The organism is Paenarthrobacter sp. TE4293 (assembly GCF_050435325.1).
GTDB classification, from domain to species: domain Bacteria; phylum Actinomycetota; class Actinomycetes; order Actinomycetales; family Micrococcaceae; genus Arthrobacter; species Arthrobacter nitroguajacolicus_C.
In genome coordinates this window covers 173,015-335,633 of sequence record NZ_JBNJRY010000006.1, presented here as the reverse complement: position 1 = coordinate 335,633, position 162,619 = coordinate 173,015, and the positions used below count along the sequence as shown (strand labels likewise).

Annotated in this window: 149 protein-coding genes, 1 tRNA gene and 1 other RNA gene (1 of these 151 only partly in view); 68 read left to right on the top strand and 83 right to left on the bottom strand. The window is 63.7% G+C overall.

What is annotated here, in order from left to right:
- Positions 1–251: 251 nt before the first annotated feature.
- Complete coding sequence (locus QF015_RS14590; protein ID WP_310203006.1) at positions 252–707, top strand: iron chaperone; 456 nt, start codon at positions 252–254, stop codon at positions 705–707.
- A gap of 81 nt (positions 708–788) precedes the next feature.
- On the opposite strand, the gene QF015_RS14585 is transcribed toward QF015_RS14590, so the two are convergent.
- Positions 789–1,925, bottom strand: coding sequence for an AI-2E family transporter (locus tag QF015_RS14585; RefSeq protein ID WP_429389840.1), 1,137 nt, complete (start codon positions 1,923–1,925; stop codon positions 789–791).
- 400 nt (positions 1,926–2,325) lie between these two features.
- Between QF015_RS14585 and QF015_RS14580 the strand changes: the two genes are divergently transcribed.
- The 7 genes from QF015_RS14580 to QF015_RS14550 all read left to right on the top strand — a co-directional run bounded on the left by QF015_RS14580 (position 2,326) and on the right by QF015_RS14550 (position 9,169).
- The gene (locus QF015_RS14580) at positions 2,326–2,658 is read left to right on the top strand and encodes a hypothetical protein (protein WP_429389838.1); all 333 of its coding nucleotides are present in this window, start codon (positions 2,326–2,328) and stop codon (positions 2,656–2,658) included.
- A 104-nt stretch (positions 2,659–2,762) separates the two neighbouring features.
- Positions 2,763–3,809, top strand: coding sequence for a saccharopine dehydrogenase (locus QF015_RS14575; protein ID WP_310203000.1), 1,047 nt, complete (start codon positions 2,763–2,765; stop codon positions 3,807–3,809).
- A complete protein-coding gene (locus QF015_RS14570) occupies positions 3,806–4,420 on the top strand; it encodes a TetR family transcriptional regulator (protein ID WP_429389836.1) in 615 nt (204 codons plus the stop codon). Before QF015_RS14575 ends, QF015_RS14570 begins: the two co-directional genes overlap by 4 nt.
- Entirely contained in the window at positions 4,417–5,748 is a 1,332-nt protein-coding gene (locus tag QF015_RS14565; RefSeq protein ID WP_429389834.1) for an alpha-L-fucosidase, read from the top strand. Before QF015_RS14570 ends, QF015_RS14565 begins: the two co-directional genes overlap by 4 nt.
- A 240-nt stretch (positions 5,749–5,988) precedes the next feature.
- Positions 5,989–7,452, top strand: coding sequence for an HNH endonuclease (locus QF015_RS14560; protein WP_429389832.1), 1,464 nt, complete (start codon positions 5,989–5,991; stop codon positions 7,450–7,452).
- Between the two features lie 326 nt (positions 7,453–7,778).
- Positions 7,779–8,333, top strand: coding sequence for an RNA polymerase sigma factor (locus QF015_RS14555; protein ID WP_429389858.1), 555 nt, complete (start codon positions 7,779–7,781; stop codon positions 8,331–8,333).
- Entirely contained in the window at positions 8,330–9,169 is an 840-nt protein-coding gene (locus QF015_RS14550; RefSeq protein WP_429389830.1) for a hypothetical protein, read from the top strand. The genes QF015_RS14555 and QF015_RS14550 overlap by 4 nt, the downstream gene beginning before the upstream one ends.
- Before the next feature lie 19 nt (positions 9,170–9,188).
- Here the strand turns inward: QF015_RS14550 and QF015_RS14545 are convergent, their stop codons facing one another.
- From QF015_RS14545 to acs, 4 genes are read right to left on the bottom strand one after another with little or no spacing between them, the layout of a single operon-like run.
- Entirely contained in the window at positions 9,189–9,683 is a 495-nt protein-coding gene (locus QF015_RS14545; protein ID WP_310202991.1) for a CoA-binding protein, read from the bottom strand.
- Complete coding sequence (locus QF015_RS14540; protein WP_310202989.1) at positions 9,680–11,038, bottom strand: O-acetylhomoserine aminocarboxypropyltransferase/cysteine synthase family protein; 1,359 nt, start codon at positions 11,036–11,038, stop codon at positions 9,680–9,682. Before QF015_RS14540 ends, QF015_RS14545 begins: the two co-directional genes overlap by 4 nt.
- Positions 11,038–12,228, bottom strand: a complete 1,191-nt coding sequence (sfnG, locus tag QF015_RS14535) for a dimethylsulfone monooxygenase SfnG (RefSeq protein WP_429389825.1) — start codon at positions 12,226–12,228, stop codon at positions 11,038–11,040. Before sfnG ends, QF015_RS14540 begins: the two co-directional genes overlap by 1 nt.
- The gene (acs, locus tag QF015_RS14530) at positions 12,225–14,333 is read right to left on the bottom strand and encodes an acetate--CoA ligase (RefSeq protein ID WP_429389823.1); all 2,109 of its coding nucleotides are present in this window, start codon (positions 14,331–14,333) and stop codon (positions 12,225–12,227) included. The genes sfnG and acs overlap by 4 nt, the downstream gene beginning before the upstream one ends.
- A 229-nt stretch (positions 14,334–14,562) precedes the next feature.
- Between acs and QF015_RS14525 the strand changes: the two genes are divergently transcribed.
- The 8 genes from QF015_RS14525 (at position 14,563) to QF015_RS14490 (ending at position 21,069) form a co-directional block, all read left to right on the top strand.
- Positions 14,563–14,988 carry a CoA-binding protein gene (locus tag QF015_RS14525; protein ID WP_429389821.1) on the top strand — a complete coding sequence of 142 codons (426 nt, stop codon included), beginning with the start codon at positions 14,563–14,565 and terminating at the stop codon, positions 14,986–14,988.
- Positions 14,989–15,391: 403 nt separating this feature from the next.
- Positions 15,392–15,931, top strand: a complete 540-nt coding sequence (locus QF015_RS14520; protein ID WP_429389819.1) for a polysaccharide deacetylase family protein — start codon at positions 15,392–15,394, stop codon at positions 15,929–15,931.
- 49 nt (positions 15,932–15,980) lie between these two features.
- Positions 15,981–16,391, top strand: a complete 411-nt coding sequence (locus QF015_RS14515) for an MmcQ/YjbR family DNA-binding protein (protein ID WP_310202983.1) — start codon at positions 15,981–15,983, stop codon at positions 16,389–16,391.
- 97 nt (positions 16,392–16,488) lie between these two features.
- Positions 16,489–17,115 (top strand): hypothetical protein, encoded by a 627-nt coding sequence (locus tag QF015_RS14510; RefSeq protein ID WP_429389816.1) that lies wholly within the window; start codon positions 16,489–16,491, stop codon positions 17,113–17,115.
- Positions 17,116–17,291: 176 nt separating this feature from the next.
- Positions 17,292–18,701 (top strand): N-acetylglucosamine/diacetylchitobiose ABC transporter substrate-binding protein, encoded by a 1,410-nt coding sequence (ngcE, locus tag QF015_RS14505; protein WP_310202979.1) that lies wholly within the window; start codon positions 17,292–17,294, stop codon positions 18,699–18,701.
- 5 nt (positions 18,702–18,706) lie between these two features.
- Positions 18,707–19,726, top strand: coding sequence for a carbohydrate ABC transporter permease (locus tag QF015_RS14500; protein WP_310202977.1), 1,020 nt, complete (start codon positions 18,707–18,709; stop codon positions 19,724–19,726).
- On the top strand, positions 19,726–20,619 hold the full coding sequence (locus QF015_RS14495) for a carbohydrate ABC transporter permease (RefSeq protein WP_310202975.1): 894 nt from the start codon (positions 19,726–19,728) through the stop codon (positions 20,617–20,619). The genes QF015_RS14500 and QF015_RS14495 overlap by 1 nt, the downstream gene beginning before the upstream one ends.
- 129 nt (positions 20,620–20,748) lie before the next feature.
- Positions 20,749–21,069 carry a putative quinol monooxygenase gene (locus QF015_RS14490; RefSeq protein ID WP_310202973.1) on the top strand — a complete coding sequence of 107 codons (321 nt, stop codon included), beginning with the start codon at positions 20,749–20,751 and terminating at the stop codon, positions 21,067–21,069.
- Between the two features lie 58 nt (positions 21,070–21,127).
- Here QF015_RS14490 and QF015_RS14485 read toward each other — a convergent pair whose 3' ends face one another.
- Genes QF015_RS14485 through QF015_RS14460 form a run of 6 tightly spaced genes read right to left on the bottom strand, consistent with a single transcriptional unit; the run spans position 21,128 to position 26,345 of the window.
- Entirely contained in the window at positions 21,128–21,652 is a 525-nt protein-coding gene (locus QF015_RS14485; protein WP_090824583.1) for a flavin reductase family protein, read from the bottom strand.
- Position 21,653: 1 nt separating this feature from the next.
- Positions 21,654–22,025 (bottom strand): cupin domain-containing protein, encoded by a 372-nt coding sequence (locus tag QF015_RS14480; RefSeq protein ID WP_310202970.1) that lies wholly within the window; start codon positions 22,023–22,025, stop codon positions 21,654–21,656.
- Positions 22,026–22,027: 2 nt separating this feature from the next.
- Complete coding sequence (locus QF015_RS14475) at positions 22,028–23,500, bottom strand: 4-hydroxyphenylacetate 3-hydroxylase family protein (RefSeq protein WP_310202968.1); 1,473 nt, start codon at positions 23,498–23,500, stop codon at positions 22,028–22,030.
- On the bottom strand, positions 23,500–24,183 hold the full coding sequence (locus tag QF015_RS14470) for a DUF2848 family protein (protein ID WP_429389812.1): 684 nt from the start codon (positions 24,181–24,183) through the stop codon (positions 23,500–23,502). Before QF015_RS14470 ends, QF015_RS14475 begins: the two co-directional genes overlap by 1 nt.
- 9 nt (positions 24,184–24,192) lie before the next feature.
- On the bottom strand, positions 24,193–24,987 hold the full coding sequence (locus QF015_RS14465; RefSeq protein WP_429389810.1) for a carbon-nitrogen family hydrolase: 795 nt from the start codon (positions 24,985–24,987) through the stop codon (positions 24,193–24,195).
- Positions 24,984–26,345 (bottom strand): MFS transporter, encoded by a 1,362-nt coding sequence (locus tag QF015_RS14460; RefSeq protein ID WP_310202962.1) that lies wholly within the window; start codon positions 26,343–26,345, stop codon positions 24,984–24,986. The genes QF015_RS14465 and QF015_RS14460 overlap by 4 nt, the downstream gene beginning before the upstream one ends.
- Before the next feature lie 219 nt (positions 26,346–26,564).
- On the opposite strand from QF015_RS14460, the gene QF015_RS14455 reads away from it, so the two are divergent.
- Positions 26,565–27,206 (top strand): GntR family transcriptional regulator, encoded by a 642-nt coding sequence (locus QF015_RS14455; RefSeq protein ID WP_310202960.1) that lies wholly within the window; start codon positions 26,565–26,567, stop codon positions 27,204–27,206.
- On the opposite strand, the gene QF015_RS14450 is transcribed toward QF015_RS14455, so the two are convergent.
- Positions 27,203–27,496, bottom strand: a complete 294-nt coding sequence (locus QF015_RS14450; protein ID WP_310202958.1) for a DUF503 domain-containing protein — start codon at positions 27,494–27,496, stop codon at positions 27,203–27,205. The genes QF015_RS14455 and QF015_RS14450 overlap by 4 nt on opposite strands.
- A 279-nt stretch (positions 27,497–27,775) precedes the next feature.
- Between QF015_RS14450 and QF015_RS14445 the strand changes: the two genes are divergently transcribed.
- From QF015_RS14445 to QF015_RS14420, 6 genes are all read left to right on the top strand, one after another.
- Positions 27,776–29,674: a cellulose biosynthesis cyclic di-GMP-binding regulatory protein BcsB gene (locus QF015_RS14445; protein ID WP_429389807.1), complete on the top strand. Its 1,899-nt coding sequence runs from the start codon at positions 27,776–27,778 to the stop codon at positions 29,672–29,674.
- Positions 29,675–29,678: 4 nt separating this feature from the next.
- Entirely contained in the window at positions 29,679–31,373 is a 1,695-nt protein-coding gene (locus tag QF015_RS14440) for an ArnT family glycosyltransferase (RefSeq protein ID WP_429389805.1), read from the top strand.
- On the top strand, positions 31,370–33,328 hold the full coding sequence (locus tag QF015_RS14435) for a glycosyltransferase family 2 protein (RefSeq protein ID WP_429389803.1): 1,959 nt from the start codon (positions 31,370–31,372) through the stop codon (positions 33,326–33,328). The genes QF015_RS14440 and QF015_RS14435 overlap by 4 nt, the downstream gene beginning before the upstream one ends.
- Positions 33,329–33,478: 150 nt before the next feature.
- Positions 33,479–34,663, top strand: a complete 1,185-nt coding sequence (locus QF015_RS14430; protein ID WP_310204034.1) for a GGDEF domain-containing protein — start codon at positions 33,479–33,481, stop codon at positions 34,661–34,663.
- Positions 34,660–35,163, top strand: a complete 504-nt coding sequence (locus tag QF015_RS14425) for a hypothetical protein (RefSeq protein WP_310202950.1) — start codon at positions 34,660–34,662, stop codon at positions 35,161–35,163. The genes QF015_RS14430 and QF015_RS14425 overlap by 4 nt, the downstream gene beginning before the upstream one ends.
- Positions 35,160–36,578 carry a putative bifunctional diguanylate cyclase/phosphodiesterase gene (locus QF015_RS14420; RefSeq protein ID WP_429389800.1) on the top strand — a complete coding sequence of 473 codons (1,419 nt, stop codon included), beginning with the start codon at positions 35,160–35,162 and terminating at the stop codon, positions 36,576–36,578. The genes QF015_RS14425 and QF015_RS14420 overlap by 4 nt, the downstream gene beginning before the upstream one ends.
- Before the next feature lie 78 nt (positions 36,579–36,656).
- Here the strand turns inward: QF015_RS14420 and purL are convergent, their stop codons facing one another.
- Genes purL through purS form a run of 3 tightly spaced genes read right to left on the bottom strand, consistent with a single transcriptional unit; the run spans position 36,657 to position 39,986 of the window.
- Positions 36,657–38,966 (bottom strand): phosphoribosylformylglycinamidine synthase subunit PurL, encoded by a 2,310-nt coding sequence (gene purL / locus QF015_RS14415; RefSeq protein ID WP_144650107.1) that lies wholly within the window; start codon positions 38,964–38,966, stop codon positions 36,657–36,659.
- Positions 38,963–39,733 (bottom strand): phosphoribosylformylglycinamidine synthase subunit PurQ, encoded by a 771-nt coding sequence (gene purQ, locus QF015_RS14410; RefSeq protein WP_310202943.1) that lies wholly within the window; start codon positions 39,731–39,733, stop codon positions 38,963–38,965. The genes purL and purQ overlap by 4 nt, the downstream gene beginning before the upstream one ends.
- A gap of 1 nt (position 39,734) precedes the next feature.
- Complete coding sequence (purS, locus tag QF015_RS14405) at positions 39,735–39,986, bottom strand: phosphoribosylformylglycinamidine synthase subunit PurS (RefSeq protein WP_011773385.1); 252 nt, start codon at positions 39,984–39,986, stop codon at positions 39,735–39,737.
- 328 nt (positions 39,987–40,314) lie between these two features.
- On the opposite strand from purS, the gene QF015_RS14400 reads away from it, so the two are divergent.
- Entirely contained in the window at positions 40,315–40,500 is a 186-nt protein-coding gene (locus tag QF015_RS14400) for a hypothetical protein (protein ID WP_310202941.1), read from the top strand.
- Positions 40,501–40,660: 160 nt separating this feature from the next.
- Positions 40,661–40,951, top strand: a complete 291-nt coding sequence (locus QF015_RS14395) for a DUF1540 domain-containing protein (protein WP_211713976.1) — start codon at positions 40,661–40,663, stop codon at positions 40,949–40,951.
- 58 nt (positions 40,952–41,009) lie between these two features.
- On the opposite strand, the gene QF015_RS14390 is transcribed toward QF015_RS14395, so the two are convergent.
- Positions 41,010–41,981 (bottom strand): manganese catalase family protein, encoded by a 972-nt coding sequence (locus QF015_RS14390; protein ID WP_310202939.1) that lies wholly within the window; start codon positions 41,979–41,981, stop codon positions 41,010–41,012.
- A gap of 142 nt (positions 41,982–42,123) precedes the next feature.
- A complete protein-coding gene (locus QF015_RS14385; RefSeq protein WP_429389796.1) occupies positions 42,124–43,071 on the bottom strand; it encodes an NAD(P)-dependent oxidoreductase in 948 nt (315 codons plus the stop codon).
- Between the two features lie 264 nt (positions 43,072–43,335).
- Here QF015_RS14385 and QF015_RS14380 point away from each other — a divergent pair, with 264 nt between their 5' ends.
- Positions 43,336–46,224: an exo-alpha-sialidase gene (locus tag QF015_RS14380; protein WP_429389855.1), complete on the top strand. Its 2,889-nt coding sequence runs from the start codon at positions 43,336–43,338 to the stop codon at positions 46,222–46,224.
- 270 nt (positions 46,225–46,494) lie between these two features.
- Complete coding sequence (locus QF015_RS14375) at positions 46,495–49,671, top strand: S8 family serine peptidase (protein WP_429389794.1); 3,177 nt, start codon at positions 46,495–46,497, stop codon at positions 49,669–49,671.
- 106 nt (positions 49,672–49,777) lie between these two features.
- On the opposite strand, the gene QF015_RS14370 is transcribed toward QF015_RS14375, so the two are convergent.
- The 4 genes from QF015_RS14370 to QF015_RS14355 all read right to left on the bottom strand — a co-directional run bounded on the left by QF015_RS14370 (position 49,778) and on the right by QF015_RS14355 (position 52,220).
- Positions 49,778–50,182: a serine protease inhibitor gene (locus QF015_RS14370; protein ID WP_310202936.1), complete on the bottom strand. Its 405-nt coding sequence runs from the start codon at positions 50,180–50,182 to the stop codon at positions 49,778–49,780.
- A gap of 28 nt (positions 50,183–50,210) precedes the next feature.
- The gene (locus QF015_RS14365) at positions 50,211–51,149 is read right to left on the bottom strand and encodes a 3-methyladenine DNA glycosylase (RefSeq protein ID WP_429389792.1); all 939 of its coding nucleotides are present in this window, start codon (positions 51,147–51,149) and stop codon (positions 50,211–50,213) included.
- Entirely contained in the window at positions 51,136–51,648 is a 513-nt protein-coding gene (locus QF015_RS14360) for an SSI family serine proteinase inhibitor (protein ID WP_429389790.1), read from the bottom strand. Before QF015_RS14360 ends, QF015_RS14365 begins: the two co-directional genes overlap by 14 nt.
- 104 nt (positions 51,649–51,752) lie before the next feature.
- Entirely contained in the window at positions 51,753–52,220 is a 468-nt protein-coding gene (locus tag QF015_RS14355; protein ID WP_429389788.1) for a MarR family winged helix-turn-helix transcriptional regulator, read from the bottom strand.
- A 118-nt stretch (positions 52,221–52,338) separates the two neighbouring features.
- Here QF015_RS14355 and QF015_RS14350 point away from each other — a divergent pair, with 118 nt between their 5' ends.
- From QF015_RS14350 to QF015_RS14340, 3 genes are all read left to right on the top strand, one after another.
- A complete protein-coding gene (locus QF015_RS14350) occupies positions 52,339–52,563 on the top strand; it encodes a hypothetical protein (RefSeq protein WP_310202928.1) in 225 nt (74 codons plus the stop codon).
- 131 nt (positions 52,564–52,694) lie between these two features.
- Positions 52,695–52,925, top strand: coding sequence for a hypothetical protein (locus QF015_RS14345; protein ID WP_310202926.1), 231 nt, complete (start codon positions 52,695–52,697; stop codon positions 52,923–52,925).
- Between the two features lie 107 nt (positions 52,926–53,032).
- Positions 53,033–53,392 (top strand): LapA family protein, encoded by a 360-nt coding sequence (locus tag QF015_RS14340; RefSeq protein ID WP_429389785.1) that lies wholly within the window; start codon positions 53,033–53,035, stop codon positions 53,390–53,392.
- Between the two features lie 109 nt (positions 53,393–53,501).
- On the opposite strand, the gene QF015_RS14335 is transcribed toward QF015_RS14340, so the two are convergent.
- From QF015_RS14335 to QF015_RS14325, 3 genes are all read right to left on the bottom strand, one after another.
- Positions 53,502–53,801 (bottom strand): DUF4193 domain-containing protein, encoded by a 300-nt coding sequence (locus QF015_RS14335; protein WP_018778105.1) that lies wholly within the window; start codon positions 53,799–53,801, stop codon positions 53,502–53,504.
- A 153-nt stretch (positions 53,802–53,954) separates the two neighbouring features.
- On the bottom strand, positions 53,955–56,450 hold the full coding sequence (locus QF015_RS14330; RefSeq protein WP_310202920.1) for a beta-glucosidase family protein: 2,496 nt from the start codon (positions 56,448–56,450) through the stop codon (positions 53,955–53,957).
- A complete protein-coding gene (locus QF015_RS14325; RefSeq protein ID WP_429389782.1) occupies positions 56,451–57,722 on the bottom strand; it encodes an MFS transporter in 1,272 nt (423 codons plus the stop codon).
- Positions 57,723–57,855: 133 nt separating this feature from the next.
- Between QF015_RS14325 and QF015_RS14320 the strand changes: the two genes are divergently transcribed.
- Positions 57,856–58,458, top strand: coding sequence for a TetR/AcrR family transcriptional regulator (locus QF015_RS14320; RefSeq protein ID WP_310202916.1), 603 nt, complete (start codon positions 57,856–57,858; stop codon positions 58,456–58,458).
- 72 nt (positions 58,459–58,530) lie between these two features.
- On the opposite strand, the gene QF015_RS14315 is transcribed toward QF015_RS14320, so the two are convergent.
- The 5 genes from QF015_RS14315 to QF015_RS14295 form a co-directional block, all read right to left on the bottom strand.
- Positions 58,531–59,877: an aspartate kinase gene (locus QF015_RS14315; RefSeq protein WP_309995904.1), complete on the bottom strand. Its 1,347-nt coding sequence runs from the start codon at positions 59,875–59,877 to the stop codon at positions 58,531–58,533.
- A 265-nt stretch (positions 59,878–60,142) separates the two neighbouring features.
- Complete coding sequence (locus QF015_RS14310; protein WP_429389780.1) at positions 60,143–60,640, bottom strand: hypothetical protein; 498 nt, start codon at positions 60,638–60,640, stop codon at positions 60,143–60,145.
- A gap of 40 nt (positions 60,641–60,680) precedes the next feature.
- Positions 60,681–61,286: a hypothetical protein gene (locus QF015_RS14305; RefSeq protein ID WP_429389778.1), complete on the bottom strand. Its 606-nt coding sequence runs from the start codon at positions 61,284–61,286 to the stop codon at positions 60,681–60,683.
- 23 nt (positions 61,287–61,309) lie between these two features.
- Entirely contained in the window at positions 61,310–63,343 is a 2,034-nt protein-coding gene (locus QF015_RS14300) for an alpha/beta hydrolase (RefSeq protein ID WP_429389776.1), read from the bottom strand.
- Positions 63,344–63,408: 65 nt separating this feature from the next.
- Entirely contained in the window at positions 63,409–63,927 is a 519-nt protein-coding gene (locus QF015_RS14295; protein WP_429389774.1) for a DUF427 domain-containing protein, read from the bottom strand.
- 88 nt (positions 63,928–64,015) lie between these two features.
- Here QF015_RS14295 and QF015_RS14290 point away from each other — a divergent pair, with 88 nt between their 5' ends.
- Positions 64,016–65,089: a hypothetical protein gene (locus QF015_RS14290; protein ID WP_429389773.1), complete on the top strand. Its 1,074-nt coding sequence runs from the start codon at positions 64,016–64,018 to the stop codon at positions 65,087–65,089.
- Between the two features lie 27 nt (positions 65,090–65,116).
- On the opposite strand, the gene recR is transcribed toward QF015_RS14290, so the two are convergent.
- From recR to QF015_RS14270, 4 genes are all read right to left on the bottom strand, one after another.
- Complete coding sequence (recR, locus tag QF015_RS14285; protein WP_026541824.1) at positions 65,117–65,716, bottom strand: recombination mediator RecR; 600 nt, start codon at positions 65,714–65,716, stop codon at positions 65,117–65,119.
- 33 nt (positions 65,717–65,749) lie between these two features.
- The gene (locus QF015_RS14280) at positions 65,750–68,947 is read right to left on the bottom strand and encodes a DNA polymerase III subunit gamma and tau (RefSeq protein WP_429389771.1); all 3,198 of its coding nucleotides are present in this window, start codon (positions 68,945–68,947) and stop codon (positions 65,750–65,752) included.
- Between the two features lie 34 nt (positions 68,948–68,981).
- Positions 68,982–69,078: signal recognition particle sRNA small type (ffs, locus tag QF015_RS14275), an RNA gene on the bottom strand.
- A gap of 88 nt (positions 69,079–69,166) precedes the next feature.
- Complete coding sequence (locus QF015_RS14270; protein ID WP_310202902.1) at positions 69,167–69,490, bottom strand: hypothetical protein; 324 nt, start codon at positions 69,488–69,490, stop codon at positions 69,167–69,169.
- 304 nt (positions 69,491–69,794) lie between these two features.
- Here QF015_RS14270 and QF015_RS14265 point away from each other — a divergent pair.
- Positions 69,795–69,879 (top strand) — tRNA-Ser (locus tag QF015_RS14265).
- A gap of 63 nt (positions 69,880–69,942) precedes the next feature.
- Here the strand turns inward: QF015_RS14265 and QF015_RS14260 are convergent.
- Positions 69,943–70,872 carry a LysR substrate-binding domain-containing protein gene (locus QF015_RS14260; protein WP_310204026.1) on the bottom strand — a complete coding sequence of 310 codons (930 nt, stop codon included), beginning with the start codon at positions 70,870–70,872 and terminating at the stop codon, positions 69,943–69,945.
- A gap of 123 nt (positions 70,873–70,995) precedes the next feature.
- Here QF015_RS14260 and QF015_RS14255 point away from each other — a divergent pair, with 123 nt between their 5' ends.
- Entirely contained in the window at positions 70,996–74,469 is a 3,474-nt protein-coding gene (locus QF015_RS14255; RefSeq protein ID WP_429389769.1) for a bifunctional proline dehydrogenase/L-glutamate gamma-semialdehyde dehydrogenase, read from the top strand.
- Positions 74,470–74,626: 157 nt separating this feature from the next.
- Here QF015_RS14255 and QF015_RS14250 read toward each other — a convergent pair whose 3' ends face one another.
- Both QF015_RS14250 and QF015_RS14245 read right to left on the bottom strand, forming a co-directional pair.
- Positions 74,627–75,541 carry an oxygenase MpaB family protein gene (locus tag QF015_RS14250; RefSeq protein ID WP_310202898.1) on the bottom strand — a complete coding sequence of 305 codons (915 nt, stop codon included), beginning with the start codon at positions 75,539–75,541 and terminating at the stop codon, positions 74,627–74,629.
- Positions 75,542–75,592: 51 nt separating this feature from the next.
- The gene (locus QF015_RS14245; RefSeq protein ID WP_429389767.1) at positions 75,593–77,035 is read right to left on the bottom strand and encodes an MFS transporter; all 1,443 of its coding nucleotides are present in this window, start codon (positions 77,033–77,035) and stop codon (positions 75,593–75,595) included.
- 114 nt (positions 77,036–77,149) lie between these two features.
- Here QF015_RS14245 and QF015_RS14240 point away from each other — a divergent pair, with 114 nt between their 5' ends.
- Complete coding sequence (locus tag QF015_RS14240; protein WP_310202894.1) at positions 77,150–77,527, top strand: MarR family winged helix-turn-helix transcriptional regulator; 378 nt, start codon at positions 77,150–77,152, stop codon at positions 77,525–77,527.
- Between the two features lie 24 nt (positions 77,528–77,551).
- Here QF015_RS14240 and QF015_RS14235 read toward each other — a convergent pair whose 3' ends face one another.
- Both QF015_RS14235 and QF015_RS14230 read right to left on the bottom strand, forming a co-directional pair.
- On the bottom strand, positions 77,552–77,854 hold the full coding sequence (locus tag QF015_RS14235) for a YciI-like protein (RefSeq protein ID WP_310202892.1): 303 nt from the start codon (positions 77,852–77,854) through the stop codon (positions 77,552–77,554).
- Between the two features lie 44 nt (positions 77,855–77,898).
- Positions 77,899–78,396, bottom strand: coding sequence for a GNAT family N-acetyltransferase (locus QF015_RS14230; protein ID WP_429389764.1), 498 nt, complete (start codon positions 78,394–78,396; stop codon positions 77,899–77,901).
- A gap of 63 nt (positions 78,397–78,459) precedes the next feature.
- Between QF015_RS14230 and QF015_RS14225 the strand changes: the two genes are divergently transcribed.
- Positions 78,460–79,041 carry a TetR/AcrR family transcriptional regulator gene (locus tag QF015_RS14225; protein WP_429389762.1) on the top strand — a complete coding sequence of 194 codons (582 nt, stop codon included), beginning with the start codon at positions 78,460–78,462 and terminating at the stop codon, positions 79,039–79,041.
- A 270-nt stretch (positions 79,042–79,311) separates the two neighbouring features.
- Complete coding sequence (locus tag QF015_RS14220) at positions 79,312–80,964, top strand: ABC-F family ATP-binding cassette domain-containing protein (protein WP_429389760.1); 1,653 nt, start codon at positions 79,312–79,314, stop codon at positions 80,962–80,964.
- Here QF015_RS14220 and QF015_RS14215 read toward each other — a convergent pair.
- A complete protein-coding gene (locus QF015_RS14215) occupies positions 80,947–82,377 on the bottom strand; it encodes an MFS transporter (RefSeq protein WP_429389758.1) in 1,431 nt (476 codons plus the stop codon). The two genes, QF015_RS14220 and QF015_RS14215, sit on opposite strands and share 18 nt — an antisense overlap.
- Before the next feature lie 95 nt (positions 82,378–82,472).
- Between QF015_RS14215 and QF015_RS14210 the strand changes: the two genes are divergently transcribed.
- Positions 82,473–83,036, top strand: a complete 564-nt coding sequence (locus QF015_RS14210; protein ID WP_310202881.1) for a TetR family transcriptional regulator — start codon at positions 82,473–82,475, stop codon at positions 83,034–83,036.
- Between the two features lie 129 nt (positions 83,037–83,165).
- Here QF015_RS14210 and QF015_RS14205 read toward each other — a convergent pair whose 3' ends face one another.
- Complete coding sequence (locus QF015_RS14205) at positions 83,166–84,137, bottom strand: helix-turn-helix domain-containing protein (RefSeq protein ID WP_310202879.1); 972 nt, start codon at positions 84,135–84,137, stop codon at positions 83,166–83,168.
- A 186-nt stretch (positions 84,138–84,323) separates the two neighbouring features.
- Between QF015_RS14205 and QF015_RS14200 the strand changes: the two genes are divergently transcribed.
- The 3 genes from QF015_RS14200 (at position 84,324) to QF015_RS14190 (ending at position 86,877) form a co-directional block, all read left to right on the top strand.
- Positions 84,324–85,358, top strand: coding sequence for a carbon-nitrogen hydrolase family protein (locus QF015_RS14200; RefSeq protein ID WP_310202877.1), 1,035 nt, complete (start codon positions 84,324–84,326; stop codon positions 85,356–85,358).
- Between the two features lie 33 nt (positions 85,359–85,391).
- Positions 85,392–86,456, top strand: coding sequence for a phenylacetaldoxime dehydratase family protein (locus QF015_RS14195; RefSeq protein ID WP_310202875.1), 1,065 nt, complete (start codon positions 85,392–85,394; stop codon positions 86,454–86,456).
- 178 nt (positions 86,457–86,634) lie between these two features.
- Positions 86,635–86,877 carry a hypothetical protein gene (locus QF015_RS14190; protein ID WP_429389754.1) on the top strand — a complete coding sequence of 81 codons (243 nt, stop codon included), beginning with the start codon at positions 86,635–86,637 and terminating at the stop codon, positions 86,875–86,877.
- 275 nt (positions 86,878–87,152) lie between these two features.
- Here the strand turns inward: QF015_RS14190 and QF015_RS14185 are convergent, their stop codons facing one another.
- Positions 87,153–87,359, bottom strand: coding sequence for a hypothetical protein (locus QF015_RS14185; RefSeq protein WP_310202871.1), 207 nt, complete (start codon positions 87,357–87,359; stop codon positions 87,153–87,155).
- 300 nt (positions 87,360–87,659) lie between these two features.
- Here QF015_RS14185 and QF015_RS14180 point away from each other — a divergent pair, with 300 nt between their 5' ends.
- From QF015_RS14180 to QF015_RS14170, 3 genes are all read left to right on the top strand, one after another.
- On the top strand, positions 87,660–89,195 hold the full coding sequence (locus tag QF015_RS14180) for a M23 family metallopeptidase (RefSeq protein ID WP_429389752.1): 1,536 nt from the start codon (positions 87,660–87,662) through the stop codon (positions 89,193–89,195).
- A 117-nt stretch (positions 89,196–89,312) separates the two neighbouring features.
- Positions 89,313–89,795 carry a glutathione peroxidase gene (locus QF015_RS14175; RefSeq protein WP_310202866.1) on the top strand — a complete coding sequence of 161 codons (483 nt, stop codon included), beginning with the start codon at positions 89,313–89,315 and terminating at the stop codon, positions 89,793–89,795.
- 141 nt (positions 89,796–89,936) lie between these two features.
- On the top strand, positions 89,937–90,902 hold the full coding sequence (locus tag QF015_RS14170) for a phosphodiesterase (protein WP_310202864.1): 966 nt from the start codon (positions 89,937–89,939) through the stop codon (positions 90,900–90,902).
- Here the strand turns inward: QF015_RS14170 and QF015_RS14165 are convergent, their stop codons facing one another.
- Both QF015_RS14165 and QF015_RS14160 read right to left on the bottom strand, forming a co-directional pair.
- On the bottom strand, positions 90,903–92,318 hold the full coding sequence (locus tag QF015_RS14165) for a stealth family protein (RefSeq protein WP_310202862.1): 1,416 nt from the start codon (positions 92,316–92,318) through the stop codon (positions 90,903–90,905).
- A 206-nt stretch (positions 92,319–92,524) separates the two neighbouring features.
- Positions 92,525–93,445, bottom strand: coding sequence for a hypothetical protein (locus tag QF015_RS14160; protein ID WP_429389749.1), 921 nt, complete (start codon positions 93,443–93,445; stop codon positions 92,525–92,527).
- A 214-nt stretch (positions 93,446–93,659) separates the two neighbouring features.
- Here QF015_RS14160 and QF015_RS14155 point away from each other — a divergent pair, with 214 nt between their 5' ends.
- A complete protein-coding gene (locus tag QF015_RS14155) occupies positions 93,660–93,959 on the top strand; it encodes a type II toxin-antitoxin system VapB family antitoxin (RefSeq protein WP_144650183.1) in 300 nt (99 codons plus the stop codon).
- A gap of 58 nt (positions 93,960–94,017) precedes the next feature.
- Entirely contained in the window at positions 94,018–94,665 is a 648-nt protein-coding gene (locus QF015_RS14150; RefSeq protein ID WP_310202858.1) for a LytR C-terminal domain-containing protein, read from the top strand.
- Positions 94,666–94,728: 63 nt separating this feature from the next.
- On the opposite strand, the gene QF015_RS14145 is transcribed toward QF015_RS14150, so the two are convergent.
- Entirely contained in the window at positions 94,729–95,430 is a 702-nt protein-coding gene (locus tag QF015_RS14145; protein ID WP_310202856.1) for a TetR/AcrR family transcriptional regulator, read from the bottom strand.
- A 141-nt stretch (positions 95,431–95,571) separates the two neighbouring features.
- On the opposite strand from QF015_RS14145, the gene QF015_RS14140 reads away from it, so the two are divergent.
- The 5 genes from QF015_RS14140 to QF015_RS14120 all read left to right on the top strand — a co-directional run bounded on the left by QF015_RS14140 (position 95,572) and on the right by QF015_RS14120 (position 101,579).
- Positions 95,572–96,573 (top strand): LacI family DNA-binding transcriptional regulator, encoded by a 1,002-nt coding sequence (locus QF015_RS14140; RefSeq protein ID WP_310202855.1) that lies wholly within the window; start codon positions 95,572–95,574, stop codon positions 96,571–96,573.
- Between the two features lie 207 nt (positions 96,574–96,780).
- Entirely contained in the window at positions 96,781–98,115 is a 1,335-nt protein-coding gene (locus QF015_RS14135; protein ID WP_429389746.1) for an extracellular solute-binding protein, read from the top strand.
- 34 nt (positions 98,116–98,149) lie between these two features.
- Entirely contained in the window at positions 98,150–99,070 is a 921-nt protein-coding gene (locus tag QF015_RS14130) for a carbohydrate ABC transporter permease (protein WP_310202851.1), read from the top strand.
- A 2-nt stretch (positions 99,071–99,072) separates the two neighbouring features.
- Complete coding sequence (locus tag QF015_RS14125; RefSeq protein ID WP_429389744.1) at positions 99,073–99,975, top strand: carbohydrate ABC transporter permease; 903 nt, start codon at positions 99,073–99,075, stop codon at positions 99,973–99,975.
- 65 nt (positions 99,976–100,040) lie between these two features.
- Positions 100,041–101,579 (top strand): alpha-N-arabinofuranosidase, encoded by a 1,539-nt coding sequence (locus QF015_RS14120; protein WP_429389742.1) that lies wholly within the window; start codon positions 100,041–100,043, stop codon positions 101,577–101,579.
- A 102-nt stretch (positions 101,580–101,681) separates the two neighbouring features.
- On the opposite strand, the gene QF015_RS14115 is transcribed toward QF015_RS14120, so the two are convergent.
- A complete protein-coding gene (locus QF015_RS14115) occupies positions 101,682–102,380 on the bottom strand; it encodes a DsbA family oxidoreductase (protein ID WP_429389852.1) in 699 nt (232 codons plus the stop codon).
- Between the two features lie 147 nt (positions 102,381–102,527).
- On the opposite strand from QF015_RS14115, the gene QF015_RS14110 reads away from it, so the two are divergent.
- Both QF015_RS14110 and QF015_RS14105 read left to right on the top strand, forming a co-directional pair.
- Complete coding sequence (locus QF015_RS14110) at positions 102,528–103,601, top strand: glycosyltransferase family 4 protein (RefSeq protein ID WP_429389849.1); 1,074 nt, start codon at positions 102,528–102,530, stop codon at positions 103,599–103,601.
- A gap of 44 nt (positions 103,602–103,645) precedes the next feature.
- Positions 103,646–105,781, top strand: coding sequence for an amylo-alpha-1,6-glucosidase (locus QF015_RS14105; RefSeq protein WP_310202845.1), 2,136 nt, complete (start codon positions 103,646–103,648; stop codon positions 105,779–105,781).
- Between the two features lie 4 nt (positions 105,782–105,785).
- On the opposite strand, the gene QF015_RS14100 is transcribed toward QF015_RS14105, so the two are convergent.
- The 5 genes from QF015_RS14100 to QF015_RS14080 all read right to left on the bottom strand — a co-directional run bounded on the left by QF015_RS14100 (position 105,786) and on the right by QF015_RS14080 (position 109,888).
- Positions 105,786–106,316 carry a GNAT family N-acetyltransferase gene (locus QF015_RS14100; RefSeq protein WP_310202844.1) on the bottom strand — a complete coding sequence of 177 codons (531 nt, stop codon included), beginning with the start codon at positions 106,314–106,316 and terminating at the stop codon, positions 105,786–105,788.
- 91 nt (positions 106,317–106,407) lie between these two features.
- Positions 106,408–106,800 carry a universal stress protein gene (locus QF015_RS14095; RefSeq protein ID WP_310202842.1) on the bottom strand — a complete coding sequence of 131 codons (393 nt, stop codon included), beginning with the start codon at positions 106,798–106,800 and terminating at the stop codon, positions 106,408–106,410.
- Positions 106,801–106,839: 39 nt separating this feature from the next.
- On the bottom strand, positions 106,840–108,378 hold the full coding sequence (locus QF015_RS14090) for a tripartite tricarboxylate transporter permease (RefSeq protein ID WP_310202840.1): 1,539 nt from the start codon (positions 108,376–108,378) through the stop codon (positions 106,840–106,842).
- Positions 108,378–108,881 (bottom strand): tripartite tricarboxylate transporter TctB family protein, encoded by a 504-nt coding sequence (locus QF015_RS14085; RefSeq protein WP_310202838.1) that lies wholly within the window; start codon positions 108,879–108,881, stop codon positions 108,378–108,380. The genes QF015_RS14090 and QF015_RS14085 overlap by 1 nt, the downstream gene beginning before the upstream one ends.
- On the bottom strand, positions 108,878–109,888 hold the full coding sequence (locus QF015_RS14080; protein WP_429389738.1) for a Bug family tripartite tricarboxylate transporter substrate binding protein: 1,011 nt from the start codon (positions 109,886–109,888) through the stop codon (positions 108,878–108,880). Before QF015_RS14080 ends, QF015_RS14085 begins: the two co-directional genes overlap by 4 nt.
- A gap of 298 nt (positions 109,889–110,186) precedes the next feature.
- On the opposite strand from QF015_RS14080, the gene QF015_RS14075 reads away from it, so the two are divergent.
- Positions 110,187–111,785 (top strand): sensor histidine kinase, encoded by a 1,599-nt coding sequence (locus QF015_RS14075; RefSeq protein WP_429389847.1) that lies wholly within the window; start codon positions 110,187–110,189, stop codon positions 111,783–111,785.
- Positions 111,782–112,450 carry a response regulator gene (locus QF015_RS14070; RefSeq protein ID WP_310202834.1) on the top strand — a complete coding sequence of 223 codons (669 nt, stop codon included), beginning with the start codon at positions 111,782–111,784 and terminating at the stop codon, positions 112,448–112,450. The genes QF015_RS14075 and QF015_RS14070 overlap by 4 nt, the downstream gene beginning before the upstream one ends.
- 18 nt (positions 112,451–112,468) lie before the next feature.
- Here the strand turns inward: QF015_RS14070 and QF015_RS14065 are convergent, their stop codons facing one another.
- The 12 genes from QF015_RS14065 to QF015_RS14010 form a co-directional block, all read right to left on the bottom strand.
- Positions 112,469–112,939, bottom strand: coding sequence for a heme-degrading domain-containing protein (locus QF015_RS14065; RefSeq protein WP_429389735.1), 471 nt, complete (start codon positions 112,937–112,939; stop codon positions 112,469–112,471).
- Complete coding sequence (locus QF015_RS14060) at positions 112,932–113,963, bottom strand: Gfo/Idh/MocA family protein (RefSeq protein WP_310202831.1); 1,032 nt, start codon at positions 113,961–113,963, stop codon at positions 112,932–112,934. The genes QF015_RS14065 and QF015_RS14060 overlap by 8 nt, the downstream gene beginning before the upstream one ends.
- 4 nt (positions 113,964–113,967) lie before the next feature.
- Positions 113,968–114,888, bottom strand: a complete 921-nt coding sequence (locus QF015_RS14055) for a TolB family protein (protein ID WP_429389733.1) — start codon at positions 114,886–114,888, stop codon at positions 113,968–113,970.
- A gap of 12 nt (positions 114,889–114,900) precedes the next feature.
- A complete protein-coding gene (locus tag QF015_RS14050) occupies positions 114,901–115,902 on the bottom strand; it encodes a sugar phosphate isomerase/epimerase family protein (protein WP_310202826.1) in 1,002 nt (333 codons plus the stop codon).
- A gap of 1 nt (position 115,903) precedes the next feature.
- Positions 115,904–117,097 carry a Gfo/Idh/MocA family protein gene (locus QF015_RS14045; protein ID WP_429389730.1) on the bottom strand — a complete coding sequence of 398 codons (1,194 nt, stop codon included), beginning with the start codon at positions 117,095–117,097 and terminating at the stop codon, positions 115,904–115,906.
- Positions 117,098–117,130: 33 nt separating this feature from the next.
- Positions 117,131–118,252 carry a Gfo/Idh/MocA family protein gene (locus QF015_RS14040; RefSeq protein ID WP_310202822.1) on the bottom strand — a complete coding sequence of 374 codons (1,122 nt, stop codon included), beginning with the start codon at positions 118,250–118,252 and terminating at the stop codon, positions 117,131–117,133.
- Complete coding sequence (locus tag QF015_RS14035) at positions 118,249–119,010, bottom strand: sugar phosphate isomerase/epimerase family protein (protein ID WP_429389728.1); 762 nt, start codon at positions 119,008–119,010, stop codon at positions 118,249–118,251. The genes QF015_RS14040 and QF015_RS14035 overlap by 4 nt, the downstream gene beginning before the upstream one ends.
- Positions 119,011–119,067: 57 nt before the next feature.
- Positions 119,068–119,961, bottom strand: a complete 894-nt coding sequence (locus tag QF015_RS14030; RefSeq protein WP_429389727.1) for a carbohydrate ABC transporter permease — start codon at positions 119,959–119,961, stop codon at positions 119,068–119,070.
- Positions 119,961–120,920 (bottom strand): carbohydrate ABC transporter permease, encoded by a 960-nt coding sequence (locus tag QF015_RS14025; RefSeq protein WP_310202817.1) that lies wholly within the window; start codon positions 120,918–120,920, stop codon positions 119,961–119,963. The genes QF015_RS14030 and QF015_RS14025 overlap by 1 nt, the downstream gene beginning before the upstream one ends.
- Before the next feature lie 13 nt (positions 120,921–120,933).
- Positions 120,934–122,262, bottom strand: a complete 1,329-nt coding sequence (locus QF015_RS14020) for an ABC transporter substrate-binding protein (RefSeq protein WP_310202815.1) — start codon at positions 122,260–122,262, stop codon at positions 120,934–120,936.
- A 118-nt stretch (positions 122,263–122,380) separates the two neighbouring features.
- Positions 122,381–123,196 carry a hypothetical protein gene (locus QF015_RS14015; protein ID WP_429389724.1) on the bottom strand — a complete coding sequence of 272 codons (816 nt, stop codon included), beginning with the start codon at positions 123,194–123,196 and terminating at the stop codon, positions 122,381–122,383.
- The gene (locus tag QF015_RS14010; protein WP_429389722.1) at positions 123,193–124,284 is read right to left on the bottom strand and encodes a Gfo/Idh/MocA family protein; all 1,092 of its coding nucleotides are present in this window, start codon (positions 124,282–124,284) and stop codon (positions 123,193–123,195) included. Before QF015_RS14010 ends, QF015_RS14015 begins: the two co-directional genes overlap by 4 nt.
- A 144-nt stretch (positions 124,285–124,428) precedes the next feature.
- Here QF015_RS14010 and QF015_RS14005 point away from each other — a divergent pair, with 144 nt between their 5' ends.
- Positions 124,429–125,646, top strand: coding sequence for an ROK family transcriptional regulator (locus QF015_RS14005; protein ID WP_310202809.1), 1,218 nt, complete (start codon positions 124,429–124,431; stop codon positions 125,644–125,646).
- An 83-nt stretch (positions 125,647–125,729) separates the two neighbouring features.
- Positions 125,730–126,923 (top strand): CynX/NimT family MFS transporter, encoded by a 1,194-nt coding sequence (locus tag QF015_RS14000; RefSeq protein WP_429389719.1) that lies wholly within the window; start codon positions 125,730–125,732, stop codon positions 126,921–126,923.
- 127 nt (positions 126,924–127,050) lie between these two features.
- Here the strand turns inward: QF015_RS14000 and aceB are convergent, their stop codons facing one another.
- Positions 127,051–128,703 (bottom strand): malate synthase A, encoded by a 1,653-nt coding sequence (gene aceB, locus QF015_RS13995; RefSeq protein WP_429389717.1) that lies wholly within the window; start codon positions 128,701–128,703, stop codon positions 127,051–127,053.
- 214 nt (positions 128,704–128,917) lie between these two features.
- A complete protein-coding gene (gene aceA, locus QF015_RS13990; RefSeq protein ID WP_224166395.1) occupies positions 128,918–130,255 on the bottom strand; it encodes an isocitrate lyase in 1,338 nt (445 codons plus the stop codon).
- Between the two features lie 155 nt (positions 130,256–130,410).
- Between aceA and QF015_RS13985 the strand changes: the two genes are divergently transcribed.
- Together QF015_RS13985 and QF015_RS13980 are read left to right on the top strand one after the other, a co-directional pair.
- Entirely contained in the window at positions 130,411–131,925 is a 1,515-nt protein-coding gene (locus tag QF015_RS13985) for a helix-turn-helix domain-containing protein (RefSeq protein WP_310202803.1), read from the top strand.
- A gap of 140 nt (positions 131,926–132,065) precedes the next feature.
- On the top strand, positions 132,066–133,367 hold the full coding sequence (locus QF015_RS13980) for a serpin family protein (RefSeq protein WP_429389715.1): 1,302 nt from the start codon (positions 132,066–132,068) through the stop codon (positions 133,365–133,367).
- Between the two features lie 99 nt (positions 133,368–133,466).
- On the opposite strand, the gene QF015_RS13975 is transcribed toward QF015_RS13980, so the two are convergent.
- Positions 133,467–134,081, bottom strand: a complete 615-nt coding sequence (locus tag QF015_RS13975; RefSeq protein ID WP_429389713.1) for a TetR/AcrR family transcriptional regulator — start codon at positions 134,079–134,081, stop codon at positions 133,467–133,469.
- 301 nt (positions 134,082–134,382) lie between these two features.
- Between QF015_RS13975 and QF015_RS13970 the strand changes: the two genes are divergently transcribed.
- Complete coding sequence (locus tag QF015_RS13970) at positions 134,383–135,312, top strand: cytochrome b/b6 domain-containing protein (RefSeq protein WP_310202796.1); 930 nt, start codon at positions 134,383–134,385, stop codon at positions 135,310–135,312.
- Positions 135,313–135,374: 62 nt separating this feature from the next.
- Here the strand turns inward: QF015_RS13970 and QF015_RS13965 are convergent, their stop codons facing one another.
- From QF015_RS13965 to QF015_RS13930, 8 genes are all read right to left on the bottom strand, one after another.
- Complete coding sequence (locus tag QF015_RS13965) at positions 135,375–136,211, bottom strand: hydroxymethylpyrimidine/phosphomethylpyrimidine kinase (protein ID WP_429389711.1); 837 nt, start codon at positions 136,209–136,211, stop codon at positions 135,375–135,377.
- Between the two features lie 52 nt (positions 136,212–136,263).
- On the bottom strand, positions 136,264–137,232 hold the full coding sequence (locus QF015_RS13960) for a TAXI family TRAP transporter solute-binding subunit (RefSeq protein WP_310202792.1): 969 nt from the start codon (positions 137,230–137,232) through the stop codon (positions 136,264–136,266).
- The gene (locus QF015_RS13955; RefSeq protein ID WP_429389708.1) at positions 137,225–138,637 is read right to left on the bottom strand and encodes a HAMP domain-containing sensor histidine kinase; all 1,413 of its coding nucleotides are present in this window, start codon (positions 138,635–138,637) and stop codon (positions 137,225–137,227) included. Before QF015_RS13955 ends, QF015_RS13960 begins: the two co-directional genes overlap by 8 nt.
- Complete coding sequence (locus QF015_RS13950) at positions 138,634–139,296, bottom strand: response regulator transcription factor (RefSeq protein WP_310202789.1); 663 nt, start codon at positions 139,294–139,296, stop codon at positions 138,634–138,636. Before QF015_RS13950 ends, QF015_RS13955 begins: the two co-directional genes overlap by 4 nt.
- A 130-nt stretch (positions 139,297–139,426) precedes the next feature.
- Positions 139,427–140,836: an MFS transporter gene (locus QF015_RS13945; RefSeq protein WP_429389706.1), complete on the bottom strand. Its 1,410-nt coding sequence runs from the start codon at positions 140,834–140,836 to the stop codon at positions 139,427–139,429.
- A 252-nt stretch (positions 140,837–141,088) separates the two neighbouring features.
- The gene (locus QF015_RS13940) at positions 141,089–141,553 is read right to left on the bottom strand and encodes a hypothetical protein (protein ID WP_429389704.1); all 465 of its coding nucleotides are present in this window, start codon (positions 141,551–141,553) and stop codon (positions 141,089–141,091) included.
- A 110-nt stretch (positions 141,554–141,663) separates the two neighbouring features.
- Positions 141,664–142,578, bottom strand: a complete 915-nt coding sequence (locus QF015_RS13935; protein WP_429389702.1) for a TIGR01777 family oxidoreductase — start codon at positions 142,576–142,578, stop codon at positions 141,664–141,666.
- Positions 142,575–143,237: a TetR/AcrR family transcriptional regulator gene (locus QF015_RS13930; protein WP_429389700.1), complete on the bottom strand. Its 663-nt coding sequence runs from the start codon at positions 143,235–143,237 to the stop codon at positions 142,575–142,577. The genes QF015_RS13935 and QF015_RS13930 overlap by 4 nt, the downstream gene beginning before the upstream one ends.
- A 310-nt stretch (positions 143,238–143,547) precedes the next feature.
- On the opposite strand from QF015_RS13930, the gene QF015_RS13925 reads away from it, so the two are divergent.
- Positions 143,548–144,258: a queuosine precursor transporter gene (locus QF015_RS13925; protein WP_429389698.1), complete on the top strand. Its 711-nt coding sequence runs from the start codon at positions 143,548–143,550 to the stop codon at positions 144,256–144,258.
- A gap of 93 nt (positions 144,259–144,351) precedes the next feature.
- On the opposite strand, the gene tgt is transcribed toward QF015_RS13925, so the two are convergent.
- From tgt to QF015_RS13885, 8 genes are all read right to left on the bottom strand, one after another.
- Positions 144,352–145,662, bottom strand: coding sequence for a tRNA guanosine(34) transglycosylase Tgt (gene tgt, locus QF015_RS13920; protein WP_429389696.1), 1,311 nt, complete (start codon positions 145,660–145,662; stop codon positions 144,352–144,354).
- 47 nt (positions 145,663–145,709) lie between these two features.
- Positions 145,710–146,420, bottom strand: a complete 711-nt coding sequence (locus QF015_RS13915; RefSeq protein WP_310202775.1) for an SRPBCC family protein — start codon at positions 146,418–146,420, stop codon at positions 145,710–145,712.
- Positions 146,421–146,491: 71 nt separating this feature from the next.
- Positions 146,492–147,523: a DUF6707 family protein gene (locus tag QF015_RS13910; protein WP_429389694.1), complete on the bottom strand. Its 1,032-nt coding sequence runs from the start codon at positions 147,521–147,523 to the stop codon at positions 146,492–146,494.
- Positions 147,524–147,596: 73 nt separating this feature from the next.
- Positions 147,597–148,136 carry an NUDIX hydrolase family protein gene (locus QF015_RS13905; protein ID WP_024819523.1) on the bottom strand — a complete coding sequence of 180 codons (540 nt, stop codon included), beginning with the start codon at positions 148,134–148,136 and terminating at the stop codon, positions 147,597–147,599.
- A 77-nt stretch (positions 148,137–148,213) separates the two neighbouring features.
- The gene (locus QF015_RS13900; protein WP_310202772.1) at positions 148,214–148,822 is read right to left on the bottom strand and encodes an RraA family protein; all 609 of its coding nucleotides are present in this window, start codon (positions 148,820–148,822) and stop codon (positions 148,214–148,216) included.
- A complete protein-coding gene (locus QF015_RS13895) occupies positions 148,819–149,238 on the bottom strand; it encodes a RidA family protein (RefSeq protein ID WP_429389691.1) in 420 nt (139 codons plus the stop codon). Before QF015_RS13895 ends, QF015_RS13900 begins: the two co-directional genes overlap by 4 nt.
- A complete protein-coding gene (locus tag QF015_RS13890; protein ID WP_429389689.1) occupies positions 149,235–150,599 on the bottom strand; it encodes an MFS transporter in 1,365 nt (454 codons plus the stop codon). Before QF015_RS13890 ends, QF015_RS13895 begins: the two co-directional genes overlap by 4 nt.
- 156 nt (positions 150,600–150,755) lie before the next feature.
- A complete protein-coding gene (locus QF015_RS13885; RefSeq protein ID WP_429389688.1) occupies positions 150,756–151,967 on the bottom strand; it encodes a PucR family transcriptional regulator in 1,212 nt (403 codons plus the stop codon).
- A gap of 135 nt (positions 151,968–152,102) precedes the next feature.
- Between QF015_RS13885 and QF015_RS13880 the strand changes: the two genes are divergently transcribed.
- From QF015_RS13880 to QF015_RS13860, 5 genes are read left to right on the top strand one after another with little or no spacing between them, the layout of a single operon-like run.
- Entirely contained in the window at positions 152,103–153,434 is a 1,332-nt protein-coding gene (locus tag QF015_RS13880) for an MFS transporter (protein ID WP_310202765.1), read from the top strand.
- On the top strand, positions 153,431–155,053 hold the full coding sequence (locus QF015_RS13875) for a thiamine pyrophosphate-dependent enzyme (protein ID WP_429389686.1): 1,623 nt from the start codon (positions 153,431–153,433) through the stop codon (positions 155,051–155,053). Before QF015_RS13880 ends, QF015_RS13875 begins: the two co-directional genes overlap by 4 nt.
- Positions 155,054–155,066: 13 nt before the next feature.
- Positions 155,067–156,473, top strand: a complete 1,407-nt coding sequence (locus tag QF015_RS13870; protein ID WP_310202760.1) for a gamma-aminobutyraldehyde dehydrogenase — start codon at positions 155,067–155,069, stop codon at positions 156,471–156,473.
- An 8-nt stretch (positions 156,474–156,481) separates the two neighbouring features.
- On the top strand, positions 156,482–158,203 hold the full coding sequence (locus QF015_RS13865) for an amidohydrolase (RefSeq protein ID WP_429389684.1): 1,722 nt from the start codon (positions 156,482–156,484) through the stop codon (positions 158,201–158,203).
- 8 nt (positions 158,204–158,211) lie between these two features.
- On the top strand, positions 158,212–159,468 hold the full coding sequence (locus QF015_RS13860; RefSeq protein WP_310202756.1) for a M20 family metallo-hydrolase: 1,257 nt from the start codon (positions 158,212–158,214) through the stop codon (positions 159,466–159,468).
- Here the strand turns inward: QF015_RS13860 and QF015_RS13855 are convergent.
- Complete coding sequence (locus tag QF015_RS13855; protein ID WP_429389682.1) at positions 159,465–160,196, bottom strand: hypothetical protein; 732 nt, start codon at positions 160,194–160,196, stop codon at positions 159,465–159,467. The two genes, QF015_RS13860 and QF015_RS13855, sit on opposite strands and share 4 nt — an antisense overlap.
- An 83-nt stretch (positions 160,197–160,279) precedes the next feature.
- On the opposite strand from QF015_RS13855, the gene QF015_RS13850 reads away from it, so the two are divergent.
- Positions 160,280–160,885: a YdeI/OmpD-associated family protein gene (locus QF015_RS13850; RefSeq protein ID WP_310202752.1), complete on the top strand. Its 606-nt coding sequence runs from the start codon at positions 160,280–160,282 to the stop codon at positions 160,883–160,885.
- Here QF015_RS13850 and QF015_RS13845 read toward each other — a convergent pair.
- Positions 160,882–162,045 carry a glycoside hydrolase family 76 protein gene (locus tag QF015_RS13845; protein WP_429389680.1) on the bottom strand — a complete coding sequence of 388 codons (1,164 nt, stop codon included), beginning with the start codon at positions 162,043–162,045 and terminating at the stop codon, positions 160,882–160,884. The genes QF015_RS13850 and QF015_RS13845 overlap by 4 nt on opposite strands.
- Positions 162,046–162,128: 83 nt before the next feature.
- Here QF015_RS13845 and QF015_RS13840 point away from each other — a divergent pair, with 83 nt between their 5' ends.
- A protein-coding gene (locus QF015_RS13840) for an SDR family NAD(P)-dependent oxidoreductase (RefSeq protein ID WP_310202748.1) crosses the window boundary here: on the top strand, positions 162,129–162,619 show its 5' portion. Its footprint extends 307 nt past the window's final position; 491 of the gene's 798 nt are visible here — the first part of the coding sequence; the start codon lies at positions 162,129–162,131; its stop codon lies beyond the right edge, outside the window.

Below are 162,619 nucleotides of genomic sequence, written 5' to 3'. Positions count from 1 at the left end.
CCATGGGAATCGGTGTCCTTTCGGGTGGCCACCGTGAGACCGGCCGGCCTGTTCTTATCGGCCTGTTTGGCTGACAAGAACTACTGTGCCGGGGCTGGATCAAGAACAAATCCTGCAAACCCGCAACACTTCCTCAGGAAAAACTCAAGACTCACCACGGCCTCAAGTGAGCAGTTTCGGAGAAGCTTCCCGGACGCCGGAGTCGTAGCTTTGGAGTATCCGCAAGAATCCAAGCAAAAGAGGGGCCTGTCATGGCTGAGACCGGAACTACCAACAAGACCAAGTCCTACGACGGCTTCACGGAGGAAGAGCGTGCTGCGATGAAGGAGCGCGCACAGGAGCTGAAGAAGGCTCCGCGCAAGAAGGCAAGCAAGGCTGACGGCGAAGCTGACGTGCTGGCCAAGATCGCCGAGATGCCGGAGGCGGACAAGGCCATGGCCGAGGCACTTCATGCAATCGTCAAGGAGCACGCGCCGGAGCTCACGCCCAAGACCTGGTACGGGATGCCGGCCTACGCCAAAGATGGGAAGAATATCGTCTTCTTCCAGAGCTCACACAAGTTCAAGGCCCGGTACGCCACGCTGGGGTTCGAAGAAAACGCCCAACTCGACGACGGGGACATGTGGCCGACGTCGTTTGCCCTCAAGGAAATCACGCCCGAGGTCGAGTCGAAGATCGTCGAATTGATCAAGCGGGCCATCGCCTGACGGCCAGGAACCCCCGACGGCGGCTGGTCACCACATGAGGTAACCGGCGCCGTCGGACTTCGCAGCCGGCGCGTCGGGCTGCTACGCCGGTTGGCTGTTGGAAGGCGGAAGATCCGGATTCATGGGTTCCAGGTCCGGGTCCTCTGCCGTCCAGACCTGAATGATGGCCCAGGTAACCGCGGCTATCGGCACCGCCAGGACGGCGCCTATGATGCCGGCAAGGATGGTGCCTGCCGTCAAAGCCATGAGGATGACCAGCGCGTGGAGCTCCAAGGACTTGCCCATGACTACTGGCTGGAGGAAGTCACCTTCGAGCTGGTTGACCGCGATAACTGCGATGACCACTATCAAGGCCACGATGGGACCGTTAGCCACGAGAGCCACCAAGGCGGCCAGGATTCCGGCCACTGTCGCACCCACTAACGGGACGAACGCACCGATGAACACAATGATGGCCAAAGGGAGGGCCAGCGGAACCTGCAGGATGAGCAGGACGGCGCCGATGGCCACCGTGTCCACCAGCGCGACGATCGCCGTTCCCCGGACGTAACCACCAAGGACCTCCATGGTCCGCTTGCCGACGCGGCGAAGCTTGGCTTCCCGCACGCCTTTAAAGGGTCTCAGGAAGAATTCCCAGATTTTGGCGCCGTCCTTGAGGAAGAAAAACAGTATGACCACCATCAAGCTGGCACCGGCAAGGAACTCCGTGACGACGGACAAGCCGGTCACCGCACCGGAGCGCACTTGGCTGCTCTGGGCAAAGTCCACTACGGCTTGGCGCCCCTGATTCAGCTGCTCCTGGTCAAGGGGGAAAGGTCCGGTGAGCAGGAAGTTTTCCAGTTCGTCCAGGCCTTCCGCGGCCTGGCTGATGAGTTCGTCCCACTGGCTTCGTACCGAGATGACGATGACGGTGACGACTCCGCCGAGCACGATCAATAAGCCCAGAAAGGCCACGCCTGTGGCGAGCCCTCCGCGCCATCCGCGGCGCCTCAACATGTTGACGAAGGGTGCGATCGCCGCTGCCAGAATCAAAGCGATGAGCGCCGGGATGACGAGCAGCCGGACTTGGAGCAACCCGAAAATCGCCACCACTGCCAGGGCCAGAATCAGCAGTATCTGCGTTGCCCGGACGGCCGTCCGGCCCATTGAGTCTTTCCAAAAATCAGGCTTGGAAGGATTGCGTAGGGAAACGGGGGCTGTTTCCTCGGGTGCCGTCATAGTGAACTCCTGTTCGTTCGCATCGGTTAACCGACGTGATCAAACATAAGCCTACTGACTATTTAGTTGGGTGGCTTCTGCTGCCTGTTCTTCCGGGCAGATCTGCCTAGTGGGTCGGGTCGGGGTGTGGCGGGACGGGACCCGGGTCGGGAAATGACGGCCCCGGTGTTGGATTGGGATCCGGTATTGGACTCGGCGGGAATGGCGTGGTGGGGTCCGGTGGTGGCGCCACGGGACCGGGATCCGGGGGAAAAGGCTCGGGTTCGTGATGTGGAGGAAGTGTCACGGTCTCTCCTTGTGGATCTCAGGGTAGGTACTGTGCAGCCTACTCCCGCTCGGCTTCTATCTACAGGGCTCCAAGATGCGGACAGAAGCGGACCGCAATGGTGGATAGCGTGGGGTGATCCGGGCCGTCTCCGGCGTCGACGCCTTGTACTGGGTGGCCCCAACCCCGAGTGGCGACGGGCCCCTCACCGATTACGCTCGTGCTGCCGCGAGCGTGGCGCGTGCGGTTGCCGAGGGTGGCGTGCGCAGGGTGGTTTCCAGGAGCAGTGTCGGTGCTGAGAAGCGTCATGGTGTAGGCGAAATCGATGGGCTTGCTTCGACGGAAGTCGCGCTGAACCAGACCGGCGCCGACGTCACCCACCTCCGCTGCGGCTACTTTTTTACCAACCTTGAGTACCAACTGGATGCGCTTCAAGAAGGCAAGATCCGAGGGCGCAATGCGGGATGAAGCGCTCGCTGCAGAGCACAACGCCCACCACGTTGGCGGCGTGGGCGTATGACGAGCTGAGGCCACTTCTGACTTTTTAGGTCAAATGACCTAAAGTGGGTTTCATGAACGATTCCCTGAGCCTCGATGCCACCGGTCCCGTGCTGATTGTGGGCGGCTACGGCACCGTCGGCACGGCACTGACGCAACTGTCCGCGAAAGAATGGCCCCTGCTCCTAACGGGAAGGAACCCTGAGCGCGGCCACCATCTGGCCAGTGACACTGTGGCCCTTCGTCAATGGGATTTGCGGCAGCAGGATCCCTTCGCCGCCAAGGTCCGGGCAGTCATCAGCACCGTGAACGATCCCGACGACAGGGTGCTGCGCGCAGCCGTCGAGGCCGGGATTCCTTATGTCGACGTCACCCGTTGGACCAGCCGCGTCACCAGGGCCATCACCCAAGCCACCCTCTTGCGTCCAGCAGCACCGGTATTGCTGAGCTCCGGCTGGATGGGCGGTGTGACCAACATCGTGGCTGCGGCCTTGGCTCAGGAGACAGGCGGGGCTGACCAGGTTGACGTCGCCATCCGCTACGACACCAACGACCAAGCCGGGGCCGATTCCGTCGACTTCATCGACCGGCTGGGACTGGACTTCGAAGTACGCAAAGGCGGCCAGGCCGCCGTCGTGCGTCCCTTAAGCGACAGGCGATGGGTGGACATTGCCGGCCACCGCACTAAAGTGGCGCGGCTGGACACACCCGAGCAGTTCACCCTGCCGCTCACCATTGGTGCCGGATCGGTGGCCACGCGGATTGGCTTCAGCTCTCCTGCATCTACGACGGCGCTGCTCGCCGCCAGTGCGGTGGGGCTGTTCCGGTGGGGAAGCGGGTCGCGGTGGGCACCGCTGCGGCGCTCCCTTCTGTACTCACCGGGATCAGGCGGAACCGCGCACCTTCGTGTGGACGTGGAAGGGCCGGGCGGGAGGAGAACCGCCGTCATCTCGGATCCGCAGGGGCAGGCACATCTGACCGCGTTGGGTGGATGGCTGGGGCTGCACTCGGTGCTTGGCGCTGAGGCACAGCCCGGCGTTTTGTTCCCTGAATCGGCAGCAGAACCGGCCTTGCAGCTCGCGAAACTCGCATCACATGGTGTGACAATATTGAGGTCATGACCGAAAGCAAGGGCGCCCTGAGGAAGGCGGCGCTCCTTGACGCTGCTGAGGAAGTGTTGGTCACCAAGGGCAACGCAAACGCGGCGATGCGGGACTTTGCCGCGGCGGCCGGGGTGCGCATCGGGCATCTGCAACACTACTTTCCAACCCGTGCCGACCTCATCCGCGCTGTCCTTGAGCGAGCACTCGAACGCTCGTTGCAGCGGCTTGAGGAGACGGCCGGGTTCGACCTCCGCTCCGGGGCGGCCGGCTCCTTCACCCGGGAGGATTCCCACCGTTTGCTCACCGCACTGCTCCAGGAACATTCGGAGTTGGCGGATGTCAGGATGCACCTTGAGATCTGGGCGCTGGCGGCCTCGGACGAGCCGGCGGCCAGCGCACTCCGGGCGTTCTATGCGCAATACGCCGGATATGTGGATGGCATGGTCCGGCGTGGCCGGCCGGAGTTGCCGGAAGGGGAGGCCTCCGCTGTGGCGGCTGCAGTCGTCAGCCTTTTCGAAGGAGCGGCCGTCACGCGATCCGACATCGCCGGACTACGGACCGAAAACGGAGATCACGCCATCGTCCGCGCGGCACAATGGTTGATCCACGGACAGGAAGCCGTCCGATGACCCACCTGGCGCCGACGTCCGCCCAACTTCGCTGGCAGCTCCTCGAATTCGGTGCCTTCATCCACTTCGGCATCAATACCTTCGCCGGCAAGGAATGGAGCGACGGCACCATCCCGGCCTCCACCTTCAACCCGTCAGAGCTCGACGCCGGCAGCTGGGTCCGTGCGGCGAAGGAGGCGGGTGCGAGGTACGTGATCCTCACCGCCAAACACCATGACGGCTTCTGTCTCTGGCCCACGGCGACAACTGACTACTCCGTCGCGTCCTCGCCGTGGCGCGGCGGCACGGGCGACGTGGTACGTGACGTCGCCGAGGCCTGCGCGGACCAGGGGATAGGGCTCGGACTCTACCTTTCACCCTGGGATCGGAACGCGGACTGCTACAGCGATCCCGCAGCCTACGACGACTTCTACGTCCAGCAGCTCACGGAACTTTGCACCAGCTACGGACCGCTCATGGAATGGTGGTTCGACGGCGCGGGTTCAGTGGGCCGCGAGTACGACTGGGGCCGGATCATCGGGGTGGTGAAGGAACACCAGCCGGACGCCATGATTTTCAATATGGGCCAGCCCACCATCCGCTGGGTAGGCAACGAAAACGGCCTCGCCTCGGATCCCGTCAATTACGTTGTGGACCGAACCTCCGATACCCAGTACACGGACTCCAGCTCGGGGCTCGGAACTGCACACTATTTACCGCCTGAATGCGATGTATCCCTTCGTCGGGGCTGGTTCTGGCATCCGGACGACGAACCCAAATCCACCGAGCACCTCGTTGCCATCTACTACCAATCGGTGGGAATGGGGGCAAACCTCCTGCTCAACCTGCCCCCGGACACCCGTGGGCTGATCCCGGAACAGGACGTCCGGCGGCTCCGGGAATGGAAGGCGGAGCTGGACCGTCGGCTCTCCGGCCCGGTTGAGGCCACCGCGGAACATCACGACGGCGGAGCCACCTTGAGCTTCCCGGCTCCGGTGACCTTCAATCACCTGGAGCTCGTGGAGGACTTGAGTTCGGGGCAGCAGATCACCCACCACGTTGTGACCGGTGATGACGGGGAACTCGGTGACGTCGTGGGGACTGTTGCAGGCGCCGGCCCTGCTGAGGGGAAGACGGTCATTGTGGAGGGAAAGACGGTGGGAAGCCGACGCATCCATCAAGTCCCCGTTGTCACCGCAAAGAGGCTTCACGTGAAACTCACGGGTGTGGGTGGTGGCGTTGATGGCGGAGGCAGGCTGAGGTCTGCGCGTGTTTACACAGGGGCCCTGGATGCCGCAGTGCCCCTGATTCCCGAGGGATACGAAGCGCCCACGGACGCCCCGGAGTAGATGCCTGGACCCAGACGATCGTCAGTCTTTCCTTTGCTCTGCCGCCTACGGTGGACGGTGCCCTTTTTTTGGGGGAGGAGGGGGAGGACAGTGCCAGTCCGGGGTGACGTGCGCGGGCGGTGTCGACGGATGCTGTCGTTTTGGTGGCATATACGGGGCCCTAGGACCCATCTGAGCGGTCCGGTCCTACCTCCAAGCGAAGAGCCTAATAATGTCAGTGCCCCCTGAGAAAGTAAGAACATGGAGCAGATCCGGAGCGGGCGAGCAGGCGAGGCGGTGAAGGCTGCGCGGGTTGCCGCCTCTACCCGGGGAATGACGTCCAAAGACACGACGCCGCCCAACCCCGGCAGGCTTGCTCGACTGAAAACTCCCGCTGTCGGGAACTTTGCGCAGACCCGCAAACTCGGGCGCAGCGGATTTCAGCGCACCGGTTCGGTTCGGCCGGGCAGTTTGGTTCGGCCCGGTGCAGTTCAGTCCGGAACTGTCAGCGGCGATCTGATTGATCAGTTGCGGGTGTTGGAGGAGATGAAGTCAGCCATCTCCGGTTTGCAGGCGCGGATTGCTGTGGCATTTGACCTGGCGCAGCGTGCCGAGCAGGCCGAGGCCGGTGTTCCCGCGGCGGAGCGTGGAAAGGGTGTGGGTGCGCAGGTGGCGTTGGCGCGTCGGGAATCACCGAACCGCGGCTCCAGGCTGCTGGGTTTGGCCAAAGCACTGGTGACGGAGATGCCACACACCTTGGCGGCGTTGAACTCCGGCCAGCTGAACGAGTGGCGGGCCACGCTGCTCGTGAAGGAAACAGCCTGCCTCAGTGTTGAAGACCGGGCCGGTGTCGATGCCGAACTCGCCCCCGACACCGGCGCTTTCGACGGGAAAGGCGACAAAGCGATTATCGCCGCCGCCAAGGCCGCCGCGTACCGGCGCGATCCTCGGTCGGTGGCTCAACGGGCCAGCCATGCCGCAAGTGAGCGGATGGTGAGCCTGCGCCCGGCGCCGGACACCATGACGTACTTGACGGCGTTGTTGCCGGTCGCCCAAGGCGTGGCGGTCTATGCCGCGTTGACCCGTGGTGCTGAGTCGGCCCGTTCCAGCGGGGATGCACGGACTCGGGGGCAGATCATGGCCGACACCCTGGTCGAACGCCTCACCGGCACCCGGGCCGGGTTTACGGGCATCAACCTGGACCTCGTCATGACCGACCGCACCCTCTTCCAGGGAGACAGCGAACCGGCCAGACTCCAGGGCTACGGCATCGTCCCCGCCCAATGGGCCAGAACACTCCTGAACGATGATCGCGAGTTCCGGGTCTGGCTCCGCAGGCTCTACACCGCCCCCGCCACCGCAGAACTAGTGGCCATGGACTCCACAGCCCGGCTCTTCCCCCCACGACACCGACGCTTCATCGAAACACGCGACCACACCTGCCGCACCCCCTACTGCGACGCGCCCATCCGACACATCGACCACATCGTGCCCTGGCGCACCGGCGGCACCACCACCCTGAACAATGGCGCCGGACTCTGCGAAGCCTGCAACCACACCAAAGAAAACCCCGGCTGGACCGCAACACCCACCACAAACACCGCCGACACCCCAGCTACCGCCGACACCACAGACACCCACACCCTTCAACTCCGCACCCCCACAGGACACACCTACCAATCCAAAGCCCCACCACTACCAGGGCACAGACCCTCCAGAACGTGACCAACCCACACCGGGCAGGACGTACTTTTGCCTCCGGGTAAGCCGTTGCCGGGCGGTGCCCCAAAAAGTTTCAAAAAACTTTGTACCCCGCGTAACCCTTTGGCGTACCCCGACGATTACGTCTGTGAAAGGGCCGAGCTGGAATTTGTCCCCCATCATGTTCCAGCTCGGCTCTTCCTTGTCCCAGGGAGTTTTCCTCAGGGCAAGCGGGTCATCCCCGGGGATGACCCGGCAGAGCAGATACCCTTGGTGTGGTCGTCCGTCGTGCAAGGCGGGTGACTTGGCTGAAAGCCACGGACCTGCCGCCGATCGAAAGTCCCACAACTGTGACCGACGCCTTGACCGACGAAGCGCTTCATGCGCTCAAGGGCAATAACGCGGAACTGTTCAGCGCCGTCTACCAGTCCTACGCGGGCCAGGTTCTCGGTTACCTGACGGCCAAAGGCGTGCCCGATCCTGAAGCAAGTACACAGGACGTGTTCCTGGCAGTCCTGCCGCGGCTGGATGACCTCAGCGGCGGTGTCAACGGTCTGCGGACCTTCATCTTCTCGGTGGCCCATGCGCGCATGGTGGATGAGCACCGAAAGCAAAGCCGGACGCCGATACAGCACGAGTTCGAGCCCGAGCGGGACACGCGCGAGTCGAGCTCTGCCGAGGCCGAAGCTTTGAGCAGGCTGGCGCCGTATGAAGTCGCGACGCTTCTGGACTACCTGGGAGACGACCAACGGGAGGTCCTGAACCTCCGCATTGTGGCTGGCCTGACGGTTGAACAGGTAGCCGACATCATGGGGAAATCAGCCGGCGCAGTAAAGCAATTACAGCGCCGGGCTCTTATTACGCTCCGTGAGCATTCGGCAGTAAAGGAATACGTGTCGCCATGACATCCAGGGATACAGAACGCGAAGCGATCGTGGATGAGCTCCTCATCGACGCAGACCTTCCTGACGCCTCGGACATCCGGCTTGCCCTGGTTTCGCTGGGCGACCTTGCCAACCTTCCGGCTCCCGCTCCCAGCGCGGAGCTCGCTGCCATGATTGCCGGCCCGCATGATGAACTGTCCAAGCGTCGTTGGCGCCACAAGCACCGGACAGCGGTGGTCAGTATTGCGGTGGTGGCTGCCATGGGACTGGGCGTGAGTGGTGTCGCTGCGGCCAGTTCGGGCTTCACCCGGAACCCCTCATTCATTGACGAACTGATCGGCAATTTCCAGCCCCGGCCAGCAGTTGCCGCACCATTACCGCCGTCGCCCGATGCGCCCAAAGTCACCACGGAGCCTGCACCCATCGCAGACCCCGCGGCTGTTCCGCCTCCCACGGAAGCTGCGTCAGTACCCGTACCCGCCGCTGCGCCCGCCGAAAATCAGGCACAGGCACAGGCACAGGCACAGGCGCCTGCACCGGGCGCAGTGGAGGCACCCGCAGCGGGCAACCCGGGCGCAGCAGTTCCACACCCGGCCGCCCCGAACGCCGCCACACCAAGCGCGCCCGACCACGGCACGGCTCACCAGCCCCCAGCAACGCCGAACCGGGACAAGCCGCAGGGCCAGGGTGCCGGCAAAGCTGAAGCGGCAGGGAACGGCGCGGCGAAACCAGCCAAGCCCGAAGCCCACGGCAAACAGGGACCCGTGCTTCCATCGCTTTCCGACAAGCGCTCAGAAGAACAGTTCCAAGATGCTTTGGACAAGTGGAAGAAGTGGCTGAAACACAGCCACCGCTAGAGGCACGCGGCCAGGGGCGTTACGCCAGAACCTGGCGCTTCGACGAAATCACTCCGGTATCGAAGCCTGCCAGGTGGAGTCCGCCGTGGAAGCGGGCATGCTCGATCTTCACACAGCGGTCCATCACCACGTTGAGGCCTGCGGTCTCGGCATCGCGTGCAACATCCTCGTGCCAGGAACCCAGCTGAAGCCAGAGTGTCTTGGCGCCGGCGGCGACAGCTTCGTCCAGGACTCCCGGAAGATCATCGTGCTTGCGGAAGACGTCCACGATGTCCGGGGACTCAGGAAGATCGGCCAGTGAGGCGTAGGTCGGCTGCCCCAGGATCTCCTTGACCACGGGGTTCACGAAGTACACCTTGTATCGCGTGGATGACTGCAGGTACGTGGCCACGAAATAGCTGGCACGGGACGGCTTGTCCGACGCCCCCACAATCGCGATGGACTTGGCTTGGCGCAGGAGTGCCAGTCGCTCCGGAGCAGACGGGCCGTCCCACGTACGTTCGCTGTTGCTCATGCTTTTGCTCCTACGACTGGGGTGCCCACGGTGCAGGCCTCCACGGGTTCTTGAGCCGCCGGGGCAGCAACCGACTGGGCCTCCGTCAGCGCCTGGTCCAGATCCCAGAGAATGTCCTCCAGGTCTTCCAAGCCAACGGATATGCGGACCAGGTCCTCCGGGACGCCGGCCGACTCAAGTTGATCGGCGCTCAGTTGCTGGTGGGTGGTGGAACCCGGGTGGATCACCAGCGTGCGCGAATCACCGACGTTGGCCAGATGGGAAGCCAGCTGCAGGGACTCGATGAACTTTTGCCCGGCGGCGCGACCTCCGGCAACACCGAACGAGAACACCGAACCAGGCCCCTTGGGCAGGTACTTCCGTGCGCGCTCGAAATGGGGGTGTGACGGCAGGCCGGAATAGTTCACGTACGCTACGCGGGGATCGGCCTCGAGCCATTCGGCGACGGCCTGAGCATTCTTCAGGTGCTCGTCCAGGCGCTGGGGGAGTGTTTCGACGCCCTGCAGCAGCTGGAACGCGGACAGAGGCGAGAGCGCAGGACCAATGTCGCGCAGGTGCTCGCAACGCAGTTTGGTCAGGAAGCCGTATTCGCCGAAGTTGCCCCACCAGGAGACGTTTCCATAGGAGGGCACTGGTTCGGTCATCATGGGGAACTTGCCGTTGCCCCAGTTGAACCGGCCGCTCTCCACGATCACGCCGCCCAGGGTGGTGCCGTGGCCGCCAATGAACTTGGTGGCCGAGTGGATCACGATGTCCGCACCGTGCTCGAACGGCCGCACGAGGTAAGGCGTGCTCAAGGTGGCGTCGACCACCAGGGGGATACCGGCGTCGTGCGCTACCTTGGCCAGCCCCGCGAGGTCCTGGACTTCCGACGACGGGTTTGCCACCACCTCGACGAACACCGCCTTGGTGTTCTCCTGGATGGCCGCGGCATAGTCTGCCGGGTCCGTTCCGGGCACGAAGGTGGTGTCGACGCCGAAACGGCGCAGTGAGACGTCCAACTGCGTGACGGTGCCGCCGTACAACTGGGAGGCCGCGACGATGTGGTCGCCGGACTGCGTCAACGCAGCGAACGTGATGAACTCAGCCGCCATGCCCGACGACGTTGCTACCGCCCCGATGCCGCCCTCCAGGGATGCAATGCGTTCCTCGAAGGCCGCGACGGTGGGGTTGCCGATGCGGGAGTAGATGTTGCCGTACTTCTGCAGGGCGAAGAGGTTGGCGGCGTCGTTGGTGTCCTTGAACACGAAGGACGTGGTCTGGTAGATCGGTACGGCGCGGGCACCGTGCTCGGCGTCGGGCGTGCCACCGGCGTGCAGGGCGCGGGTACGGAATCCGAAGGTGCGGTCGGCCATCAGACTGCCACCGACTCGGCGACGGGAGTAGCGGAAAGATCCAACTCGGTGCCGTTCTTGCTGGCGAGGTCTGCCTCGAGTTCGCGGACGATCGGAAGGATGTCCTGGCCGAACGCGGCGATCTCTTCCTGGAAGTGCAGGTATCCGGTGAGGAACAGGTTGACGCCGATCTTCTTGTATTCCACGATCCGCTCGGCGATCTGCTCGGGCGTGCCGATCAGTTGGGTCTTAAAACCGTCGTTGTACTGGACCAGGTCCTCGAACGTGGAGTCGGCCCACATGCCCTTGCCGTCCTTGGTGGAGGCGCCGGCTTCCTGCACGGCGTCGCGGAAGCCCTGGACTGCGGGCTTGTGTGCCTTCTCCACGATCTCGCGGAGGGTGTCGCGGGCCTCCTTTTCGGAGTCGCGGGCAATGACGAAACCGTTGAGGCCGAAGCGCGGGGCTGCCAGCGCACCCTCGGAGCCGCGGTTCGTTTCACCGGCCGCAGCGACAACACCGGCAATGTTCTCCTTGAAACCCTCAAGGTCCTTGCCGTTGGAGAAGTACCAGTCGGCGACGCGGCCCGCGGTGGCCTGTGCCGCCGTCGAGTTTCCACCGAAGAAGATTTCCGGGTGCGCGCGGCCGGGAACGTCCACTGGTGCCGGGTTCAGCGTGAAGTCGGTGATGTTGTAGTACTTGCCGCCCTGGCTGTAGCCCTGCTCGGTCCACAGGCCGCGGAGTACCTTGATGAACTCTTCGGTGCGGACGTAGCGTTCGTCGTGTTCGAGCCATTCCAGGCCGAAATTGATGAACTCGCTCTTGAGCCAACCGGAGACGATGTTCACGGCCGCGCGGCCATTGGAGATGTGGTCCGCGGTAATGATGTATTTCGCCAGGACGCCAGGGTGCCACATGCCGGGGTGGACAGCGGCGATGACCTTGAGGCGTTCGGTCGCGGCGAGGAGTGCGAGGCTGAACGACGTCGCTTCGTGCTGCTTGTCGGCGCCGTAGGACGCGGCGTAGCGGGTCTGGGTCAGTGCGTACTCGAAGCCGGAGTTCTCAGCGATCCGCGCCAGCTTCTTGTTGTAGTCGAAGTCCCAGCCGGTGCGCTGCTCGATGGTGGACACCACCAGCCCACCGGAAACATTCGGAACCCAATAGGCGAACTTGAGCGGTTCGGAGAGCCGTGCAACGTTGCTGATCCCGGTCATGAATTTTCCTTTACTAAAGCCCGCTCGCGCAGGACGTCCTGGATGCCGGCAATCGCCGGTTCGTTCTGGAGTGAGGTGGTATCGCCCAGGGCGGTTCCCTCGAAAAGTTGGGTCAACAGCCGGCGCATGATCTTGCCGCTGCGCGTCTTGGGTACGTCGGCAACCACGACGACGTCGCGCGGCTTGGCGATGGGGCCGATCTCCTTGCCGACGTGGTTGCGCAGGTCGTTGGTGACGTCCGCTGACAACCCGCCTGAGGCGTCGTTGCGGAGAACGACAAACGCGACGACGGCGTGCCCGGTGGTGGGATCGGCCACGGGACAGACCCCGGCTTCCACCACGTCCGGGTGGGTGACCAAGGCGGACTCGATTTCGATGGTGGACAGCAAATGCCCGGAAACATTGAGGGTGTCGTCCACGCGCCCAAGGATCCAGATGTCACCGTCGGAATCGTATTTGGCGCCATCGCCGGCAAGGAACCAACCCCTTTCCGCGTACTGGCTCCAATAGGAATCGAAGTAGCGCCGCGGGTTGCCCCAGACGGTGCGCGCGATGGCGGGGCCGGGACGGTCCACAACGATGAAGCCCGGGACGCCGGGCTGTGACAGTGCGCCTGTTTCGTCCACCACCCGGGTACTCACGCCAGGCAAAGGACGGGCCGCGCAGCCTGGCTTGAACTCCGTATCGGTAGGAGCCGGCGACATGATGGTGGCACCCGTTTCGGACTGCCACCACGTATCAACCACGGGAGCAGTTCCGCCGCCGATGTTGTCGCGGAGCCATCGCCACGCCTCGGGATTGACGGCCTCGCCCACCGTCCCCAGAACGCGGATGGACGAGAAATCGTAGCTGTCCGGGACGCCGTCGGGGAACCAGCCCATCAACGACCGGACCAGGGTAGGTGCCGTGTAGTACTGGGTGACCTTGTAACGCTCGATGATCTCGAAGTGCCGGCCGGGGTGCGGAGTGTTGGGCGTGCCCTCGAAGATCACCTGCGTGACCCCGTTGGAGAGCGGGCCGTAGATCTCGTAGGTGTGGGCCGTGACCCAGGCGAGGTCTGCGGTGCACCAATGGACATCGTGTTCCCGCAGGGCGGGGTCCGGGTTGCTGAAGAGGTATTCGAAACTCCACGAGGCCTGCGTCAAGTAGCCGCCCGAGGTGTGGACCAAGCCTTTTGGCTTTCCCGTGGTCCCCGAGGTGTACATGATGAACAGGGGAGTCTCGGCGTCGAAGGCTTCGGGCTCATGAACATCCGAAGCAGCGTCGACGACGTCGTGCCACCAAACATCACGGCCCTCCGTCATGCTGACGCTGCCCAGGTCCCCGGCGGCGGTGGTGCGGTTGATGACCAGCACGTGCTCGATGGCGTTCCCACCGGAGACGGCGGCGTCGGCGTTGTCCTTGACGGGCACCGCAACCCCACGGCGGAACTGGCCATCCGTCGTCACCAGGAGCTTGGCTTGGGTATCTTCCACGCGGAAACGGAGCGCCTCGGCGGAGAAGCCGCCGAACACCAGCGAGTGGATCGCCCCAATGCGGGCCACAGCCAGGGTGATGATGACGGTCTCGGGAATTACCGGAAGGTAGATCACCACGCGGTCGCCCTTGGTGACACCCAGCGCAAGCAGTGCGTTGGCCGCTTTGGACACTTCGCGCTGCAGTTCGGCGTAGGTGACAGCGCGGCGGTCACCGGGCTCGCCCTCGAAATACAGGGCCACCTTGTCACCCCGCCCGGCCAGCACATGCCGGTCCACGCAGTTGTACGCTACGTTCAGTTTGCCGCCGTCGAACCAGGTGATCTCCGGGCCTCGGCCCGCCTCGACGTCGGTCGGTTTCCACGTGTGCGCGGTATGCCAGGGCGCAGCCCAGTGCAGTCGGCGGGCTTGTTCCTCCCAAAAGCCGACAGCTGAGCCGTTGTCATCGAAACTGCTGTGACGCGCCCGGCACGCGGAACCGGCGCCGTGCACTGCGCCGTCCTTGGGCTCAGTCGAGGACCATCCCGAAGAGCCGTGAAGTGGGCCGGGCACGTCAAGCAGCCCTTCTTCAGAGGCCGTCGCGTCCGAAGTGGTGTGTGAAATTTTTGGTGCGGGTACGGCAGAAGCCATGCGTAGTCTCCCTGCCTGGAATGGCGCAGTGCGATACAGCGCAGTGCGCTACAAGGGATGGTCGCCCGTGTGTCGCCGGGATGGTCATTTCCACTAAAGCCGATCGTTCATTTGACTCAAAATTGGCCGGACTCCATGCGTAATATTCGCCACTGACCCGCCTTTTGCTGGATACGGTGCAGAAAATTCGGCAAAGACGCTTCCGGAGGGTCGGGAGTAGGCTTTGTCTATGATGCATGTCAACGATCCGGCCGTCGTCGAGCGGTTGATGCGAACAAAAGGCACCTGGGCCATTGTGGGTCTCAGCACCAACCAATGGCGTTCCGCCTACGACGTAGCGCTTTACGTGCGGGACACCATGGGCATGGAGATCATCCCCGTCAATCTCGAGGGCGAAGATGTGCACGGCGAGAAGGGGTACAAAACCCTGGCGGATATTCCCGAAGCCCGGCATCCCATCGACGTGGTGGACTGCTTCGTCAACTCCCAGCGCGTGGGCGCGGTGATCGACCAAGCCATTGCGATCGGCGCCAAGGCCGTCTGGCTGCAATTGGGTGTGTTCGACGACGAAGCCACCCAGCGCGCCAAGGACGCGGGACTAGATGTGGTAGTCAACTCCTGTCCGGCGCGCGAAGGCTGGCACTACGGCTTGTGATTCCGGGGCGGGTTCCTCTGCTAGATTGCAGCTGAATCATTTCTTGAGTCTTGGGGGACAGCCATGTTCGGCGGCCATTCTGCGGTGCCATTTTCCACTCCCAGCAGACGGGCCGCCATCGGTATCCTTGGCGCCTCCGTGGTGGCTGGCTTGAGTGCCTGCACTGCGGTTGAAGGTTCGACGCCGGCGCTGACGCCCAGCGGCACTGCAGGGTCGCCCGAGGCACCGGGGCCGAATGGTGCGCTGGCCCCGGAGGTGAGATCCCGACGTCGTCCGCTTCGCCGGCTCCTACGCCCACCCCCACCAAGCGCATCCGGCGCGGGTTCATCCCGGATTACCAGCTCCCGCCGATCGTCGGCGGCCTGGCTCCCGTGATCACCAAGATCCGACCAAGCATCCGGTGGTGTTCCTGACCATCGACGACGGCAACATCAAGACCCAGGAATCCGTGAAGCTCATGGCGGAGTACGACTACCCGGCGTCACTGTTCCTCACCAAGGACACGATCGCGGACAACCCTGCGTTCTTCAATGCGTTCAAAGCCCAGGGCAGCCTGATCGAGAACCACACAGTCAGCCACAACATCAACATGGTGCGGCAGTGGGGTTACCAGCAGCAGCTCAACGACATGGTGGGTATGCAGGAATACGCGTTCCAGCACTACGCCCGCCGGCCCACACTCTTCCGTCCGCCGGGAGGCGCCTACTCCAACGTCATGCGCCAAGCCGTCGCAGCGGCGGGCATGAAAGCGATCGTCACTTGGGAAGCCAAGGCAAACGCCGGAAAAATGGACTACCAGGTGGGCAATTCCCTGCGTCCGGGCGACATTGTCCTGATGCATTTCCGCGCCGAGTTCGCCGCCGACCTCGCTGCTTTCCGTGCGGCGCAACTGGCTGCCGGCCTGGAAGTGGTGCTGCTGGAGGACTTCCTGGGCGTTGTTTAAGAGGAGCGTAAGCGTGGCCCCTCACCCGAAGCGCCAGTAGGCTCGCTCCATGGACGTTTCCCGACTCCGCGATATTTGCCTTGGCTTTCCCGGCGCGTTCGAAGACTTCCCCTTTGGGCCCGAGACATCCGTGTTCAAGGTGCGTGCCGCCGTCGCCGGTGGAGCCCGCCACGAGGCGAAGATGTTCGCCCTTTCCACGATGGATCCCGATAACTGGTCTGTGAGCCTCAAATGCGAGCCTGCTCTGGCCGAGCAGCTGAGGGCGGCGAACCCCGAAATCACCGGTGCCTGGCACATGAACAAGACCCATTGGAACGGGGTCCGCCTGGACGGTGCCCTGTCCGACGACATGGTCCGGGACATGGTGGAGGACTCCTACGACCTTGTCGTGGCCACCCTGAGCCGCAAGCAACAGGAGCAACTCGGCTGGGCAAGGCTGGCGCAACCCAAGGACACCTGACACGCCTTCCGACACCCTCCCCACGGCGCTGACATGGGACTAGATTGATACTGCATACCTAAAGACCTCAGCCACGGTGCTGGTCAGGAGCGGTTTGATGCTGGATCAGAAGACACTGGACCTCCTATGGAATTTTCGCGATCCGGCAGCCTCGGAGGCCGCGTTCCGTGCAGCGATGATCGAGGAAACCTACGACGCCGACGAGCGCGCTGAGTTGGCTACCCAGCTTGGGCGGGCCATCAGTTTGCAGGGCCGCTTCGAGGAAGCCGATGCCCTTCTGGACGAAATCGACGACGACGAGCCCACGGTGGGTGTGCGGATCCTCCTGGAGCGCGGACGGGTTTTGAATGCCGGCGGGCACCCCGCCATGGCCGTGCCGCTTTTGGAGCAGGCGGCGGAGTTGGCGGACCACCTTGGTGAGGAATTCCTGGCAGTGGACGCACTGCACATGCTCTCCCTCGCCGATGCTGCCCATGCCGAGGTTTGGATGCGAAGTGCGCTCGAATATGCCTCCACGGCCCATGATGAGCGAACCAAGCGCTGGATGATTGCTTTGCACGTTGGCCTCGGCTCGTTTCTTAGCGGTAAAAAGCGGCTCACGGAGGCCATGGTGGAGTTCCAATTAGCCGAACAATGGGCGGAACGACTGGGAACTGAGCGGCAGAGGGCCTTGATCCAGGAGGCCATCACGGAGTGCGGAAAGGCCCTGGCTGAGGGTCCCTAGAAAGATCACGCTTTGACAAATGTTGATCGAAACTGCCGCGAAATATTGATTTTCGATCATTCGTGGTGAATTATGTCACAGAAGGTTGGTGCTGCCAGAGCGCCAACCCAGACTGTCTGACTGAACGGCTTTTCCGCCGCAACAGTCGACACTACGAGTCACTGGAGGGTTTAGAAATGAACGTTCAGCACCAGTCCGTCGGTCGCCGTGGATTCCTGCGCGGAGCACTCGCAGCAGCCGTGCTCGTGCCCATGGGGGGAACCATTGCTTCATGTGCCGCCGGTGGCGGTACCACGACCACCGGTCCCACGGGCACCGTCTCCGACACCAACCCGTTCGGCATGGCTGACAAGGCCGCCCTTGACGCCGTGATCTTCAAGGGTGGCTACGGCATCGACTACGTCGAGTTCGCAGGCAAGATTTTCGAGAAGACCCACGAGGGCTCCACCGCCAAGATCTCTCCGTCCACGGACATTGCCCAGGAGCTGCAGCCGCGCTTCGTCGGTGGCAACCCGCCGGACCTGATCGACAACTCCGGTGCAAAGGCCATTGGCTTCAGCACCATCCTTGCCCAGCTCGAAGACCTCACCAGTGTCGTGGAGGCCAAGAACCTTGAGGGCAAGGTCATCAAGGACACCCTGTACACAGGCGTACTGGCTCCGGGGACGTTCGACGGCAAGCTTGCGGCCCTGAACTACGTACTGACGGTCTACGCCGTTTGGTACTCGGACTCGCTGCTCAAGGAAAACGGCTGGACAGTGCCGAAGACCTGGGACGAGATGTACGCACTCGGCGAGCAGGCCAAAGCGAAGGGCAAGTACTTGTTCGTCTGGGGCAAGGAAGCTGCCACGTACTACCAGGAACTGGCCATTGCCTCCGCCATTAAGGAAGGCGGAGACGAAGTCCGCCTCGCCCTGGAGAACCTCAAGGCCGATTGCTGGTCGCACCCGGCCATCCAGTCTGTCTTCACCGCGCTGGACAAGATCGTCAAGGCCGGCTTCTTCAAGCCCGGCGGCTCGGGGACACAGTTCACCGCAGCACAGGCGCAGTGGAGCAACGCCCAGGAAGCCGTGTTCTACCCTTCGGGTTCCTGGATCGAAAACGAAATGAAGGACCAGACCAAGGCAGGCTTCAACATGATGGGTGCCCCGGCCCCGTCCGTGACGTCCAGCCCCAAGATGCCCCAGACTGCACTTCACAGTGCAGCAGGCGAGCCATACATTGTCCCCTCGCAGGGCAAGAACGCCGCCGGTGGCAAGGAACTGCTCCGCATCATGCTCTCCAAGGAAGCTGCCACCAACTTCGCCAAGACCAAGTTGGCTCCCACCATCGTCAAGGACACTGTCCCGGCTGACGGATTTGGCTCCACTGCCTTGGTTTCGCAGACGAAGATGCTCGGCGATGCCGGTGAAGACATCTACACCTGGAACTTCATCGACCTCTACGGCACCAACAAGGACCAGTTGGTTGTCTGGAACACCTTCCTGGACGGCAAGTCCGATGTTGCCACCCTGACCTCCGCGCTGCAGAACATCACCGACAAGGTCCGTAACGACAGCTCGGTCAAGAAGATCGAAGTGAAGTGACTTCAGTGAAAACTCAGCAGAGCCGGAACGACGACGGCCTGGCCGCCGCCGTCGTTCCGGCGCCGGCTCCACCGCAGGTGATTAAGCGGCGGCGGAAGCCGTTGACGTGGGACAAGGTCAGTTTCTTCGCGGTGTTCCTTGGACTGCCGTTGGCGATCTATCTCTTGTTCGTGATTTGGCCCTTCATCCAGGCCTTCGGGTATTCGCTGACGGACTGGTCGGGCTTCTCGCCGAACCAGAACTTCATCGGCCTCGAGAATTACGTGAAGATCTTTACCGATGACATCTTCATGAAGGCCATGTCGAACAACATCGTCCTGGTCATCTTCCTCCCGATCATCACCATCATCCTGAGCCTCGTGCTCGCTTCCCTGGTGACGGTGGGCGGAAGCAGCAAGGGCCAGATCAAGGGTTTGCGCAATTCCAGCTTCTACCGGGTGGTCTCGTTCTTCCCGTACACCATCCCCGCGGTGGCCATCGGCATCATGTGGGGCCAGATCTACGATCCTTCAGGTGGCCTGCTCAACGGCATCCTCACCGGACTCGGGTTCGACCAGTTCAAGGACTTCGCCTGGCTTGGCGATAAGAACACGGCCATGATCGCCACCATGTTCGTGATCGTGTGGGGCTTCGTTGGCTTCTACATGGTCCTGTTCGTGGCAGGCATCAAGGGCATCCCTGCCGAACTTTTCGAGGCCGCCAGGATCGATGGCGCCGGTCGCTTCCGCACCGCCGTGTCCATCACCATTCCTTTGATCCGCGACAACATCCAGACGGCCTACATCTATATGGGCATCCTCGCGCTGGACGCATTCGTCTACATGGCGGCGCTGAACTCAGGCGGCGGCCCGGACAACTCCACGCTGGTGATGGCGCAACAACTGTTCTTCACCGCATTCAGCAAGGGACAGTTCGGCCTGGCCAGCGCCATGGGTGTTGTGCTTGCCATTGCCACATTGATCTTCTCCGGCCTGGTGTTCCTGGTTAACCGGCTCACCGGCGGCGATAAGGATGTGAGCCTGTAATGACAACCAAAGTCTCAACTCCGGAGATGAAGTCCTTGCACTTCCAGCCGAGGAAACCGGCAACCACCCCGGGCGACAAAGTGGTGGGAGCTGTTTCGCACACTGCGTTGACCGTCTGGACGCTCATCGTCATCCTTCCGCTCCTGTGGACTTTCATGTCGTCCTTCAAGACGTCCAGCGAGATCTTTGCCTCGCCGTTCGCGTTGCCAGGTGAATGGAAGCTGGATAACTACGTCAAGGCGTGGAGCGAAGCCGGCATCGGCAGCGCCTTCCTGAACTCAGTGATCGTGGTCGCTGTGGCCTTGGTCATCGTGATGGTCCTTGGTGCCATGTGTGCGTATGTCTTGGCCCGCTACACCTTCCCGGGCAGCAGGGCCATCTACTACCTGATGCTGGCAGGCTTGACCTTCCCGATCTTCCTCGCCATGGTGCCGTTGTTCTTCGTCCTGAAGAACATGGGACTGTTGAACACTTTGCCGGGGCTCATCCTGGTGTACGTGGGCTTCGCGCTTCCGTTCACGGTGTTCTTCCTCTTCTCCTTCTTCAAGTCGCTGCCTCACGAAATCACCGAGGCAGCTGCCCTTGACGGCGCAGGGGAGTGGCGGACGTTCTTCCAGGTCATGCTGCCGATGGCCAAGCCCGGCCTTGCATCGGTTGCCATCTTCAACTTCCTGGGCCTGTGGAACCAGTTCCTGATTCCGGTGTCCATCAACGCCGCCGGCCCGCGCGTCCTCTCCCAGGAACTCGCGGCTTTCGCCGGCCAGATGGGCTACGCAGTGGACTACGGCGCGCTGTTCGCAGCTGTCAGCGTCACGGTCATCCCGGTGCTCATCGTCTACGTGATCTTCCAGCGCCAGCTGCAGGGTTCCGTTTCGCAGGGCACGTCCAAGTAGTTCGACAAGCAGGACAAGAAAGCCAAAGACAGCGTTCGACGGCGGTCGTCACCTCAGGTGGCGGCCGCCGTCGGGGTTAACTTCTGAAAAGATGGAACGGATCTGTAGTGCAACGAAAGGCAGCAGCCCGTGATCTTTATTGTGGTCAAATTCAACGTCAAGCCTGACTGGTCCGAGCGCTGGCTGGACCTCGTGGCTGACTTCACCGAAGCAACCCGTGCTGAGCCGGGCAACCTGTGGTTCGACTGGTCCCGCAGCGTGGACAACCCGAATGAGTTCGTCCTGGTGGAAGCCTTCCAGGACGATGCCGCTGAGGCCCACGTCAGCAGCGAGCACTTCAAGAAGGCCATGGCGGACATGCCGCAGGCCCTGGTGGAGACGCCCCACATCATCAGCCGCCAGTTCGAAGGCAGTGGCTGGGACCGCATGGGCGAGCTGACCATCGCCTAGCCGAAGAGTAAAAGGTGGTGCCCGGCTCAAACGAGCCGGGCACCACCTGCTTAAGATCTCAGAACATCCAGGGGATCTCTGCGTGTCCGAAGTCGGAGAATGAACCGAAGCGTCCGGCCTTGAACGCGAGCACCTCTCCGTCCCGGTCCCGGCATGTAGTGACCTGGCCGAAGAAGACCTGGTGGTCGCCGACGTCGTACTGCTGCACAACGGTGCAGTCCGCCTGGGCGAGGGCGCCCTTAATCACCGGCAGCCCACTGTCGGTGATGTCGAAGTCGCCGTCGCCGAAGCGGTCCCCACCGCGGACAGCGAACCGCCGGGCCACTGATTCCTGCTTCGCGCCCAGAATGGATACCGCGAACTTGCCGCTCTCCATCAGTGCCTCTCCGGTCCGGGTGCCGAAGTTCAGCGAGATCATGAGGATGGGAGGCTCCAGGCTGATGGAGGTCAGCGAGCTGATGGTCATCCCGTACTGCTCATCCTCATGCTGGGTGGTAACCACCGCGACGCCGGTGAGGAAGCGGCCCATGGCGCGGCGCATCCCCATGGCATCGGGGATGGTGAAGGCTGGTGCCAGGCTCATGTCAGTTGCTCCGCTCCGCTGGGACCCGGTCCGTGTAGTACCGGACCTCGAACATCTTGGCACCGTTTTCCGAGACCCAAGGGCCGTGTTCCATACCCGGGGGACGGGTGGCCCAGTCCCCGGCCTTGAAGGTCTTGCCGAGCCGCTGGTCCACGAACGAGCCCTCGAAAATGAAGACCTCTTCCCAGAAATCATGCGTCAGGACGCCATTGGGTGAGGTGTCCGTGCCTGGCTCGAACTTGAGGATGCGGGTCACGCTGTCGTTGTCCGAATCGCGGGCGAGGATCGCCTCGGACAGGCCCTCGATGGGCGGGTTGCAGGGCGCGAAGTCCACCGAGGAAACAGGGGTGAACTCGAATTCCGGCTTTGCCATGGTCAGATTCCCTCCGATGCGGTGGTGCCGTCAATGCTGTAGGAACCAAGGAAGGTGTCCAGCTCCGCCACCAGTGCGTCGTAGCCGTAGTTGCGGTACGTGTAGGCTCCACGGACCACGAACGGTGCCCCGGCATAGAACATCTCGTACTGCTGGTGACGGCCGGCGAACTCGGAACCGATGATGTCCCAGGCGAGCTTGAAGAGCTTGACGCGCTCCTCGCTGCTGACGCCGGGGGACTGGACGTAGCGTTCCATGTCCGGTCGGGTGACGCTGCTGGTCATGTCGGCGATGCTGGAGGGCAGTTGGAGCACGCCGCCGCCCACCAGGTCGCGGAGGATCGAGATCACTCGCGGGTACGTTTCGGACTGCAGTCCCATGGCCCCGTAAAGGGCGCTCTTCCCTGGAACCCTCATGCCGGCGTCGTCCGTTGTTGCCGTGTATTCGGCAGCGAGGACTGCAGACTCAACAGACTGGACAATAGCGGCGAGTTCGCCGAGCTTCTCCTGGACGCCGGGGATCTTGTCCGTGCCGTTCACCTGGGTGACCTTGCGGGCAACGGAGGCGATGAACTTCAGCTTGGTGGAGAACCGGATCTGGGCCTGCCAGTTGCCCAGGGCGTGGGCGCCGGTGTCGAAGAACTGGCGGCGCAGGGTATCGATGTTCCGGTTGATGAACACGCGGTCCCAGGGAATGAGGACGTCGTCGAACACCACCAGTGCGTCGGGCTCGTCGTAGTGGCTGGTCAGGGGGTAGTCGAAGTCGCTGGTGGCGGCGGGCGCGAACGGGCGGCGGCAGTAGAGCTTCAGCCCGTCGGTGGCTACCGGTATGGCGAAGCTGACCGCGAAGTCAACGTCGTCCGGTCCCAGCGGCTTGATGCAGGTGACGAAGACTTCATCAGCGATGGCTGCACCGGTGGCAAGCATCTGCGAACCGCGGACAATGATGCCTTGCTCGGTTTCACGCACGACGCCGACCTGCAGGTACTCGCCTTCCCAACCGGACGCTGTGGTTGCGCGGGAAACCTGCGGGGGAATGATCGCGTAGGAAAGGTACAGGTTCTCGGACAGGATCTTCTTGTAGTACCGCTCCACGTTGCCGGCGAAGTCGCGTTCCTCGTTCTTGAAGACGTCCGCGTGCGATCCGAAGGCGGCAAAGAAGGTGCCAACGTGGTCAGGGCTCCGGCCCACCCAGCCATGGGTGTGCTTGGCCCACTTCTCGATGGCCTCGCGTCGCAGCACCAGTTCTTCCTGGGTTCGGGGAGCGGCGAACGTGCGGTTTGCGGGGCCGTCGATTTCCTCGGAATGGAACTGCATGCCGTTGGCGGGATCGGCTGCGATGTCGAACAGCTCGGACATGGTGTGGGCAACCTTCGCGAAGGCCGGGTGTTCCAGAACGTTGCCGACGACCTCGCCATCGAGGATCACTGTCCGGCCGTCGTTCAGGGACTTCAGGTACTCTTTTCCGGTCCTCATCAGAGTGAGCCTTTCTTGATTTTGTAGTTATGTTCAATGGTGGTCCCATTCGGGAAGGAGAGCTCCAACTTCCAGGAAGTTCCGTCAACGAACTTTCCGTTCAGCAGCGGCAAAGTGCCGCCAAGGCACATGAAGTCGGCGTCACCGATGTCCGTGCGGGCCAAAAGGCGTTCGACGACGTCGGCCGGCTTCCGCAGTCCGCTCAGCGAACCTTCCTGGTACAGCTCCCCATCCACCCATGAGCGGGCGGTGCACTGGTCCAGGTCGAGGCTTTCCAGGGACTCGACGGCGATGACCTCACCCGCGACAGGCTTGGGGCAGGCTCGCTTTGAATCTCCGATGTCCCGGGCTTCGATGTCGCGGTCCGTGTGATCGGATCCGATGCCGAGGTAGTACTGGCCGTTGTGCCGGATGTAGAGGGGTTCAATCTCACCTGAGGTGAGGTTCTTCGACCCGTCATGCTCGCCGGAGGTCTCGAAAAGATCCGAGTCCATCCGGTAGAACATGGGCACTTCCGGCGGCGGGGCTACACCGATGGCAGCCAGCTCATCGATGTGGTGCTGCACCGCTTGCGGATCCCGGCCGGTATAGCCAGCCACTACTCCGTGGAAATCCGAAACCACGATGGTCTTGCCTGTGCCCACCACCCTGAAGGTCAGTGGGACTTGCCGTGTTGTTTCCATTCCGTCTCCTTAGACAGCCAATGTGTTGTAGTCCGCGAGGCGGTCTTTGATGACAGGGAACTCGCTGCGGACGGCGGCGACCTGGTCCGGATCGATGTCCACCATCAGCACGGTTTCGCTGGAATCCGCTTCAGCGAGGACGGTGCCCGCAGGACCGACCACCCGGCTGTGTCCGCCGAGCTCCACACCTTCCTGGCTGCCTGCGGCGTTGCAGGCGATGACGTAGATCTGGTGCTCCACGGCCCGCGCAGTGGTGAGCAGGCGCCAGTGTTCACTCCGGGCGGCAGGCCAGGCTGCGGGAACGATCACGATCTCTGCGCCGCGCGTGCTCAGCTCCATCCATAATCCGGGGAAGCGGAGGTCGTAGCAGGTAATGCCGGCGACGGACCCGAACGGCAACGGGACCACGGGAAGCGACGATCCCGCGGTGAGCAGGTTTGCCTCCTTGGACTTGTAGCCGAACACATGGATCTTCCGATACGTGTGGACTACGGTGCCGTCCGGGCCGAGCAGGATGGAGGTGTTGCTCAGCCTGCCGTCCTCGGTGGCCTCGATGATGCTGCCGAGGTGAAGGTGGACGCCCAAGTCCGCGGCAACCCGGGAGCACATGGAGACGGTGGGACCCGTCAGTTTCTCGGCCAATGCCCCGTACTCGTCGAAGTGGAAATAGCCGGCGCTCCACAATTCAGGGAGGACGATCAGCTCGGCGCCCTTGATGCCCCGAAGGATTGCTTCAACGCGGTCTATCCGGTCTTCGCGTGTTTCAGAGTCCGGGCTGGCTACCTGGACGAGTGCGATTTTCATGCTTGGTCCTTACTCTCAGGGGTGGTCTCGTCCAGGTCGCTGAGGCGCAGACCCTTGGTTTCCCTGGCGAACATCACCGAGACCATGGAGATCAAGCCCATGACGGCCAGGTAGATGCCGATGGCATAGCCGGTGCCAAAAGCGCTGTAGAGAGCCAGGGCAATGATCGGGGACAGCGAGCCGGCGATCAGCGATGCCAGGTTGTAGGCCACGGAGGTACCGCTGTACCGGACGTCGGTGGGGAAGAGTTCGGAGAAGAAGGCACCGATCACTGAGCTGTAGGCAGCGAAGATCAGGAGCCCACCGACAGCTGCGGCGATAATGCCCCACATCTGGCCGGTATTCAGCAGGAAGAAGAACGCGAAGGCCCACACCATGGTGGCAATCGACGCGCCGATCAGGATCGGCTTGCGGCCCACCTTGTCGGCGTAGAGCGCCAGGATGGGAATGGCGACGACCGCGACACCCTGGCCGATCATGACGGCGGTGAGGCCTGTCTGCCTCTGCAGTCCCATGATCTGGGTGACGTAGGTAATGATGAACAGGGAGTAGATGTAGAAGCCTGCGTTCTCGCCCATCCGGCTGCCGGTAGCGATGAGGATTTCGCGCCAGTTGCGTCGGAAAAGGATGGCCAGCGGCATCTTCCGTTCGATGCTGCCTTCGGCTTCGCGCTTGCGCTGTGCTTCCTTGAACAGCGGGGTTTCCTGGACGTAGAGCCGCAGGATCAGGCCGATGACCACCAGGAGCGCGGACAAGCCGAAAGCGATGCGCCAACCCCATGCCAGGAACTCGCTCTCCGGCATGGTGGCGGCGAGGATGGCCAGGACGCCGGCGGCCATCAGGTTTCCCAGGGGCGGGCCCATGTTGGGCCAGGAAGCCCAGAATGCGCGGCGGGCGCTGTCGTTGCTGTGCTCGGAGACGAGGAGGACGGCGCCACCCCATTCGCCGCCGAGCGCGAATCCTTGAATCAGGCGCAGCAACAGGAGCAGCAACGGTGCTGCTATGCCGATGGCCGCGTAAGACGGGATGAAGGCAATGAGGGTGGTTGCAACGCCCATGAGCATGAGGCTGGCAACCAAGGTGGCCCGGCGTCCGTGTTTGTCGCCAAGGTGCCCCAGGACGACGGCGCCAATCGGGCGGGCGAGGAAGCCGGCAGCGAAGGTTCCGAGGGCCAGCATGGTGCCCACCAGGGGGTCGTCGGTGGGGAAGTAGAGCTTGTTGAATACCAAGGCTGCGGCGGTGCCGTAGAGAAAGAAGTCGTACCATTCGACGGCTGTGCCGGCCAGGCTCGAAGCAGCCACTACGGGCAGGCTGGAGTGCTTCTGCTGCCTCAGTTCTGCTTTCTTCAAATCGGTCATTGTGGGGATCCTTTGCGATGGGGAGCCGCGGAGTTTCGGTGAATCAGGCGGCCGGGTCTCCCAGGAAATTGGGGTGTTCCGCTGCGTGAGCGGAGTCACTGAACTTCACTGTAGACGGGTTGTATACAACCTGTCTATAGTTGGAGCAGAAGTTTTCCGGAAAGCTCCCGGGAGTCCTGAATGCAACTCGTATACTGGGCTACGCGAGAAAGGCTCTGCATGATCCAGATGACCCCCGCTGCACAGTCGCAGCCAGAAGTGGCGTACCAGTGGATGAAAAGCTACATCGCAGCCTTGCCCCGGGAGGAAGAGACCTTCCTCAACGAGGGAGTCCTGGCCAAGACAACGGGCACGTCACGAACACCCGTGCGCGAGGCCTTGCTGCGCCTCGAAGCCGAGGGATTCGTCAAGCGCATCCCGCACAAGGGTGCCTACGTGCCACCGATCTCCGATCCCGACGTCCGCGCCATCCTGCAGTCCAGGTCCGTCGTTGAGAAGTGGGCAGTCTCGGCCGTGGAAAGCATGCTGGACGCCCAGATCGATGCCTTCCAGCACGTCATCGACCAGCAGCGGAAAGCCAAGGAAGATCCAGCCCGTTTCATCGAGTTGGACACCGAATTCCACACCATCATGGTCCGGGCCGGGGGTAACCCCGTCCTGGCCGACTTCTACGCTTCACTCCGGCAAAAGCAGCTCAGGATCGGCGTCAAGGCCGTCTCCAGGGGCACGGATCGCGCAGAAGACGTCCTCCGGGAGCATCAGTTGATCGTTGACGCCCTTCGCAGCAGAAGCCTCGAAGCAGCACACCAGGCCATCGACGCCCACCTTGACTCCACCCGTCTGGCGGTCATCGGGTACTAGTCCTCGCTGTGCAGTTCCCGCTGCCGTGCGCTGAGCAGCTCAAACTCAGGCCGGGCAGCCACGAACCGTTCAACGGCGTCGAGCACTTGCTGAAGGTGGGCGTGATCCGGAGCCACCAACGCCGCGCCGATCAGCGCGCGCCGGTGCTGGTCCTGCAGCCCTGTCTCCGCCGCTGAAACATCGAACCGCCGCTTGAGCTCGGCCACGAGCGGCCGGATGAGCGACCTCTTTTCCTTGAGGCTATGGACATCGCCCATCAGGACGTCGAATTCGATCCAACCAATCCACATGGTTCATTATCACCGCAGGTCAGCGAGGCGGCAGCACGGTCTTGATGGAATCTTGATCAAACCCAGCAACGCGCCTTGAGTTCCGCCCGGCAGTGTCTATGAGGTTGGCCTTAAACGGCTGACGGACACATTCGCTGCTAGTTACTCAGGACTGACAACGTGACCCATACCCCTGCCCGACCACGCCCTCGCCCTCATACCCGACCCCACCCGGTCAGGATCCTCCGAGCCTGCGCAGCACCCATTGCGCTGGCCGCCGCGACCGTATTGGCGGCCGCGATGGCACCAGGGGCAGCCGCTGCACCCACCCAGGGAGCGACCCTGCAGTCATCCTCCAGCGTTTCGGCGCTCGCGGGTCAAGCCGAGCAGATCCTGGTAGTGCCGGTGACGGCAGGCCTGGAACCCACCCGGGTGAGGGGGACCATCGTGGTGTCGGGGAAGCCCGAAGGCACGGTCCGTGCATCAGTCAACGGCCGGGTCATCCTCGAAAGCAACGCCGCCGCCAACATCCCCTTGGATGCAGCGGTCACTGCCGCGGACATGACCGGCCAACAACTGAGCGTAGGGCTGCAATTCGTCCCGGCAACCCAATCCATGTGCGTGGTCTCCAACGCCACGGCAACCCTGAACAACCTGGTGGTGGATTTCAGTGGAGCGGCCAAGGCTCCCACCACGGTAGGCGAGTTCTTCCCGGCGTCCGTCCCCGCCGTCGTACTTCCTGTTCCGGCTGAACCCGGAGCGGATGTCTCCGCAGCCATCATGACCGCGTCGGCCGCCATGGCCGGCCGCTACCCGGACGCCGCCGTCAGCGTGGTCCCCGACGCCGAACTGGAAACGCGTGCAGCAAACCTCCCGGCGGGCAGCCGCATCCTCAGCGTCGTCGCCGACCCGGGGGAGACCAGCACCAAGCTCGGCACCGCAGCCGGACTGCCGCAGCTCATCCTCAGCGGCCATGATGACCAGCTCCGCACCGCCGCAAGGGCACTCGCCAGCGACAAGACCGCGCTCGCCGTAACCTCTTCCGTGACCGGGCTGACGTCCGCCCTCCCTGCCGCACCCGGCTTGGTCCAGAGCCTCAAGGACCTCGGCAGCAGCACCCTCAAGCTGTCCGGCTACGGCACACCGGAGTCCTACATCGGGGTCACCCAGTCGCAGTTCGGCGGGCCGGTTTCGTCGGTGAAGGTCCAGCTCAAAGGCACACACACGGCAGTCCCGGACAACGCCCAGGCGCAACTCTCGGTCTTCTGGAACGACTACCTGCTCAGTTCCAGGAACCTCGACGGCGGTGACACTTTCACGGTCGACGCTGAGGTTCCAGCGGGCCAGCTTCAGTCCAGGAACGGCTTGCGGATCCGCCTGGCGGCCCTCCCGGCCGGCGGTGATTGCACCGGACCCGCCGGCGTTATGCCCATGGAAGTCACCCTGGACACCGCAGGCAGCACTATCACTGCAGTGCGCGGAGGATCCACGAAGGCCGGTTTCGCACGTTTCCCGCAGGCATTCGGGCAGAGCGTTCCGGTGGCTTTCGGCGACGGGAACGCCCAGTCGAACACCGTCAATGCCGCCACGTTGTTGGCGTCCCTGCAGAGGGACAGCGCCACGTTGCTGGACACGCGGGTGGTAGGCCTGGATACCCTTGCAGGCTCCAGTGAGTCCGGGCTGGTGGTGGGTGCCACCGCCGACGTCGCAAACAAGCTGTCCGCACCCCTGCGGTTGGCGGAGTTCCGCACCATCTCACCCGACGACGTCGAATATGGTGTGGGGGCGTCGGCGCCCTACGGCGTGCTGGAGGCCTTTGAACAGGGCGGCCGCGACCTCTTGCTGCTCGGCGCCTGGGCGCCGGAAGGCGACGCCGCCGCGGGGTCCGCGCTTCAGGCATCCCTGTCATCGCACGTCAGTGGTGTTGAAGGTGGCTGGGCCTCGCTCTCCCGAAACCTCTTGGTGACCCAGCCCTCGGGAACCCCCGTGCTGCTGGAAAGCAACGTCGTGGTTCCGCAGAAGGCTGTCACTGACGACTACCGTCCCTACGCATGGTGGATCGGCGGGGCGGTGCTGGTACTGGGACTGGCGTTTGCCGCACGTACCGTGCTCATGAGGCGCCGTGCCAAGGATGCCCAGGCTTACGTGGATGCTGAGCAACGGTCCACGCAACCCGCAGAACAGAGTGGCGGCAACTAGGCCCATGGCAACCAGCGTCGCAACACGGCACCGGGCCGCCCACCGCGGGCCCGCGCTGCCGGCCGCTTTTGCCCTGGCCAGAAAGGGTTGGGAAAGGCTGGGTGCCCCGGTGGTTGGGCGCAAGGTTCCAGGAACCAGGATCGTGGCGGTGGTGGCAGCGCTGGTGGGCTACATCGCCTGCCTGTACACCATCGGTCACGGCACCAATTTGGACTACTCGGACGCCCAGAGCCACCTGACCATCGCCCGGCGGATCTTCGACAGCAAGGCGCCCGGCTTCGAACAGCTGGGCACCGTCTGGCTGCCCATGCCGCACCTTTTGCTGGCACCGTTCGTGCTGAACATGTGGTTGTTCAGCACGGGCTGGGCAGCCGGAATCCTGGGCATCCTGGCCCTGTCCGCAACCGCCACCGGCTTGTATCTGATCGCAGCCCGCCTCGGTTTGGGCCGTGCCGGACGCCTCGCCACGACCTTGGTGGTGCTGGCGAATCCGGCGGTCCTCTACGTGTACACCACGGCGTTGACCGAACCGGTGCTGATCATGTGCATCGTGGGCGGCATGGCCGGCTTGGCGCATTGGGCAACCAGCAGGCGCCGCATGAGCGCGGGCGAGCTGGCGGTCTTCGCCGGTATTCCCTCTGCCGCGGCAGTGCTTTCCCGGTATGAGGGCTGGGCGCTGGTGATGACCGGAACGCTGTTCGTGGTGGTCGTCGCCAAGCGCCGCACCGGCGCGTGGCGCGAAGCCCTCACCATGGCCGGCGGCTACGTGATGATCCCGGCCGCGGCGGTGCTCTGGTGGATCTCCTACAACTGGGCCATCTACGGCAACCCGCTGGAGTTCATGTTCGGGCAATACTCCGCGTATGCACAGCAGAAAAACATTACCGACGGCGGCCTGTTGCCTACCAAGGGCAACCTGGGGCTGACGCTGTCCACGTTCCATTGGTCGCTGCTGGAGACAGCCGGCGTCGTCGTCCTCGCCCTGGCGGCGTGCGGCGCCGTCGTGCTTGTTTTCCGGCGCGGCTTTGCCAACAGCACCCTGCTGGTGGCGGTGACCGGAAGTGCCTATGCTTTCGCGCTGCTGAGCCTGTTCCTGGGCCAGACGGCCATCAACAACGACCATTCGCTGCCATCAACCTGGTGGAACAACCGCTTCGCACTGACGGCTTTGCCGCTGGTGGCCATTCTGGTGGCCGTGGTGGTGCAGGAGCTGGCCCGGCCGGCCCGCATCAGGCCCGTCCTGATCGGCGCCCTCCTGGCAGGACTGGTGGTACAGAACGCGTGGTGGAGCGAGGACCCCGCGGGGCGGCTCGCCGTCTTGGCGGAGGGAAGGATGTCCGCCGACTCCACCACGAATTCCACGGCTGCCGCCCGTTGGCTCAATGAGCGGTACGAGTCCGGCGGGATCCTGATGGACGAGAGCGCCCGTGGCAACGCGGTGCTGCCCGTCATGGGCATTCCGCTCAAAGAGATCTACAACCGCGCCTCCGGAGACTACTTTGCCCCGGCGCTGGAGGATCCTGCCAAATACGCGAAGTGGGTGTTCGTCAACGTCGAAGCCGGTACGGGAGCACGGGACTCCGGGCCCACGGACCTGGTCTACCAAGCCATTGTTGCGAACCCGTCCTTCCCTGTCCGATACTCCGTGGCATTTTCGACCCCCACGCACCGGATCTATGAAAGGTCCTCCGACTCATGACACCGTCCTCACACCTGGCGGACGCCACAGTCAACCGGCAATCGATCGGCCAGACACTGCTGAAGGCTGGACTGGTCACCCCGGAACAGCTCCAGCGGGCCTTGGACCGCGCCGCGAGCGAAGGCGGGTTGCTGGGGCGGCACCTGATCCTGGAAGCCGGGCTGGACCGCCGTCGGATTTATGAAGTCCTGGCGCAGCACTGGGACGCACCGCTGGTGGACCTCGTGGCGGAACCGGTTGATGACCGGCTGATGGAGTTGCTCGGTTACAGCGAACTCGGCGAACCACGCTGGCTCCCATGGCGGATGGACGGCGACGTCCTCATTGTGGCCACCGCGGTGGCACCGTCGGCGGCCATTGCGCACGAGGCGGCCTTAACGTTCGGAGTTGACGACGTCGTCTTCCGCACCACCACCGACTGGGACATCAACCAGTCCGTCCAGCGTTCCTTCCGGCGCCACCTGCTCTACGAATCGGCAGAGCGCCTTGCCGAGGAGCGGCCGGGAGAGTCCGCCCGGACCGCCCTGACGCGGTGGCAGCGCTACCTCCCCGTGGTCCTGGTCATCGGGATGGTGGCCGCCTTCGCGATGTCACCGCTCACGGCCATCATCGTTTTGTTGGCCGCAGCCAACATTGTCTTCCTGGTGAGCATCGGCTTCAAGACGCTCGCAAGCCTTCGCAGTCCCTTCGACCGGCTGCATGACGCCGCCGTGACCAAGGCCAGGGACAGGGAGCGGGCCAGCCGGGGCCTGCCGCCCCTGGCGGAGGAACGGGTTCCCGATGGCGACCTGCCTGTCTACACCATCCTGGTGCCCGTGTTCCGGGAAGCGAACATCATCGACAAACTCCTGACCAACCTGGGCCAGCTGGACTACCCCCGGTCCAAGCTGGACGTGCTGGTCCTGCTCGAAGAGGACGACGCCGAGACCATTGCCGCCGCCAAGGCCTCACGCCCACCGGAGTATGTGCGCATCCTGATCGTGCCCAAAGGGGACCCACAGACCAAACCGCGGGCCTGCAATTACGGGCTCACCTTTGCCCGGGGCGAGTATGTGGTGATCTACGACGCCGAAGACCGCCCGGACCCGGGCCAGCTCCGCGCTTCCATCGCCGCGTTCAAGCAGGACGAATTCGAACGCAGCCACCTCAACCCGGACCGCAAGCCCCTCATCTGCGTCCAAGCCGCGCTCAACTACTTCAACGCAGACCAAAACGTCCTCACACGGATGTTCACCATCGAATACACCCACTGGTTCGATTCGATGCTTCCTGGCTTGGACAACTCAGGCATCCCGCTACCGCTGGGTGGCACGTCCAACCACTTTGTGACCTCGCTGTTGAAGGAAGTGGGTGCGTGGGACCCGTGGAACGTGACGGAGGATGCCGACCTGGGACTTCGGGCCGCAGTGGACGGATACCGTGTGGGCGTCATCAATTCCACCACCTGGGAAGAAGCCTGCTCACAGGTCCCGGCATGGATCAAGCAGCGCACCCGGTGGATCAAGGGGTACATGGTGACCTCGGCGGTGAACACCCGGAACACCATGCGGTACGTCAGGAGCACGGGGGTTGCCGGTGCCATCGGATTCCTCGGCCTGATCCTGGGAACACCCCTGGCCTTCCTGGCCTATCCACTGGTGGTGGGGTTCACCATAGTGACCTACATCGGCTACGACATTGTTGGGCTGGTCCTTCCGGAGTGGTTGCTGGTGGGCGGCGTAGTGTCCATGCTGTTCGGCAACGCCATGATGATCGTTGTCTCCGGGGTTGCCACCCTCCGCCGGCACGGGTGGCGCATCGCGATCTTCGCCCTGCTCAACCCGTTCTACTGGGTGCTGCACTCAGTTGCAGCCTGGCGGGCGGCCTGGCAGATGCTGACCAGCCCGCACAAGTGGGAGAAGACACCCCATGGGCTGGAAGCCGAATATCACGACGACGGCCACTGGGCTGGATAACACTGGGCTGGATAACACCGGGCTGGATCAGGGAAGGACTGCCTGAGGAAAGCGCGGCTGATCTTGAGCAAATCTTGAGCAAATGCCGCAGTGGGATTGAGTAAGCGCCGCGACACTGAACTCAAAGCCAAGGATGACCAGCTGAGGGGGTTGGACACGGTGCTCGATGCATTCTCTGTACGGGTTGCTTTAGGCGTGGTCACAGTGACCCTCTTGGTCCTGTTCTGTATCTCCTTCCACCGGACCCGCTCGCCCTATGCCGGCTGGTGGAGCCTGGCTTTGCTGGAATTCATGGTGGGCAACGCTGCGTTCCTGCTCAACGGCACGCCCCACCAGCAGTGGGCCAACCCCTTGGGCAACATCCTGGTGGTGGCGGGAGCGTTCAGCGTCTGGGCCGGTGCAAAGACCTTGAGGGACCGGAAAGCCGCACCCTGGCAGTTGGTCGTTGGGCCTGCCGTCACGGCTGTAGCCTCCTTCCTGGAGAGCCCCGCTACCAACGTGTGGTCCGGCGGCTTCGTCTATTTGGCGATGATGACTGCGGGCATAGCGCTGGCCGCTTACGACCTGTGGTTCATCAAGTCCTCGCACTCCCAGGTCCACAAAGCACTTTCCATCGCCGCGGGCCTGTTGGCCACCTACTACCTGGGCAGGTGGCTGGTCTATGCACTTGAAGGCCCAACCGGCCACCCCTTCACCACCTACTTCGGACCCGCACCATCAGCCCTCATTTCCATGGTGCTCCTGGTTACCGTGTCCTTCAGCATGACGGCACTCACCAGCGACCAGCTCATCAAGGGACTCCAGGAACGGGCCGACCGTGATCACCTGACGGGACTCCTCAACCGCGGAACCTTCCTGGACATGGCCACCACGGAGCTCAACAGACTTCAGGCCGCGGGGTCCGGCGCCGCTGTTGTCCTGGCGGATTTGGACCACTTCAAAGCAGTCAACGACGAATACGGACATGGAACAGGCGACGTTGCCCTGCAGGCCTTCGCTGAAGCGTGCGGCGCCTCGGTCAGGTCCACGGATCTCATCGGACGCTACGGCGGCGAGGAGTTCATCTTGTTCCTGCCCGGGGCCACCCAGGACCGGGCCGAGGACATCGCTACCGAAATCAGCCGCCGAATGGCAGCTACCCCGGCGCCTGCGGGTGTCGCTTTCCCCACCATCAGTTACGGAGTGACGTCGAGCATCCCGGAAGCTGCGGACTTGAAGTTCATGATCGAGGTGGCGGATGCGGCCCTTTACAGCGCCAAAGCACAAGGAAGAAACCGGATTGTTGGAGCTGACCGCCATGAGGCGGCCACTATTGCGGATGAGGCACGATCATGACCTTTAACGAACTCACCACCAGGATCCAGATCCAGCACACCCAGGAACTGTCCGCGTTCCGGCAAAACATCACCAGTGCCCCCTACATGGCGGGAACGCCCACGTCCTTGAACGCCGACCGCCGGTCAGTCCGGATGGGCCCGGTTCAGTCGGTGGAGGACGGTAACGCCAACCTGACCATCGTCGCGGACGTCGAAGGACTCGCCTGGTTCACGGCTGACAAAGGCCTTCTGGGCAGCTGCATCACGGTGTCCATCGCGGGCCACCGCCGGAACACCGGTACCCGGGTGCACCTCCCGCTGGCGGAATGTGACGCCTGGATCGAGGCCATCCTCGGCGGCTCCTGGATCACGCACGTTTACCGCGCAGGCAAGAAAGTGGAGTCCGACGGCAGGATGGACATTGCCTCGTACCGGTTGTTCCTGGATGAGCGCCGCAACCCTGTCGCCAAGCCGCAGGCTGTCGCCGATACGACGCTGCGCCGCCTGGAAGAATCGTGACCAGCACGACGCCTGACACGCCGGCACATCTGGATCCCCGGATCGGGGAACTGGAACGGCACATCCAGGCCCTGATGCAGGAACTGCACCAAGCACGCTATGAACAACGGCGGGACGCCCTCACCGACGTTCTGACAGGGCTCGGCAACCGCCAAGCCCTGGTGGACGCCTTCCATGTGGCGCAGGACGCCGCAACCAAGGGGGCCGCTCCGCCGGCGCTGCTGCTCGTGAACCTGGACGCCTTCAAGGCGCTGAAGAACTCCGCAGGCCTTGCGGCGGCGGACCAGGTCCTGGTCACCGTTGCGATGCGCATCAAGTCGGCCGTCCGGGAGGACGACGTCGTCACCCGCCTCGGCAGCGACGAATTCGCGGTGTTGTTGCCCGCCACGCCGCAAAGCCGGGCCACCGCCGTCGGCAACCGCATCCTGGCCGCACTGGAACCGAATTTCGACCTCGGGAACAACAGCGTCCGATGCGGCGCCAGCATGGGCCTGCGCATTGCGGAGCCGCGCCACCGCATCGAGGACCTGCTCCAGGAGGCCGATATCGCCGTGGAGGAATCCAAGAGCGAGGGCCGGAACAAGCTCAAGATGTTTGATCCCGCCACCCTGCATGCCCGGCAGCTCCAACGTCAGATCGTGGGAGAGCTCCGCGAGGCCATCCGTTCGGATCAGCTGGTCCTGAACTACCAGCCGATCGTGGAACTGGCTACGGGAAGGATCGAAGGTTGCGAGGCTTTGGTCCGCTGGGACCATCCCGTACACGGTTTGATCATGCCGGACCAGTTCATTCCCGTTGCCGAGGCCACCGGCCTCATCGCCGAATTGGGGCGCTGGGTCCTGCGCACCGCCGTCGGGCAGTTAAGGCACTGGCGGGACGACCCAGCCACGGCACATCACAATTTTTCCATGCGGATCAACGTCTCCGCCGCGGACCTTCAAAGCCTGGAGTTCGTGGACGATGTCAGTGAAGCCCTGGCGGAGGAAAGCCTGCCTCCGGAATCGCTGGTACTGGAGCTCACGGAGAGCGCCATCATCCAGAACAATGAGCTGGACCGATACACCCTCGCGAGCCTGCACAGGCTGGGTGTAGGACTTGAAATCGACGACTTCGGTGCCGGCTACTCGTCCATGGGCTACCTTCGGAAGCTGCCCGTGGACCGGGTGAAAGTGGACCGGCAGTTCGTGAAGGACCTCGGGAAGGACCCCTCCCAGCTGGCGTTCCTGGCGGCCATCCAGGAAGTCATCCGGTCCTGCGGGCTGGAGGGCGTGTGGGAAGGCATCGAAACCGCCGAGGAGGCGGAAGCGCTCCGCAGCATCGGCTGCGCCAGTGGCCAGGGCTATTACTTTGGCCGGCCTCTGCCCGAGGCTGAGTTTACGGCCCAACTGCAGCGGCAGACTGTCTGGCCTGCTTAAACAAAGCAACGCGGGATCACTTACAGCCCATCCCAAGGGGATTTATGGGCTGCAAGTAACCCCGCGTTGCGTTATTACTTAGCCGAAGTACTTCGGCAGGGTGGCTTCGTGCGCTTCGCGGAGAGCATCCAGCGAGAGCTCGTCCACGCCGTTGATCTCCAGCTTTCCACCGGCAGCGTCAACAACGCCGATCCGGAGGTGGGCGAAGCCGCGGGCGGTGCACATGTCCTTGAAACGGACTTCCTCGGAGCGGGGCACGGACACGATGGCACGTGCCTGGGACTCGGAGAAGAGCGCCGTGAACAGGTCCACGCCGTCGCGCTCCATGAGTTCCTCAAGGGCGATGCGTGCGCCGACGCCGTAGCGCAACGACGACTCAACCAAGGCAGCCGCGAGGCCACCTTCGGAGAGGTCGTGTGCTGCGTCAACCATGCCGTCGCGGGAAGCGTTGATCAGGATTTCGCCCAAAGCACGCTCGGCTGCGAGGTCAACCTTCGGCGGCAAGCCACCGAGGTGTCCGCGGAGGTTGGACCATTCCGAACCATCCAGCTCTGCTGCGGTGGTGCCCAGCAGGTAGATGGCCTGGCCATCTTCGCGCCAGCCCGACGGCGTGCGGCGGGCGACGTCGTCGAGCTTGCCCAAAACCGCAACCACGGGGGAGGGGTGGATCGGCGTGGTGCCGGTCTGGTTGTACAGGGAGACGTTGCCGCCCGTGACCGGGATGCCGAGCTCCATGCAGGCGTCGGACAGGCCGCGGATGGCCTCGGCGAGCTGCCACATGACGTCCGGGTCCTCAGGGGAGCCGAAGTTCAGGCAGTCGCTGACGGCCATCGGAACTGCGCCCGAGGTGGCCACGTTGCGGTAGGCCTCGGCCAGGGCGAGCTGAGCACCCTGGTACGGCTCCAGGTAGGTGTAGCGGCCGTTGGCGTCGGTGGCCAAGGCAACGCCCAGACCGGTTTCCTCGTCAACGCGGACGACGCCGGCATCATCCGGGAACGCCATGGCAGTGTTGCCGCCAACGTAGCGGTCGTACTGCTTGGTGATCCAGGACTTGCTGCACATGTTCGGCGAGGCCACCAGCTCGGTGACGGCTGCGGCCAGTTCGGTGGGAGCCGACGGACGGCCGGCGTCCTCGACGGAACCGGTGAAGGAGTTGGCCTGCACCGAGTCCTGCCACTCCGGGCGGGCGAACGGACGGTCGTAGACCGGGCCGTCGTGCGCAACGGTGCGGGGATCGACGTCGACGATTACTTCGCCTTCCCAGGTGATGATGAGGCGACCGGTGTCGGTGACCTCACCCAACCAGGAGTACTCAACGGCCCACTTGTCCATGACAGCTTCGAACGCTTCGATGTTCTCCGGGGTGACCACGGCCATCATGCGTTCCTGCGACTCGGACATGAGGATCTCGCCCGGCGTCAGCGTGGGGTCGCGCAGCAGGACGGAGGTCAGTTCGACTTCCATGCCACCGTCGCCGTTGGAGGCGAGCTCGGACGTGGCGCAGGAAATACCTGCAGCGCCGAGGTCCTGGATGCCTTCGACCAGTGAACCCTTGAAGAGTTCCAGGCAGCACTCGATGAGGACCTTCTCAGCGAAGGGGTCGCCCACCTGGACGGCCGGACGCTTGGAGGGCTTGGTGTCATCGAAGGACTCCGAAGCCAGCACCGAAGCGCCGCCAATGCCGTCGCCACCCGTGCGGGCACCGAACAGGACAACCTTGTTGCCCTTGCCGGAAGCGTTGGCCAAGCGGATGTCCTCGTGGCGCATGACGCCGACGGCCAGTGCGTTCACCAGCGGGTTGCCCTGGTAGACGGAGTCGAAGACCATCTCGCCGCCGATGTTCGGCAGGCCGAGGCAGTTGCCGTAACCGCCGATGCCGGCAACGGCACCGTGCATGACGCGCGCGGTGTCCGGGTGGTCGATCGCACCAAAGCGCAGCGGATCCATCACGGCAACCGGGCGGGCGCCCATGGAGATGATGTCGCGGACGATGCCGCCGATGCCGGTAGCGGCACCCTGGTACGGCTCAACGAACGACGGCGAGTTGTGGGACTCGATCTTGAACGTCACGGCCCAGCCGTCGCCCAGGTTGGTGACGCCGGCGTTTTCGCCGATGCCCACCAGCATGTCCTTCTTCATTTCCTCGGTGACCTTCTCGCCGAACTGGCGGAGGTGGTTCTTGGAGGATTTGTAGGAGCAATGCTCGCTCCACATGACGGAGTACATGGCCAGCTCGGCGCCCGTGGGGCGGCGGCCAAGGACCTTGACGATCTCGTCGAATTCGTTCTGCTTCAGGCCCAGCTCGGCCCACGGGAGTTCCGTGTCCGGGGTCTTGGCAGCGTGCTCAACGGTGTCGATGTTGAACTTCTTGGTGGTTTCCGTGGTCACTTGTCGCCTCCCACAATCTTGGTCAAAACGGAGGTGAAGAAGCCCAGTCCGTCGGTGTCGCGGGGTGCGCCATCAAGTGATTCCGGACCGAAGCCGGCTTCCACAGCGTGCTCGGGGTGCGGCATGAGGCCCACCACGTTGCCCGCGGCGTTGGAGATGCCCGCGATGTCGCGGCGGGAGCCGTTCGGGTTGAAACCGACGTAGCGGAACACCACACGGCCCTCAGCCTCAAGCGCATCGAGGGTCTTCTCGTCAGCGATGTACTGGCCGTCCTGGTTCTTCAACGGCACGATGATTTCCTGGCCGTCGGTGTAGTCCACGGTCCAGGCGGTGGTGGCGTTTTCCACACGCAGCGTCTGGTCCCGGCAGATGAACTTCAGGTGGTCGTTCTTGATCATGGAACCGGGGAGCAGGTGCGACTCGGTGAGGATCTGGAAACCATTGCAGATGCCCAGGACCGGAAGCTTCGCTTCCGAATTGGCAGCATCGATGATCTTGGACATCAGCGGCGCGAAGCGCGAAATGGCGCCGGCGCGAAGGTAGTCACCGTAGGAGAATCCGCCGGGGATGATGACTGCGTCAACGTCGCCGAGTTCGGAGTCTGCGTGCCAGAGGGGCACCGCAGTGGCGCCTGCGAGCCGCACTGCACGGGCGGCGTCGCGGTCGTCAAGGGTGCCGGGGAAGGTGACGACGCCAACCTTGGCGCCTGCGAGCCGGGGCTCGGCGGCGACGGCGACAGCCTCGCCAATCAGGGGGATCGACGTCATATCAGGCCTCGACGACCTCGACGTTGACAACATCCTCGATCACCGGGTTGGACAGGAGGGTCTCGGCAGCTTCGCGGGCCTGGGCCAGGATAGCGTCGGTCACCTCGCCGTCGACGGTCAGTTCAAAACGCTTGCCTTGGCGGACTGCGCTGAAGCTGTTGAAGCCGAGGCGGGGCAGTGCACCCACGATGGCCTTCCCCTGGGGGTCCAGAATCTCGGGCTTGGGCATGACGTCAACGACGATCCGGGGCATCCGGTAACTCCTGTGCGTGAGTTGGGTGAACCTTAAATAAGGCTGCCGCGGAGATGCCGTCTCACGCCGTTCAGCCGCATTCAAACAACGTGAAGAACACAAGGTTAAACACGGTTGTGAACTGCAAATGTTTGAACGGCGTGGGGGCGCTCCGCGAGCTTGCACACCTATTCTACCGGGAGCGGCGCGCATACCCTATTCAGCCGGATTTCGCGAGGACACCCCGCCGTGGCGCCTCAAAAGCCCCACCTGAAGGCTCGACGACGGCACTCGCCTGCTGTGGTTGGCGGCACTGGCAGGGGGTGGCGGACGTCACTAGGATTGCGCCATGGCTGAAAAACCGAAATCGATGGTGCTGGGCGTTGTGGCCGCAGCAGTTTTTGCTGGTTTGGGCCGGATGGTGATCCAGAAAATCATGGCCGACCGCACGGCGCGGAACAATCGGGTGACCGCTCCCTTGGACGCGGAAACGCGGGCCAAAATCAGTGACGCGTTGCGGACTCCAAGTAAGTAGGTCCTCACTTCCAAACGGCGGGTTTTCGGCGGAATGGCGCTGATTAGGGCACATACAAATGCGCTATTCACGCGGGTTAAACGCCGCAATTCCGGCGTAGTTTGGAGAGTACACGCGGGGCCCTGCCCCAGTACTATTCAGGATCCAACCAGGAGGAACAATGACCGAACACATTGCCGAAGTATCCGCCTGTAGCGTTGGCAGCTGCGGGTTCAACCACGATGGCTGCACCGCTTTTGGAATCACCATCGGTGGAACCCAGGACCATGCATCCTGCGCCACCTTCATTGACACCAATGCCATGGGCGGCCTCCCCAAGGTCCTTGCCCACGTCGGGGCCTGCCAGCGCTCCGAGTGCGTCCACAACAACAACCTCATGTGCGAGGCACACGACGTCAGGGTTGGCCCTGGCAGGGAGGCAGCTGACTGCCTGACGTACGAGCACGCCTGATCATTTCGCGAAAAGCGGGCCTGCCCTCCTCGGAGGACAGGCCCGCTTTTTGCGCAGACTACTTCTTCTTGGTTTGTTTGGCTCCCGATGATTCCTTGGGGCTGTCTGCGTCCTTGAGCTCCTGTTCGGCCACGGCCTGGATCAGGGCCAGGAGTTCGGGGTCAAGCCCTGGCGCGAACTCTTCCTTGCGCTCCGGCGAAATGGTGATCGGATAGCCGTCGGGCATGACGTCGGTGCTCAGCTCGGTGCCGTCGTTGGACGGAGACGCTCCACGGAAGAGCTTCCCGGCCTCGCTGAGGTTGTCAGCGCTGAAGGTGTACTGGATGCTTTGCAGGCCCTTGTCCAGCAGCTTCTTCACTTCCGGGAACTGCTCGGCGTTGGTCTTGGGGATGGGAAGTACCTTGCCCCAGTTCACCCCCAGGCTTTCAAGGGCCTTTGCATAGGCGTTCTCGTGCGCTTGGTCGCGCACAATCAGGTACGCGATGGTGGAACGGGCTGTTTTGTTCTCCGTCATTTCGTAAATGCGGCATTTCTGGAGCCTGCCCGTGGATTCGAGCATCAGGTTGTAGAGCAGGTCCAGCACCAGGTTGCCGCTGTTGTAGACATACGAACCACTCCAAGGGTTGCCTGCGGCGTCCACGGGCAACGCTCCTTGTGCACCCACCAGGTAGTGGTGGATGTTGCTGTGGTCCAAAGCGATGTTCAGGGGAGTGGCGCCCTTTGCTCCGGGCTCGTCCACGGGATCGGTTTTCTTGCCCTGATATCGCGGTGAGCCGTCAAGGAGCTGCGAGATGGTGGTTCCAATGAGTTCCACGTGGCTGATTTCCTCGGTGCCGATGCCCTGCAGAAGGTCCTTATAGGGCTTGGAAGCGGGGTCGCCACGGAAGTTCATGCTTTGGAACAGGTATTGCATCATGGTGCGCATCTCGCCGAATTGTCCGCCCAGACCTTCCTGGAGGGCGTTTGCTGCGGCGGGATCGGGTTCGTCAGCGGCGATTTCGTTGATGAGAAGTTGGGTGTGCAGGTACATTGCGATTCCTCACGTTGTTCATGCTGCGTCCGCGGGATGGAATCCCACTGCTGGCCACCCCGGAGTCATCACCATAAGCATGCTTACTATTTGCACGCAAGGAAATCAGGGAAAGAAATTGCGTCAGGAAGAGAGGGGGCGGTCAGCCTGCCACCTGGTTGGTCAGCGGCCTGCCTTCCCCGAGTGCCTGAATGTTGGCGGTGACCAGTTTGGCCGCACCTTTGGGCCGATTGCCTGCCACGTGGGGTGTGATGATCAGGTTCGGCGCGCTCCACAGCTTCGAGCCGGAGGGCAGGGGCTCCTCCTTGGTGACATCCAGGGCGGCGGCCCGCAGCCTGCCTTGCTGCAATGCGGCAACGAGGGCGTCTTCATCAACGGTGGCGCCGCGGCCAACGTTCACAAAGGTGGCCGTCGACGGCAGGGTTTCGAGAATCGCGTCGTTGAGGGCGTCGGTAGTTTCTGCCGTAGCGGGCAGGATGGAAATCAGGACATCGGTGGTGCGCAGGACCTCGGGCAGGTCGTCGGCCGGGACAACGGGGAAGCCGTAGCGCTCACCCCCGGAACTGGCCACACCGGTGACTTTTGCACCCAAGGCGGCCAGGAGCGGAGCCAGCCGTCCCGCGATGGAACCGAAGCCCCAAATGGTGACGTTGGCGCCGTCGAGCGTGTAGAGCTGTTCGGTGGACGGGTCGGATTGTGCTGCATTGTAGGGTGCGTTCCATGTGGAGTCCCGCTGGGATTCGAGCAGCACATCCAGCCGGCGGATGGCGGCCAGAACCAGTGCCAACGCGTGTTCGGCCACGGGGCCGTCGTGCAGTGAGCGCCCGGACGTGATGGCCACGTGGTCCGCAAAGCCGGCGGCGAGCACGGAGTCCGGCCCGGCGGCGAGGGTCTGGACGAGCTTGAGGTGCGGCATCCCGTGGGCGGCGTCGGCCAGGTTCTCCGAGGTGTTGCGCCACACGACCAGGACTTCGGCGTCCCTATGCCCGCTGGGGATGGGCTTGTCCACGGCGTAAACCACCGCCTCATTCCCTGCAGAGGTGAGGTCGTCGAGGTCCAGTTCGATGGTGTCGGGGACGAGGATTTTCACGGCAGCTCCAATGCTCACAACGGGCGGGCGGTTCGCTTTCGAGGCTACCGGTTTACTCCGCCGCCCCCCTCGCGCACTTCATCTCTGGAAATGTGACGCCGAGCACTCTATGGTTGTAGGACGTTCGACGTGGCACGTAGCACAAATGATTTCATCCGCGTCGTCCTGTCTCCTCCCGCTCGAAGCAGTTTCGAAAGGACATCGGATTTGAGATCTTCAGCATCGCCACTCGCCCGGATAGCCTCGGCCGCCGCGGTCGGCGCCATGAGCCTGGGCCTCCTGGCCGGCATCGGTCTGCCGGCAACCGCCGCGCCCATACCGCCCAACAACCCCGCCGCGGCACCGGGCACCTTCACCGAGGTCAACATCGGTGCGGATCGCACCGCCGCCAACTTCTTCTACCGGATCCCCGCTTTGACGTACTTGGGCAACAACGTGGTGCTCGCGGCCTGGGATGGACGTCCGGGCTCAGCCGCGGATGCGCCCAACCCGAACTCCATCGTGCAGCGCCGCAGCATCGACGGCGGCCGGACGTGGGGGCCCGTCACGGTCATTGCAGCCGGACACGTGGGCGATTCCAGCGGACCGAAATACGGCTACAGCGATCCCTCCTACATCCACGATGCGGAGACAGGCAAGGTGTTCGCCTTCTTTGTCTACTCCAAGGACCAAGGCTTCGGCGGCAGCCAGTTTGGCAACGACGACGCCGACCGGACAGTGATTTCTTCGGCCGTCATTGAGTCTTCGGACGGCGGTGTCACCTGGAGCCAGCCACGTCTCATTACCAACGTCACCAAGCCCGGCACCAGCAAGACCACTCCCGCAGCAGGCGATGTCCGATCCAACTTCGCGTCTTCCGGAGAAGGCATCCAACTCAAATACGGCCCGTACAAAGGCCGCCTGATCCAGCAGTACGCGGGCGATGTCCGCCAGGCCGACGGCAGCAACAAGATCCAGGCCTACAGCATCTACTCCGACGACCACGGTGCCACCTGGCACAAGGGTGCCAACGTCGGTGACCGCATGGACGAAAACAAAACCGTGGAACTCTCCGATGGACGCGTGCTCCTGAACTCGCGGGACAACGCCAACCAGGGCTACCGCAAAGTGGCCATCTCCACTGACGGCGGTGCCACGTACGGCCCGGTCACGCAGGACACGGAACTCCCGGACCCCGCCAACAACGGCGCCATCGCCAGAATGTTCCCGAACGCCGCGCAAGGCTCTGCCGACGCCAAAAAGCTCATCTTCACCAACGCCAACTCCACGACCGGCCGCGAAAACGTCTCCGCCCGCGTTTCCTGCGACGACGGCGCCACTTGGCCGGGAGTCCGCACCATCCGTTCCGGATTCTCCGCCTACTCCACCGTCACGCGCCTGGAAAGCGGGAAGTTTGGCGTGCTCTATGAGGGTAACTACACGGACAACATGCCGTTCGCGACGTTCGACGACGCCTGGCTCAACTACGTTTGTGCCCCGCTGTCAGTCCAGTCCGTGACCATGGCAGCAGGCGCTACACAGCAGGTACCCGTCACCGTCACCAACCAGGAGGCTGCCACGTTGTCCGGGGCCAGTGCCACGGTCTACACGCCCTCCGGGTGGTCCGCCACCACGGTGTCGGTTCCTTCCCTTGCGCCGGGGGCGTCGGCAACCGTTGGCGTTGCACTCACCGCACCGGCCAACGCCAGCGGCCCGCAGAATCTCAATGCAGCCTTCACGACGGCGAACGGAAGGGTCTCGCAGTCCACCTTCACCGCCACCGTGCCGGCGGCTCCGCAGGTTGGGCTGACCATCACCGGGACCGCGCCGGCCCGCGACGTCGCAGCCAACCCGTACCAGGCCGGCGACGTCCTCAGCTACTCATTGACCGTCAAGAGCACGGCCAATGTCACGGCCAACTCTGTACCCGTATCCGGGACCTTCGACTCCGGCTTCCTGCCGCCGTCTGCTCCCAACTGCCGCTTCAACAACCTGGCCGCGGGCGCCAGCTACACCTGCACTACCGCCAAGCACATGATCACGGCTGCCGACGTCGAACGCGGCTACTTTGTTCCGGAGGCCAGCTTCAGCATCACGGCCGGCACGACGCCGTCGCTCACCAAAACCGTGCCCTTCACCGGCGCTGCGGTGGCCTTGCGTGACGGACTGCTGACGGCTGACATCACCGGGGCGCGTGCCGACGGCGGACGCGACCCAGCAGCCCAGCCGTACGTTGCGGGTGAGCTGGTCCCCTACACGTTCAGCGTGAAGAACACGAGCCCGCTGGTGGAGAAGGTGGTACCAACGGCGGGCAACTTCAGCCCGTTCCTTCCCGAAGGGGCCGGAAACTGCCGCTACAGTGTGCTGCCGGCCGGGCAGGGCTACCAGTGTGCCACCCCACGCCACACCGTGACCGCTGCAGAAGCTGAGCAGGGGTTCTTCGTGCCGCAGACTACATGGGAGGTCAGTTCGGCGGGCCAGAGCACCAAATCGATCACTGTGGACGGCGGCGAGGTGGACCTGAAGGTCCGCGAACCGAAGCTTGAAGCCACCGTCTCGGCCGCGTGGGAAGACGCCGATGGCGACCGGTTCGCCAGTGCGGGCGATCCGGTGACCTACACGTATACCGTGGGCAACGCGGGGAACGTCGCGGTGACCGGATTGGAGGCGCCCGACGCCGGCATCTCTGCGGCTGCGCTCGCCGCGGGGGCCACGGTGACCGCCACCAGGGAGCATGTGCTGACGGACGCCGATGTTGCTGCCGGAACACTCAGTGCTGCGTCCTTCGCGGTCAAGGCGAGCAACGGTTCCCGTGACGTTGCCGCTGCTGCAGAAGGTGATCCACTGGTGCTGAAGGTCCAGCCTGTCCGGCCGGAGGCCAAGCCTGCGTTGGCAGTCCAGGACCTCGTCACGCCTCCCACTGACCTGGGAACCGCGGACAAGTACCGCACCGGCCAGAAGGTGGTGCTGAAAGGCCTCACGTACGGGGATTGGTACTACGTGTACTTGAACAAGACGACCTATCGCCTCGGCTGGATCTTCCCTACCACGGACGACACGGTGGAATTCATCCTTCCCCCGGACGTCAGCAACGGGAGGGACGATGTCGTGGTCCTGGACAAGGACGGCGTCCAGGTCTCCTTTGACAGGCTCCAGGTGACTCCGAAGGGGTGACCTTCCAGTGACCTTTGAGGGTCGAATCATGCGACGGGCCGCGGGAATCTCCTGCGGCCCGTTGTTTGTCCTCCCGTGACGAACCACGGGACCTGTGACAAGACAAATTTCCCAAAATGTGCTGTATGTCATATTTGGCTCTCACTAGGTACTCTGTGACTCGGCTGGTTGCGCGGCTTTGACAAGAACTGTCAAAGGTTCAACCAACTAAAAGTTGACAGGCTTGGGCGATGGAGCCTTGGCCTCCCTCAGTGAAAGGTGCAACCACTCGTGAAATCACAAGGAAAGAGCTTCGTCAGAAGCGGGGGGCTTCGAAAGGCCGCGGCACTCGCCGTGGGCTTGCCGTTGCTTCTCTCTTCGATGGCGATGCCGGCCCAGGCCGCTCCCACGCCGGAGACGCCCGGGAATGTTGCAGGCGTGGCCAAGAAGAACCTTGACCCCAGCGCCTACAAGGACGGCCGCTACATGGTGGTCCTCGCCGAGAAGCCTGCAGCAACCTACGACGGCGGCACGGCGGGACTCGCTCCCACCAAGCCTGAGGAGGGCAAAAAGCTCGACGCCGACAGCGCCGAGGTGAAGGAATACCAGTCGCACCTGCAGCAGAAGCAGCAGGAGGTCGCGAAGCAGGAAAACATCACCATCGAGCGTGACTTCACCACCGCGGTCAACGGCTTCAGCGCCAACCTGACCGCAGACCAGGCCATCAACCTCGCCAAGGATCCCAAGGTCCTCATGGTGGCACCGGATACGCAATACGCCCCGGACTACTCCACCACCGACTTCCTGAAGCTCAGCGGCCCCAACGGTACTTGGGCAACGCAGTACGGCGGCCAGGACAACGCCGGCAAGGGCACGGTCGTCGGCGTGATCGACACCGGGTACACCCCCTCCAACCCCTTTTTCGCCGGTGAGCCCGTTGGTCCGCTGGTAGGCAACCCGCAGGTCGGCGTTCCCTACCGCACCGCCGACGGCAAGATTGCCATGCTCAAAGCGGACGGCGATACCTTTATCGGTGAATGCCAGCCCGGAACCGACACCGGGGCGGACTACGACGGCAGCGCCTGCAACTCCAAGGTCCTCAGCACCCACTACTTCGCAGACGCCTTCCTCGAGACCGTTGCGCCGGAAAACCGCGCTCCGGAAGAAGTCATTTCTCCCGTTGACGTGGACAGCCACGGCACCCACACGGCCAGCACCGCGGCAGGCAACGCCAACGTCGACGCCGTCGTGGACGGCCGAAGCTTCGGTACCACCAGCGGCATCGCACCCGCCGCGAAACTCTCCGTCTATAAGGTTTGCTGGGAAGACACCGATCCTGCCACGGGTGGTTGCTACGGTTCCGCCTCCGTGGACGCGATCGAGCAGGCCATCCTGGACGGGGTGGACGTCCTGAACTACTCCATCTCAGGTTCCACCACGACCACCACGGATCCCGTTTCGCTGGCCTTCCTTTCGGCAGCATCGGCCGGCATCTTCGTGGCCACCTCGGCCGGCAACTCCGGACCGACCGCCAGCACCGTCAACCACGGGGCACCCTGGCTGACGACGGTTGCCGCGACCTCGTTCTCGCAGGAACTCCAAGGCACCGTTGAATTCTCCGATGGCAGCAAGTACCGCGGAGCGTCCATCATGAACCGCGAGGTGAGCGGGGCCGGCGTCGTGCTGTCCACCAACGCCGCAAGCGGTGAAGGCAACGCGGCACTCTGTGCTCCGGGCTCCTTGGACCCGGCCAAGGTGGCCGGCAAGGTTGTTGTCTGCGACCGAGGTGTGGTTGACCGCACCGCCAAGAGCGCCGAGGTCCTGCGCGGCGGCGGCGTCGGCATGATCCTGGTGAACCTGACGGACTCCTCGCTGGACACTGACAAGCACGTCATTCCTACGGTCCACGTGAACCCGCCTGCCACCCAGGCCATTACGGACAAGGTCACGGCCAACCCGGCCATCACCGTGTCCCTGCTGAACCGCGACACCACGGGCCTGCCCGCGGAAGCACAGCCGCAGATCGCCGGATTCTCCTCGCGCGGTCCGCTGCTCGCCACGGACTCGGACCTGCTGAAGCCTGACGTATCGGCTCCCGGCGTCGCCATCCTCGCCGGTGTGTCACCGATCGGAACCGGTGGGGACAACTTCGGCTTCCTGTCCGGAACGTCCATGGCCTCACCGCACGTTGCCGGTTTCGGCGCCCTGATCCTGGGCAAGAACCCGCAGTGGTCCCCGGCCACCGTGAAGTCCGCCATGATGACCACTGCCGGTCCGGTCAAGCTGGCCAACGGCGCTGTCAACAAGGACGTCTTCGCAACGGGTGCCGGACAGGTTGATCCGGCCAAGGTCCTCTCACCGGGCCTCGTCTACGACGCCACCACCGAGGACTACCTCAAGTTCATCCAGGGCACGGGCATGGACCTGGGCATTGAAGGGCTCGGCACCACGGCACCCCGTGACATGAACGTTCCGTCCTTCGCCCTCGGCAACCTTGCCGGGAAGATCGAAGTCACGCGTACGCTCACGGCGCTGACGGCGGGTACGTACCGTGCCACGGTCAACGTTCCCGGTGTCAACGTCAAGGTGACGCCGTCTGTACTGACGTTCGGCGCACCGGGCGAGAAAAAGACGTTCAAGGTCCAGTTCGAAAACAAGAACGCCGAACTGGGCAAGTTCGCCATGGGCTCGCTGAGCTGGCAGGGCGCCAACAAGACTGTCACCTCTCCGATCGCCGTCCGGCCGCAGTCCGTCATCGCGGACAAGGCCCTGGCCTTCACGGGAACAGGCCCCAACGGCTCCGCCACCATCAACATCACCTCCGGAACCAACCTGCCGGTCGGGGTCACGGTCGATGGCCTGTCCAAGGCTGATTCCTCCGCTGTTGAGCTGGTCCCCGGCCCGTTCGCGGGCGAGACCAATGCCTCCAACTACGTGAAGAAGGTGACCGTCGGCGAGGGCAGTGCCCTGGCGAAGTTCTCGGTCATTTCCTCCAACGAGGCGGCGGACTTCGACATGCTGGTGCTCACCCCCTCCGGTCAGCAATTGCCGGCCGCAACGGCATCCGCCAGCGAGACCCTGTCCGTCCCCAACCCGGCACCCGGCGACTACTATGTCTTCGCCAACCTCTACGCAAGCCCCAACAACCAGGCCACCAAGGCCACCGTTGATGCGGCAGTGCTCGGTGCCAACCAGGGCAACGCCACTGTGACGCCGAACCCGATCCGCCTCGCCAATGGCAAGACGGGCCAGATTTCGCTGAACTGGAAGAACCTGACCCCGGGTTCCTACATCGGCCGCCTGACCTTTGCGGGTACCAGCGAGCCGAGCTTCGTCACCGTCCTGGTCAACCCGGGCGGCACCGTAGTGGTCCCGGACGAGGAAGACCCGAAGAAGGACAAGAAGGACAAGAAGCCCCGCGGCAAGATCCGCGCCGACGAGCCGACGCAGAGCAACAACGCAGGCTAGTGCTTCCTTGAATCAGTAACTGAAGTGGCCGGTGGGGTTTCCCACCGGCCACTTTGGCGTTCCGCTTCCATCGACGTCCACGACGCCGACGTCGCTGGAGACGGCCTTACACAGCGCCCGTGGAGCCTCCAGTGTTCCCCAGCAGCGCGGCCAGGGTCTTCCAGCGGGCGATCTCGCAACCATCGGTCCGGCTGAACTGGCTGTGCACTTTTCGTCCACGGAACCAGCCCGTCACCACTGCCACTTGCGGGCCGCCGTATTGCTGGGTGCAGATCCGGTCCGGCCTCGGTTCGGGAAAGAAGATCTCCTCGCCAAACTGCTCGACGGCGGCCAGCGCGGCAGGTGCGTCCGGCAGGTTCGAATCAAGCGAGTCAGGGTCAGGCGACATGATGCCCGCGGCGGACCGGAGGTGGAACTCGTGGCTCTCAGCGCCAGGTGCCTCCGTCAGCGTCACTGTGAGGTCGACGTCGTACGTGTTCTTGTCCGGCTGGCTCGTGTCTGGGGAAACCATGGTGACCTTTCGCTGGTGGCGGGGGTGATCAGGCAGCCAAGCCGCTCAGCTCATCCAAGAGCGGACCAACTGCCTGGAGCACGCGGGCCCGCAACTCCTGGGATTCGGCCGCAAAGGCCCGCTGGTATTCAACGTACTCGGCCTTGCCCTGTGGTGTCTCGATCCTGATGGGCGGGTAGCCCCATTCTTCGAGATCATACGGAGAAGCCTTCATGTCCATGGCGCGGATCCGCCACGAGAGCTCGAAGCAGTCCATGACCAGCTCGCTGGGCAGCGCCGGCGTCAGTTTGTAAGCCCACTTGTAGAGGTCCATGTTGGCGTGCAGGCAGCCCGGCTGCTCCATAGTCCGTTGATTTTCGCGGGTGGGGGCGAGCTCGTTCAGTGGAATGGCGTCCGGAGTGTAGAAACGGAACGCATCGAAGTGGGAACAGCGGATACGGTTTTCTTCCACCACGGTGTCCGTGCCCTCGCCGCCGAGCCTGAGCTTCAGGTATTCGTGCCGCAGTTCGAACTTCTCCTGCCGGTACACCATGGCCCACTCGTGCAGGCCGAAGCACCCGAACTGGGCGGGCCGCTTCGCCGTGCCCGCGAGGATGATGCCCGCGAAGCGGACGGCTTCGGCGCGGTCGGCCAGGAAGCCGCTGCGATCAAAGGTGACTGCCGGCGTTCCCGCAGGCAACCCAAGCAAGGCGAGGTCGGCGTCGTCGAGTGTTCGGTAAAACTTCCACGAAGAACGCTCAAGGGCGCGGGGACCGCTGAGGACCGTTCCGTCGCCGGGATGCCAACGCAACAACTGGCCGGGCTTCTGCGTGTAGTAAGTGAACAGGAAGTCCTCAACGGGGTGCTTCTTCCCGGCCGAACGCCTGGCCAGGTAGGGGTCCGCGTAGCGGGCCGCCCGGGCGTGATGGGCTGCCTCCAGCCCGAGCCATTGCTCCTGGGGGAGGTGCTGCAGCCTAGAGGCCGCCATCTGATCCGAGGACACTCTTCGCGGCGTCCCACAGCGCGATCTGGCAGCCGTCCGTTCGACTGAAGGCCGCCATGACTTCCTTGCCATCCACGGCCCCGGTCACCTTGGCAGTAGCCGGACCGCCGTATTGCATCGTGCAGGCCTGGTCCGTCTTGGTCGGGGCCGGGCTCAGGATGGCGGGGCTGTTCTTGAGGGTGGTGCATGCTTCCGCAGCCGACGGGTGCTTGCTTTCGGCGGCCGGCACGCCGTCCGTGCAGACAAGGGTGAAGGTCTGGGGTGCCGCTTCCGGGGATTCAACCAGCGTGATGGAGAGTTCGGCGTGGCCCGCCGCGGACGTGGCGGAGCCGCTTGGCGTTGGGGTGCTGCTGCTGGAAGGCGCCGACGACGACGGTGCCTGGCTTGCGCTTCCCGTGGAACCCGGAGTTGGGGTACCTGAGCATGCGGCGAGCCCGGCGAGGGCCAGTACTGCCACTAACGGCCGAACGTATCGCATGCGCATGGAATCTCCTAGGTTGCGTCCATTTTACGCGTCACGTGCGGTGCCCGCGTCTTTGGTCATTGCGTTGTTCGCTTCCAAGGAGATCATCGGGGCCGGGTCCTTGGCTAGGGGGCGTTGTTCCGCTGGGTTGCCACGATCAGGCCCGTCATGGCCTGGTGCAGTTCGGCCACTTCTTCCCGGCTGAGTTGGAGGCGCTCGCGGATTGCGCCCGGGACGGCCGTAGCTTGTTCGCGGAGGGCCGCGCCTTTTTCCGTCAGTGTGATGGCCAGGGCGCGTTCGTTGCCGGGCACGCGTTCGCGGGTGATGAGCTCAGCTTCTTCGAGGCGCTTCAGCAGCGGGGAGAGGGTGGCGGGGTCGTGGAGGAGGCTGTCGCTGATGTCCTTCAACGTCCGCGGGCTCCGTTCCCAGAGGGCCAGCATCACCAGGTATTGGGGATGTGTCAGTCCGAGCTTTTCCAGCACGGGCTTGTAAACGCCCACTACGCTGCGGGACGCCACCGTGAGGGCGAAGCAAAGCTGGCGCTCCAGCAGGAGGTCGTCGGTGTCCTGGGTGGACTCGTCGATGGCCGTCATGGCTGCCTCCTGTGCTGGCTGTGTCCAACCCATCAGCTCACGCCGATCGATTAGTTAGTGTACTAATGATTAGCGTACTATGGACTCATTGGAACCGTCTAAAAAGGAGTCGATCCGCGTGGCAAAGGAATCCCTCACCCGGAAGTTCATGCGCGCCACAGGGAAATTCAGGGTCATTTTCGGTCCCGCGCACAGCAGTTCCCTCGACCATGAAATGACCGAAGCCAACCGGAAGCTGCTCGCCCAGCGCCAAGCCGAGACCCAGCAGTGGGAAACCCTCCGCCGGCCCGACGGCAGCACCTACGTGGTGCCTCGCAATCCGGACGACAAGTCGCTGCGGTAGCCACTCATACCCGCAGGGTTGGGGGCATCGACCCGGAGCCTTTTGCGGCTGCCGGGCGTAAAATGGCCTCACTGAACGGCATGCACTGGCCTGCCGCTCTTTCTCTCCCGAAAGAAGGGGGGTGGAAGGACATGGGACGCAGGTTGGAGGGATTCCAGCATGTGACCGAGCGGCTGCAGTCTGTTTTTGGACCGGCAACCCACGGCGATGCGGACAGCCCTGTGGTACACAAGCATGACGACTTCGAGACAGCCTCCGAAGCCGATCTGAAGAATTTCGACATCGAGACGGACTCCGAGGGGCATCACTACGCGGTCCGGAACAATGATCCGGGAGCGACCTCCACTGACTACAGCGTGTGAGGGCCGCGTCCTTGACCCTGGCTCGCTTCACGTGGGACTGTTGAGCAACTAATCAGCCTACTTATTATGTGAAGTGCGCGGTTATTTCCGGGGAAAGAGGCCTTCAAATGAGTTTCCAGGACGATGCAGCAGGGGTTCCCGCCGGGACTCCCCGTCAGGACCGGACTGCCCCGCCCCGGGCGGCGACGTCGTCCAGGCCCACCCGCACTGCTGCCCTGTGGGTGGCTGTGGCGGTCGGCTTGGTGGTTCTTGTCATGCTGATCGTGTTCTTCGTCCAGAACCAGGACATGATCACGGTCCGCTTCTTCGGGCTGCAAGGGACCCTTGCGCTTGGCACCACACTCTTCATTGCCGCTGTAGGTGGCGGCGTGCTGGTTGCCCTCGCTGGAGGTGCGAGAATTCTCCAGCTCAGAATCGCCGGCCATCGGCGGAAGAAGACCGTGGGCGGGCCGGGAGCGGCGCCCTAGCAACTGTTAACTGCGGAAGGACCGGAGCGCTTGCTCCGGTCCTTCCGCAATTTAATCCCGACGGCGGCACTCCCTGACGACGTTCAGTCCGCCGGGGTGGTGGGTCGTCTTAGCCTTCGCAGTCAGTGCAGTAGGCAACGCCATCTTTTTCGCGGGCAATCTGCGAACGGTGGCGGACCAGGAAACAAGAGTTGCACGTGAACTCGTCGTTTGCCTGCGGAATGACCTGGATGACCAGTTCTTCAGCGACGATTTCGCCGCCGGGGCCGTTGGCGTCAAGGCCATCGGTTTCGTCCAGTTCCAGCACGACGCTCTTGGCCGTGGGGGCGCTGGCGGATTGCAGAGCCTGGAGGGACTGCTCCTGGTTCTCTTTTACATCAGTACGGAGTTCGTCGTAATCGGCTGCCACTTTTAATGCCTCTTCGTGTTAGGGGGTTACCGGGTATGCAACGTACAGCATGCCACGAAAATTCCATACCATACCCCAGTTCTACCGCTTGTGGCGAAAACCACGTGGGTGGCAGCCAAAAAAAGCCGCCACCCTGGTCATTTCGCGCCCGTATTACCGGAGCTCGATGTCCAACGACTGGAATTGGTCGGCCGCGTGGCGACCAACCAGCAGACGGAACGTGCCCTGCTCAAACTGCCACCCGGCGTCGTAATGTGCAAATGCCTTGGCCGGGATACGGATCTCCACGCTCTCAGTCCCGGCCGGGGCGAGATGCGTTCCGGCGTAGCCGGCGAGCCAGCGGACCGGGCGCTCCACGGCAGATCCGGGGCGTTCCAGGTAAACCTGCACCACTTCGCGCCCGGTGCGTGGGCCCGTGTTTTTGACAGGTACGTGCACCACGACATCGTTCCCGGCGGTGGCCACCTGGGGTGCGTGTGCCGTCCCCAGCTCAAAGGTGGTGTAACCAAGCCCATAGCCGAACGGCAGGGCAGGGGCTGCGCCGCCTTCGGCTTCCTGCCTGAGCCACGCCCGGTATCCGATGTGGATGCCTTCTGCATAGACCACCTTGCCGTCAACGGGCGTGGTGTTGAGGACGGGGACATCCTCCAACGCTGCGGGCCAGGTGGTGGGAAGGCGTCCGCCCGGCTCTTCGGCGCCCACCAGGATGTCCGCGATGGCGTTGCCGAACTCCTGGCCGCCGAACCAGCCCAGCAGTACGGCGTCCACTTTGTCGAGCCACGGCATCAGCACCGGTGAGCCGGAGTTCACCACCACCACCGTGCGCTGGTTGGCCGCGGCCACAGCTTCCACCAGTTGGTTCTGATACCCCGGAAGGTCCAGGTCTTTGCGGTCGAAACCCTCGGACTCGATGGCAGCATTGGTGCCCACCACCACGACGGCAACGTCCGAAGCCCGGGCAACTTCCACAGCCGCGTCAATCTCGGCCTGGGGATCCGCGACCACCGTTTCCTCGCCCAGGAGGATGGCGGTGAAGGGGATGGCCTGCTCCTTGGGCAGCTGGTACTCGGCCTCGATACGGACCGCTTGGCCGGCCGCGGTTTCAATGGCGTGGACAGTCTTGGGCGGGTCGAACAGGGCAGCCCCGAGGACCTCGGTATCGTCCTCAAGTTCACCGTTGAAGACTTCCGTGCCGTCCAGGACGAAGCGGATCGAACCCACGGTCCCAACGCCCAGGTGGTGGACGCCTGCTGTTTCGGCAGTCCAGTCCGCTTCCATGCGGATGGAGGCGGCGCCGTCGGGAATTCCAACTCCGAACCAAATCAGGTGCGAGGCCAAGCGGTCTTCGCCGGAAATCTCCGTGCCGTCGTCGGCCAGGAAGGTGACCCGGATGCCGGGCACGTTGGAGACGGGGTTGTGCAGGGAAGTGCGGGGGAAGGCCTGGATGCCCTCGGCCACCTTGGCGCCGCGCGCATAGGTGACGGTGACGTCGTCGGGCAGAGCTTTCCGCAGCCCTTCCAGCGGCGAGACCGTGTACCTGGGCATGACCGTGGCGCTGCCGCCGCCCTGGGTCCGCGCTTCGTCGGCGTTATGGCCGATCACGGCGACGCTGCCGAGCGCCTTGGCGTCCAGGGGGAGGAGGCCCTTGTTACGGACCAGTACCGCACCGCGGACGGCAACTTCACGCGCGACGGCGGCCCCGTCCAGTTGCGCGGGAAGCTGGGTGACTGCGGATGTGAAGCCTTCGAGTGAGCCCACCCTGGCTGCCAGGCGCAGGATGCGGGTGACCTTCTCCAGGATGGCTTCGCGGCTGACCCGGCCATCGTTGACGGCGGCGATGAGCCTGGGTCCCCAGTGGCCTGCAGGTCCCGGCATCTCCAGGTCCTGGTGGGCGTTGGCGGCGTCGATGGAACGGACGCCGGTCCAGTCGGATACGACGACGCCGTCAAAGCCCCATTCGGTGGACAGCGGGGTTTCGAGCAGCTTGTTTTCGCTCGCCGTGGTGCCGTTGATCGAGTTGTAAGAGCTCATCACCAGCCAGGCGCGGGCTTCGGTGATGGCGTCTTCAAAGGCTGCCAGGTAGAGCTCGCGGAGCGGCCGTTCGTCCACGACCGAGTCGGCGGTGAAGCGTTCAGTTTCGGCCTCGTTGGCCAGGTAGTGCTTCGGAGTGGCGCCGACCCCCATGGACTGCACGCCCGCTACGTACCCGGCGGCCATGGTGGCCGTGAGCCGCGGGTCCTCACTCATGCACTCGAAGTGGCGGCCACCCAGTGGTGAGCGGTGCAGGTTGATGGTGGGGCCCAGGACGGCGTGGACGCCCTTGCGGCGGGCTTCCTGGCCCAGGACCTGGCCGTAGCGGTGGGCAGTTTCGACGCTCCATGTCGCGGACAAAGCCGACGACGACGGCAAGGAGACTGAGTCGTGACGCTCATCGAAATCTTCGCCGCGGACGCCTGCCGGCCCGTCGGACATGACGACGCGGGACAGTCCGATCTCCGGGATGGCGTGGGTGGACCACACGTCCGCGCCGGTCAGCAGCTGCACCTGCTGCTCGAGGGTCAGGCTCCGGGCCAGTTCGAGGATTCTGGCCTCCGCATCCTGTGTTCCTGCCTGTGGTGCCGTGACAGCTGCCGGGAGGGTGGGATTCATTTACTTGACTCCTTTGATACGTGTGACGAGGAGGGCGCCGATGATGCCGACTACCGCACCACCGAGGAACAAGGCCGGGTAACCACCAAAGGCGATCACCGGAAAGGCAATGGCAGGCACCAGGGACTGGGGGAGGGCCTGTGCGATGTTGAAGACACCGAAGGTTTTGGCATTCTCCGACTGGTCTTTCGGCAGCAGGTCCGTGATGAGGGCGACGTCCACGGCGCTGAAGATGCCAAGGCCCAAACCGAGGATGCCCTGGCCTGCCAAAACCTGGCCGGTGCCCGTGCTGGTGGCGATGACGATCAGGCCGGCCATCATGATCAGCGCGGACATGATCACCATGCTCTTGCGCTTGCCAAGGCGGTCGCTGATCCAGCCACCGGCGAGGCTGGTGATGACCGTACCGGCGGAGCTCACCAGGGTTGCCTGGAACACCAGGCTGGTCACCTGTGTTTCGGCTACGTGGAGGTGGTCGGTGAAGAAGTACGGCAGGTAGAGCAGGCCCGCGCAGTATCCGACGTAGACCATGAATTTGGTCAGCCAAGCCCAGCCCAGGCCCGGGAAGGTCTTGGGGTTGAAGTAGAACGAGCCCAGAATTTCCTTGACGTTCAGGGGTGCCGGCTTCTCGGTGAGGACACGGTCTTTGAAGGTGAAGGCGAAGGCGATGGCTACCGCCGTTCCCACGATGCCGGGGACGACAGCCATCTGGAGGGCGTTGTCGAACAGCTGGGCGAAGAAGGCTGCCGACACGAGTCCGATGGGCAGCGTCATGCCGATCAGGCCGGAAAGGCGCCCGCGCTCTGAGGGGCCAGCCTGGTCAGGGAGCGTGGCTACGAGGGCTGCCAGCGCAGCGTTGAAGCCCAGCTGTGCTACAATCCAGGCAATCAGGACGGTACCGACGTTCGTGCCTGATCCCAGCAGGAACAGAGCGGCCAGGCCGACCAGGGAGCCGCCAACGATCCAGGGCTTGCGCATCCCAAAGCGGGAGGTGGTGCGGTCGCTCAGGCGGCCGAAGAACGGGTTCGCCAGGAGGGCAACGGCCGCTCCCACTCCTGCGACGAGGCTGAGGGCGCCCGCGCGGGTGTCCGGGGTGGTGATCTCCGAAACCTTGATGGCGAGGACTACCAGGGCTGGGGCGAGGACTGCCATCCACAAGCCTGCGCTCGCGATCGGCATGCCGATGACGTAGGCGCGCGAAGCTGCCCGGGGCGCTTCGGGACTGGAACCGGTATTGGCGGCCGGAGCCTGTTGGGTGAAATCGAGGGCCACATTGCCTCCTGTGAACTGGTGACCCACCGTTGGGTCGATGGAAAAACTGTAACGCTAAAAATCGAGTGTGACTAGGTTTTTGATGAATAAGTCGAGTGACACTCGGTGTTCAGGTGTGAAATAGACTGATCCAATGCCTACTTCGAGGGCCCGTGGCCAGTACGCCAAGGGAGCGGAACGCCGCGAACAGATCATCCAGACGGCCACTGACGTTTTCGCTACGGAAGGGTTCGAGGGGACCGCGCTGAAGCGGGTCGCCGAACTCGTGGGCGTCAAGGAAGCCACACTTTTCCACTACTTCAAAGGCAAGCAGGAGCTCCTCACCGCCGTCCTCGCCGAACGCGACCGCCGGTCGCTTGCCGTCGGCGGCGAAATCGGAGTGGGCCTTGACCTGATGGCGCCCATCGCTGAACGGAACGAGCGTGAGCCTGGGCTGACCACCCTCTATGCGGTCGCCTCAGCCACGGCCAACGACCCTCACCACGATTCCCACGGCTACTTCAAAGAGCGCTACGAGACCGTGGTGCGGGATATCGCAGCTGACATTGAGCGGCGCCAAGCCATCGGAAATGTCCGGACAGACGTCGACGCCGTGATGCTGGCACGGTTGACGGTCGCTGCCTTCGACGGACTCCAGTTGCAGTGGCTGTACGACAAGAACGTGGACATGGCCGATGGCCTCCGGCAGCTCATCGACGTGCTGCTGGCGCCACAGGACCGGGCCGCAGGGAGTTAAAGCCGCGGAAAGTTAAGAACGGAAGGACCGGAGCGTTGGCTCCGGTCCTTCCGTTGGTAAGACGTGGCGTCCCTAGCGGCCGGTGCCGCCGTAAACGGTAGCCTCGGCGTCGCCGTCGAGCTCGAACGCATTGTGGATGGCGCGAACGGCGTCATCCAGAGCGTCGGCGCTGGTGACGACGGAGATACGGATCTCCGAGGTGGAGATCATGTCGATGTTGATGCCGGCATCGGAGAGGGCCTTGAAGAACGTGGCCGAGACGCCCGGGTGCGAACGCATCCCGGCGCCGATCAGGGAGAGCTTGCCGACGTGCTCGTTGTATTCGATGCTCTCGAAGCCGATCTGGCCCTCGGCGGCGCGCAGGGCGGCCAAGGCGTCCGCGCCTTCGACGATGGGGAGCGTGAACGAGATGTCCGTGCGGCCGGTGCCGTGCGTCGAGACGTTCTGGACGATCATGTCGATGTTCGAGTGCGCATCGGCGATCACCTGGAAGATCGCAGCAGCCTTACCCGGGATATCCGGGACGCCTACGACGGTGACCTTGGCTTCGGACCGGTCGTGCGCAACGCCGGAGATGATTGGCTGCTCCAAGGCAACTCCCTCTTGAATAGTGAACTTTTCTTCGGCTCCCGGGATGACCCAGGTGCCTTCGTTCTGGCTGAATGACGAACGGACGTGCAGCGGCACACCGAAACGGCGGGCATATTCAACGCAGCGCAGGTGCAGGATCTTGGCCCCGGAGGCGGCCAGTTCCAGCATTTCCTCGCTGGAAATACGGTCAATCTTCTGGGCGCTGGTCACTACGCGGGGGTCGGCTGTGTAGATGCCGTCAACGTCCGTGTAGATCTCGCAGACGTCTGCTTCCAACGCTGCGGCCAAAGCAACGGCGGTGGTGTCCGAACCGCCGCGGCCCAACGTGGTGATCTCGTGGGTGGCGCGGCTCATGCCCTGGAAACCGGCCACGATGGCGATGTGTCCCTTGTCCAGCGCCGTGCGGATGCGGTGCGGGTCGACGTCGATAATCCGCGCCTTGCCGTGGATGCCGTCGGTAATCATGCCGGCCTGGGAGCCCGTGAACGACTGCGCCGAAGCACCGAACTTGTTGATGGCCATGGCAAGGAGGGCCATGGAAATACGTTCGCCGGCGGACAGGAGCATGTCCATTTCGCGGGCAGGAGCAGAATCGGTGACCTGGCTGGCAAGGTCCAGGAGCTCATCGGTGGTGTCGCCCATTGCGGAAACAACAACCACAACCTCATTGCCGGCCTTCTGCGCATCCACGACGCGCTGTGCGACCCGTTTGATGCCATCAGCATCGGCAACCGAGGAACCGCCGAACTTCTGAACGATCAGCTGCTTGGTAATGGCAGCCTCGTTGGAGAGCTCTTCGATCTTCACTTCGGTAGTGGGCATAGTCATGCGCGCACCCTCACTGCATCAATAGGGTTCGAACGCGGCATGCTCAATTCGGGCACGCCTGCGTAGCTTATTTGCCCAGTTTATCGCCGCGTGCAGGGCTGGTAGGAATTGTGACCACATGGCGGCCAGGGCCTGCGGGAATAGCCGCATCCCTGGGAGCGTCGAGTCGCGGTTCTACTTGGTGGTGGGAGTTGGGCTGGCGCTGGCATCCTGTCTGTCCGACTCTTCGTAAATCGCGCCGAAGTCTCCTGCAGGCGGTGTCCATTTAGAGGCCGGAGCCTTTGACGTTTGCGTAGTAGTACATGAGTTGTCCGCCGTTCTGATCGGCGTAGAGGCGGATGAGGCCCGGGTCTTTGGGGGTAGTTTCGGTGCGGGTGGTGAAGCCTTTGGATTTCCAGAACGTTGTGACCGTTTCCGTTGATGCTTCCTGATCCACGGGGTCAGGGGTTTGGGTCAGGATGCTGTAGTTCACACCATCCTGCCCGTCGGGTGTTGTGCAGTGCATGTTTCGAGTGCCCTTATCGACCCATTTTTGGGTTCTGATGGTGTGTTGGGTTTCGGTTTTGAAGGCGTGGAGGTCGGCGAGGGCTTGTTTGAGTTCTTGGACCTGCGCCGTGACGGTTGCAGGGTCGCTGGGGTCGTTTGGGCCGGTCATCGGTTTCTCCGTGGTGGTGGGCGTGCAGGCGCTCAGCGCAATAGCAGCAAGGAACACGGCGGCAAGAATACTTCGGGCCTTTAGACGGCCTTTGGGTTCAACGCGCATGTGCTTCACCTTTTCTGCAACGTCTTCTACCTAGGGGGTTCTATTTGCCAGTAGCGGAGGGGCTTGGCTTGGAAGGGAGACCGAAGTTTTCGGGATAGAGCTCTTTGTAAATCGCGGTTTGGTCTCCGGCGATGCAGACAGTGTCCATCTCCAGGCCGGAGCCTTTGATGTTTGCGTAGTAGGACATGAGTTGTCCGCCGTTTTGATCGGCGTAGAGGCGGATGAGTCCCGGGTCCCGTGGGTTGGTTTCGGTGCGGGTGGTGAAGCCTTTGGATTCCCAGAAAGTTTTGACGGCATTGACCGAGGCTTCATGGTCGACGAGGTCGGGGGTTTGGCTCAGGACGATGTAATTTACGCCGTCTTCCCCGCCGGGTGTGGTGCAGGGGCCATTTCGGAGGCCCTCGTCGACCCATTTTTGAGTTCCGATGGCTTGTTGGGTTTCGGTTTTGAAGGCGTGGAGATCCGCGAGGGCTTGTTTGAGTTCTTCTACTTGGGCTTTGACGGTGGCAGGGTCGCTCGGGTTGTTTGGGCCGGTCATCGGTTTCTCCGTGGTGGTGGGGGTGCAGGCGCTCAGCGCCAAGAGCATGCTTAGCAAGCCGGTAAGGACATAGCGGGTCCTGAGACGGGCCTTGGGTTCATAGGACATGAGGTTCACTCTTTCGGACTTGTTCATCGGCCAGCAAATCCGGCCGGCGGCGAGACAGGCCGCGCGCCTGGAAGGATATGGTCTCCGTGGCCGGTCGTTGTGAGGGCAGCTTCGTACAGGGCTGTTGTTCCCTTGTCCAAGTACCCGTAGCCGTCCCGGGCAGTCCTGTGTACCAGTGTGTTGTGTTCGGTAGTGCCTTGATACTGGGCCCCGTCGATAATGGCTCCTTCTGAAGAGAACACGTTCGCGCCGAACGATTCCAGGCGAGGATCTTGGCGTTGGAAGCGACCCAAATCAGCCAGCCCGTCGCCTGCGGCTTCCGTGGCGAAGACCTGCTCGGCAGGGACGTGGAGGTCTCCGGTGTTTCGGATCTCTTTTTCGATGCCGGCGGAGCCGAGCATCGTGAAGGTGGCCACGTTCAATGCCGCGGCGGCAAGGGCGTTGGAGGTGACCGTGGTGCCGTAGGAATGGGCCAAGACGTGCAGGGTCTCCGGGGTCCTGTTGCCCAAGCTCTCTCTGACGGCGTTGAACGCCTGAAGGTCTGTGACGAACCGGTCGGCGCCGGCTCGGGCGGCATCGCCACTGTTCACGCTCGGAACCGTGGGGGGTTCGTAGTTGATCCATGCCACCACAGCGAAAGATTTATCCCTAGAGAGCAACTTTTGTTGCGCCTGAAGGTTCGCGGCGTTGAACGCCCAGTCATTGAAACCGCTGTGCGGTGTGATGTTCATACCGGACACGGCGTAGGTCACGTTGTCAGCCGTATCGGGGTTACCCGCAGAGACCTGTGCTTTGGGGGAGCCGTGGGTAAGATCGAATCCGAGCAAAACAGCAACGTCCGCGGCCCCGGCGTTCGTTAAGGCCTCACCGATGCCATCGAGCGCCTTTTGCTGTGTTTGCAGCCGTGTCCAAGCAGGGTTGGTCACAGACAGGCCCTGGCTGGCGGGCAGGAATTGAGGCGTTTTGGTGAGACCGTCTTTGATGCGCTCGTCCTCGGTGGCGAGGCGTATGCGATTGGCCTTGTCCCGGGCAGTGGCGGTGACGCCGTTCAGGTTCCCGATGACCCCGGGAAGGGTCTGGATCAGAAAAATCTGGGCCTCGCCGGGTTCGATTGTCCCGCTGGCGACCGTCTGGCCGAGTCCTGCCCACCACTCGGCAATCATCACAGGGTCCAGCCCTGGTTGCTCAAGCAGCCACTGAAGTCGGTCCTTGTTAGCTGGGGTGGCCAGCCACGCCTTAAGTTGGGCGGTGTTAAGGGCCCCGATGTCGGTCAAACTCACTTGCCGTGGGGGAGCGTACTGAATGAGAACGCTGTTGAGGATGGTGTCACCCATGGAGCCGCTGCCAGCTGCTTCAAATGCTGCAGCGATGCGTTCGACCCACACAGCATCAGCAGTGTCCTCTCTGAGCAGCTGCTCGAAACCGGACACGAAGGTGACGCTGCCGCTGTTCACCCAGGAACAAGCAGCGGTGAAACTACCCCAGGCGTTCCGGACACGTCCGAGTTCATTTTTGAGGATGTTTGTGGAAGTTCGGGATTGGGACACGAAGTCGCGCAGGTTGCCCGGGTCCGCCGCGCTTGTCCCGGCTTCTGATCCACCGGCGAACCTTGCCCGGTCCCTTGGGGAGAATACTGCTGAAATCGTCGGTGCGGGCAACGGCCACTCCGCGGGCATTGGATCCCCCAACGGGTTCAGGAAAGATTGGAAGTTCTGTTCACGGATGTCGGCGCGTTGCTGCCAGTCGGCGAGGTTCTTCAGCCGCGACTTCTCCCGCGCGGACCGTAGTTTCGCTTCCTGGACGTCCTCTGCCAACGCGGCGAGAACACTGGCAAGGCGGACACGGTCATCAGCCCTGACGGCACAGGCCTGGACGAATAAGCGGGCGTAGCCCCCTTTGAAATCCTCCATGACACGATCAATGGCTCCTGACAGGAACGCGCCCTCCGAGCGTAGAGCCTCATCCGCGGAATCGGCAGCACTGATTAGAGCATCGGCCGCGCCGTCATCGAAAGCAATCCCCAAAACCAAATCCCCCGGAACGAATGGTTTATCCATCGAATAGCATAACAGCTCGAATGGCCTTTATTGACGCGTTCGCCGGGGTGAGAGGGTCCGGAATCTCACCAACCCGCAGTGCCGGGTTCCCCTTTAAACGGCCCCACAATGCGCCGCGTGATCCAACCCCCATAGAAGCCGCCTGATTGCGCCTTCACTTGTTCGCCGTCGATTTCGCATGACTCCATGCGGCCCGGGTACAGGGCTACCCGCGTTCTGAGAGCCTCGAAACCCTGGGTGGGTTCCGGGTATGTCCACCCGCCGCGGGATGCAACCACGCCGCGTGACACGACGTCGAAGTAGCTCGCCATCCCCTTGAACTCGCAGAAAGTTTCACCCTCAACAGGTACCAGAACTCCGGCGTGAAACGCCTCGAACGGCAGGTAGTAGACCGGCGGGTGACTCGTTTCCAGGACCCTGACTGAATCCACAGTGTCGGCAATGACACGGCCGCCAAGCCGGACCACAATCCTTTCCGAACGGTGCTCCACCACCGGAGGCCGGGGATAGTCCCATACCGACTCCTCCCCGCCCTGCGGGGTAATGCGCTGTGGTCTCTTGGGGAGTCGTGGGAGTGGGGTCATGGCCTATGGTCCCACCTTCTTCTGGGAAACCCCTGTTGATGCATGCGGCCCAGGCGTACCATCCACGACATGAGGACTGCGTGGCGCCTTGGACGCCATTCCTGACCGTTCGGGCCAGCCGGGTGCCGGAGGACACGAGCCGGAGTACGAGGTCATCGGCGGTGGATTCGTTGACGATCAGCCGCGGGTGACTTCATTCAGCCGTGGCTCCGAACCAACACCTGCCGCCGTGGTAACGACTGCTCTGGAACTGGCCTGGCAGGATGCCCGGAATTCGTTGTCATCCTGGTGGTTCTGGCTGGGCTGCTCTTCCGCCCTCGGCCTCGCATGGGGAATGGCCGCTGCAATGTTTGCCTGGATGCAATCGCTCGGATGGTTCGACTCCGCCGTCTCAAGTGCCATGTACGTGTTCATGGCTGGATTCCTGGCGCTGGCGGCCGCGGTGGCGGGTATCGTCTGGGGCTTTCGGCACGCCCAGAGCAGCATACTGGTCCGCTTCCTCGCAGCAACCATCCGCGGAGTCGCTTTCGCTGTACCGTCATGTGTGGTCCTGCTGATGGTGGGGCTCAGCACTGGTGGGCCGCCCGCGCTGGCTGGTGCCGCCGCCGTCGTTATTGTCCTTGAGGTGGGACTGTTCGGACTCATGGGAGGCGGTGCACGGGCGTGCTTTGCCTCAACCCTGCCGGCGGGCGTCCTGGCTGCGGTGGTGACGATGTTCCTCTGCTTCGGGAATGGTGCGTTCACCCTGTTGCTGCTTCCCGGAACCACTGAAACGGGCGGCGCTTCGGTGCCCGTGAACGTGGAGCGAGACGACGCCGGGAGGATCACCGCGTACGAGTGTGTTGGCACCCTGCATGCCGTGGAGGTGGCGCATACGGAGCGCGTGGCATGGCTTGCGGCGTCCAATCCTGCGCTGCTCCTGGGCAGCGTCGGGGCTGAGTTTGTGCCTCCTGACCACGACCTTGGTTGGGTGTTGGCCGGGCTTCAATTCGCTTCCGATGGGCCATCCCGTGAGGTTCCTTGCCTCGGAGGAGAATCAAGTGACGGGCTCGCCCCGCCGGTGCCCGTGGCTCTCACCGGCTTTGCAGTACAGGCCGGCTTTGCGGCGGTACTTACCGCTTCGGCGCGCTGGCGGACGGCCCGAAGAGTAGGGGCTCCTTGATCGGCTGACCATTGGAGGGCAACCAACCTACAACAGCGCGTTGCGCCTTCCTTCGAAGGCCCGGCCCAGGGTGACTTCGTCGGCGTACTCGAGGTCCCCGCCCACGGGAAGTCCGGAAGCCAGCCTTGTCACCGCTATCCCGATCGACTTGAGCATGCGGGCCAGGTAGGTAGCTGTGGCCTCACCCTCAAGGTTGGGGTCTGTGGCGATGATGATTTCCTGGATGGCACCGTCGTTCAGGCGGGTCAGGAGCTCGCGGATACGCAACTGCTCCGGACCGATGCCGGCAATGGGGTTAATGGCCCCGCCCAGCACGTGGTACCGGCCGCGGAAGGAACGGGTCCGCTCCACTGCCAGGACATCCTTGGACTCTTCAACCACGCAAATGACCGACGGATCCCGGCGCGGGTCCCGGCAAATATTGCAGGTCTCCTGCTCAGTCACGTTGAAGCAGACCGAACAGAACTTCACCCGCTCCTTAACCGTGGTGATGGCCGTAACCAGGCGCTTCATGTCCTCCGGATCAGCCTCCAGGATGTGAAATGCCAGGCGCTGCGCTGACTTGGGGCCAACACCGGGAAGCCGGCCGAGCTCGTCAATCAGCTCCTGAACTGCACCTTCGTACACAATGTCCTCATTTGGTTGAAATCAATGCTGGAATCAGCGGTTGTGCAGGGGAGAACCGTCCAAGGCGCGCTCTTCGATCAGCTTTCCGCCCAGAATACGCTCCACAGCTGCCCGCCCAAAGACCCTCGATTCCTCGATGGTCTCGTCCTCCGGGCTGGGGATGTCCTCCGGCGCGGAGTCCGGCTTCACCGGGGTCCTTACCGGCGCTTGGACACGGCCAGCCTGGGCTTCGGGGCTGTTGGTCAACCGCTGGTACAGGCTCTGACGTCCGTTGGGATTGCCCGACGGCGCGCCCTCCTCAAGTGTCGCGACCGAACCATGCGCTTCCTCGGGTTGGGTCGCCAAGGAAGGCCACGTTGCGGGGGCGACGCCGGCTGCGCTGGCGCCAGCCGGGGCGCTGCTGCTGACAGGAGCGGGCATGGATTGCGTTGCCGGCCAGCTCGACGCCGGTGCAACGTCCCAGCTTGAGCTGGGGTTTTGCTCGGCGCTGGTGGGGTGGCCGTAGGTGCCTGCCGCCGCGGCTGGAGCTTGCGCGGCGGCGGGCTCGTAGTCGGGGGTTTCCGGCGCCGGCGCAACCACTTCCGATGCTTGCTTTGGCTGCTTGCCCACATTGGATTCCGTACCCACTACCCAGGTACCCGGCGCGTGTTCGATGGCCCTGGACCAGGGATCGTCGGAGGTGCTGGACGCTGCGGCGGAGGCAGTGGTCTTGTCTGTTGCTGCCGATGACGGTGCCGCGGCCAAGGGTGCTGACGTGGCCGGCGCTGACTTCTGTGCCGGAGTAGTAGCCACCGCTGGGCTCTGTCGGCCGTAACCCGATGGTGGTTCCCAATCAGCCGGGGGCTCTTCGTCCAGTGGCGGGGCGTCTTCGTCGAGCGGCGGACCCCAGTCGTCGTCAGGGTAGGAGTAGTCTGCGACTGGCTCAGGGGCCGGTGCCGGGGAGGCCGATGCCGACGATGGAGGTTGGGGCGTCACCTGCCCAGGGGAGGCTGGTGCGGGCGTGACAGCTGCGGGCGTGGACGTCGCTGGCTCGGGTGCCGCTGCAGCTGACGGCCTGGACTCAGGTGCAGGTGCGGCCACCGGGGTGGCCGGGGCAAGACCCCAGGCCGAATCGACGGCCGACACCGCGGCAGGTGCCGGTGTCGAAACAGGCGCCGAAGCAGACGGTGCCGAAGCAGACGGTGTCGAAACCGGCTGTGGCGATGCTGCCTCCGCAGGCGTTGCGCCACCCGCCGACGCCGGAGTTTCCCGGCTAGTAGGCGCTTTTGGGTTTGGCTCAGAGCTCGCTGAGCTGTTGCCGCCAGCGACTGCCACGATCTGGCAGTCGATGCCGATGGTCTTGTGGATCGCTTGGCGAAGGTTCTCGGCGTGGTCTGCGCGGCCGAATGCACCCGCCAGCCCACCGGTGGTGAAGGCGAGCGTCAGTACCTGGCCGTCGAACTGGGCCACTTGGGCGTTAGGTTCCACCAGCGCCCACGTGCTGCGCTTGATCTTGGTCAGGGTCTGCAAGACGTCGGGCCATGCGCGACGCAGTGCCTCCACATCTCCGCTTCCTCCAGAGCCAGCAGGTCCTCCCGCAGGAGCGGGCTGCGGAGCTTGGGGCGCCGCTTGCGCTGGGCCTGCCTCCGGCGGGGTTTGAACTGGTGGTGTTGCCGGGGACGGTTCGGGCACCGGCGCTTGAACAGGCCTGGGCTGCGAGGTGGGGGCCTGGACGCGATCCGCCGGGGCCGGAGCCGTCTGGGGTGCAGCAGCCTGCTGCGCTCGAGCGGAAGCCTGGCGGTCCTCAACAGGCCAGTCGCTGGTGGACACGCGCGGTGCGGTGATGGCGTCGCGGGACCCGGCAGTGACGGCGGTTGCGGGAGATGTCGTCGATGCCGCGGGCGCCTGCGGCGCAGCAGGTGCCGATGCACTCGGCGCGACAGCAGCCGGCACGGAAAGTGCGGGCTCAACGGTATTCGGCGCCACGGGCGCAGAGGCGGGGGCCGGCGTCGACTCTGCAACAGGCGGAGCAGCCGCTGCAGCAGGCGGGGCGGCAGCAATAGCCGGCGCGCCGCCGTCGCCCGCGTAATTCAGGCGACGTTCCACGCGGTCGATGCGTGCCGCGATGCCCCGCTCGGTCTGCTCAGCGCTGGGCAGCAGGATCCGGGCACACAGCAGTTCAAGGTGCAGCCTGGGCGAGGTGGCGCCGGTCATCTCCGTCAGCGCGGTGTTGGTGACGTCGGCGGCGCGGGAGAGCTCGGCCGCGCCGAGGTTGGTTGCCTGGTTGCGCATGCGGGCGATCTGGTCCGAGGGCATGCCGCGGAGGATGGCCTGGGCGCTCTCGGGCATCGCTTGGACGATGATCAGGTCGCGGAAACGTTCCAGCAGGTCTTCAACGAATCGCCGGGGATCGTGCCCGGTCTGGATAACGCGATCGACTGCACGGAAAACGGTGGCCGAGTCCGCAGCAGCAACAGCATCCACGATGTCGTCCAGCAAAGAAGCATGCGTGTAGCCGAGCAGTGCCACGGCGAGCTCGTAGTCCAGGCCATTTGGTCCGGCGCCGGCCATGAGCTGATCCAGCACGGACAGGGTGTCGCGGACGGAACCTCCGCCTGCGCGGATCACCAGCGACAGCACGCCGGGAGCTACCGGCACGTTCTCCTGCTGGCAGAGGAGCTCAAGGTACTGCATGAGCGGCTCAGGCGGCACCAACCGGAAGGGGTAGTGGTGCGTGCGGGAACGAATGGTCCCGATGACTTTGTCCGGCTCCGTGGTGGCGAAGATGAACTTGATGTGTTCCGGCGGCTCTTCAACGATCTTCAGGAGCGCGTTGAAGCCGGCCGACGTGACCATATGGGCCTCGTCGATGATGAAGATCTTGTAGCGGTCCCGGACAGGAGCGAAGGTTGCGCGTTCGCGGAGATCGCGGGCGTCGTCCACGCCACCGTGGCTGGCGGCGTCGATCTCGATGACGTCCAGGGAACCGGAGCCGCCGCGGGCGAGCTCGATGCAGCTGGGGCACTTGCCGCAGGGGGTGTCCGTGGGTCCCTCGGCGCAGTTCAGGCAGCGGGCCAGGATGCGCGCGGAGGTGGTCTTGCCACAGCCGCGGGGGCCGGAGAAGAGGTAGGCGTGGTTCACGCGGTTCTTCCGGAGCGCCGTCATCAGCGGCTCTGTGACGTGTTCCTGCCCGATAACGTCCGCGAAAGAGTCCGGGCGATACCTTCGATACAGGGCAGTTGTAACAGTCACAAGTGAAACCTACCTATAGGGACTGACATTTAAAGTAAGTGACCCCTCATGCACCCGCCAGAGCCCATCTACCCTTGCTACCTTCCGGTCCTGGGGGAGTTCAACAGGATGACGCCACATGAGGGGCCGTCGACAAGCTTACCCGAACTTGGGTTGGGGTTCGAATCGGCCTGAAGGCCTGTGGATAAGGCTCGACGGCGGGTGGCTGGGACTCTCGAATCACCGCCACCCATTCGCCGGCCACGTCATGAAAGCCGGTTCCTCGTAAGGGTGCGCCGCCCGCAGGGCCAGCACTACGGCGTCGAGCAGCTCTTCCTCCACCACGCACTCAACCCGGGTTTCCGGCACCTGCTGCTCAATTCCCACTTCGCCAACGAAGGGGCGCGCGCCCGGCAGGGGAGTGAACCGGCCGGTGCCGGGCGACGTGAACGCGCAGTGGGAGTAGTCGCCGATCCTGCCGGCGCCGGCGTCGCCGATGGCCAGCAGAACCTCTTCGATATGTGTCTCCGGGACGTAAACAACCAAGGCGTGAAGCTGCGTCATGGGGACATCTTGTCAGTAACTTTGGCTACAAACAGGTCTCAGCCATTGCAAATCCACGGACCACAGCGGACCATGGGTATGTACACCGATTGGGGCAATCTCAAGGTTGTGAGCTGCGGGGCCTGGGAGCGAGGGGCCGGACCCGGCAGCTCAACGGTGATACCGCAAGAATGGGCGCGTTGGGGGCGTCCATTTTTCCGTTAAGCAGTGATTCATCCGGGGCTTACCGGGGTGGCAATTCTGCCCGATTACACGATGCCGAAATTCTCAGGTACAGTAGTATCTGCTTTCGAATCGGAAGCAAGGAGAATTCGCCTAGCGGCCTATGGCGCACGCCTGGAACGCGTGTTGGGTTAACGCCCTCGGGGGTTCAAATCCCCCATTCTCCGCGGTTGGCCCCAGTCCCTCGGACTGGGGCCTTTTGCGTTCCCTGGCTCTTTCGCGTCAGGTCCTCAGCCCGCGTCAGCCTGCTGCTCGGCGTCCAGCTGCTGCTCTGCGGCCACCCGTTCCAGGACTTCCCGGCAAGCGGCCGTCGCGGGGTGGATGCGGCCGGCTGTCCTGGTGGAGGTAAACACCGTCCGTTTTGGCAGGCCGGGCAGATCCAGCAGTTGGACCGTCCGGCTTCGCCCGGTCCACACAAGGTCCGGCATGAGGGCCACCGCGTTTCCCGATTCGATGAGCCGGATCTGGGCTTGGAGGTCTGCAGTTTCATAGCGCACGTCGGGTTCGAAACCAGCTGACCGGCAGGCTTGCTCTGCCCAGTGCCTTGAGGCTGCGCCGCGGGGTTCCATGACCCACGGCATCAACGCGGTGTCTGCAAGGGAGGAGACTGTTTCGCCGCCCAGTCCCACCGGGGGAGTGGCCAAGCGGATGGCATCGCTGGTCAGCGTGACGCGGTCCAGTCCGCTGTGGTGCGGTGCTGCATGGCCCGGATATTGCTCGGCCACCACCAAGTCGAAGTCCCGTGCCCACGTTTCGTAGAGGGCAGTCTCGGGCTCGCGTTGGGTCATTTCCACCCGCACTTCCGGATATTCCTGCCGCATGATGGTGAGGAAGCCGGGCAGGAGGGCCAAGGCGGCGGACTGGAAGACAGCCAGGCGAACCGTTCCCGTCACCACGGACAGGGAAGCCGCGAGTTCGGTTTCGGCGCGTTCCAGAGTCTCCAGCAGTGCCGCGGTATGCGCTACCAGGATCTCCGCCTGTGGAGTCAGTTGCACGCGCCGCCCGGCCTTCCGCAGCAATTCGACGCCGGCTTCCTTCTCCAGCAGGGTCAGCTGCTGGGACACTGACGAGGGGCTGTATTGCATGGCGTCGGCCACTTCCGCGAGGGTTCCGCGGATCTTCAATTCGTGCAGCAAACGCAGCCTGCGGACGTCCAGCACGGTGGCCTCCAAAACATCGGAATGGATAATCAATATTCGTCAGAAAAGATCGCTTTTCCTAACGTGATTGTAGATCCATACTGATGGAAACAAACAAACTTCTCCGCCTCAGAAGGAGCCCCCATGACCAGCACCATCCCGGATGCCACTGCCCCGAGCACCCAGGATTCCGGACAGTTCGACGCCTTGGCGCAGGAAGCCATCGCTTTGGTCCGCCACTGGCTCACCGAAGCCAGCAAGATCCCCGTGGATGTCTCCGCCCAGCGCCTTGCCGGCGTGTTGAAGGATCCGAACGGTCTTGACTTCACTGTCGGATTCGTCGACGGCGTCATCCGCCCTGAAGATCTATCGGTCGCCGGCCGCAAACTCGCCGAACTGGCTCCCAAGGTGCCCAAGTTCCTGCCCTGGTACATGCGCAGCGCCGTGCGTGTGGGTGGCGTCATGGCCCCGATCCTCCCGCAGGTGGTCATTCCGATCGCCCGCCGCGTGCTCCGTGAAATGGTGGGCCACCTGATCGTGGATGCCACCGACGCCAAGCTTGGACCGGCCATCGCCAAGATCCGGCAGGACGGCGTGCACCTGAACGTCAACCTCCTCGGCGAAGCCGTCCTGGGCGAGCATGAAGCACAGCGACGCCTCGACGGCACCCTGAAGCTCCTGGCCCGCGATGACGTTGACTATGTCTCCATCAAGGAATCCTCCACCGTGGCACCGCACTCCCCGTGGGCCTTCGACGAAGCCGTCGACCACGTGGTGGAGAAGCTCACCCCGCTGTACCGTCTTGCGGCGTCCTTCCCCAAGCCCAAGTTCATCAACCTGGACATGGAGGAATACAAGGACCTCAGCATGACCATCGCGGTGTTCAAGCGCATCCTGGACATGCCCGAGTTCAAGAACCTCGAAGCCGGCATCGTCCTTCAGGCCTACCTCCCGGACGCCCTCGGCGCCATGCAGGAACTGCAGGAATGGGCCGCGGCGCGCCGTGCCCAGGGCGGCGCGCCCATCAAGGTCCGCGTGGTCAAGGGCGCCAACCTTCCCATGGAACAGGTGGAAGCGTCGCTGCATGACTGGCCGCTGGCCACTTGGGGCAGCAAGCAGGACTCGGACACCAGCTACAAGAACGTCATCAATTACGCCCTCACCCCCGAGCACATTGATGCCGTCCGCATCGGCGTCGCGGGCCACAACCTGTTCGATGTCGCCTTCGCCTGGCTGCTGGCCAAGCAGCGCGGGATTGCCCAGCAGGGACCGAAAGCCATCGAATTCGAGATGCTCCTGGGCATGGCGACCGGCCAGGCCACCGCAGTCCGCAAGGACGTCGGCAGCCTCCTGCTCTACACACCGGTGGTCCACCCCGGCGAGTTCGACGTCGCCATCGCCTACTTGATCCGCCGCCTCGAAGAAGGCGCGAGCCAGGAAAACTTCATGTCCGCGGTCTTCGAACTCAGCGAGAACGAAGCGCTGTTCAAGCGCGAGGAGAAGCGCTTCCTGGACTCCCTGGCCGGCATGACGGCCGAAGTTCCCGGCCCCAACCGCAAGCAGGACCGCCGCCTCCCCGCCGAGCCGGCGCCGCTCGAAGGCTTCAGCAACACCCCCGACACGGACCCGGCGCTCCCGGCCAACCGTGCCTGGGGCCGCGACATTCTCAAGCGCATCCCCGGTTCCACCGCAGGCGACAAGATCGTCGAGTCCACCAAGGTCTCCGACGCAGCAGAACTGGACCGCATCATCGCCACCGCCGTGGACCATGGCAAAGCCTGGGGTTCCCGTCCGGCTGCCGAGCGTGCAGCGATCCTGCACCGCGCCGGTGAAGTCCTCGAAGCCCGCCGCGCCGAGCTGCTGGAGGTCATGGCTTCCGAAACCGGCAAGACCATCGACCAGGGCGACCCCGAGGTCAGCGAAGCAATCGACTTCGCGCACTATTACGCCGAGCGCGCCAAGGACCTGGAAACGGTCGACGGCGCCACATTCGTCCCAGCCAACCTCACCGTGGTGACCCCTCCGTGGAACTTCCCGGTGGCGATCCCCGCAGGCTCGACGCTCGCAGCGCTGGCGTCAGGCTCCGCCGTCGTGATCAAGCCTGCAAAGCAGGCCCGCCGCTCCGGTTCCGTCATGGTGGATGCCTTGTGGGAAGCCGGTGTGCCGCGCGAAGTGCTGGCGCTCGTCCAGCTCGAAGAGCGTGAACTCGGCACCCAGCTGGTCTCGCACCCGAGCGTTGACCGCGTCATCCTCACCGGCGGCTACGAAACCGCCGAGCTTTTCCGCTCCTTCCGCCAGGACCTGCCGCTGCTGGCAGAGACGTCCGGCAAGAACGCCATCATCGTCACCCCGAGTGCGGACCTGGACCTCGCTGCCAAGGACGTGGTGTACTCGGCATTCGGCCATGCAGGACAGAAGTGCTCCGCCGCATCGCTGGTGATCCTGGTTGGCTCGGTCGCGAAGAGCGCCCGCTTCCACAACCAGCTGATCGACGCCGCACGCTCCCTGACCGTGGGCTACCCGGAGAACGCCACGACGCAGATGGGGCCGATCATCGAACCGGCCAACGGCAAGCTCCTCAATGCCCTCACCACCCTGGGCGACGGCGAGACATGGGCCATCAAGCCCGAACGCCTCGACGAAACCGGCCGTTTGTGGTCCCCGGGCATCCGTTCGGGCGTGAAGCGTGGTTCCTACTTCCACCTCACCGAGTTCTTCGGCCCGGTGCTGGGTGTCATGACCGCCGAAACGCTCGAGGAAGCCATCGCCATCCAGAACGAGATCGAGTACGGCCTCACCGCCGGCCTGCACTCCCTGGATTCGGCCGAGATGGGCATCTGGCTGGACACCATCCAGGCTGGAAACCTCTATGTCAACCGTGGCATCACCGGTGCCATCGTGCAGCGCCAGCCCTTCGGTGGCTGGAAGAAGTCGGCTGTTGGCGCCGGAACCAAGGCCGGTGGACCGAACTACCTGATCGGCCTGGGCAGCTGGCTTCCCGCGGAGGCCAAGGCCAAGCGTGGCACGGTCCTCCAGGGTGCAGCCGCTCAGCTCCTCGCTGCCGCGAAGTCCGCCGACGTGACCGCTGAAGAACTCCAGACCCTGCAGCAGTCGCTCTTCAGCGACGCCGCTGCCTGGGATTCCGAGTTCGGCACCCGCAAGGACGTCTCCGGCCTGTCCGCAGAGCGCAACGTCTTCCGCTACCGCTCCCTCCCGGTCACCATCCGCCTCTCCGAGGGTGAGCGGCTCGCTGACCTGCTCCGCGTGGCAGCGGCCGGCGCAGTGGCGGGCTCGGCCCTCAAGGTGAGCTCCGCCGTCGTACTTCCTGACGCTGTGGTGTCCGTGTTCGCGGACTTGGGCGTCAGCGTGCGGATCGAGGACGACGCCGCGTGGCTGGCCCGTGCGGCAAAGTTCGACGCCGGCCGGATCCGCCTGATCGGTGGCGACTTCGCTGCGCTGAGCGCAGCCATGGGTGGCCGTCCCGACGTCGCCGTCTACCACGGAGCCGTAACCCAGGCCGGCCGCATCGAGATGCTGCCGTTCCTCCGTGAGCAGGCCGTGTCCATGACGGCCCACCGCTTCGGCACCCCGAACCACCTGTCGGACCACCTGATCTAGTGCAGGGCGCCGAGAGGTGAGCTCCCGGCGCTCAGCACCCGCCTTGGGGTCGCGAAAGCCAACCCCTCGCCAAGCCCTCACACCACGTGAGGCGCTGGCGAGGGGTTGGCTTTCGGCATTTTGAGGGCGTCAAAGGATTGCCCTCGGCGCGGACACGTCAGGCCTCCGCGTAGCCCAACCTTTGCAGTCTTCGGCGGGCAGCCTGCTCGCTCGGGCCATGCGACCCCAGGGCGAGCCGCACCATGCCCAGCACCGCCCTGGCAGCGGTAACCACCGGCACCGGAACCGGACCGAGCTTTGCGTGGCGCAAGCCCAGGAGGTCCCGGTATTTGGGTTCGAGGCTTGCGACGGCGGCGGCGAACAGAATGCGATATCCGGGCCTGAGGAGCGGGCTCAGTGGAGGCTGGCGGATGAAGGACACTGTCTCGGCGAGACGTTCGTCGGCCCGCAGGACGCCGGAGGAGTACCAGGCTTCCAGTTCCTCGCGGACCTGGGCCCATGTGAGCGGCGGGTCAATGACGCCCATGAGCCTTCCGGCGGCGGCCCACTCGCGGACGTAGGCATCGGGTCCACCGGGGATCGGCCGGCCCCAGATGCGGTTGGCGGTGATGAACGAGTCCGCATAGGTGACGTGCACCCAGCGGAGGAGTTCGGGATTGTTGGCTGCGTACTCGCGCTCCACGCCCTGTCCATCCAGGTAGGTTCCGCGGACGCGCTCGTGGATCTTCCGTACACGAGCGGTCGCGGCTTCGGCGGCCTCGGTGGAGCCATAGGTCACGGTGAAGATCCAGCGCACCGTGTTGGCGAGTCGGCCCAGGGGGTCCTTTTGGAAACCGGAGTGCTCGTACACCCCGGCCAGCGCGCCGGGATGCAGGGCCTGCATCAGCAGGACCCGTATCCCGGCGACAATCGTGGCCACGTGACCATGCACCGCCCAGACGGCCGACCCCGGAAGGTGATATCCGGCGTCGTTCCCTTCCGCGAGGCGCGGAACCCACTCAGGCGGCGTGCCCGAGGTTCCTGTGAAGGTGCGCTGCAGTTCGTGCCTGTACTCGGTGAGGTAGTTCCTCATATCCCATTCGACCGCGCAATTGCGCCCGTGTACAGAGGCAAACCGCAGGGGTTAGGAGCGCACCCGGCGCCGTGACGGTGCCGCGGCCACCAGCAGGGCGGCGATGGCGACGGCGGCACTCAGGATCAGTCCCGGCCGGTATTGTTCCAGCATGGCTTGGGCGCTGACGGTTCCGGCGGCTTGTCCGTGCCCACTGACCAGTGCCGTGGTGACGGCCAGGACCAGTGCGGCGCCCACCTGGGTGCTCGTTTGGATGAGTCCTGCGGCAAGACCCTGCTCGGAGTCCTTAATACCTGCTGTTGCCTGGACATTGATGGACGGGAAGGCCAACGCGAATCCGATACCCAGCAGGACCACCGACGGCAGGATGTCCAGCGCGTAGTTGGGCGTGGTGCCCACCCGCAGGAACAGGACATAGCCCAACCCGAGCGCCGTGAGGCCGGTGAGGATCAATTGCGTGGCACCGAACTTCTCGATCAGCCTGTCCGCGAACGGCGCGCTGGTGGCCACCAACAAGCCGGCCGGCAGCAGGGCAAGTGCCATTCCCAGCGGGGTCCAGCCCAACACTGACTGCAGGAACATGGTGACGATGAACTGGAAGCTCAGGTAGGACCCGAACAGCCCCACAGCGCTGAGGTTTGCCCGGGCCACCCAGCCTTCCTTGAGGATGCTGAAGCGGATCAGCGGGTGCTTGACCTTGTTCTCGATCACCGCGAAGGCTGCCAGCACGGCAACGGACACTGCGAATCCGGCGATTGTTGCCACAGATCCCCAGCCCTGTTGAGGTGCTGAAACCAAGGTGTACACCAGGCCGAGCATGCCCAGCGCGAGGGTCACGGCGCCCCAGATATCGTGCCCGCTGTCCTCAACGGACGGCTTGTCCTTGGGAATGAACTTCATCCCCAGGAGGACGACCACCACGGCGATCGGCACGGAGACCAGGAACGTCCACCGCCAGCTGAGGCTGGTCATGAGGCCGCCCACCACCAGGCCCAGCGAGAAACCGCTGCCACCAAACGTGGTGAAGATGGACAGCGCCTTGTTGCGCTCGCGTCCCTCAGCGAAGCTGGTGGTGATGATGGAGAAGCCAGTAGGTGCGGTGAACGCGGCAGCCAGGCCCTTGATGAAGCGCGTGGCGATCAGGATCGCGGGATCGTCCACCAGGCCGCCCAGGAGCGACGCCGCGGCGAACACGGTCAGGGCAATAAGGAAGATACGACGGCGGCCCAACAGGTCCGCGAGCCGGCCACCAAGGAGCAGCAAGCTCCCGTAGCCAAGGACGTAGGCGGACACGATCCACTGCAGGGAATCGGTTCCGAGGTTGAGTTCCTGTCCGATGGAGGGCAACGCGACGCCAACCATGGAGACGTCCAGTCCATCGAGGGCCAGGACGGTGCAGACAACCATCAGCAGCAGCCACTGTGCCCGGGTCCAACGGACGGCGGAAACCAAGGGTGGCTCGGCGGAGTTTTTGAGGGAGGTGGGTGATGTCATGCGCTCAATCTATATGACGCGTCATTCAATGACAAGGACTAGAATGATATGTCATTGGATGACGAAGAATCTTATGACGTGGATTCTAATGGCGTCATGAACTAGAATCAGGACATGGCAACGACGCGGGACCGTCAGCTGGTAGAGCAGTGGCGCAGCATTCAGAACTCCTACTTCCGTACTGCAGGAGCTATCGACCGCGCCCTCGAAGCCAAATTCGACATCGGCCTCAATGAGTTCGAGATACTCGACCTGGTGGCCGAAAGTGAAGAGTCTGCCTGTCGCATGAAGGCGTTGGGGGAGCGGACCCCCATGACGCAAAGTGCCGTTTCCAAGGTGGTCGACCGTCTGGAAAAAGCAGGACTGGTGTCCCGGCAAACCTGTGCTGACGACCGCCGCTCACTGTTCCTGGAACTGACTGAGGCGGGCCGCGCACTCCACTCAAGTGCCGCCGTCGAGCACCGTGCGTTACTCAAGGAAAACCTGGGCTGAATCGGTCTGGCGGACTTTCTGGCCTTATGGCCTTATGGGTGTGGCTGCTTCGTTTCCGACCACGGTGCGCCATGGGCGTGCGGTCCAGGATGTCACGATGCCGTTGGTTACGTAGGGATCGGCGGCGGCGAAGGAGCGTGCGGTCCGGAGTGCGTCCGTTCCGGTGAAGATCAGTAATGCGGTGAACGGGCCGTCACCGACTGCACCTCCGAGGAGGAGTTCGCCTCGCTCTACCGCCTCCCAGGCTGCCGTGAGATGGGCTGAGCGGTGCGCTTCGCGGGCTTGGAGGTAGTCGTCACCGTAGGTGTATTCAAGGACGGCATGCATTCGGGTTCCCCGTTCTGTTCGTGTATTGGCGTGCGTGGGTGTGGTTACAAGTCGAGGACCCAGGTCTGCTCCATGTGGTCTCCGCCGAACAGGTGCGTGGGTGACTCAGATTGGAGCTCGAACCCTGCTCGTTCATAGAGCCGGCGCGCTGCAGTGAGGTTATTTGTCGTCCAGAGTGACACGTGTTCATACCCGGCCGTGCGTGCGAAGCGGAGGTGTTCTTCAACGAGTCGTGCCCCGACGCCGAGGCCGCGTGCGAGCGGAGCGACCAGAAGGACGCGAAGCTTGGCTGTTCGCTCATCGTGGGGCATCAGCATGATGCAGCCTGCCCGCTCGCCGTCGACTTCGGCGATCCAGGCCGCTTGGCGGCCTTTGTCAGCGGGCTTCGTGTAGTCACTGACAATGCTTGCCACGAATCCCTCAAAATCCTGGCCCCAGGCGCACAGTTCAGCGAAAACTTCGCCGTGGGCCTGCACTATCCAGCCCAAATCACCGGGCAGTTCTGCGCGCCGTACGGTGACCCTGCGTACCTCTTCCGCCATCACTCTGTCTCGCCTTCCTGTTCACTGACACAAGTGTGTCAGTGGTTTTGGTAGAGTATCGGCATGGACGATCGGTCGGCAACTCCTTCAGCACGGCAGGTAGAGCTGCTCGAAGCGGCCTACCAGTATGTGCTGCAGCACGGCCTTTCCGGGCTGTCCCTGCGTCCGCTCGCCGCTGCGATCGGGTCCAGTACGCGTGTCTTGCTGTTCCTGTTCGGGAGTAAGGAGGGACTCATTCGAGCTCTTCTCGATCGTGCCCGTGCGGATGAGTTGGAAGCTCTTCACGAGCTGACGCTGGAACCCCGGGGGTTGGCGGCTGGTGTCGAGGTGCTCTGGGAATGGCTCTCTTCGGATGTCCACCGGCCGCTGCTCCTGCTGTGGGTGGAGTCATATAGTCGATCACTCGCTGACCAGGGCGGGCCATGGGCTGATTTTGCGCAAGGGACCGTGACGAGGTGGCTGGACATACTTGCGCAGTGCCAATCCGAGGGTGATCGGATGAGCCCGTCAGGCGAGGTCGAGCGGACACTGGCTCTTGCCGTGCTCAGGGGCGCGTTGCTCGATCTTCTGGCTACCTCGGACGTTGCCCGTTCGTCGGCGGCGGTGCGCCACTACGCCGCCCGAGTCACTGCTCAGAACGTCTGACACGGGATTTCCGGGTCCGAGGTTACCCGTGAGTCGCGGGAAAGCTTCGGCCCCTTGGGCTTTCTCCAGCTCCAGCGGGCCCATGGAGGCAAGTTGCCTTCGTTGGACGCTTTTGCAAGACTGTAACCCTCTATTCCCCAGTGTTAGGCCGATGTTTTGACGGGCATTACAGGTTTCACGACGCCAACCGTGCGCTGACCTTGCCCTGATGCCCTTGTGGGCCGGTGGTTGCAGCGCATTCGCTGAAACCACTGGAGCCTTCGGAGCATCATGCCTACAACAAAAAACCCGTCCATCACCCTGACCGACGTGCGCCTTCAGTGGCCCGACGGTACCACTGCCCTTGCCGGGATTTCCGGAACATTCGGATCGGGCCGTACAGGCCTTGTGGGATCCAACGGTGCCGGAAAATCAACCTTGCTGTGCCTCATCGCCGGGAGCCTTGCCCCGACGAGTGGCAGTATCACGACCAACGGTGATGTCGGATACCTTCCGCAGACGCTCACCCTCGTGACTGACTCGACTGTGGCGGACTTGCTGGGTATCGGCCATAAGTTGAAAGCACTGCGGGCCATCGAATCCGGCGACGTTTCGGTGGAGAACTTCGATGCGGTGGGCGATGACTGGGATATCGAAGCCCGGGCTGACAAATCCCTGCGCCATATCGGCTTATCGGAGGCGGACCTCGAACGGAACGTCGGCGAAATTTCGGGAGGCGAAGCGATGCTTGTTGCCATCACAGGGCTCCGGCTTCAGGGGACAGCAATCACTCTTTTGGACGAGCCAACGAATAACCTGGACAGGGAGGCGCGAACCAAACTGTCCGCTCTCCTGTCCACGTGGCCGGGGACGCTGGTGGTGGTCAGCCACGACCTGGCACTGCTGGAGTTAATGGACAACACAGCGGAACTGCATGGTGGGGAACTCGAGGTGTTCGGGGGGCCGTACAGTGCTTGGCGGTCGTATGTGGATGAGCAGCAGGCCGCAGCGGTTCAGGCTGCCCAGGCTGCCAAGCAGGCCGTGAAGACTGAGAAGCGCCAGCGCCAGGAAGCTGAAATGAAGCTGGCGCAGCGTGCCCGCACCGGTCAAACCAGCTATGACAACAAGAAGGGCTCCAAGATCCTTATGAATCAGCGAGCCTCCGATGCGCAGGTGTCAGCGGGCAAGCTGCGATCAGGATCGGATGACAAGGTGGACGCTGCCCAAGCTGCGCTGGATGTGGCTTCCTCCAAAATCAGGGAAGACGAACGGATCAGCGTGAACCTTCCGGATCCGGACGTTCCCCGCAGCCGGCGGATCGCCGAGCTGCGGGGAACCAATCGTGCCTTTGTGGTGGAAGGACCCGAACGGGTGGCCATCATCGGCGCCAACGGGGTGGGAAAAACCACCTTGCTCGAACGCCTGGTCAGCGGGGAACCGTTGACAGACGATGATGACGACGTCGAATCCGGCACCGCAGGTGGTCAGCTCCTGACCGGGCGGTCCGGCTATCTGCGACAGCGGCTCGATGGCCTGGACGAGGCCGCGACAACTTTGGAAAATGTTCAGGCGGCGGCGCCACGTGTCCCTGTCGGGGAAATCCGCAACCAGTTGGCCCGGTTCTTGTTGCGGGGTGATAGCGTCTACCGTCCCGTTGGGACTCTCTCCGGTGGGGAACGGTTCAGGGTTTCCTTGGCCAAGCTTCTCTTTGCCGATCCGCCGCCACAGGTGCTGATTCTCGATGAGCCAACAAACAACCTCGACATACAGAGTGTGGACCAACTCGTGGAAGCGTTGAATGCTTACCGCGGTGCCGTCATCCTGGTCAGTCACGACGACGGGTTCCTGGCCCGTCTCGATCTGGACCTGGTGCTGAGCCTGGACCGTGACGGGTCACTCACCGAGTTGCCGTCGCTGCCCGTTGGGTCACGGTCGGGTAGCTGACGCGCTTCCCGCTGCGCTGCGTTGCGCGAGGTAGATCAGTGCAGCGCAGGGGACGGCAAGGGCGTAAAACCATGTGGCGCAGGTGAAGACTGCTCCGTAGGCCTCGGCTCCTGCCGTTCCTTCGGCTGTGCCGCCGGAGCCCGCGAACACCACGGTCAACAGCGCCAAGCCAATGGACCCGCCGAGTTGATGTGCCGTGTTGACCAATCCGGAGGCGGCACCGTTGTCCGCTGGTGCCACCCCGGACATGCCAAACTCGGTCAGCAGGATGATTGCCGTTCCTTGGCCGATTCCGAGCACGATCAGTGGAAGCAGGACGTCCGGGAAATAGGCAGTGCCCGGGCCTATGGCGCTGAGCCACAGCATGCCAAGGCCGGCGATGACCAAGGAGACCACCAGCAGTGCTGGCTTGCCCAGCAAGGCGCTGAGGGGTTTGATGACGTAAACCATGAGGAAGAACAGGAGCGTGAGCGGAATGTAGGCGATGCCGGCCGCGAAGGCGCTGAATCCCAGCACATTCTGGAGGTACTGGCTGAGGAAATAGAAGGTGGAGAACATGGCCCCCACGATTAGAATCCGGATGATGTAGGCGCCCGACCTGGTCATGTCTTTGAAGAGGCGCAGGGGAGTGATGGGCCTCCCGGCATGACGCTCGACGAGCACGAAAGCCAGAAGCAGGAGCACGGCTGCCGCGAGTGAAACAATGGTCGTCAGGTTCCCCCACCCAGCCTCGCCCGCGTTCACGAGTCCATAGACCAAGGCGGACATTCCCGCTGTAACTGTCAACGCGCCCGGGATGTCCACACTGCCTTTGACCCTTCCGGTTTCCGGCAGGAAGCGCGGGCTCAGCAGCAAGACGACAATTCCGATCGGAACATTGATCAGCAAGCCCCATCGCCACGACAGCAGGTCTGTGAAGACACCGCCCACGATGATGCCCACGCTGCCCCCGGCCCCGATCACGGCACTGTAGATGCTGATCGCTTGGGACCGTTCCCCGGGCTCGGGGAAGGTCTGCACCAGGAGCGCAAGGGTTGCCGGAATGGCGAAGGCCGATGCGGCACCTTGGAGTACGCGGGCCCCGATCATGACCTCGGCGTTGAAGGCGACCCCTGCCAGTAGGGATGCGAAGGTGAAAACTCCTACGCCGACCATGAAGACCCGACGCCTGCCCAGAAGGTCTCCGACGCGGGCGCCCAGCAACAACAGCCCTCCGAAAGCCAGCGCATAGCTGTTCTGGACCCACGAGAGGGTGGTGCTGTTGAAGCCAAGTTCGCGTTCAAGGTGCGGCAGTGCCGTGGTCACGATGGACGTGTCCAACACCATCATCAGCTGGCAGCCCAAGATGACCGCCAAGGTTATGGTTCTGGACCATCGCGTGGCCGGGGTTGTTTCCATCTGCGTTGTTGACATGTCGAGTCCTTTCTAGATAACTAACTGGTTGGTTTTAACCATGCGCTTGGAATGCATCGATGTCAACTAACCAGTTACTTGCTATCGTGGGGGACATGGCGAGAGATGCAGAAGCAACCAGGCAGCGGATCCTGAAGGCGGCAGAGGAGGAGTTCGCCAGCTATGGCATAGCCGGTGCGCGGGTGGACCGTATTGCTGACGAGGCACTGGCCAACAAGGCGATGCTGTACCGGTATTTCGGCAGCAAGGAACAGTTGTTTGACGAGGTCTTCTCCCGGCGGGTGGTCGCAGTAGTGGAGGAGACTGAATTCGACGCACTGGACTTGCCGGCGTACGCGGCCCGTGCTTTCGACCTTTACCAGAAGGACCCCAATGTCCTCAGGCTCACCAACTGGTACATCCTTGAACGCGGCCAGGCGGCGGACCTTGAAACCCTGGTGGCCTCACACCAGGAAAAGCTTTCCCGGATCGAGAGCGCCCAGAAAGCCGGCCACCTTCGCTCTGATCTCACCCCCATCGAGTTGCTGGCAAGCGTGCGTGCCTTGGCCATGACCTGGCACACGCTCACTCCCGAGATGGCACGGTCCAAGCTTCCGAGCCTCAAACGGCGCCGCGAAACCATCATGGAAAACGTACAGAGGCTCGTCAGCTCTCATTGAATAGAGCAGCTTTCATGATGCGGCCGACGCGAGGTTCCAGGGTGAGTTTCACCGGTTTCCATATGGTGTGCTGCCTGCAGCGTGAAGTTTTGGCCGGCAGTCAGATGCCGCGCTCCGAGCGAGCGGCCGTTACTGGGTCGAAGGCCGCGTGAAATGCGCGGCGGCTATCGGGCGCAGCAATTCCGAGGGCGCATGTCCATACCGCTGCCGGAAGGCCCGGCTGAAATGCGCGGGGTCTGAGAATCCCCAGGTAAGGAACAAGTCCGTCAGTGTGCCGTCATATGTTCCGGTCACTAAGGTCTCCCGGATCCGGTTCAAACGTTGCTGCCAGACCCAGCCCATCACTGTTTCACCGTCCGCGGCGAAGGCGCGGTGAATGCTGCTCGGAGATAAGTGAAGCTCTCTTGCGATGGATTTGATACTTAGGGACTCGTCGCCCAGGTTTTCGAGGATATGGGCTTGCACGAGCTTGCGCCGGGAGATCCGGTGCGCGTCCGGGATTTCCCGGGCGAGGCCGCCCAGGCCGGCAACAATCAGATGCTCCACCCCCTGGGAAACCGACAAGGCGACGTCCGGGGACAGGATGTCAATATCATTCGCCAGGAACTGCACGGTATTTACCAGCAGACGTGCAGCCCCTGGGTCCGCGTTCACTGCCAGTGCGGTGAGTCCGGCAGCTTGGGGCAGGTGTCGCTCCAAAGCCGTTCTCGGAAGGCGGATCACAAGTTGCTCAAAGTGGTCGGTCAGCAGCAGTGAATATGGTCGGGTGGTGTCATAAAGCGCGAATCCGCCGTTGTGTAGGGCGGCCGAGCGGTCCTCCTGGGTGACCAGGCATGAGCCTTCGGTTTGCATGCCGACGAGATAGTAGTCGTCGGAGGAAGCGTTGATGGCAGCTGGTGTGCGGTAGACGGATTGCGCAGAGGCGCGTACACGGGCCAAGTCAAGCGACGCCAGAGTCTGGACAGCTATTTCACCGTCTATGGACTCGCGGCCGTCACCCGGCTTGCAGTCGAGATCAACAAAAGTATGAGAGACGGCCTCAGTCCAGAACGAGACACTGTTCCGCGAAGGCACCGCCGCTGTGCTCACAACCTTGGCCATGCCCCATCTTACCGTCGTCCTTCGCCCACCTGGGGGCTGGTTTCGCAAGGCAGAGGGGGATGCATGCAACGTGACACACGCAGTCAACGTTCCTGCGATTCTCGATCAAGAATCCCTCGGAATTGAGTCATACCGTGGAATCACATCCACCTCTATGACTGGCATCACATGCCTTAGGAGATCACAATGAACCACCCACAGTTCAAAGCAGCCGTCGTTCAGGCAGCACCGGTATTCCTCAATTTGGACATGACCATCGATAAAACGATCGCTCTGATCGAGGAGGCAGCCCGTAACGGCGCGGAGATAATTGCGTTCCCCGAGACCTGGCTCCCGGGTTACCCTTGGTACGCTTGGCTCGATGCCCCTGCCCTGTGGCTACCGCAGTACACCAAACGCTACTTCCATAATTCCCTCGAATACGGAACTCCCCAGGCGGACCGGATCTCGAAGGCCGCGAAGGACAATAACATCGTGGTCAGCGTAGGGCTGAGCGAACGCCACGACGGCAGCCTCTACATCGCTCAATGGTTCATCGACAGTGACGGGCAGACTATCTCCCAGCGGCGCAAGCTTAAGCCCACGCATGTCGAGCGCACCATTTTCGGCGAAGGCGATGGAAGCGACCTCACTGTCTGGGACACCAGTCTGGGCCGGGTCGGCGGGCTCTGCTGCTGGGAGCACCTGCAGCCATTGTCGAAGTACGCCATGTACGCCCAGAACGAGCAGGTCCACGTCGCCGCATGGCCGAGCTTTTCCCTATATGAAGGTGGCGCCCACGCACTCGGCCCGGAGGTAAACACCTCCGCCTCGCGGATCTATGCCGTGGAAGGCCAGTGCTTCGTCCTGGCCCCGTGTGCCACCGTGTCCCAGGACATGGTCGACGAAATGTGCACCACCGACATGCAGAAGGCACTCCTGAAAACCGGAGGCGGACATGCCCGCATCTTCGGACCCGACGGCCAGCAGCTCCACGAGTCCCTCCCGGAAGACCGGGAAGGCCTCATCTACGCTGAGATAGATCTGGGTCTTATCCCGGCATCGAAGGCTATTTCCGACCCTGCGGGCCACTACTCCCGCCCCGATGTCACGCAGCTGGTGCTCAACAAGGCTCCTCGGCGGGCCGTCATCAACACCGCCCCGCCAACGGATTCAGCCCCCGGTACTGAACAGGCCCGCCACGCAGAAGAGCCAGTGCTTCCAGTCATGGCGGAACTCTAGATGGCACCTGATCCCAGACGGCAGGAATTGGCCATGGAGTCTTCGATCCCGGTACACCTCATGGTTGAACGGACGCGCCCGAAGCGGGTAGGTGATAGGTACACGCCGCCTTACCCGTCCTATTCCGTGCGATTCGGGGAAGGCGTCAGCAGTCTTGTTTGCGCCTTCCTCGGCGTGCAGAGCAGGCACCCGCTCTCCATGGAGGCGATAGCAGCTTCCGCTGGAATGTGGGAGCTGTGTGCCCAGGAAAATGGACCAATATCCCGAGAGCATGCCGTCCACACGGACGAACAAGGCTTCGACAACCAGGTCATCATTGCCTATTGGGACGACGCCGGGGCCTACGGGCGCTGGTTCGAGAAGCACCGTGATGCAATCATCGGTGCTGGCCTGAAGTTTGCCGGCTACGGACGCTGGATCGAAGCAGTCACCCCGGAAGCACGCGGGTTTGAGACCCTATATTCTTCCAACACCTTCCCGGAAGGGGTCGCGCGGATGGCCACCGGAGGATTCAGCGGGGAAATCCGGGAACACGGGTACTGGGGCAGCATGCGCGACCGTCTGCCGATTGCTCAATCCGAAGCCCTCGAGCCTGCCGGCAACCCATTCGTCCCCGAGAACCCGAGGATTGTCAGGGTAGAACCGCACGACAACCTGGCGATCATTCGCTCTGGCCAAAACTGGAGCCTTTGCGACGACGCGGAACGTGCCTCCTACTTCGGCGACGTGGAACCCCAACTGAAAGCTGGTATGGACTTCCTGACAACGGAAGGTGCATCAATCGGCTGCTACTCCAACAGGTACATGACGAGCAGCGACGGAAACGGCAATGTGCTTCAACAGAGCTTCGGACTAAGCTTCTGGCATAGCCTGGAGGACATGGAGAGGTGGGCGGAATCACATCCGACCCACGTCGCCATCTTTATGGCTGCCATGAAATTCCTGCAGGCAAACGCCGGCGCAAGGCTTCTCCTCAGCCATGAAGTCGCGGTGGTCTCACGCGACCAGCAGTACTACGAGTACAACAATTGCCACGCTGCAACAGGCATGCTCGGCGCGAGCAGGCCGCAGACTCAGCACTCCCAACTCAAGACATGATCCGCAAGGTGGCCAGCCGGTTAGGTCCGCCCGAGCGCCTTCACAGTTCCCGGAATCAGGGCGCCCAGGATCCACCGACTGGTCTGGCCTTCCGCAATCCCGCTGATCCAACATGGGCACGAGACTTACAGCATCAAGGTCAAAAGACGACTACCCAACGGCCAACACGGAGTTCCCAATGATCACCACCATAGAAGCCGACCGTTACTTCCACATCACGGGGCTGACCACCACAGAAATCGAAGATGAAATCAGCACCGCTGTCAGCTTGGCCCACATCCACGCCAAGAGCGACGGATGGGAAGGGGTACTCGTGACCCGCCACGAACCTGGCGTGTACACCGTGAACCTCAGCAGCGAGATCCCCTATGGCATCACCACGGAACGAAACCTGGACAGCAGAACCAAGCACTTCCACTAAGCGCAGAAATAGGCCAGGGCAGGGTGTAACAGTTAAAAGGAACTGGAACACTCAATTTGCGTGATGGCCAGTAGTAGACGAAATCCGCCGGGCCGATTACAGTCTTTGCTACTGAAACCGGCATGGGCGTATGCCCGGAGAGGAGGAGCGCATCACCGCTGACCAATCCAAGCAACACTGTCCATACCCGACGAAAGCCCCTCCCGAGGGGCTTTCCCTTTGATACCAGCCCTGTTCCCGTTCGACGTCGCCAAATGTCTGGACCATGTTCCGCATCAGGGCTTGCCGTTGTGGAGGCCCTCCACGGCCGACGCCATCAGCTGGAGATCGACAGGAGACGCCAGCAGCGCTTCGTGCACGTAGGCGTCGAACTCGAAAGCGGTCGCATTTCCGCCCCGGCCCCAGTATCCGGCCCACAACCTGTAAAGGGTCACCGTGTTCTTCTCTAGAAGTATGCGTGCGGTCCGCTGTGGATCATTCATTGTGATATCCCAGTGCTATCGAGGCGCTCTTCGGCGCGGCATGAAATAATCCGCCTGCTTATCATTCACCGTACAGGGTGAACACGCCCGGATTGCACGGGCCTTCGGCTGCCTGACGTCAAGCTCAAGAATCTTGAGCCAAAACTGATGGAACCTTTCTTCGGCAACGACGCAGGAAGCCTTTATTTCTGTTGTGATTCCCGCAACAATGGTGCTTGCACGCCAGGCTGGGGTTTGGTGCCGCTGGCTTTTGGGGAGTGTTTTGTGGGCAAGCATCATGATTCAGACCGGGCAATAAACTTGATCCGAGCATTAGGTTTCCATCGCGTCCTGATCGCGGGAAGCCTGGCCATCCTGGCCTTTTTTGCCTTCGGGTTCCAGCCTCTCAGTGCCGTTTCCACCAGTGGTGTGGGCGGTTCCTTGGCGCAGGGCGTGGTTGAACCGACGGCACTGGGCACCCTCGTACCGCCGGAAGCCGAGACTTTGGTCATCGACTCCATGCCCGAACCCCCGGAACAACTTCCCGGAACGCCGATGGTCTACTTCGACCGCGCCATGGTCCGAACCATCAGCAAAGACGGTTCCACAGGCCTCACGGTAGCTTCCGCCGGACTCTCCCGTCCGCCGGCCGGTGCCCTGTACGCACCCCTCGAGGTCCTCAATCCCAGTTCGCCCTATGGTTACCGCTACAGCCCGTTGACAGGTCTGGCCGGAGAATTCCATTGGGGGCAGGATTACGCGGCCTCTTGCGGAACGCGTGTGTACGCGGCCGACGCCGGTGTGGTCCGGGCCGTCGGTTGGCACATCTGGGGCGGCGGCAACCGCGTTGAGATCGAACACGGCAACGGCCTGGTCACCACCTACAACCACCTGCAGGCCATCGGCGTGACCAAGGGGCAGTCCGTCCGCGTTGGCGAAGTCATTGCCGAGGTCGGCACCACGGGTTGGTCCACGGGCTGCCACCTGCACTTCGAGACGATCGTCAACGGCCTGCACACCAACCCCAACGGTTGGACCTACCTGCCGATGCGGCAAATTGATCCGCTGCAGAGGATCGCCATGACCAACTACCAGCCCGGAGTGGGCAACGGCACCTCCGCAACTCCGGTATGGGCTGTCCCGGTAGCCGACGGTACCAACCGGGCCGTTATCGGTGGAGAACACGAAGAACCGGTGGCACCGCCGGTTGTGGTCCCACCGGCCAGCACTCCGCCGGCCAATTCCGGAAGCACTCCGGCTACCACTACTCCGCCGGCCACCACACCGCCTGCTACGCAGACGCCAACGCAGAGTCCGACGGCGACTCCCTCACCTTCTGCGACGGCGACGCCCTCACCTTCTACGACGGTGACGCCTACGCCGACGCCGACAGGCACTGCGACCGCTGCGCCTACGCCCACAAGTACTGCGACCGCTACACCGACGCCAACGCCAACGACCCCAGCCCCGGCCGCGACCACGCCGCCGGCCACCACTCCTGTGGCGCCGTCTTTGGCCACGTCGAGCGCTCCGGCGCCGGCCGCCGTCGTGCCTCCCGCGGCTCCAGCACCCGCCGCTCCGGCTGTGGTGGCTCCGGCCCCCGCCGCTCCGGCTGTGGTAGCTCCGGCAGCTCCTGCCCCTGCGCCTGCGGCGACACAGACTGTGGCGCCGGCGCCGGCACCGGCACCGGCAGCACCGGTGGCTCCCGCCCCTGCGCCGACGCCCGCTGCGGTCCTGCCGTCAACGGTGCCGGCTGTGGTCCTGCCGCCCGGATACGTCCTGGTGGGGGTGGATAAGGTCCAGCTGCCGAATGGCACCATCGTGCCGTTGTCCACGCTCGTCCTTCCGGCGCCCTAAACGTCCACACGCTGCGGGCAGGGAAACGCCGGCACCCTTGCGTTTCGCTGTCCCAGCCAGCTCCCGTAAGCTCGATGGCGGTAACTCCGCCAGCCGACGTCGTCAGGAAGCGCACCCATGACCAGCCTGTACAGCATTCCCCTCACCTTCAATGATGGCTCCGAAGCGGACTTCGGCCGGTTCGAAGGGAAGGCCGTCCTGGTAGTCAACGTCGCTTCCGAATGTGGCTACACCCGCCAATATGCCGGGCTTGAAGAGCTGTACGGCAAGTACCGCGCGCAAGGCCTGGAAATCCTTGGTGTGCCGTGCAACCAATTCGGCGGGCAGGAACCCGGTGCGGATGAGGAGATCGCGGAATTCTGCGAGCGGAACTTCGGCGTGACCTTCCCACTGACAAGCAAAGCAAACGTCCTGGGCAAGGAGCAGCATCCCCTGTTCGCGGAGCTCACCCAGGACGGGGACGAGCAGCCCGTCAAGGTGAAGTGGAACTTTGAGAAGTTCGTCATAAACCGCGGTGGTGAACTCGTGGCGAGGTTCCCATCCGCAGTGGAGCCTGACTCCGAAGACCTTAAGGAAGCAGTGGAAAAGGCGCTGGCATAAGGCCGTCACGTCCGAAGGGAGGAAAGTAATTTTCCAACATTCCGCCGGGAGTTAGCCAGTTGTTGGCTAATTGTCTGGTTGGATTGGCCCTACTGGATTGATACGGGAGGCGCCGTCTCCCACCAAACGCTAAGGCAAGCTATGGAGCTCATCGAGGCAGAGTACCCCAAACCAGGTCATGTGCTTTTGCACCTGAGTGATCTGCACCTGGTGGGTGGTCCGGGCACGCTCTATGGCTCCGTGGACAGCGCTACCAGGCTCCAGGAGATCTGCGACCAGATCATCGCCTCCCGGATCCGGCCGGAAGCCATCATTTTCACCGGAGACCTCGCGGACAAGGGCGAGCTCGAAGCGTACAAGCGTCTCCGCGACATGATCGAACCGGTGTGTGACGCCCTCGGAGCCAAAGCCATTTGGGCCATGGGCAACCACGATAACCGCGCAAACTTCCGCTCCGCGTTCCTGGATGCGTCCGAGGCCAGCAAGCCCCACGACCCTGTGGACCGAAGCTACTTCGTCAACGGGCTCCGCATCATCACCCTGGACACCACCGTTCCCGGCCACCATTACGGTGAGTTGTCAGAGTCCCAGCTCGAGTGGCTGGCTTCGGAACTGGCCACCCCCGCCCCCGACGGCACGATCCTCGCCCTGCACCACCCGCCAGTGCCGTGTGTCCAGGACCTCGCCGTCTTGGTGGAGCTGCGCGGCCAAGGCGCCCTGGCCGCCGTCGTGCGTAATACGGACGTCCGGACCATCCTGGGTGGCCACCTGCATTACTCCACGACGGCGGGCTTCGCCGGCATTCCGGTGTCGGTCGCCTCAGCGACCTGTTACACGCAGGACCTCGGCGTCCGTGCGGGCGGACAACGGGGCAGGGACGGGGCGCAGTCCTACAACATGATCCACGTGTACGAACACACGATCGTGCATTCGGTGGTGCCGATGTCCGGTGGCGTCACCGTGGGAGAACCCGTGGATCCAGCGGAGGTTCAGCGCCGGCTGGCTGAAGCCGGCATCCGCATCCCCCACGAATCGCGGGTGGGCGCCCACACGTCGCCCGGCACGCTCACTTCGTCGATCCCGATGGTTTCCCCGAGGTCGCCCTAGCTACTTCTCCCATGGCGCCTTGACCGGGAAGTACTTCTCCAGGAAGTCCGTCACCAGGTCGGCACGCTCATTGGCTTCCACTTCCGGGAAGCTGCCGTCATTCAGGCAGAAGAAGTCCATGTGGCGCTTGGCCAGCAGCTTGGGCAGGTAATGCAGTCCGGCCCACATGGTGGAGTCCACATACTTGACCTTGGCGTTGGTTTGCGTGACAGCGCGGCCCGTGAGCAAAGCGTAGTAGTGGTAGAACGAGTTGGTGACCGAGATGTTGTCGGCGGCCCGGAATCGGCTGCCAGCCGTCTTGGCGAATTCAGCCGGGAATTCCTTCTCCATCCGGGCCACCACGCTGCGCCGCAAAGGAGCCGCGGTGTGTTCGAGGTGGCGGGTGGTGATCCTGCCAAAGCGCTCCCAGAGCAACTTGCGGTTGACGCGCGCTGCGTTCTCAAAGCCGCTGCGCTCTGCGTCGTTCTCGCCCAGCCCGATGCGGGTGTCGGCCTCGATGAACTTGGTGATGCCACCGGGCGTGAAGAACATGTCCGGACCCACAGGGCGGCCAAAGAACATGTCGTCATTGGAGTACAGGAAGTGCTCTGAGAGTCCCTCGATGTGGTGGAGCTGGCACTCGACGGCTTGCGAGTTGTGGGTAGGCAGCACTGAAGGATCGGCGAAGAACTCCTCGCTGCGCACAATGGTGACCGACGGGTGGTCTGCCAGCCATTCCGGCGCGGGGGAGTCCGTAGCGATGAAGATCCGCCGGACCCAGGGCGCGAACATATGGACCGACCGCAGCGCGTATTTCAGTTCATTGATCTGCCGGAAGCGTGCCTCGTGGTCGTCGCCCTCGCCCAGGACGGCCCCGGCCTGCTGGGCGCGCCTCCTGGCGATATACTCGGGGTCGCTGCCGTCCACCCACGAGAAGACCATGTCGATATCAAAATCGATGTCGCTGGCGTGGTCGGCGAACATGTTCTCGATGGTGGGCCAGGTCAGGCCGTGCCGCTGTACTGTGCCGCGTACTGCATCCTGCCGCAGCATGGTCCGGCGCGTCAGGGAATTCTCCACCGGGAGCTCAAGGTGGTCGCCCTCGAACCGCCACAGCTCAAGCTGGACGCCCAGGGCCGGTCCGTACCACAGCCCACCGCCGGTCTCGACGCGCGGACGGTACAGGCGGAAGATGCGGGCTTTCCTGTTGCCGGACAATTCGCCATCGGCGACCAGCACCGAGGTCTTCTTTTTGGCGTCCACGGTCATGGAGTAGAAGGGTTCATTGCGGAACGCTGAAACCAATGCCTCGCGGACGTCCTTGCGCGATTCCCAGTCGACCGCGATGACCGGCCTTTCGTCGTTGCCGCGCACCAGGATGAAATCGACTCCGGCAGCGTCCAATGCAGCCCTGACAGCCAGGAGATCGGACACCATGGCCTGCTGCGGGGTGAGGTCAGCGTTGACCAGGGCGTAGCGTCCGCGGTGACGGACGACGTCGGACCTGTGCTTAAGATGCGCTACGACGGCAGGCGAGATCGCCTCAGCAATGGTGTCCTCTTCGATGGACGGGCTGCCGTGGTAGATCGGATCGACCTGTGCTTGTGTGATGGTGTTCTCCGGGATCGTCGGTGTACGTGGAACTAGATTGAGAGGGCCTCGCGCCAGCTGCGGAGGAAAGCGCCGCCGGCGTCGTCGTGGATGACGTCGTCCGCCAGTTGGAGGTCGGCGGCCGTCAGGATGGTGTAGGGCTTCACCGGTACGCCGTCTGCGGGCCGGACGTCCACGTGCTTCACGTCGTGATCGTTGTGGTGAAGCCAGTCTGCCATGGCATAGTCCGTGCGGGAATCACCGACAGTCCGCCACGCGAGCGGGGTGATGCCTTGGGCCGCAAGCAATTCAACGGCGCGGCTCGCTCCGAGGTCCTTGCCGAGGCGCACGGATTCAATGTCCGTGGAGATGATGGTGGGGTCCAGGCGGTAGTCAGCGGCGTCATCGGATTCCGGTGCGTGGCGATCCAGGATCGCAGCCTTGAGGCCGTGGCGACCCATGATGTCCAGGGCATCGGCGTCGAAGAGTTTTTGTTCGGCCAGGTAGTCGGCGCTGGCCACGTCCAGGTGCTGCTCCACGGAGACCATGGCGCGCTTGGTCTCATCAAAGAACATGTGCGCGGAGTAGTCTTCGGCAACCAGCCGGCGGATATCATCGCCGTAGGCTTTGGGCACTGCGAGGTCGTGGTCCACGTGGATGGGCCCTGCGCCTTCGGCGGTGTAGCTGAACCACACGGCGCCTTTCTCGCAGATGGCGTGGATGACCGTGTCGGCCGGCATTCCGCCGGCGATCATGGGCTCCATGACCTGCTCGCTGATGAAAGCGTCGGAACGGCCCGTGTTGAAAATAACAGGGATGCCGGCCGAGGCAAGCGCCACCAGATCGGCAATGATGTCCGGCTTGACGTCGCGCGTCACAGGGCTGGCGATGGGGCCGTCGACATCCAGCAGCAACGCCAAAGCGGGCGTGGCGTGGGCAGCGGTCCGGTCAGTACCTTGGAGCGGTTGAGTCATGCCCCTATTCTGTCAGTCCCGGCGGCCACCCTCACAGCTGTGACGTCTGTGACGACTATGACGCCCTACGGAGGAGATTCTTCGATGACGGCATGCCCACGGTCTGGATCCTCGGGCCGGAGGAGCAGAAGCCGGAAGTCACCTTTTGGCTACAACCTGCCTGTGCCACGGGTCACAAGTTCCGTTAGCGCGGCAACTTCCCTAGGCTTGCAGAGTGATCTTCAAAGCTGTGGGCGAGGGACGCCCGTACCCTGACCATGGATACTCCGCGCCTCGGGACTGGGCTTCCCTGCCCCCGCGCCCTGTCCGCCTCGATGAACTGGTGACCACCAAACGCACCTTGGATTTGGAGGCTTTGTTGGCAGAGGACTCGACCTTCTTCGGTGACCTGTTCCCACACGTCGTCCAGTATCAGGGCGTCATGTACCTCGAGGACGGGCTCCACCGGGCAGTCCGCACGGCACTCCACCAAAGGACGGCGATCCACGCACGCGTATTGGTGATCAATGGCTAGGCAGGCGGGTCCCGAGCCGGACACGTCCCCCGCAAAAAAAGGTAAGCGTCCCAAGGATGTGACGCTGCTCCATGGCCACCATGTGGTCACCGGACCGGAGCTTCGGGCAACGTTCGCCGAGGACGCCCGGGCCCAGAAGGGACGCTTCCGGCGCCGGCTGTTCCACGGAATCGTGCTGGTCCTGCTGGTAGGTGTGATCGCAGCCGGAGCAGTGGGTGCCTGGGCGATCATGAACGGCGTGATCAAGGTTCCCACCGCGATTGCCAGCAAAGCGCCCACCAGCCTGTGCCCCACCACCACGTTCGACTACGTTCCGAACGAAACGGTGAACATCAACGTTTTCAACGCAACATCCCGCGGTGGCCTGGCGGGCACTGTGGCCGAGCAGTTCACGGCGCGCGGCTTCAAGGTGGCTTCGGTGGACAACAGCGACACTGCCTACGCAGGCGTCGGCGTCGTGGTCTCCGGCGTCAAAGGCCAGGCAGCAGCCTTCAACGTCCAGCGCAACCTTGCCGGCACGGACTATTTCCAGGACAACCGCGAGGACGAGTCCGTGGACGTCATTCTCACCCCTGGCTACGAAGGGCTGGTGGAACCTGAACTGGTGGACCAGACCCCGGGGAAACTGCTCTGCCCGCGCGAAGACCTGCGGATTGCGGACAACTCCAAATGGCCCCTGGTCCCCACGCTTCCTGCCGGCCAGTAACCCAAGCCAACGCCGCACCCCTGGTGTACACCACGCACACTGATGACGCGTGAAGGGGAGGCGTCAGCCTGTTGGTGTGGCCCTGGCCAGCCCGTCGTCGGCGGGTGTTTCAAGGCGTATCGGCCGGCCGGACTCGTCGAAACGCGCACCCGCCCCCAGTTGGATGAAATGCACGGTTTGGGCGGTGTGGGCCTCGACGTCGGAGGCCGGGGCAGGCGGGGGAGTCTCGCCGTCGGGCGTTCGGTTGCGTCGGGCAGCGCTGGCGGACAGCGTTCCGTGAATGAGCCGTGCCAACTGCGCGACGTCGATGTCCGGAAGGTAGCCCTGGCGGACCCCGTCGCGGAGGATGTCCTGCAGCAGGACGTTCAGGTCGCCAACGTGGTCGGCGAGCTTGGCGAAGGATCCAGGGGAGAGCACGGCGGCCATCGCGGGTCCCGGAGGCAGGTGGCGACGGCTGAGATCCTCCACCTGTGCCCGGACATACAGGGCGAGCCTGTCCACCGGATTCTCCAGCGCAGCCAGGGAGTCCCGGAGGTCCACAATGAACCGCTCGGTTTCATCGAGGGCATACGCGATGAGCAACTGCTCCATGTCCGCGTAGTAGTTGTAGACGGCGGTGCGCCCCACACCGGCATGGCGGGCGACGTCAGTCATGGTCAGGCCCGGGAGCCCATGGGTAAAGAGCAGCTCACCAAAAGCAGTGAGGATCCGACGTTGGGTCTCGGCGCGTTGGGCAGCATTCGTGGCGGCCGTGATCCTGGGCATATAGACACTTTACCGCGATCTGTCACCAAGTACGGCGGGTTTCCGCGCAGCTGATGCCTTCGAGCGGGCTTCTCAGGGGCATGAACTGGACTAAAACTCGCGTAGCATCATGGAAAACCGTCACTAATCTTAGGGGGACTGTTGCGGGCAACGGTCAAGGACGTAGCGCGCCGTGCAGGGGTCTCGCCTAAAACGGTATCGAACGTCATGAACGGGATAGTCCCGGTCAGTGGACCCACACGGCTCAGGGTTGAGCAAGCCATGGCGGAGCTCGACTACGTCCCCAATCTTTCGGCGCGCGGACTGCGGAATGGTCGCTCAGGAGTCATCGGCCTGGCACTGCCGGACCTGGCTACTCCCTTTTCCGCGGAACTGGCCCAAAGCATCGTTGAAGTTGCCCACGCGCAGGGTTTCAGCGTGCAGATCGAGGAAACGGGCTCCGACCCCCATCGTGAGCACGAGCTGATGACACGTGCGCGGGCCAACCTCATCGATGGGCTGATTCTCAACCCTGTGGTGCTCAAGGAAAGTGCCGTACAGGTGGGTGTCGCACTGCCCCCGGTTGTTCTCCTGGGCGAGGTCACCCAGCAGTTGGCCGACCGAGTCTTTGTGGACAGCTTCGCTGCGGCGCGGGACATGACGCTGGCTCTGGCCCGGCCCGGACGCAGGCGGATCGCGGTTCTGGGGGTAAACCGAGGAAGACAATCCGCCACCGCCATTCAGCGGGCGGGTGGATATGAAGCTGCGCTCGACATGCTGGGAATCCCCAGGGATGAGTCGCTGAGGATTTCCTGCGACAGTTGGACGCCCGCATCAGCCGCTGAAGCACTTGCGGAGTATTTGGACTCAAACCCGGTGCCGGATGCACTGTTTTGTTTCACGGACTCCATGGCTCTTGGCGCGTTGAATCTCCTGTGGAAGAGGGGCCTGCGCGTTCCGGATGACATTGCGGTGGCAGGGTTTGACGATGTGATTGACGGTCGCTTTGCGGTGCCGTCCCTGACCACGGTTTCCTTCGACAAGCGAGCGATTGCCACGGAGGCCCTTCGCCTGCTGACTGAACGCATGTCTGACAGGTCCCATGGGCAGCGGCTGGTTGAAATCGAGTACGAGATCGTAGAGCGGGACAGCAGCCGGGCCTGAGCCTGGGGGTCCCCGGGCCCGAAAACGAGAGTTCCCACCTAAATTGTTCGCGCTAACAATTTTCTCTTGCCCCGCCTATTACATCGATGTAATGTGAGACGTGCGTCACCCCGGGCCACCATTTACCCGAGCGTGGGGACGCACCGGAGCCGGCTTTTGAGCAGTGCAGCAGTGACCTTTCAGCGGACCCATCCAAAGGAGTGACGGGTGAAGCAGTTTGAATCTTTGACCGGGAAACAGTTGTCCCGGAGACAGTTAATGACAGGATCAGCCCTCCTCGGCGGGGGACTCCTGGCCACCAGCCTCACGGGTTGTGGAGGGGCGGCCCAAGCCGCCGCGGTCCAGGACATCGGGTTCTGGCACCTTCTTTCCGGCGGTGACGGGATCAAGATGCAGGCCATGATCAACGCCGCCAACCAGGCCAACCCCGGCTTCAAGGTGCACCCCACAGTCCTGGCCTGGGGTCCGCCGTACTACACCAAACTGGCCATGGCGTCGGCGGGAGGCCGCCCTCCTGAGGTAGCCATCATGCACGCCAGCAGGGTGCCCGGTTACGCGCCAGGGGGACTCATCGATCCATGGGACCTGGACCTGCTCGCCGAGAACGGCGTGACGGCGTCGGATTTCGCCCCGAGGATCTGGGAGAAGAGCCAGCACAACGGCAAGGTCTTCTCCATCGCACTGGACTCCCACCCTTTCGTCATGTTCTACAACACGGACGTGGCAGGCAAAGCGGGAGTTCTGGCAAGCAATGGACAACTCCAGGAGGTCAGCTCACCGGAGGAATTCAAAGCCATGGCGCTGGAAATGCAGAAGGTGACCAAGGCCCACGGCCTTTCCTTCGGCTACCTGGGCAGTGGCTCGCAGATGTGGCGCTTGTTCTACACCCTCTACAAGCAGCACAGCGCGGACATGGTGCTCACGCCGGGCAAGCCCATGGAAGTGGACCGGGATGCGGCTATTGAGTCGCTGGAGTTCATGGCGTCACTGTTTGATGACACCATCGCCGCCCAGGCCGGGGACATCAGCACCGGCATCGCGGAGTTTGCCCGTGGCGGCTCGGGGATGCTGTTCAGCGGCGTCTGGGAACTGCCCACCATGAAAAAGGCCGGGATACCCGTGGATGCGGCCACCATTCCCACCCTGTATGGCACACCGGCCTCCTACGCTGACTCGCACTCGTTCGTCCTCCCGCGGCAACTGAACGTCAACGAGGACAAGCGCAAGGACGTCTACAAGTTCGTCACCGATGTCCTCAAGGGCTCACTGTCCTGGGCAGAAGCCGGGCACATTCCCGGGTACCAGCCGGTGGTCCAGTCGCAGGCCTACCGCGAACTCACCCCGCAAATCCACTACGCCAATGCAGCGGACATCATCGCCTACGACCCCGAAGCCTGGTTCAGCGGCTCCGGCTCGGACTGGCAGACCTACTTCGCGGAGAACGTGCAGAACGTCCTCCTGGGAAGGGACAAGGCCTCCGCCGGTTGGGACGCCTTTGAGCAACGCACCAACACCCTCCTCTCCCGTCCCAACCCGGTCTAGCCGGCCACGCACCGAGCGACAAAGGAGTCCTTTCATGAGTACATCTACGCTGTCCCGGCCCAGGCCGGAGAAACTGCGGACACCGGGAAGCCGCACCCGAAGCAACCTCAGCGGCTGGGGATTTGCCGCGCCATTCCTGGTGTTCTTCCTCGCTTTCCTCGTCTGGCCCATCCTCTACGGCTTTTACATGAGCCTCACGGGCAAGTCCCTGACAGGCGCCAACGACAACCTGATCGGGTTCGACAACTACGCCGAGGCCCTGGCCGACGCCGACATGTGGCATTCCCTCGGCAATACCCTCTACTTCACGGTCATCAGCACCGTTCCGCTGGTCCTGGTGGCACTGGTCATGGCTGCACTGCTCAACGTCGGGCTTCCGGCCCAGTGGCTATGGCGCCTCTCCTACTTTGCCCCGTACCTCCTGGCCTCCACAGTGGTGTCATTGTTCTTCACCTGGATGTACAACCCGCAACTCGGCCTGATTAACGAGTTCCTGACCGGGATCGGCCTCCCCAGGGTCGCCTGGCTGAATGATCCCAACGTGGCCATGTGGGCTATCGTCATCGCCACCCTCTGGTGGACCGTGGGGTTCAACTTCCTGCTCTACCTGGCCGCGATGCAGAACATCCCGGCCCAGCACTACGAAGCAGCATCGCTGGACGGCGCCGGAGCGTGGCGCCAGTTCTTCTCCATCACCTTGCCGCAGCTGACCCCCACCACCGTGATGATTGTGCTGCTCCAGATCCTTGCCTCGCTGAAGATCTTCGACCAGGTGTACCAAATGACGGCCGGAGGTCCGGCTGGTTCCACCCGTCCCGTGGTGCAGTACATCTTTGAAACCGGGTTCACCGGCTACCGGCTGGGCTACTCCGCAGCCATCTCCTACATCTTCTTCGGACTGATCGTGGTTGTTTCTGTCATGCAGTTCGTCATCACCCGCCGCAGGAGTGCATAACCATGGCAACCCCTACCCTCACCCGTCCCGCGCCCGGTACCACCACCGCCGGGAACCCCAAGATCCGCCAACCCCGCAAGAAGCCCGGCATTGGCAGGATCGCTGCCGTCATCGTCGCTGCCTTCATTGCCGTGCTGTGGCTGATCCCTTTCGCCTGGGCCACCGCCACCGCTTTCAAAACCGAGACGGATGCCGCGGCCCCGGACGTCACCTGGCTGCCGCCGTCGGGCTTCACTCCGGACGCCTTCGTCAAGGTGTTCCAGGACGGCAACATCCCACTGTGGACCTGGAACTCGCTGTACACCTCCGCGGCCATCACGGCCATCACCCTGGTGATCTCGGCGCTGGTGGCCTACGCACTCTCGAGGATCGACTTCAAGGGCAAGAAGGTGCTCATGACGGTGATCATCGCCTCCATCATCATCCCGCCCCCGGTGCTGATCATCCCGCTGTTCTACCAGATGCTGTCGTTGAACCTGATAGATACCTCGTGGGCGATCATCCTGCCGCAGGTCATCCACCCGGCCATGGTGTTCGTGCTCAAGAAGTTCTTCGACCAGATCCCGCGTGAACTCGAAGAAGCGGCCGTGATGGACGGCGCCAGCCGCCTCCGGATCTTTACCCAAATCATCCTGCCGCTGTCCCGGCCCATCCTGGCCGCCGTCGCGATCTTCGTTTTCATCGGTGCCTGGAACAACTTCCTGTGGCCGTTCATTGCCACCAACGACGGCAACCTCTTGACCCTTCCAGTGGGCCTTCAAACCATCAAGAGCGCCTACGGCATCCAGTACGCACAGAACATGGCGTCCGCCTTGCTTGCCGCGCTGCCACTGATCGTCGTCTTCCTGTTCTTCCAGCGCCAGATCATCAAGGGCGTCGCGACGACGGGACTCGCCGGTACGTAAACGGCGCCTTCCGCCGACCAACAGTTCCAGATCACACAAGTTTCAGAACACAACCAAGGAGATACATGTCCCGCGCACGCATCACCCTCGACCGCGACTTCACCATTGGCGAGGTACCCCGACGACTCTTCGGCTCCTTCGTGGAGCACATGGGCCGCTGTGTTTACACCGGCATCTACGAACCCGGGCACCCGGAGGCCGACGAGAACGGTTTCCGGCAGGACGTCATGAAGCTCGTGAAGGAACTCGGTGCCACCGTGATCCGGTACCCCGGCGGCAACTTCGTCTCCGGCTACAACTGGGAAGACGGGATTGGCCCCGTGGAAAACCGACCGCGCCGCTTGGATGGGGCCTGGCACACTGTGGAGACCAACGCCTTCGGCTTGCACGAATTTGTGGACTGGTCCAAGCAGGCCGGCACCGAAATCATGGAAGCCATCAACCTGGGCACCAGGGGAGTGGACGCGGCCCGCGAGATCGTGGAGTACGCCAACCACCCCGGCGGCACTTACCTGTCCGACCTCCGGGCAAAGAACGGGCATAAGGAACCGTTCGACATCAAGCTCTGGTGCCTCGGCAACGAGCTGGACGGGCCATGGCAGATCGGCCACAAGACCGCCGACGAGTATGGCCGGCTGGCACAGGAAGCCGCCAAAGCCATGCGCTTTGTGGACCCCTCCCTTGAGTTGGTGGCCTGCGGCAGTTCCAGCTCTTCGATGCCTACGTTCGGTGCGTGGGAGCACACCGTCCTCACCCACACCTACGACGAAGTGGATTACGTTTCCCTCCACGCCTACTACCAGGAGCACGAAGGCGACGTCGGCAGCTTCCTGGCGTCCGCCGTCGACACCGACTACTTCATCGAGTCAGTGGTCGCTACCGCCGACGCCGTCCGCGCCAAAGGCAAGCACAAGAAGCACATCAACCTCTCCTTCGACGAGTGGAACGTCTGGTACCAGCGTGGCCTGGACACCGAGGACCAGCCGCACAACGTGGCCAAGGCCGGTTGGCGTGAGCACCCCCGTGTGATCGAGGACAAGTACAACGTCACCGACGCCGTGGTGGTCGGGACGCTGCTCAACTCCCTGCTCCGCCACGGTGACCGCGTGAAGATCGCCAACCAGGCGCAGCTGGTCAACGTGATCGCGCCGATCCTCTCGGAAGAGAACGGACCGGCCTGGAAGCAGACCATCTTCCACCCGTTCGCACGGATGGCCGAGCTCGCCAAGGGGCAGATCCTGCGGCTGTCCGTGGACTCGGACAAGTACTCGAACAACCGTTTCGGGGACACCGACCTGGTGGATGTCAGCGCAACCTGGAACGAGGAAACGGGGCGCGTGGCACTGTTCTTCGCCAACCGCGGCCTGGAAGAAGCCGCCGACGTCGAAGTGGCTCTTCGCGGTTTCGACGCCCGCCAGGTGCTCCGCGCCGAGGTCCTGGAGATCCCGGAGGGTGGCGACCGCTTTACCATCAACAGCCAGGACCAGCCGGGCCGTGTCGGCCTGACGGCACTGGACGGCGTGAAGGCGACTGGGTCCGAACTGCGCCTGACGCTGCCCGCATTGTCCTGGGCCGTCGTCGAGCTCGATGTGGTGAAGGGCTAGGCGGTACGCGAAAGGCGGGCAGCCTTCCCGACCAGTTCAGGGAGGCTGCCCGCCTTTGGCGTGTTTACCGGCGGTCGGTGACGTACGACGGCGGCTGGCTGGCTAGACGGCGCAGCCGTCCGGGCCGCAGGTCTCGGCGTCGGAGGCACCCACCGGGATCAGGGGGTTGGCTTCCTGCCATGCCTGGTTCAAGGCTTCGCTGAAGAGGTCCGCAGGCTGGGCGCCCGAGATGCCGTACTTCCGGTCGATGACGAAGAACGGAACGCCGGTCACGCCGATGGCGCGGGCCTCGTTGATGTCCTGGTTTACCGCGTCCGTGTACTTATCGGAGGTGAAGAGTTCGGCAACTTCGTCGGCTGGAAGTTCAAGCGAAGCACCGAGCCCGGTCAGGTACTCCCGGTTGCCAATGTCCTTACCGTGTTCAAAGTGGTCGCTGAGCAGCTGCTCCTTGGCCGCGTCCTGGCGGCCGTGGCTGGCGGCCAGGTGGATGAGCCGGTGGGCCGTGAAACTGTTGGCCACCACCACTTTGTCGAAGTGATAGTCGAGGCCTTCGCCCTTGGCAGTGTCCGTGACGTGCGCGAACATCTGCTTGACCTGCTCCGGAGCCATGCCCTTGCGCTTGCTGAGGTAATCAAGTTCTGTGCCGTCGTAGTGCTCCGGGACAGAGGGGTCCAGCTGGTAGCTCTTCCACTCGACCTCTACCGAATCACGGTGCGGGAACTGCGCCAATGCGGTCTCAAAACGGCGCTTGCCGATGTAGCACCACGGACACGCGACGTCTGACCAGATCTCAATCTTCATGCTCTTGGCAACCCGCTGAACCGGCAGGACATTCCTGACCCGGCTGTTATTCTCCTCACCCATTGCCGTGCCACGGGAAGCCCAATACTCTTGAGAAGGGTTATGCAGACAGCCCTTGGACTGGGGGTTATGCGCGGAGGCCGCGGCATGCGCATCGGACTCATTGTTGGACCCTGGTTTACTGTGCCGCCGGAAAAATACGGTGGAACAGAGCGGGTAGTGGATGCTTTGGCCCGGGGGTTGGCCGATGCCGGACACGATGTCCTGCTGGCGACTGCCTCGGACAGCACGTGTCCGGTGCCACAGGTTCCTGGGTTCAGCCCCTCCGCCCCGGAGGAACTGGGTCTGACCTTCAGCGAGATGGGGCACGTCATCAAGGCCTATGCAGCAATGCGGGGCATGGACATCATCCACGACCACACCCTTGCTGGACCGCTCTACGCACATCGGCCACCGGGCGTACCTGTCGTTACCACCATTCACGGGCCCTTGTCGCCCTCCTACACGCCGCTTTACCGTGACATGGCGCAGGACACCGCCATCATCTCCATTTCCCACGACCAGTGCAGCCGTATTTCCGATCTCGAGATTTCCGCGGTCATCCATCACGGGATTGACCTGTCCGCAGTGAGCGCCGGCCCGGGAACCGGGGGATATGCGTGCTTTGTGGGGCGCATGTGCCCCGACAAAGGACTGCTGGAAGCAGTGGCCATCGCCCGGGAAGCATCGGTGCCCCTGCGGATCGCAGCAAAGATGCACGCCCAGGACGAGCAGGAGTACTTCCGTGAGGTGGTGGAGCCCATCCTCGGAACGAACGAGGAGTTCCTGGGCGAACTGTCCGACCCCGAAAAGTATGAACTGATGGGTGACGCGATGGCCCTGATCAATCCCATTCAGTGGCACGAGCCCTTTGGGCTGGTCATGATCGAGGCACTCGCCGCGGGAACGCCCGTGCTCGTGACCCCCATGGGGGCCGCTCCGGAAATCGTCCGGCACGGAATCACCGGTTTCGTAGGGTCCACGCGTGAGTTGGCCGGTTTCGTCGGCCGTGTACCGGAACTGAGCCGCGCGGCCTGCCGGCGCTCCGTGGAGGAATCCTTCAGCGCCCACAGAATGGCAGCGGACCACGTTGACCTCTACACCAGGGTCATCGAACAATTCGCGGTCAAACCTCTTCCCGGCCGGGGCTTGTTGCAAGAGAATCAGAGGCAGGCCCTCTAGGGCCGTCTACCCTCAAGGAAGCATCCCGAGGAGGCCTTCCGGCCATGACCGCTTGGAACGAAGACACCGAAGCCGGAGCATCGGAACTCGGTGCCGTGACCGTCGTCGAAGGTTCATCCTTCTGTATCTCCTCGCACTCGGGTGACATTCACGGAGGTGGTTCCCAGGGTGCGTACTACCAGGACACGCGGATTGTGTCGCGCTGGATCCTGAGGGTCAACGGGGCGCTGAGGGAACCGCTGGTGGCGCGGAATCCCACCGCTTTCCAGGCCGAATACGTGGGCCGGGCATGTTCTGCCGACGGCAGGTTCGACAGCCCTTTGGTGGTCCACCATCAACGGCACGTGGGTGCCGGTCTGCGGGACGACATCACCATCAGGAACTATTCGGGACAGGATGCCCCGTGCGGGATTGAACTGCTGATCGACGCCGACCTGGCGGACCTCTTCGATGTCAAGGGCGGACGGGCCAACAAGGTCGGCACCCCCACCAGGAAGGCGCATAAGAAGGAACTGCACATCGAGTCCCTCCACTCCAGCGGCCAGCGGCGGGGCGTGGCCTTCCGTGCCTCCGGCGCCAAGGTCTCCGATGAAGGATTGACGTTCCAGATCACCATCCCGGCCCGGAGCCAATGGAGCACCAGTATCATCGCCATCCCGTTGACCAACGGTCAAGGACCGCAGGAACCCTTCACGGAGACCACGCCGCTGCATCACACCCCGGGCGTCCGCCGCCATGCCGCGTGGGAAGAACACGTACCACGGATCGCCGTGACGGACAGCAACGTGGAGGACGTCCTGGAGAAGAGTCAACGCGATCTCGGTTCCCTACGGATCTTCGACCCCGCCCACCCGGGACGCGCGGCTGTGGCTGCCGGTGCGCCCTGGTTCATGGCTTTGTTCGGCCGCGACTCGCTGCTGGCCTCCTACATGTCGCTCATGGTCGATCCCAACTTGGCAGCCGGCACCCTGCAAACCCTGGCAACATTGCAGGGCACCAAGGTAGATGCCGACTCCGAGGAAGAGCCTGGACGCATGCCCCACGAAGTGCGGCTCGGGGTCACGGCTGGACTCGCCCTCGGCGGAACCGCCTATTACGGAACGGCAGACGCAACACCTCTGTTCGTCTCCACTCTCGGCGAGCTCAGCAGGTGGGGACTCGGCACGGACATCATCGATTCCCTGCTCCCGCACGCCGACCGCGCCATTGAATGGATGGAGCAATACGGGGACCGGGACGGGGACGGCTTCATCGAATATCAGCGGCCCAACGAGCACGGGTTGGTGAACCAGGGCTGGAAGGACTCCTGGGACGGCATCAACTTTGCGGACGGCCGCATGGCGGAGACACCCATCGCGCTCTGCGAAGTGCAGGCCTACGCCTACGCGGCCTATGTGGGGCGGTCGCTGTTGGCTCGGGCGGCGGGCGATACCGCCGTCGAACGTCGGTGCGCGGACCGCGCCGAAGCGCTCAAGGTCGCCTTCAACGAAGCCTTCTGGCTGCCTGATCAGGGCTATTTCGCGCTGGCGCTGGACAAGGACAAGAAACCGGTCGATTCCTGCACGTCCAACATGGGCCACTGCCTGTGGGTGGGCATCGTGGACGAAGACAAGGCGCCGCTGGTCGCCGAACGGCTGATGTCGCCGGAGATGTTCACGGGGTGGGGCATCCGCACCCTGGGTTCAGACATGGGCGCCTACAACCCCGTCAGCTATCACAACGGCTCAGTGTGGCCCCACGACACCGCGCTCGTCGCCACCGGACTCATGCGGTATGGCTTCGTCAAGGAAGCCAGCCGGATTGCGAGCGGACTGTTCGACGCCGCCGAACACTTTGGGGGACAGCTCCCGGAGCTGTTCTGCGGCTTTGACCGGTCGGACTTCCCGGAGCCGGTTCCGTACCCGACGGCGTGTTCCCCCCAAGCGTGGGCGGCAGCGGCTCCCGTACAACTCGCCAGGATCCTGTTGCGGTTCGACCCGGACTTCACACGGAACGTGCTCCATCTGGCGCCGATCCTGCCTGACTCTTTTGGCGTGTTCAAGGCGGACAACGTGCTGTTGGGGCGCTCGCGGATCACGGTGGAGGCCTCGGGCTCTACAGGCAGCGTCACGGGACTGCCGGCAGGGCTTGAGCTGAGGTCCGACCCCCGGCCGCCGCTCACGGGCGAAATGTTCGGCTGATGTCCTAGAGTTCGTTCTCCATGACGAAGTCGTGCTCCACGGTGTTGCCCAGTTTGAAGGACTTGGTGCCCACCTTCTGGAAGCCGCTCTTCTCATAGAAGCGGATGGCCTTGGCGTTCTCACTGTTTACGCCAAGCCAGACGCCTGCCGCACCCTTGTCCGCGGCGTTGGCCAGGGACGCCTTGATGAGCTGTGTCGCCGCACCCTTGCCGTGGTGGTCCGGGTGGACGTAGCACTTGCTCAGTTCCGTGGACGGAAGGGCCGTCAACACCGAGGCCACATCCGGATCACTGGATGGCTTGGCAATCAGCATGGTGTATCCGAGGAGCTGCCCGTCGTCGTCGAGCACCAAAATGGTGATGTTCGCGTCGGCGAGGTAGTCCTGAAAGTTGGACTCGCTCAGCGTCTTCTCAAGGTGGGCTTGGATGTCAGCCGGGGACGAGCCAGGCGGGCACGCCAGCGGGAAGGTGACGGCGGCAAGCTCAGCCAGCTTCCCGGCGTCGTGGAGTGTTGCGGTGCGGATGGTTTCAGTCACGTGGTCCCCTCAGGAGTTTTTGGACAGCTAATGCCCCTAAGAACGAATCTTAGGGGCATTAGCTGGACGAAATCCCGGGTCACCTCTGACGTTAGTCCGCTTTCACCGCCAGCACCGGGCAGTCCGCCTCGAGCAGGATCCGCTGGGAGACGCTGCCCATGATGAGCTTCCCTACGGGGCTGCGGCGGCGAAGGCCGATGACAATCAGGTCGGCATCGTTCTCGTCCGCGGCGTCCAGGACTTCGGCGGCCGCATCATGGCCCCGGACGGGTTGCTTGATGATGTGCTGGATGCCTTGATCCGCGAGCCGTTCCTCGATGCTTTGGATGTCCGGTCCTTGGGCGTACCGGTTGTCCACCAGGGCGTCGCCCTTGGAGGAGTTGATGACCAACAGGGTGTCGTTGCTCTTCTTCGCCTCGGCGATGGCTTGTGTCAGGGCCGCTTCGCCTTCCGGTGTGGGGACGTATCCCACCACGATGGTCATGGTTTCTCCTTGTATCTGTTGAAATGCCTAGGGGATTCTTCAGTCGCTGTAGTCTGCGGCACCCGAATTGGCGGGCAGCAGGGGCCGTTTCGCAGGACGGTTGCGTCGGATGAACTTGAAGACGAAGGGCCACACCAGGATGATCGCCACGATGATGTAGACCACGATTGCGATGGGTTCGCTGAAGAGTCCGGCAGGATCACCGGCGCTCAGCTGCAGCGTCTTACGGAGCTGCCCTTCGATGCGCGGCCCGAGGATGACGCCCAGGATCAGCGGCAGGACCGGAAGTCCGAAGCGCCGCATCATGAAGCCGAGGGCGCCCAGGACCAGCAGGATCACCAGGTCGAAGGCCTGCAGGTTGACCGAGTAGGCGCCCAAGGTGGCGAAGAACAGGATGCCCGCGTAGAGGTACGGGCGGGGGAGTTGCAGCAGTTTGGCCCAGACGGGTGCAAGGGGCAGGTTGATGAGCAGGAGCAGGAAGTTGCCGATGAAGAGGCTCGCGATCAGCGCCCAGACCAGGGGTCCTTGGCTGGAGAACAACTGCGGTCCCGGCTGGATGCCGTAGGAGGTGAAGGCTGCGAGCATGACGGCGGCTGTTGCGTTGGTGGGCAGGCCGAGGGCGAGCATCGGAGTCAGGGTTCCGGCGGCTGCCGCGTTGTTGGCTGCTTCCGGCCCGGCCACGCCCTCGATGGCGCCCTTGCCGAACTCCTCCGGGTGCTTGGTCAGGCGCTTCTCTGTGACATAGGAAAGGAACGTGGGGATTTCCGCACCACCCGCAGGAAGCGCGCCGAACGGGAACCCGAAGGCTGTACCGCGCAACCAGGGCTTCCAGGATCGGGCCCAGTCCTTCTTGCCCATCCATGGACGGCCAACGGGAATGACGTGGAGCGGTGTGCGGCGCAGGTGTGCGGCGACCCACAGGGCTTCACCCACGGCGAAGATCGCGACGGCCACCACCACGATGTCCAGGCCGTCCACCAACAGTGGCTGCCCGAAGGTCAGGCGGCGCTGGCCTGTCACCGAATCGATGCCCACCAGTCCGATGGCCAGCCCCAGAGCCAGCGAGGCGAAGCCACGGAGCCTGGACGAGCCAAGGACGGCTGTGACTGCAAGGAGGGCGAGGATCATGATCGCGAAGTAGCTTGGGGCGCCGAGGCTGACAGCGAACTGCACCACGATGGGTGCGCAGACAGCCAGCAGTGCAGTGCCGATGGTGCCGGCAATGAAGGAACCGATGGCGGCAGTGGCAAGCGCCTGGGCGGCCCTGCCGGCCTTGGCCATCTTGTTGCCTTCGATGGCCGTGACCACCGAGGACGACTCTCCGGGTGTGTTCAACAGGATGGACGTGGTGGAACCGCCGAACATGCCGCCGTAGTAGATGCCGGCGAACATGATGAAGGCGCTGGTGGGTTCCAACGCGGCAGTGACCGGAAGGAGCAGCGCCACGGTCATGGCCGGGCCAAGGCCCGGAAGGACGCCGACGGCGGTACCCAGGAGGACACCGATCACGGCGAACAAGAGGTTCATGGGGGTCAGGGCGGTCGCGAAACCGTCCATCAGGGAGGACCAGACGTCCATTAGAGGATTCCTTCCAGGAGCCCGGCCGGCAGTGCGATGCCCAGTCCGAGGTAGAAGCCGTAGAAGGTCAGCAAGGACAGGGCGACGGAGATGAGGCCGTCACGGATGTAGCGGCGGCTGCCCAGAGCCAGGACGCTGCCCCAAAAGAGGACAGTTCCGGAGATGACCCAGCCTGCCCAGTCGATGAGGAGGATGTTGAGGATGAAGGCTCCGGCCAAGGGGAGGACGGTCTTCCAGTCCGCCGCATGTGCCAGGTCGATGTCCTCGCCACCTTCCACTTCACCTTTGCCGCCCCGAAGGACGTTGATGGCAAGGAGGATGGCGCAGACGATCAGCAAGCCCGAAACAATGAACGGGACAGTCTTCGGACCCACGGGGTCCGACTGTGAGTACGGGGTGACCAGGCCGTTCGCGTCCAGGAAGACAAGGACACCGACCGCGCCGAGCAGGAGGGCTACCCCCAGCTCAGCGCGGCCTTTGAGGCCTGTGGCTAAGGAGCTCACGCCAACCCGAGCTTGGTCAGGACATCCGCCACCCGCTTGTCCTGGTCTGTCAGGAACTTCTGGAACTCGTCACCGGTAACGAAGGCATCGGACCAGCTGTGGGTCTTGAGTGCTTCTTTCCAGCCTGCGGAAGCGTGCATCTTCTCGAGGGCTGAGATCAGGGATTTCTTATCGTCCTCGCTGATGCCCGGAGGTGCCACGATGCCACGCCAGTTGGTGAAGACGAGGTCGATGTTGGATTCCTTCAGAGTGGGTGCGTCAACGCCTTCCAATCGGTTCTCGCCACTGGTGGCCAGGACGCGGATCTCGCCCGACTTGATCTGCTGCAGGTATTCGCCGGCACCGGAAGCGGCGAAGCCAAGCTTGTTGCCCAGGATGGCGGGAAGAAGGTCGCCACCGCCGTCGTAAGAGACGAAGTTGACCTTGGTGGCGTCGATGCCAACAGCGCCGGCCAACTGCATGGGCAGGAGGTGGTCGGGGCCGCCGGGGGAGGAGCCGCCGCCAACTGCGATGGAACCGGGGTTGGCCTTCCAGGCTTTCACCAGATCATCGATGGTCTTGTACGGGGAGTCCTTGCTGACCATGATGGCGCCGGGTTCCTCAATGAGCTTTGCCAGCGGGGTGGTCTCGGTCAGTTTCGACTCGGACTTGTTGGTGTAGCTCGCCCCGACAACACCCAGTCCCATGAGCATGGTGAGGTCGCCGTTGCCCTTTTCATTGACGATGCGGGCCAGGCCCACGGTGCCGCCGGCACCGGCAAGGTTGAAGACTTCGGTGTTGGTGGAGATCTTTTCGTCGTCCAGGACCTTGGCAGCTGCCCGGGCGGTGGTGTCGTAACCGCCGCCGGGAGTGTTCGGAACCATGATCTGGAGTCCGGTGATGGGCCCTGCGGCTGCACCGGAGCTTGCAGAACCGGTGGAATTCTTTCCCGTGGCGCCGCAGCCGGTGGCCATCAGGGCGATGCCGGCAGCGACGGCGGCGACTCGCAATGCGCGGATCTGGCGCATGGTGTTCCTCTTCTCATCATCGAAAATTCGGTGCAGGGCGATCAGCGTTGTGCCCCGTTGATCTGATGCTAGGCGCGTACGTGACGGCGATCACTCTTGTGTTCGCAGTGATCTTTAAGTTCATTGCGTTCACGGGTTCCGGCCCGCTTTCGGGTTCGCATCAGCGGTCTGAGCTGGTCTTCTGTGCCCCTGGGGTATAGTTCCGGTACGCCACGGGGGAAGCTGTTGTCCGCCCCTCCGCTCACTTGGCACCACCAAAGGAACCAACGCAGTGACCCGACTGTCTCGAAGAAGAGGAATGTCCCTGGCGGGGCAATACCTTGTGCTGCAGTTGCTCATTGTCCTGGCCGTCCTTGTGGCTGTAGTGGCCATCTCACTCGCGCAATCGGCAGCCGCTTTCGAGAGGACTGAAGGACGCCGGGCGTTATCCGCGGCTGAGGCGCTGGGCAACAACCCCACCGTCCGCGCGTTGCTTCCGACTGCGGAACCCCGGGCAGGTTCGGCACTTCCCGCCGTGGCGGAATCGGTCCGCACAGTGTCCGGCTCATCCCACGTGGCGCTGGCCAAACTGGATGGCACGGTGGTGGCCTCTTCCGATCCCAGCCTGGTGGGTCGGCCGCTGCCGCTCGGTGACAGCAGGGTCATGGAAGGCCGGGCGTGGACCGGCGTTTTGCCGGGCAGCGGCGGCGCAGTGCTTTCAGCCCACGTTCCTGTGATTGACGACTCCGGAAAAATGATCGGGGTAGCCTCCATCAGCAGGAACTACCCGTCCACCATCGAGCGGCTGGGCGACGCCGTTCCCAACCTGCTCACCTATCTGGGGGTGGCCAGCGTACTGGGTGTTGCAGGTTCATTCCTGCTGTCCCGACGCGTCAAACGGCAGACCCTGGGCATGGAACCCCGGGAGATCACGGGGCTCGTGGAAAATCGGGAAGCGATGCTGCAGGGCCTGAAGGAAGGCGTGGTTGCGCTGGATCCCCATGAGCGCATCACGGTGGCCAACCAGAGCGCCCGGGAACTCCTTGGACTGCCCCCGGATTGCGTGGGCAAGAAACTGCGATCACTCCACGTGGACCCCGCGCTGAAGATCGTCCTCACCCGCGACCAGTCAGATCCGGACCAACTGGTCCTCGTCGGGGAAAGACTGGTGGTCATGAACCGCGTAGCCCTTCGCTCCCACGGACGCGACATCGGTTCAGTGACGACGCTGAGGGACCGGACCGAATTGTCATCCCTGGAGAGTGAACTGGGCGCCACCCGCACCGTCACGGACACGTTGAGGGCACAAGCGCACGAGTTCGCGAACCAACTCCACGTCATCTCCGGGCTCATCCAGATCGGTGAATACGACTCCGTCGTGCAGTTCGTCAACGGTGCCACGGTGGACCGCACCCGGCTCAACGACGACGTCACCAGCCGCATCGAGGACCCTGCGCTCGCCGCCCTGCTCATCGCCAAAGCCAGCCTGGCCACCGAACGCGGTGTGGAGTTGCAGTTGGATCCGCAGTCCGCACTGCCGCGGGTTGCAGAGGAACTGTCGCGGGACCTCACCACTGTGGTGGGCAACTTAGTGGACAACGCGTTCGACGCCGTGACCGGACTTCCCGGGGCGTCGGTCCGAGTGTTGGTGGTCGACGCGCACGACGGCGTCACGGTCACCGTGCGGGACAACGGGCCAGGCGTTCCCACCGGCTCGGCGGAAGACATTTTCCGACAGGGCTTCTCGACCAAGGACCCCGGGCCGGGCGATGCGAGGGGCTTTGGTTTGGCGTTGTCGAGGGTGATCTGCCGCCGCTCGGGAGGCGACCTGGTGGTGTCCAATGATCGCGGGGCCGTCTTCACTGCGCGGTTCAGCAAGCACGATACAGATTCAAAAAAAGGGGCAAAGCAGCCGTGATCAAAGTGCTCATTGTGGACGACGACTTCATGGTGGCCAAGGTCCATGCGGGGTTTATCCAGCGGACCGCGGGTTTTGACGTGGTGGGTGTAGCCCACACCGGGGCGCAAGCCCTGACGGAAACCCAGCGGCTGCATCCGGACCTGGTGTTGCTGGATATCCACCTCCCTGACATCAACGGGCTGGACCTTATGCATCAGTTGCGGGATGTTGCCCCGGACCTCGATGTGCTGGTGATCAGCGCTGCCCGCGAAGTGGAAACGGTCCGGAAGGCTTTGCGCGGGGGAATCGTCCATTACCTGATCAAGCCGTTCTCGCAGTCGGACCTTCAGGAGCGGTTGGAGCACTACCTCAGTGCGTACCAGGGCTTGGACGCGTCCAAGGTCGAGGCTGAACAGTCCGACGTGAACCGCGTTTTCGGCCTCAGCGTGTCCGAGCGGACCCTGCCTAAAGGCTGCAGTGTGGAGACACTGGAACTGGTGGAAGCCGCGCTCAAGTCCGCTTCCGGGGACGTCTCCGCTGCGGAGGTCGCCGAACAACTCGGGACGTCACGCGTCAGTGCCCGCCGTTACCTTGAGTACCTCCACGACGAGGGCGCGCTGGACGTCAGACTCAAGTACGGCGTCGGACGTCCTGAAAGGCGTTATGTGCTGAAGGGGCGGTAAAAGGAAGCGGATCCGGCCCTAGACCCCTACCGTCTTCAGGTAGTTCCGGATGCCGTCCACCACCAGCTGGTGGTCCTCATCCGAGCTCAGCCCCGACACCGTGACAGCACCGATCACGCCGGCACCGCGGACACGGATAGGGAACGAGCCACCGGCAAGTGTGTAGTCCTCAGGCGTGAGCCATCCACCGCCCAGGGGATCGCGCGCGGAAAACTGCTCGGACAGCAACGCGGTGCTGTGCTCGAACCGCAGCACCGAGGCGGACTTCCGCCGGATCCACTCTTCCTGATCTGACGTCGCGCCCGGCAGCACGCAGCGGAAGAGCACAATGTTGTGCCTGCGGATATCAATGGCAACGCCAAATTCCGAAGCGATGGCGTGGTTGGCGATCAACGATCCGAGCCGCCAGGCGTCATGGTGATCGAACGAAGCAAAGACCAGCTCTTCTTCCTGCTGGCGGAGCTCGGCGAGGCGCGGTGAATCAGTCATTGTCGGTTCCTTCCACGACGGCATCGGACTCGTATCGAAGCCCGATCTGCCGGCGTATCTCGTCCATTGCCGCCATGATGGACACACTTTCGGCCGGGGGAAGGATAGTTCCCGCACTGGATCCGGCCCGAACCAAGCGCTCCAGCTCAGCCGCCTGGAACTGCATGCCCCGGCTGTTCACAGGCTGGTCGTACCGTTCAATCACGCTTCCGTCCACGGCATGAACGGTGAAGGGGACGGGGTTGTACCAGGTGTGCTCGATGTCGATCCAGCCCTCTGTTCCGATGACCATTGCACGATTGGCGCTGGCGGCATCAAGTTCACAGTCCACCACAGCCTGGGCGCCGGTGGCGTACTCAAAGATCGCAGCGGTCTGGCGGTCCACGCCGGTGGCCGACATGGAGGCGCTTGCCCGGATGGCGGACGGCGTGCCCAAGATGTCGAACGCAAAGGAGATCGGGTAGATCCCCAGGTCCAGCAGCGCCCCACCGCCAAGGGCGGGATCGTTGAGCCGGTGCGCTGGGTCTTGGGGAAGGCTCTGGTTGTGGCTGGCCACGACTTTGCGGACCTCGCCGATAGTGCCTGCAGCGATGAGTTCGCGGATGCGGATCATATGAGGCAGGAACCGGGTCCACATCGCTTCCAAGGCAACGAGCCCCTTGGACTCCGCGAGGTCAACGATGTCCTGCGCTTCGCGGGCGTTCATGGTGAAGGACTTCTCCACCAGCACGTGCTTGCCCGCATTCAGCGCCAACAGCGCATTGGCGTGGTGGAAGGGGTGCGGCGTGGCGATGTAGACCACGTCCACCAACGGGTCAGCCACCAGATCCTCGTAGCTTCCGTGCGCGGTGGTCACCCCGTGCTCCTCGGCGAACAACTCACTCGTTTCCAAGGAGCGCGAACCCACAGCCTGCACGGCAAAGCCGTTCTCCTTCAGGTCCTGTGTTTGGAGCCCGGCAATAAATCCGGTGCCGAGGATTCCCCAGCGGATCGTTCCGTCGGAGGTGCCATTGCTGAGGGTCACGAGCTTAGTCCTTTGCGGAGTCTGGAAACGGGGCAGTGAACGGGTACGCCACAAACGCAAAGCGCTCGGAGTCCGGCGACCAGCTGTTGACGTTGAGGGTACCTTGGCCGCCGAAGAGTGGCCATGTATGGAGGGGAGTGGTCCAGTCCTCGGTCGAAACAAGGACGACGGCGACCGGTAAGTCAGCGGGGTGGCCTTCCGTCCCGCTGGGGAACCGGATGTACGTGGCGTAGCGGCCATCAGGGGAGAGGTGCGGGAACCAGTCGACGGTATCGGATTCGAGGAGACGCTCAAAGCCGCTGCCGTCGGTCTGGATACGGGCTAACTGAGCGTGGCCCGGAACTGAGGTGAAGGACTCCGTGTTCAGGTAGATCCATTGTCCGTGGGGGGAGTACTCCGGACCATCACAGTGGCCCGAACCGACATCCAAGCGGCCGGCATCCAAGCGGGCGACAGCACCGCCGTCGGACGCTATGGTCATGAGGCGACCCGGCTGGGTAAAGTCGCCTGCCTCGATGGCCACGTACGCCAGCTGCGCTCCGTCGGGGCTGACGCCGTGGAGGAAGTGGAAGGCTCCGTCGTCCCCGGTGATGCGCGTTGCGGGGCCGCCCTCCAGCAGGGCGCGGTAGATGTGGCCGTCATTCGCGGAGAGGAAGATGCCGGTGCCGTCGGGGTCCAGGACGTGGTCGTTGTTCAGGTCCGGGATGCCGGTGAACGGAACCTCGGTGGGTTCACCGCCGGAACCACCGGTCACATCCAGCGTCCACAACTTCCCGTCCCCGTTGAGGACAAGCGCGGTGCCGGCGAGGGTCCAGTTGGGGGCCTCCAACAGCATGTGGTCGGTGGCGTACACCACAGCGGATTCCCCGTTAACCGACGCGATCCACACCTCACAGCGCTGGCCGGATTGTAGGGTGCGGATCACGTCGGTTTTGTCCTAGTCCTTGCTGCTGAAGGCGGCGTCGAAGGAGGTTTGGGAGGCGGGGAAGTCGAACTTCTTGAGCGCGGCGAGGGCTTCGGGGGCGCCGTGGAGGCGGTCCATGCCGGCGTCTTCCCATTCGATGCTGATGGGTCCGTTGTAGCCGATGGCGGTCAGGGCGCGGAAGGATGATTCCCAGGGAACGTCGCCGCGTCCGGCGGAGACGAAGTCCCAGCCGCGGCGGGGGTCGCCCCAGGGCAGGTGGGAGCCCATGACGGTGTTCCGGCCGGTCGGGCGGAGCTTGGTGTCCTTGCAGTCCACGTGGTAGATCCGGTCTTTGAAGTCCCAGATGAAGGAGACCGGGTCGATGCCCTGCCACATGAAGTGGGAAGGGTCCCAGTTCAGGCCGAACGCTTCCCGGTGGCCGATCGCTTCGAGGGTCCGGACGGTGGTCCAGTAGTCGTAGGCGATTTCGCTCGGGTGGACTTCGTGGGCGAAACGGACACCGCATTCGTCGAAGACGTCCAGGATGGGGTTCCAGCGGTCGGCGAAGTCCTGGTAGCCGGCGTCGATGACTTTTTCGGGGACGGGCGGGAACATGGCCACGTACTGCCAGATGGAGGAGCCGGTGAACCCGACGACGGTGTCCACGCCGAGCGCTTTGGCGAGGCGGGCGGTGTGTTTCATTTCTTCGGCGGCGCGTTGGCGGACGCCTTCGGGGTCACCGTCGCCCCACACCTTGGACCCGACGATCGCTTCGTGGCGGAAATCGATGGGGTCATCGCAGACGGCCTGGCCCTTGAGGTGGTTGGAGATGGCCCAGACCTTGAGGTTGTACTTTTCCAACACTGCGAGTTTGGATTCGACGTAGCCGGGTTCGTCCCAGCGCCAGGCGTCCAGGTGGTCGCCGGAGACGGCGATTTCCAGGCCGTCGTAGCCCCAGCCCGAGGCAAGGCGGGCGACTTCCTCGAAGGGGAGGTCGGCCCACTGGCCGGTGAACAGGGTGTACGGGCGGGGCATGTCAGGCTCCTTCAATAGTGGTTGCGTTGAGCTGGATCAAAGAACTTTTGGCGGCGGCGGACTCTTCAACCGCGGCGAGGATGTGCTGGACGTTCAGCCCTTCCTCGAACGACGGCGACGGAGCCTCACCGGAGGCGATGGCGGTCAGGAAGTCACGGATCTGGTGCGTAAAGGTGTGTTCCCAGCCGATGATGTGGCCCTGCGGCCACCACGCTTCAAGGTAGGGGTGTTCGGGTTCGTTGACGAGGATCCGCCGGAACCCCTGCTCCCGGACCGGGGCGGTGGCGTCCAGGAAGCCAAGCTCGTTCAGCGCCTCCAAGTCGAAGAGGATGGTGCCCTTGTCGCCGTAGATTTCGAGCTTGAGGGAGTTCTTCTGGCCCGTGGCCACCCGGCTGACTTCAACGGAGGCGATGGCTCCTGAGGCTAGGGTCAGCGTGGCCCAAGCGGCGTCGTCGACCGTGACATCTTCCGGACCATCAGCGCCGGGGCGGCGGTCCACGAAAGTGTGCAAACGGCCGGAGACCTCGGTGACGGCATCGCCGAGAAGGAACAGGACCTGGTCGATGGCGTGCGAGGCGATGTCGCCGAGCGCACCGGATCCTGCGGTTTCTTTTCGGAGGCGCCAGGTCATGGGGGATTCGGCGTCGGAGAGCCAGTCTTGCAGGTACGCGGCCCGGACGTGCCGGACGGTGCCGAGGCGGCCTTCGGCGATGAGTTCGCGTGCCAGAGCCAGGGCGGGGACGCGGCGGTAGTTGAAGCCGATCATGGACTGCACCCCCTTGGCCCGCGCTTCTGCTGCGGCTGCGGTCATGGCTTCGGCCTCGGCGAGGGTGTTGGCCAGGGGCTTTTCCACCAGGACGTGCTTGCCGGCTGCCAGGGCTGCGATGGCGATTTCGGCGTGCATCCACCCGGGGGCGCAGATATCGATGATGTGGATGTCGTCCCGTTCAATGACGGAACGCCAGTCTGTAGCGGACTCGGCCCAGCCGTACTTGGCTGCAGCGTCGGCTACCTGGGCGGCGTCCCGGCCGACGAGCACTTTCTGTTCGAAGGCCGGGACGTCGAAGAAACTGGCCACGTTCCGCCACGCATTCGAGTGGGCCTTACCCATGAAGGCATAGCCGATGGCGGCCACGCCCAGCGGGCGCTGGGCCCGGGCAGGTGTGTGGTCGGATGGGTGGGCGGGGGTGGTCATGTTCGTGTTCCTCGCTGGTTTCGCTGGGGATTTCTAGAGTGTTGCTGTTTCCGGTGCCCAGTCCTCAGGGAGGGCGGCCGAAGTAGGTGCGTTGCTGGTGACGTCCACGAACGTGCCCGATTCCACGGATTCGGCAATCGAGACCATGCTGTCCAGCACGTGGTACGCGAGGTCGCCGGTGGCGCGGTGGGCGGTGCCGGAACGAATGGCGCGGGCCATGTCCAGCACACCCAGGCCGCGGCCGTTGGCCGGACCCGTGGCAGGGATGATTTCCGGTTCTTCCGCGCCCGGACGCCACAGTTTCAGGTCGCCGTCGAAATAGTTCGGGTCCGGCAGGGACAGCGTAGCCTCCGAGCCTGTGATTTCAACGAAGCCCATGCGTTGGCGCGGCGACTCGAAGGAGAACACGCTGTGGCTGGACTGGCCGCCCTCGAACTGCGCCATCGCGGAGACGTGCGTGGGGACCTCGACGGCGAATTCCTCGCCGGCCTTGGGACCGGAACCGATGACGCGGGTCGCCTTGGCGGAGGAGCCGACGGCGGCCACCTTGCGGATCGATCCGAAGGTCTGGATCAGCGCGGTCAGGTAGTACGGGCCCATGTCGAACAGGGGGCCGGCGCCGTGCTGGAACAAGAACGCAGGGTTCGGGTGCCACGATTCCGGACCGGGGGTCTGGAATGTGGTCATGCCCGTCAACGGAGTACCGATGTCGCCACGCTCGATGATGCGCCGGGCGGTCTGCAGACCGGCGCCCAGGAACGTGTCCGGGGCGGTGCCGAGGCGGATGCCCGCGGCGTCAGCAGCCTTGAGCAGCCCGAGCCCGGACTCGCGGTCCAGCGAGAACGGCTTCTCGGTCCAGACATGCTTTCCTGCGTTGACCGCCGCGGTGGCGACCTCGACGTGCGCCGCCGGGATGGTCAGGTTAACGATGATTTCGACGTCGGGATGGTTCAGTGCCAGCTCGGGGGCACCGAATTCGGCGATCCCGTATTCCTTGGCCCGCGCCTCGGCGGCCTCGACGAAGAGGTCGGCGATGACCAGGACCTTTACATCCGGGAACGTGGTGAGGTTGTCCAGGTACTGCTTGCTGATGTTGCCCGCGCCGATGACGGCAACGCCGACCGGGCCTTTACGGGTCGATGGTGCGAAGCTCATGCCTGCACTCCTTCTGCTGCCTCTGCGCTGGCTGCAGCGGTCAAGTAGTTCAGGCTTTCGGTGATGCCTTCGAAGATGTCGCCGGAGTAGTCGTCGAATTCAACGACGCCAACTTCCAGGGACTTCGCCGCGGCGATGACATCCAGCACGGGAATGGTTCCCCGGCCCGCGGGCTGCTGCGCCTTGGTGTCGGTGTTGCCCGGGCCGTCCTTGATGTGGATGAGTTTCACGCGGTCGCCAAGGCGGGCCAGCAGTTCCACGGGGTCCTGGCCACCGACGGCCACCCAGTACGTGTCGACCTCGAGAACAACTTCCGGATCCAGCAGCCCTTCGAAGTACTCCAACGCGGTCTTGCCCTCGATGGTGGACTCCAGCTCCCAGGCGTGGTTGTGGTAGCCAACGCGGATGCCGTACTCAGCCCCCTTCTTCGCCGCAGCGTTGAGCTTGGCTGCCGTGCCCTGGATGGTTTCGGCGTCCTGCCAGTGCTCGGCCGGGAGGAACGGATCGATCACGGTGGTGATGCCCAGTTCCTTGGCAGCTGCAAAGATCTCGTCCTGGTCCTGGCTCAGGAGCGGCGCGTGGCCGGAAGGAGCGGTCAGGCCGTTCTCCTTCAACGCCCCGCCCAGCTCCGAAGCCGTGGCCACGAAGTTGTAGGGCTCAACCTGGGTGAAACCGATCTCGGCAACCTTCTTGATGGTTCCAGGCAGGTCCTCCTGGATGGCATTGCGGAGGGTGTACAGCTGGAGTGAGTAAGACATTGGGTTCCTTTGCGGGAGTGGGTTTTTCCGGAAATCAGGGACTTGGCGCCAGTCTAGTTAGCGCCCTGCGAGGGAGCCACCGATTCCGCCGACGCTGAAGTATTTGTTCAGGGCGGCGAACACGATGATCGGCGGGAGCATCATGACGACGGCCAGGGCCATCACGGAGGTCCAGTCAGTGGCATTTTGCTGGAAGAAGGACTGCACGCCCATTGGGAGCGTGAAGATCTCGTTGGAGCGCAGGAACACGATGGCTACCAGGTAGTCGTTCCATGCGAGGAGGAAGGCAAAGATGGCGGTGGAAAGGATGCCCGGCAACGAGTTCCGGAGGACCACCTTGGTGAAGGATCCGAACACGGAGCAGCCATCGATCCAGGAGGCTTCTTCGAGGCTGATGGGGATGGAGTCGAAGTAGGCGGCCATCATCCAGGTGGCGACGGTCATGGTGGACCCCACGTAGATGATGGTGATGCCCAGCAGGTTGTCCACCAGGCCCATGCCTGCGAAGAGAATGAACAGCGGAACCACCGAGGTGATGATGGGCAGGGACTGCATCACGAACAGGAGCAGGGAGTAGCCGGAGACTGCTTTGGAGCGCCCGCGGGAGAGGACGTACCCGGCCGGTGCGGCCACGGCCACAGAGACCACTACGGTGGAAAGTGTGGTGACCAGGCTGTTCTGCAGCCACGTGGCAGCGAGCGTCCCGTTGAAGACATTGGCGAGGTTTTCGAAGGTGAACCCTGTAGCGGTGCTGGTGGGCCCCGGGGTGAAGGCCAGGACCACCGTGACCATGATGGGGACCAGGACGATGACGGTGATGGCCAGGATCAGGACGAAGCGCCACCAGCGTCCGCGCATGCCGGCTTCGGAGAGGACGCGGCGGGTCTTGCCCGAGTCGGTGATGCCGAGGGCCGGGCCGGATTCGGGGTGTGCGTGGAGTGCAGCGCTCATTATTCGACGCTCGACTTTCGGATCTGGCGGTACAGGATGACGGAGATGACAACCAGGGTCATGGTCATGAGGAAGGCGATGGCGACGCCGGGGCCGGTGGCGAAGTCCTGGAAGACCGTGCGGTAGGCCAGGACCACCAGGGAGGTGGTGGCACTGACGGGGCCGCCGCCGGTGAGCAGGTAAATGGTGGGGAAGTCGTTGACGCAGAAGATCGTCATGAGGATCCACGAGATGTAAGTGGAGCGGGCAATCAGCGGCAGGGTGATCTGGGTGAACTGCTGCCACTTGGAGGCACCGTCCATGCTGGCCGCTTCGTAGACCGTGGTGTCCACCGAGGCCAGGGCCGCGGAGATCATCATCATCATGAAGGGGAAGGACACCCAGACCTTGAAGACCATGACGGTGATGGAGGCGAGCGTCGGATCGGCGAGGAAGAGCGGGGTTCCCAGGCCGAGGCCACGGAAGATCGAGGGGATGAGGCTGTCCGGGGTGGCCACCAGCCAGTTCCAGGCTGTGGAGGAGACCACGATCGGCACTACCCACGGCAGGAGCAGCAGGACCTTGAAGGTGTTGCCGGCAGGGATCTTGGTCCGCAGCAGCAGGGCCAGGCCGAGGCCAACCAGCCAGGAGCCGAACACACCGACGATGGTGAACCACAGGGTGAATTGTGCAGCCTTCCAGAACGCGGGGGAGGACAGGACGTTCGCGAAGTTCTCGCCGCCCACGAAGTTGCCGGTCTGGAGCAGGTCACCGTCGTGTGTGGCTTGGACTGCTGCGTGGATCAGCGGATAGCCGTGGATCAGGACCAGCAGGACAACCGAAGGGATGAGGAGCCAGAAGAAGGTCCGGGTGGTCTGGGCGCTGAGCTTGCTCTTGCGCCCCGGGGAGGCCCCCGGGCCGCCGGGAGCAAGCCCCCGACGGGCCCGGGACAGGCCGGATGGTGCGGTAGTTGATGACATGGCAGGTACCGTTCTACTTCTTCAGGACCGACTCGAGGCCGGACTGGAAGGTCTGCAGCGCGGTTTTGGCGTCGGTTGCCTGGCCGGTCAGGATCGACTGGCTGAACTGGTTCAGTGCCTGGCCGCCGTCGAGGGCTGCGAGGTTGGCGTTGAGCGTGGAGCCCTGGGATGCGAACGTCTTGGCGATGGGCTGCCAGTCCTTGACGATCTTGACGTTGTTCGGGTCATCGGCGAACTCGGGGATTTCAGTGATGGACTTGAACACCGGGAGGGCGGACATGAGCTTCTGCTTCCACAGCTCCTTGAGCTGGCCCAGGTAGTAGACAAGGAACTCTTCGGAAGCTTCCTGTGACGGGGTGTTCTTGTACATCATGATGTTGTTCGGGAACACGATGGTGGCCTTGTCGCCATGCGGGCCCGTGATGGGGTCGGCCACCAGCAAGTCGCCGGAGGTGTCGCCCACACGCTGCGGAACGTTGACCTGGAACAGGCCGAATCCGGCCTTGCCGTCCTTCCACTGCGCCGACATGTTGTCCGTGGTGTAGCTGACTGCTGCCGGGTCGACGATGCCGTTGGACACGAGCTCCAGGACGAATTCCATGGCTTCGACGTTGCGGTCGTTGAGGAGGTCCAGTTCCCCGTCCTTGTTCCAGACGCCACCGCCGTTGTTGACCATCATCATGATCATCGAGTGGTTGCCGTAGTTGTTGCCCGAACCTGCGCCGGTGGCGAAGCCGAACGCGCCCAGCTTCTTCAAGGCCTTGCCGGCCTCCAACAGGGAAGGCCAGTCGGTGGGCAGGGCCACGTTGGCTTTCTCGAACAGGGACTTGCGGTACCAGAACACGCGCATGTCCAGCTGCCACGGAACAGCTACGTAGCCCTTGTCCGACTTGAACGGATCCAGGACTCCGGGCAGGAAGTCATCGAACTGCCCGTTGGACTTCAACTTTTCGATGACCTTGTCCGCGTACGCGATCTGGCCCTGCTGCTCGAACTGGAACGCCTGGAAGCCGCCACCGGTGGATACTGCCGGGCCGGTCTTGGACGCGATGGCCGAGGAGAAGGTCTGGTAGAAGTTGTTCCACTGGATGATCTGGTAGTTGGCCTTGGCGTTGTTCGCACCGGAGAAGCCTTCCGCGATCTTCTTGGCGGCGTCGTTGTAAGCCGGGGTTGCCCACGGCATGTCCCAGAACTTTACGGTGCCGCCGGCACCACCACCTCCACCCTGGGTGGCTGAGCCGCCGCCGCAGGCGGCCAGCAGCGGAACTGATGCTGCGGCTGCGGTGAGGCCGAGGAAATTGCGGCGGGAGAAGGAACGGGTGGCTGCGGATTGAACATTCATAGTGATTCCTTTCGGGACCGGCAACGCGGTTTTGGCGTTGGTTTTCCGGTCCAGCTCAACTTTGAGTAGGGCAAACGGATACTGAATGGCTGGATAGTGCTGTTGTTGTAGGGCTCGGTCAGATGAGTGCTGTGATGGATTCCGACACCATGGCGAAGCCGTGCAGGTCGGAGGGGGTGGTGCCGGCGTCGAGATGTTCCTTGAGCCGGCGCCAGGTGGCCCGGTGGGCCGATTCGTAAATCGTGGGAAGAAGCAGGTCGCCCTGCGGACCTGTGACCGTGACCATTGCCGGCCAGGCAGCAACCGGTTCGGGCAGCGCGACGCTGACGCCGCCATCGTCCGTGAGCAGGCTGATGTTCACGCCCGCCGGACGGGCGCTGGTCACGATGCCGTGGAGGGCGACCGGAGCGCCGTTGGCGAGTATCGCCGTCGACGTATAACCGTGCGGTCCGCGGGTCAGGAGCCTCAGGCTTCCCAACGGACCCGTGAGGCGAACGACGGCGGCGAACTGGTCGGCGAGCAACTCGCCGGCGTCGGTTCCCGCCGGAGCAATGGCGACGGAGTCAAGCATGGCGGCACGTCCGAGCATGGAACGGACGGCGTCCTCGGCGGCCGGAATGGCGGGGTTTGATGCCCAGCGTTGGTCGAGGACCACGGCGGCGCCTTGGTGTCGCGCAACTGCCTGAAGGGACCCGGTGTCTTCCGCCACGGGGTTGATGACGACTACTCCTCGCGCTCCCGCAGTGATGGCCTCGGCGGTTTCCGTGGCCCAGCCTGGACGGCCTGCGATGACCACGACGTCTGCTTGGCCTTCAGAGGTGGCCGGGCTGAAGGATTCGGGGAGGGAAGCGACGGCCAAAGCTACAGCGCCAGGTTCCCGGGCCTCCGGAGTTGCCCGGACCGTGTAGTGGGATGTCCCTACGGCGGCGCTCATGCGCGGGCTCCTTCGATGGCACCATGACGGGCTCCTTGCTGGGCTTCGACGTTCGCGACCGTGGCGTCCGTGATGTCCAGGGCGAAGGTCAGATCATCAATCAGGGTTTGCGCGGCGGGCGGCTGCTTGGTTCCTGTGGCCAAGGCAGCCAATTCGCGCCACTCGCCTTCGTAGCCGTTGTGCTCGAAAGGGCCGTGAACCGTGGAGTGCGTGCCGCGGGTGAACGTTGCCACCGCGGATCCTGCTTGGACGTAGGACGGGGTGAAGTCGATACGGAGCCCAGTGTCATCGGAGATGGCTTCGAAGCTCCATTGCGGCTTCCACGTGGTGTTCATGGCGGCGCGGAGTTCGATGGACCGGGAGGGCGTGCGCAGTGAGATGACGTACCCGAAGGGGCGGACGTGGCGGGCTTCCAGTACTTCGATGTCCTTGAAATCGGGGGTGAACCGGCGGATCAACGGGAGGTCGTGGATGGCCAGGCCCATGACGCCGCCCTGGAGCGCGCCCTTGATGACCTCGAAGTCCGTGTAGTCCGGGGTTCCGCCTGCGGGACGGGTGATGATCTCCGTGGCGAAGTCTTCGAAGCGGGCGTTGGGTGGAAGGACGATCGAGGAACGGATCGTGTGGGCCTTCTCCGGGAGATCGCCCCAGTTCCCGCTTGCAGCGAGCCAGCCCGGATCGAACGTGTGCATGGCGCCCACGATGATCGGCACCCCGGTTTCCCGGCTGACGGCGGAGATCCGTGCGGCTTCTTCTGCGTTCAAGGCGAAAGGCTTTTCGCAGAGGACAGCTTTCTTGCCGGCGCGGCAGGCGGCGATGACCTGTTCTGCGTGGAACTGGTGCGGGCTGCAGATGGCAACGACATCCACGGCAGGGTCGCCGAGGAGGGCCTCGATGGACGTGCTGTGTGCTGCGCCCACGCGGGCTGCAACCGACTCAGCCACGGCGGGGTCGACGTCCATGATGTGGCGGACGGTAAGGATGTCGCCCAAGCGGGCGAGTGACGGCAAGTGGATGGCCTGGGTGACCGGGCCGGCGCCGAGGATGCCGACTCCCAAGGGTGGGGTGGCGTCTATGTGGCTGGACAAGTTCAGCTACCTCTTCGTAAGCGGACTGGTGTGCTGCTCATCACAACCTAAGGGGACTTTTGTCGAGCGTCAAGCAAAAGTTGAAATATGGTCGACAAACTTCTGCTGCATGACACGCATAAGCAATCGTGCTTCACTAAAGGCATGACAACAGCCACCGGAAACGACGCCGGAAACACCTCCGTTCCGGAGGCTGGCAACCTTTCGCGTGCTGGCGATCTGTTCCAACTTCTCCGCGACGGCCAGGCCCGCACCCGGGCGGAACTCGCCGTCACCACCGGATTGGCCCGCTCCACCGTCGCTTCCCGCATCGATGCCCTCATCACTTCCGGACTGGTAGGTCCCGCAGGTGAGGCCAGCTCCAGTGGCGGCAGGCCGCCGTCGCGCTTTGCTTTCAACCCCGCCGCACGCGTTGTCCTGGCCGTCGACGTCGGAGCGACCCACGTGATTGTTGCCGTCACCGACCTCGGCGGAAGCATCCTCGCGGAGCGGAGGCTGGGGCAGGAAGTTGCCGACGGTCCGGAAGTCGTCCTGGGCCGGGTCATCTCTGCCGGCCGCGAGCTCCTGGCCGAAGCCGGCCGTCAGTCCGGCGATCTCGCAGGCATGGGCATCGGGTTGCCCGGGCCCGTTGAACACGACACCGGGCGGCCGGTGAAGCCACCGATCATGCCGGGGTGGGATGGATTCGACGTCGTCACGTACGTCCAGCGCTCGCTGCCCGTACCCGTCCTGGTGGACAACGACGTGAACATCATGGCCCTCGGCGAGCGCACCGCGTACTGGCCGGACCATGACAACTTCCTCTTCATCAAGGTCGCTACCGGCATCGGTGCGGGCATCATCAGCAGCGGCGAGCTGCAGCGTGGCGCCAATGGCACCGCGGGCGATCTCGGCCACGTCCGTGTTCCGCGCGGCGACGACGTTCTCTGCCGTTGCGGCAACCACGGGTGCCTTGAGGCACTTGCCTCGGGCCCCGCCGTCGCACGTCAACTCCAAACGCAAGGCCTGGAAGCGTCCACGGGCGCCGACGTCCTGCGGCTCGTTGGGGAAGGAAACCTCCAAGCGATCCAGGCGCTGCGTCAGGCCGGGCGCGACGTTGGCGATGTGCTGGCCACCGTGGTCAACCTGCTCAACCCGTCCATGATCATCATCGGCGGCAGCGTGGGGGAGGCCGGCGAGCACCTCGTGGCCGGAATCCGTGAGGTGGTCTACCGGCGGTCCTTGCCGCTGGCCACCACGCACCTGCGCATCGGCATCTCCATGGCCGGTGACCGTGCGGCGATCCTGGGCGCCAGCCAGATGGTCACGCAGTACGTCCTGTCGCCGGCAGTGATTGAGGCCACGCTCCAAGCGACGGGTTAAGGCCTTGTTTGGGGCCTGTTGCCGGGCGGCGGCGTGATAGCAATGAAAGTGATGAAAACGCTTCCTGCTTCCCCCTGCGTCCGATGAGCCGGTTCCTTGCCAAAGTTCCCCGCGGTTGGCTGATCCTTGCGTGCATCGGCCTCATCGCCCTGAACATGCGCGGACCCTTCGTGGCCGTGGCGCCCGTGGTCGATTCCCTGAGGCAGGACCTCGGTTTCTCGCCTGTTGAGCTCGGGCTGCTGACAGGCATTCCGGTGCTCTGCTTCTCCCTTGCCTCGCCCTTGGCTTCGTTGGCCGGCCGACGGTTTGGGGCTGAGTTCGCCGTGATGCTGACGTTGCTCGGCGTGCTGGCGGGCGTCGTGATCCGTTCCAGTGGGGGTGGCGCTTCGGTGATGGTGGGCACGGTCATTATTGGCGTGGCCATCACCATCGGCAACATCGCGGTGCCGCTCATCATCCGGCGGGACTTCGCGCCCCGACGACAAGCGACGGCGATGGGCGTCTACACCGCTGCCCTCAACATCGGCTCGTTCCTCACATCCGTGGCCACTGCACCGCTGGCGGAACAGGTGGGGTGGCGGCTCGCGTTGGCTGCGAGCGCTGTGTTGGCGCTGGCCGCGATCCTGTTCTGGGTGCCAACGGTCGGTGCGCGGCGGGCCTTCGTGCCGGCCGCTGTTCCTTCGCCTGCTGCGTCCCTGTCCGGTCCTGTCGCGGGCGTCCGCTGGCTGACGGTGGGACTGACACTCGGCTTCGCGGGTCAGGCCTTCTCCTACTATGGTGTCACCGCGTGGCTGCCCAGCTTCCTCTCCGATGAGCTCGCCATGGGCACCGCCGAAGCCGGGGCCGGCTCTTCCCTCTTCCAAATATTCGCGATTGTGGGCGGTCTGGGCGTGCCGCTCCTGGCCCGTTTCGCCAGTACGACGACGGTGGCGGTCACCTTGAGCGCGCTGTGGTTGACGGTTCCCGTGGGCCTGTTGCTGGCGCCTTCGTGGTGGTGGATGTGGTCCTCGCTGGGCGGCGTCGCCCAGGGCGGCGGCATCACGGTGATCTTCATTGCCATCATCAAGTTCGCCCAATCGCAGGCCGCGGCCGGGAAGATGTCCGCCGTGGTGCAGGGGGTTGGCTACTGCTTCGCTGCGTTGGCTCCCACCATTGTCGGCTACGTCCACAGTGTGACCGACGGCTGGACTGTTCCGTTGTTCGTGATCCTCGGCTCGGTGCTCACGTTCTGCGTGTGCACCACGTTGTCCGTGCGCTGGGTGGCCCGCCAGCAGTGAATCAGCTGGGCATGGGAAAGCCCCGTTGCTGGGCTGCCTCCCCGACGGTCGGGGTCACTTGTTGCGAAGAGTGCAGGCAGCCCAGCGTCGGGGCTCGGTGTGTCGCTACCTTCCGAGGTCACTGAACCTAGGCGGCGACGAGTTCCTCCTCCGTGGCCTCTTCCCGGGCCTCGGTGAGGAATCGTGCGTAGGCCGGGATGGTCAGGAAGGTGGGGAATTCCTCGGCCAGGGTTACTTCTTCGAAGATGGCCCGGGCATCAGCGAAGCGGTCTCCGTCGAAGCGTTCCAGGCGGGCGAACTCCTCGTCCAGCATGTCCTCCACCCATTCGCGGGTGATGATGTCGCCGTGCTCGGTGATGGCGTGGGAGTGGATCCACTGCCACAGCTGGGAACGTGAGATCTCCGCGGTGGCGGCGTCTTCCATGAGGTTGTGGATGGCCACAGCTCCGTTGCCGCGCAACCAGGACTCGATGTAGCGGATGCCTACCTCGATGTTCTGGCGTATCCCGGTTTCGGTGATGGTGCCTTCCGTGCTGGCGATGTCGATCAGCGCACGATCATCCGGGGTGACATCCTCGCGGGAGCGGTCCAGCTGGTTGGGGCGGTCTCCGAGAACTGAGTCGAACACTTCCCGGCATACCGGCACGAGGTCCGGGTGGGCCACCCAGGAACCATCGAAGCCGTCGTTGGCTTCCCGGGTCTTGTCGGCACGGACTTTCTCGAACGACGCAGTGTTGGCGGCTTCGTCCTTGCGGTTGGGAACAGCGGCAGCCATGCCACCGATCGCCATGGCACCCCGGCGGTGGCAAGCGCGGACCAGTTGCTCGGTGTAGGCGCGCATGAACGGCTGGGTCATGGTCACCTGGCCTCGGTCCGGGAGCACGAAACGCGGTCCGCGGGTACGGAAATTCTTGATCAGCGAGAAGATGTAGTCCCACCGTCCGGCGTTCAAACCGCTCGCGTGGTCCCGCAGTTCGTACAGGATCTCCTCCATCTCGAACGCGGCCGTGATGGTTTCGATCAGCACGGTGGCGCGGATGGTGCCCTGCGGGATGCCCAGCAAGTCCTGGGCCAGGACGAAGATGTCATTCCACAGGCGTGCCTCGAGGTGGTTCTCGATCTTCGGCAGGTAGAAGTACGGGCCCTTGCCCTGGGCCAGCAGACGGCGGGCGTTGTGGAAGAAGAACAAACCGAAGTCCACGATGCCACCGGCGATCGGCTTGCCGTCAATCAGCATGTGCTTCTCGGGCAGGTGCCAGCCACGGGGACGGACCACGATGGTGGGCAGGTCCTCGGCCGCCTTGAGCTTGTACTCCTTGCCCTCAGGGGAGGTGAAGTCAATCCGGCGCTCCAGTGCGTCCGTCAGGTTCAGCTGTCCCTGGATCACGTTGCGCCAAGTGGGCGTGGAGGAGTCCTCCATGTCCGCCAGCCATACCTTGGCACCGGAGTTCAGGGCGTTGATGGTCATCTTCTTATCCACGGGACCGGTGATCTCGACGCGACGGTCCTCCAAACCCGGTGCCGGGGGAGCGACGCGCCAGCTGGGGTCGTTGCGGATGCCCTCGGTCTCCGGCAGGAAACGGGGATCCTGGCCTCCGGAGATCTGGTTCCGGCGGGCATGCCGGGCCTGCATCAGCTCCTGACGACGATCGGCCGTAGCCCGGTGCAACTTGCCAATGAACTCAAGCGCATCCGGCGTGAGGACCTCGTTCTGCCGGCACATGGGCTGCGCGGTCAAAGTGATGCCATTGATAGTGAAGTTGTCAGTGAAGCTGTTCATGTCAATCTCTCCTATGAGAAGCAAATGTTCGACGGCGGCTCTTCGGTTGCGTGGGCACGAGGCCAAGGAGCCGGTGCCGCGGCAGCCTGCGTAAAAGGGGCCCTGCGTCCCGGTCCGGCCTCGCTCAGCGAGGTCGAAACCGGGACGTGGGGAATAGCAGGCAGAGCGGTACCGTTCCGCAGGCCCGAGGCGACAGCCGCCGTCGGGCGTTTGATTAGTGGAACTGGCCTTCTTCGGTGGATCCCACCAGGGCCAAAGTGGATGCGTTCGGGTTGAGCGCAGTTGCGATGTCGTCGAAGTAGCCGGTGCCGACTTCGCGCTGGTGCTTGGTGGCGGTGTAGCCGCGGGATTCGGAGGCGAATTCCTTTTCCTGGAGCTCGACGTAGGCGCTCATGCCTTCACGGGCGTAACCGTGGGCGAGGTCGAACATCGAGTAGTTCAGGGCGTGGAAGCCGGCCAGGGTGATGAACTGGAACGTGAAGCCCATGGCACCGAGTTCGCGCTGGAACTTGGCGATGGTGGTGTCGTCCAGGTGCTTGCGCCAGTTGAAGGACGGGGAGCAGTTGTAGGAGAGCATCTGGTCCGGGAACTCAGCCTTGACCGATTCGGCGAACTTGCGTGCGAGCTCCAGGTCCGGGGTGCCGGTCTCCATCCAGATGAGGTCGGAGTACGGGGCGTAGGCCTTGGCGCGGGCGATGCAGGGTTCGATGCCGTTGCGGACCTTGTAGAAGCCCTCGGCGGTACGAACCGGCTGTCCACCTTCGCGGAGGATGAATTCCTGGTCGCGCTCGTCAACGTCGGAGGTGATCAAGGTTGCGGCTTCGGCGTCGGTACGGGCAATGACGACAGTCGGGGTGCCGGCGACGTCGGCGGCCAGGCGGGCTGCGTTGAGGGTCCGGATGTGCTGCTGGGTGGGGATCAGGACCTTGCCGCCCAGGTGGCCGCACTTCTTTTCGGAAGCGAGCTGGTCTTCCCAGTGAACGCCCGAGGCACCTGCGGTGATCATGGATTTCATGAGTTCGTAGGCGTTCAGCGGGCCACCGAAGCCGGCTTCGGCGTCGGCGACGATCGGGACGAGCCAGTCCTCAACGGTTTTGACACCCTCGGCATATTCGATCTGGTCTGCGCGGAGCAGGGCGTTGTTGATGCGGCGGACCACCTGGGGTACCGAGTTGGCCGGGTACAGTGACTGGTCCGGGTAGGTCTGACCCGAGAGGTTGGCATCGGCGGCCACCTGCCAACCGGAAAGGTAGATGGCGCGGAGGCCGGCCTTGACCTGCTGAACGGCCTGGTTGCCGGTCAGGGCACCGAGCGCGTTGGTGTAGCCGCCGGTGGGAGCTTCCTCGGTGAGCTGCTTCCAGAGCTTCTCCGAACCGCGGCGGGCCAGGGTGTGTTCTTCGGAGACGCGACCCCGGAGGCGGACGACGTCGGTGGCCGAGTAATCACGGGTGACGCCTTCCCACCGCGGGTTGGCGGACCATTCAAGTTCCAGCGCTGCGGCCTGCTGCTCTGCAGTCTGTGCGGATTCTGCTGGTTCAAACGATGCGGTCATTGCATGTCTCCTAATATCCAAGCGGGGCTCCCAGGGCCGGCCTCCGCTGCGCCTTTGCTGCATCGGCCGGCTTACCCGGGATCTGTATTTCTTTTTCGTAAGACTCACTTTTCTGCACTTCCAATGGACTTGCTAGAGGAAAACTATGGAAAGAAATGCACTTCTTCGCGTATTCTCAAGAAATGTCGCCTGTGAGCTGGAATCGCGAAGTCGCGTCGCCGTCGTTGTCCCCTGCGTCCCCTGAACTGGACGTCATCAGCCTTGGCCGCCGCGTGCGCCATCTGCGCAAGCAGGCCGGACTGACGCTGGACGACTTGAGTGCCGCAGTCGGGACCGCGCCAAGCCAGCTGAGCCTGATCGAAAACGGCAAGCGCGAACCCAAGCTGGGGCTGCTGCAGCAGCTGGCCGCCTCACTCAATGTGAGCATCGATCAGCTGCTCGGGGCGGAGCCGCCCAGCCGTCGCGCGGCCCTGGAAATCGAGCTGGAGCGATACCAGCGCGGGCCGCTGTACGAGTCCCTGAACCTGCCCAAAATCCGCATCAGCTCGCGGCTTCCGCTTGATGTGCTGGAGTCGCAGGTGGGGCTGCTTCAGGAGCTTGAACGCAAACTCAATGAGCAGGTCGCGACGCCGGAAGAGGCCCGCCGCGCGAACGGCGAGTTGCGTGCCATGATGCGCGAGCGCGGTAACTATTTCCCGGAGTATGAGGCCGAGGCGCAGAAGGTCCTCAAAGGGGTTGGTTACACGGCCGGTCCGCTCAGCCAGCACGTCATTGCGGACATCGCAGAGAACCTCGGCTTTTCGCTCCATCACGTGGGCGATCTGCCGCACTCCACCCGTTCCGTGACCGACTTGAAGAACCGCAGAATTTATCTGACACAGAACCAGCGGCAGGATCACGACCCGCGCTCTGTTTTGCTCCAGGCGCTGGGACACTACGTCCTGGGGCATGAAACTCCGCGGAACTACGGGGATTTCCTGGCCCAGCGCGTTGCGACCAACTACTTTGCCGCGGCTTTGCTGCTGCCGGAGCAGGCCACGGTCGAATTCCTCCAGAAGGCCAAGGCCGCCAAGGAAATCGCCGTGGAGGACATCCGCGACGCCTTCGCTGTGTCCTACGAGACCGCCGCGCACCGTTTCACCAACCTGGCCACGAAGCACCTGGGCATCACCACGCATTTCCAGAAGACCCACCAGTCCGGCATCATCTACAAGGCGTACGAGAACGACGGCGTGACCTTCCCGCAGGACCACACGGGAGCGATTGAGGGGCAGCCGTCGTGCAAGGCCTGGACGTCGCGGGCGGTGTTCGATGTGCCGGACAAGTTCAGTGCCTACAGCCAGTACACGGACACTCCGTCGGGCACGTATTGGTGCACGGCCCGTACGGAGCGCTCCGCAGCCGGGGAGTTTTCACTGAGCATCGGAGTGCCGTACCAGCACGTGAAGTGGTTCCGTGGCCGGGAAACCACGGCTCGTGCCACGTCCAACTGCCCGGATCCTCATTGCTGCAAGCGTCCGCCGGCCTCCTTGGCGAACGAGTGGGCCGGTAACGCGTGGCCCTCCGCACGCGCACATTCGCACCTGCTGGCCGCCATGCCTCCCGGAGCCTTCCCCGGCGTGGACGAGACCGAGGTGTATTCCTTCCTGGCGGCGCACTCCGAACGCTGACGCTCTCTCACCTTTGGCGTGTTGTGGTTGGACGCTCTCTCACCTTTCGGCATCATTTGGCGATCCTTCTCTCGTATCCCGTGAGTTTCCCCGCGAAAAGGGGCACCATGTGAGGACAACGCCAAGCAGGGGGATGCGTCATGAATTCGGTCCGGAAGATGGCCGCGGCCATCGCGGCAGCCGCCGTGGTGAGTGGCTCGAGTATGGTCACGGCCTGCGCGCCGCAACCAGCCGGCGTCGGACTCTTAACCGCCGACGGCGTGACTCGCGTTTCAGTCCAGGCAACGGACTATTCGGCGCAGCTTGAGGCCTTCAACGTCTCCGCGCGGAAGCTTGGTGTCGTGCTGTTGGCTGATGGCGGCGACGCGGCGAACGGGAACGTGGTGTCCTCACCGGCGAGTTTGCTGATTGGGCTGAGCATGCTTCGGGCGGGGGCTTCCGGTGCTACGGCGGCGGAAATGGACGCAGCGCTCGGGTTACCCGCCCAAGGCCGGGATGAAGCCATGAACGCCGTCCTCGCCGCTCTCGAAGAGTTCGGCGGCGACCCTGGCTCGGTGGACGAGGACAACCCGCCGCGCAAACCCGTGATGCACGCTGCCAACGGGCTGTTCGTGGATCAAGGCGTGCCCACGGGCGAGGCCTACCTCACCACGCTCGCGGAGCACTTCGGCACGGGCGTATACCCAGTGAACTTTCAGGACGAGGCCGTCACCGGACCGGCTATCGACCAGTGGGTCAGCAGGAACACCGGCGGGCGGATCAAGAAGGCACCCGCACAGTACAGCCCGGACAACACGTTCAGCCTGCTCAACGCCCTCTACTTCGCTGCAGCCTGGCAAACTCCTTTCGACGCAAACGACACCTCCGACCGCCCCTTTACCAAGGCAGGGGGTGAAGTGATCAACGTGCCAACCATGCACGCAGGCATCGCCATGGCCTACGCGGAGGCCCCCGGATGGAAGGCCGTGGACTTGCCCTACGCCGAGGGTTTCGTCATGCGGCTGGTACTGCCCGCCGACGGTGCGCCGGGTTCGGATGGGCCGGCTGCGGTTTCTGCGGAGGTGCTTTCGCAAGCAGCGGATATGCTTTCCGGTGCAAAGCAGGAGATGGTCCAGATCACCCTGCCCAAGTGGGACCACAAGACCACGTTCGAACTGCGCAAAGTCTTCGAAACACTCGGACTCAACGAGATGCTCGCCACGGACAAGGATTTCGATTCGATCCAGCAGGGCATGAAGCTGACCCAAGCGGCCCAGGCAGCCAACATCACCGTCGCGGAGAAAGGGACCATTGCTTCCGCGGTGACCCAGATCAATGCAGATGCGTCCAGTGCGTTGGTCCCCGAACGGCAGATGATTCTCGATCACCCGTTCCACTACCAGATTGTGCACGTCGAGACGGGAATGCCGCTGTTCACCGGGTGGGTAGCGGACCCGCGTTAGGTCGGGAGGTGAGAGAGCGTTCGGTGGAAGCAGGCGGGAGGTGAGAGAGCGTTCGGTGGAAGCAGGCGGGAGGTGAGAGAGCGTTCGGTGGAAGCCCGGCTAGCGGACCAGACGCTGCACCAGCACCGCGGCGGCTTCGACAACCTCGTCCGCCTCGCGCTTGGTGGCGCTAAGGGCCACCTCCTGGCCGGACACCGTCACGATGTCAGTGATCACCGCGACCGTGAGCCTGCCGAGCGTGTCATCGCTGGCGCCGAGGAGTACCGAATTTTGCCGGACCCACTCGCGTCCGCGTTCACGCCGCAGAACCTCGAAGCCCGGGGGAGTGTCGCCCTCAATGAACACGCGCTCCAGGGCCCGATGCTTCCAGGTGTAGTCGAAGTAGCTGCGACTGCCGACGTCGAACAGTGCCAAGGGATCGTCTTCGCCGGCTTTGCGGGCCTTGGCCACAGCGGCAGCCACCAGTCGCTCGTGTTCATTTTGGTAGTCGTCCCACAACGCAAGGAAGAGCTCTGTCTTCCCACCGAAGTGGTGATAGAGGCTGCCCACGCTTGAACCTGCGCGGGCCACGATGTCTGAGATGCTCGCATCGGTAAACCCATGGTCCACGAACACGCTGGCGGCCGCGTCAAGCAAAGTGCGCTGGGTGGCTGCTGTCCGGGTCCATTGCCAGGAGCCCGCGGTGCTGGCCACTTCGGAAGTTTTCCGGACCATGCAGGGCTCCTCTCCCAAGCGGAACGTAGACCGGAGTGTCGAACGGCCATTTTTTGGAATCATACCCCTGAAAGAATCCACAGGACCACCATCAAGCCTTGACTGACCCAGGAACCACGGGAAATAATTCTGGAAGTCTGTTCTAGAAATATGTATTGCGGCATGTATCCGAATGCTGCGATTTTTGACGTCGGACGCCCCGAAACCCGGGTGCCGTTTTCACCGTCGGGCTGCAACTGGTTGAATCGCTATATAGCGCCAACTGGTCGCAGCCAAACAAGCCAGAGAGGAACGCGGCCTGATGTCCGTTTCAAGCAAGTCGTCCGGGATCACGTCGAACAGGTGGTTCAAACCCGTCGTCGTCACCGCAGGAGCTTTGGTGGTGGCACTGATCCTGGTGCTCGTTGCGCAATGGCTGCGGACCCTACAGCCCGTGCAGCAGTTCCTCACCGATTACCCTGGGCACTCGGCCATTCCTGAAGGCACTCCCACGGGGTTTCCCGCCTGGCTTGGCTGGCAGCACTTCCTCAACATGTTCTTCATCGTCCTGATCATCCGGTCGGGCTGGCAGGTGCGGACCACCACCCGTCCGCCGGCGTATTGGACCCGGAACAACAAGGGCCTCATCAAAACGAAGAACCCACCCAGCAAGATCAGCCTGGACCTCTGGTTCCACCTGACGTTGGATGCCCTCTGGGTCCTGAACGGCATCATCTTCATCGTGCTGCTCTTTGCTACGGGGCAATGGCTGAGGATCGTCCCCACCAACTGGGACGTCTTCCCGAACGCTGTCTCCGCCGGCTTGCAGTATGCCTCGTTGAACTGGCCCGTTGAAAATGGCTGGAACAACTACAACAGCCTCCAGCTCCTGACCTACTTCATCACGGTCTTCATCGCTGCGCCGCTGGCCATTATCACGGGCATCCGGATGTCCGGAGCTTGGCCCAAGAAGGCTGCGATCAACAAGTTCTACCCGATCGAACTGGCCCGCAAGATCCACTTCCCGGTGATGATCTACTTCGTGGCCTTCGTGATCGTCCACGTGACCCTGGTGCTGGCCACCGGCGCGCTGAACAACCTGAACCACATGTACGCCTCCAACAACGACTACAGCTGGTGGGGCTTCGGCATCTTTGCAGCATCCATCGTCTTCACGGCTGCTGCCTGGTTCCTGGCCCGGCCCCTCTTCCTGCGCCCCGTCGCCTCACTGATGGGCAAGGTCTCGCGCTGACCCTGACGCAAAGAAAAACAGCCGCCCCGGAACACTCCGGGGCGGCTGTTTTCACATAAGGGCTAGGAAAGTGCCCCGCCCTGCCACAGCGCATCAAAGGGCGCACCCGAAGCCACGCGGTTCTTGATGCCGGCGGTCACGAACGCCTTCGCGGTGCGGGCCGCTTCCAGGGGTGTGGCGCCCTTGGCCAACTCTGCGGTCACGGCAGCGGCAAGCGAGCAGCCGGCACCGGATACGGCAACCTCGCCAACCTTCGGGGCGCGCAGGACTTCCAGCGTCCCGCCGTCGTAGTAAACGTCGACAGCGTCAGGGCCTTCCAGCCGAACCCCGCCCTTGGCAAGGACTGCTGCGCCGCTGATCTCATGGATGCGGACGGCGGCAGCCTTGAGCGACGCTTCGTCGGTAATGGTGAGTCCGGACAGCGACTCGGCTTCGAAGTGGTTCGGAGTGACAAACGTTGCCAGCGGAAGGATCTGCGCCTTCAAAGCCTGGTCGGTGTCCAGTGCGTGGCCCGGCTCCTGGCCTTTGCAGATCAACACGGGATCCAGCACAACGTGCTTGAACGAGCCGCCCGTCAGGGCCTTCTCCACCGTGCTGATGGTTGCCGGGCTTCCGAGCATGCCGATCTTCACGGTGTCCAACACCGACGGTGCGCCGGAAGCGGCACCGTATGCCGCCGTCGTCGCTTCCAATTGGTCCGCGATGACCTGCTGGTCCACCGGCACAAAGCGGTGGTTCCAGTTGTCCTGCGGGTTGAAGGAAACAATGCACGTGAGGTTCGCAATGCCGAACACTCCGAGTTCCTGGAAAGTCTTGAGGTCCGCTTGCGCGCCGGCGCCACCGGTCGCTTCGGAGCCGGCGATGGTCAGGGCAATGGCAGGGGCAACGGCTGAAGTCATGGTTTCCATTTTGCCAGTTGCCCGGCCGTGCACCGACTTCGGGCTCCGTCCACTAGCCGTGCAGAGCCCGGTAAGCTGCCTGCGCCGCCGGATGCAAGGGCACTCCGGCTGTGTTGATCAGTGTCTCGGGGCTAAGGAACTGCACGCCGGTGCTCGACTTCGGAACCAGGTCCTGGGCTTGCTCCACCAGCAGCTCCACGGTCTGTCGAACAATGTGGTCGGCCAGATCCCTGCGGCAAAGGAGGAGGTTCGCGACGCCGATGGTCCACACAGCGGGTGCGTCTCCGTAGCTGTTCGAGGGGATGAGGACGCGGTCGTAGAAGAACCCCGACTGGGTCCGTGTTGCCTGAATGAGGTCGGAGAGGTCCAAGAGCCGGACGCCCATGTCCTGGGCAGCGGCGGCGATGGGAGCCGTGGGGACCCCTCCGGATTGGATCATGACGTCAATGGAACCGTCCTGCAGCGAAGCCAGTGCCTGATTCAGGCCGAGGTTCACCTGCTTTAGAGCGCGGCCCGGGTCGGACAGCCCAGCGGCCCTGATAATGCGTCCAGCCGTCAGGGTAGTTCCCGAGCCCACTTCGCCCACGCCTGCGGTCTTCCCGGCGAGGTCGGCGAAGGTGCGGATGCCGCTGTCCTCCCGCACGATGCAGTGGACGTAGTTCTGGTAGACCTTGCCCAGCGCCACCAGGCCCTCTCCGGACCGGCTGGTTGCCGCTGCTTGGGCGGCGGCATCGGCCAGTGCGACGGCGAAGGTCGCCTCGCCGGACAGGACCCGCTGGATGTTCTCAAGACTCCCGCCTGTCGTGAGCGCAACGGCCCGTTCGGCGACGCGCTCCCGCTGCAGCAGGTCAGCGAGCAGGGTGGCGAACTCCAGGTAAAAGCCGCCTGATTCGCCACCGGCAACAGTGAGCTCCTGTGGGCGTTCCTCCGGCGTGCAGGCGGCAGTTGATCCGAGCAGACCGCCCAGGCCAAGAGCGATGGCCGTTTTGAGGGCGCTTCGCCGGGACAGCTGATCACGCATCCACGTCCTCCTCCGGCTTCGCGAATTCGAGGCGTGCCGTTAACCCGTGTGGATCCCGCGGCTCCAGGACCAGCTTCGCGCCATTCGCTTCCGCCAGCCGTTCCACGATGGGCATGCCCAGTCCGTTCCCGGGGATCCTGCTGTGCTGCGGCGCCCGCCAAAACCTGGTGGTGGACGCAGCGAGCTGTTCGGCTGGGAGGCCGGGACCGTCATCGGAAATAACGACGGCGGTGCCTCCTTGCGTTTGCCGGGTCGCCACGGTGATGGTGGCGCCGGGGGCGTACTTGATGGCGTTGGTGAGGAGCTCGCCCACCATGTGCGCGAGTTCGTCTGGGTCGCAGGCGAGCTGGATTTCGGCTGCGGGGGCCTCCAAGGTCAGCTGCGACCCGGCATTCTTGGCTGCCGGCAAGGCCCGTTCCACTTCGCCCTGCAGGACTGGGAAAGGATCAATGACGGCGTGGCGCTGGTGCTCCGCTTGGTCCGCACGAGTAGCCCCTTCAAAGGCGCGGTGTTCCGCGGCGGCCAGCTTCAGCACGCCGTCGAGCATTTCCTCCACGCGCTCCAGTTCCGCAACCACGCCGGCTGCCGCAGCCTTTTCCGGGGCGCCCTGGAGCTCCAGCTGCAGCAGGTCGATCCGAAGGCGCAATGCTCCCACGGGATTGCGAAGCTGGTGGGACGTATCGGCGATGAGCCTGCGCTGCGACTCCATGCTCTCGGACACGGTATCGGCCATGGCGGTGAAGGATCGGCTCAGCTCACGCAGCTCCGGCGGGCCCGCCTCCGGAAGTTGGCTCGTTTTGCCGGTCGTTTCCAGCTCGTGGACGGCCTTGCTCAGTCTGTGGACCGGACGAAGGACCCAGCCCGTAATGCGCCATGCCGCCACCAAGAGCAGCGCACCCAGCGCCACAGCAGCAAGCACGACGACGAGCCACCGCTCACGTAGCTTCTGCCGGGCGGCGTCGAGGTCGACTTCAAGCACCACCTCGCCGAGGACTTGGCTGGCGGTGCCGAAGGACCTGGAGATGATGTCGTTACCGGCGCCGAAAGCACGGATGGGGTTGAGGGTGGTGTCGCTGAGGTTGAGGCTGGCCCTGTTGAGCGCGTCCCTGACCTCGGGCTGATCCTCGCTGAGGCCGCCAGAGCGGATGATTTTTTCCTGGAGCCGGATCAGGATTCCTTCGCCGTAAAGCTCGGAATAGCGGTCCATTTCCCGCTGTAGTTGGGTGGTGTTGCTGTCCTCCGCCGCGTCGCTGGCCAGCTGCGCGAAGCGGTTGAGCGCTGCGACGCGGTTGATCTGCAGTTCCTGGGTGAGCTCCCGGCTGGCGGATGTGAGGATCACGCTGGACACCGTCACCACAATGATCACCACCAGCAGGCTCAAGATGCCGAGGACCCGGACTTTCACGGTTGCTCGACCCGGTAACCGACGCCTCGGACGTTGATGATGAACCCGGGGAGCTGAAGTTTGGACCTCAGGCCGGTCAGGTGAACGTCCAAGGACCGTGAATGAGCCAGGAACGCGTCGCCCCAGAGTGCGTCCAGGAGCTGCTCGCGGGTAACCACGGAACCTGCGTTCCTGACGAGGAGGCTTAGGAGGTCGAACTCTGTTGCCGTAAGGGCGAGTTGCCGTTCGCCGACGGCGGCCACGCGGCGGTCCAGGTCTACCTTGAGTTCACCGAGGACGATGTTGTGCGGTGCTTCCTGACCGGAGCGATTGGTTCGACGGGTCACGGCTTCGATCCTGGCGAGTAATTCCACGAGCTTCACGGGCTTGACCAGATAGTCGTCGGCCCCCGAACGAAGGCCCAGGACAACGCTTCTCTCGTCATCTCGTGCCGTCAGGATCAGGATGGGAACTGTTGTGACTTGGCGCAGCTTCCGCAGTACGTCCAAGCCGTCCATGTCCGGAAGGCCAAGGTCCAGCAGGATCACCTCGTGCTGCCGGTGGGCCAGGAGTGCGTCCTCGCCGCGGGATACCCTGGTGTGTTTGTGCCCGGCGGAGGCGACGGCTGCGCTCAAGGCCGACGCCATGGCGTCGTCATCCTCGACGATGAGCACGTGCACTGTCTGGTCCTTCGGCTTGCGGGCTGGTTCGGAGGTGGTGGTTCGCTACTAGAGCTTAACGTTGTGAGGCCCGCTCTGCGCCCTTCGGAGGTTCCAAAGTGCGCAGAGCGGGCCTCGCAAGGCAGCCAGGTTAAGCGTCGACGCGGGCTTTCGTGCCGTCGTCGTCCTTCGCAGCGCCCTTCGCAGCGGCCTTGGCCGCGAAGGCGTTGCCCTGCTCCACATCCAGGTGCGTGGACTTTTTGTTCTTCAGAGCGAAGATGTACACCAGCAGCGAGATGAAAATGGCTGCCGTGACGTAGGTGAAGAACAGGTCCACCTGGTCCGACTTCTGCAACGCAGCACCGATCAGCGGGACGGTGCCGCCGAACAACGAGTTGGCAATTGCGTAACCGAGTCCCACGCCGAGGGCGCGGATCGATGCCGGGAACAGTTCAGCCTTCACCAGTGCGTTGATGGACGTGTAGCCGCCAACCATGAGCAGGCCGCCGAGCATCAGCAGGAATGCGATGAACGGATCCTTGGTGCCGGAAAGGGTGGACAGCAGAGGCCAGGTGAACAGCACGCCGGTGACACCGAACCAGATCAGCAGCGGCTTGCGGCCCACCTTGTCCGAGATCAGGCCGTAGACAGGCTGCAGCAGCATGAAGATGAACAGTGCCCAGAAGTTGATGACGGAGGTATCGGTCTTGGCGATGCCGGACGTATCGTTCATGAACTTCAGGATGAAGTTGGTGTACGTGTAGAACGCCACGGTGCCGCCAAGGGTGATACCGATGCAGATCAGCAGCGGCTTCCAGTGCTTGGTGAGCAGCAGCTTCATGGTGCCAGGCTGTGCTTCGCCCTCAACCTTGACGTGTGCGGCGCGGAGTTGATCGGAAGAGAGGGTCTCTTCCATCGAACGGCGGAGCCAGAGAACCACCAGGGCTGCAACACCACCGATGGCGAACGGAATCCGCCAGCCCCACGCGGTGAGGTCTTCCTTGCTCATGGTGTTCTGAAGGATCACGAGTACCAGCAGGGCCAGCATCTGGCCGCCGATCAACGTCACGTACTGGAAGCTGGAGAAGAAGCCGCGGCGCTTGGCCGTCGCAGCCTCGGACATGTACGTGGCGCTGGTGCCGTATTCCCCGCCGACAGAGAAGCCCTGCACAACGCGGATGAACACCAGCAAGATCAGTGCCCAGAGTCCGATCACGTCCTGCGTCGGAAGAATCGCGATGGCGAAGGAGCCGGCCGACATCAGCGTCACACTGAGTGTCAGCGCAGCTTTACGGCCCTTGCGGTCGGCGTACCGGCCGAAGAACCAGCTACCGATCGGACGCATGAGGAACGACGTCGAGAAGACCGCCATCGCCTCAAGACCGGCCTGCAGGTCGTCCGAGGAGTTGAAAAAGTGCGATTGGAAATACGCCGCGAATACCGTATAGACGTAGAGGTCGAACCACTCCACGAGGTTGCCCGCGGAGCCCTTGAGGATATTGCTCACGGCCTTGCGTGTCTGGGCGGCTTCGCTCAGAGGTGCAGCTTGCTGGGTGCTCATCAATGAACCTTCCTGGACGGCAGCGTTTTGCGGCGGCCGTGTCTTGCATGAGTTCGTTCTGTCCATGAAGCTCGTGCTCATGGCGTCCTTGCGCATGGCTCTTCGTCGACTAAGAAAGGCCCTCTTGGGGTGAAGAGGACGTATTCCAAACTATGGGTGATGCACGGCACAGCCCTAGCTCGCGGGGGATTTCCTAACACTTCCTTAGGTTTCGGGTGAGGCCGTACAGTGCTCGACGGCGGCCGCTCGCCTTCAGTTCCCTCGGGGTTTGGGCATGCCGGCGTCGTTGAGGTGCACCAGCTTCCACGCGGCGAGACGGCCAACACCGGCGGCGACGGCGATGGACAACGAGAACAGCACCGGACCGGTTGGCGAGAGTCCACCAAACGGGGCACACATAAGCAGACTCCCGGCGAAAAATGCGGCAACATGAAACCACTGATTCCGGACCCGCCGCAGGGCCAAGCCGAAAAGGGACCCCGCCGCAGCGCCGATTGCCCAGACGGGGAGGAAGCTGTAGATGAAGAAGATGATGGCCCACTCCGGACTCTGACTGGACAGCAAAATGCAGAACGTCAGGTGCGCCACGGCGATTCCCATAGCCAGTCCTTTGCCACCGAGCACCACCCGGTCCTTGGACCCGTATCGCCAGCCACTGGATGGGACTGGCGCTGCCAGCCCGTACTCATTTTCGTCGGTCCATGGTTCTTGGCTCATGGCTACCTTCCTGGTGAGGTGAGAGAGGGTTCGGCTGGAGGGGCGGTTAGGTGAGAGAGGGTTCGGCTGGAGGGGCGGTTAGGTGAGAGAGGGTTTGGCTGGAGGGGCGGTTAGGTGAGAGAGGGTTTGGGGTGCGCTTTGTCGATGTGGTTGAGGGCACCGGCCAGGGTTGGGTGCTCAAACGCGAACCCGGCGTCGAGCAGTTTCCGGGGCTCCACCCAGCGGCTTTTGAGGACCAGCTCGGTCTGGGTCCGAATGAGGACCGCCCCTGCCTCAAGCAGCCAGGCCGGCGTTGGCATGCCAAAAGGGACACCCATGCTTTGCCGGACCAGTGACATCAGTTCGCGGTTGTCCACAGGGTAAGGGGTTGCCGCGTTCACCGGGCCGGTCAACTCACCGTGAGCGTCAACGAACAGCACAGTGCGGAACAAGTCCTCCACATGGATCCAGCTGAACTTCTGCGTGCCCGGGCCCATGTGACCGCCCAGGCCAAACCGGGCAAGGTTCCGGAGGGGGCTCATGACGCCACCGGCCCCCAACACGATCGCAATGCGAAGGGGCACCTTCCGAGTGTCCGGGGCAACGGCAGTCGCCAATTCGTCTTCCCAGGCACGGGCCACGTCCACGGAGAAGCCGCTGCCCAGCTCACCTGAGACCTCGGACTGTGGATGATCTTCGGCGTGCCGGTAGATGGTGCCGGTACTTGAGTTGATCCAGGTCCTGGGCGGTTCGGCGCACGCAGCCGCAGCCCGGCCCAACGTCCGCGTGGTCAGAACCCGGGAGTCCAAGATCTCGCGCCGATGCCGCTCGTCGTAACGGCAATTCACGGACCGTCCGGCGAGGTTCACCAGCAGTTCGGCGCCGTTCAGCACTTTGGTGATGGCGGCGTCGTCGTCCCACTGCGCGTCAGCCGACGCGCCACGCCCAACGGTCCGGACCTGCCACCCCTCCTCAAGAAACCGCCGCTGGAAGTAGCTGCCGATGAATCCAGTCGCGCCTGCGATCACCACGGTCCGCGGCTTCACGAGTCCTCCTTGACGTTGCGGACGAGTCCCAGGACGTCGTCGAAGACCTTGCTGACTCCCGGAATCTTCGCGAGCGACAGGCCGCGGGCCACCAGAGGTGCGGCACCGTCGATCAGCTTGCGGGTGCGGCGTTGGCCCTCGGATTGGTCGTAAACCCAGAACAGCGCGACGCCCATATAGGCCAGCCACAGCAGTTCGGGCAGGTCGCCGCGCAGCTTTTTCGCGACAGCGGGGGAGGAACCCTCGACGGCGGACCGGAAGATCGCGAGCGAGGCCTCGCGGGCGGCGGTGGACGCCTTGCCGAACGGGTTGACGGGCGACGACGGTCGGATCGCCGTCGCGATGAAGTCCGAACCGAACTGGTGGTATGGCTCCATGACATCGATGCCGGTGTGGAGCACAGCCTTGAGTCGGCTTGCGAGATCCTGAACGCCGTCGAGTGCCTTGGCTGCGACGACTGCGTGTTCATCCTGGACCTGGATGTACAGCTCCTGGACCAGTTCGTCCTTGGACGCGAAGTAATAGTAGGCGTTGCCGACCGAGACTCCGGCCTCCTGTGCGATGGCGCGCATGGTGGTCTTTTCGAAGCCGACCTCGCGGAACATCTTCAGGGCGACGTCGGCCACCAGTTGGCGGGTCTGCTCACTTTTTGCTGCCATTCGATTCCCCGTTGATTGTTTTGAACGTGTTCAAGTTTGAGTATCGCACAGTTTCTGAACGCGTTCAAAAGAAGCGGGGGCGGGAGGTGAGAGGGCGTTGGTGGGGAGGGGGTGGGAGGTGAGAGGGCGTTGGTGGGGAGGGGGTGGGAGGTGAGAGGGCGTTGGTGGGGAGGGGGTGGGAGGTGAGAGGGCGTTGGTGGGTGGGAGAATAGGACCGGTGCCGGGCCGAAAGCCCCACCAACCACAGTGCTAATACAGCGGGGCACCTCACCCAAGGAGCCTGCGCCAACCACTACGAAATGGATGACCCATGCCCTCGCCTTCCGGCTCCAGTACTTTGAGTAAGCCCGCTCCGCGCTTCGCTTCAATCGGTTCCCCGTATTTCGGGATCATGTTGGCCGTCATGGCCGTGGTGCTGATCCTGTCCAATATCGGCGCGTCGAAGGGTGTGGTGCTCGGACCGATCATCACCGACGGCGGGTTCTTCCTGTTCCCGCTGGCCTACATCCTGGGCGATGTCATGAGCGAGGTCTACGGCTTCAAGGTCGCGCGCAAGGCCATCATTACCTCGTTCGCGCTCTCCGTGTTCGCGTCCCTCTGCTACTGGATCATCATCGTGCTTCCCGGCTTCACCGATGAGTACGGAACGGCCAAGCAGGCAGCCATCGAAGGCGCGCTTGGACCCGTCCCGCAGATCGTCCTCGCCTCGCTGCTCGCCTTCCTGGCAGGGCAGACCATCAACTCCTGGATACTGGTGAAGATGAAGGCCCGCACGGGCGAGAAGAGCCTCTGGGCCCGCCTGATGGGGTCCTCGGTGGTGGGCGAATTCGTGGACACCCTGATCTTCTGCAGCATCGCGGCGTCGGTCATTGGCATCACTGACGCGGGCTCATTCTTCAACTACGTCCTGGTGGGCTTCGTCTACAAGACCGCCGTGGAGTTCCTGTTCGTGCCGGTCACCGTGCTGGTTGTCGGCTGGATCAAGAAGCGCGAGCCCAGCTACGGGGTAGCCGCGGCCTAGGCTTGCGCCGAGTTCGCTGGAACCGTGTGAGTTCGCCGGAATCTTCCGCACGCGCACGCACGCTTCCCGCGATCTCGGCGCCGGAGCGCCACCCTACGAGTAGTACCGGCCCAGCGTCTCGGCCTTGAACTCGAAGAAATCCCCGGATTCGATGGCCAAGCGGGCGTCGTCCACCATCTTCACCACGAAGCGCTCATTGTGGATGGAGATCAGGGTGGCCGAGAGCATTTCCTTGGCCTTGAACAAGTGGTGGATGTAAGCCCGCGAGTAGTTCACGCAGGTGTAGCAGTCGCAGCCGTCCTGCAGGGGTCCGAAGTCCGTTTTGTACTTCGCACCCGACAGGTTGAACCGGCCAAACGGTGTGTAGAACGCGGAATTCCGGGCCACGCGGGTGGGGGAAACGCAGTCGAAAGTGTCTGCGCCGTTCTCGATCGCGGTGAAGATGTCGTCCGGTTCGGAGATCCCCAGCAGGTGCCGGGGCTTGTCCTCGGGAAGTTCCTCGTTGCACCAGCGCACGATCGTGCCCAGGTTTTCCTTCTCCAGTGCGCCGCCGATCCCGTACCCATCAAAGGGCATGGCACCAAGATCCTGGCAGGCCTTCCGCCGGAGGTCCTCGTACTGCGCGCCCTGGATCACGCCGAACAACGCCTGGTACGGCTTGCCCGCACGGGAAGAGGTCAGGGACGCGTGCTCCTCCAGGCACCGAAGCGCCCATAGCCGCGTCCGTTCCAACGACTCTTCCTGGTACGCCCGCGAATTCTGCAGCGTGGTCAGCTCGTCGAAGGCGAACATGATGTCCGCGCCGATCTGGTGCTGGACCTGCATGGAGATCTCGGGGGAGAAACGGTGCCTGTCCCCGTTCAGGTGCGACTTGAACCAGACGCCGTCATCGTCAATGTGCGCCAGCCGTTCCTTGCCCGGTGCTACGGCGTCGTCGGGTCCGGATGAATCGACGTTCTTCATGTCAATGACCTTCTTGAACCCCGAGCCCAGGCTCATCACCTGGAATCCCCCGGAGTCGGTGACGGTCGGCCCGGACCAGTTCATGAACGCGCCCAGCCCACCGGCGGCGTCGAGGATCTCCGGACCCGGCTGCAAGTACAGGTGGTACGCGTTGGCAAGCACAGCCTGGGCACCGAGTTCGGCGATGGACTCAGGCAGCACTGCTTTCACGGTGGCTTTGGTCCCGACGGCGATGAACGCGGGAGTCTGGATGGTCCCGTGCGGTGTGGTGATGGTTCCGGTGCGGCCCAGGAACGCGCCGCCGTTGGCGTCGACGTGAGCGTCCGACGGCGAGCACGTTTCAGTCAGGCGCTTGCCCACCGAAAAGGAGAACTCGGATTGCCGATCGGACAGACCGGGCAGCGCAGGGGAGGATGCAGGAGCAGATGAGGAAGCTGGCACGCTATCAAGTGTGCCAGCTTTACCGGGAGCAACCTGCGGGGCGGGCCCTAGGACCCGTAGTTCCCAGCCTTCCAGTTGTCCCACGAGGACCGGATGTCCGCGAGCGTGTGGGCCCCCAAATCGTAAGTGGAGGCAATCACCATTGACCCGCCGTCGGGCCTTTTCTCCGGAATGGGCAGTTGCTCGGCGACGATCAGCAGGCCGTCCCCATGCTCGGCATAGCTGTGGACGGTGAGGCCTACCTGATGCCGGCTCTTGAACCAGACCTTGCCGGAAATCTTCTCGCCCGTGGACAGCGTGAGCGAGTACTCCTCGCCGACGGGCGGCAAATCCCCGAGCCCCAGCTTTTCAATCGCCGGTCCACCCTTGCCTGGGAGGGAAATGAAGTGTGTCCGCCGGTGCCCGTGCGGGTGGCGTTCGAGGGCAAACCGCAGTTGGTGCAGGAACGTTAGCCAGCCCTGGGTGATGTCCTCATCCCATTCCGCCCACTCGGAGTCGTGGTCCAGGGCAGCCCGGGTGATCCGTACTTCCGTGCCTCCGGAAACGGGGTGGAGTTCAAAGACGTCTCCGCCGTTGACCGTCAGGCTTGTATGGTCAGGCCCTTCCACGACGTCGGTGTTGAAGTAGATCTGTTTGATTTCGTCGGTGAGGTCGTCGGCTTCCCAGCCGTGCCATTGGGCCACCAGCGACGGTTCACGCAGCATTGTCCAAACCTGCTGCGCGTCGGCATTAATCACAACGCTCAGATTGTTCGTCATGGCCCCGAATCTACCGCCGTTCGCGCCCACATAACAGGTCTTGAAATACCCGAATCGGCGGTGCGGAAAAACTAGGCCCGCACCGATTCGAGTTCGTTGCTGATGCGCCGCGCCAACTCATCCTCGCCGATGGTCTTCGAACCTCCGTGGGCGCGCAGGAACATCAAGGCTTCCAGGCGAAGGAACCGCCAATCACGTTCGGCTTCGTGGTTGCCGTTGTCGATCGCGCGGAAGATTTCCTTGTCGTACAGGTTCGGTTCGTTGAGCGAGCGCTGGCGGACCCGGGCGTTGATCCGGGCCTTGAACGGGTCCTCTTCCTGCGACTCTGGCGCGCGCAGCAGTTTCTCGTAGACCGCGGCACGTTCGGCTTGTCCGGCTTCGCGACAGATGAAACTGGACAACGCCAGCGCCCGCTCGATGGACGCCCACCGGTCGAGGTTCCCGTCGAAGGGGAGCACGTTGAGCAAGTCCGCAACTGCCAGGGCATGGTCAGGATCCCGCAGCACGATGCAGAGGTCGAACGCCAGGTTGCTGAGGTCCCGGAGGCAGCTGCCGGACTTCGTGTTGATGCCCTTCGCCAGGCGGTCGGCCAGGACCTGCACACCGTTTTTGCCCTTGTGGTTCGCCGCGGCGGCGCTCACGACGGCCTCCGGCGTGCCGTCGGGCTCGGGGATGAGGGCCAGCTCCTCGGCAGTGGGTCCGGTGTACGCCGGGGGCGTTTCCGGGCGGGGAGGCACGACGACGGCGGGTCCAGCGGGAGCGCCGGCGTCGGCTTCTGCTGAGGTGCTGGACTCGGTGGTGCCGGAGTCGGTGGCGCTGTCCTCGGTGGTGCTTTCTTCCGAAGTGACCGCGGGAGCGTCCGCGCCGGAGCCGGCCGGAACTCCGTCGCCCACGGGAACACTGGACCCGACAGCGATCCGCACCGTGCCGCCGTCGACCGTTGTCACCAACAGCAGCGCGGCGACGCCGTAGTCGTCGTTTTCCACCTCAACGGTGGCGATTTCCTCGGCCGGCCCGTCACCGGGCGGGAACACAAAATCTCCGGGCTGCAGGTCCCCAGCCTGCTTTTCTTTGTACTGCTGTGTGGCTGGGCTGTGAGTCATCGGAAGTCCTTTGGTTCTCTTGGGGTCCGCCGTCCAGTCTACAAAGACCGGCCGGCGCGGGGGCGGGGACCCGCTAGAGGACGATGCCCGAGAAAGCCAGTGCCTGCCGCACGAGGTTCCCGCGGCCGCCGTCGAATTCCTGCTGGACGTTCTCGCTCAGGACCTCTTGCGGCGTCATCCACGTCAGTTCCAAGGCGTCCTGGCGCGGTTCGCATTCGCCGGTCACAGGGATGACGTAGGCCAGCGAGACTGCATGCTGGCGATCGTCGGTGAAGCCGGTCTGTGACGGGGCCGGGAAGTATTCGGCCACGGTGAAGGGAACGGGGCTGATGGGCAGCTGCGGGAATGCCAGGGGGCCGAGGTCCTTTTCCATGTGCCGCAGGAGGGCCGCGCGGATGGTCTCGCGGTAGAGGACGCGGCCGGAGACGAGGTAGCGGACCATGTTGCCGTCGGCATCGCCCTGCAGGAGCGTGCCGACTTCGTTCACATACCCGAGGGGATCCAGCCGGACCGGGACGGCCTCCACGTAGACCATGGGGAGTCGGCCGCGGGCTTCGAAGAGGTCTTCATCGGAAAGCCAGCCTGGATACGGGTCGGGTGTACGTACGCTCATGGTTAAGTTCTACCCCATCCCCAGCCGAACTTCCTTGGCGGCGTCGCCGTGGCTCAAGGGTTACGCTCTCGGCAGTATTAGAGGGCCAGAATGGATTCGAGCGGCTCCCCGGATGCTATGCGGGCAAGGATGGCAGGCTCTGCCGCGTCAGATTCGAGCGCCTTGCCCAGGACGTCCCGTGCAGCTTCCGGTGAAAGCACGATCAGCCCGTTATCGTCTCCCAGCACCAGGTCGCCGGGATTGACCACGACGCCACCGCACTGCACTGGCACGTTGACGGCGGACCCGCTCCCATGCACACGTTTGGTGGTCAGGCACGACGTCCCGCGGGCGAACACCGGCAATCCGGTTTGTTGTAGTTCCAGCACGTCGGTGGCCACGCCATCAACCACGACGGCGGCAGCACCTTGGGCGAGCGCGGCGGCTGCCGTGACGGCCCCGACGGGCGCATGCTGGTGGTCGCCGCACATGTCCACCACGAGTACGTCGCCGGGCCGGAGTGCCAGGAGCGCCCGGTTCATGGCGATGGCATCGCGGTCCGCGATCCGGACGGTGACGGCGGTGCCGGCAATTTTCACGCTGTGCAGGAGCGACCGGATGGTGGGGGAGACGAAGCCGTCTTCGAGGAAGTGGCCGATGGTCGGGTAGCTGAGGGCTGTCAGGTCTCCAAGGAGTGCGGGGGTCATGCGATATCCTCCGGGGCGTCCGACGGGATGTTGGCAAGGACTGCCGTGCATTCGATTTCCAGGGACACGCCCCACAGGCTCACGCACACGGTGGTCCGGGCCGGTTTGGCGGTGCCGAAGTACTCCACGTACACGCGGTTGTACTCCTCCAGCTGATCCTGGCTGGTCAGGTAGGTGTTGACCTTGACCACGTGCTGAAGGCTGGATCCTGCGGCCTCCAGGACAGCGGCGAGGTTTTCGATGGTTTGCCGGACTTGCCCTTCGAAGGTGTCGGGTTGATCCTCCAAGCCGGTGATGGCGGGGATCTGACCGGAGGTGAACGCAAAACCGTTTGCAATGACCGCCGGGGAGAAAGGCCCGACGGCGGGCGCCTGGCCGGGGATACCGGCCAGGCGCCCGATGGTGCTTGGGTTCACTTCGCTGCCGCGGTTTCTGTTGTCGCCTCCGCGGGTGCCTCATCGACGGCGTCGATGTTGCCGTACCGGGTTTCGGTGAGCAGGAAGAGGGCAACCAGAGACAGTCCGGCTGCGGCCATGATGTACCAGGCGATCGAGGAGCTCTGTCCTGTCATACCCAGCAGCCACGTGGTGACAAACGGTGTGGCGGCGCTGCCCAGGAGACCGGAGAGCATGTAAGCCACGGACAGGCCGGAGTAGCGGACCTTGGAGCCGAACAGCTCGGCCAGGAACGTGGCGATGGGACCGTAGTTGGCGCAGAATGCGGTCATCATGGCCAGGTAGGCCACGAAGAGCAGCGCCACCGATTTGGTGTCCATCAGCCAGAACATCGGGAAGGCGAGTGCTGCCTCGGCCGCAACGCCGGCGAAGATGATGGGCTTGCGGCCGAACTTGTCGGAGAGCTTGCCGAAGAACGGGATCAGGAACAGCCCCAGGATGCAGGAGGCCAGGACGACCCAGAGCATCAGGCTCTCGGAGTGGCCGAGTTCCTTCTTGCCGTAGGAGACACCGGAGGCCACCAGCAGGGTGAACGTGCTGCCTGTGGATAGGGTGGCGACGCCGCCCAGGACAACCTGCTTCCAGTACTTGGCCATCAGCGCCGCGAACGGCATCTTGGCCTTGGCGCCGGCGGTCTTGACTGCCTGGAAGGACGGGGTTTCCTCGATGTGCAGCCGGATGTAGATGCCTACGCTGACCAAGAGGACCGACGCCAGGAACGGGATACGCCAACCCCACGAGTACAGGGCTTCGGTGCTGACGGTTGAGGCCACAATCAGGAAGGCCACGTTGGCGATCAGGGTGCCGGCGGGAACGCCAACCTGCACCAGCGAGCCGTAGAAACCGCGACGGCCAGGAGGGGCGTGCTCGACAGTCATGAGTACTGCACCGCCCCATTCCCCGCCGAGGGCCAAGCCCTGGATGACGCGGAGGAAGAGCAACAGAAGCGGCGCCATGATGCCGATGCTGTTGTAGTCGGGCAGCAGGCCGATGGCGAATGTCGCCGCTCCCATGGTGAGGAGGGAGACCAGGAGCATGGACTTGCGGCCCAGCCGGTCACCAAAGTGGCCGAAGATGATGGCGCCAACCATGCGGGCAATGTAAGCGGAAGCGAAGGTTCCGAAGGCCAGCATGGTGCCGACGATCGGGTCAAAACTGGGGAAGAAGATCTTGTTGAAAACAAGGGCCGACGCCGTCCCGAAGACGAAAAGGTCGTACCACTCGACGGTGGTGCCAATAACGCTGGCGAGGGCAATCTTGCGCATCTTTGCCAGGTCAAGCCTGGACGATGATGCGGAGGCAGTATCTACCGTGTGGGCCATCTGATTCTCCGGATGGGGTGCGGGGACGAGTGTCCGGTGCAAGGTAGCTACAACTATGGTGTGTGCTCGATCACACCATCAATGGCATAACTCCCACCAAAACAGGCCAGGAGATGTGGAAACACACAGCGCAACGCTGCTGCGGCCGCGGAAGCGTCAGGCCCACGCCACCACCAGCCGGGCCGTTTTCGCCGGGACGGCAAGGTCGATTCCCGTCAGCTCCTGGAAGCGGTTGAGTCTGTTGAGGATGGTGTTGCGGTGGCAGAACAGCTGCTCGGAAGTGACGGTGACATTGCCGGTGATCAGGTAGTTCCGGACCGTTTCGAGCAAGCGCTCGCGCTCGCCGCCCCGGCACTCCGCCAAGGCCTCTTCGAGTTCCGCGGCGAGGTCCAGCCCGGCGTCCTGCAGGTTTTGCTGGGCCAGCCGTGCCCATGCGGAATCGGCGGACAGCGGACCGGTGTCGCGGGGGCGCAGGAGCGCAGCGAGGCTCTCCGCAGTCCGGGCAGCCATGGGGAGGGCGCGAAGGCCCAGGACCTCTGGCACGTACCCGCACGGGACATTCACGACGCCGGGTGGCAGCTGCTGCGCATCGCCTTCAGTGCCGTACGCTTCGCCCCGGGATTCAGGACCGCGGGTGCGCGGCGCAGGCAAGGCCCAGAACACATAGGTGTTGCCGCCGGATTCGTGCATGAACAGCCTGTGCCGGGGGTGCTGGCCTGATCCGAACTGGGACGCTGCCGCCCTTAGCCGCGCCCCCGGTTCGCCGCTCGCGGCAGCCAATGCGAAGCGTGATTCAGGGTTGATGCCCAACGCGGAAGCCACTTGCGCCGAGGTTTCAAGGGAGGGGGTGCTCTGGTTGAACAGGCGGGCTATGAACTCACGCTGGATGCTGGACTCTTCTTGTGCCATCCTGACGCGTTCCGTCAGGTAGCTCGTGTGGGTGCGGGTGGCGAATTCGTCCACGACGCTCCACACCTGGTCCACGCGTGTCGCCAGCAGGGCGGCGTCCGCGGTATCGGCGATTTCCAATAGTTCGGCCCAGAGGATGCTGAAGTCCAGGCGCACGGCAGAGGTCAGTGATTCGGGCGGGATTCCGGCCCGGGCGCGCTTCGACCCAAGAGCGGACGCGAAGTCGAGCAGTCCATCCCGGCTGTCTGCCTGTCCGTTCCTGAGGCCCCTGATCAGTCGCCTGAAGGTCTCGCGTGCGGTTTCCTGGATCTCCAGGACCGTTACTTGGCTCTCTCCATACTCGGGGATCTCCCTGACCCTGGTGGTGAAGGCCTGCGCCAGTGAGTCCAGCCGCCCTTCGAGCTGGTCCACCAACTGAGCCCAGCGGGCAGCCTGCCCGGTTGTTTCCGAATTGTGCATTCACACATTCTAATCCCTCATTTCCGTGATGGATCACTAGTCTTTTTGGGGAAAACTACTGGCACTATGGATTGAGTCACACAAATTTGTCCGGGCATCCCAACGTCCGGTCCCATTCGCACTCATGGAGCAACTATGGCAAGCACGGTCAGCGGAGCCACGGACGCCAGTCCCACGGCAGTACGCGTCGTCGATGAAAGCGTCACCAAGAAGGTGGCCCTCGCCGCCCTGGTGGGCACGGCGCTGGAATGGTACGACTTCTTCCTTTTCACCACAGCCGCTGCGCTGGTGTTCAACGCACAGTTCTTCGTCTCGCAGGACCCGTTTGTCGCAGCCATGGGATCCTTCGCTACTTTGGCCGTAGGCTTCGTGGCCCGTCCCATCGGCGGCTTCATCTTCGGCGCCCTCGGTGACAAGGTGGGTCGCAAGAAGATCCTCATGGTCACCATCGTGGGCATCGGCATTGTCACCGGCCTCATCGGCCTGTTGCCCAACTACATGACCATCGGCTTGGCCGCTCCCATCCTCCTTGTTGCCCTGCGCATCGTCCAGGGCCTCGCCGTCGGCGGTGAATGGAGCGGCGCGGTGATTATCGCCGTCGAAAATGCTCCCGTGGAAAAGCGTGCACGCTACGCCGCACTGCCGCAGATCGGTTCGCCGATCGGCACCATCCTGTCCTCCGGTGGGTTCTTCGGGATGCTGTTCCTGGTGGGCCAGACCAACTTTGACGCGTGGGGCTGGCGCATCCCGTTCATCGCCGCCATTCCGCTGCTGGCCATTTCGCTGTGGATCCGCAGCCGCCTCAGCGAATCACCCGAATTCGAAGCGCTCATGGAATCCGGCGAAACGGAGCATGCCCCTATCCGCGGGGTCCTGAAAAACAGTTGGCGCCAGATCCTGGTGGGCATGTGCTCTGCGCTGCTCGGCATCGGTGGCTTCTACCTCATCACCAGTTTTGTGGTCTTCTACGGCACCAAGGTCCTCAAGCTGCCCTCTGAACTCCTGCTCATGGGCACCCTCCTGGCTGCAGCACTCGAGATCGGCGCCCTCATCTGGGCCGGCCGGCTGGGCGAAAAGTTCGGTGCCAGCAAGGTCATTCTCTGGGGCGGCGTGGCGTCGGCGATCATTGCAGTTCCCGTGTTCCTGGCCATCGACTCCCGCAACCCCGTCCTGGTGATACTTGGCATGATGATCGGCGTCGCAGTCCTCTCCATCCCGTACGCCGTGTCCGGCACGGCACTGACTGCACTCTTCGCCACGAAGGTCCGCTACACCGGCGTCGCCATCACTTCCAACACTGCGGGCGTCATTTCCGGCTTCGTCCCGCTGATCGCCACCGCGCTGGTGGCCGCCAATAACTCCTTCTGGCCAGGTGCCATCATCCTGCTGGTTGTCTCAGTACTGACCGCTCTGTCCGGCCTGTTCCTCCCGGCCCTTTCCATCGAAGAAGAAGGAATGAAGCATTGAGCACCACTACTGCAGGCCATTTGATCGTCGGGCAACTCGAACGTGCGGGCATCAAGCGCGTCTACACCGTTCCCGGCGAGAGCTTCCTTGATGTCCTTGACGGCTTGCACAGCTCGCCGATCCAGAACGTGGTGGCCCGCCAGGAAGGCGGCGCAGGCTTCATGGCGCTCGCCGAAGGTCGCTTGACCGAGCTTCCAGGCGTCGCGATGGTGACCCGAGGTCCCGGCGCCGCCAACGCCTTCATCGCCATCCACACGGCATACCAGGATGCCACGCCCCTGGTCCTGTTCGTGGGCCTGATCCCGGTAGCCGACCGTGGCCGTGAATCCTTCCAGGAATTCGACATCAATGCCTGGTTCGGCAGTACAGCCAAGAAAGTAGTGACCCTCGACGACGCCGCCTCCGCCGCCCGCGTGGTTGACGACGCCATCTTCACCGCACTCAGCGGACGCCCCGGCCCGGTGGTCATCGGCCTCCCGGAGGACGTCCTGGTGCACGTTGTCCCGGACGCCACGGTGGAACCCCGCAAGGTTGCCCGTCCCGAGCCTGCCGTCGCGGACCTGACCGGCCTCACCCACAAGCTGGAGAAGGCGCACAAGCCGCTCATCGTCGTCGGCGGTGAAGGCTGGACCCAGGAGTCCGGCGAACAGCTGGCAGCGTGGGCTAGCCGGCACAGTGTGCCGATCGTGGCTGACTTCCGTGCTTACGACGCCGTCCCGCACCGCAGCGATGCCTACGCCGGCTTCCTGGGCTATGGCCGCAGCGACGCCAACGCCCGGCGCCTGGATGAGGCCGATCTGATCGTCTTTGTTGGCTGCGTCCGCGGCGATGTCCTGTCCGATGGCTACAAGCGCGGACTGGATGCAGAAACCGTGGTGGTCAACGCCGACGCGAACCTCCTGGGCCACTTCGGCCGCGTGGACCAGCACATCATCGCGGACGTCACCGCGTTCGCCGCCTCGCTCCCGGGGTTGGACACGAAGGTCAACGGCGACGCCGGCTGGTTCGCCAGCGCCCGCGCCGAACAGCTCACGTTCTCCACACCCCAGCCCGACGGCGGCGTCGGCGTCGACCTGGGCGTCGCCATGGAGGTCCTCAAGAAGGAAGTGGCCGACGACGCCGTCGTGACCTTCGGTGCCGGGAACCACGCCCTCTGGCCCGCGCGCTACCTGGACCACAACTCGGCCAACTCCCTGGCCGCGCCGCGCAACGGTGCCATGGGCATGGGAATCCCCGCAGCCGTGGCAGCTTCGCTGGTGTACCCCGGACGCCAGGTGATCTCCGTGGCCGGCGATGGCTGCTTCATGATGAACGGTCAAGAGATCGCTACTGCCATGGGCTACGGTGCCACGTTCATCGTCCTGGTGGTGGACAACGGAATCTTTGCCACGATCCGCGAACACCAGGAAGCGCACTACCCGGACCGGCCCTCCGGCACGCACATGACCAACCCGGACTTCGCCGCGCTTGCCCGTTCCTATGGCGGCTACGGCGAGCGAGTGGACCGCACGGAAGACTTCGCAGCCGCCTTCCGCCGCGCCGTCGACTCCGGCCTCCCGGCCTTGTTGCACCTGCCGCAGGACCCCGCCACGCGTTCGCCCAAGACATCGACCAACTGACCGGAGACCCACTGTGATCCAGCTTCAGAACATCATCAACGGCGAGGCCGTGGACACGGCGGCAAGCCTGCCGTTCTTCGACCCCGCCACGGGCCAACAGATCGGCACAGCGCCGGACAGTGATGCTGCCGCCGTCGACGCCGCCTTCCAAGCCGCTGCCGCAGCTTTCACAAGCTACAAGCGCACGACGCCGGGAACGCGCCAGTCGCTGCTGTTGCAGCTGGCCGACCTGGTCGAGGCAAATGTCGATCGTCTCCTCGAGGCCGAAGTGGCGTGCACGGGCAAGCCTGCCGCCCTTGCCAAGGAGCTGGAAATCCTGCGCGGCGCTGACCAATTGCGGTTCTTCGCCGGGGCATGCCGGGTTGTTTCCGGCACGGCCCAGACGGAGTACGTGGAGGGATTCTCCTCCACGATCCGGCGGGAGCCCATTGGCGTGGTCGCTCAGATCACGCCGTGGAACTACCCGTTCATGATGGCCATCTGGAAGATCGGCCCCGCCCTCGCAGCAGGCAATACCCTGGTCCTCAAGCCTGCCGACACCACTCCTTGGTCCACCGTGGTGTTGGGTGAGCTGGCCCAGCAGGTGTACCCCGCCGGCGTGGTGAACGTCGTTTGCGGTGGACGCGAAGCCGGCGCTGCGATGGTGGAACACAACATCCCCGAAATGGTCTCCATCACTGGCTCCACGCGGGCCGGTGCACAGGTGATGTCCGCGGCCGCCAAGACCCTGAAGGACGTCCATTTGGAGCTCGGCGGCAAGGCACCCGCGGTGGTTTTTGCCGACGTCGATATCCAGCGGACCGCCGGCGAAATCGCCCTGGCCGCCTTCTTCAACGCCGGGCAGGACTGCACTGCGGTGACCAGGGTGCTGGTACACCAGGACATCCACACGGAGTTTGCGGCAGCCCTGGCCGACGCCGCGGCCGCTCTGAAAGTCGGGGGCGGGGAAGCCGACCTTGGCCCACTCAACAGTGCCGCGCAGTTGGAGCGGGTCGAGGGTTTCATGTCCCGGCTGCCCGCCAACGCCCGCGTCCTGTCCGGCGGCAAGCGCACCGGTACGGGCTTCCACTTTGAGCCGACCGTCATCGACGGTGTGTTTCAAACAGACGAAGTGGTGTGCGACGAAATCTTTGGGCCCGTACTGACGGTTCAGCCGTTCGCCACCGAGGGCGAAGCGATCGAACTGGCCAATGGCACCAAGTACGCCTTGGCCTCGAGCGTGTGGTCCGAAAACCACGGCGTGGTCACCCGCGTATCCAACGAGCTCGACTTCGGAGCCGTCTGGATCAACTGCCACCAAGTGATCCCCGCCGAAGCGCCGCACGGAGGCTTCAAGCACTCCGGGACCGGCAAGGACCTCTCCGTCTATGGGCTCGAGGACTACACGCGCATCAAGTCCGTCACCACCTCCCACCGTTAGAACCTGATATGAAACTCGACCTCCTCCTGCGGAACGCAGAGATCGTCACCATGGATCCGGCACGCCCGGTGGCCAGTTCGCTGGGCATCTGGCAGGGACGCATTGTGGGCCTCGACGAGGACCTGGACGGCCTGGACGCCATTGAGGTTTTGGACGTTGGCGGCGCCACCGTGACTCCCGGCTTCATCGATGCACACTGCCACACCACGTGGTTCGGCCTGGGCCTGGCGGAACTGGACGTGTCAGGTGCGCGCGGCCTGGGGGAGCTCTATGAGCTTCTCCGGAACTCGATGAGCAGCCCTGGGGCGGACGGCGAAGGATGGCTGTTGGCCACCGGTTTCAGCCAGACACAGCACGGCGGGTCCTTCCCTGACATCGCCGAGCTGGACCGCATCACGGGGCAGCGGCCGCTGTTCATGCGGCACAATTCCGGGCACATGGCCGTGGTTAACACTGCCGCGCTGCGGCTGGCAGGTGCGGCGTCGCCGTCGTTCCCCGATCCCGACGGCGGAGCGATCGTTCGTGATGCGGCGGGACGTCCCACAGGACTTGTCCAGGAGACGGCTCAGGAACTGATCCAGCAGTTGATTCTGCCGTACTCGCTGGAAGAGATCGAGGCCGCCCTCGAACGGGCAACGCTGTATTACGCCGCCGAGGGCATCACGAGTTTCACCGAGGCCGGAGTGGGCGGTGGGTGGATCGGGCACAGCCCGGCTGAGCTCGCCGCCTACCAACGCGCGGCTGCCACCGGGCGGCTTCACGCCCGTGCGCAGGTCATGCCGGTGCTGGATGTGCTGCACGGATTGGAGGGCCATTCCTCGGACAGTCCGGGAGCTGCACCGGCTGGGTTGGACCTCGGGATCACCAGCGGCTTCGGCAGCGAGTATTTGTCCCTGGGACCGGCCAAGGTCTTCCTGGACGGCTCACTCCTGGGCGAGACCGCAGCCGTCAGCCACGAGTTCTGCAGTCACGGCCACAAGGACAATCGCGGCAATACCGGCTACTTCCAGGCGGACCCGGCCCAATTGCGGGAGCGCATCGAGGCCGCCTACGCCGCCGGGTGGTCCATCGCCGCCCACGCCATCGGCGACCGGGCCGTGGATCTCGCCGTGGACATCATCACGGATTGCCAGGCTCTGTACGGGCCTCGCCGCCTGCCCAACAGGATCGAGCATGCCTCCATGACTCGCCCGGAGCAGCTGGCCAAGCTTGCCGATGCCGGGATCGCCGTGACGCCACAGGCCAGCTTCTTCCGCGACGGCGGCGACGGCATGACCGTCTCCCTCGGACCCGACCGCCTGCCATGGGCCTATCGCGCCGCCAGTTTCCTGGACGCCGGTGTGACGTTGGCGGGAAGCTCGGACCGGCCTGTCGCCGACGGAAACGTCCTCCGCGGCATGCAGGCGTTCGTGGATCGCCGGACCGGGTCCGGTGCCGTCTTTGGCAATCCGGCCGAACGCCTTACCCCGCAACAGGCACTGGCCGCGTACACGTCCGGCGCGGCCGCTGCCACCGGGTCCCTGGGCGAGAAGGGCACGCTGACGCCCGGCAAGCTTGCCGACTTTACGGTCCTCTCCGCCTCACCGTTGACGGCACCCGCCATCAGCGAACTGCACGTCCTGGCCACCGCCGTCGGAGGCCGCTTCACCTACCAATCAACCGACTTCCACGCGGAACCTTCCTCGGAAAGTCCGTACGCGGCCCGTGTTTCAGCGGCCCACAGCTCATAGGGGAGACCATGACAACCACCACACGTTTCACCGCCCAGGACACCGTTTTCGTACAGGACTTCCGGACCATGAGCGCGTTCGGCGCCACCGAGAACGGCGGTGTGGACCGCCAGGCCGCCACCATTCCTGATGGCGAACAGCGCCGCTGGCTCGCAGGCCTCCTCGAAGAGCACGGCTTCACCGTAAAGTTCGACCACGCCGGCAACCAGTGGGGCCTCTACGAGGCCGTGCCCGGTGCGCCGTTCGTGGTGGTTGGCTCGCACATGGATTCGCAGCCGACGGCGGGACGATACGACGGCGCTTACGGTGTCCTGGCAGCGGCCCACGCAGCGTTCCGCCTGGCAGCCCGCTGGGAAGCCGGCGCCACGGCACCGAAGTTCAACATCGCCGTCGTCAATTGGTTCAACGAGGAAGGCAGCCGTTTCAAGCCATCCATGATGGGCTCGTCTGTCTACACCGGAAAGCTGGAACTGGAAGACGCGCTCAACACCAAGGACGCCGCCGGAATCACCGTCCGCGACGCCTTGGACGCGATCGGCTGCCGGGGCACCTTTGAGGGCCCGGAGGCCGCGTACTGCGCCGAAATCCACATCGAGCAGGGCCGCAGCATGGAACGCGAAGGCATCACCATTGGCCTGGTCAGCTCCAACTGGGCGGCAAACAAGTACGAGTTCGTGGTCCACGGCGAGCAGGCCCACACCGGGTCAACCGTGATTGCGGACCGCAAGGACGCCCTGCTCGGTGCATCCATGCTGGTGGTGGCCGCGCGCGAACTCGCCGACCGTTTCCCGGGTGTACTCCACACCTCCGTGGGCCAACTCAACGTGTACCCGAACTCGCCCGTGGTGGTGCCGTCCCGTGTGAACCTGCTGTTGGACCTGCGCAGCGCGGACGAAACCATCCTGGCCGAAGCCGACGCCCTGCTGCACGCCCGCATCACGGAGGTTGAACGGCTTGCCAACGTCACGGTGGAGAAGAATCACTCACACTCCTGGGCGGTCACTCCGTACCAGCCTGAAGGTGTGGAACTCGCAGCCAAGGTCGCCGCCGATCTGGGGTTGTCCAACAAGGAAGTCATGACCTTGGCCGGCCATGACTCCACCAACATGAAGGACCTCGTTCCTACCGTGATGCTGTTCGTTCCCAGCGTTGACGGCATCTCCCACAACGAGCACGAATACACCACGGACGAGGACATCGTTGCCGGGCTGACCATGCTCACCGAGGTTGTCGGGCGGTTGTGTGACGGGGCGTTGGAGGACTAGCTGCTTGACGGGGCCGCCGTCTGCTGTTTTGGTGCTTTCGCCAGGACAATCGATGCCGGCGCCGCTCCGCCCACCGCATCCGGGTTGGCGACGTACAGGACATCGTCGCTGATTCTGGCCTCTACCTTCGCCGCGGCGAGCCGATCCGCCAGCGGTTCCACATCGCCGTCGTACTCAAAGGAAAGCTCCCCGTTGCTGACGTCCGCACCGTGGATGACCTGAAGGATTCCGCCGTTCTTGGTGGTGAACGTGGCCGATTCGTCATCCTCCGTCCGGGGCCGGGCGCCGATGTTTCGGAGGTCGTTGGCGGCCAGGCCCAGGAAGGGACTGAACCACGAGGCCACCACAGCGAGTCCGGGATCGGCCTCGCTTGCGGTGGCCCAGGTGCCATCCGCAGCACGACCCGCGGGGAAGGCGAAGAACTCAAAGCCGTCCTCCGCGGAAATCCGGACGGTCGATCCGGCCGGCCCCTCATGGATTTCTGCCTGGGTCCCCGCTTCCTCGGTGCGGCGCGCAAACTCCTCCAGATCGCCTACCTCGACGCCGAAGATCGTGGATCCGTCCAGCGGGTGGCCGTGGTCCACGTGGCCCACCGCAAGGCGACCCGAACCGGCGTCGTATTCGCACCAGCCGCCGTCGTCAACGGTCTTGACCAACCCCAGGGCCTGGAGGAGCGCGGCCCACTGCTCCGGGTGGGACGTGTAATGGGTGGGGCGGGATCGCAGCATTGGTCCTCCTGGGGTGGGTATCGCTTCCAGCCTATGCCGCGAGCCCTTGCCAGGGACTGCCTGTTTCACAGCAGAATGAAACCATGCCCATTGAGCTCCAGGAACTTCTTATCAAGGACGGCGCCGCGTGGCGCGACTGGCTATCGACCCATGCTGCCGACAGCCCGGGGGTGTGGCTGGTCCTGCACAAGAAGGGCGGAAACGTCACGGAGTTGGACTATGACGCCGCCCTGGACGAGGCCTTGTGCTTCGGCTGGATCGACGGCCAAGCGAAGAGCCGCGACGCAGAAAGCTACTTTCAACGAATGACGCCGAGGGGCCGGAAAAGCATCTGGTCAGCGCGGAACGTGGGACACATTGCCCGCCTGGAAACCGAGGGCAAGATGACGGACGCCGGCCGGGCCGCCGTCGAGGCCGCCAAAGCTGATGGCCGATGGGAAGCAGCGTATGCCGGTCCCGCGGACTCCGTGATCCCGGACGATCTCGCCGCCGCCATCGCCGCCGTACCTGAAGCCCAGGCGATGTTCGACGTCCTGACGTCCCAAAACCGGTTCGCCCTGATCCACCGAACCAACGGGGTGAAGCGCGCAGACACCCGCGCCAGGAAAATTGCCGGATTCGTGGAGATGCTCGCCCGGCACGAAACGCCGTACCCGCAAAGGAGACGCCCCACCTCCGAACCCGGTTAGGCGGGTGGGAGCGTTGCGGCTGCCTCGAAAGTCATCCACGCCTGAAGCTGGGTGGAAAGTTCGACGGCGGCACCCACCGGATACGTCTCGGCCGCCGGCCGCAGGGGATGGGAGGAAAAGATGAGGGGCGGAGTTCCCACCTTCATATCGGGTGCTTCACGGCGGCTCAACCAGAATGCTTCAGCTGTGGCGTGCACCAGATCCCTGGCCGTCCCGCGAGTTTTTTCCGGCAAGCGCTCATCGCGACCGGCCAGTGCCAGGTAGCGGACCAGGATGCCGGTGAAGAGCCCGCCATCGCCGGTGCCATCGCCACGGATGACATGTGTCCCGGGGATCGTCAGCTCGCGGGACACCGCCTCCACCAGGTGCGCAGCGCGGTCCAGATTTTGCTGGCCACCAAGTTCCAGCAAGGCACCCAACACCGGGCCCTGGTTGTAGGTGTACACGGCCTCCTCCAGGACGGTCTCACCATTCCTGATTCTCAGCCCATCCTGATACACGCCGCGCCCTGGATGCAGGAGCTTGCTGTTGAGCCAGTTCACCAGCGACTGCGCCCGCTCGCGGTGGCCTGTGCGCGCAAAATAGAGCGCTACAGGGGCCGTGGCAGGCGTGTTCTTGAAGTCCCTCCGGGTACTCCAGAACGTCCCGCCGCCCAGATCGTCCGTGGAAGCCGAATCGAACTGCAACGTCAGCCTCTTGCGGACGTAGGCGTTGCGACGGCGGCCCGGTTTCCTGGTCTCCGCGGCCAGCTTCTCGAGCCTGAGGGTCGATAGGGCGAGCCACGCCATGTCGTCATAGAAGTGGTTCTCAAACCTCAGGAGGTTCCGCAGCCGGATGGTGGTGACCAACCGGGAAGCGAGCCGGCCCGCGCTCGGGCGGGAGTCGCCGTCGAACTTTGTCTTTGTGGCCAGTTCACGGCGCCCGGCGTCCACCAGGCAATCGACGTAATGCGCCTGCCACCAATAGTGCCAAGGGCCCATGACGCTGCGGAGTGTTCCCGTGGGAATGCTGACCGCTCCGAGGTGGGTGCCAGGCACGAAGAGCAGGCGCCGGCCGAAGCTCCGCGTCACTGATCGGGCCGCCTGGTTGGCGCGCGTGGCCCACTCTTGTGGACCTGCGAGGGGAAGTGGCTGGTCGGCAGGGAAGGCGTCGGCTGGCATGGCTTAAGCCTATCGAGGTGCGCTGGCTCACAATTCCAGTTAACATGCATTAACGGATTTTGAGTCTGCATCAAGGAGGATGGATGGACATCAAGGGCACGGTCGCGCTGGTCACCGGTGGGGCATCAGGGCTGGGGGCTGCCACGGCGAAACGACTGTACGATGCCGGAGCGTCGGTGGTGCTGGTGGATCTGCCTCAGTCGGCAGGGGAAGCGTACGCCGCGGAACTGAACGCCTCCGCCGGTGGTTCTGCTCCACGCGCTGTCTTTGCCCCCGCGGACGTCACCAACGAAGCCCAGGTTCAGGCCGCCGTCGATGCCGCAACGTCTCTTGGCTCCCTCCGCATCGTGGTCAACTGTGCCGGCATCGCCACACCTGGCAAGGTCCTGGGCCGTGATGGGGTGCTCCCGCTCGAAACGTTCAACAAAGTCATCCAGATCAACCTCGTCGGGACCTTCAACGTGATCAGGCTGGCCGCTGCAGCCATGGTTGAAACCGAACCGGTTTCCACCGAGCTGGGCGGTCCCGAACGCGGCGTCATCATCAACACCGCGTCCGTCGCGGCCTTCGAAGG

Coding starts and splice junctions, on each gene's coding strand:
- QF015_RS14330 (WP_310202920.1), bottom strand. CDS start 56,450: ATGAATCCCACCCTCCCGGCAGCTGTCACGGCACCACAGGCAGGAACA.
- QF015_RS13945 (WP_429389706.1), bottom strand. CDS start 140,836: ATGAGCACCCAGCAAGCTGCACCTCTGAGCGAAGCCGCCCAGACACGC.
- QF015_RS14035 (WP_429389728.1), bottom strand. CDS start 119,010: ATGTCTTACTCACTCCAGCTGTACACCCTCCGCAATGCCATCCAGGAG.
- QF015_RS14345 (WP_310202926.1), top strand. CDS start 52,695: ATGGGACGCAGGTTGGAGGGATTCCAGCATGTGACCGAGCGGCTGCAG.
- QF015_RS14465 (WP_429389810.1), bottom strand. CDS start 24,987: ATGAAAATCGCACTCGTCCAGGTAGCCAGCCCGGACTCTGAAACACGC.
- QF015_RS14080 (WP_429389738.1), bottom strand. CDS start 109,888: ATGCGCCAGATCCGCGCATTGCGAGTCGCCGCCGTCGCTGCCGGCATC.
- QF015_RS14270 (WP_310202902.1), bottom strand. CDS start 69,490: ATGACGCAGCTTCACGCCTTGGTTGTTTACGTCCCGGAGACACATATC.
- QF015_RS14115 (WP_429389852.1), bottom strand. CDS start 102,380: ATGAAGATTGAGATCTGGTCAGACGTCGCGTGTCCGTGGTGCTACATC.
- QF015_RS14355 (WP_429389788.1), bottom strand. CDS start 52,220: ATGACGGCCATCGACGAGTCCACCCAGGACACCGACGACCTCCTGCTG.
- QF015_RS14480 (WP_310202970.1), bottom strand. CDS start 22,025: ATGGCAAAGCCGGAATTCGAGTTCACCCCTGTTTCCTCGGTGGACTTC.
- QF015_RS14295 (WP_429389774.1), bottom strand. CDS start 63,927: ATGACCCCACTCCCACGACTCCCCAAGAGACCACAGCGCATTACCCCG.
- QF015_RS14005 (WP_310202809.1), top strand. CDS start 124,429: ATGACAACAGCCACCGGAAACGACGCCGGAAACACCTCCGTTCCGGAG.
- QF015_RS14000 (WP_429389719.1), top strand. CDS start 125,730: ATGAGCCGGTTCCTTGCCAAAGTTCCCCGCGGTTGGCTGATCCTTGCG.
- QF015_RS14170 (WP_310202864.1), top strand. CDS start 89,937: ATGGAGCTCATCGAGGCAGAGTACCCCAAACCAGGTCATGTGCTTTTG.
- QF015_RS14205 (WP_310202879.1), bottom strand. CDS start 84,137: ATGGCCAAGGTTGTGAGCACAGCGGCGGTGCCTTCGCGGAACAGTGTC.
- QF015_RS13980 (WP_429389715.1), top strand. CDS start 132,066: ATGAATTCGGTCCGGAAGATGGCCGCGGCCATCGCGGCAGCCGCCGTG.
- QF015_RS14025 (WP_310202817.1), bottom strand. CDS start 120,920: ATGTCATCAACTACCGCACCATCCGGCCTGTCCCGGGCCCGTCGGGGG.
- QF015_RS14590 (WP_310203006.1), top strand. CDS start 252: ATGGCTGAGACCGGAACTACCAACAAGACCAAGTCCTACGACGGCTTC.
- QF015_RS14030 (WP_429389727.1), bottom strand. CDS start 119,961: ATGAGCGCTGCACTCCACGCACACCCCGAATCCGGCCCGGCCCTCGGC.
- QF015_RS14560 (WP_429389832.1), top strand. CDS start 5,989: ATGGAGCAGATCCGGAGCGGGCGAGCAGGCGAGGCGGTGAAGGCTGCG.
- QF015_RS14515 (WP_310202983.1), top strand. CDS start 15,981: ATGGACGTTTCCCGACTCCGCGATATTTGCCTTGGCTTTCCCGGCGCG.
- QF015_RS13880 (WP_310202765.1), top strand. CDS start 152,103: ATGGCAAGCACGGTCAGCGGAGCCACGGACGCCAGTCCCACGGCAGTA.
- QF015_RS14445 (WP_429389807.1), top strand. CDS start 27,776: ATGGCACCAGGGGCAGCCGCTGCACCCACCCAGGGAGCGACCCTGCAG.
- QF015_RS14210 (WP_310202881.1), top strand. CDS start 82,473: ATGGCGAGAGATGCAGAAGCAACCAGGCAGCGGATCCTGAAGGCGGCA.
- QF015_RS14395 (WP_211713976.1), top strand. CDS start 40,661: ATGACCGAACACATTGCCGAAGTATCCGCCTGTAGCGTTGGCAGCTGC.
- purQ (WP_310202943.1), bottom strand. CDS start 39,733: ATGACGTCGATCCCCCTGATTGGCGAGGCTGTCGCCGTCGCCGCCGAG.
- QF015_RS14090 (WP_310202840.1), bottom strand. CDS start 108,378: ATGGACGTCTGGTCCTCCCTGATGGACGGTTTCGCGACCGCCCTGACC.
- QF015_RS14165 (WP_310202862.1), bottom strand. CDS start 92,318: ATGGTGTCCGATCTCCTGGCTGTCAGGGCTGCATTGGACGCTGCCGGA.
- QF015_RS14245 (WP_429389767.1), bottom strand. CDS start 77,035: ATGACATCACCCACCTCCCTCAAAAACTCCGCCGAGCCACCCTTGGTT.
- QF015_RS13910 (WP_429389694.1), bottom strand. CDS start 147,523: ATGACTCACAGCCCAGCCACACAGCAGTACAAAGAAAAGCAGGCTGGG.
- QF015_RS14460 (WP_310202962.1), bottom strand. CDS start 26,345: ATGACCGATTTGAAGAAAGCAGAACTGAGGCAGCAGAAGCACTCCAGC.
- QF015_RS14370 (WP_310202936.1), bottom strand. CDS start 50,182: ATGGTTTCCCCAGACACGAGCCAGCCGGACAAGAACACGTACGACGTC.
- ngcE (WP_310202979.1), top strand. CDS start 17,292: ATGAACGTTCAGCACCAGTCCGTCGGTCGCCGTGGATTCCTGCGCGGA.
- QF015_RS14495 (WP_310202975.1), top strand. CDS start 19,726: ATGACAACCAAAGTCTCAACTCCGGAGATGAAGTCCTTGCACTTCCAG.
- QF015_RS14545 (WP_310202991.1), bottom strand. CDS start 9,683: ATGAGCAACAGCGAACGTACGTGGGACGGCCCGTCTGCTCCGGAGCGA.
- QF015_RS14075 (WP_429389847.1), top strand. CDS start 110,187: ATGTCCCTGGCGGGGCAATACCTTGTGCTGCAGTTGCTCATTGTCCTG.
- QF015_RS14145 (WP_310202856.1), bottom strand. CDS start 95,430: ATGCCCAGGATCACGGCCGCCACGAATGCTGCCCAACGCGCCGAGACC.
- QF015_RS13865 (WP_429389684.1), top strand. CDS start 156,482: ATGAAACTCGACCTCCTCCTGCGGAACGCAGAGATCGTCACCATGGAT.
- QF015_RS14455 (WP_310202960.1), top strand. CDS start 26,565: ATGATCCAGATGACCCCCGCTGCACAGTCGCAGCCAGAAGTGGCGTAC.
- QF015_RS13855 (WP_429389682.1), bottom strand. CDS start 160,196: ATGCTGCGATCCCGCCCCACCCATTACACGTCCCACCCGGAGCAGTGG.
- QF015_RS13965 (WP_429389711.1), bottom strand. CDS start 136,211: ATGACTTCAGCCGTTGCCCCTGCCATTGCCCTGACCATCGCCGGCTCC.
- QF015_RS13930 (WP_429389700.1), bottom strand. CDS start 143,237: ATGGCAGCAAAAAGTGAGCAGACCCGCCAACTGGTGGCCGACGTCGCC.
- QF015_RS14065 (WP_429389735.1), bottom strand. CDS start 112,939: ATGACTGATTCACCGCGCCTCGCCGAGCTCCGCCAGCAGGAAGAAGAG.
- QF015_RS14190 (WP_429389754.1), top strand. CDS start 86,635: ATGATCACCACCATAGAAGCCGACCGTTACTTCCACATCACGGGGCTG.
- QF015_RS13860 (WP_310202756.1), top strand. CDS start 158,212: ATGACAACCACCACACGTTTCACCGCCCAGGACACCGTTTTCGTACAG.
- QF015_RS13890 (WP_429389689.1), bottom strand. CDS start 150,599: ATGGCCCACACGGTAGATACTGCCTCCGCATCATCGTCCAGGCTTGAC.
- QF015_RS14450 (WP_310202958.1), bottom strand. CDS start 27,496: ATGTGGATTGGTTGGATCGAATTCGACGTCCTGATGGGCGATGTCCAT.
- QF015_RS14015 (WP_429389724.1), bottom strand. CDS start 123,196: ATGAGCGCCGCCGTAGGGACATCCCACTACACGGTCCGGGCAACTCCG.
- QF015_RS14340 (WP_429389785.1), top strand. CDS start 53,033: ATGAGTTTCCAGGACGATGCAGCAGGGGTTCCCGCCGGGACTCCCCGT.
- QF015_RS14510 (WP_429389816.1), top strand. CDS start 16,489: ATGCTGGATCAGAAGACACTGGACCTCCTATGGAATTTTCGCGATCCG.
- QF015_RS14475 (WP_310202968.1), bottom strand. CDS start 23,500: ATGAGGACCGGAAAAGAGTACCTGAAGTCCCTGAACGACGGCCGGACA.
- QF015_RS14570 (WP_429389836.1), top strand. CDS start 3,806: ATGACCGAAAGCAAGGGCGCCCTGAGGAAGGCGGCGCTCCTTGACGCT.
- QF015_RS14200 (WP_310202877.1), top strand. CDS start 84,324: ATGAACCACCCACAGTTCAAAGCAGCCGTCGTTCAGGCAGCACCGGTA.
- QF015_RS14300 (WP_429389776.1), bottom strand. CDS start 63,343: ATGGATAAACCATTCGTTCCGGGGGATTTGGTTTTGGGGATTGCTTTC.
- QF015_RS14185 (WP_310202871.1), bottom strand. CDS start 87,359: ATGAATGATCCACAGCGGACCGCACGCATACTTCTAGAGAAGAACACG.
- QF015_RS14235 (WP_310202892.1), bottom strand. CDS start 77,854: ATGCATGCCGTCCTTGAATACACCTACGGTGACGACTACCTCCAAGCC.
- QF015_RS14360 (WP_429389790.1), bottom strand. CDS start 51,648: ATGCGCATGCGATACGTTCGGCCGTTAGTGGCAGTACTGGCCCTCGCC.
- QF015_RS14380 (WP_429389855.1), top strand. CDS start 43,336: ATGAGCCTGGGCCTCCTGGCCGGCATCGGTCTGCCGGCAACCGCCGCG.
- QF015_RS14220 (WP_429389760.1), top strand. CDS start 79,312: ATGCCTACAACAAAAAACCCGTCCATCACCCTGACCGACGTGCGCCTT.
- QF015_RS14585 (WP_429389840.1), bottom strand. CDS start 1,925: ATGACGGCACCCGAGGAAACAGCCCCCGTTTCCCTACGCAATCCTTCC.
- QF015_RS14175 (WP_310202866.1), top strand. CDS start 89,313: ATGACCAGCCTGTACAGCATTCCCCTCACCTTCAATGATGGCTCCGAA.
- QF015_RS14120 (WP_429389742.1), top strand. CDS start 100,041: ATGTCCCGCGCACGCATCACCCTCGACCGCGACTTCACCATTGGCGAG.
- QF015_RS14365 (WP_429389792.1), bottom strand. CDS start 51,149: ATGGCGGCCTCTAGGCTGCAGCACCTCCCCCAGGAGCAATGGCTCGGG.
- QF015_RS14315 (WP_309995904.1), bottom strand. CDS start 59,877: ATGACTATGCCCACTACCGAAGTGAAGATCGAAGAGCTCTCCAACGAG.
- QF015_RS14400 (WP_310202941.1), top strand. CDS start 40,315: ATGGCTGAAAAACCGAAATCGATGGTGCTGGGCGTTGTGGCCGCAGCA.
- QF015_RS14470 (WP_429389812.1), bottom strand. CDS start 24,183: ATGGAAACAACACGGCAAGTCCCACTGACCTTCAGGGTGGTGGGCACA.
- QF015_RS14105 (WP_310202845.1), top strand. CDS start 103,646: ATGACCGCTTGGAACGAAGACACCGAAGCCGGAGCATCGGAACTCGGT.
- QF015_RS13900 (WP_310202772.1), bottom strand. CDS start 148,822: ATGACCCCCGCACTCCTTGGAGACCTGACAGCCCTCAGCTACCCGACC.
- QF015_RS14525 (WP_429389821.1), top strand. CDS start 14,563: ATGATGCATGTCAACGATCCGGCCGTCGTCGAGCGGTTGATGCGAACA.
- QF015_RS14230 (WP_429389764.1), bottom strand. CDS start 78,396: ATGGCGGAAGAGGTACGCAGGGTCACCGTACGGCGCGCAGAACTGCCC.
- QF015_RS14440 (WP_429389805.1), top strand. CDS start 29,679: ATGGCAACCAGCGTCGCAACACGGCACCGGGCCGCCCACCGCGGGCCC.
- QF015_RS14255 (WP_429389769.1), top strand. CDS start 70,996: ATGACCAGCACCATCCCGGATGCCACTGCCCCGAGCACCCAGGATTCC.
- QF015_RS14045 (WP_429389730.1), bottom strand. CDS start 117,097: ATGACCACCCCCGCCCACCCATCCGACCACACACCTGCCCGGGCCCAG.
- QF015_RS13975 (WP_429389713.1), bottom strand. CDS start 134,081: ATGGTCCGGAAAACTTCCGAAGTGGCCAGCACCGCGGGCTCCTGGCAA.
- QF015_RS14125 (WP_429389744.1), top strand. CDS start 99,073: ATGGCAACCCCTACCCTCACCCGTCCCGCGCCCGGTACCACCACCGCC.
- QF015_RS13970 (WP_310202796.1), top strand. CDS start 134,383: ATGTCCGTTTCAAGCAAGTCGTCCGGGATCACGTCGAACAGGTGGTTC.
- QF015_RS14565 (WP_429389834.1), top strand. CDS start 4,417: ATGACCCACCTGGCGCCGACGTCCGCCCAACTTCGCTGGCAGCTCCTC.
- QF015_RS13845 (WP_429389680.1), bottom strand. CDS start 162,045: ATGCCAGCCGACGCCTTCCCTGCCGACCAGCCACTTCCCCTCGCAGGT.
- QF015_RS14575 (WP_310203000.1), top strand. CDS start 2,763: ATGAACGATTCCCTGAGCCTCGATGCCACCGGTCCCGTGCTGATTGTG.
- QF015_RS14225 (WP_429389762.1), top strand. CDS start 78,460: ATGGACGATCGGTCGGCAACTCCTTCAGCACGGCAGGTAGAGCTGCTC.
- QF015_RS13905 (WP_024819523.1), bottom strand. CDS start 148,136: ATGAGCGTACGTACACCCGACCCGTATCCAGGCTGGCTTTCCGATGAA.
- QF015_RS14250 (WP_310202898.1), bottom strand. CDS start 75,541: ATGAGGAACTACCTCACCGAGTACAGGCACGAACTGCAGCGCACCTTC.
- QF015_RS14540 (WP_310202989.1), bottom strand. CDS start 11,038: ATGGCCGACCGCACCTTCGGATTCCGTACCCGCGCCCTGCACGCCGGT.
- QF015_RS13915 (WP_310202775.1), bottom strand. CDS start 146,420: ATGACGAACAATCTGAGCGTTGTGATTAATGCCGACGCGCAGCAGGTT.
- QF015_RS14130 (WP_310202851.1), top strand. CDS start 98,150: ATGAGTACATCTACGCTGTCCCGGCCCAGGCCGGAGAAACTGCGGACA.
- QF015_RS13925 (WP_429389698.1), top strand. CDS start 143,548: ATGCCCTCGCCTTCCGGCTCCAGTACTTTGAGTAAGCCCGCTCCGCGC.
- QF015_RS14550 (WP_429389830.1), top strand. CDS start 8,330: ATGACATCCAGGGATACAGAACGCGAAGCGATCGTGGATGAGCTCCTC.
- QF015_RS14435 (WP_429389803.1), top strand. CDS start 31,370: ATGACACCGTCCTCACACCTGGCGGACGCCACAGTCAACCGGCAATCG.
- QF015_RS14305 (WP_429389778.1), bottom strand. CDS start 61,286: ATGTCCTATGAACCCAAGGCCCGTCTCAGGACCCGCTATGTCCTTACC.
- QF015_RS14390 (WP_310202939.1), bottom strand. CDS start 41,981: ATGTACCTGCACACCCAACTTCTCATCAACGAAATCGCCGCTGACGAA.
- QF015_RS14040 (WP_310202822.1), bottom strand. CDS start 118,252: ATGAGCTTCGCACCATCGACCCGTAAAGGCCCGGTCGGCGTTGCCGTC.
- QF015_RS14310 (WP_429389780.1), bottom strand. CDS start 60,640: ATGCGCGTTGAACCCAAAGGCCGTCTAAAGGCCCGAAGTATTCTTGCC.
- QF015_RS13940 (WP_429389704.1), bottom strand. CDS start 141,553: ATGAGCCAAGAACCATGGACCGACGAAAATGAGTACGGGCTGGCAGCG.
- QF015_RS14095 (WP_310202842.1), bottom strand. CDS start 106,800: ATGACCATCGTGGTGGGATACGTCCCCACACCGGAAGGCGAAGCGGCC.
- aceB (WP_429389717.1), bottom strand. CDS start 128,703: ATGAACAGCTTCACTGACAACTTCACTATCAATGGCATCACTTTGACC.
- QF015_RS13850 (WP_310202752.1), top strand. CDS start 160,280: ATGCCCATTGAGCTCCAGGAACTTCTTATCAAGGACGGCGCCGCGTGG.
- QF015_RS14020 (WP_310202815.1), bottom strand. CDS start 122,262: ATGAATGTTCAATCCGCAGCCACCCGTTCCTTCTCCCGCCGCAATTTC.
- sfnG (WP_429389825.1), bottom strand. CDS start 12,228: ATGACCGGGATCAGCAACGTTGCACGGCTCTCCGAACCGCTCAAGTTC.
- QF015_RS13885 (WP_429389688.1), bottom strand. CDS start 151,967: ATGCACAATTCGGAAACAACCGGGCAGGCTGCCCGCTGGGCTCAGTTG.
- QF015_RS14050 (WP_310202826.1), bottom strand. CDS start 115,902: ATGCCCCGCCCGTACACCCTGTTCACCGGCCAGTGGGCCGACCTCCCC.
- QF015_RS14485 (WP_090824583.1), bottom strand. CDS start 21,652: ATGAGCCTGGCACCAGCCTTCACCATCCCCGATGCCATGGGGATGCGC.
- purS (WP_011773385.1), bottom strand. CDS start 39,986: ATGCCCCGGATCGTCGTTGACGTCATGCCCAAGCCCGAGATTCTGGAC.
- acs (WP_429389823.1), bottom strand. CDS start 14,333: ATGGCTTCTGCCGTACCCGCACCAAAAATTTCACACACCACTTCGGAC.
- QF015_RS14215 (WP_429389758.1), bottom strand. CDS start 82,377: ATGTCAACAACGCAGATGGAAACAACCCCGGCCACGCGATGGTCCAGA.
- QF015_RS14110 (WP_429389849.1), top strand. CDS start 102,528: ATGCGCATCGGACTCATTGTTGGACCCTGGTTTACTGTGCCGCCGGAA.
- QF015_RS14425 (WP_310202950.1), top strand. CDS start 34,660: ATGACCTTTAACGAACTCACCACCAGGATCCAGATCCAGCACACCCAG.
- QF015_RS13985 (WP_310202803.1), top strand. CDS start 130,411: ATGCACTTCTTCGCGTATTCTCAAGAAATGTCGCCTGTGAGCTGGAAT.
- aceA (WP_224166395.1), bottom strand. CDS start 130,255: ATGACCGCATCGTTTGAACCAGCAGAATCCGCACAGACTGCAGAGCAG.
- QF015_RS14240 (WP_310202894.1), top strand. CDS start 77,150: ATGGCAACGACGCGGGACCGTCAGCTGGTAGAGCAGTGGCGCAGCATT.
- QF015_RS14320 (WP_310202916.1), top strand. CDS start 57,856: ATGCCTACTTCGAGGGCCCGTGGCCAGTACGCCAAGGGAGCGGAACGC.
- QF015_RS14160 (WP_429389749.1), bottom strand. CDS start 93,445: ATGACTCAACCGCTCCAAGGTACTGACCGGACCGCTGCCCACGCCACG.
- QF015_RS13960 (WP_310202792.1), bottom strand. CDS start 137,232: ATGCGTGATCAGCTGTCCCGGCGAAGCGCCCTCAAAACGGCCATCGCT.
- QF015_RS14195 (WP_310202875.1), top strand. CDS start 85,392: ATGGAGTCTTCGATCCCGGTACACCTCATGGTTGAACGGACGCGCCCG.